Origin of the sequence: Nordella sp. HKS 07, assembly GCF_011046735.1 — a bacterium.
Lineage (GTDB): Bacteria > Pseudomonadota > Alphaproteobacteria > Rhizobiales > Aestuariivirgaceae > Taklimakanibacter.
Genome location: NZ_CP049258.1, coordinates 1,630,001 through 1,857,538, shown reverse-complemented (window position 1 = coordinate 1,857,538; position 227,538 = coordinate 1,630,001). Strand labels below are relative to the sequence as shown.

Sequence of the window (227,538 nt, the reverse complement as noted above, 5' to 3'; positions counted from 1 at the left end):
TCTCGTCACCTGCCTGATGATCGCCCAGGGCTTGCGCCTCGTCGAACGCCGTTTCCCGAAATTCTGAAGGTGTCGCATGGCGCATTTCCTCCACGAAGTATGGATCGCCCGCTTCGCCCTCCTGCAGGGCCTCGCTTTGACCTTGTGGCTCTCCGTGATCTCGATCTGCGTCGGAACTGTTCTGGGCGTTCTGGGCGGCATCGCGCTGACTTACGGTGGCAGGTTCACCCGCTGGCCGGTGCGTGCCGTGGTCGATGCGCTGCGCGGCATTCCGGTGCTGGTGCTGATCCTGGCGGTCTTCTATCTCCTCACCTTCGCCGGCATCAATTTCACCGCCGTTCAGTCCGGGCTCATCGCGCTCAGCCTGTTCTCAGGTGCTCACATGGCCGAGATCGTGCGCGGCGCGCTCAGCGCCATCCCTCAGGGCCAGATCGACGCCGGGAAGGCGCTCGGCCTAAGCCCGTTTCGTATCTTCCTCCTGGTGCTTCTGCCGCAAGCGGTGCGGATGATCATTCCGGTCTGGATCAATACCGGCGCCGAGCTGGTCAAGACCTCGACGCTCTTGTCGGTCATCGGCACCGGCGAGCTCCTGTTCCGCACGCAGGAGATCATCGGACGCAATTTCATGACGCTGGAATTCTATGGTCTGGCCGGCGCCCTCTTCTTCCTCATCAATTTCATCATCGAGAAAGCCGGTCAAGCGGTCGGCCGCCGCTTCGCGCTCAGGTGAAATCGTTGCGCTCCCGCGCTTAAGCCCATGTCTAGAGCATCGGACCGAAAAGTGCGAAGCGGTTTTCGGATAATCCGATGCGCAAATCAAAGAGTTAGAGCGCCGGCCCGATTCTATGTGAGCGTCCGGCGATCTAGACGCCGGTGTCGAGGATGATCTTGCCGATCATCCGGCCGCTATCCTGAGCCTCATGCGCCTCGATGACGCGCTCGAGCGGCAGGCGCAGGCCGATCACCGGCCGATAGGCGCCCGCCTCAAGGCAGGCGGTCACCTCGCGCACCGCCTGGCGATGCGCCTCTTCGGACATGGTGTAGACGAGCATGAAGCGGAAATTGAAGCCGCGCTGCATCGCCGGCACAAACGGAATCGGAATCACCGCGGCCGGATCATCGGTCGCATAGGCGCTCACCGTGCCGTCGAGCGCCAGGCAGGCCATATCGATGGCGAGATTGGCCTTCAGATTCACTTCCACGATACGGTCGACGCCCTTGCCAAGGGTCGCTTCCTTGACCCGGACCGCGACATCTTCCGTCTGCCGGTTGATGACGAGATCGGCGCCGGCCTCGCGCGCGACCTTTTCCTGCTCGCTCCGGCTCACCGTCGTCGCCACGAAGGCGCCCGCCCATTTGGCAAGCAGTATAGCGGCCGTGCCCACTGCTCCAGCGCCGCCCTGCACCAGCACCCATCGGCCTCTGAGATCACCATCGGCCAAGAGGCAGCGATGCGCGGTCAAGGCCGGCACGCCCAGGCAGGCGCCCGTCTCGAACGAGACGTTGCTCGGCAACACCACCGCCTTGGCCGCCGGGACGACAGTGAACTGCGCCGCCGTGCCAAAGGCGCGGCCGAACTGCGCCTCATAGACCCAGACGCGTTCGCCCAGTCTCGCTTCCGGCACGCCGGGACCAACCCGGTCGATGACACCGGCTCCGTCCTGGTGCGGCACGATACGCGGAAACCCCATGGGTCTGCCGCCGAAGGCGCCGCGCGTCTTTGTATCGGAAGGGTTGAGTCCCGAGACATGCACACGCACGCGCACCTCGCCGGGGCCGGGCTCCGGGTCGGGCAGATCGCCCAGTTGAATCACATCGTGTGCCGGGCCTTGCCGGTCGTAATAGGCTGCTTTCATGGCCGCAGGATAGAGAGCAATGACGCGCCGCTCAACTAACGAATTTTGTCTGTATGCTGAGGACAGGGGTAATGATCTTGGCGGAGCGGATCGCGTCGAATGAAATCTAGCCGAGGCGCCGCGACAGCTTCTGCGCCGCGGCGATGACGGCGGCGATCAACTGGTCGCGATTGGGTCTGGCGAGGCGCTGCTCGGGGGCGACGATACTCAATGCCGCGACACAGCGGCCCGAACCGTCGATCACAGGGGCTGCGACGCAGCCCGCATGCTCGTTGGTCTCGTTGAGCTCCGTCGCATAACCCTGGCGGCGGAATTTGCGGATCTGGGTGATGAGCTTCTGCACATCGAGAACGGCCCGGCCGGTAGGCGACTGACGGATCGTCGCGACGAGGAGCCTGGTCAGCGCTTCGTCATCCATGTCGGAGACGAGCAGGCGGCCTGCCGCCGCCCAATTGACCGGCACGCGGGAGCCGATGGTGCTGATGATGCGCAGCGGCCTGATGCCTTCCTCCTTGAACAGCACCATCATCAGGTCGTTTTCGAGCACCGAGAGCTGCACCGTCTCACCTGTCTCGTTGCGCAACTCCTCGGCGATCCGGCTGCCGTCGCGCAGAAGATCGACATGGCTCCGATAGGCCGTGCCGAGTTCATAGAGGCGCCGGCCGAGGAAGAGCCCGGAGCCTTTTCCGGCGGGCTCCAGGTAGTCGCCGTCCGACAGAGTGCGGACGAGCTCATAGGCGGTAGACTTTGGGATCGCCAGCTCTGCAATGATCTGTGCTACGGTCACAGGCTGGTTGTGCTTGAGCACGAGCTCGAGTATATCCAGCGCGCGGCGCACGCTGCGCGAGCCCGAATTTTCGTCCGAGCCGGTGCCGCTTTCCGCCTCGCGTGGAGTTTTCAAGGCTCGAATCTCCGCCTGGATCACGACCGCCTCAGGTCAATCAGGAGCCGGGAGCCACTTTTCCTGAACAACCGTCTGTGTTTGGAATACTGTACTTGGTTCCGTATTTGTGGACAAGCGACCCCAGTTGCGCGGTATCTAAGACCCCGCCTTTCCCGTCTTGCTGGACGAGACCTGGCTCGAGCTGCGCAAACGTTGGAGCAGCGCGCGTGAGGGATGGCCGTCGGCGAGCAGGCCTTCCCTCTTCTGGAACCTGATGATGGCGAGACGTCCGGCCGGGGTGAGGATGCTGTCGGATGTGTCAGGCGTGAAGCCTTTCGCCGCCATCAGTTCCTCGAGTTCGCGGCGCTCGGTGCGCGACAAGGGCACCATGTCGGCGGGCCAGGCCTGCACGAATACGTCTCCGCCACCGATGCGATCCGCCAGATGCGCGACGGCGAGCGCATAGGAATCGGCATTGTTGTAACGCTTGATCACCTCGAAATTCCTGAGCACCAGGAAGACCGGACCATTGCCGCCGGAGGGCTGATAGAAGCGTGCCGTCTCGTTCGTCGACGGCAAAGGCTTGCTATTGACGCGGGTGATCCCGAGCTTGCTCCAGTCGCGCAGGGCCATGCTGGCGTTTTTCTTCCACACCTTGCCGAAATCGAAACCCTTGGGGAGCTTCACCTCGTAACCCCAGTCGCCGCCTTTCCGCCAGCCCTTCTCCTTCAGGAAATTGGCGGTGGACGCGAGCGAATCCGGCACCGAATTCCAGATGTCCTTGCGCCCGTCGCCATCCTGGTCGACGGCATAGGTAAGGTAGTTCGACGGCATGAATTGCGTCTGGCCCATGGCGCCCGCCCAGGATCCGGTCATCTGTGATTCGTCGGCATGGCCGGCCCGGATGATCTCCTTGGCCGCCGAAAGCTCAGCGCGGAAATAATCCGTGCGATGGCCGCCATCGGCGAGTGCGGCGAGCGAGCCCAGCACTTTGTAGTCGCCCATGTTCCTGCCGAAATTGGATTCGATGCCCCAGATGGCGACCAGGGTCTCGGCCGGAATCCCGTATTTATCCACGATCGTGGTGATGGTGGTCTTCCATTCGGCGGATTTCTGCCGGCCCGTCTCGATGCGTGTGGGCGACACCCTCAGCTTGATATAGTCCTCGACGCTCGACACGACTTCCGGCTGGCTGCGCGCGAGATCGAGCACGTTGGTGTAAGATTGCTTCCAGAGCGCTGCCAGGAAGCTGCCGGCTTTGTCGCCATACATATATAGTGTCAGGCCAGAGGTGACGGTCAGCGTCGCCGCCGTGACGAGCACGCCGGTCCTCCACGACCTGAGCATGAGCCAATTCCTCTTCGCCATTCTTAATCCATTAGCGGCGAATATGATTAAAATATGGATACCGGCCGGGCGTGGCCTCGGATCACGTTTAGTTCAGTCTGGTTGCGTATGAAGCTCACGCGCGGGGCGGGGCGAATACCGTCACAGCCTTGCTCTTGATGCGGAAAGTCGCCGGCGTCTTGCCCACGATCTCGCCATCGGCATTGATGTCATGCGGTCTCCTGGTGCGGACCACGAGATCCGTCGCCGAGAAGACTCTTACCTTACGCCAATGTCCTTGCGTGCCGCGGCGCAGCGACGGGGCCAACGCCAGCATTTCCCACCAGTGATCGATCTCGAGGCTGTAGACATCGAGGCGGCCGTCATCGGGAGCGGCGTCCTTCTCGACGGTCATGCCGCCACCATAGAAGCGGCCATTGCCGACGCTGATCTGCACCGTCTTGACCCGCTCGACCGTCCCGTCATGGTCGATCTCGACGGTGAAGGGGCTGCTCTGGCGCAGGAGATTCAGGGCGGCGAACGCATAACCCAGCGTTCCCCAGCGCTTCTTCGCCTCGGCGGTCAGCTCGCGCGCCAGGGCGGCGGAAAAGCCGATGCTCGCGACATTGAAGAAATAATGGCCATTGACCTCGCCGAGATCGACAGGGCGGCGATGGCCGTCGATGATAATCTGTGCGGCGCGCGCCAGGTCGCGCGGCACGCCGATGGTGCGGGCGAAATCATTGGCTGTGCCGAGCGGCAGCACGCCGAAAGGCAGTTTCGTCTCATAGAGCGCTGCGGCCGCGCTGTTGAGCGTGCCGTCGCCGCCGCCCAGGATCACCATGTCGACATCCTTGGCCTCGGCGCGGATGGCATCGCTCAAGCTGCGCGAGACGTCGCGCTCGATCGTCTCGATCCTGGCATCATCGAGTAGCTCGATGGCCGCCCTCAGCGACTCACCGCCCCGGCGCGCCCGCCGGTTCGCGAAAATGAGGGCACGGGATTTGGGCACAATGTCTCCTGATCAAGAAGCGAAGGAACGGGCCGGATGCTCTATTTTCAGGGCAAGGCGGATGTGTGGCGGGAGTTTAGCCTGGGTTGTGGCCTGCCAACGCCCGGCCTGCGCTGTCGATGCCGGTGACCGGACCCGCCGGGGTAAAAGCCTGGAAGCGCAGCGTGGTGTCAAGCTCGTCTCCCGGCAGTAGGCGGAGCAGGGTGCCACCCGCCTGTTTTGCCTTGGCGAGGCCCCAGGCCGGCCAGGTCGTGTTGGGTTCAATGCCGATGAGCCGCGTCTGGTTCCGCCAGGGCGCGTCCGGATTGCCGGCGAGTTCACACCACAGCCAGGCGCAGGGAAAGCGGCTCTTGTCCCAGGACAAAGCGACCGCGATCCGATCGTCGAGACGGCGCACCGCGATCCAACCTTGCTTGAAATCCTGAAGGTAAGCGAGGCTGGCCATCGGCTCTTGCGGCTGGCTCAAATTGTATGAGCCCTTCTTGCCGGCGATCATCGGCCAGGCCCCCTTGGCACCCGGCCGCAGCGGATTGGCGAGGGGATCATACTCCCTGTCGACCATCACAGTGCGGGCGCCGCAGGTGATCTCGATCGGCGCCGCGAGAAGATCCGAGCCCAAGGTCGGATGATGCCCCCACATGACCTGGACCGGGTGCTCGCCCGTCATGCGCAGCCTCTCGCTTATGATCAGGAGATCGCCTTCCACCTGCATCTCGCGTCGCATCTCGACGGGGACAGTAGCGAAGCGTCTCGCAAGGACCAGCCGGTCGATGGAGTGCGAAACCACATCCCAAGGCGAGATCGAGCCTTCGCCATGGAAGCCGTGGAATACACCGTCGAACGCGCACGCATCGCCGCCATTGGGGAAGAGCAGGGGCCAGCCACCGCTATAGCGGGTCAGCCATTCCGGCTCACTACGGGCGGCGGCGCTGGCGATCGGCGCATTGGTCACCGGCCACGGCACCGAGCCCAGCACCTTGAGTCCGCTGCGCTTGACGGCGATCTGGGTGATGGTGCCGCCGACCTCAGCGGTGATCGTGACCGCGAGGTCACTGCTTTCCAGCAAAAGCGGCGCCGTCATTTGATCGCGCCCGCCATGAGGCCGCGGATGAAGTGCTTCTGGAAGACGACATAGAGAATGAACATCGGCGCGCTGGCGATCACCATGCCGGCCATGGTCAAGGGTACCTGATTATTGTAGCGCCCCTGGAAGACGCTGATGCCGGCCATCAATGTGCGCTTGGAATCTTCCTGCAGGAAGATGATGGCGATCAGCAGATCGTTCCAGACATAGAGCGAGTTCACCACAACCAATGTCAACAGAGCGGGCAGCGACAGCGGCAGCACGATCTGCCACAGGATGAGGAAATCGCCGGCGCCGTCGATACGGGCCGATTCGAACAGTTCGTTCGGTACGGTGCGGAAGAAAGTGGTCAGGAGATAGACCGAGAAGGGCGTGATGAGCCCCGCATAGATCAGAATGGCGCCCTGATAGGTGCTGATCAGGTCGAGCTGGGTATAGAGCACGAAGAGCGGGACGATCATGACGACCGGCGGCACCGCCATCAGTGATGTGCTGAGGGCCAGCAGCGTGTCGCGGCCTTTGAACTCCATGCGGGCGATGGCATAGGCGGCGAGACAGGAGACCACGATGCTGAGCGCGACCGAGCCCGCCACCAGGATGAAGCTGTTGACCATCCAGGCGAGGAAAGGGCTGTCGACGAGCACGGCGCGGAAGTTCTCGAACACGGGCGCATCGGGCAGGCCCAGCTTGTCGATGGCATATTCCTCCTCGCTCTTGAGCGCCGTCATGATCATGTAGAAGGTCGGCACCAGGGCGATGAAGGATGCAATCAGCAGGACGCCCTGCTTGAGCGCATCGCTCAGCGAGACGGTTGAACGCCAGCGGCGACTATGTGTTTTGGTAGCGGTCACAGGCACTATGCCTCCTCTTCCCTGACGCGCCGGCGGGCGCGGAACATCGGGAAGATGAGCAGCACCGACACCAGGAACAGCAGCACAGAAGCGGCGGACGCAATGCCCGGCAGGCTGGCGCGGATCAGCGCGTTGAAGATGTAGAATTCGATCACCATGGTGGCGGTGCCGGGCCCGCCGCGTCCGCCGCCCATCACATAGACATAGGAGAAGACGGCGGCCAGGATGGTGATGACACTCACCACGACAAAGAACTGAATGACGCCGCGCATCTGCGGCAGGATGATGTGCCAGACACGCTGCCACCAATTGGCGCCGTCGAGGCGCGCGGCTTCCAGAACCGATTCATCGAGGCTCAGAAGGCGGGCGAGAAAGAGGATGATGCCGAGCGCCGATTCGCGCCAGACGATCAGGATCATCACCGTCCACAGCGCCACATCGGAGGACCCGATCCAGTCGAGCGCCATGAAATCGAGGCTCAGCCAGCGCAGCACTTCGTTGACGGGGCCGGAGAACTGGAACATGCGCTTCATCACCACCGCGATGATGGGGATCGCCAGCACGAAGGGCACGAAGACGATGATGCGATAGAGCTTCCAGCCGGTGATGCGCTCGTAGAGCAGGATGGAGATGAGGAGCGAGATCACCACCATGGCCGGGATTGCCAGCAGCAGCTGGATATTGTGCAGCACCGATTCCCAGAACAGCGACTGGCTGAGGATCAGCTCGTAATTGCGCAGGCCGATCCAGGGGCCGTCGACGCCGCGCACCAGCTTGAAGCTGAATTCGAAGATGCGGACGAGCGGGTAGCCGAAGACGAAAGCCAGGAGGAGAACCAGCGGCAGCACATAGAGATAGGGTTTGAGTTTCTGGCTTTGCGATGCGGTCATAAAGATCTTTCCCCTTCTCCCGCTTGCTTGCGGGAGAAGGGGAAGGTGTTGCGCGGTCATCAGTCGCTCAGATTGGCGCCGACAGATCGAGCGCCCACTTGCGGTAGTTCTCGACCATGTCCGGGTTGAATTCGCGCCATTCCTTGGCCGTGTTCGAGGCGAGCTCGCCCGCCTGTTCGCCGCTCATCGAGCCCTGGACGATCTGCTGGCCGGTGGGGATGGCGGCGCGCTCATAGAACTGGCCCGGCACCAGATTTGTCACGTTGGAAATATTGGGCTTGAGGCCCCAATTCTCCCACAGGCCGCGCACCGAGGGATCGGCGATGACGCTCGCATCGAATGTCGTGTTGGAGGGCAGCCAGCCGGTTGCGTCCCAGAAGGCTTTCAGCCGTTCGGGCGAGTTCAGAAATTCAAGGAAGGCAGCGGCAGCTTGCGGATCTTCGGCATTGGTGGAAATGCCGAGCCCCTGGACATCGACCACGGGAATGCCGGCGAGCTTGCCCTTGCCGAAGACCGGCATGGTCATGTAGCCGATCTTGCCGCCGGTCGCCTTGCTGTCGGCCGGCAGCCTGGTGCCGATGGTCTGGCCGATGGCGAGTTTGCCGGCGACCACCAGATCGATGCCCGGATAGAGTTCGAGCGACGACATGTCTTTGTTGAGATAGCCGCGTGTCTTCAACTCCGCGAGCTTCGTCCAATGCTCGTGGTATTTGGGATCGCGGAAGTCCTTGTCGCCGATGAAGAGCTCGACCGCCTCGCCGAACGAGTCGAGATTCTGCGGCAGGGAATGGGTGATGTACCACTCGCTCCAATAGCCGTCCTGGATGCCGCCACCCAAAGGCTCGATGCCGGCGGTCTTGAGCTTCTCGCAGGCGGCGAGCAAGGCGTCCCAGGTGGCGGGCGGCGCTTCCGGATCAAGTCCGGCCTTCTCGAAGAGCGTCTTGTTGTAGCACCAGAACATCGGCAGCGGGTACCAGCCGACCCGGTAGATATCGCCGCCGAAGCGGCTGAGCGCGGTCGGGTTGGAGGCGGTCAGCACCTCCTCCTTGACGAGGCCCTTGAGGCCTTTGAGGTAGCCCAGCCACACGCTTTCCATGTGATAGACGCCGTTCCACAGATACTGGATGTCCGGTGCCTTGCCGGCCGCTGCCGCGGTCTGGAACTGCGAGATGACCACCGCGGTGTCCTGCAGCATCGATTTCACCGTCGCCTCCTTGTAGGCGGCGATCGAGCTGTCGACGAATTTCTGCAGGCCGGGCAATTCCTGCTCGCCCCACCACCACATATCGAGCGTCTTTTCCTGCGCGCGCGCGAATGAGGGCAGGAGTCCCCCAAATGCGGCCCCGCCAAGGACGGCCGACGTCCTTAGGAGGTCGCGACGAGAGATGTTGGGTAACCTTGGATTGCTCATGTGATTCCCTTCCCTTTTCCTCATTTTATTTATGCTTTGATCAGAACGTGCTCATCAACCCGCCATCGACCACCAGAAGTTGGCCGGTCATGTAGCGGCAATAGTCGGAGGCGAGGAACACGACCGTGCCCGAGACATCTTCCGGCTGACCGCTGCGGCCCAAGGGAATCTTGCGGCGGGTGATGTACCATTCGATGTAATCCGGCGTCGTCGTCTCGTCGACGCCATTGACGACCGACATCGGCGTCACCATGAAGCCCGGTGCCACCGAATTGACGAGGATATTATAACGGCCGAGCTCGACCGCCATCGATTTCGTATAAGCGATGATTCCGCCCTTGGCGGCATTATAGGCGCCGCAGTCGCCGCTCGAGGCAAAGCCCTGTATCGAGGCGATATGGATGATGCGGCCGTCCTGCTGCCTCACCATATGCGGCGCCACCAGCTTGCTGCCCATATAGACGGCTTCGAGATTGATGGTGATGGTGCGCCGCCATTCCTCCAGCGTGTCATTGAGAATGGTGCGGGTCGGCGGGTTGATCGCGGCGTTATTGACGAGGACGTCGATGCGGCCATGCCTCGCCACGACATCGGCGACGATCTCGGCGTAGCGCTCATAGTCGGTGACGTCGAGCGCATGTGCCTCGGCTCTGCCGCCCTCCGCTTCGATCTCCTGGGCGACGGCCTTGAGAGTTTGGGGATTGCGCTCGAGCAGGATGGCGACGGCGCCTTCCTTTGCCATCTCGCGCGCGATGGAGCGGCCGAGCCCCTGGCCGGCCCCGCTGACGAGGCAGATCTTGTCGGCGAGCAGGCCCATCGCTCTTTTCCGCAATGTTGGACTTTAATCTGAGATGCCGGAAGGCACTATAATCGGGGCCTTCCGAGCGTCAAGGGCCGGGCGGCGCGTCCGACGTTGCATCTCCGTGCATCGGGACGGTAATGGTAACGGCGGCCACCGTGGCCAGGGCCATCCAGGGTCTGGAGAGGAGAAAATTGCCTGCAAATCCCTGCTAATCCCTGCAATTCCTCTGTAAATTCGGCTGTTTTTCCGCTGTTGTTCTGAGCCTGTATTCGCTGCTTTTCAAAGAGAGCCTACGCCCGCCCGCAAAGGTTGTGCATCGGACGTTTCATATTTCTCGAGAAAGGGTTCCGCCGACAGCGCGCGGAAATCGGGCAGCGCCTGGCGCAAGGTTTCGTGGTCCCAATCCCACCAGGCGAGTTCCTGAAAACGGTCGGCGATCTCTTGCGGGTGGCGCCATTTGATGAACCGGGCCGGCGAGCCGGCAACGATGGCATAGGGCGGCACGTTCTTGGTGACGACCGAAGCTGAGCCGACGATGGCGCCATGGCCGATGGTCACGCCCTTCATGATCACCGAGCCATGGCCGATCCAGGTGTCGTGGCCGAGCGTCACCGGGCGCGAGCGTCGCCAGTCGAACAGCGCCTGCTCGCTCTGCTCCTGCGGCCAGTAATATTCCGAGCGGTACATGAAGTGATGCAGGGAAGCACGCTGATAGGGATGCTCGCTTGGATTGAGGCGCACGAAAGCCGCGACATTGGCGAATTTGCCGAGCGTCGAATAGGCGATGTCGGCATAGCGGTCGGTGTAGCTGTAATCGCCGAAGACGCTCTCGATGATACGGGCGCCGGCGCCGATCTCGACAAAGCGGCCGAGCGTCGAGCCGGTGACGATAGCACCTTCATGCAGAAAGGGCTGGGCAGACAACGTCGGCATAGGAGTCCCTGGAGAAATGCAGAAGCGCCAAAGTGAAGCCGCAAGTGGCGGCTTCGAGCGTGCTGTCATTGACGATGGTGATGGTCTCGATCTGCGTGTCGTATCGCGGCGCGTCGCGGGCGATGCGCGCGGCGATGTCTGCCGGCGCCTCGCGGCCGCGTCGCGCCAGCCTGGCCGCGATCACGTCGGCTGGCGCCGTGACATTCAGGACGGCGACATTGGAGAATTTCCCGGCTGCCTCGGTGATGACGGCGCGCGAGACATTGACTGCGGCGGTGCGGCCCGCTTTGAGTTCGTCGACGAGGGAAACCGGAATGCCGTAATTGAGGCCATGCGCCTGCCAGGACAGAGCGAAGCGGCCCTGCGCCTCGGCGGCCAGGAACTCATCGACGGTCAGGCTGTCATGCGCTTCCGTTTCGTCGTGGCTCGGCCGCGTGATGACGCGGCGCGGAAAGACGATATGACGGTCGGCGGCGAGGCTTCGCGCCGCTTCGCGCAACAGGCTGTCCTTGCCGGCGCCCGAGGGGCCGATGACCAGAACCAGTCTTCCCGCGTTTGCCATGGCGCTCAGAGAACACGCTCGCCGGCGCGCCAGACCGAGCGCACCACCGGGTGCTTGTCGACGAGCCGCACCTCGATCAGATCGGCGCGCTTGCCCGCGGCGATCTCGCCACGGTCGTCGAGACCCATCACGCGGGCCGGGTTGCGCGAAACGACATTCACCGCTTCCGGCAGGCTGATGCCCGGCGCATTGTCCGGCAGAGCGAAGGCCGCGTGCAGCAGGCTCGCCGGCACATAGTCCGAAGACATGAGATCGAGGCAGCCCGCTTTGGCCACATCGGCGGTCGGGATGTTGCCCGAATGCGAGCCGCCGCGCACCAGATTGGGGGCGCCCATCAGCACGGCCAAACCGCTTTCATGCGCGGCGCGGGCGGCGTTTTCGGTGGTCGGGAACTCGGCGATCGACACGCCATCGGCAATCGCCTCGGCGACATGCGTTTCGGTCGCATCGTCATGGCTGGCAAGCTTCAATCCCCTGGACGCCGCAAGATTGACTATGGCGCGGCGGTTGCGCTCGGAATGAAGCTGGTTGAGCTCGCGCCGTTCGCCGATGAAAATCTCGAGCCGCTCGGGGCTCATGATGCCCTTGCCCAGATAATATTCGCGGAACTTGTCGATGCTGACGAATTGCCGCTCACCCGGCGTGTGGTCCATGACGGAGAGCAGCTCGACCAGGCCTCGCTCGACCAGTTCCTCGACCGTGTCGAATGTATCGGGGCAGGGAAGCTCGCAGCGCAGATGCACGCGATGGTCGGCGCGCAGGATACTAGCGGCGCGCGCCTCGCTGATCGCGTTGGAGAGCTGATCATTGGCGCGGCGCAGACCGCCCGCTTCCGAATCGAATGTGCCGGCACGCAAGGCGTCAAAGACGGTGGTGATGCCGGCGGCGGCGATCTGCGCGTCATGGGCGAGAAGAGCGCCGATAGCGGGCCAGCTCACGCCGGGGCGTGGACGATAGTGGCTTTCGAGATGATCGGTATGCAGCTCGACCAGGCCAGGCAGCAGATAGGCACCCTCGAGATCGACATCGGCTTTGGCCGTCGGCGTCGCACTGATATCCGCAATTTGGCCGTCCCGGACGAGGACCGAGCCCTCGATAGTCTCATCCGCCGTCACGATCTTCGCGTTGTTGAAGATCCTTTCCTTCGTCATCTCACACCCAGTTTCCACAGTTCCGGCCAGATCGTCTCCGCCTTGCCGGTGAGGGCGAAACGCTCCTCGGCCCGAAAGACTGCTGCCTTCTCGGCCTCGCAAAAGATGGTGATCGCATCGAGCCTGACCGGCACGCCGATGACGGGCGCGAAATGCTGCTCGGCTCCTTTTTTCAGGCTCGCCATGTCGGCGGGCGTCAGCTTATTACTGAGGGTCATATGGAAACGGAACTGATCCAGCACATGGGGGTAGCCCCAATTGAGCAGGAGGCGGCCCTGGCGATGGCTGAGACCTGAGCGATGGCGGCGTTGAATTTCATCGGGGAGGAGAGTGCCTCGAAAGCCGTCGAAATCCATGACGCAGCAGGCGGCGAGCTCATGCAGATGTTCGGTCTCGCTGTCGGGCACCAAAGCAAGGAAGCCGTCGAGCGCGGCCAGCCTGAGCTTCGGCAACATCACCGGCGCCTGGCGGCGGGCGAATTCCTTGGCGAAGGCGGTGAGATCGTCGCGGCTCTTGCCGGGGGCAAGCTCGAACGGCGCCTTCAGCGTGGCATGGAAACCATAGCGGCGTGGCTCGGTGGTGAGGCCCGCGATGTTTGCGATCGCCGGCTGTCCTGGCGCGGCTCCCGTCCAGGCGTCGCGGCCGAGCCAGTTCGCTCCCAGGGCATGGAACAGCGTGTCCGGGCATGGAGCGTAGTAAAGAGCGTAGCGGGCGGTCATATCAGCACCTTGCGCAGGCGCTGCGAGATCATGTCGATGATGGCGACGGTGATCACGACAACGATCATGATCGCGGCGGTCTCGCCATAATAAAAGCCGCGGATATTCTCGAAAAGGAGCTGGCCGATGCCGCCGGCGCCGACAATGCCGAGCACGGTGGCGCCGCGTACATTGGATTCGAAGCGATAGAGGCCGTAGCTCAGCCATAGCGGCATCACTTGCGGGATGATGCCGTAGATGACTTCCTGAAGCCTGGTGGCGCCGGTGGCGCGGATGCCCTCGACCGGGCGCGGATCGGAGGCTTCAACCGCTTCCGAGAACAGCTTCGAGACGATGCCGAGATTGTGGACGAAGACGGCCATCACGCCGGCGAAGGGGCCTAAGCCCACGGCAACGACGAAGAGCACGGCGAAGACGAGCTCGTTGATGGCACGGCAGGCATCCATCAGCCGGCGCACCGGCTGAACGATCCAGACCGGCGCCACATTGTTGGAGGAAAGGAGGGCGAAGGGAATGCCGAAGAGCACGGCGAGAAATGTGCCCCAGACGGCGATATGGACGGTGATCAGCATCTCGCTGACATAAAGTTTCCAGTCGGCGAAGTTGGGCGACAGAAAGCCTGAGGCATAGCGCGCCATATTGCCGGCATCGGTGACGAGCAGTGGCGCGCGATAGATCTCGGCCGGATAGAAGCTCCAGGCCAGCAGCACAGCGAGGATCGACCAGAAGGCCAGGCGCCCATAGCGCTGCGCCACCGGTACAGGAGGAATATGGATCGCGGTCGTGGTCATCGTCGCATCAAACACTTTCAAATTTCCCATTCTCCCGCTTGCGGGAGAGGGTGCTCGAAGGGCGGATGAGGGTGTCGTCGTGACGCCCGCCATCTGCGGAACATTCAGAAGTCGCTATTTCGATCTGTTCGAATTTCCAAAAAAGTGCGGGAGGGACGTGCCCTCCCGCCAGTCCGGGGGAGGATCAGGTCTGTGGGACTTCCGCCATGAGCTTCTGGAATTCGGCCTTCTTGGCTTCGAGCTCCTTGAGCTTGGCGTCCTTGTCGGCCTGGCTCAGCTGCTCGTCGGCCTTGACCTTGTTCATGGCCTTGGAGATTTCCAGAATGCGGATCGGATAGAGCTGCGCGTCGGATGAGGGTTTGAAAGGCGCCCAGTTGAGCTTCTTGAGATTATCGCGCGCCGTCTTCACTTCATCGACCGAACCCTGGCGGCCATAGGTCATGAAGAAGGAAAGCAGCTTGTCCTTGGTCGGCTGGTCGAGATCCTTGCGCCAGACGATGGGATCGGACGGGATCAGCGGCGAGCGCCAGATTTCCTTGATCTTCTTCAACTCTTCCGGATGCGACTTGGCGAAGTTGCGCATATTCTCGGTGTTGTTGGTGGCGAAGTCGACCTGCTTGTTCACCACCGCCATGAGATTGGTTTCATGGTTGGCGTTGGTGACGGTCTTGTAGCAATTCTTCGGATCGACATTATGGGCGCCGAAGACGAACACCGACGGGACGAGGAAGCCCGAGGTCGAGTTCGGATCGCCATTGCCGAAGCTCATGCTCTTGTCGCACTTCAAGACGTCGTCGAGCGTGTTGATATTGGTGTTGTCGACATTGGTGACGAGGAGCGACCAGTAGCCGGGATTGCCCTCGACATCGACGGACTGGGCGAAGACCTCGCCATCGGCGCGGTCGACCGCCTCCATCGCGGATTTATTACCGTACCAGGCCACCTGCACCTTGCCGAAGCGCATACCTTCGATGATGCCGGCATAGTCGGAGGCGAAGAATGGATTGATCTTGACCCCGGTCTGCTTCTCGAGGTCGGTGAGGAACGGGGTCCAATATTGTTTCAGATTCTGCGTCGACTCGGTCGATATGATGCCGAAATTGATCTCCGTAGTCTCCGCATAGGCGGCGGTGGCCATGAAGGCGGCGGCCGCCATCGTGGCAAGCGGTCTTGCGATCCATCTCATCTGACTTCTCCTGATACGTAATGTTTTCTTGACGCGACTATGCGGCGGCGGCGGCCGTGAGCCCTTCCAGCATGGAGGAAGGCCTGCGGACTTCGCCCGCATCGGGAAGGATCAGCTCTTCACTGGCCGATCCATAAATCTGGCGGAGGCGTTCATTCGAAAGTTGGGTGCTCGGGCCGTCGAAGACGACCTGGCCCGCCTGCATGGCGATGGTGCGCGGGCAGAAGCGGCGGGCATATTCAACCTGGTGGAGCGCTACGACGACGGTGATGCCGTCCTGGCGGTTGATGGTCTCGAGCGTCTCCATGACCCGGCGGGCCGAGGCGGGGTCGAGGGAAGCGATGGGTTCATCGGCCAGGAGGACGCGCGCGCCCTGGACCAGAGCGCGGGCGATGGCAGCGCGCTGCTGCTGGCCGCCCGACAATGTCGAAGCACGCTGACGCGCCGTCTCGGCGATACCGACACGCGTCAACGCCACCATGGCGGCTTGCTGTTCGGCGAGCGGGAAGGCGCCGACGGTGCCGCGCCAGGCCGGAATCTTGGCGAGAACGCCGGTCAGCACATTGGTGAGCACCGACATCCGGCCGACGAGATTGAACTGCTGGAAAATGACACCGATCTCGCGGCGGATATCGCGCACATTGGCGGCCATGCGGCCTTGTGTCTGGACAAGGCGGCTATGAACGGAGATGCCGCACCCGTCAGCCTTGTCGGCGGTGACGAGGCCGGCGATGTGGCGGATGAGAGTAGACTTGCCGGAACCGGACGCGCCGATGAGCGCGACCATCTCGCCTTGGCCGATGCTCAGTGAAATGTCGTCCAGGCCGCGCTTGCCGCTGCTGAACGTTTTGCTCAATCGCTCGATACGGATCGCGTCCAACGTCATCCCCTTTATGGTTTCACAACGCGTAGCGACGTTGTGTGACAGTCATCTGAAGGCTTTGTGTCAGTCGGACTAAGGCGGCTGGCCTGTGGAAAAGCACACTCGTTTCACGTAGAGTTCTGCTGATCACGAGCCCGGGAGGAGTTGCGATGGCGGATGCGAAAGTTCATGAACCGGCGCGGGATCCTCAGGATCTGGAGCGGTTTCTGATCGAGCGGCAATGGGCCGGTGACATCGAGGGCATGATGGCGCTCTTTGCATCCGACGCGGTCATCGACACGGGCGCCGGTCCGCCGATCCGCGGGCATGACGCCATCCGAGCGCGCTTCGCCGCCTTTGCCGCCGAAGGTCGGAAATTCGCCAAAGGAAAGCAGAGCCCGGCGGTGATCAATGGCGATCTGGCGCTCACTTCGACGCATCTTCCCGATGGCAGCATCACCGCCGAGGTTGCCCGAAGACAGCCCGACGGCACGTGGCTGTGGGTCATCGATCGCTATTCGGTGACTTGAACGAACCCCCGCCTGGCTCGCTTCGCGGCTATCGGAATCACACATCTTATGTCGGCTGCGCTTATACCCTCGCCCCCGACGGGGAGAGGGAGGGCCCGATGCGAAGCATCGGGACGGTGAGGGGGAAGGGATGTCCGGGGGAAATTCATTGCAGTACGCAAGGCCTTACCTGCTTCCCCTTCTCCCGCTTGCGGGAGAAGGTGGCCGAAGGCCGAATGAGGGTGTTCTCTCAGCCTCTTTGCAACCACAAGCGTGGGAAGTGTCGAGGCTTTGTTATCTTGATCTTTTGAAGAGTGTAGCGAGCTGAAACAACACCCTCATCCGCACTATCGGGCACCTTCTCCCGCAAGCGAGACCTTTGCGGAAGTGGTCGGATTGCGGCTGGAGAGGGGAATGGAGTTTTTTCGCGCGCCCGATTGGGCGGTGGGAACTTGCAATGCCCGGCGGGAGATGCCCCGTATGAGGTATTTTGGTTGCCGGGGTCATGCACTGAGCACCGCCAGGCGCTTGAGATTGATCGCGGTACACAGCATCGCGAAGTGACCAGCGTTCCTCACAAGCCCGATGTAGCGCACCCGCCGCCATCCCATCAGACGCTTGGCAATGGCGAAGACCCGCTCGACAGCGCTACGACGACGCGAGATGCCCTTGTTGCGTTGAACTTGGCGCTTGCTCAGCGGATGGTGCCTGTTGGGACGGTGAGCAATGCGATCATTGGCCCCGGCAGCCTTGAGGGCCGCGCGGCGTGCCTTGGTGTCATAGCCCTTGTCGGCGTAGAGCGCCCGCTCATCGCCCATGATCAGCGCATCACCCATAGTCGTATCAGCCACCGAGGCGGTGGTGAGAACACAGCGACGGATGATGCCCGAGCCCAGGTCGACCGCCACATGGCCTTTGTAGCCAAAGTAGCGCTTGTGGCCCTTCTTGGCCCAGCTCGCCTCAGGATCGGTCGGGCTGAGGATGAGTTTGCTTGCCGGCCGTTCGCCTTTGGGCCCGGCCTTGTCCTGCTGCGGGGCTTGATCGCTGGCGGGTGCCGGCGCCGGTGTCTTGTCTTCCTTCGGCTTCTCGGGCCGCTTCACATGGGCTTCGACCAGCGTCGCATCGATGATCGTGCCCTGGCGCAGCAGCAGTCCCTTGGCATCAATCTGAAGGTTCACAACTTCAAACACCGCCTCGCTCAGGCCCCTCGTCGCCAGCTCCGTGCGAAACCGGCTGATCGTCGAGTGATCCGGCGTGTCTTCACCCAAAGCCAAGCCGACAAAGCGGCGGAACGACAATCTATCGATCAGCGCTTCCTCAAGGCCTGGATCCGACAGCGAATACCATTGCTGCAGCAAAAGAGCCTTCAGCATCAGCAGTGGCGGGTAGCCGGGCGCGCCATAGGGCGAGCCGCGCATCGGCGCGAGCAAGGTGTCGATCTGGCCCCAATCGATCAGGCTCTGCACCCGATCAAGTGTCTCGCCCGAGCGGCTCGGCTGCTTCGCCAGAGCATCAGCCAGGCTAAACTGACCAGTCACGCGTGTCGGCATGCGTCGACCCCCTGTTCCTCTCCCCAGAGAATCACAGATGCCCCACTTCTGCAAAGGTCTCGCAAGCGGGAGAAGGGGAATGAAGTTGAGTTCTGAGTCTCGTTCGAGATGACGTGTCTCGAATCCCATTCTTACGTAATCTTTTCTGGCATGTCGCGAGTTTCTCCGGACAGCCCTCCAGCAGGCGGAGAGGGGATTGCTAGGCGGCGCGGCCGAGATCGAATTCGCGGGTGCAGACGGCCTTGCGGTCGGCCGCGTCATGGAAAATGCCGATGATGGCGCTGCCTTGGGCGCGGGCCTCGTCGATCATGGCGAGGACGCGCGCCTTGTTCTCCTGGTCGAGCGAGGCGGTCGGCTCGTCGAGCAGCAGGATCGGATAGGCGGCCGCGAAGCCGCGGGCAATATTCACGCGCTGCTGCTCGCCGCCCGAGAAGGTCATCGGCGACAGGCTCCACAGGCGTTCGGGGATATTGAGCCGGCCGAGCAGATGGCCGGCGCGTTCGCGCGCTTCATCGGGTGCCACGCCGCGCTCGAGCAAAGGCTCGGCTACGATATCGAGCGCCGGCACGCGCGGGATGACGCGCAGGAACTGGGTGACATAACCGATGGTGCGCCGGCGCGCCTGCAGCACCTCGCGCGGCTCGGCATCAGCGAGATCGATCCAAGCTCCATCATGGCGGACGAGGATTTCGCCCTGGCCCGCCTTGTAGGTGCCGTAGATGAGCTTGAGCAGCGAGCTTTTGCCCTTGCCCGAGGGACCGGTCACGGCAAGCGCTTCGCCTTCGGCAAGCTCGAGATTAAGATCGTCGAAGACGGGAATGCGCGCACCGCCCTGCAGATGCAGGCGGAACTGTTTGGCGAGATTTTTTATCTTGAGAACGGCGCGCATCGGATCACACCTGCAGGACGGAAGAGACGAGAAGCTGCGTATAAGGCGCCTGCGGATCCTCGAGCACCTGGTCGGTGAGGCCGGTCTCGATGACCCTGCCCTGCTGCATGACGAGAATGCGGGTGGAGAGAAGACGCGCCACCGCGAGGTCATGCGTCACGATGATGACCGAGAGGCCCAAAGTGCGCACGAGGCCGCGCAAGAGATCGAGCAGGCGGGCCTGGACCGAGACGTCGAGGCCGCCCGTCGGCTCGTCCATGAAAACGAGACGTGGCGCCGTGACCAGATTGCGGGCGATCTGCAGGCGCTGGCGCATGCCGCCCGAATAATTGCGTGGGCTGTCATCGATGCGATCACCCGATATCTCGACGCGGTTGAGCCAGTCGAGTGCTGAGGAGCGGATGCGGCCATAATGGCGCTCGCCCACCGCCATCAGGCGCTCGCCGACATTGGCGCCGGCCGAGACGCCCATGCGCAAGCCTTCGCGCGGATCCTGATGCACGAAGCCCCAATCAGTCCGCATCAAAAAGCGGCGCTCGGCCTCGCTGAGGTCGGACAGGGATTCCGTGCGTCCGTCGCGCAACGAATAGAGCACGCGGCCGGCGGCAGGCGCGATCTGCATCGAGAGACATTTGAGCAAGGTCGTCTTGCCGGAGCCCGATTCCCCGACGATGGCCAGGACCTCGCCCGGCCACAGCTCGAAGCTCACTCTGTCGCAGGCGACGCGTCCGTCATAGAGCTTGGTGATATTTTCAGCGGTGAGCAATGGTCCGGTCATGCCGCTGTCTCCTGCGCCTTGCGGCAGTGGTCGGTATCGGAGCAGACGAACATGCGCTTGCCTTTGTCGTCGAGAATGATCTCGTCGAGATAGGTGGCGGTCGAGCCGCACAGCGCGCAAGGCTCTTCCCATTTCTGCACGCTGAAGGGATGGTCCTCGAAATCGAGGCTCTTCACCTGCGTATAGGGCGGCAACGCATAGATGCGCTTCTCGCGGCCGGCGCCGAAAAGCTGCAGAGCGGCGCAATCATCGAGCTTGGGATTGTCGAATTTCGGGATCGGCGAGGGATCGAAGACATAGCGCCCATTCACCTTGGCCGGATAGGCATAGGCTGTGGCGATATGGCCGTGGCGCGCAATGTCCTCGTAGAGCTTCACATGCATGATGCCGTACTCCTCGAGCGCATGCATCTTGCGCGTCTCGGTCTCGCGCGGCTCGAGGAAGCGCAACGGTTCGGGAATCGGCACCTGATAGACGAGGATCTGGTCCTCGCGCAGCTTGGCCTCAGGAATGCGGTGACGCGTCTGGATGATCGAGGCCTTATCGGTCTCCTCGGTCGTCGCCACGCCGGCGGTGCGCACGAAGAATTTGCGGATGCTGACCGCATTGGTGGTGTCGTCGGCGCCCTGGTCGATCACTTTCAGCGTGTCATCGGGGGTCAGGATCGAAGCCGTCACCTGGACGCCGCCGGTGCCCCAGCCATAGGGCATCGGCATTTCGCGGCTGGCGAAGGGCACCTGATAGCCCGGAATGGCCACCGCCTTCAGCAGCGCCCGGCGGATCATGCACTTCGTCTGTTCGTTGAGGTAAGCGAAGTTGTAGCCGGTGGTCATTCCGCCGCCTCCAGATCAAGGCCAAGTGCCTCGCGGCGCAGGCGCCTCAGCAATTCGAGCTCGGCCTGGAAATCCACATAATGCGGCAGCTTAAGGTGCTCGACGAAGCCGGTCGCCTGTACATTGTCGGCATGCGAGAGGACGAACTCCTCATCCTGGGCAGGTGCCGTCTGCTCCTCGTCGAGCTCGCGCGCGCGCAACGCCCGGTCGACCAGCGCCATCGACATGGCCTTGCGCTCGCATTGGCCGAAGCTCAAGCCATAGCCACGGGTAAATTGCGGCGGCACGCTGCCTGAGCCCTTGAACTGATTGATCATCTCGCATTCGGTGATGTCGATCGCGCCGATCTCGATCTCGAAGCCGAGCTCCTCGGGCGTGAAGCTGACGCTTACCTCGCCATAGCGGATCTCGCCGGCGAAGGGATGAGAGCGGCCATAACCGCGCTGGGTCGAATAACCGAGTGCCAACAGGAAGCCTTCATCGCCGCGCACCAGGCTCTGCAGGCGCAGATCGCGCTCAGCCGGAAAGGCCAGGGGATCACGGGTGAGATCGCCTGGCTCGGCGGTGTCGGCGGAGGCGGTCTCGATCAGTCCTTCGGCGCCGATCAGGTCGAGGACGCGCGGCATGGTGCGGTCGAGATCGGCGGGACCCATTTCGGCCGGCGCGGGGGCAACCTCGCTCTCCTCGAGCTCGAGCAGGCGATGGGTGTAATCGAAGGTCGGCCCTAGAATCTGGCCGCCCGGCATGTCCTTGAAGGCGGCCGAGATGCGCCGGCGGATCCGCATGCTGGAGGTCTCGATCGGGACTGAATAGCCGAAGCGCGGCAACGTGGTGCGTGACGCGCGGATAAGGAAGATAGCCTCGATGAGATCGCCGCGCGCCTGTTTGATCGCAACGCCTGCGAGCTCGCGGTCATAGAGCGAGCCTTCGGTCATCACCCGGTCGACGGCAAGAGTGAGCTGCGCGCCGATCTGCTCGGGCGTGATTTCTGGAATAGTGGGATCGCCCCGGCGCTCTTCCGCCAGCAGGCGATGTGCCGCATCGATCGCCTTCTCTCCGCCTTTGACCGCGACATACATCAGGCCTGACCCTCTCTCTTTATATGTGTCGAACGCGGCAGCGCCGCGATTTCCCGGGGCGCAGCGAAGTAGACGTCGACGCCCAGAGGAAAAAGCTGGTGGTTGTCGTCCATCAGCGTCCAGAAACGCGAATCGAGGCCGCAGGTGGTGAAATGGCGCCGATCCTTGATGCCCGGTCCTTCGAGCGTCAGCATCTCACCGCCAAAGTCGGTGAGCTGAATGATGAGTGTCGCCGAGGCATCGGGATATTCGGCATTGCCGCGATCGGCATGAGCAAGCGCCTCGGCGGCTGAAGCGGGTGTGCAGAGGAGGAAGCTCGCCTGTGTCATCGCGCTCTCGATGCGTGCGCCGGTATGGAAGCGCAGATAATCCGTGACCGGGGCTTGCCTGAGCGTCTCGTCGAGCCAGAGCGGCGTGTCATAGTCGCACAAGGTCAGGCAGATCGCGGCGGTGGAGGCGAAAAGCGGTGCCGGCGCCTCGAAGTCCGGCGTCAATGCCAGGACGCGGCCGGGCTGCGCCATGGCGTCGAGCATTTGACGGAAAGCTTGCGCGCTGCCGCGGGCCTGATCGGGGAAACCGCTCAAGAGTTCAGTCGACATCGCCCCTCACCATCGTAAAGAAGTCCACTTTCGTCGCCGCGTTCTTGAGTGCGATCCAGCGCTCACGCTCGGCGCGTTCGCGCGCCAGCGGGTTGATCACCGCTTCCGTCAGATGTGCATTCTCGGGCCCTTGCAGCAAAGCATCGCAGACCGCGGCGCTCACCGCATGCTCATGCGAGCGGCCCATCACGAAAGCATGGCCAACCGTGCCGTCGCCGAGGCGGATGCTGCAGCGGGTTAAGGTGGCTTCGCCGACATTGAAGGGGCTTCCGGTACCACCCTGGCGGCCGCGCAGCATCACGAGGCCGGTCTCGGGCTTGCGCAAGTAAGTGAAGCGGGGATGGCGGTCGCGTGGAAAAAGCGCGTCGAGGCGCTCTTTCCTGGCGCCGGCGAGCAGCGACATCCAGGTCTGTCGCGCCGATGTTTCATTCTTGGATGGGGAGGGATCGTCGAGAGCCATGGGGCTATCAAACAGCCCATTGTAAAAGTACTGTGACAGTTCGCAGAGCTTTATGTGGACGGAGCCATGCAGTTACGACCGGCTATCGTATGAGGCGCACCGTCATGCCGGGTTGAAATTCGCCCCAGTCGCTCTGCAGATCGAGACGCAGGCGCAGCGTGTTGCGATCATGGTCGCCGACCGTGCGTTCGGCCTGCCACGTCGCGAAGGGGCCCAGCGGCATGAGCTCGCTCACCACTGCCTGAGTCACGCCCTCCTTGCCCATCCGCTCGACATTGACAGCCGAGCCGATGGTCAGACCGCGCAATGCGTCCTCGCGCAAATTGATGGACAACCAGGGTTTGCCGTCCGCCTCGATGGCCAATATCGGTTCGCCGGCGCGCACCGCCTCGCCGATCTCGCCGACGATCACGCTGACGGTCCCATCGGCTGGGGCCCGCAGAATGGTTTTATCCAGCCGGCGTTCGAGCATGGCGAGAGTCGCCCCGGCGGCATGGACCTGCGCATCGGCGATCTGACGCTCCTCAGATGTTGGGCCGGCCACCGCCGCTGCGTGCTCGGCCTGTGCCTCGGCCAAGGCGGCCTGGGCCGTCGCGACATTCTTGTTGGTCTCGTCAAGCGCTTGCTGTGAAGCGAAATCGCGCGAGACCAGATAGGTAGAGCGATCGAGCTCTTTCTGGAAATAGCTCAGATTGGACTGAGCCTTGGCGATCTCGTCAGCCAAGACGGCGACCTCCTCGGCGCGTACTCCTGCATAGACATGATCGCGCTCGGCACGGGCGGCAGCGAGAGCGGCGCGAGCCTGCCCGACCGAAGCCGTCAGTTCGAGTGCCGATAGTTCGGCCACAATATCACCCGCTGCGACGTGATCGCCCTTGTGGACCTTGATCGTCGCCAGTTGACCGCCCACCTCCGGCGCCACACGCAATTGAGTGGCGCGGACCACGCCCAAGACCGGCGCCGGTTCCGCCGACGGCCACAGGGCATATCCGGCCACGGCGCCCGCGAGGATCAGAAGGACGAAGGCAAACTTGCCGATGCTACCCTTTGACATGGTCTCGCCTCAGAAAATAAGCCGAGATGGTCGCCAGCATGAAATAGACGGCGGTCAGGATGGCAAGGTCGCGCCAGTCATGCGCCACTTCCCACAGATTCGCGCCAAGCTGATTGATGCGCACCAGGCCGTCGATCGCGGAATCGGCGGGAAAGATGCGGCCGGCGGCAAGGACCGCGTCCGGAATTGCCTCGCGCGGCCAGGAGAATCCGGCCAGGAAGAACTGCGGCAGACTGGTGGCCAGGAAGATCAGGGTTGGTGTCTCGGGAGATTTGAACCAGGCGCCCGCCATCTGCCCCATGAAACTGGTGGCGAGGATGAAGAGAGACGCCAGCACGGCGAGCTGCGGCAGGTTGCCGAGCGCGGAGAAGCCATAGAGACGCGGCAAGACGATGAGATAGAGGGCGAGTACGGGCAGATAGAGCATCAGATGCGCAATGCCGCGGCCGAGCACATTGGCGAAGGCACTGCCACGAAGCGGCGTGCCCACGGTCATCATGGAGGCGCCGATGAGCAAGGTCTGCTGCAGGATCAGCACGAAGGCCGCCGGCACGATGTAACTCGCATAGCCGCCCACCGGATTGAAGATCGGCTGGAGCAGGATGTCGGCAGGACTGCCCGAGGCAAGTGTCACCCGGGCCAGGCTGCCGTCGCTGCGCGCTCCGGCGAGGGCGACTTCGGAGGAGAGCGCGTTGATCGCAACGGCGATGGCGCCGGCCGTCGATCGGAAGACGAACAGATAGGTGGCGTCCGCATAGACGGGGATATGCGCCTTGTTGCCCTTAAGCACATCGCGTTCGGTGCCGGTCGGAATGCCGACGGCGGCGAATGCCTCGCCGCGTTGAATGACGTCTTGAGCCTCGGCCAATGTACCGACATTAGCCGCCACCCGGATAGCGCCGCTGGCATCGAGAGTCTGCACCAAAGCGCGGCTGAGCTCGCTCAGGTCGTTGTCCACGACGACGATGGGCACCTTGCGCAGGATTTGAGAGAGGTAAGGCTGCGGGTAATAGGCGCCATAGATCAAGGGGGCGAGAAAGAGCAGGGCGAAGGCGCCGCGGGTCGCAAGAACGCGCCGCCATTCCGTGGTGAAGGCCTGGCCCACGCCACGCGGCGGCACCGCGATCGCTTGTGGCGGGCTCGCCTCCTTCTTCCGGGTGGGCCGTTTGGCGATCGCCCACAATCGAAGCAGGGCCAGCAGGTAAAAGCCGATCGCCAGCGCCGCCAGCATGGCGAAAGCATGGGCCGATTGATGAGGCGGCAGCCCGCGCGCCGCCTGGCCCAGCAGCACGGCCATGTACCAGCGCAGGGGCAGGAAAGTGCTCCATCCTTGCGCGAAGGCATTCATGCCGAGGGTCGGAAATCCGACGCCGGCATAACCGAAGGCCGGCGAAACGATAAGGCCGGTGAGGCCCAGTCCGGTGGCGAGGTCGCCGACCAGGAGCTGCAGGAGGGCGCCGAGCGCCAGGTAGCTGACGATCAGCAACATGCCCGCCGCGATCATCATCGCCACATTTCCCTTGAAGGGGATCTGGAACCAGCCCTCGAGGATCAACGCCACCGAGAGCATGATGACGACGAATATGGCGAAGAGCGGCGCCAACTTGCCGGCCAGTGCGATGATCGGGTTGTTGCCGGCGCAGGCGAGCCAGCTGCGCATGCTGCGGCGGCGAAACTCCGGTCCGACCGCATAGCCAGCGGCGATGGTGATCACCACATGGATGACCATGGGCAGCAAAGCGCGCAGCAGGAACTGAGCATAGTTGCGCTGCGGGTTGACGAGCGCGATGGTCTCGGCGACGAGCGATCCGGTGCGCGAAGCCATCGGCGCCATCAAGCGGCCAGGTGCTGCATTGGTCGTCGCTGCGGCGAGGGAGTCGCCCAGCCCCTGTGAGGCGATGCCGGCAGCGGTCAGGAACTGCTGATTATGAAAAGCCACGACCTGCGGGCGGCGTAGCGCCTTCAGATCCCTTTCGAAATTCGCCGGTATATAGATCGCCGCTATGGCTTCCCCGGATCGTACCGCCCGCGCGGCCACGGCCAGGTCGGTGGAGCGCTCGACGATCTTGAGGCCGGGAGCGACCGCCACCTCCTCGATGAAGGCGCGTGAGGTCTCCGAACGGTCGGCATCGACGACCACCGTGCCCAGCTCGCGGATGACCGGATGACTGAAAACCGCGCTCAGCACCAGAAAGGCGAAGAGCGGCACGCCGAAGATCAGGATGAGGGCGACGCGATCATGGAAGAGCCAGCGGCATTCGCGCCGTACGACGAGCCAGAAACCGGGTTTCGCCGGCCGCCTCATTGGCGCGCGCGCCAATCGAGATAGGCGCTCATGCCAGGTCTGAGCTCCGGCACCGGTGTGACCGGATAGGCGCGAATGGCGAATGTGCGCAGGTCAAAATCGCCGGTCGCACGGGTGGCACGCCAGCTCGCATATTCGCCTTTGGTGGCGATCAGCTTCACCTCGACCGGCACCTCCCGGTCGGCAAGCGCGGGAATGCGGACCGTGAACCTGTCGCCTACCTTGATGTCCCGTACGAGATCCTCCCGGAGGTCGAAATGGATCCAGAGGTCGCGGAGATCGATCAGCGTCACCAGGGTGGCGCCGGGAGAGACATATTCGCCCGGTTCGATATTGCGCTGATAGACCTGCGCGGCGACGGGCGCGTAGACGGACATCTGATCGATGATGGATTGCGCCGCGGCGATGTCGGCCGCGGCCTTGTCCACATTGGCCACGGCGATCTGGCGCTCTTCGGCCGTATAGCCATTGACGGCCTGATCATAGGTGGACTGGGCCTGGTCGACGCTGCGTTGGCCCTCATGCAACTCGTCCGACACCTGATCGAGCCTGGATTGCGGGGCGTTGCCGCGCGTCACGAGCTGACTGACCCGGTCGAATGTCTTCTGAGCGAGGATGACGCCCGCCTGCGCCCGCTCGAGCGCCGCCTTGCGCTGCGCGATGACCTCCGCCCGCGTGCCCGCCGCGATATTGGCGAGCTGCGCCTCGGCGACCGCTTTGGCCGCAACGGCCTGTTCGTGCCTGGCGAGCGTCTCGGGATTGTCGATCTTCACCAGAACGGCGCCCGAGTCGACATTCCGGCCCCGCTCGGCCAGTACCTCGCTCACCCGTCCATCGACACGCGCCGCGATGTCGATGCGGGTGGCGTCGACTTCGCCCTGGATGATCAGGGGTTCCGGATGAATGAGATACCAGATCGAAAGCGCGGCGATCGCCAGCGAGACCAGGGCGACAAGGAACGGTGCGATCCAGCCGGAGGCCGGCGCCTTCTTCGGTGGCCGTCGCGGCGACTCCGGGGGAGGGGGCGACGCGGCGCCTGGCTGGCCCGGCGGTTTCATGCGCTCAGTGGGGGGAAGCTCGACTGGCTTTTCCACGGCGACCCTCGGTCGTGACAGGTGGAACCTCCACCCTCAGGCATCATCGGCGGAGTTTTGGCTCAAGGCAATACGGGCGAATGCTCCTAAGCCGACCAGAGCCCAGCCTAGCTTTCAAATGCATCCAAAAAGTCGAAAGTTCAGTGAAATGCCAGTGCGCAACTGGGGATGGAGGTTTTGCGCTGGCGGCCAACTCGTGCTTGAATGGAGCCTGACCAGGGCCGGCGCTCGAATTTGCGCCAGATCAAAGACGGGCTGAGGGGCTCTCGTCTAGGGATGGTGCAAGGGGGGATCACATGATGATCATCTTGGCTACGGGGGCAACAGCATCATGATTGCGCGATTGACCAGCGCCGAGCGCCAATTGGCGTTTATCCTCCTCATCCTTATGACGGTTCTGGGCCTTGCCATGGCGGTGGCGGGGCGCGGCACGCCGTTCGGACTGCATGGCCTCCTGGTCATCGCCTTCTCTGTCGGCATCGGTATTCCGCTCCTGCGCAAATTTGACGCGCCCGAGCCCGATCCGGCGCAGTTCGAGCATTATTATGATGATCCGACCAAGGCCGGGATCGTGCTCGCCATGCTCTGGGCCATTGCCGGTATGCTCGTCGGCGTGTGGGTGGCGGCTCTCCTGGCCTGGCCCGATCTCACCTTCGATGCCGGCTGGGCGAGCTTCGGCCGGCTCAGGCCGATCCACACCAGCGGCGTCATTTTCGGCTTCGGCGGCAATGCGCTGATCGCCACGTCCTTCCATGTGCTGCAGCGCACGTCTCGCGCGCGCCTGCCGGATCAGCTGAGCCCATGGTTCGTGCTCATCGGCTACAATCTGTTCTGCCTCGTGGCCGCCACCGGCTATATGATGGGCATCACCCAGTCGAAAGAATATGCCGAACCCGAATGGTATGCCGATCTCTGGCTGGTCATCGTCTGGGTCGTCTATTTCCTGATCTATATCCGCACGCTGGCGCGCCGCAAGGAACCGCATATCTATGTTGCGAACTGGTACTACATGGCTTTCATCCTGGTGGTGGCGATCCTCCACATCGTCAACAATCTGGCGGTGCCGGTGTCGTTCGGCGGGTACAAAAGCTACTCGCTGTTCTCCGGCGTCCAGGATGCGATGACGCAATGGTGGTACGGGCATAATGCGGTGGCCTTCTTCCTCACCGCGGGCTTCCTCGGCATGCTCTATTACTACCTGCCGAAGCGCGCCGGCCGGCCGATCTTCTCCTACCGGCTTTCGATCATCAGCTTCTGGGGCATCACCTTCATGTATATGTGGGCGGGCTCGCACCATCTGCACTACACGGCGCTGCCGCAATGGGTCCAGACGCTCGGCATGACCTTCTCGATCGTGCTTCTGGTGCCGTCCTGGGCATCGGCCGGCAACGCGCTCGCCACCCTCAACGGCGCCTGGCACAAGGTGCGCGACGACGCCACCTTGCGCTTCATGATGGTCGCCGCCGTCTTCTACGGCATCTCGACCTTCGAGGGCTCGTTCCTTGCCATCCGCGCGGTCAATTCACTGTCGCATTACACCGACTGGACTGTCGGCCATGTACATGCCGGCGCGCTCGGCTGGGTGGCGATGATCACTTTCGGCTCGATCTATGCATTGGTGCCATGGATGTGGAAACGGGAGGCGATGTATTCGGCCCGCCTCGTGGAAGTGCACTTCTGGCTCGCGCTTGCCGGCACCGTCATCTACGTCTTTGCGATGTGGAATTCCGGCATCATCCAGGGGTTGATGTGGCGGACCTACACGGAAAACGGCACGCTCGCCTATTCCTTCATCGACTCGCTCGTCGCGATGCATCCCTATTATATAGCGCGCGCCTTTGGCGGCCTCCTGTTCCTGCTGGGCGCGATCGTCGGCACATATAATGTGCTGATGACGATCCGCGTCGCGAAGCGTGAACAGGCCGAGAGCGGCGGCGAGCTCGACCGGCCGAGCCATGGCCGCGATCCCGTCCTGCAGGTCGGGGAGTAACGCTCATGGCCGAATTCCACCGCACACTTGAACGCAGCGCGATGCGCTTCGTCTTTGCCATCATCATCGTCGCCTCGATCGGCGGCCTGGTCGAAATCGCTCCGCTCTTCACCATCAAGAGCACGGTCGAAGCGGCGCCCGACATGCGGGTCTATACGCCGCTCGAGCTGGCCGGGCGCAACATCTATATCCGGGAAGGCTGCTACGCCTGTCATTCGCAGATGATCCGCACTCTGCGCGATGAGGTCGAGCGCTACGGGCCTTATTCGCTGGCGGTCGAATCGCAGTATGATCATCCGATGCTGTGGGGCTCCAAGCGCACCGGCCCCGACATCGCCCGAGTCGGCGAGAAATACTCCGACGCCTGGCATGTCAAGCATCTCTACAATCCGCGCGACGTTGTGCCGGAATCGGTCATGCCGGCCTATCGCTGGCTCTTGCGTGACGAGCTGAAGGTCGACGATCTTCCGGGACATCTGCGGGCGATGCGCGATGTCGGCGTGCCTTATACAGATGCGATGATCGAGAATGCGGCGAAGGACGCCGCCGGCCAGGCCGCGCCCGACAGCGATGCCGCGGCGGGCGTCGCGGAGCGCTATGGCCCGGCCACGCATATCCGGGCCTTCGACGGCAATGCCGGCCGTCTCACCGAAATGGACGCGATCGTTGCCTATCTGCAGATCCTGGGCAAGCTCACCGACGCTGCCCATAATATCGAGCAAACCACGCTGGGAGAGTGATCATGCATGACATGATCGTCGCTTTCGCCAAGAGTTGGGGGCTCTTCTATTTGATCGCGCTGGCGGCCGGCGTGGTGATCTATGCCTATTGGCCGGCCAATCGCCCTAAGTTCGATCGCGCCAAGAAAAGCATTCTCGACAAGGATGACAAACCCAAAAACGGCATTTCCGACAAGGACGACAAACCGTGGACATAGGCAAGCGTGATCCCATTACCGGCCGCACGACGACCGGTCATGAATGGAACGGCATCGAGGAGCTCAATACGCCGGTACCGCGCGTCGTGCTGTTTTTCCTCATCACGACGACCCTTTTCGCCATCGGCTATTGGATCCTCATGCCGGCCTGGCCTCTTGGCACGACCTATACCAAGGGACTGCTGGGCATCGACCAGCGCGAGATCGTGGCGAGGCAGGTCGCGGAGGCCCATCAGGAGCGGGCGCCCTGGACCGACAAAATCGCCACGATGGATTTCGCCGCCATCAAGTCCGATCCCGAGCTCATGGGCCGGGTTACGCTCGCTGGCCGTACACTATTCGAGGATAATTGCGCCGCCTGCCATGGCGTGAAAGCGACCGGCGGACCCGGCTTCCCCAACCTTGCCGCCAAGTCGTGGCTGTGGGGCGGGGGGCCGGACAAGATCGCGGAAACCATCCGCGTCGGTATCAACTCGACCAACGAGGGCACGCGCGTCTCGCAGATGACCGCTTTCGGCCGCGACGGGGTTCTGACTCCGGCGCAGATCGGTGATGTCGTCACCTATGTCCGTTCCCTCTCCGGCCTCGTCGGTGATGATCCGGCGGCGGCGCCGGCGATCCAGGCCGGCAAGGAAGTCTTCGCCGCCAATTGCGTGAGCTGCCATGGCGATGACGCCAAAGGCAAGCAGGATATGGGCGCGCCGAACCTCACCGACAAATACTGGATCTATGGCGGCGATCTGGAATCCGTCTTCACCAGCGTCTATTCGGGCCGGCAAGGTCACATGCCGCATTGGGACACCAGGCTCTCGCCCGTCGATATCAAGATCCTGGCGCTCTATGTCGACGGGCTGGGGCCGCTCCAATGACCGCGCTCGGCGAGAGGCGCTTGTCCTGGCGGTTCCTCGCCTACGCGCTGGCGGGGCTATGCGTCGCCATCTTCGTCGCCGCGAATGCGCACCTCATTTATGTGGCGGTGACGTCGCAGCCCGATTGCGTGCCGCATCAGAAGGGTGAAGGCATCTATCAGGTGGCGAAGGCCGCCTGCTGAAAGGGAGATCAGGATGACCGCCTCGAGCAGCATGAATGAGACCGGCGAGCGGCCCTATATCGAGCGCAACCGCCGCAACCTCCCGGCCAGCGCCGCTGTCGGCTGGCTCAAGGCCGGATGGCGCGACTTCCTCGATCATCCGGGGCCCAGCCTTGCCTATGGTCTCGCCGTCTTCGCGGTGTCGCTCGCTATCGTCTGGGGACTCTTCGCGCTCGGATACGATTACATTCTTTTCCCGGCGCTCGCCGGCTTCATGGTGATGGGGCCGATCCTCGCCGTCGGCCTTTATGAAAAAAGCCGCGCGCTCGCCAATAAGCAACCCGTCTCGCTTCTTCGGATGATTTTCGTCAAGGCGCGCTCGGGCGGTCAGATCTGGTTCACCGGCGCGATCCTGTGCGGTTTGATGCTCCTGTGGATGCGTGCCGCGGTGCTGATCTATGCGCTGTTCTTCGGGCTCACCCCGTTTCCGGGCCTCCATCACATCACCCCGATGCTGTTCACCACCTGGACCGGCTGGGCCATGCTGCTGGTCGGCTCGGTGATCGGCGGGATCTTCGCCGCCTTCTCCTTCGCCATCAGCACCTTCTCCATCCCGATGCTGCTCGATGAGGATGTCGATGCCTTCACCGCCATGGGCAGAAGCATCTCGCTCGTCTGGAGCAACCTGCCCGTGATGATCGCCTGGGGCGCCATCGTGCTGGCGTTGTTCCTGTTGAGCGTGGCCACGGCTCTCATCGGTCTCATCATCGTGTTTCCCGTGCTTGGCCATGCCACCTGGCATGCCTACAAGGCGATGAGATGAGCTGCTGCGGCCAGGCGGCGGTGGCCGGCGCCGAGCTTCTGGCGCCACCGTCCACCGACGAGGTCGCCCTCGCCAGCCGCGATCTGGGCGAAGGCCTGCGCCAAAGCGATCTTTCCGTCCCAGGCATTCACTGCGCCCACTGCATCGGGGCCATCGAAGGCGCCTTCAAACACGTCGATGGCGTCGAGGCGGCGCGCGTAAATCTGTCGAGCAAGCGGGTCGCCGTCAAATGGCGGGGCGAGAAGGCGCCGCCGATCATCGAGACCTTGCGCGAGCTGGGCTATGACGCCCATCTCTTCGCGCCCGAGGAGCGCAGTGATCCGCAATTGGCGCGGCTCATCCGCGCCATGGCCGTCGCCGGCTTCTGCTCCATGAACATCATGCTGCTGTCGGTGTCGATCTGGTCGGGCGCGGAGCCCGGTACGCGCCAAGCCTTCCATTGGATTTCCGCCGGGCTCGCGCTTCCGGCCCTGCTCTACTCGGGCCGCATTTTCTTCTTTTCCGCGTGGTCGGCGCTGCGGAAGGGCCGCACCAATATGGATGTGCCCATATCCATCGGCGTGGTCCTCGCTTTCGGTCTGAGCCTCTACGACACGGTCATCGGCGGCCCACATGCCTATTTCGACGCGGCCACCTCGCTCCTCTTCTTTCTGCTGATCGGCCGGACGCTCGATCACCTGATGCGCGAAAAAGCGCGTTCAGCGGTGCAGGGCCTCGCGCAGCTCACCCCGCGCGGCGCCACCGTTATCCGCGCCGACGGCGGTCGTGACTACCTGCCGGCCCAGGCAATAGAGCCCGGCATGCTGCTGCAGGTCACGCCGGGTGAGCGCATTCTGGTCGACGGCGTCGTCGAGGGCGGGCAATCCGATATCGACTGCTCGCTCGCTACCGGCGAGACCCGGCCGCATAAGGTGGCGGCGGGCGACAAGCTCCGGTCGGGCATGCTCAATCTCACCGGGGCGTTCACGCTCAGGGCGCAAACGAGCGTCGCAAATTCCTTTCTCGCCGAGATGACCCAGCTGATGGAGGCGGCTGAAAGCAGCCGCGGCCATTATCGCCGGCTCGCCGATCGGGCCGCTGGCTACTATGCGCCGGTCGTGCATGCCTTGGCTCTGCTGACCCTCATCGGCTGGCTCATCGCCACCGGCGACTGGCACCGCTCGATCAGCGTCGCCATCGCGGTGCTCATCATCACCTGCCCCTGCGCGCTCGGACTGGCGGTGCCGATCGTCCAGGCGGTGGCGGCCCGGCGCCTGTTCGAGAGCGGCATCATGGTCAAGGACGGCGCCGCCCTGGAGCGTTTGGCGGAGATCGACCAGGTCGCCTTCGACAAGACCGGCACGCTCACTCTCGGCCATCCGCGCCTCATCGATGAAGATGCGGTCGACAGGCGCGCGCTCGCAATTGCCGCCGCCCTGGCGCAGCAGTCCAATCATCCGCTCTGCCGGGCACTGGCACTTCATGGCGACGGTAGTCGCCGCACCGTGACGGACTTCGTCGAAATTCCGGGCTCAGGCCTCGAGGCGAGGATCGAGGGACATTTCTACCGGCTCGGCCGAGGCGCCTGGGCGGGCGGCGATGACGGGGAAGCGACGGTCCTTACCGAGGACGGTAAGCCAATCGCCAGCGTCACCTTCGAGGACGACCTCAGGCCCCGTGCATCGGAGGCGGTGCGCGAGCTCCGTGCCATGGGTATCGCGCCCCTTATTCTCTCAGGCGACGCGCGCCCGATCGTACGGCGCGTCGCCGACGGGCTCGGCATCGAAGAGGCTATGGGCGCCATGTTGCCCAAGGAAAAGACGGAGTATGTCGCGGGGCTCGGCAAGGCGCTCATGGTGGGCGATGGCCTCAATGATGCTCCGGCGCTGGCGCGCGCTCACGTTTCGATGGCGCCGGCCAGTGCTGCCGATATCGGCCGCAATGCCGCCGATTTCGTCTTCCTGCATCGCGCGCTCACCGCCGTGCCGCTCGCCATCCGCATCGCCCGCGATGCACGGCGGCTCGTGGGACAGAATTTCGCGCTCGCCATACTGTATAATGTGCTGGCTCTACCCTTCGCCATGGCCGGCTATGTCACGCCCTTGCTGGCGGCACTTGCCATGTCGGCCTCGTCGATCGTCGTCGTGGCGAATGCGTTGAGATTGCGTGGAGGTCCCTCATGAGCAGCCTCGTTTATCTCGTACCTCTGGCACTGCTTCTGGGCGGTGCGGCACTCTGGGCATTCTTCTGGACATTCAAGAGCGGACAGTATGACGATCTCGATGGCGCCGCCAATCGTATCCTGCTCGATGACGACGAGATGGAGCGGTGATTACCCGACATGGTCGAGCAGGCGCTGCGCATCGACCACAGTGACGCGTTTGCGCGTGCTTTTGACGAAGCCCTGATGTTCCCAGGCGGTGAGCAGGCGGCTCACCGTGTGCAAGGTCGTGCCGGTCATGTCGGCGATGTCCTGGCGTGAAATGGGAAAGCTGATCTCGATACCAAATTCGGTCTTGCGGCCCGACTGTTCGATGAGCCGCAGAAGTGCGTGCGCGACGCGCCGGTCTACGAGCGCGGTGGCAAGGTCGACGACGCGCTCATTCGTCTCCTCTAACCGGGCGGCGACGGTTTTGTAGGTATTGGCCGCAAAGGCTGGATAACGGGCGGCAAGCTCGTGCCAGGCTTCGTTCGGCCAGGCGAGCGCCAGCGAATCCACCGCGGCGACGGCGGTTGCCGGATAGGTCAGGCGACCAAGCGCGGTAGCGATGCCGATGAGCTGACCGGCGCTGATATAGCGCATGATGACCTGCTGACCATCGGCAGTCGTCTTGACGACCCGGACATGACCGTCAAGCAGCAGGAAGAAGGAATGCGCCTCGGCATCCTGTTCGAAGACCGGCTGGCCGGCCGCGATCCGCAGCGACCGTGCCTTTTCAAGGATCAGGTCGAGATCGGGGCGGGTGAGCCCCGAAAAGGGCGGCAGGCCGGCGATCAGGGATCGGTCAAGCATGTACAATCCAGTTGGTCCTCCAAGCGGGACGGGACGGAACGCCGCAGGTCCGCGCGCCGGTTATTTGCGCTGCAGCAAAGTCAGAGAGGGCCGGACAAGTCAATAGTTGGCCAGATCGAAGCAAATGGAGAATTGTCATGAGAATTCTGGCCGGGCTGCTGGCATGCGCCATGGTGTTTGGCGCGGGCACGGCGCTGGCGGCGGATTATCAGGTCCACATGCTCAACAAGGGCGAGAAGGGAGCCATGGTGTTCGAACCTGACTTCGTCGCGGCGGCGCCGGGCGACACGATAACCTTCATCCCCACCGACAAGTCGCACAATGCCGAAGCGATCAAGGGCATGCTACCGGAGGGTGCGGAAGTCTTCAAAGGCGCAATGAACGAGACCGTTACGCTCACGATTGCCAAGGAAGGTGTCTACGGCATCAAATGCACGCCGCATTACGGCATGGGCATGGTGATGCTGGTCGCGGCCGGAAAACCGGCCAATATCGATGCGGCAAAGGCGGTCAAGCATCCGGCCTTCGCCAAGAAGAGATTCCAGGCCATCTTCGAAGAAATGCCGCAGAGCAATTAGGGACGGTGGCCGGAGCGTCCGGGAGACCGGGCGCTCGCACCGCACGCATATGGCGATCGCGCGCGTTAAACCAGGGAATTATCCGGCGGTGCTTTCCTACGGCTTCCGGCCCTTCTTTCTTTTGGGGGCGCTCCAGGCCGGGCTCGCGGTGCTCTTCTGGCTGCCGCTTTTCTACGGGTGGCTCACCACGGCGAGCCACTTCGCCCCCGTCGATTGGCATGTGCATGAGATGCTGTTCGGCTATCTGCCGGCCGTCATGACGGGTTTCCTCCTCACCGCCATACCCAATTGGACCGGGCGCCTGCCTGTGCAAGGCGCGCCTTTGCTGGGCCTCGTGCTGCTCTGGCTTACCGGGCGCATCGCCGTATTCTTCTCGGGCGAGATCGGATGGGCTGTCGCGGCGGCGATCGATGGCGCCTTCTTGGCTGCTGTGGTGATTGTGGCGGCACGCGAGATCATCGCCGGACGAAACTGGCGCAATCTCAAGGTGCTGGCGCCGGTCACGGTGCTCTTCGCCGCGAATGTTCTATTCCATTGGGAGGCGAACCAATATGGCATCACCGATCTCAGCCGCAGGCTGGGGCTTGGCGCGGTGATCGTGCTGATCATGGTGATCGGCGGGCGGATCATCCCGAGCTTCACCCACAACTGGCTCGCCCGCGAGAATCCCGGGCGCTTGCCCATTTCTTTCAACCGCTTCGACGCGGTGGTCATTCTCGTCTCGGCGCTGGCGCTGGTGGCCTGGATCTTCTTTCCCGCCCGAAGCGAGAGCGGGCTACTCATGATTCTTGCCGCGCTCCTCAATGTGGCGCGTCTTGGGCGGTGGGCCGGGGATCGCACCTGGCGCGATCCCCTGGTCTTCATTCTTCATGCCGCATATGCCTTCCTCCCGCTGGGCTTCTTGCTGGCCGGGCTGGCGGCATTCGCACCTGAGCTCATCCCGCCCGCCGCCGGGATCCATGCCTTTGGCACCGGCGCCGTTGGCGCGATGACGCTCGCCGTGATGATCCGCGCCACGCTCGGCCATACGGGCCATGCGCTGAGGGCGGGAGCAGCGGCGCGGCTGATCTTCGTGGCGATCATCGCCGCCGCGCTGTTGCGGCTCGCCGCCGCCTGCCATCCGTCTCTCGACTTCTTGATGCCGCTCTCGGCGGCGTGCTGGGGCATAGCCTTTCTCGGCTATGCGGGCTTCTTCGCGCCCATGCTGCTCAGGCCGAGACGGCGGGCGCAGCCTGTCGCCGCGCCCGCCTGACAATCAGGCAGGGGACGCGGCGGCATCGAGCAGCAGCTTGTTCTGCCGCCTGATCCCGGCGCGCAGATCGGCGATGGTCATCGCTTCGGCCTTCACGAAGATGGAGAACATCATATTCGTGTTGTTGAAAATCATCTCGCCGACGCTTCTGGCGTCGACGTCACGGCGGACGAGCTTCAGCTCCTGCAGCCGCCTGATGAGCGCGCAGGTCTGGTCGGTGAGGGCCCTGTCGAGATCGCCATAGGTCCTGCCGAAAGGGCTTTCCGGCTGCTGGGTCGAGATCGCCATCGCCTGGCGCCACATCTCCTTGCTCAGATAGACAAGTGAGTGCTCGATATAGCCGATGACGAGCCTGTCGACGGCCTTGGCGACATTGGCCGGCGGATTCTCGATCACCTCGTGACCGGCATTGAGGACTTCGTTCACTTCCATAGCGACGATGGCGACCAGAAGATCGCCCTTGTTCTCATAGTAATTGTAGATCGTGCCGATCGAGACCTCGGCCAGCGCGGCGATCGCTTCGATCTTGGCGCCTTCATAGCCCGAGTTGCGGAAAAGCTCCGATGCGGCCTGCAATATCCGCTGATGCCGGTCGGCTTTCTGGCGCGCGCGTAATCCTGTCATCCCGTCATCCTGGCATATTTTTAGAATTGACTCAATTTTAGAAATGGTTCATTTTTTGCACGAAATTCAGAAACTCAGGGAGGAACGACATGAGGACTCTGTCTCGCATCAGGAACGCCTTCAGGAAGCTCGCGCTTTCGGCGACGGCTCTCGTGGCGCTCGGGATTTCGCCGGCCCTGGCGGAGGAGATCAACGCGCTGATCTGGTGTGATCACTCGGCGCCCGAATTCCTCAAGCCTTTCGAGGATGCGACCGGAATCAAGGTGAACGTGAAGGAGTTCGAAGGCACCGGCGCCGGCCTGGCGCTGCTCGAGCAGTCGCAGCCCGGCGACTGGGACGTGATGGTGATCGATTCCATCGATGTGCGCCGCGGCGTGGAGAAGGGGCTTTTCGAACCCCTGCCGGAAGACAAGCTGCCCTTCGGTGATCTCTATCCGCAAGTGACGCTCGACGCCTTCACCAAGTTCGACGGCAAGCGTTACGGCATCACCGAGAAATTCGGCTACAACACGATCAGCTTCAACAAGGACAAGGTCGACCCCAGCGACATGCAGTCCCTGCAGTCGCTGGTGAGCGACAAATATAAGGGCCGCATCGCCATCTATGATTATTATCTGCCGGTGATGGGCATGGCGGCGCTGGCCGTCGGCAAGAAGACCGCCGAACTCACCGAAGCGGACCTGCCGGCCATCAAGGATGTGCTGCTCAAGATGAAGGCCAATGCCAAGCTCGTCGGCGAGGTCACCGCCAGTCAGACGGCGCTCGCTACCGGCGAGGTTGATATTCTGGTCGGCGGCGGCGAGTGGGTGACGGCGGGTCTCGCCAAGGAGAATCCGGCGCTCGACTTTTCCATTCCGAAGGAAGGCGGCATTCTCTGGTCGCAGTCGCTGGCGATGCTGGCGGCCAGCCAGAAAAAGGACGCGGCGCTCAAATTCATCCAATATGTGCTGAGCCCGGAAGGCCAGGCGCGGCTCGCCACGTCCTCCTGCTATTGGGGTATGCCGTCCAACCAGAAGGCAGCGCTTTCCGACGAACAGAAGAAGGTGCTGCGCTTCGACGAGCAGCCGGAGTTCCTCGCCCGCGCCCAGTTCTATCCCGCTCCCGACGAGAAACTCGACAAGCAAATGCAGGATGTGTGGACCGAGATGCTGCAGGCGCAGTAATCTCGACTGCCTTGAGCATCCCGACGATATGATGACGCGAAGCCCGAATACCAGTGGCGCCGTGCCCTGGGTGGCGGTGGGGCCGGCGCTCCTGTGGACGCTGGCCTTCTTCACCGCCCCTTTCATCGCCATGGCGCTGATCAGCGTCACGGTGAAGGGCGGAGGCTTCTCGCTTTCCAACTACCAGCAGTTTTTCACCGACCCGAGCTATTACCGCGCGCTGTTCAACTCGCTTCAGGTCACGGCGCTCGTGACCGTCATTTCGATCCTGCTCGCCTATCCTTTCGCGTGGATTCTCGCCGAACGCATCCCCGAACGCTGGCAGAGGCTGGCGCTCATTCTGGCGATCCTGCCCTTCTGGACCTCCTATGTGGTGCGTTCCTACAGCTGGCTTCTGGTGCTCGCCGAGAAGGGTGTCGTCAACAATGCCCTGGTGCAGCTCGGCCTGATCAGCGAGCCGATACAGCTTGCCAATACGCGCTTCGCCACGGTCACCGGCTTTGTGCATTTCTTCGTCATGCTGCTGACGCTGACGATCTTCGCCAATCTCAAGCAATTGAGCCCGAGCTACCGCAAGGCCGCCGCCGATCTGGGCGCCGGACCGGTCAGGACCTTCCTCCATGTCATCCTGCCCTTGACGCTGCCCGGCATCATGGTCGGCGCCTTTCTCACTTTCGTGCTGGCGACCGGGGACTACATCACGCCGCAGATTCTGGGCGGCAACAACGAACTGCTGATGCCGCAGCTCATCATGCTGCAGATCGGCCGGCGCGGCGATTTCCCACTCGCCTCGGCTCTCGCGATCCTGCTGATGGCGGTAGTGACGGTCGCCTATCTGCTCTGCGCCCGCTGGCTGAAGATCGAACGGACCTGACATGCGCGCGTCGATTCGTATCGCTACCATTCTCTATGCCGTGCTCATCTACGGCTTCATCTTCCTGCCCGTGGTCACCCTGGTGCTGTTCTCATTCCAGGCGACCTCCTTCCCGATCCCGCCTTTCAGCGGACCGTCGCTGCGCTGGTATCAGGCGGTGCTGTCCGATGCGCGCCTCACCTCGGCGCTGATCAATTCGCTCTTCGTCGCCGTGATTTCCTCGGCGGTCGCGACTGTTCTTGGCTTCCTTGCCGCCTGGGGCTTCGCCCGCTTCTGGCTGCCGGCTTCGGCGCTTCTGCGCGGCTTGATCACCCTACCGCTCACAGTGAGCTATCTCATCATCGGCATGGGACTTCTCGTCCTCTTCAACGCCATCGGCATCCCCAAATCACTCACCGCCGCCGGCATCGGTCATGTGGTGATCAATCTGCCGCTCTGCTTCGCTATCCTCTATAGCCAGATGGGCGAGCATCAGGCCAATATCGAGCGCGCCGCCCGCGATCTCGGCGCCAAGGAATGGCAGGTGCTGACGCTGGTCACCGCGCCCATGCTGTGGCCGGCTTTGTTTGCCAGCTTCTTCCTGTCGATGACTTTTTCCTGGGATGAGTTCATCATCTCCTTCCTCCTCACCCGCTTCGATACGACCTTGCCGGTCGAGATCTGGAACCTCCTGCGCTCCGGCCTTAACCCCAAGACCAATGCCGTGGGCTCGCTCGTCTTCCTGGTGTCGATCGCCTTCGTGCTTCTTTTCGAACTCGTTTTCTTCCGGAAATCCAGAACATGACGCCCTTGGTCCAGGTCAAATCCGTCTCGCAGACTTTCGGAACCATGCGGGCTCTCGACAATGTCTCGCTCGACATCGCGCCGCGCAGCTACACGGTGCTGCTGGGCCCTTCGGGCTCCGGCAAGACGACCCTGCTGTCGATCCTCGGCGGCTTCCTCGTGCCGACATCCGGCCAGGTGCTGATCGAAGGCCAGGATTGCACCAGCATGCCGCCGGCGAAGCGGCCGACGACGACGGTGTTCCAGGATTATGCGCTGTTTCCCCATATGACGGTCGGCGCCAATGTCGGCTTCGGCCTGCGTATGCGTGGCGTGTCCGCCAGCGAGCGGGACCGGCGGGCACAGGAGGTGCTGAAACTCGTCGGCCTGCCCGAGGCCTTCGCCAAGAAACCGCATCAGCTGTCCGGCGGCCAGCGCCAGCGCGTGGCGCTCGCCCGCGCTCTGGTGGTCGAGCCCTCGGTGCTGCTCCTCGATGAGCCCCTGGGCGCGCTTGACCTGAAGCTCCGCCGCCAGATGCAGGAAGAGCTCAAGGCGATCCAGAAGCGGGTCGGTACCGCTTTCGTGCATGTGACGCATGATCAGGAAGAGGCCATGGCGCTCGCCGATCATTGCGTGGTGATGAATCACGGACGAATCGAGGATGAAGGACCGGCCGAGCGCGTCTATCTGAAGCCGGCGAGCCGCTTCAGCGCCACCTTCATGGGCGAGAGCACGATCTTTCCGGGCCGTATCGTGGCGGCGGGCGAGATCGAAACGCCCTTCGGTCTCTGGAAACTCGCCACCGATGCGGCACCCGGCCGCGAGCTCACACTGGCGATCCGCCCCGAACATGTGGTGATCGATCAGAAGAAACTCCTGCCGCTGGGCACCGCGCGCATCGAAGACGTCATCTTCCAGGGCAGCTTCAAACGCGTCACCGCCATTCCCGCCAAGGACGAGACGTTGACGCTCCTGGCGCGGCTTCCCGCCGATGCGATGGTGCGACCGGGCGACATGATCGATTTCGCCTGCGACCCGGCGCATGTCCTGGTCCTGGCGCGATGATGGTCGCCGCTGCTGATTGGTATGAGACGATCCGCTGCGCCGATGACGTGACGCTGATACATGAGCCGTGGATCAAGCCCTTCTACCGTTGCAATATGTGGCATGTGCGCGGGCGCGACCGCGATCTGCTGTTCGATACGGGGCTCGGCCATTTCAGCCTGCGACGGCATGTGGCGCTGGTGCGCGAGCGGCCGCTGCTCTGCGTCGCGAGCCACACGCATTTCGACCATATAGGCTGCCATCATGAATTCGCCGATCGGGCCGTGCATGGGGCGGAAGCCGCCATTCTCGCCGATCCGCGCAATGAGCTCACCTGCGCCGACAGATATGCGACGGAAGAGATGTTCGACCGGCCGCCGCAAGGCTGGAAGACGGAAGCCTATCGCATCGAGCCGGCGCCGGCAGGTCGCATCCTCGAGGGCGGCGATATCATCGATCTGGGCGATCGCGCCTTCGAGGTCATCCACACGCCCGGCCATTCGCCGGGCGGCATCGGCCTCTTCGAGCGCCGGACCGGCATCTTCCTCTCGGGCGACATCGTCTATGACGGACCATTGATCGACGACGCCTATCACTCCGTCCGTCGCGACTATCAAGCGACCTTCGAGCGCATTCGGTCATTGCCGGTGAGCATCGTGCATGGCGGCCATTTCCCAAGCTTCGGGCGCACCCGCTATCACCAGCTCATCGATGAATATCTGGCGGGCCTGCGCCGGGCCGGGTGCCATATCGCGAGATGAGCTAACCCCGCGAGCGTCTCGCGCTCTCGCGCAGGATGATGCTGAAGCCGAGATTCTGGCGGCTAATATTGCTGCGTCCACCGGACAAACGCGCCAGCAGCATATGGCCGGCCTTGCGCCCCATCTCGGTCGCCGGCACATGCACGGTCGTCAGCGTCGGGGAAACCACCCGGCCGATTTCGAGATCGTGAAATCCGGCAATACCGATCGTGTTGGGCACGTCTATTCCCTGTTCGCGGCAGGCCAGGATCGCGCCGACGGCGAATATGTCGCTGGTAAAGAAGATCGCATCGACATCCGGTGTCTGCTGGCGCACGGCGATCAGCGCCCGCGCGCCGATTTCGGGACGGATATCGGCATCATGCTCGACGACGTGAATGGGCAACGCCGGCAAGCCGGCCTCCTGAAGTGCCGCGAGATAGCCTTCGGCGCGAAGCCGCGCGCGCTCGTTGCCGGCGGATGAGCCGTTGACGAAGGCAATGCGACGGTAGCCGGCGCGCACCAGCTCGCCCGTCATAGCATGGGCCGCGTCGCGGTTCGAATAACCCACCATCATGTCGATGGGCTCCTCGGCCGTCTCCCAGGTTTCGATGACGGGGATACCGAAATTGCGCAGAATGTCACGCGAGGCCTTGCTGTGGGTAAGGCCAGTCAGCATCAGCGCGTCGGGGCGCCGTTCGAGGATCGAGCGGATCTGGCTTTCTTCCACATCGGTCCGGTAGGAGCTGAAGGACACGAAGAGATCGAGGCCGGCTTCGGAGATGACATCCGACAAACCTTCCAGCACGTCGGCGAAGATCGAATGGCGCAATGTCGGCACGATCGCGGCGATGAGGCCGGTGGCGCCGGATGTCAGGCTGCCGGCGAGCCGGTTGGGGACGTAGCCGAGCTTCAACATGGCCGACGATACGCGCTTGCGCGTTTCCGGGTTGACCTTCTCGGGCTGACGCAGCACGCGCGAGACCGTCATCTTGGTCACGCTGGCGAGTGCCGCCACTTCCGCCATGGTCGGGCCAAATCCGCGCTTCGACCCTCCATCTCCTTTTGCCAAGGTCCGAAATCCTGCTCGTTTCACGTGCAAAGCTGTCGACAGGAACCCATGCAGATCATTGCCGGGCCTGTCAAACGCTTGTTATGATACCCGTAACATAGGAGGGGATGCGATGGATTTTTTCGGCGATGGGCTGTCGGGCGACGCGCTGCGCCGGCGCGTCGGGCATATGTCGCAGATCGCGGACGTCAGGCTGCTTACCTCCGATAATGGCCCCTCGCGCGGCGTCCGCTTGCTCGAATTCAGGACCGGCACCGGTTTTTCCTTCGAGATAGGCGTCGATCGCGGTTTCGATGTCGGCCGCTGTGAATTCCGCGGCGCATCCGTGGCCTGGATCCCGCCGACCATGCTTGCTGCGCCCTGGTTCTTCGAGGATCAGGCCGGATTCGGCTGGCTGAGGACCGGGCTTGGTGGCCTCAACAACACATGCGGGCTCGTCCATATCGGCAATCCGGAAGAAACGTCCGTCGCCCACTACAATTTTCCTGCGCGGCCCACCGACCGCTATGGCGTGCATGACCGGGCCGCCCTCATCCCGGCCGAGATCGTGAGTTTCGGCGGGCGCTGGGTAGAGGGAAGATATTGTCTCGAGGCCGTCGGCCGGGTCACCCAGGCGCAGAGCTATGGCGAAACCCTCGTTCTCACTCGCTGTTATCGGGCCGAAATGGGCGGATCATGGTTCGAGATGGAGGATGTCGTCGAGAATTGCGGCTTCCTGCCGGCCGAGCACATGCTGCTCTATCATTTCAATGTCGGCTACCCCTTCGTCGATGAGGGGGCCGAACTCATCGCGCCGACCGAGCGTGCGCCACGCCTCCTCTTCGGCACGGCCGATGTGAGCGATCGCAGCAGCTGGTCACGCTTCATCGCGCCGCAGAAAGACTGGGTCCAGCAGACTTTCGAGCATCGGCTGCGGGCGGATGAACAAGGCGAAGTAGAGGTCGCTATCTACAATCCAAGACTTTTTGGCGGCACCGGCGTGAGTGTGCGTTATGACCGAAGGGCGATGCCGAACTATATCGAGTGGCGGATGATGGGCGAAGGCCAGTATGCGGTCGGCATCGAGCCCTGCACCAACGGCTTTGGCCGCGAGGCTGTGAAAGCCGCCGGCGAGCTGATCGTGCTCGCGCCCGGCGCGGCGCGGCGCTACAGGACGCGCCTCGCCATCATCGATGCCGGCGCGGCCGATCGCCTTCGCCAGGCGGCAGGCTGAGTCGCGCGGCGTCCGTTGCCATCATCCCTGCACCGCGAGCCGCTTTTCCAGCCAACGGCTGGTGCGCGACAGCGGCCAGCACAGCGAAAAATAGATCAGCGACACGATGAGAAAGACGGTCAGAGGCTGGTAGGTGGCGTTATTGACCAGCTGCGCCGTCCGCGTGAGCTCGGTAAAGCCGATGATCGAGGCGAGGGACGTGTTCTTGATCAGCTGGACGAGGAAGCCGATCGTCGGTGGGATGGCGAGTTTCACCGCCTGCGGCGCCACGATGAGAAGAGTAGCCTGCCATTGCCTGAGACCCAAGGCCTTGGCCGCCTCCCACTGTCCTTTGGGTACGGCCTCGATGCACCCGCGCCAGATCTCGCCGAGAAAGGCACTGGCATAAAGCGTCAGGCCCAACGACGCCGCCGTCCAGGCGTTGATCTGGAGCCCAATGATATTGGCGCCGAAGAAGATCACGAAAAGCTGCATCAGAAGGGGCGTGTCCTGGAAGAGCTCGATATAGCCGGTGGCGGCCCAACGCAGCGTCTTGGCGCGCGAGGTGCGCGCGAGTGCTATAAGGAAGCCTGCGATCGATCCGCCGACGAAGGCGATCAGCGAAAGCAGGATGGTCCAGCGTGCCGCGAGCAGCAGGAGCAGTATTTCGTCCGCCGAGAAGTCCCTGATCATCGCTGACGGATCCAGCGCGAGTGAACGAGATGGAAGGCGCCGCGGAAGGTGAGCGCCAGTACGATGTAGATCAGTGTCACGATGAAATACACTTCGAATGTGCGGAAGGTCCGCGACTGGATGGTGTTCGCCGTTGCGGTAAGCTCCTCGACGGCGATTGCCGAGACAATGCTGGTGCCGAGCATCAGGAGAATGAACTGGCTCGTCAAAGCGGGATAGATCGCGCGGATCGCTTGCTTGAAGATGATCAGGCGGAAGATCATGAACGGCCTGAGGCCCAGGACCTTTGCGGCCTCGATCTGGCCTTTGTGAATGGACTGGATGCCGGCGCGGATGATCTCCGTGCCATAGGCACCGACATTGATCGTCATGGCGAGAATCGCCGCGTGGTCCGGGGCAAGGCGGATGCCGAGACTCGGGAGGCCTAGATAGACGACGAAGACCTGGACGAGGAAGGGCGTGTTGCGGATGAACTCGACATAGGCAGTGACCGCCATGCGCAAGGCGCGTGGCCCATAGGAGGCGGCGAAGGCGCCCAGAGTCGCGACGATCATCCCGAAGAACATGGAGAATAGGGAAAGTTTGATGGTCAGCAGAAGGCCGTCGACTAAGAGGGGCCACTCTCGCCACACCGTCCCAAACTGGAAAGTGTAATCCAGCACCGTATAAATTATCCCCTCATATATTGACTTGTTACCGATAACATGCACAGTCACCGACCCGTTGACAAGTCTTATGGGAGAAAATCATGAAATGGTTGGCAACATTTATGCTGGCCGTGCTGACGATGATCGGCGCGGCGCAGGCGCAAACAGTCGATGACATCATCGGCAAAGGCAAAGTGGTCATCGCTGTGGATCCGACGAGTGCACCTTTCGGCGTTACTGGCACCGATGGGCAGCCCGACGGTTATGACGTGGATGTGGCGCGTCTCGTGGCGAAGCATATGGGTGTCGAGCTCGAGCTGGTGCCAGTCACCTCGACCAACCGCATTCCGTATCTGCTCACCAACCGCGTCGATCTGGTGATCTCGCTGTTCTCGATCACGCCGGAGCGCGCGCTGCAGGTCTCGTTTTCGAATCCCTATGCCGCGGTCGGCACTATCATCACCGCCCGGAAAGAGAAGCAAATAGCGTCTTATGACGATCTCAAGGGCCTGAAGGTCGGAGTGCCGCGCGGCACCATCCCCGACCTGCTGCTGACCAAGATGGCGCTTCCCGACGTCGAGATCATGCGCTTCGACGACGAGGCGACATCCATTCAGGCGCTTGTCACCGGCCAAGTCGATGCGCTCGGGAGCAGCACGACGGCGTTGCTCGTGCTCAATCGCGGCAAGGCCGAGAAGGAATTCGAATCGAAGATCACGCTGGTCGAGAATCATTTCGGCATCGGCATGCGGCGCGGCCAGGACGATCTGCGTCAGTGGTTGAACACTTTCATCTACGCCATCAAGACGAATGGCGAGCTCAACGCCATCGCGCGCAAATGGACGAATGACGATCTGAAGCCGCTGCCGGTCTTCTGATCCCACCGCCCGCCCGTCCGGTCGCGCCGGACGGGCGGTGATTGACAAATTTACGGTTACCGGTAACATGCTCCGAGGGCCTCGTGATCAGGCCCGCGCCAGGAAATCCGGCGCCTCAGGGAGGAACCAACATGCAGAGAATGCTTCTCGCCGCTACCGCGGCTCTGATCCTTGCCGGCACGGCCACCGCTCACGCCCAGCAGAAGGTCGGCCTCATCCAGATCGATCTATCCAATCCCTTCCATCTGGGAGAGGTCGATGGGGCCAAGGAGGCGGCGCGGCGCGCCGGATTCGAACTCGTCGTCACCAGCGGCGAGGGCGATGTCACCAAACAGATCCAGGCCATGGAAAACCTGATCAACGAGAAGGTCGACGTCATCTCGATCAATTTCATCGACGCCGCCGCCTTCGGACCGACCATGGCCAAGGCCGCCGCTGCCGGAATCCCGGTGGTCTGCCTCCATTCCAAGATCGATGGCTGCGCCGCCACGCTCGGCTTCGACGAGCGCTATACCGGCAAGATCGTCGGCGAATATGCGGTCGAGCTCCTCAAGAGCCGCTATAAGGGTGAAGTGAAGGGCGAAGTCGCCAATCTCCAGGGCCTTCTCGGGCAGGGACTCAATACCGACCGTTCCGGCGGCTTCACCGATGTCATGCAGCAATATCCCGGCGTGAAGGTGGTGGCGCAAGAGCCGACGAGCTGGGATCCGACCAAGGCCGTGTCGATCACCGAAAACTGGATGACGGCCTATCCCGATCTCGATCTCATCTACGGCAATAGCGACAGCCTTACCGTGCCGGCTGCCACGGCGATCGACCGGGCGGGCAAGAAAGACCAGGTGATGCTGGTCTCCGTCGACGGCACCGAGCCCGGCCTCAAGGCGGTGAAGGATGGCACGATGAAAAGCACCGTTCTGCTGGCGCCGCAATATTCGGGCTTCTGGAAGGCCTATTTCCCCTATCAGATCGCCGCCAAGAAGGAAGCGGCCAAGGATTTCCTGATCAAGGGTGTCCTCGTCACCGATGCAAATGTCGATGCGGCACTGAAGCTCGCCGATGATCAGGTCTCGAAGATCCAGGAATTCCCCTTCGAGAAGCCGCTCGCGGATATCGTCGCGACCTACAAATGAGTGCCGCGGGGCCTTTGCGCGAAAGCGCCGGGCCCCGTCTGATCGAAACGCCATGGCGGACGCGAATGTGAGGATGGGGGAGGCCGTCAACGGCGCCGGCGCGGCCTTGCCCCGGATGCCGGTTCTCAGCGCGCGCGGTGTGAGCAAGCGCTTCGCGGGCGTAAAGGCGCTGGACGACGTCTCTCTCGATATCGAAGCCGGCCGCGCCCATGCCCTGATCGGCCAGAATGGCGCCGGCAAGTCGACTCTCATCAACATACTGTCCGGAATGTTCCGGGCCGATGCCGGCGAGATCCATATGGAGGATCGGCCGGTCGTGATCGACGGCACGCGTCACGCGCTGACACTCGGTATAGCCACGGTCTATCAGGAGCTGAGCCTCCTCCCCAATCTGACGGTCGAGCAGAATCTGGCACTCGGCCGTGAGCCGCGCCGCGGCATGCTTCTTGATCGGCAAGCAATGCGTGACAAGGCCGCGCGCGCCCTCGGCCGTCTTGGTCTCGCCATCACGCCCGACATGCCGGTGGCCCGTCTTTCGCTGGCGGAGCGCCAGATGGTCGAGATCACCAAGGCGCTTGCCGACGATCCGAAGCTTCTGATCCTCGATGAACCCACCGCACCGCTTGGACCCGGCGAATGCGCGCAGCTTTTCGCGGCCATTGCGCGACTCAAGGCTCAAGGCGTCGCCATTCTTTATGTATCGCATCGTTTCGCCGAGGTGCTGGGCCTCTGCGAAACGGCAACCATTCTGCGCGATGGGCGCCGCGTGCTCAGCACCGGGCTTGCCGGCTGGTCGGAAGACCGGCTCACCGATGCCATGCTGGGGACAAGGTCGCAGCGTTATGAAGGCGTCGCGCGGCAGACCGGTGACGTCGTGTTGAAGGTCAATGACCTCCATCTGCGCCCGCGCGTGCGAGGTGTTTCCTTTACGGCGCGGCGCGCCGAGATCGTGGCGCTCGCGGGACTTCTTGGCGCCGGCCAGAACGAAATCGGCCGCGTGATCGGCGGCGATCTCCGTCCCGACAAAGGTTCGGTGGAAATCGACGGTACCGGCGTCGGCGCCGGTGATCCGCGCGCCGCCGTCACGGCCGGCATCTGTCTCCTGACTGAGGAGCGCAAAGCCGAGGGCATCCTGCCAAACCGGCCGCTCAGCGAGAATATCGCCGTCGCTTCACTGGAACGACGGCGCGGGGTCTTGGGCTTTGTGAAGGCCACCGCCGAGCGCGATGCGGTCGCCCAAGCGAGCAAGCTCTTCGGTGTCGTCGCCGCATCGCCGGACGCGCCGATGCGCACGCTGTCCGGCGGCAATCAGCAGAAGGCGCTGCTGGCGCGCTGGGACTTGGCCAAAGCGCGCGTCTTCGTCCTGATCGAGCCGACCCGCGGCGTCGATGTCGGCGCCCGGGCGGATATCTATCGTCGGCTCGATGCCTTGGCGCGCCAAGGCGCGTCGATCATCCTGATCTCGTCTGACCTGCCCGAGGTGCTGGCGCTCGCCGATCGCATCCTGATCGTGCGCGCGGGCCGCATCGTCGCGGAAACAGCCCCGGTCGCAGTCGACGAGGAGCGGCTCAATCTGTTGATCCAGGAGGCGGCCGTCGCATGAGCACTCCCGTCTCGTCAGTGACTGCGTTCATGCGTCGTCCGAACTGGTCAGAGGCGCTGACACGGCATGCGATGCTCCTCGCCACGGTGCTGCTCTGCGTCATCTTCATTGCGACGGCGCCCGCCTTCGGCACGCCGGGCAATGCCGCCAATATTATGCGGCAATCGGCGTCCGTTCTGGTGCTGGGCCTCGCGATGATGACGGTCGTACTGGTCGGCGGCATCGACCTTTCGGTGGGCTCGGTGGTGATCGCCGCGGCAACCCTCTCCGGCATCGGGCTCGCGGAAGGCTGGCATCCGGTCGTCGCCGCCCTGATGGGGATCGGGATCGGCGCCGCGGTTGGCGCGCTCAACGCGGTGCTGATCGAGGGACTGAAAATCAGCCCCGTTATCGCGACCCTCGGCATGATGATCGCCGTGCGAGGCGCAGCATTGCTGGCGCTCGCCTATTACAATTCGTGGCTCGCCATCAAGGGCCCCCTGTTCGATGATCTCGCGCGGCGCACCGTGATCGGCCTGCCGCTCGATGCCCTGGTCGCGCTGGCACTCGCCGGACTCGTCTGGCTCGTTCTGAAATACACACTCATCGGACGCCGCCTTCACGCGGCCGGCGATGCGCCGGTTGCGGCGCGGCTGGCCGGGGTCGGTATAGGGCGCGTTCGATCGGCCACTTATGTCGCGAGCGGGGTGCTTTCGGGCTTCGCAGGCGTCCTGATCGCGGCGCGCACGGGCCTTATCAGTCCGTCGATCGGCGTAGGTCTCGAATTCTTCGCCATCGCCGTCGTAGCGTTGGGCGCTGGCGGCCTGCCGGCGGGCCGCGTAAATACGGCTCATGCCGTCATCGGCACGTTGCTGCTGATGATGATCTTCAACTACATGACCATTCGCGGCGTGCCCGGAACCTGGCAAACGACGGCGACAGGCCTGCTTCTGCTTCTGGCGATGGTCGCCGGCCGCCTTCTGCAGCGCAACGCGGCGTCCGACTTCACCGTCAGCGAGTCTTTCTCGGATGAATATGCCAGCATGACGCGCAACGCGACGCGGTTGGCGCGCGCCGTCATGGTGATCGCCACCCTGGCTCTTGCCGGTCTCTTCGCCTTCATCAATCCGCGCTTTGCCACCTTCGCCAATCTTATTGCCCTCATCGAGCAGAATGCCGCTCTGGCCATTGTCGCCGTCGGCGCCACCATCGGTATCATCTCACGCACGATCGACGTATCGCCGGGCTCGACGATCGCGCTCGGCGCGGTGGTTGCCGCTCTCGCCGCTCAGGCCGGCCTGGGCGTCGTCCCCGCCCTGGCGCTCGGCATCATAGCCTGTGTCGCCGTCTATGCGCTCAATGGCGCGATCGTCGGCGGCCTCGTGCTCGACCCACTGATCGTCACGCTGGCCGCATGGATCTGGGCACGCGGTCTGGCGGTCTCGCTGACGGGCGCCACCACTATCGCCTTTCCTGCAAGCTATATCGGCTTCATGAACGCGCCGCTGGTCTTCGGCTTCACGCCGGCGGTGGCGCTCGTGCTTCTCGCTTTTTTGGGTGGTTGGCTGGTGCTCGCCCGCTTGCCTTTGGGCCTTGGCGTCTATGCGCTCGGCGGCGATCCGCGGATGCTGCGTCAGGCCGGCATCGCAGAGGGACGACTGCGTCTCACCATCTTCGTCGTGATGTCGCTCTTCACCTCGCTTGGCATGCTGGTCATGCTGGGCCGCCTGGGTGCGGCCGCGCCTACAGCCGGCTTCGGACTCGAGCTCGACGCCATTGTCGCGGTAATCATCGGCGGCGCTTCCTTCCGCGGCGGCCGTGGGCGCTTGAGCGACACGGCGGTTGGCCTCGCTTTCCTCGCCATTCTCAACAATGGCCTGTCCGGTCTGCAAATGGGCGACGCGCAGTTCTTCCTCATAAAAGGTTCGGCGATCCTCCTCGCCTTGACCTTGCGCATGCTCGCCTATCGATGGCTGGCGCGGCGAAGGGCAGGTTGATCATGTGGCCGACGATCGATTTCGGACATACCGGGATAGATGCCGCCTTCACCCGGCGCGATGTCTATGACGTCGCCGGCAAGCCTGAGCTTGCGGCGAAACGTCCCTTGCGCGTGGCGATCGCCGGCTGCGGCGGTGTCGCGCGGGGCAAATGGATACCGGCATTGCGACGGCTGCAGACGATCGGAGAGCCGGTTTCGTTCTGCGGCGTGACCGATCCGGATGGCGCAGCCGCTGAGAAGGCCGCCCTGCTTGCCGGCACGCATGCCTTCCCCGATATCGCCCAATTGATCAGAGTTGAACGGCCAGACCTCGTCCTCGTGCTGGCTGCCGACAGCGTGCATGTCAGCCTGGCGCGCCAGGCCATCGATGCCGGGATAGCCTGCCTCGTCGAGAAGCCGCTGGCGCGCGAGGCGGATGAAGCCGCGGCGCTTGCGCGTCACGCGAAGAGTCGCGGGGTGCTTCTTGGCGCCGTCGCCAACAAACGCTTCTCCCCACCCTATGCGCTGGCGAAGAATCTCATGGATGAGGGACGGCTCAAGGGGGCGCCCACATTGTTCACGGGGAAGTTCACCCTCGGCTATCCGTATGTCGATCTTCTCGAAGGCGGCACTGTCCACCTTCTCGATCTCATGCGCTGGTATATGGGGTCGGTAAAGCGTGTACATGCCCGTGGACTTCATCATACGAACGGCCGGCTCAAGAGCGCGGTGATGTCCTTCGGTTTTGCGTCGGGCGCCATCGGCACGATCATGACGAGCGCCGTGGGCTTGAGCTTCAAACCGTGGGAGCGCGTGGAGATATTCGGCGACGGCGCTTTTCTGGTCATTGACGACCAGTTCGAAACGACTTTATTCGATGACGAGACAGGCCCCGCCAAGAGCTGGCGCCCTGCGGTGCCGAACACGCTGATGTTCGACGAGACGTTCGGCGGCTATGTCGGCCTGCTCGCCAATCTGCTTGATTCCGTGCGCGGTCTGGCACCGCTTGCCGTCACAGGCAAAGACGGTGCCGCCGCGATCCGTCTCATCGAGGCCATTTACCGCTCGCTTGCGTGCGGCGCTGAAATAACCATGACTGAAGAGGAATTTGCCGCATGAAAATCAAGGCACTCGAAACCTTGCTGGCCAATGCGGGGCAGCGCAATTATCTATTCGTCCGACTGGTCACCGACACCGGGCTCGTCGGCATCGGCGAAGCCACACTCGAATGGCAGGAGAAGGCTGTCGACCTGTTGCTGAATGAATGGGTGGCATCGCGCGTCATCGGAAAAGACCCGTTCGACATCGAGGACGTCGTCGGCGGCATGATCCGCGACCAGTATCAGGGCGGCTCGACCGTGATGACCGCCATTTCGGGCGCGGAAATCGCCATGTGGGACATCATCGGCAAGGCGACCGGTCAGCCGGTCTACCGGCTCATCGGCGGCAAGGCCAAACAGCGCCTCGATGCCTATGCCAATGGCTGGTATGGCGGTTGCGTGACGCCGCAACAATTCGCTGCGCGCGCGCGCGAGGTTGTCGCGCGCGGCTATCGGGCGCTGAAATTCGATCCGTTCACGACCGCGTGGAAGATTCTCGACGACGAGGAGGCGGATGCGGCGCATGCCGTCGTCGCGGCGGTCGCCGAGGCGGTCGGCCCAACTATCGGATTGATGATCGAATTCCATGGCCGCCTCGGCGAAGGCGATGCGCTGCGCTTCATCCGCCGGCTCGACGCCTACAATGTCGTCTGGTGCGAGGAGCCCGTCGCGCCCGAGAATCTCGAAATGCTCGCCGATCTGCGCCGGCGTGTGACGAAGCCGATCTCGTCCGGCGAGCGGCTTTATGCCATGGCTGATTTCGCCCGCCTCATTTCGCTGCGCGCGGCGGATGTCGTGCAGATGGATGTCGCGCATTGCGGCGGCATTTCCGCCGCCAAGAAAATCGCCGCCATGGCCGCGACGCAGGATATGGCGATCTCGCCGCATTGTTCCATCGGTCCGGTGGCGCTCGCCGCGGCCCTGCATGTCGCCTGGTCGACGCCGAACATGCTCAAGCTCGAATGCTTCGCCGAATTCGACGTCGACTGGCGCAATGACTTGGTGTGCGGCTGGAATCCGCTCCGGAACGGGTCCTTCATGTTGCCGGAAAGGCCGGGCCTGGGCCTCGAGCTCGACGAGGCGGCGATCGCCGCCCATCCTTACAAGGCGCTCGCCTTTCCCTCGCTCTGGGACAATAGCTGGCGCGACGAGTTCACCGGCACGGCCAAGGTTTCCCGGGTCTAATCCTCGATCACGATGGTTTTGGATCGAATCGATCCAAACTCATAAACGTGATCGATTCCGATATTTAGCGCGGGATTCTCGCGAAAAACCGGTGCCCACTTTTTCGCATCCCGCGCTAAGGCCGGTCACCGGGCTGGCGATATTGCTGCATGCGCCTGACCCACATGGAGATGTGGCTGCGCCTGATATAACCGACGCTCTCCCAGTCGCCGAGCTCCATGGCGGCGAGGATGTCGGCCACTTCGCGGCGAAACACGGCAACCTCGTCCTTGAGGTCGAGAAGCGGCGCCGAGCGCAGCCAGACCCTATTGGTGAGGAAATAAAGCCGCTCGGAGATCTCGCGCAGGGGCTGATTGCCGATCATCGCCGCGAGCTCGTGGAAGAAATCCATGTTGAGCCTGGCGTAGGACTTGGGCTCGGGCGCCTTGATCAGCTCGTCGCAGCGGCTAAGCAAAGCGCGCACGCGAGCGAGGTCCTCTTGGGTGCGCGGTATCGGATCGAGCTTGCCCATCAGCGCCGCGAGCTCCATGCGCAGGCGGTAGACGGGGAGCAGCGCGTCGAGATCGACGTCAATGACGAACGTGCCGACGCCGTGTCGGCTTTCGAGCAGGCCTTCGCCTTCGAGGCGGGTCAGCACGCGGCGCAGCGGCGTACGCGAGACGCCGAACTCGCGCGCCAGCTCCTCCTCGGCGAGACGCGCGCCCGGCTCATATTCGATCAGGCAGATGCGGTCGCGGATCGTGTTGTAGATGCGTTCGAAGCGCTCGCGCGCCAAAGTGAGCGGCTTGTCGTCATTGTCAGCGGAAATACTCATCCGGCCTCCAGGACCGCATGAAGAAATTGCTTGGTCCGCTCATTCTGCGGGGGAGCCGAAGAAGGCACTGGGTGGGCCCTGTTCGCAGATCTTTCCCTGATAGAAGAAGCAGACGCGGTCGGCGAATTCCTTGGCGAATCCCATCTGATGGGTAACCATCAGCATGGTCAGGTCATGCTCACTCCCGAGTTTGCGGATCACCTGAAGCACCTCTCCGACGAGCTCCGGGTCCAAGGCGGAGGTCACCTCGTCAAACAGCATGATTTTCGGCCGCATGGCAAGGGCCCGGGCGATGGCGACGCGCTGCTGCTGGCCGCCGGACAGCTGAGAGGGAAAATGCTCCTTCTTCTGGCCAAGCCCTACCATATCGAGAAGCCCGGCGGCGCGCTCCTCGGCTTCCTTGCGCTTCATGCCGAGCACCGTGATCGGCGCCTCGATGCAATTGGCCATCGCCGTCATATGCGGGAAGAGATTGAAGGACTGAAAGACCATGCCGATCTTGGCGCGGATCTTACGGATATGGGCGCGATCGGCGCGGACCAGCCTGCCATTGCGCTCCATATGGGTAAGCGGCTCGCCCTCGATCCAGATCACGCCGTCATCAATTGTCTCGAGCGTCATCAGCATGCGCAGGACCGTGGTCTTGCCCGAGCCCGAGGGGCCGATTATGGCCACCTTCTCGTTGCGGGCGATGTCGAGCTCCAGCGAATCGAGCACGGTGAGCGGGCCGTAGCGCTTCGAGACCTTGTCGAAGCGGACCATAGGCGTCTCTGTCATCGGGCAAGTCTCCGGTTGAGCAGGCGTTCGGCGGCGCGGATGAAGGCGGCGGAGACGAGGCTCATCGCCAGGAAGAACAGACCGACCAGAGTGATGGGCTCAGTGTAGCGGAATGTCTCCGAACCGATGATCTTGGCGGTCTGCATCAGTTCGAGGACGGCGATGGCCGAGAGCAGCGGCGTTTCCTTGAAGAGGGCGACCAGATAATTGCCGAGTGCGGGTACGACAGGCGGAATGGCCTGCGGAATGATGATGTCGCTGAACGTCGTCCACGGGCTCAGATTGAGGGCGATGGAGGCCTCCCACTGGCCGCGCGGGATATTGTCGAAGCCGGCGCGGTAAACTTCCGAGCAATAGGCGGCATAGTGGATACCGAGCGCCAGCACGCCGGCGGTGAACGCATCGAGCGTCACGCCGAAGGACGGGAAGACGAAATAAAGAAAGAAGATCTGAATGAGAAGAGGCGTCGAGCGGATGAGCTCGACCAGGACCGAGACGGGCCAGGCGGTCCAGGGAACAGCGATGCGCAGCAAAGCGAGGGCGAGGCCCAGGATCGCGGCGAGCGCAAAGCCCACAAGTGTCGCCTCGATCGAAATCACCGCCGCCTTGGCCAGAGTGGGGAGGATTTCGAAGGTGAAGGCCCAGTCCCACATCAGGCGGTCCTCCCGCGGGCGAGGCCGCGCGCGGCGCGCTGTTCGAGGAGGCGCATGCCGATGGTGATGAAAAGCGACAATACGAGATAGATAAGAAGCACGAGGGTGAAAATGGGGATCGTCTTCATCGTCGTCTGGTTCATCTGCTGCGCCTTGAAGGCGAGATCGGACAAAGTGATGAGCGAGACCAGGGCGGTGGATTTCAGGAGCTCGATAAAGAGATTGCCCCAGGGCGGGATCATGGCGACGAAGGCCTGCGGCAGGATGATCCGGCGCAGCATCTGCAAACGGGTCATGTTGAGCGCGGTCGCCGCTTCCCATTGCCCGCGCGCCACCGACTGGATGGCGCCGCGCACGCATTCGGCGCCATAGGCTCCGATATTGAGTCCGAGCCCCAGCACTGCAACGGTAAAGGGCTCGAGGCTTAGGCCGAATTGCGGCAGGACGAAAAACAGCCAGAAGAGCTGGACCAGCGCCGAGGTACCGCGGAAGATCTCGATATAGATATTCGCGAGCCAGCGCAGCGGGGCAGGGCCGTATAGCTTGCCCAGGGCCGCGAGGAGCGCCATGGAAACGGCAAGAAGACAACCCAGCACCGTGATCTGCGCCGTCAGCACAGCTCCCTGCAGGAGGCCGGGGAGAAACATCGCATAGGTGTCGCGCGTCGCCAGCGCCGCGATCAGCACTATGGACGCCACCAGCATGACGACGAGCGTGCGAATGCCCACGCGTTTGCGTCTCCCCTATCTCAACGCTCCTCGGGGTGAGGGACTTAGCTGGCCCTCACCTTTCGACGTGACAGAGACTATTCACCCTTGCAGAGCTGTTCCATCGTCTTGTTCGGCAGATAATCCTTGCCGAAGCCGAAGGGCGTCACCAGGGCGATATGCTCCGGCGTTCCGAGGAAGGCTTTCAGTTGGGTGTTGAAGGCCTCGCTAAGATCGGTGTCTTCCTTGCGGAAGCCGAAGCCGCCATGGCCCTTCACCGATTTTCCGGCGACTTCGCCGAAGGGCTTCGTCGATTCCACCCCTTCGCCCTTCTTCGCCATGTCGGCGATGGAGAGAGCGGTCAAGGCGGCGGCATCGGCGCGATCCGACTGTACGGCGGCGACGAGGCTTGACTGGTCGGGCAGGATGACGAGCTGCTCCTGCGGCACGCCCGCATCCTTGGCGTAGCCGACTTCGACGGCGCCCGCCATCACCGCGAGCTTAAGTGCCGAGTTGTCCTTGATGCTCGTATAGTCCTTGATGCCCTTGGGATTGCCCGTCTTCACCAGCATGGCCTGGCCGATGCCATAAGAGGGCTCCGAGAAGGTGATCTCGGCGCAGCGCTTGGGATTGATGAACATGCCGGCAGCGATGATATCGAAGCGCCCGGCCTTGAGGCCCGGGATGAGCGAGCCGAATTCGGTGAGCACGCCATCGACTTGCGCAATGCCCATCTTGGCGAGAACCGCCTTGGCGACTTCCGGCGCTTCGCCGGTGAGCTTGCCGTCGGGCGTCGCATAGCCGAAGGGCGCTTCATTGGCGAAGCCGATGCGGATGTAGCCTTGCGCCTTGGCACGATCGAGCGTGGTCTCGGCAAGAGCGAGGGACGCAAATGAGAAAGTCGAGACGGCGAGCGTGAGGCCGGCCGTTCGCGTGAGCAGGCGGCGGCGCGTGATCATCGTGGTCATGCATGTCTCCCGGATTTGTCGCGTTTCCTGCCCGGTCTCATCGCCGGGTGCTTTAGTTGTATACATCTTATCTGGACAGGCCGCAAGGGAAGATGTAATTTGGTTGAAACAACATAAAAAACACAACGCTCTTTGCTTGTTGTGCACATTAGGGAGTTTTGATGGGGGTTTCCCTTGCCGAGGTCCAGGAGGCGCACAGACTCATCATGGGGCTGGCGCGAGTAACCCCGCTCATCGAGGCCGAGAGCCTCAGCGCCGAGGCGGGCCTGCCGATCCTTCTTAAGCTCGAGACCTTGCAGCCGATCGGCGCCTTCAAGATCAGGGGTGCCGCGCATGCGCTGCTGCGCCTCGATGCCGAAGCCAGACGGCGCGGCGTCGTCTGCTGCTCGACGGGCAATCACGGAAAGGCCGTCGCCTATGCGGCGCGCCATCTCGGCATTCCCGCCACCATCTGCCTCTCCAGTCTTGTGCCGGAGGCAAAGGTCGAGGCTATCGCGGCGCTCGGCGCGACGATCCGGCGCTGCGGTGACAGTCAGGACGATGCGCAGAAGGAAGCCGACCGGCTGGTGCGCGAGAAGGGCTATACCGACATTTCGCCTTTCGATCATCGCGACGTGATCCTCGGCCAGGCGACGATCGCACTCGAGCTATTCGCCGAACGGTCCGATCTCACCCAGATCGTCGTGCCACTGTCGGGCGGCGGGCTTCTGGGCGGCATCGCCTTCGCCGCAAAGCAGCTCAAGCCCGACATCCGCGTCGTCGGCGTCAGCATGGAGCATGGCGCCGCCATGCATGAAAGCCTCAAAGCGGGTCGCCCCATCCAGGTCGCCGAAGTTCCCTCGCTCGCCGACACGCTCGGCGGCGGCATCAATCTCGCCAATCTATGGACCTTCAAGCTTTGTCGCGACTTCGCCGATGCGACCGTGCTGGTAAGCGAAACGGAGATCTATCGCGGCATGCAGGCACTGTTCCGGCGCGAGCGCCTCATCGCCGAAGGCGGCGGCGCCGTCGGCATCGCCGCCCTGCTTGCGAAGAAGCTCAAGCTCGACGGTCCGACCGCCATGATCATCTCCGGCCAGAACGCCGATCTCGACCAAATCCTCGCCGTGGCGCGGGGCGAACCAGTGCGCGTCGGCGACCAGATGGTGAAAGGCTAGATCATGAGCGATATCGCCATTCTCACCGAAGCCGATCTGCGCCGCGCAGTCACACTCGGCGCTCCCGTCCTTGCCGCGGTGGAGGAAGCTTTCCGGCTTCTTGCTTCGGGCAAGGTCATCATGCCGCCGATACTTTCGATGGAGATCGCGGAGGCGAATGGCGAAGTCGATGTGAAGACCGCCTATCTGCCGGGCTTCGATCATTTCGCCATCAAGGTAAGTCCGGGTTTCTTCGACAATCCGAAGCTCGGTTTGCCAAGCCTCAATGGCCTGATGATCCTGTTCTCGGCCAAGACCGGGCTCGTTACCGCACTTCTCCTCGACAATGGCTATCTCACCGATATCCGTACCGCCGCGGCCGGCGCCATCGCCACCAAATATCTGGCGCCGAAAAAGATCGAGGCCGCCGCCGTGCTTGGCACCGGCGCGCAGGCGCGCCTGCAGATCATCGCCGCGCATCAAATGCGGCCCTTCAGCCGAGTGCTGGTCTGGGGCCGCGATCGGGCGCGTGCCGAGGCCTGTGCCGAGGACATCGCAGCGGCGCTCAAGATCAACACCGAAGCGGTGCCAGATGCGGCCGCCGCCGTCGCCGCGGCGCAACTGGTGGTCACGGCGACTTCGGCGCGCAAGCCGATCCTGCGCGCCGAATGGCTCCATAAGGGAATGCACATCACCGCCATGGGCGCCGATCAGGCCGGCAAGAACGAGATCGACCCGCGCGCCGTGGCGCTTGCCGATCTCTATGTCTGCGACCGTGTGAGCCAGGCGTCAGCTTTGGGCGAATTGCGCGCGGCCCGCGCCGCCACCTTGATGAACGGCACCAATCCGCCCGAGCTCGGCGCCATCGTCGCCGGTACTCATCCGGGGCGTACCTCCGAGACCGCCATCACCATCTGCGACCTGACCGGTACGGGCGCGCAGGATACCGCCATCGCGTCCTATGCCTTCGCCGCGGCGCAGAAGCTCGGCATCGGCGCCAAAATCAAAGCTTGAGAGACAGAATGACCATCATCCCCTTTTCGCGCGCCGAATATGCCGAAAGGCTCGCCCAGGTCAAATCGCGCATGGCGAAGGCCGGCTTCGACCTCATCATTTGCCAGGACCCGGCCAATATGGGCTGGCTCACTGGCTTCGACGGCTGGTCCTTCTATGTGCCGCAATGCGTGCTCGTGCATCAGGAGGAAGAAACACCGATCTGGTTCGGCCGCGCCCAGGACGCGAAAAGCGCGCATCTCACCACCTATCTGTCGGCAGACAACATAGTGCCCTTTTCGGAGCATCTTATCCAGCATCCCGCCGGTCATCCCTATGACGAACTCGCCGAGCTCATTCGCGCCCGCGGCTGGGGCAAGGCCCGCATCGGCGTCGAAATGGATGCGCATTATTATACGGCGCGCTGCCACGCTCATCTGACGAAGGGCCTGCCGGATGCGGCCTTCGGCAATAATGGCGATCTCGTCAATTGGGCACGGCTTATCAAATCGGACGTCGAGCTCGTCTTGATGCGCGAGGCAGGGCGCATCTGCAGCCACGCGATGAACCGCGCCATTGAGACGATGAAGCCGGGTGTGCCGCAGTATCAGGTGATCGCCGAGATCTATCATACGCAAACCATGGGCGTTCCGGGCGCCGGAGGCGACTATGCTGCCATCTGCCCGCTGATGCCGGTAGGCGAGGGCACAAGCACGCCGCATCTCACCTGGAGCGATGCGCCCTTGCCGAAAGCGGGCCTCGCCATGCTGGAGATCGCCGGCGTCCGGCGGCGCTATCACGCGCCGCTTACCCGCACCATCCATCTGGGCAGACCGCCCCAGGCCATTCGGGATGTCGCCAAGGCCGTCGTGGAAGGTGTCGATGCCGGCCTCGCCACAGCGAAATCCGGGAATACAGCGGCGGCGGTCGAAGCGGCCTGGCAGACGGTGCTGCGCAGGCATGGGCTCAAGAAGGAAAGCCGTGTGGGCTACTCGATCGGCCTTGCCTATCCACCCGATTGGGGCGAGCGCACGGTGAGCCTCAGGCCCGGCGATGAAACGGTGCTCGAGCCCGGCATGTGTTTCCATATCCAGTCCGGCGTGTGGCTTCAGGATTTCGGCGTCGCGATCTCGGAATCTTTCGTCGTCACCGACAGAGGCGGTGAGCGGCTGTGCGATGTCGCACGCGAACTGATCGTCATCGACTGACATGCATGACAATCCTTTCAGCGACGCCGAAATCGCTCGCCGCCTCCGTCGCGTGCGCGCCGGGCTCGAACTCAAGGGCCTCGAAGCGGCGGTCTTCGCCAGCCCGGAGAATGTCTTCTATTTGGCCGGCCTCGATCACTGGGGCTATTTCGCCCCGCATCTCCTCATTGTGCCACTCGAAAGCGAACCTGTCCTGGTCACACGCGCGATGGAGCAGGTCTCGGTCGAGAAGCAGGTGAAGGCGGCGCGCTTTCGCGGGCATTCCGACAGCGAGACGGCGGCCGACATGGCGGCGCGCGTGCTGCGCGAGCTCAAGCTCGACGGCAAACTCATCGGCCTCGAATATTGGACCTCGGGGCTTAGTCACGGTCTTGCGCTATCGCTCACCGCGCAGATCGACGCCAGATGGTCGGACATCACCGGCCTTGCCGATACGCTGCGGCTGGTGAAAAGCGAGGAGGAGCAGGCGCTGATGCGCCGTGCCGCCCGGATCAGCGACGCGGCGGGAGAGGCGGCGATCGCGGGCATTGCCGATGGCGCGCGCGAAAGCGAGGTGGCGGCGCAATGCATGGCGGCGATGATCCGCGCCGGCGGCCATCCGCCCGGTTTCGGTCCCTTCATCCGGCCAGGCAGCCGGCTCGGCGAGGAGCATGCGACCTGGGGAGACGGACACTATAAGAAAGGCGAACCGGTGTTACTCGAATTGTCGGGCTGCGTCTCGCGCTATCACGCGCCTCTGGGACGGCTCGTCCATATCGGTGCCATCAGAGAGGAGGATGCGAATATCGCTCAGATCGTGCGCCACGCCTTCGACGCGGTCGTCGCGGCGATCACGCCCGGCGTGCGTGCGCGCTCGGTCTATGCCGCCTGGCAGGCGGTCGTCGATGATGCGGGGCTTTCAGATTACTGTCGTCATCACTGCGGCTACTGCGTCGGCATCGGCCAGCCACCGTCCTGGACGGGCGGCAACAGCGTAACGGGGCTCCGGCATGATAGCGATCTCGAGATCAAGACCGGCATGAGCTTCCACATTCTCTCCTGGCTGATGGGCAGTGGCCAGGGCGACGACTTCCTGTCGAACACCGTGCTTTTGACCGAGAACGGGCCCGAAGTCCTGACAAAGCTCAGAAGCGGACCGATCGTAGTCTAATCCGCCATCGTGCAATTGCCGGGAAAAGTCTCCAGCGCAATGCGCTTGCCGGTGACGGCGCTTGCCTCGACATAGGTGCGGCTGACCGACACCTCGGCGGCCGGCGGATCGGTGATGCTCAGCATGACCGTTGCCGTGATGGCAGCTTGCATCTTCTGTTCCGCTTTCTCCTGACAGGCGAGGACATGCATGAAGCGGATATCCTCATCGTCAGTCGGGTTCTGTTTGAAGCGGCCAGCGATGCATTTGGTCGAGCGCCACTCTGTCGGGCATCAGGGCCGAGGTTTCGCCAAAGGCGCGAATGCCGATGACGCTGTATTTCTGGCCGTCGATCTCCCCTTCCTGCTCCTCCCTGGTCGCCGCCAGGATCATTTCGCCGAAAGAGGCTTTGACGGTGAGCGTGCCCTTGGCATCACCTTCATAGGCCAATGTCATCTGAGGCGAGGCTTCGCCCGAATGCTCGCGGCAGTTGATGCTCATCGTCTGCGCTTGCGCAATGGAGGCAGACAGCAAAAGGACTGACAGCCCTATTCCCGGCAGGTGATTCATCAACCTATCCCTTCATGGATTCATGGCGGCGATTGCGTTAAGTTTGCCGGGGGAGAGCCAATTGAGCAACCGTTCGCATTTTCCCTTCGACATATTGACGGTGGACAAGTCGGCGCGTCTTCCGCTCCATCGCCAGCTCTACGACACGCTGCGCTCACTCATTCTCAGCGGCCGGCTGCGCGCCGGCAGCACCTTGCCCGCGACGCGTAGCCTGGCGCAGCAATTGAAGCTTGGCCGCAACACGGTGAGTGCTGCCTATGAGCGGCTGCTCACCGAGGGCTATGTCGAGGCGCGGCCGGGGCGAGGCACCTGGGTCGCCAATCTTCCCGACCGTCCGGCGACGCCACCCGGAGCGCCGCCGGTCGGCGGGCGTTCGCCCATCTCGCGGCGCGGCGAAGCTCTGGCGACGCGACTCCAGCCTTTGCGCAATCCCAACAAGATCAACTTCCAGCCGGGCTTTCCGGAAGTCTCCAACTTTCCCTTCGCGACCTGGGCCAAGCTTCTCGCCCGCAATGCAAGGCGGCGCAGCGGTGATCTCCTCGGCTATTATCACTTCGCCGGCCATCCGCGCCTGCGCGCGGCGATCGCCGATTATGTCACCATCTCGCGCGGCGTTTCCTGCACGCCTGATCGCGTAGTGGTGGTCACCGGCGCCCAGGCCGGCCTCGATCTCGTGGCGCGACTCCTGCTTGATGATGGTGATCCGGTCTGGATGGAGGAGCCTGGCTATTGGGGAGCGCGCAGCGCGCTCGAAGCCGCGGGCGCGGCGCTCCATCCGCTCTTTGTCGATGGGGATGGCTGGGCGCTCGATGACCCGACACTTCCCGAGCCCCGCCTCATCTATGTGACGCCCGCCTGCCAATGGCCGCTCGGCACCACCATGCGCATGGAGGAGCGCCTTCATTTATTAAGTCGCGCCGAACGTCATGGCGCCTGGATCATCGAAGACGATTATGACGGCGAATACCGCTTCCGCGGCCAGCCATTGCCGGCCATGCAGGGGCTCGACCGCGCCGACCGCGTCATCTATCTCGGGACCTTCAGCAAGACATTGTTCTCATCACTCAGGATCGGCTTCCTTATCGTGCCGGATGCGCTGGTCGAGCCGTTCAACCGGGCGGTGGGAGTCACCGGCCAGTTCACGCCGTTGCTCTTGCAGGTAACGCTCGCCGATTTCATCGAACAGGGCCACTTCGCCACTCATCTCAAGCGCATGCGCCGTGTCTATGGCGAGCGCCAGAAGGAATTCATCGCTCTGTGCCGCAAGCATCTGGGGTCCTGGATTACGGTGAGCGATAATGAATCGGGGATGCAGGTGATCGCGCGATTCACCTCTGGCATGGATGATGTGAAGATCGTCGAGATCGGCCATGCGCATGGCATCGATCTGCAGCCCATCTCGATCAACTATCACCACAAGATTCCGGAGCAGGGACTCCTGCTCGGCTATGCCGCCCTCAATGAGCGCGATATCCAGACAGCCGTCATGGCGTTGAAAGCCAGCTTCGCGGAGGCTCGCAAACGCGGAGCATTCTAATTGGCTCTACGTCAAATGCAGAAATTGGCTCTATTGGGGGAGCCATGGAGGGGTTAAGCTTACCTGTGGAATGGGGCAAGTCGGCACGGGCCGGCTTATTTTCGAAATCAATTTTGGAACGTTCCATATCCTCGCAACCTTGCCGCAGAGCAGGGCGCAATGACGGTTCAAACAGGAGGTAAGCCCATGAAAAGACTGTTTGCCCTAATGCTGGTGCTGATTGCCGGCATGATCTCGGTCCTCGCTTCGCCCGAGGCTCGAGCCGACGAAAAGAAGATGCTGGTGATCTTCATCACCCATGGTCAGGCCGGCGATCCCTATTGGAATGCGATCAAGAACGGCCTCGCCGAGGCGGCCAAGACCTTCAACGCCGATGTTCAATATGAAGCGCCCGATGTATTCGACATGTCGGCGATGGGCAAGATGATCGACTCGGCCGTGGCGCGCAAGCCGGACGGCATCGTCGTTTCCATTCCCGATGCGGATGCGCTGAAGGCGCCGATTCAGTCGGCGCTCGCCGCCGGCATTCCGGTGATCGGCATCGATTCCGGCCTCACCAAGTTCAAGGAACTCGGCATTCCCGCCTATCTCGGCCAAGATGAATATCAGGCCGGCGTCGCGGTGGGCGAAAAGCTGAAAGCGGCCGGCGCCACCCACATCATGTGCATCAACATGGAAGTGGGAAATACCGATCTCGACAATCGCTGCCGGGGCGTGAAGGACGGCTCGGGCGTCAAGGAAACGATCGTGCCGGTCACCATGACCGATCCGGTCGACGCCAAGTCGCGCATCGCCAGCGCGCTGCAGCAGGACGCCACGATCGACAGCATCATTGCGCTCGGGCCCACCAGCGCCTCGCCGATGCTCGCCGCCGTCCAGGAACTCGATGCCAAGGGCCGCCTCAAGGCGATGGCGACCTTCGACATGACGCCGGAGATCCTGGAGAAGGTGGCCGACGGCACGCTGCTCTTCGCCACCGACGCCCAGCAATTCCTGATGGGCTATCTGCCGGTCGCCCTGTTCAAGAATTACAAGCTCTATGGCGTGATGCCGACCACGGCCTGGCCGACCGGCCCCGGCTTCATCACCAAGGACACGGCCAGCGGCGTGATCGAGCTCAGCCGCAAGGGCTTCCGCTAAAGACCTGACGCGATCAGGCGTGGCGATCCCTTGCGGGCCGCCACGCCTGCATTTCCCGCTTTCATCATTCGCACTTTCTGTCAGGATGGAGCCTCGAGACAACGATGTCCGTCGTAGCCCATAGCAAGATCGCCGACGAACGGGTCCGCGCCATTCCGACCTGGCGCTTCCTGCTCGGACGGCCGGAACTGGGTGCGGCGGCCGGCACCGTCCTGGTCTTTGCCTTCTTCCTCACTTTTGCCGGGGATTCCGGCATGTTCAGCGCCAAGGGCGTCATCACCTTTCTCGATGTCTCGGCCCAGGTCGGCATTCTCGCCGCCGCCGTGGCGCTTCTGATGATCGCCGGCGAGTTCGATCTCTCCATCGGCTCGATGATCGGCTTTGCCGGCATCGTCATCGCGATACCGGCGGTCGAATGGGGATGGCCACTCTGGTCGTGCATCCTGCTGGCTTTCCTGGTCGCCCTCGTGATCGGCTTCATCAACGGCTATCTCACTATCAGCACAGGTCTTCCCTCCTTCATCGTGACGCTCGCCAGCATGTTCATCCTGCGCGGCCTCACGCTGGCGCTCACCCGTGCTGCCACCAATCGCACCGTCGTGTCGGGCATCGGTGACTATGCCAAGGACGACTGGCTGGCGCCGATCTTCTCAGGCTATGTGCTCAAGGATCTATTCCATTGGATGGGCAGCCTCGGCTGGCTGCAGATGCGCACCGACGGCACACCCCTGGCGCCCGGCATTCCGATGGCGGTGGTCTGGTGGATGCTGCTCACCCTCCTCGGCACCTGGATCCTGATGAAGACGCGCTTCGGCAACTGGATCTTCGCCTCGGGCGGCGATCCGGTGGCGGCGCGCAATGTCGGCGTACCGGTCAGGCGGGTGAAGATCCTGCTCTTCATCGGCACGGCTCTTGCCGCCACCTTGCTCGCCGTAATCCAGGTCCTCGAAGCGGGATCCGCCGATACGCTGCGCGGTCAGCTCAAGGAATTCGAGGCGATCATCGCCGTGGTGGTGGGCGGCACCTTGCTGACCGGCGGCTATGGTTCGGCGATCGGCGCGGCACTAGGCGCGCTCATCTTCGGCACGGTACAGATGGGCATCTTCTTCACCGGCGTCGATACCGACTGGTTCAAGGTGTTCATGGGCGCCATGGTGCTGATCGCGGTTCTGTTCAACACCTATGTCCGCCGCAAAGTGACCTATTCGCGGTGATGGCCATGACCGAAACAGCCGATTTCCTCGAACTCGCGCAGGTCAGCAAATTCTTCGGTTCCGTCATCGCTCTGAAGGAGGTCTCGTTCGGTGTCAGACTGGGTGAGATTCACTGCCTTCTCGGCGACAACGGCGCCGGCAAATCGACACTGATCAAATTGCTGTCGGGCGTGTTCCAGCCGACGGCGGGGGAAATCCGCCTCGCCGGCAAGCCGGTCACGCTGGCCTCGCCCCGCGATGCGCTCGATCAAGGTGTCGCCACCGTCTATCAGGATCTGGCGACGGTACCGTTGATGAGCATCGCGCGCAATTTCTTCATGGGCCGCGAGAAGACCAAGGGTCGAGCGTTGCTGCGCCGGCTCGACTGGGATTTCATGAACCACACGGCGCGTGATGAGATGAGCAAGATGGGCATCGACATCCGCGATCCGCGCCAGGCGGTCGGTACTCTGTCGGGCGGCGAGCGCCAGTGCCTCGCCATCGCACGCGCCGTCCATTTCGGCGCCCGCATCCTGATCCTCGATGAGCCGACCTCGGCCTTGGGTGTGCATCAGGCTTCCGTCGTGCTGCGTCTCGTCGCGCGAGCAAAGGCGCGGGGCTTGGGCGTGATCTTCATCACTCACAATGTGCATCATGCCTATCCGATCGCCGACCGCTTCACTTTGCTCAACCGGGCGATAAGCCTCGGCACTTTCGTCAAAGCCGAGATCTCGCGCGAGAGGGTCACCGATTTGATGGCGGGTGGCAAGGAACTGGTCGATCTCGAGACCGAGCTCGAAGCGATCGCGGTAAATGGCGCAGTCCCGGCAGGAGACGAGATGCGCACGAAGCGCGTGTCGGTCTAAGCTTTTCTGTTCCTCTTCGCGCCGGGTGGCGCGGTCGAGCCGCGGATGATCAGGCTGCAATCGACGATCTGACGCAGATGGCCGCCGGTCAGCTCGCCCTTGATCCGCGATGAAATCGTCGACACCGCGATGCGCGCCATCATCTCCTTGGGCTGCGCCACAGTGGTGAGATTGATCCGTCTCAGGCCCGCCAGCGTGACGTCGTCGAAACCGACGACGGAGAGTTCCTGCGGCACTTTCACGCCCAGGCGGTCGGCGCAGTCGAGAAGCTCGATGGCGCCGAGATCGTTTGACGAAAAAACACCAGTGACGCGGTCATCGCCGAGCAGGACCTTTTCGATCGACGTCTCCTTCAGGGTCTTTCCGTCCGAGCCCTGCCAGTGATAGACCGCAACCGGCAGGCCGGCTTTCGCCATCGCACGGCGATATCCGGCCTGGCGCGCCTGGTCGGCGGCGTCTTCGACGGAAGGATCGGCGATATAGGCAATGCGCCGGTGACCCAGCTCGAGCAGATGTTCGGTGGCGATGCGTCCGCCCTTTTCATCGTCAGGCGACACGACGTCCCCCCAGTCGGCGGTGCAGGTGAGGAAGAGGGCAGGTACGCGGCTTTCTGTCACGAGGCGGGCGCTTTCCTCATCGCCGGCATAAGCGAGGAAGATCAGCCCGGCGATACGGTAATCGAGCAGGCCGCGCAGGCCGGCGAGTTCGATATGCTCGTCGATCTGCGTGTTGCAGAACATCACCTGATAGCGATGCTGGGCCGCATAATGCTCGATCTGCTTGGTCATCTCCGAGAAGAAGGGATTGGCAAGATCGCCGACCACCACACCCAGGACATTGGTGCGCTGTTGGACAAGCTGGCGCGCCAGCACATTGGGCCGGTAGCCGAGCTCGTCGATCGCAGCGCGGACGCGGGCAATGGTTGCAGGCGCAATGCCTTTGGCATCGCGAATGACATTTGAGACCGTCGATTTCGAAACCTTCGCGAGCCGCGCGACATCGAGGATGGTCGCCGGCTTGGCCGGCTCGGACGGGTTCTTCATAGGCTCAGGCCGCGCAACGTCATGCCATCTGTACCCTAGACGAAATGTATGATCCACCCCCCTCAGGCATGCATCACCCCCGCGAGCAGCCGTGCCGCCTCGATGATGCCGGCCTTTGGCTCGACAAACGGATCCTCATGCTCGATGGCGATGGTGCTGACCTTGCCGGCCTTGCCGAGATCGTTGGCGAAAGTCCGCCACCAGATTGCATCCTTGCCACGCCCGACAGTGGCGAAGTTCCACGGCATCTCCTCGGGCGGCTTCGGCCAGCGCCTGTCGAGCAGGCCGTTGAGGGCGAGCTGGTCCTTCTGGAACAGCACGTCCTTGCCGTGAGCATGTCCGATGCGACGGCCGAGCCGTTCCACAATGCGATTGGCGTCCATGCCCATCCAGAAGAAGTGACTGGGATCGATGTTGGCCGAGATCGCTGGGCCGAGAGAGGCCAGACGCTCGAATGTCTCGACATTGTGGGCGACGGTGCCGGGATGGAGTTCCAAACAGATCATCAATTCCGGGTGAGTCCGATGGGTGAAATCGGATAGTCCGGTCCAGTAGTCGGCGATGCGCGCCTGCCATTGCCACTCATAGATGTTCTCGAGATAGGGCAGCCAGCCACCGCCCGAAAAATGCGGGGCCTTGTCGCCGGGCGCGCCTGCCGGGCAGCCGGCCATGGCGACGATGCGATCGGTTCCCGTTTCAGCGCCGAGCCGGATCGTGGCGCGCAGATCCTCATCATGTCTGGATGCGATTGCCGGGTCGGGGTGGAGCACGTTACCCCAGACATTGAGCGCGGCGAGCCTTAGTCCGCGTGTCTCGATCTCCCGGCACCAGGCCCGGCGGGCGCTCTGGTCGCGCAACAGAAGCGGCATGTCGCAATGGCTGGTCGGAGCATAGCCACCGGTGCCTATTTCCAGATCGGTGATCTCGGGGACCTCGGCGACGAGCCAGTTCATGACCTCTGTAAGGGGCAGATTGGCGAGTGGCTCGGTGACGAGGCCAAGGCGTGGCAAGGATTTCTGTTCAATCATCCTGGATCGTTCCATAGTGTGTTTTCATGCCGGAATTCGCTGGGATTTGTCGAAAATCTCAGGGGATTGGAAATTCCCAGCCGCCCCGATAAGCCAGTTCTTGACAGTGTTTATACACCATTCTACGCTTTTATGGAACGTTCCAGAGCGGAGTTTGCATGAAGAGGCTGCGGGTCGGGATAATCGGCTGCGGATTGATCGCGCAGGTCATGCATCTGAACTATCTGCGCGAGCTCGCGGACCGCTTTGAGATCGCCGCCCTGTGCGACATCTCGCAAAGCGTTCGCGACGCCTGCGCCCGCGATTACAATGTGGCCAAGACCTTCGGCGACTGGCGTGACCTCCTCAAGGAACGACTCGACGCCGTGCTCATCCTCACCCCCGGCAGCCACGCGCCGATTGCCATTGCGGCAGCGGAAGCCGGCATTCATGTGCTGGTCGAGAAACCGATGTGCTTCTCGGTGGCGGAGGGCCAGGAGATGATCGCGGCCGCCGCCCATGCCGGCGTCGTGCTGATGGTCGCCTATAACAAGCAATATGATCCGGCCTTTGTCCGCCTTAAGGAAGAGGCGAAGTCGCTTCAGGACCTGCGCCTCATCCGCGTCACTACGCTCGAGTCACCGCTCAAGCCCTATGTCGATCATTATGCGCTGCATCGCGGCGGCGGCGTGCCGGCCGATCTTCTCGCCAAGCTAGGCGACGATACCGATCAGCGCATCACCCAGGCGATCGCCACCAAGGACGCGCTGGCGCGCAAGGCCTATCACCTCGTTCTGCTCGACAGCATGGTGCATGAATTCAATGTCGTGCGCGGCGTCCTGGGCGAGCCCGACGAGCTCACCTTCGCCGATATCAGCGAGACCGGCCTCACCGCCATACTTCGCTACGGCAAGGCGCAATGCACGATCAACTGGGTCGATCTGCCGGGCATCGCGCGCTATCAGATGGAGTTCGCCTTCTACACGCCGACGCGGCGTCTCACCCTCTCGATGCCGTCACCCTTCCTGCGCAACGCGCCCACCCTTCTGATCGATGAAGGCGGTGATGCGGCATCTGCGAAATCCTACCGAAATGAGGAGATCATCTCTTACAATGAGAGCTTCAAGGAAGAGCTCCTGCATTTCCACGACTGCGTGACCAAGGGGCTGTCGCCGCGCACCTCCGGTCCCGACAGTTTGCGCGACATCGCGCTCTGCCAGTCGATCATCAAAGCCCATCTGACGCGCAAACCCGTCGCGCGTCCAACCGATATGGCGGCACCACGCGCCTGAAGGACAAGTCATGACCCAGACAAAACAAGACAAGATCGTCCTCGCCAATGCCCCGGTGAGCTTCGGCGCCTTCGAGATCACCGTGGGTATCGATCCCAATGTGCCCGACGGCGAGGGCATTCTGGATGCGGTGGCAGGTGCCGGCTATCGCGGCATCGATCTGGGCCCCGCCGGCTATCTCGGCACAGGAGACGAACTGAAGAAGCGCCTCCACGACCGTAAGCTCGGTCTGGCTGGCGGCTATCTCGAACTTCCCTATAGCGAGCCCGCGCGTTTGAAAGCGGCGCTGCATGAGCTCGACATCTTGCTCGATGTCTTTGATGCGGCAGGCCTGCCGGATAGCGGTCTCAAGCCCAAGCCGACGCTCGCCGATCTCGGCAGCGACAGGCGCAAGGCGCATCCGGGACAGGCGGCCACCCGTCGCGAACTGGGCTTCGACGCGGAAGGCTGGAAGCGCTTCGCCGACGGGCTCGAAAGCGCTGTCGTACGTTGCCGCGAGCGCGGCTACGAGCCGACCTTCCATCACGAGACCGGCACTCATATCGAAGCCGTATGGGAGATCGAGAAGATGCTGGAATTGACCAGCATCGATCTCTGTCTCGATACCGGCCATCTGCTGCTGGGCCAAGGCGAGCCGGTCAAGGCGCTGAAAGACTGGAACGGGCGCATCAACCATATTCATCTGAAGGATGCGCGGACTGACGTGATCGACAAAATCGTCAAGGAAGCGGCTCCGGTGATCGAGATCTGGCGGCGCGGCGCCTTCTGCGCGCTGGGCAAGGGTGATGTCGATATCGAGGGTGTGCTCGCTCATCTGCGCCGGAACTATGAAGGCTGGCTGGTGGTCGAGCAGGATATCCTGCCGGATGCTTCGGCGCCCGACCGGCCGGCCATGGACCAGGTCGCCAATCTCTCCTATCTCGCTGAACGGGGCTTCTGAACCATGGCGCGCTTCCGCCTAGGTCTGGTGGGTGCCGGGCGGATGGGCCAGACGCATATGCGCGCCATTTCCGGCAGTGATCGCGTCGAGGTGGTGGCGATCGCCGAAACCTCAGAAGCCATCCGCTCTACACTCAAGCTGCCTGCCGGCGTCAAACTCCATAGCGAAGTCGAAGGGATGCTGAAGGCCGGCGGCATCGATGGCGCACTGGTCGCGGTGCCGAGCGCCTATCACGTCAACATGGTGGCGCGACTCGCCGTCGCCGGTCTGTCGGTCCTGTGCGAAAAGCCGTGCGGGATCACGGCGCGCGAGGCGCGTGTAGCATCGGAGATCGCGGCGAAGGAGAAAGTGCTGCTCCAGGTCGCCTATTGGCGCCGCTTCGTGCCGCAACTGAAGCGGCTCAAAGACCGTATCGCGCAAGGCGAGTTCGGCGATCTCTATCTTGTCTCCTGCTACCAATGGGACGAGACACCGCCGCCCGCCTCCTTCCGCGCCACCAGCGGCGGCGCCTTCGTCGATATGGGCGTGCACGAATTCGATCAGATGCGTTGGCTGACGGGGCAGGAAATTTCCAATCTGCGGGTCGCTACGGCCGCGACCGCCTATGCGGAGAAAGTCGAGGTCGATCCCGATGCGGCGCAAGCCCTTTGCGATCTGTCGGGCGGCGCGTGCGGCCTTGTCTCGCTCGGCCGCCGCTTTCCCCTCGGCGATGCCTGCTGGGCGCAAGTGTTCGGCACCAAGGGTTTCGAGGATTGTCGTTTCTTCTGGCCGCCCGAAAGCGAGAAAGTGTTCCTCGACGCGCTGAGGCTGCAGGCGGAAGGTTTCGCCGATGCGGTCTGCGGCCGGCCCTCGGAAGGCGCCACGGCTGCGGATGCGATTGCGGCGCTCATTGCCGCCGAGCAGGCTTCGGCCGCGATCGCGAAAGGGAGGACGAGATGACTTCATTGCCAAAAGTCCGCATCGGCATGGTCGGCTATGGCGGTATGGGCAAGGCGCATTCCTATGCCTATCGGGCGCTCAACACCTTGCGCAAGCTGCCCGTCGAGCCGGAACTTCACATCATCAGCGGCCGGCAGCAGGCGGGCGTCGAGAAGGCCGCCACTGCTTACGGCTTCGCGCGCTCGACGACCGACTGGCGCAGAATCGTCGAAAGTCCCGATGTCGACATCGTCGATATCTGTACGCCGCCCGGCACCCATGCCGAGATCGCCGCGGCCGCCGCCGCCAACGGCAAGGCGGTGATCTCGGAAAAGCCGCTCGCAACTTCCTATGAAGAAGGCCGCATGGCGCTCGATGCCGTCAAGAAGGCGAGGGTGCTCAACGCCGTCGGCTTCAATTACCGCAAGCTGCCGGCCGTCTCGCTGATGAAGCGGATGATCGATGAAGGCAAGGTCGGCAAGGTGCAGCTCTGGCGCGCCATCTGGATGTCGGACGAGTTCATCGACCCAAGCATTCCCTTCGACTGGCGTTTCGAACGCAAGATGGGCGGCACCACCATCGCCGATCTCGGCGCCCACCTGATCGACATGGCGCAGTGGATGATCGGCGACATCGAGGAGGTCAGCGCCCAGTCGGAGACCTTCGTGCGCGAGCGCGCCGATCCGGCGAAGTCCGGCGGCACGCGCAAGGTCGAGGTCGACGATGCGTCTTCAGCTTTGGTGCGTTTCGCCTCAGGTGCCCGCGGCATCATGGAGATGACGCGCTCCTGCGTCAGGCGGCCGTGTGATTTCACGATCGAGGTCAATGGCACGCTGGGCACACTGCATTTCGATTATGCCAGGCTGAATGAGCTGCTCTATGGCGACGGCAGCGACGCGGTGGAGCTCTATGGCATGCGCCGCATCCGCGCCGAGCACATATCGCATCCTTACGCCGCCAATTGGTGGGCGATCGGGCAGGGCGTCGGTTATGGTTCGAGCTTCGTCAATCATTTCGGCGATCTCCTGGAGAAATGGCCGCAAGGGCCGTGGGATCCCGATTTCGCGCAAGGTCTCAAGGTTCAGGCGGTGTGCGATGCGATGGAGCAGTCGGCGGCCAGCCGGCAATGGGTGTCGGTGGCGAGTATCGGCAAGGGGTAGATATTCGGTTCAATTCCGCCTCTTCGGACGGGTTGCAAGGACATTGCGGATCGAGAAGCTCGAGTGAATTCGTGATACGCCGGGCAGTGCCGAGAGGATTTCCTTGTGGATGCGCTCGAACTCACCCGCATTGGCGACCTCGACGCGCAGCAGGTAATCCGAGCCGCCCGTCATCAGGAAGCATTCGCGGATCTCCGGATGCTTACGCACCGCCGCCTCGAAGCGGTCGAGGTGGTCCTCCGTCTGCCGTTCGAGCGTGATGTTGATGATGACCGCTATGGCCGATTCGGCATTTCCCGCATCCACCAGCGCCGTATAGCCGCGGATGACGCCGGCTTTTTCCATAAGTTTGATCCGGCGGAGACAGGCCGAGGGCGAAAGACCGACTTCGGTGGCGAGGCGCGCATTGCTCATGCGCGCATCGAGCCTGAGGAGCCGAAGGATGTTGCGGTCGATAGCGTCCAGGGCGGTCATAGCAGATTATTCCAAAAAATCGCCGTTTCTTTCAAAAATCATGATTTCTCACAATAATCAAGCGCTGTTTCGTCTGCAATTTCACGATCCTTTCACTAGTCTCCGCGCCGAGTCGGAGGCCGGAAATGGACTGCTTAATCACGACAAACAGACAGGGCGGAACGACCCGCGCGGGTGGCGCGCCGGGCTACCTGACCCTTGATCTTTCGGCCCTTGCCCGCAACTATGAGCGGCTGGCGGCGGAGGTCGCGCCGGCGCGTGCGGCGGCCGTCGTCAAGGCGGATGCCTACGGCCTCGGCGCCGACCGGGTCGCCGCGAAGCTCTACGCCCATGGCTGCCGACATTTCTTTGTCGCCCAGTTCGCGGAAGCCCTGCGCCTGCGTCCACTTCTTTCCGCCGATGCGATGTTCTTCGTGCTGAACGGCCTCCAGCCCGGCAATGAGGACGCCTGCGCCCGCGAAGGTATCGTGCCCGTGATCAACTCGCTGGAACAGTGGCAGCAATGGGCAAGCGCCGCGCAGGCGCTCGGCCGCAAGCTGCCGGCGGTACTGCAATTCGACACCGGCATGTCGCGCCTCGGCGTGCCGCCGGAAGAGCGCTCTGCGCTTGCCAGCCTCCTGGAAGCCGAGAGCGGGATCGATGTCCTGTTTATCATGAGCCACCTCGCCTCCGCCGATGAGGAGACAAGCGAACAGAACGGCGACCAGCTTGCTGAAATGAACCGCGTCGCGGCGGCGTTTCCGCAATTCCCCGTCTCTTTCGCGAATTCGGGCGGCATCATCCTCGGCAAGGCCTATCATGGCGTGCTCGCCCGCCCTGGCATCGCGCTTTATGGCGGCGCGCCGACGGCAGGCAGGCCGAATCCGATGGAGCCGGTCGTGCGGCTCGACGTCGCCGTGGTGCAGACGCGGACCGTACCGGCCGGCACGCGCGTCGGCTATAGCGGATCGCATGTCACCGCGGAAACTACCCGGCTTGCCACCATCGCCGCCGGCTATGCAGACGGCCTGCCACGCAGCCTCAGCAACAGGGGGGCGGTCTATCACGACGGCATCCGCCTGCCCATCGTCGGGCGCGTCTCCATGGACAGCATCACCATCGACATCTCCGCTTTGCCGGAGGGCCGCCTCAAGCTCGGCAGCCTCGTGGAAGTGCTGGGGCCGCACCAGACGCTGGAGGACGTGGCGCGCCACGCCGGCACCATTTCCTACGAAATACTGACAGGTCTCGGCCACCGCTTCGAGCGGCGATACCGCTGACCCCTTCTTCTCTCTATGAGGACATTATGAAAGTCATCGTTCTCGGCGCCGGCATCGTGGGTGTCACGTCGGCCTACCAGCTTGCCAAGGCGGGACATGCGGTCACGGTCATCGACCGTCAGCAGGGCCCTGCGCTGGAGACCAGCTTCGCCAATGCCGGCGAGGTCTCCTTCGGCTATTGTTCGCCCTGGGCCGCGCCCGGCATCCCCATGAAGGCGGTGAAATGGCTCTTCATGCAGCACGCGCCGCTGATCCTGCGTCCCAAGGTCGACGCCGCCATGATTTCCTGGCTGGTGAGGATGCTCTCCAACTGCACCTCCGAGCGTTACGCGATCAACAAGAGCCGCATGCTGCGCATTGCCGACTACAGCCGCGTCTCGCTCGCAGCGCTGCGCGAGGAGACCGGCATTGCCTATGACGAGCGCATGCAGGGCACGCTGCAACTATTCCGCACTCAGGCGCAACTCGACGCCTCGGCCAAGGACGTCAAGGCGCTCGCCGCCGACGGCATCCCCTACGAGGTGCTCGATCGCGATGGCTGTATCCGCGTCGAACCTGCCCTGAAGCATGTGCGCGAGAAAATCGTCGGCGGCCTGCTGACGCCGAAGGACGAGACCGGCGACTGCTTCAAGTTCGCCAGTGCGCTGGCAACGAAGGCGGAAGAGATCGGCGTTCGCTTTGCCTACGGCACCGAGATCCAGGGTCTGGATGTCGAGGCCGGCCACGTGCGCGGCGTCGTCACCGCTAGAGAAAAGTTTGCCGCCGATGCGGTGGTCGTGGCTCTCGGCAGCTATTCACCGCTCCTGGTGCGGCCCTTCGGAATCCGCCTGCCGGTCTATCCGGTCAAGGGCTACTCGCTGACCATTCCGATTACCGACGCAACGCGCGCGCCGGAATCGACGGTGATGGACGAGACCTACAAGATCGCCATCACCCGGCTCGGCGATCGCATCCGCGTCGGCGGCATGGCAGAAATCTCTGGCTATACCAACGATCTCGGCATGGCCCGCCGGCGCACGCTGGAGCATTCCGTCATGGACCTCTTCCCGGGTGGCGACGCCAGCAAGGGCTCGTTCTGGTCGGGCCTGCGTCCCATGACGCCGGACGGCACACCGGTCATCGGCGCGACGAAGATCGCCGGCCTTTTCCTCAACACGGGCCACGGCACGCTCGGCTGGACGATGAGCACAGGTTCGGCCCGCGTCATCGCCGATCTTGTCGGCGGCCGTAAGCCGGAGATAGATACGACCGATCTCGCCATCACCAGGTATGGCTGAGCGGCCCCACCCTTTAGAGCGCCGGACGCTCACATAGAATCGGTCCGGCGCTCTAACTCTTTGATTTGCGCATCGGATTATCCCGAAAACCGCTGCGCACTTTTCGGTCCGATGCTCTAGCGTTCGAGCGCCAGAGCCACGCCCTGGCCGACACCGACACACAGCGTCACCAGCGCGCGCTTGCCGCCGCGCTTCTTGAGCTCAAGTGCGGCGGTGCCGGCGATGCGGGCGCCCGAGGCGCCGAGCGGATGGCCGAGCGCGATGGCGCCGCCATTCGGATTGAAATTTTCGTCCTCCGCCGTGATGGCAAGCGCACGAGTCACGGCGAGGACTTGCGCCGCGAAGGCCTCATTGAGCTCGATGATGTCGAAGTCGCCGATCTTCCAGCCTTGCCGTCGCATGAGTTTCTCCGTCGCCGGCACCGGGCCGATGCCCATGATGCGCGGCGCCACGCCCACGCTTGCCGCGCCGACCACGCGTGCCAAAGGCGCGAGGCCGTATTTCGCCACGGCCCTCTCCGACGCGATCAGCAAAGCAGCGGCGCCGTCATTGACGCCCGGTGAATTGCCGGCGGTCACCGTGCCCGGATTGCGGAAGGGCGTCGGCAGTTTCGACAACTTCTCGACCGTCGTGCCGGCGCGCGGATGCTCATCGGTGGCGACCGACAGAGTCTCGCCTTTCTTCTGCGGCACCGGCACGGCGACGATCTCTTCAGCGAAGCGGCCACTCTCTTGCGCCTTCACGGCACGGGTCTGGCTTTGCGCCGCATAGGCGTCCTGATCGGCGCGCGAGATCTGGTAGTCGGCGGCGACATTCTCCGCCGTCTCGGGCATCGAATCGATGCCATATCGCGTCTTCATCAGCGGGTTGACGAAACGCCAGCCGATGGTCGTGTCGTAAAGCTCGGTGTTGCGGGAGAAAGCGGCTTCCGCCTTGGGCATCACCAAAGGAGCCCGCGACATGGATTCGACGCCGCCCGCGATCACCAGATCGGCCTCGCCGGTCCTGACCGCGCGCGCCGCGGCGATGACCGCATCGAGGCCCGAGGCGCAGAGCCGGTTGACGGTCAGTCCCGGCACGGTTTCGGGGAGGCCCGCCAGCAAGGTGGCCATGCGGGCGACATTGCGGTTATCTTCGCCCGCCTGGTTGGCGCAACCCAGGATGACCTCATCGATCGCCGCCGGATCGATCTCTCTATGCCGCTCGAGAAGCGTGCGGATCGGGAGAGCCGCGAGGTCATCAGTGCGTATCGACGACAGGACACCGCCATAGCGCCCGATCGGGGTTCGAATGAAATCGACTATAAAGGCTTCCATGATCAAGGCTCCTTGAGCCAGCCGTCGCTGACTTCCGGCAAGGGAATGGAATCGCGCAAGAGCCGAGTATAGGCGTGCTGCGGCTTTTCGAAGAGCGTCACGGTGTCGGCGTCCTCGACGATCTCGCCCCCGCGCATCACGATCACCCGGTCGCATAGCCGCCGCACCACGGAAAGATCATGACTGATGAAGGCCATGGTGAAGTTCATCCGCGCCCGCAAGTTCATCAGAAGGTCGAGGATCTGCGCCTGGCTCGACACGTCGAGGCCGGAGACGATCTCATCCGCCAGAATGAAGCGCGGCTTGAGCGCCACGGCGCGGGCGATGCCGACGCGCTGGCGCTGGCCGCCCGACAGTTCATGCGGATAGCGCGCCGCGAATGAAGTCGGCAAGCCGACCTGCACCAGCGCCTCACCGGCAAGGCTACGGGCTTCGCCGGCGCTGCCTGCCACTTTGTGCAGCAGCAGGGGTGCGGCAATGATGCTACCGACCGTCTTGCGCGGATTGAGTGAGGAAAACGGGTCTTGGAATATGACCTGCAGATCGCGCCGCAAAGGCCGCAGTGCATCGTCATCGAGGCCCGCTATATCGCGCCCGGCAAAGACTATGCGGCCTCTGTCGGGAGTGAGGAGGCGGATCAATGTCCGGCCCAGCGACGTCTTGCCCGATCCCGATTCCCCGACAATGCCGGTGATGGCGCCTTCCGGCACGGTGAAGCTCAAGCCCTTGAGGATCTCAATGCGGGGTGCCGCGCCGAACAGCGGCTTGCGCGCTAAATCGGGCAAAGAGAGATGAAGCCCCGCGATGGTGAACAGCGCCTCAGCCATCGGCGCGCTCCCTGGCCCAGGCGGCATCGGTCTCGGCCACTTCGCGCGCAAGCTCGGCCAGGAGTTCGGGCGAGGCGGGCTTGAGCGACTCTTCCGGGCGATCATAGCGCGGCGTCGCCGCCATCAAGGCTCGCGTATAGGCATGACGGGGATTTGCGAAAAGCTCGCGCACGGCCGCCTGCTCGACCACCTTGCCGGCATACAGGACGGATGCCGTCTGGCAGAGCTTCGCCACCACACCGAGATTATGGGTGATGAACAGCAGGGCTGTGCCGTGCCGTGCCTGCAGGGCGGCGATGAGTCCCAAAATCTGCTTCTGTACCGTGACGTCGAGCGCCGTCGTCGGTTCATCGGCGACGATCAGGCGCGGCTCGCCGGCGAAAGCGGCGGCAATGAGGACGCGCTGGCGCATGCCGCCCGACAATTCATGCGGGTAGAGGCGCATCACCCGCTCAGGTTCGGCGATCTTCACCTCGTCAAGCAGGGCCGCCGCGCGCTCGTGGGCCTTGGCTTTCGGCAGGCCCAGAATATGGATGAGCCGGTCAGAAATCTGCTCGGCGATGCGCTTCGACGGGTTGAGTGCGGTCAGCGGATCCTGCGGGATGAAGGCGGCGCGTCGGCCGATGAACAGCCGGCGGGCGGTCTCGGGCATGGCGTTGAGATCGGCGCCTTCCAACGTGACATCTCCCTCGAGGATCGCGACCGCCTTGGGCAGGATGCCGAAGACGGCGCGCGCGATCATGCTCTTGCCGGCGCCCGACTCGCCCACCAGCGCATGAACCTCCCCCGGCTTCACGGCGAGCGAGACGCGGCGCAGCAGGCGGCCGCCGCCATAGTGGAGCGCGACACTCAGATCCCTGATATCCAGATAGGCATCGGTCATCTGAGCACCGGGTCGAAACGTTCCTTCAGCCCTTCGCCGAACTGGCTGAAAGCGAGCACGGTCAGGAACAAAGCGATCATCGGGAAGACCAGCACCCACCAGGCCTGATAGATGATGCCGCGGCCTTCGGCGATCATGCTGCCCCAGGTCGCGTCATCGGTCGAGACCGAGAGATTGACGTAAGACAGGATGGCCTCGACGATCACCGCGATGCCCATTTCGAGCGACAGCAGCACGACAATCGCCGGGAGCACATTGGGCAGGACTTCGCGCGCCAGCGTGGCAATCGAGGTCAAGCCCATGGCGCGGGCACTCTCGACATAATCCATGCGGCGCTGCTGCATCGTCTCGGCGCGCACTACACGGCAGAAGCGTGTCCAGTCGATAATGGCGATGGCGATGATGACCGATTGCAGGCTCGGATTGAAGAAGGCGACCAGCAGGATCGACAGCAGGACAGGCGGGAACGCCATCCAGATATCGACGATGCGCGAGATGATGCGGTCGGTCCAGCCGCCGAAGAAGCCGGCGAGCAGTCCCAGCACCGAGCCCAGGAGACAGGCGGCGAGACCGGCGCCGATGGCGACGATGAGCGCGGGCCGGGTCGCCGAGATCAATCGCGACAGCACGTCGCGGCCGAGGCTGTCGGTGCCGAGCAGATAGCCGGGCTCATGGCCGGCGATCCAGGCCGGCGGCAGCTTGCCGAGCATGAGATCCTGGGCGAGCGGGTCATGCGGCGTGATGAGGGGTGCTAAGATGGCGGCGAGCGCGAAGAGGGTCAGCCACAGGCCGGACAACCACAGACGCGGACCCGCTCTCACCCTGATGACGCGCGCCTCAGCCATGGCGAAGCCTCGGATTGAGCAGCGCATAACTCAGATCGACGAGCAGATTGATGACGACGAAGAGCAAAGCGAAGACGAGAACGATGCCCTGGATCAGCGGCAGGTCGCGGTTGATGACGGCATCTATCGCCAGATTGCCGAGGCCTTCATAGGAGAAGAGCCGCTCGACGATCACCGTGCCGCCGATCAGGAAGGTGAATTGAACGCCGGCCAAGGTGAGCGTCGGGATCACCGCATTGCGCAAGGCTTCCGACAGCAGCACGCGCGTCTCGGAGAAGCCTTTGGTGCGGGCGAGCATGACATAATCCTGCTGCATCGCCTCCTTCAGCGACGTCTTGAGCAATTGCGCGATGACGGCGGCGAGTGGCAGGGCCAGGGCCAGGGCCGGCATCAGCATATGGCGCATGAGATCGAGGAAGATGTCGAAGCGCAGGCGCAAGATGCTCTCGATCAGGTAGAAGTCTGTGACGAAAGGAAGATCGAGCGTCGGCGAGACGCGGCCCGATATGGCGAAGACCGGGACAAGGACGCCAAACAGCAGGATGAGCGTCAGGCCCCAGAGGAAATCGGGCATCGCGAGGCTCGCGCCATTGGCGAGATCGATGCCGGTTTCGACGGCGGTGCCGCGGAAGCGCGCGGCGGTGATGGCGAGTGCGCCACCCAATGCCATGGCGATCAGGAGGGCGAGTGTCGCAAGCTCCAGTGTCGCCGGCAGGCGGCCGAAGATCAGGCCCATCACATCCTGGCGCAGCGAGATCGAGGTGCCGAAATCGCCTTGCAGCGCCCGGCCGAGCCAGACCCAGAACTGGGTCAGAATCGGCTTGTCGAGACCGTAATGGGCGGTGAGCAGGGCGATATCGGCGTCCGACGCGCCCGGCGGCAGCATCATGGCGATGGGATTGCCGGGCACGACCCGTACCAGGATGAAGACGATGAGCGCCACGCCGAACAGCGTGACCATCGTGGAGCCGAGGCGGATCAGAAGATTTCGGCCCATGCAATCTCTCAACCTACCTCATGCCGAGGCGACGATTTCCACAACTCGTCATGGCCGCCCGGATGGCCGGGTTAAACCCGGCCATGGAGGCGGCCATCCAGTCCGTCCGTGCAGCAGCTTTACGGCGGCGAGACTGGATGGCCGGGTCGGAGCCCGGCCATGACGAACTGGTGGAACAGTGCCCGCATCTCACGATGAGGGGGATGGATCGCAGCAAGCTCAGTCCCTAAGCCGGTGACATCAGCGCCGGCAAGAGCGCGCCTGATACATGCGGCGTGACTTTGACCGACTTCACATGGATGATCGGCTGCACATATTGGAGCAGCGGGATGACATAGCCTTGCTCGGCAATGTATTTGTCGACCGCCTTCCAACCGTCGATGCGCTTGGTTTCGTCTTTCTCGCCCCAGAGCGGGATGATCATGTCGACGAGGTCCTTCGAATCCCACACCGAATGCGGGCTCGGCCCGAACATGGCGAAGCCGGTTGAGGTGGTCGGATCGCCGATCGCGTTACCCCAGTTGTAGAAGGCGGCCGGCGCCAGCGTGTCGGCGGCGCGCAATTCGTAATGCTTGGCGATCTCGTAAATCTCGATTTCCGCCTCGATGCCGACCTTGCGCCACATGCCGACAATGGCCTGGATCATCTCGTAATCCTTGGGCTTGAAGCCCTTGGTCGTCTGGATCTTGAACTTCACGGGCTTGTCGGTGCTGTAGCCCGAGGCGGCCAACAGCTGCTTGGCTTTGTCGGGATCGTAGCCGACTTTGATCGAGGCGTCATAGGCCGCATATTGCGGCGTTTCGAGCGTGTCGATGGGAATGCCATAGCCGTTGAGCAGGCGATCGATGATGAGCTTCTTATCGATCGCGTGATGGGCGGCAAGGCGTACATTCTTGTCGAGCATCACATCGACGTCGTTGAGGAAGATCATGCCGATATCGGAGATCGGGGTGGTGATGCCGGTGAGTCCGTCCTTGGCCTTGAGACGATCGAATTCGTCATAAGGAATTTCGAGGGTCACCTGCGAGGAGCCGGATTCGACCTCGGCGACACGGCTCGCCGAATCGGGCACGAATTTGATGATGACGGTCTCGAAGGCGGGCTTGCCGCCCCAGTAGTTCGGATTGGCTTTCAGGCGCACGAAGGCGTTACGCTCGAATTTCTCCATCATATAGGGGCCGGTGCCGATCGGCGCCTTCTCGAAGCCTTCGGCGCCCACCTTCTCATAATAGGCCTTGGGCAGCACATAGCCGGTGAGGAAGGACATCCACTTGAACAGGACCGGCTCGAATTCCTTCACATCGGCGGTGATCTTGTTGCCGTCGACCTTGAAGTTGCCGATCTTGCTCCACACGAACTGGATCGGGTTGCCGGTCTCAGGCTTGCCGGCGCGCTCCAGCGACCAGGCGACGTCCTCGGCGGTGAAGGGCGAGCCGTCATGCCAAGTGACGCCGTCGCGCACCTCCATCATGATCTGCGTCTTGTCGTCGTTCCAGCCCCATTTGGTGACAAGGCCCGGCGCGAAGGAGAGATCGGGGTTCTGCGCGATATACATGTCGAAGACCGACTGATAGATCGCCTGAATGGTCGGGTTCACCGCCGAAGGGCCGACGGTTGGATCCCAGGAAGGCAGATTCACATTGTAGGCAATGGTGAGTTCGGAGCCTTGCGCGAAGACTTCCACACCGGGCAGCCCGGCAATCAACGCGGCGCCGCCAAGGGCGCCAAATTTCAACAGATCACGCCTGGATGTCGTCATGTGTCACTCCCTGTTGCCCGGTTCTATGCTGGGCTGATGCAGATACTTTAGGTCTAAAATAAATCTCCCGCAAGCACGCTTGGTTTCACCTATTGCGCATGATCTTTTCGGAAAACCGCTTCGCACTTTTCCGGATCATGCTTTATCTTTTTGTTTGCGCATGATCTTTTCGGAAAACCGCTTCGCACTTTTCCGGATCATGCTCTGGCCAGCATCTTGGCCAGCATGAAACCCGATCCGGCGCCGACGCCGGCGCCCGGCCAGGTCGCGGCCCCGACGAGATAAAGCCCCTGGACAGGTGTCTTGTAGCGCGACCAGCCGGGGGTTGGACGGAAGAAGAAGTGCTGGCTCAGATGATGGCTGCCGCCGAGACTGTCGCCACCGACGAGATTGGGATTCTCGCGTTCGAGATCGAGGGGCGAGAAGACGGCGCGCTCCAGGATCTTGCGCGCGAAGCCCGGGGCGTAGTCTTCGAGAATGGCGAGCACACGGTCGGCATAGGCGTCCTTGATCTCGTCCCAGGAGGTCGATGCGATCATCCCCTCGCTGTCCCCCCTGATGCGCGCGGGCACAACGCGCACCTGCAGCCATAGAATATGCTTGCCCGCCGGCGCGCGGCCCGGGTCGACCGCGGTCGGCTGGCCGACGACGACGACCGGTTCTCCCGGCAGCAGGCCGGCCTGCGCCTCGTGATAGGCGCGGCTCATCATGTCGAGCGACGGCGCCAGATGGATGTAGGCGAAGCGCTTGAGCTCCTCGCCCGCCGTCCAGTCGGGCAGGCCGTCACAGGCGACATGGATCATCATCGTGCCGGGGCCGGGCTGGAAGGACTTCATGCGGCGATCGGTTTCGGCATCGCCGCTGCCGCCGTCGAGAAGGCGACCAAAGACCGATTGCGGCGAGGCATTGGCGATCACCGCGCGCCCCGCCTCGACTTGCCGCGCGTCGGCAAGTGTGACCCCGGTGGCGCGATCGCGGTTGCGGTCGATGCGCTGCACCTCGGCATCGAGATGAAGCTCGCCGCCGAGTTCCTTGAGATAGCCAATCATCGCCTTGATCATCACGTCGGCGCCGCCTTTGCCGAGCGCCATGCCGAAACTTTGGTGGGCCATGGCTTCGAGATAGGGAAAGAGCGCGCCGCCCGCGATATCGGGAGCGAAATCGAGATGCAGGCCCCAGGCGGCAAGCGTCGCCTTGATCTGGTCGGACTCGAAGGTCGCATCGAGAAAGGCACGGGGCGATGAAACGAGGAGCTTCAGCGTGTCGACATCCAAGGCAGGCCCTGCGCGCGCCAGGCCTTCCAGCCGATGGACAAAAGATCGCGCGATGGCATCGGGCTGCCGAGCAATGCGAAGATATGGGGCGCGTCGCGGCCGAAGCGCTCGCTGAGCCGGCGCCAGGCTTCGGCATCCGCCGAGGAGAATCTCTGCGCGCGGGCGATGTTCTTCTCCTTGTCCATGGAGACACCGAACCAGCTGTCATCGGCGAAAGGGGTCGCGAAGCAGTCGCTCGCCGCGGCGAAAGCGAGCCCGTGCCGCGTGAGCGCCTCGCCATAAGCGCGCATGAAAGCCGACCCGGCGAAGAGGCCGAGATTCATGGCGAAGAGATCGTGACGAAAGCCGGGAAGCGTCACCTCGCGGGTCTGCACCGCGCCGCCCGCGATACTGTTGCGCTCGAACACGCCGACCTTCCAACCCTGCTTCGCCAGATGGATGGCCGCGGCGAGCCCGTTATGGCCGCTACCCACAATGATGGCGTCATAACGCATGGACGTCCCCTCCATCAGACATACTGGCATATGCATATAATCTGTCCATGGAATTCCGATCAGCCATGCAGGGCTAGGATTTGTTCCTTGCATTTGCATGTATTGGGCATAGGATGAATGTCAGAATACAAACATAAGCAGCGGAGGAAACAGCATGGCGCAGAAAGCGGATCTCAGTTCATTGGCCGAAGCTCTCTTGTCGGGTGCGATCGAGGTCATCGATCTCTCGGCCCCGCTCGGGCCGGATACGCCACTGATCAAGCTGCCGCCCGAGATCGGTAAAAACACGCCCAAGGTCGAAGTGCACAATATTTCCAACTACGATCAGAACGGTCCCTTCTGGTCGTGGAACTGGCTCAAGCTCGGCGAGCATTCCGGTACGCATTTCGATGCGCCGGTGCACTGGATCACCGGCAAGGACTATGCCGACGGCACCACCGACAGGATCGCTCCGAAGAACTTCGTGGCGCCGGTCAATGTCATCGACTGCAGCGGCGAGGTGAAGAAGAATCCGGATTTCCTCCTCTCGGCGGACGGCGTGCGCGCCTGGGAGAAGACGCATGGCGACATCGCCAAGGGCAGCTGGGTCGTGATGCGCACCGACTGGTACAAACGCAATGGCAGCGAGCAGGAGTTTCTCAATGCCAATGAAACCGGTCCGCATTCGCCGGGACCGACGGTCGACTGCATCGAATATATCCTGTCCAAAGGCGCCATCGGCTGGGGCAGCGAGACGGTCGGCACCGATGCGGGCGCCGCCGGCGGCATGACGCCGCCTTTCCCGGCACATAATCTGATGCACAAGTCGAACCGCTACGGGCTCGCCAGCCTGTGCAATCTCGACAAGCTGCCGCCCAAGGGCGCGATCCTGATCGCCGCGCCATTGAAGATCGTCAACGGCACCGGCAGCCCGCTGCGCGTCCTGGCGCTGGTAGCGCGCTGAGGTGAACATGCGAGAGTGGAGATCTTCTCTCCATGGTCGCTTGCTTTCCCTTCTCCCGCTTGCGGGAGAAGGTGCCCGACAGGGCGGATGAGGGTGTTGGTTCGGCTAGTGACAGCTCTTCAAGAGAGCAAAATGCCGAAGCTTCAACACTTCCCACACTTGCGGTTTTACAGAGGTTGAGAAAACACCCTCATCCGGCCTTCGGCCACCTTCTCCCGCAAGCGGGAGAAGGGGAAATGATGAAAGGGACGACGGAATGGCCGATCCTGACTATGTGATCGTCGGCAGCGGCATCAATGCCCTGGTCTGCGCGGCTTTGTTGGGCCGGCAAGGCAAACGCGTCCTGCTGCTCGAGCGCAATGATCGGATCGGCGGTTGCATCCGCACCGAAGAGATCACGGCACCCGGCTACATCCACGACGTGATGGCGACGACCTTCGTGCTCTTCATCACTTCGCCCGCTTATGCCGCCTTGGCCGCCGATCTCGGCCGGCACGGGCTCGAATTCTGCCACAGCGAGCATCCATCCGGCGTGCTCCTGCCGGATGGACGCGCGGCGGTCGTGACCAAAACGCGCAGCGCCAATGGCGAGGCCCTCGACCAGCTCGCCGCGGGCGATGGCGCTCAGCATCTCGCCGATGTCGGCGCGGTCGAGCGCAACGCGCCTCTGCTCTTCGCGCTGCTCGGCGGCCAATTGTGGAACTGGCCGACCGCCAAGCTCCTGGCGCTCGAAGCCTGGAAGCGCGGTCCGCGTCCGCTGGCGCGCTTCTTCGGTGAGGCGCTCACCACGGCGCGCGCCTGGCTCGAAGCGAATTACCGCTCCGATGTCAGCCGCGCTTTGTGGGCGCCCTGGGTGCTGCATACCGGACTTGGACCCGAAAGCGCCTATTCGGCGCAGATGGCGAAAGTGATCGCCTTTGCGCTCGAAGCGGCCGGCGCTCCCATCGTCAAAGGCGGCGGGCAGAAGCTGCTCGACGCCTTCTCAGGCCTGATCCGTGAGACGGGCGGTGAAATCCGCACCGGTGCCGACGTCTCCAATGTGCTTGCTGGCGGTGATGGGACGGCGCGCGGTGTCAAGCTCGCCGACAATTCCGAAATCACGGCGAAGGCCGGCATCATCTGCTCGGTCACGCCGACCCAGCTCTATGAGCGCCTGCTCAAGGGCTTCACCTTGCCGGGCGACCTCGCCGGCGAGGTGCGGAACTATCGCTATGGCAAAGGCAACTTCCAGCTCCATTATGCGCTGAAGGCGAAACCACGCTGGCTTTCACCCGGCCTCGATCGCGTGGCGCTGCTCCATCTCACTCCCGGCCTCGACGGCGTCTCGAAGGCGGCGAACGAAGCCGAGCGCGGCATGCTGCCGGAAACACCGACGATCTGCGTCGGCCAGCCCTCGGCACTCGACCCGAGCCGCTGTCCGGAAGGTGCCGCAATATTGTGGCTGCAGCTGCCGGAGGCGCCGCGCCATATCAAAGGCGATGCGGCGGGAAAGATCGCGGTGCCGGCGGACGGGTCGTGGAGCGAAGCGGTGCGCGAGGCCTATGCGGATCGCGTCGAGGGGATCCTTCAGCGCCACATCGCCGATTTCAACGACATCAAGCTGGCGCGCAAGGCCTGCTCGCCCGCCGATCTCGAGGCGATGAACATAAATCTGGTCGGCGGCGATCCCTATGGCGGTTTCTGCGGCCTCGACCAGTCCTTCCTGTGGCGGCCGTTCAAGTCCTCGGTCAATCACCGCACCTTCATCCGCAATCTCTATCACATCGGCGCCTCGACCCATCCCGGGGCCGGGCTCGGCGGCGGATCGGGTTTCATGCTGGCGCAAGCGTTGAGGTGATCAGATGGTCGGACGCTTCGGAACCACCTTGCTCAAGCCCTCCAATTCGATCGAGGACGCGATCCCCTCGATCGGCGAGATCGGTCTCAACCACTTCGCGCCCTATCTGATCAACCGCATCTCGGCGCGCTGGAACGCCGACCTGCAGGAGGCGCTGAAGCCTTTCGATCTCACCACCGCCAAGATGCGCACGCTGGCGGTGCTCTCCATCACCCCCGGCATGACGGCGAATGATCTGGCGCTGCACACCATCACCGAGCAGTCGACCATGAGTCGCACGCTCGACGCGATGGAGGAGCAGGAGCTGGTCAAGAGCCGGCCGCGCAAGGGCGATCTGCGCGTGCGCGAGGTCTATCTCACCGACAAAGGCCGCCAGCTTTTCGCGCAATTCTGGCCCTTGATGTATAAACGTTACACGGAAGTCTTCTCCGGCGTCAGCGAAGCCGAATATGAGACTTTCATCACGGTCCTGCACAAGATGCTGCAGAATGTGAACCAGGTCTGATGATGCGAGAACGAACCACATCCCAACTCGTCATGGCCGCCCGGATGGCCGGGTTAAACCCGGCCATGGAGGCGGCCATCCAGCCCCTCCGTGCAACAGTCGCATGGCGTCGAGCCTGGATGGCCGGGTCGGGGCCCGGCCATGACGAATTGGTGGCATTGTGCCCGCCCCACACCCTTCGAGGGCCGCTTCGCGGCCACCCCAGGGTGAGGGTAGCACTGTAGGAGGACGAGAGATGGCCGAACGATCCTTCGCGAAAGAGGTTCAGCAGCTCAAGATCGGCGCCGGCGAGGAATTCCGCGGCGAGGGCATCCTCGCCATCACCAAGGCGCTCCTGCAATGTGGCGTCGGCTATGTCGTCGGCTATCAGGGCGCGCCCATCTCGCATCTGATGGACGTGCTCGCCGACGCGCAGGATATACTCGGCGAGCTCGGCGTGCATTTCGAGGCGAGCGCCAGCGAGGCGGCGGCGGCCGCCGCCCTCGCGGCCTCGGTGCATTATCCGATCCGCGGGGCGGCGACATGGAAGTCGACGGTCGGCACCAATGTCGCTTCCGACGCGCTCGCCAATCTCTCCTCGGGCGGCGTCACCGGCGGCGCCCTCATCATCGTGGGCGAGGATTATGGCGAAGGCTCCTCGATCATGCAGGAGCGCAGCCATTCCTTCGCGATGAAATCGCAGATCTGGCTGCTCGATCCCAAGCCCAATCTGGAAGCGATCGTGAAGGCGGTCGAGGACGGATTCGCTCTTTCGGAGGCGACCAACACGCCGGTGATGCTGGAAGTGCGCATCCGCTCCTGCCATGTGCATGGCCGCTTCATTGCCAAGGATAATCAGCGCCCGGCGATGTCGGTGGCCGAGGCGCTGGAATCACCGCGCCGCGATACGCAGCGCATCGTGCTGCCGCCCGCGTCCTTCCTGCATGAGCAGGAGAAGGTGAAGAAGCGCTGGCCGGCGGCGATCGACTTCATCAAGACGCACAAGCTCAACGAGGTGACGGGAGCGAAGCGCGGCAAGGTCGGCATCGTGCTGCAGGGCGGCATGTATAATGGCGTGATCCGCGCGCTGCAGCGGCTCGGCCTCGCCGATCTCTACGGCACGTCGATGGTGCCGCTCTATATCCTGAATGTCACCTATCCGCTGGTGGATGACGAGTTTCTCGACTTCTGCAAGGACAAGGCTGCGGTGCTGGTGGTCGAGGAAGGCCAGCCCGATCATCTCGAACAGGCCTTCGGCCATATGCTGCACAAGGCCGGGGCTACGACGCGGCTCCATGGCAAGGGTTACCTGCCGATGGCCGGCGAATATACCGGCCAGGTGATGCTCGACGGCCTGTCCGGCTTCCTGAGCGATCACGCGCCCGAGCTGCTCAGCGCCAAGGTCCGTCTGCCCAATGCGCCGACGGCGCCGCCCGACGTGTCGCATCTGGCGCAAGTGGTGCCGATGCGCCCGCCCGGCTTCTGCACCGGCTGTCCGGAACGGCCGATCTTCGCGGCAATGAAGCTGGTCGAGAAGGAGCTCGGGGCGCATCACGTCGCCGCCGATATCGGCTGCCATCTCTTTTCGATCATGCCGCCCTTCAATATCGGGGCGACCACCATGGGCTATGGCCTGGGTCCGGCATCGGCCTCCGCCTTCAACGTACCGGCGAAGAAACGCTCGATCGCCATCATGGGCGATGGCGGCTTCTGGCATAACGGGCTTGCCTCCGGCATCGGCAATGCCGTCTTCAACAAGAATGACGGCGTCATCCTGGTGGTCGACAATTACTACTCGGCGGCGACCGGCGGGCAGGACATCCTGTCCTCGCGCGCCAGCAACCGCACGCGCTCAACCAGGCACCCGATCACCGACGCGGTCAAAGGCGTGGGCGTCAACTGGGTGCGCCATATCGACCACACCTATGATGTCGGGCGCATGCGCGACACGCTGAAGGAAGCGCTGACGACAAATGAGAAGGGACCGAAGGTCATCGTCGCCTCGTCGGAATGCATGCTCAACCGGCAGCGGCGCGAGAAGCCGCTCGTCGCCAAGGCCATCCATGACGGAAAACGGGTGGTGAAGCCGCGCTTCGGCGTCGATGAGGATGTGTGCACCGGCGATCATGCCTGCATCCGCCTGTCGGGCTGCCCGTCGCTCAGCGTGAAGCAGCTGGACGATCCCTTGCGCGACGATCCCGTGGCGTCGATCGACCAGTCCTGCGTCGGTTGCGGCAATTGCGGCGAGGTGGCGGACGCCGCCGTGTTATGCCCCTCCTTCTATCGTGCCGACGTGATCAGCAATCCGAACCGCCTCGACACTATCCTGGCGCGGCTGCGGCACAAGGTGATCGATTTCCTCCAGAGGCGGCGTGATGCGAGGTCCCTGCGCTTCGTCAAGGTGGGAACGCCACGATGAACATGCAGCTGCCGCGCCAGAATCAGATCATCAAGCTCGCCATATTGGCGGTGGGCGGGCAGGGCGGCGGCGTGGTCTCGGACTGGATCGTCCATCTCGCCGAGGAGAATGGCTGGTACGCGCAGGCGACCTCGGTGCCGGGCGTCGCTCAGCGCACCGGCGCCACGATCTATTATATCGAAATGGTGCCCGATCGCGGCAAGACCCCGATCCTGGCCCTGATGCCGGCGCCCGGCGATGTCGATATCGTCATCGCCGCCGAGCTCATGGAAGCCGGACGCGCGATGATGCGCGGTCTGGTGACGCCGGAACGCACCACGCTCATCGCCTCCTCGCACCGCGCCTTCGCGGTATCGGAGAAGTCGGCGCCGGGCAATGGCATCGCCAACGGTGCGGCGGTCATCGAGACGGCGCGCAAGACGGCGCGCCGCTTCGTCGCCGCCGATCTCGAGGCGATCGCCGCCCGCAATGGCAGTGTCATCTCGGCGAGCCTGTTCGGCGCGCTCGCGGCGGCCGCCGTCCTGCCTTTCCCGCGCGAGAGCTTCGAGGCGACGATCAAGAGCGGCGGCAAAGGCATCGAGGCAAGCCTCAAAGCCTTCCACGAGGCTTTCGATGCGGCGCTGGCTCCGATCGTTCTCGACTCGAAGCCGGAAAGCGCACCCGCCCGGATCGAGGGGCCAGCGGCGCTGCTCGAGCGCTATCAGGCGCTCGTCGCCCGCATCGATGACGAGATGCCACCCGACTGCCGCGACATGGTGAAACGCGGCCTCGCCAAGGTCGTCGAGTTCCAGGATCTCGCCTATGGCGATGAATATCTGGGCCGGCTCGTCAAGATCGCGGCGCTCGACCATGATCTCGGCGGCGACGGCAGGGGCCGGGCCTTGACGCGCGAGGCGGCGAAATACATGGCCAATGCCATGGCCTATGACGACGTCATCCGGGTGGCGCGGATCAAGACCGAGAGCCAGCGCTTCGAGCGCGTGCGCGAGGAGGTTCCGGTGCGCGACGAGCAGATCCTGAAGCTCACCGAATTCATGCATCCGCGCATGGAGGAGGTCTGCGGCATGCTCCCCGCCCGGCTCGGCCGCTTCATCGAAGGCCGTCCCGGCCTGTTCAAGGCGCTGGACCGGCTCGTCAATCGCGGCCGCCATGTGCGCAGCGACGGGATCTTCTGGTACGCGGTGCTCTATGGGCTCGCAAGTCTCCGGCGCTTCCGCCGCGGCCTCTTACGCCATCAGGTCGAGCAGGCCCATCTCGCGCGATGGCTCAGCGAGGCGGAACGAACGGCGCGCGTGAATTACGAACTCGGCGTCGAGGTGCTGCGCTGCCGCCGTCTCATCAAAGGCTATAGCGACACGCATGCGCGCGGCCTGTCGCGCTATGACAAGGTGCTCTCGGCGCTGCCGCTGCTCGAAGGCCGAGAGGACGGCGCGCCATGGCTGCGCCGCCTGCGCGAGGCCGCACTCAAGGACGAGAATGGCACGACGCTCGACGGCGCGCTCAAGACGGTCGAGAGTCTCTGAGCCAGCGGATGCAGGGATTTGCAGGGATTTGCAGGGAAATTTGCAGAAAAAAGTGCCACTCCGAGTGATTTCAAATGCTTAGCCGGCCGGGAGGCTATCGAGCAGGGAATTTAGTCGGCGCAACGCACTGCGATCGCGCACACAGGATATGATGACGGCCACATGGAATACAGGCCGATAACGCGCAATTCCTACGATGGAAATTTCCAATTCCATGATCGCGCACGCGATTTCAAGGAAATTCCGGCATCAATCAATGGAGTTTCTTGGCTTGACCATTGAGACTGGTGCGTCCTCGCTGTGCTTTTCGACCTCGCGCCGAATTGATCTCAAAGCGGCGTATCTCCGGTTGTCGAACTTCGGAGCGGGAACAATAATAGCCCTATGAAGACCTTGCGGTCATGGCGGACCCTTGCGGTGGTTGCGCTTCTCGCGACGATCCTCATGGCTATTGCTCCTTTTTCAGCGGTCATGCGGGTGGCATCCTCGAAGGATCAGGGCTTTATGCAGTCCTCTTTGGATGGCTCCATGACCTGCAAGCCGTGCCCGAAGGCCAACATGGCACTCACGAGCTGCCAGCAGATCACGTGCCAGCTTGCCCCCGAAACATCCTATATTCACTTCGTAGCGGCGACCCCACTGCGTTATGCGCCAGTCACGATGACGCGGCCAGCAGAGTGGCACACGGTGCCGCCTGTCTCACCTGGGTAAAAGCAAACTCATCTGTCTGTCCGCGCCGGCAGTGTCGGCGCGACCGTAAACTCAATCCCTCCAATCAAGGAGACCGTCAGCATGTCTGACTTTGCTCTTGATATCATCACGCGCCGCAATGCGGTCTTTGGCTCTCTCGCGACACTCCTGACAGCGCTTGTGCCGGGGGTATCGAGCTCTGCTCAAGTCACCGGGGATGATCTCGCGAAGCGGTTCGAGTTCCTGAGCAGGAACGGAAACTCGAATTGTTCGCAAGCCTTCCTGGAGTCCATTCGGACAATGTCCGATACGGCGAGGCTCCAAGGTTCCTGCTGCGGGCCGATGGACTTGCACCGCTATGGAGAGCAGATCGCCGGGCTCAAGGCCTTTTCAGCGATCCTCGAAATTCCGCCCGATCCCTACGACATCGAAGCCGGACTCGCGAAGCGGCTTCTGGTGGCTTCCGACATCAAGCTCAAGGTGCAGCAGCAGAAAGCCTATGATCGCGCAATGGCCACATCAACCGAGAAAGGCCCCTGTTGCTGCGAGTGCTGGCGGTGGCACGTTTACGGAGGTCTCGGAAAACTGCTTATCCGTGATCGCGGATTCGATGGAAGCAAACTCGCCGCGGTCTGGAATTTGTCCGACGGTTGCGGTGGCGAGAACCACGCTCATTGAATTGTCGGTCGTGAGGAGATTCGAATGAGGTCCGCTTTCGCTCATCATATTACCCGCCGGATGTTTCTGTCAGGGCGCGCCAGTGGGGCGTTCATGACAGTCGCGAGTCTCTGACCCTTCGCATTTGCAGGCCAATACAGGTGAATACAGGTGAAAACAGGGAACTACAGGAGATTCTCGCGAAAGCGGAGAGTGGTCGAAACAATATCATAGGCTTAGACAAAATTCGGCGCGGCTGAACAGGTAATTTCCACCTGTTATTGGTTGAGGAACTGGTCGTCGCGAGCATGCGACGGGCCAGCGTTGCTCCGATGATGAAATTTCCAATCCCATGGTCGCGCACGCGATTGCAAGAGGGGCTTTCGCGGAGCTTGCACCCCGGCGCCTCCTGCAAAGGCAGGTTCTCGCCCGTCCGAAGAATGGGCAGGCGCAAGCCGGGATCCACTAGGTACCCGCAAAGCGGTCAGCGCTGCTTGCGCGGACGGGCTTTTATGGGTCCCGGCTTTCGCCGGTATCGGATTCACACAATCTGATGAGCGACCTGCCGCTTTACCCTCGCCCTGCAAGCGAAGCGCAGCGGGGAGAGGGAAGGGGCCCGACGCGCAGCGGCGGGAAGGGTGAGGGGCACGGCCACCGACGCAGTGAGGTTCTACTTGTCGCGAGAGCGTTGGTTGCCTGAGGTCGAACTCAATCTCGCAAAGGCCCCTCACCCTCCCATTGCTTCGCAATGGGTCCCTCCCTCTCCCCGCTAAAGCGGGGCCAGGGTAAGGGCGCATCCCTCATGAGATGTGTGCATATGATAGCGGCGAGGAACCCCAATTGCTTCAATTCTAAAGCATTGTCCGCAAATTAGTTTAGTTCTATAGTAATGCCAGGTGCCGCTCGAAAGACACCGGACCTGGCAAGGCACCGGCCCGTCCCGGAGGAACGCAACATGCGAATGAGATTCGCCGCGTCGTTGTCGCTTGCCGCCTGTCTTCTCGCCGTCCCGGCCATGGCCGGATCGCTGCCTGGTCTGCGCGGGCATGACCATACCGGCGTCACGGTGCCCGACATCAAGCAGGCGCTCGACTTCTTCACCAATGTGCTGGGCTGCCAGCATGCGATGACATTCGGGCCCTTCTCGGACGACAAGGGCACCTTCATGCAGGACCTGCTCAACGTCAATCCGCGCGCCAAGATCGAGCAGATCTCGCTGGTGCGCTGCGGCTATGGCTCGAATATCGAGCTCTTCCAATATTCATCGCCCGACCAGAAGGAAGCGCAGCCGAAGAACAGCGATATCGGCGGCTATCACATCGCCTTCTATGTCGACGACATCAAAGCCGCCGCCGACTATCTCAAAGCCAACAATGTGCGAACCATGATGGGACCCTTGCCGGTCGAGCAGGGGCCGGCGGCCGGCCAGTCCATCCTCTATTTCATGGCGCCGTGGGGGCTGCAATTCGAGCTCATCAGCTATCCCAAAGGCATGGCGTATGAGAAGGACGGCGGCACCGTGTTATGGTCGCCCAAGGATCCGGCGAAATAGGGCCGGTTGCAGACTGTCCGCCTATATAGATGGCTCGGAATGGGAGCCGGGGTTCAGGCCTTGATCTTCTCGATTAGCGTTACGCCCGGCAGGCTGCCGAAATGCGCATCGCACGTGATGAGGTCGGCCCCGTGAGTGCGGGCGGTGGCAAATACGATGGCATCGGCCGTCGCCAGCTTGTGCGTCAGGCAGGCCTCGGCTGCCGCCAGCGCGAGCTCGGTGTCGAGCGGTACAATGTGGCAGAGTTGCGTGAAGGCGATGACCTGATCGGCCTTGTCCTCGCCGACTTCGCGCACAAGCCATTTTGCGAGCTCGAGCTGTATCATGGTGGGCACCAGCCAGTCGGATTGCTCAGGTAAGTGCTTGGCGACGAGCTTTCCCGTCGGTGAGCCGATCAGCCATTCGATCCAGGCAGAGGTATCGACAAGGCGCATCAGACCCGATCCGACCGGTCACGATAGCCGGTCGTGGACGCACCCTTCGCGATCCCGGCAAGCGACTCGCGCCTGGGCACGGGTACCAGCAGGACACCCGTTCCCTTGGGGATGAACGCAAATGTCAGGCCCGCCTCCCAGTGCTGGGCGGTGCGGATTGCCTTCGGAATCGAGATCTGGAACTTCGACGACAGGGTCGCGGTCTCAGCCATTTCATACTCCATCTGTATCGATGACTATAACGTAAGAAAATCTTGCTCCTTCTTCAAGGGGGCAAATTGCTTCATATCTAAAGCATTGTCCGGAGATTAGTTTAGTTCTATAGTAATTTCTGATCGGACCCTGGCGGTCGGGAGAACGAGTGATGCGGATCAAGGTGATCGGCGGCGGCCCCGGCGGCCTCTATTTCGCCCTTCTCACCAAGAAGGCGAAGCCCCGTTGGGACATCGAGGTCATCGAGCAGAACCGGGACGACGACACATTCGGCTTCGGTGTCGTCTTCTCCGACGACACGCTCGGCGAGTTCCTGTCGCATGATCACCCTTCCTATGACTGCATCCGCGCGAAATTCGCCTATTGGGACGATGTCGCCATCCACTATCAGGGCCACGAGATCCGCTGCGGCGGCAACGGCTTCTGCGGGCTGTCGCGCATGACGCTGCTGCAGCTCCTGCATGCGCGCTGCCGCGAGGAAGGGGTGGGGCTCACCTTCAGCCGCCGCATCGACCCGCAAGAGATCGAACAACTTTGCTCCTCGGCCGATATCGTGGTGGCCGCCGACGGCATCAATTCCGTCATCCGCGAGCATTACAAGGAGCATTTCAAGCCCCAGGTCTCGATGAAGGCCAACCGCTTCTGCTGGATGGGCTCGACGCGCCCGATGGACGAGTTCAACTACTTCTTCAAGCAGACGCCGCATGGGGTGATCTGCGCCCATACCTATCAATATGAGAAAGGCAAATCGACCTGGGTCTTCGAGATGGACGAGGGATGCTGGCAGGGTCACGGCTTCACGGAGACGGACGAGGAAGGTTCGAAGGCCAAGCTCGAGGCGCTCTACAGGCAAGAGCTCGGGGGCCATCCCTTGCTCCTCAACCGCTCCTATTGGCGGCGCTTTCCACGCATCTTCTGTGAAAACTGGAGCCACAAGAACATCGTTCTGCTCGGCGATGCCAAGGCCTCGGCGCATTTTTCCATCGGCTCCGGCACCAAGCTCGCGATGGAATGCGCCATCGGCCTCTCCGACGCGGTGGTGAAGCATGGCGCCACCGACGTAAAGGCCGCCTTCACCGCCTATGACGCGGCGCGGCGCGTGCCCTGCCAGGTGGTGCAGCACAATGCCGATGTGTCGCTCGCCTGGTTCGAGCATATGAAACGCTCCTTCGACATGGAGCCGATGCAGTTCGCCATGGTGGTCATGTGCCGGGCCAAGACCATCACCTATGACAATCTCCTCATCCGCGATCCGGGCTTCGTCGCCAAGGCGGACAGCGAATGGTATGAGCGCTATTTCCGCGAGACCGGCTATGACTATCGCTCATCGCGCCCGACCCCGATGTTCACCAAGTTCCGTCTGCGCGGCATGGAAGTGACGAACCGGGTGGTGATGTCGCCGATGGCGCAATATTCCGCCGACAGGGACGGAAATCTCACCGACTGGCATTTCGTGCATTACTGCTCGCATGCGCTGGGCGGCATGGGGCTGATCTTCGTCGAGATGACCTGTCCCTCGCCCGATGCGCGCATCTCGCTCGGCTGTGCCGGCCTGTGGAGCGACGCCCAGGAGGCGCAATGGAAGCGCATCGTCGACTTCGTCCATATGTCGTCGGATGCGAAAATCTGCATGCAGCTCGGCCATTCCGGCCGCAAGGGCTCGACGCAGCTCGGCTGGGAGGAGGCCGATCATCCGATCGAGGCGGAAGCCGACAACTGGCCGGTGGTATCGGCCTCAGCCATCCCCTATTTCGAGCGGATCAGCCCGGTGCCGGCCGAGCTCGACCGCGCCGGCATGGACCGCATCAAATCGGAATTCGTCGCGGCGACGGAGCGCGCGGCCAGGGCCGGCTTCGACATGCTCGAGCTGCATTGCGCCCACGGCTATCTCTTCGCCTCCTTCATCTCGCCGCTCACCAACAAGCGGGATGACGACTATGGCGGGAGCATCGAGAACCGGCTGCGCTATCCTTTGGAAGTCTTCAGTGCCATGCGCGCAGCATGGCCGGAGGAGCGGCCGATGTCAGTGCGCATCTCGGCGTCCGACTGGAAAGAGGGCGGCATCAGCGAGGCTGACCTCTTCGTCATCGCCGAGACGTTCCGCGAAGCGGGTTGCGATCTGATCGATGTCTCCTCGGGCCAGACGGTGCCTGATCAGAAGCCGGTCTATGGCCGCATGTATCAGGTGCCTTTCGCCGAGGCGATCCGCAACGTGCCGAAAATGGCGACTATGGCGGTGGGCGCCATCACCGAGGCAGCGCAGATCAACACCATCCTGCATACGCGGCGCGCCGATCTGGTGGCGCTGGCACGGCCGCATCTGTGGAATCCCTATTTCGCCCATCAGGCGCAGGCCTGGTACGGCTCAAAAGACCAGGACTGGCCGAAACAATATCTGCCCGGGCGCAACCAAGCCTTCCGCGAGATGGAGCGGCTGCGGCAGAAGCAGATGGAATTGCAGATCAAAGCGCGGCCGAAACGTCACGCGGTGAAAGAGGAGGGCGCGTGACATGAGCGACGCGAAGAGACAACCTTTGCATCACATCCTGCAACCGCCGGGATGGCCACGCCCCAAGGGCTATTCCAATGGCATAGCGGCGCAAGGCCGACTTGTCTTCACGGGCGGGCTCGTCGGCTGGAACGAGGAAGGCGTCTTCGCGCAAGGCTTCGTGCCGCAAGCGCGCCGGACGCTGCAGAATATCATGGCGGTGCTCAAGGAAGCGGGGGCAGGCCCCGAACATCTCGTGCGCCTCACCTGGTATGTCACATCGGTGGATGCCTATCTCGCCGACCCCAAGGGACTGGGTGCCGCCTATCGCGAGATCATCGGCAAACATTATCCCGCCATGGCGACGGTCGAGGTGACGCGCCTCGTCGAGCCCGAGGCGCTGGTCGAGATCGAAGCGACGGCGGTGATTCCTTGAAAGAGACATGCCCTTCTTGATTGCGCATGATCTTTTCGGAAAACCGCTTCGCATGGTCGGGTCAAGCCCGACCACAAGCTTTCCGGATCATGCGTTAGAGCAGCGCATCAGACTGCTGAAGCGCGCTTCTTCGATCGCGTGACGCAATAGCCGATCCGATCAATTTCTTCCGAGACGATTCTCGGAACCAGCTTGCGATTGGCGCACAGGGTCCACTTTGCGGCCGACGCCAGTTTCGGCAATTTGTTTCCCTGCCGGATCGTCAAGCGAAACTCGTCCCTGCCGACGTGGCGATACACATCATACATGTCATGTCCTTTTCTCGGTGTGGCCCAGCGGACGCTCATTGTCCGGACGACCGAACAAATGTCTTGACCGGACTGCGGCGCACTCCCGACATTTCGGCGATCTTGCGGTCCTGTTCCTCGATCAAGGCGGCAACGGCCTTGTCGCCGTCCAGTCCCCCGACGTGAGTGGAGGGTATCCGGCGGCGAGAGGATCTCGTGCCGTCCTGATAGACGACGTCGAATAGAATGAAATTTTCAGTTCCGTGCGGTTTCTTCCTGCCCCTCACAGCGGCCTCCTCGTGCTAACTTTCGCGTTTCGCAAATACGGGCGTGCCATGCAGGTCATTTCGCCGGTGCTGCCGCGCCCGATGTGGCCTGGACTGGTCGAGGCAAGCGGAAGACGTCGCCAGGTCGCGGCGGCCTTTCCTTGGCCTTGGGCATAGGAATCAAGCCTTCACGTTGCGCTTTCTTGCGCGCCAGCTTTCTTATCCGGCGTATCGCCTCGGCCCTTTCGCGCGTTTTCCGCTCGGACGGCTTTTCATAAGCCGAACGCCTCTTGATCTCGCGGAAAAGACCTTCGCGCTGCATCTTCTTCTTCAGAATTTTCAGCGCCTGGTCGATATTGTTGTCGCGAACAAACACCTGCATGACCGCCTCACGGCTGAAGCCACATGAATTCGCAGCAATTAGAGCACCGGGCGTTCTCATGGAATCGCCGCGGCGCTCTATCTCTTTAGATTTGAGCATCGGCTTATCCGAAAACCGCTTCGCGCTTCTCGGGCCGATGCTCTAGAGCTGACAGAACAGCCGGTACATCCGCGGTCTGCTCTGCCAGCGGCGACTGCTAAGCCGCTTTTTCCAGACTGTCAGCCGAGACCTTTCCGGTCCGGCGGTCGGTGACCGCTTCGAACTGGACTCTCTGTCCTTCCGAGAGCGTGCCAAGATTGGCGCGCTCGACGGCGCTGATATGGACGAAAATGTCCTTGCTTCCGTCTTCAGGCTGAATGAAGCCGAAGCCCTTCTGACTGTTGAAGAATTTTACTGTACCTACCGGCATGATGTAACCTTTCATAGCCATGCGCTGCGGGAACGCATCATCGCGCCCGCTCAAACGATCGATGTTTTCAGGAGAAAGGTCGTCAGTTGGCGCAGCTTTCCGCCGCGCGAGACCGATAATCAATACGGCCGAAACTCGAAGTATCACATATGGGCGCAATCCTGCCATTTTGCAAGGAGTAAACGGCCGTGGCGCCAATTTAGAGTGCCGAGGCGATTCTCATGGAATCGCCTCGGCACTCTATCTCTTTGATTTGCGCATCGGCTTATCCGAGAACCGCTTCGCACTTCTCGGGCCGATGCGCTAGATACTAGCGGGTCGCTGAAGCGACGGATCGACAACCCATTCGAGGTCCTGGCGGCGATTGCCCACGGATATATGCTCGCCATAACGCACATAGACGCAGTGCAGGTCGAAGTCGGTGATTGTGCCGACCCTGGCCACCCGATCGCGCCGGTAGGGATGGACATAGAGCACTTCGCGGCCGATGTCCTTCTTGGCAGGTTCTATCATGTTTCTCCAATCCCACGGCGCGTGAGGGGACAATCCCTCACTTGTGCGCCGGTATATGAAAGAGCGTGCCGCATTTCCGGCACGTCAGGACATCCGTGGTCGCGTTTCCCGGACTCTCGAACAAAGTGCCGGAAAGGCCCATGCGGACGAAGCAGTTCGGGCACTCATACTCTCTCGCAACGACAGGAACGTAGACCTTCGCTCTCTCCATCGCGGATTGGGCGGCGTCGCAACCCTTCTCCAGAAACAGGATCCGCTCGCGCGCCTTGACGAGATCGATCCGGTATTGCTGCAGCCGGGACAGAAACTCTTTCTCCAGTTCGGCCGCGCGCGCGCGAAGCACCTGTCCAACGCCGTCGATCTTCGGATCAGACTTCACATCCATTGCGCCGCCTCGCTGATCAGGGCGCTACTTCGCCGCCTGGCGATCATGAGGCTCCTCCGCCTCGGCCTGGTTCGCCAGCCGCAATTCGCGCAAGCGAGCGATTTTCAATCGACGGTTATTCTGCTCGGCTTCGATGATTTTCATCGCCGCAACATGGGTCGACTGCGCTTTGGATTCTCTGTCTGTGCGGCTTACCATTCACTCCGCTCCTTGATCATGGCGGGAGCAAAGTCAGCTCTCAGTCGTCACGATGCCTTGATGAGAGTATGGTTTTGACGATGGTCCAGTATCGCACAATACCTCTGCCAAGGATACGCCTATCTCCCGATCAGCAGAGCGACTTGCCGCCAGTTCCCATGCGATAGGACTTCAGGCGCAACCCTTGAATCCAACGCTACTTCGCGTTCGCCTGCATATATTTCCGTCCCTTTGAGGGAGGCGCTCCGGGCGCTCGTCGCCCAAAAGGTCCACTTGAGCTTCCTGCCGCCGTCGCCGTCGTGCCTCGCTGCCGCAAGGGGAAGGGTAAATCACTTCGCGAATTTCCCGCCTGCTTCTGCCAACCGTATCAGCAAGGCCGATGGCCGCCAGAACCAGGCATCCTCCCTCGCCAGGATCTCGATGCGGCGCAGGATTTCCTTGACGCCGATCTCGTCGGCGATGAACATCGGCCCGCCGCGCCAGCGCGGAAAGCCATAGCCATTGACCATCACCACGTCGATGTCGCCGGGCCTGAGGGCGATGCCCTCATCGAGAATACGCGCCCCTTCATTGATCATGGCGAGCAGGATGCGGTCCATGATCTCATCGCTCGTGAAACCGCGCGCCGTCACGCCGTTACGTCGGCGCTCCTCGGCGATGATGGCCAAAGTCTCTTCGTCGGGCACCGGACTCTTGCCGGCGTAGTTGTAATAGCCGCTGCCGGTCTTGCGGCCGAAGCGGCCACGCTCGCAAATGAGATCGACGATGCGGACATAACGCTCGCGCGGATCGCGCCTGGGAGAGAGCGCCTTGCGGTTGGCCCAGACGATGTCGAGCCCCGCCATATCCTGCATCTCGAAGACGCCCATGGGCAACCCGAAACCGCGGAAGGCGGCATCTATCTCCGCCGGTGCGGCACCATCCTCCATCAGATATTCGGCCTGCTTGCGATAGGCGGAGAGGATGCGGTTGCCGATGAAACCGTCGCAGACGCCGGCTCTCACCGCGATCTTGCCGAGCTTGCGGGCGAGCGCGAAGCCGGTCGCGACGGTTTCGGGAGCGGCATTGGGCGGGACGACCACTTCGAGCAGCTTCATGATATGAGCGGGCGAGAAGAAATGCAGGCCGATGACCTGTTTCGGCCGCGAGGTGACATCGGCAATGGCGCCGACATCGAGATAGGAGGTGTTGGTGGCGAGGATCGCCTCCGGCTTGGCGATGCTGTCGAGATCGCGGAAGATCGCCTGCTTCACACCGAGGTCCTCGAAAGCCGCTTCGATCACCAGATCGGCGGTGCTGAGATCAGCCATTGCGGCGGTGGTGCGCAATCCACCTGCTGCGATCCGGTCAAAGTCCGATTGCGCAAGTTTGCCGCGCTCGACTGAGGCTCTCAACAGACCCAACACCCGGTCACGGGCGAGATCGGCTGACGGCCGGTCGCGTTCGACCAGAATGACGGAGAGGCCAGCCAGGAGGGCCGCGGCGGCGATGCCAGTTCCCATGAGGCCGCCGCCAATGATGCCCGGTTGCGCGACCGGTACAGGCCTGGCTTCCGCCTCAGGAATTTTGGCGATCTCGCGTTCGGCAAAGAAGATGTATCGCAGCGCGCGCGCCTGGTCGGAATTACGCAGCTCAGCGAAGACTTCCGCCTCGCGCGCCATGCCTTGCGCGAAGTCCATGCCGGCGGTTTCTTCCAGAACATCGAGTGCCCGCAGCGGGCTCGCCTGGCCGCGCGCTTTCTGCGATATCTGCTTGTGCGCATCGGTGAAGCCGGCTGCGATGGAAAGGAGATCGCAGAGGCGCCTCACGGCCGGCTTCGTCGCGATGAACGCGCGCGCTTCGGCGAGAAGATCGTGTTCAGCGACGTTATCCGCGATGCCGAGCTCAAGGGCTTCCTTCGCGGGCACGCGGCGGCCGGAGGTGATCATATCGATGGACGGGGCCATACCGATCAGGCGCGGCAGGCGCTGGGTGCCTCCGGCGCCCGGTATGATGCCGAGCGTCACTTCCGGCAGGCCGACAAAGGCATTTCTATCCATGACGCGATAGTGGCAGCCGAGCGCCAGCTCGAAGCCGCCGCCCAGAGCCGTGCCGTGGATGGCGGCGACGACCGGTATGGTGAGTGCTTCGAGCGCCGCGATCACGTCGCGCAGCGACGGCGGGACCGGCGGCTTGCCGAATTCGCGGATGTCGGCGCCGGCGACGAAGGTCTTGCCGGCGCAGGCGAGAATGACGCCGCGCAGCGTCTTGTCCTCAGCGATCGCGGCGATGGCGTCGGCGAGGCCCTGGCGCACCGCATGCGAGGCCGCATTCACCGGCGGATTGTCGATGGTGATGACGGCGATGCCGTCGTCGCGGGTGAGTGATACCGGCAATGTCGTCTCTCCATTTCGTCATCCCGGCGAAAGCCGGGATCCATTACATTCCCTCAGCGCGATCAGCGCCGCCCGCTTGCGTCTATTCAGTGGATCCCGGCTTTCGCCGGGATGACGGGTGAGATGTCGGTGAGAGCAGCGAGCGCGCGATGATAACCTTCTGCACGGCGCTGGCGCCTTCATAGATGCGCAAAGCGCGGATCTCGCGATAGAGCTGCTCGGGCCGTGAGCCCGATTTTACGCCGAGGCCGCCGAAGAGCTGGACGGCGGTGTCGATCACGCGCTGCGCCGCCTCGGTCGCGGTGTATTTCGCCATGGCGGCTTCGCGCGTGATGCGCTCGGCGCCCTGGTCCTTGGTCCAGGCGGCGCGATAGACCATCAGAGCGGAAGCATCGACATCGAGCGCCATGTCGGCGATCTGGCCCTGCACCATCTGGAGATCGGCGAGCACGCCGCCGGTCATGCGCCGGGTCGACACATGGATCAGCGCCTCGTCGAGGGCGCGGCGCGCGAAGCCCAGAGCGGCCGCCCCCACCGTCGAGCGGAAGATGTCGAGCACCGACATGGCGACCTTGAAGCCTTCACCGCCCTTGCCGATGCGGTTGGCGATGGGAATGCGGCAATTCTCGAAGCGCAGCCTCGCGAGCGGATGGGGCGAGATCGTCTCGATGCGCTCGGCAATGGTGAGACCCGGCGCATCCGCCTCGACCAGAAAGGCGCTCAGGCCTTTGGCCCCCGGCGCCTCGCCGGTACGGCAGAAGACGACATAATGGTCGGCGATGCCGCCATTGGAAATCCAGGTCTTCTCGCCCTCGATGACAACATGCTCATTGCCGTCGGGCCGCGCCACGCAGGCAAGGGCCGCCACATCGGAACCGGCTACCGGCTCGGACAGAGCGAAGGCCGAGATGGCCTTGCCATCGGCAATGGGCGGCAGCCATTTGCGCTTCTGCTCTTCGGTGCCGAACAAAGTGACAGGACCGGTGCCGAGGCCTTGCATGGCGAAAGCGAAATCGGCGAGCCCGTCGGCATAACTCAATGTCTCGCGGATAAGGCACAGAGAGCGCACGTCGAGCTTCTCGCCAAGTCCGCCATAGGGAGCGGTCACCGCGTGGCGCAACAAACCACGCGCGCCCAAAGCGGCGACAAGGCGGCGGCACGACCCATCGGGATCCTTATGATCGACGAGGTTCGGGACTACATGGCGGGCGAAATCCAGAACCTCCGCCTCGAGATCGCGATGGCTCGCATCGAAGAACGGCCAGGCGAGGAAGCTCTTGTCGCTCATCGTTAGTGTCCCGGTTCGCAAGTTCGCCTACTCATGCTGCCCCTCTGAGCGAACTTGCGAACCAAAGGGACACTAAGAACTTAATGAATCTAGTATGCTCTTGAACGCGAAGTTCCTGTCGGTGACAGCCGTCAGATTTCAGGAACTTCGCGTTCAGCATACTAGTTACCTTTGAAGACGGGCTTCTGCTTGGCCGCGAAGGCCTCATAGGCGCGGCGGAAATCCTCGGTCTTCATGCACAGCGCCTGGGCGATCGCTTCGGCCTCGACCGCATCGTCGATGCTCATCGCCCATTCGGCCTGCAGCATGCGCTTGGTCATGCCATTGGCGAAAGTCGGGCCCTGGACCAGCTGGCGTGCCAGCTTCGTCGCTTCCTCGATGAGGCTTGCGGGATCGACGAGGCGGTTGAAGAAGCCCCAGCGCTCGGCTTCGGCACCGCCCAGCGCACGGCCGGTGAACAGCAGCTCGGAAGCGCGGCCCTGGCCGATGATGCGCGGCAGCATGGCGCAAGCGCCCATGTCACAGCCGGCCAGCCCGACGCGGTTGAACAGGAAAGCGACCTTCGCCGCCTCGGTGCCGAGCCGCAGATCGGAAGCCATGGCGATGATGGCGCCGGCGCCGGCGCAGATGCCGTCTATGGCGGAGATGATAGGCTGCGGGCAGGCGCGCATGGTTTTGACGAGATCGCCGGTCATCTCGGTGAAGCGCAGCAGTTGCGGCACGTTCATTTCGGTCAGGGGCCCGATGATCTCCAGCACATCGCCGCCGGATGAGAAATTGCCGCCGGCGCCGGAGATCACGAAAGCATGGGTCGTCTCGTCCTTGCGGGCGGCGGCGAAAATGGCGGTGAGCTCGTCATAGGAGTCGAAAGTGAGCGGGTTCTTCTTCTCCGGCCGGTTGAGCGTGATCGCGGCGACACCGTCCGTCACCGTCAGCAGAACATGGCGCGCCTGATAGGTGCTCAGAGGCGGCGTCACCCAATGGGTCCGGTTCATGGTTCCTCCCTCGTGAGGATGCTTTCGCGCGCCGAGTCCTTCAGCGCCGCCAGGAGATCCATCAATCTGTCGATGTCCTTCTGCGGCAGGCGCTCGAAATAATCGGCGATCCAGTCACCATGGACCTTGGCCATGCGGCGGAATTCGCGCCGGCCCTTGTCGGTGAGGCGGATAACCTGGGCGCGGCGGTCGCCGCTCGAGGTGGTGCGGGTGATGTGGCCGGATTTCACCAATCCCTCGACCAGGCTGGTGATATTGCCGGCCGAGACCATCAGCCGCTTCGACACCTCGCCCAGCACCAGGCCCTCATCGGCGCGGTCGAGCTGCGCCAATATGTCGAAACGCGGCAGGCTGAAATCGAACTCGGCGTTGAGATGGCGGCGGATGTCGTTCTCGATGAGGCGCGAGCACGAGAGAAGACGCAGCCACAGGCGCAATTCCATCTTGTGATCGGCGGGCCTGGCCGCCACCGCGGTCTCGGCATCGATCCAGATGGGAGATTGCTCGTCGGGCGCCGTCACGGATCGCCTCCCGCAATGGTGATCGCCTGGCCGGTGACGGCGGATGCGCCTTCGGAACAGAGCCACAGAGCCGCATCGGCGACTTCCTCCGGCGTGATCAGCCGGCCGGAAGGATTGGTCCGGGCGAAATGATCGATCGCCTTTGCGGGCGCAAGCCCGGTCTTGGCCGAGATCGCGGCCGCGGCATTGGCGATGAGATCGGTGTCGGTATAGCCGGGGCAGAGCGCGTTGACGGTGATGCGCGTCTTGACAAGCTCGGCCGACAGCGCACGGGTGAGGCCGATGACGGCGTGCTTGGCGGCGCAATAGGCGGAGACATAAGCATAGCCTTTGAGGCCGGCAATTGAGGCGACATTGATGATGCGGCCGAAGCCCAGTCCGATCATGCCGGGCAATGCGGCGCGGGAAGCCGTGAAGGCGCTTTCGACATTCACCGCCATCATGCGGCGGAGGAGTTCGAGGCCGGTGGCGGAGAAGGGCGCCGATTCGGCGGCACCGGCATTGTTGACCAGGATATGATAGGGCCCGCTGTCGGTGACCGCCTTGCTCAGCGCCTTCTCGTCGGTGACATCGAGCGCGAGCGAGCGCCGGGCGACGCCCTCGGAAACGGCCTTGGCCAGCGTTGCTTCCGAGCGGCCCATGATGGTGACGTCATGGCCTGCGCCGGCAAGCGCCATGGCGATGGCGCGTCCGATGCCCCGGCTTCCGCCCGTGACGAGTGCTCGTTTTTCCGCCATGTGCCCTTCTTCCGCTATTCACGCAATTGTAAGGCCGGGCCGGAAATTATTTCAAGTCTAAAGCGTTTTTGCCAGAGGCCGCAATTGACATTCGGGTCCGTTATTTTAGAATTAAAGCATCTGACGCGGCGCGCTTCTGCGCACTATTCCCGCGAGGGCTTGTCATGATTCCGAGCGCCTATGCCGATACTTTCGCCCGCGATCATCTGCCGCCCACCGATTTATGGCCCGATCTCGCCTTCGATCTCCCGGAATACCAATATCCCGACCGTCTCAATTGCGTGAGCGAGCTGCTCGACCGCTGGCTCGACAAGGGCTGGCAGGAGCGGCCCTGCATGATCAGCGACAGCGGCACCGTCACCTATGGCGAGATGGCCGAGCGGGTGAACCGCATCGCCAATGTGCTGGTCGAGGACTGCAAGCTCGTCCCCGGTGGACGGGTTCTGCTGCGCTCGGCCAACAATCCGCAATTCGTGGCCGCTTATCTCGCCGTGATGAAAGCTGGCGGCATCGCGGTCGCCACCATGCCGCTCCTGCGCGCCCGGGAGCTCGCCTTTCCGATCGGCAAGGCGAAGATCGCCCTGGCGCTCTGTGACGCGCGTCTGTCGGACGAAATGGAGAAGGCCAAGGCGCTGGCGCCCGATCTCAAACGCATCGTCTATTTCAACAGCGCCGAGCCGGACGGCCTCGAAGCCCTGATGCGCAAGGCATCGCCCGCCTTCACCGCATGCGACACGGCGGCGGACGATGTCTGCCTCATCGGCTTCACCTCGGGCACGACCGGCGAGCCCAAGGGCACGATGCATTTCCATCGCGATGTGCTGCTGATCGCCGACGGGTATGGAAAACATGTGCTGAAGGCGGAGGCTTCCGACCGTTTCATCGGCTCGCCGCCGCTCGCCTTCACCTTCGGGCTGGGCGGGCTGGTGATCTTTCCGCTGCGCGTCGGCGCCGCGTCCATCTTGCTCGAGAAGGCCACACCCGACGATCTGATCGCGGCCATCGACCGGCATCAGGCGACGATCAGCTTCACCGCGCCCACAGCCTATCGCGCCATGCTGGCGAAGCTCGGGCCCGGTTCCGGAAAATCCCTGCGCAAATGCGTATCGGCGGGCGAGACCTTGCCCAAGGCGGTATTCGAAGCCTGGCTCGAGCGCACCGGCATAAAACTCATGGACGGGATCGGCGCCACCGAGATGCTGCATATCTTCATCGGCGCGCCCGAGGACAAGATCCGCGCCGGTGCGACCGGCCTGCCGGTGCCGGGCTATCAGGCGCGCATCGTCGATGAGCAGGGCAACGAGGCGCCGCGTGGCACGCCCGGCCGTCTCGCGGTGAAGGGACCGATCGGCTGCCGCTATCTCGACGATCCGCGCCAGCGCAAGTATGTCGAGAAGGGCTGGAACATCACCGGCGATACTTTCATCCAGGACGAGGAGGGCTATTTCTGGTTCCAGGCGCGCTCCGACGACATGATCATCTCGTCCGGCTACAATATATCGGGGCCGGAGATCGAGAATGCGCTCCTCACCCATCCGGCGATCGCCGAATGTGCGGTGATCGGCGTTGCCGACGAGGAACGCGGCATGGTACCGAAAGCCTTCATCGTCCTGAAGGCGGGAAACCCCAAGGACGCCAGCATGGTGAAGCTCTTGCAGGACCACGTGAAGGCCGAGATCGCGCCCTATAAATATCCGCGCCGCATCGAATTCCGCGACGCGCTGCCCAGGACCCAGACCGGCAAGTTGCAGCGCTTTGCGCTGCGCGCCGAAGAGGCCGGCAAATGATCAGCCGCGGGCAAGCCGAGGCGCTCGATCTCGCCGATCCGCTCAGGGCGAAACGCCAGCTCTTCGTTCTGCCGGAGAAGACGATCTATCTCGACGGCAATTCGCTTGGGCCTTTGCCGCGACATGTGGCGGCGCGGCTTGCCGGCGCCGTCGCTGAAGAATGGGGCCAGAGCCTCATCCGCGGCTGGAATGCGCATGGATGGTTCGATCTGCCGCGTTTGCTGGGCGACCGGATCGGCGGACTGATCGGGGCCGAGCCGGGCACGGTGCTGGCGGCGGATTCGACCTCGATCAATCTGGCGAAGGTGCTGACCGCCGCCTTGGCGCTCCGGCCCGACCGGCGCGTCATCCTCTCCGACAGCGGAAATTTCCCGAGCGATCTCTATGTCGCGCAAGGTGTGATCAAGGCTCTGGGGGGCGGGCGGGAGCTGCGCATCGTGGGGCCGGAGGAGGTCGAGGAAGCGATCAGCGATGATCTCGCGGTGCTGATGCTGACCGAGGTCGATTACCGGACCGGCCGGCGGCATGACATGAAGACGCTCATCGCCAAGGCGCAAGGCCGGGGCGCGCTCGCCATCTGGGATCTCTGCCATTCGGCGGGCGCCTTCCCGGTCGATCTTGCGGGCGCCAACACGGATTTCGCGGTCGGATGCGGCTACAAATATCTCAATGGCGGACCGGGCGCGCCGGCCTTCGTCTATGTCAGGCCCGATCTCCAGAACGAGGTGGTGCCCTCTCTGTCGGGCTGGATGGGCCATGAAGCGCCCTTCGCCTTCGATCTCGATTACCGCCCGGCCAAAGGCATCGACCGCCTGCGCGCCGGCACGCCGGGCGTGCTCTCGATGATCGCGCTCTCGTCTGCCCTCGATGTCTGGGACGGCGTCGATCTCAAAATGCTGCGCGACAAATCGGTGCGCCTCGCCGAGCTCTTCATCTCGGAAGTCGAGGGACGCTGCGGATCTTTTGGCCTGAAGCTCGCGAGCCCGCGTGATGCGGAACGGCGTGGCAGCCAGGTGTCGTTCCATTGCGCGGACGGCTATGCGGTGATGCAGGCGCTCATCGCGGAGGGTGTCATCGGCGATTTCCGCGCCCCCGACATCATCCGCTTCGGCCTGACGCCGCTTTATATCGGTTTCGCCGACATCTGGGATGCGGCGCGCATTCTCGAACGCGTGCTGGCCGAGCGCCTGTGGGACAGGCCGCAATTCAAGAAGAGGGCCGCCGTCACATGAGCGCCAAGCCCTTCGATCCGAAGAAGGATGGGGCTGAGACGGATTTCACGGGCCGCATGTCCTATGGCGACTATCTGCAGCTCGACAAGATACTCAACGCGCAGGCGCCGCTCTCCAAGGCTCATGACGAGATGCTGTTCATCATCCAGCATCAGACGAGCGAATTGTGGATGAAGCTCGCCATCCATGAACTGAGCGCCGCGTCGCGCGCCATCGCGGGCGATGAATTGCAGCCGGCCTTCAAGATGCTGACGCGGGTGGCGCGCATCATGGAGCAGCTCAATTCCGCCTGGGACGTGCTGCGCACAATGACTCCCAGCGAATATACGCTGTTCCGGGGCAGCCTCGGCCAGTCCTCGGGGCTGCAATCCTATCAATATCGCGCCATCGAATATCTGGCCGGCAACAAGAATGCCGCGATGCTGACGCCGCATGAGCACAGAAACGAGCTCCATGACTGGCTCGACGGTATCCGCCACCGACCCAGCCTCTATGACGAGGCGATCCGTATTCTCGACCGGCGCGGCTTCGCCATCGATGAGGCGGTGCTCGGGCGCGACATGGCCGAGCCCTATCAGGCGCAGGAGAGCGTCAAGGCGGCCTGGGCCGTCATCTATCGCGATCCGGCGCATCATTGGGAGCTCTATGAGCTCGCCGAGAAGCTCGTCGATTTCGAGGATTACTTCCGGCGCTGGCGCTTCAACCATGTGACGACGGTCGAGCGCGTCATCGGCTTCAAGCGCGGCACCGGCGGCACATCTGGCGTCGCCTATCTGCGCCGCATGCTGGAAGTGGTGCTGTTCCCGGAACTGTGGGACGTGCGGACGGAGCTTTAGCCTGATTTTCCCTTCTCCCGCTTGCGGGAGAAGGGGAATCCTGGTCGGGCTCCGTCATAGGGATTGTCCGGGTCATCGGTACCCAAGAGCCTGAACAAGCTTGGCTTTTACCCCCTTTCCCACAATCTGTAACTGTAGCGTAATACATTGAAACAATTATGCTTTTTACTCCGTCGCGGGGAAGCACTATCTCCTCAGGCGACGCGATGCCCCTTGACGCGCGGGTGCTGAATTACTAGATCGACTGATCAATTAAACAATTTGGACCGTAAGGACCATGCGCAAAGTCGACCCGCAGAAACACGAAGCCAAGCGCCGCCAGATCCTCGATGCGGCGGTCATCTGCTTTGCCCGCAGCGGTTTCCACAAGACGTCGACGGCGGAGATCTGCGCCGAGGCCGGCATGAGCCCCGGCAATCTGTTTCATTATTTCAAGAACAAGAACGCCATCATCGAGGCCATCGTCGATGAGGATCGCCGCCAGATTTCGGAATGGTATGAGAAGGCGCTTAAGGCCGACGATCTGTTCGAAGAGCTGTTCAAACTCATGCAGCGCAATCTCGAGCTGATCGCCGAACCGACCTATCGCAAAATCGGCATCGAGATCTTCGCCGAGGCGATGCGCAATCCCACCGTCGGCCAGCTCGTCGCCCGCAATGACGCGGAGCAGACCGCAGCACTGACGGGCATTCTCAAGCAGGCCGCCGCCAGGGGCCAGATCGACGCCACGCTCGATGTCGGCAAGCTCGCCACCTGGATCGCGGCGCTGGGCGACGGCGCCTTCGGGCGCGCCGCGCTCGATCCCTATTTCGATCCGACCGGCCAGGCCGGCATACTGCGCGAAGTGCTGACCCGCATCCTCAAGCCCCAGGCGGAACGGTGAGGCCATGGCCGCTCCCTCGACCACGCGGCTCCGGCGGCAGCTGCCGCTCTACGGCCTGTTCGCCTCGGGCACGGTGGCGCTCATCGGCAACGCCATCGCCTCGGTGGCGCTGCCCTGGTTCGTGCTCTCCTTGACCAAAAGCCCGCTATGGACCGGCGTCGCCGCCGCGGCCGGCCTGGTGCCCCTGGTCATCGGCGCCTTTTTCGGCGGCAGCCTGATCGACCGCTATGGCGCGCGCAGCATCGCCATCATCGCGAGCCTCGTCAGCGCCGCCGCCGTCGCCGCCGTTCCTTTGCTGCACGCCTATGAGCTGCTCGGCATCGGGCTTCTCATCGCGCTGATCGCCATCGGCGCCATCTTCGATGGCCCCGGCATGACGGCGGAGGAAAGCCGCTTGCCGGAGCTGGCGCGCCTTGCCCGCTTCAGGCTCGAGAAGGTGACCTCGATCGACAGCCTCATCGAAGGCTCGGCGGCGCTTATCGGCCCCGCCATCGCCGGCCTCGCCATCGCGGCCATCGGCATGAGCAACACATTGTGGATCACCGCGCTGTGTTCGCTTTTTGCCGCAGGGATCGTCGCCTTGTCCTTGCCGCGCGAACGCCCGCACCGCATTGCCCGGCGGGCAGAGGAGGACGGGGACGTGTTCGCCGGCCTCAAGCTGCTCTTCGCCGACCCGTTGCTGCGCCCGCTTCTGCTGTTCGCCACCGCCTTCGTCGCCGTGGCGGCCGCCCTCGGCGCCGTCGTCATGCCGGCCTTCTTCCTGCTCGGCGGCCGCACCGCGCTCGATCTCGGCCTGTTCCTGTCGATCCTCGGCGGCTTCACGATCCTCGGGACTTTCGCCTTCGCTCTCTGGGGCGAGCGCGTCAGCCAGCGCCTCCTGTTCCTTTCGGGCTGCGCCGCGCAGGCGCTCGCTTTCCTGGTTCTCGCCTTCCATACATCGCCGATGATGCTGTGGGGCGCGGCGGCGCTTGCCGGTTTCGCCGGCGGGCCGATCGGCCCCATTGCCAACGCGGCGCTGCTGCGCCGGATCCCGCTTGCCTTGCGCGGCCGCGCGCTCGGCGCGGCGACATCGCTGGTGCTGGTCGCCACGCCCGCCGCCGTGCTCATCGCCGGCGCCGCGGTGGAGCTGACGGACGCCCGCGTGGTGCTGTGGGCCTCGGCGATATTGCTCGGCGCCTTCGTCTTCGCCGCCTCACTGCTGCCGGGCTTCCATGAACTCGACCGCCCGGCCAAGGCCGCCGGCGCCGCGTCGCAAATTTGACACAGGCCGCTCCTAGGAGCCCGCACATCATGACGACCGACTTGAACATCGCACCGAAGCCAAAACGACGCTGGGGCATGATCCTCGCAAGCGCTCTCGTCGCTTTTCTGCTGTTCGGCGGCGCCCTCGCGCTTCTGGAAAGCCTCGAGCCGGCGCCGTCGCCCGCCAGCACGGCGCCGGCGGACGAGCTGCCGCGCGTCACCATCATGCCGCTCGAGGAGCGCCAGATGGAGCGCAATCTCGCCGTTACCGGCACGCTTTTGCCGCGCGACGAGATCGCGATCGGCACGGCGCTACAGGACCAGCGCATCCGTGAAGTGCTGGTCGAAGAGGGCGATCTGGTTGCCAAAGGTCAGGTGCTGATCCGACTCGAGACGGATATTCTCACGACCAAGCTCAATGATACGCAAGCCCAAGTGGCGCGCGCCGTCGCCGCCGTCGCCGAGAAGGAGGCGCAGCTGGCGGAAGCGGAAGCGAGCTTCCGCCGCACCGAGAAACTGCGCCAATCGGGTGTCGCCAATGTCCAGACCTATGACGAGCGCCGCGCCGCCTATCTCGCTGCCGATCACGCGCTGAAGGCGCTCAAGGCCGAGCTCGCCCAGTCGGAGGCGCAGGTGGCGGAAGCCAAGCTTCAGCTCGAACGCGCCGAGATCAGAGCGCCCGAGGCCGGCATCATCTCGGAGCGCGCAGCGCAGACCGGCGCCATGCCCGGCAGCGAGCCCTTGCTCAAGCTCATCCGTAATGGCGATATCGAGCTCGCGGCGGAAGTGCCCGAAGCCGATCTGCCGCTGGTGAAGCCCGGCCAGTTCGTGGCGGTGCGGCTCACCGGCATGGACCAGATTTTCGAGGGCGAGGTGCGGCTCGTCGCCCCCAAGGTCGATCCGCGCACCAGGCTCGGCATCGTCAAGGTGATGCTGCCCAAGGATCCGGTCATCCGTCCCGGCATTTTCGCCAGAGGCACGCTGCTGCTCGAGCGGCGGCGCGTCGAGGCGATCGCCGACACCGCCATGCTCTATCAGGAGCCGGGCAACAAGCCCTATGTGTTTGTGGTCGACGGCGAGGAGCGCGTGGCGCGCCGCTTCGTCGAGCCGGGCCTCCAGCGCGACGGCTATGTCGAGATCCGCTCCGGCCTGTCAAAGCAAGAGCGCGTGGTGCGCAGCGCCTCGGCCTTCCTGCAGGAGGGCGACAGAATCCAGCCCGTCACGGAGACGGATAAGCCCAAATGATGTCGAATATCTCCGCCTGGGCGATCCGCAGGCCGATCCCGACCATCCTGCTCTTCATCGTGCTCACTTTGATGGGCTGGGCGTCCTTCGCCAAACTGCCGATCAATGCCGATCCGAATGTCTCCTTTCCGATCGTCAATGTCACGGTGACGCGCTCGGGCGCCGCGCCAGCCGAGCTCGAGACCCAGGTCACGCGCAAGATCGAGGGCGCCGTCGCCGGCCTCGCCGGGGTGCGCCACATCACCTCCACGATCGAGGACGGCGTGTCGACCACGACGGTGGAATTCCGCCTGGAAGTCGACACCAACCGCGCCACCAACGATGTGCGCAACGCCGTCGCCAATATCCGCGGCGACCTGCCCGGCGATATCGACGAACCGACGGTGGCCAGGCTCGACATCGAAGGCAGCGCCATCCTCTATTATGTCGTTCAGTCGCCGTCGATGGCGCTGCGCGATCTGTCGTGGTTCGTCGAGGACACGATCGGGCGCGAATTGCTGGCGGTGCCAGGCGTGCAGAAGGCGCAGCGCTTCGGTGGCATCGAGCGCGAGATCAAGGTCGAACTCGATCCGGCCAGGCTCACGGCTTTCGGCATCACGGCGGATCAGGTGAACAGCGAGATCCGCAGCCTCAATGCCAACATGCCGGGCGGACGCGCCGAGCTTAGCGGCCGCGAGCAGTCGGTGCGCACGCTGGGCAGCGCCCTTACCGTCGAGGCCTTCGCCGACACGCAGATCCCTCTGCCCGGCGGACGCTGGGTGAAGCTCGCCACGCTCGGCACCGTCACCGACGGGGCGGCCGAGGAGAGGAGCTTCGCGCGTTATGACGGCCAGAATGTCGTCGGCTTCTCGGTGTCGCGCGCCAAGGGCTCGAGCGACACGACGGTCGCCGATGCGGTGGCCAAGAAGCTCGAGGAGATCGGCCAGCGCTACCCGTCCGTCAAGATCAGCGAGCTCGTCTCCACCGTGGAGTATACGCGGGAAAGCTATGACGCCGCCATGGAAGCGCTGGTCGAAGGCGCGTTCCTCACCGTGCTGGTGGTGTTCCTGTTCCTGCGCGATTGGCGCGCCACGCTCATCGCCGCGCTGGCCATGCCGCTCTCCATGCTGCCGACCTTCGTCGCCATGGACATGCTGGGCTTCACCCTCAACAGCATATCGCTTCTGGCGCTGACGCTGGTCATCGGCATTCTCGTCGACGACGCCATCGTCGAGATCGAGAATATCGACCGCCACATCCATATGGGCAAGCGGCCCTATCTCGCCTCGATCGAGGCGGCGGACGCGATCGGCCTCGCGGTGGTGGCGACGACCTTCACCATCGTCGCGGTGTTCACGCCGGTGAGCTTCATCGGCGGCATCATCGGCCAGTATTTCAAGCAGTTCGGCATCACCGTCGCGGTCGCGGTGTTGGCGTCGCTGCTCGTCGCGCGCCTTCTGACGCCCTTGATGGCGGCCTATCTGCTCAAGCCGAAGGCCTCGCCCACGCATCAGGACGGCACCAAGCCGTCGCGCCTCAAATCCGGCTATCTCCGCCTGCTTGGCTGGACGCTCGACCATAAGCTCACTTCCATCGCCACCGCGATCGCCATCTTCATCGGCTCGATGTTCCTCACCCAGCTTCTGCCCTCGGGCTTTCTGCCGGTGAGCGACAGCAATCTCTCGACCATCAAGTTCGAGCTGGCGCCCGGCGCGCGCCTCGCCGATACCGACAGGGTGGCGCTCGATCTCGTCGCCAAATTGCGCGAGCGGCCCGAGGTCGCCCATGTGCTGGCGACGTCGAGCGAAGTGCGCAAGGCCGAGCTGCTGGTGGTGCTGAAGCCGCGCGCCGAGCGCGATATCACGCGCCAGCAATTCGAGGTCGCGGTCAGGCCGCTATTGCAGGCCGTTCCCGACATCCGCTTCACGTTCCAGAGCGACGGCGGCGGCGGGCGCAATGTGTCGGTCGTGCTGGCGGGCGATGATCCGGCGAAGCTCACGCAGGCCGCGCATGATCTCGTCGCCGGCATGAAGGGCCTTCCGCAAGTGGCCAATGTCGCATCGACCTTGCCCTTGCCGCAGCCCGAATTGCTGATCCGGCCGCGCTTCGACGAAGCGGCGCAGCTCGGCGTCTCGATCGAGGCGATCGGCACGGCGCTGCGCATCGCCACGATCGGCGCCACCGACACGGGCTCGGCCAAGTTCAATCTCGGCGACCGCCAGGTGCCGATCCGCGTCGCGCTGGCGCGCGAGGCCCGCGCCGATCTCGACGCGATACGCTCCTTGCGCGTCACCACCGCGGCGGGCGACGCCGTGCCGTTGAGCTCGGTCGCCGATATCGGCTTCGGCACTGGCGAGGCGGCGATCGAACGCTTCGACCGCAAGAGGCGCGTCAATGTCGAGGCCGATCTCAACAATGCGACGATCGGCGAGGCGCTGGCAGCCATCGCCGAGTTGCCGGCCATGAAGAAGCTGCCGCAGGGCGTGGAAGAGGTGAAATACGGCGAGGCCGAGTTCATGCAGGAGATGTTCATGAGCTTCGCCCTCGCCATGGCGACGGGCATCATGATGGTCTTCGTGGTGCTGATCCTGCTGTTCAAAGACTTCCTGCAGCCGATCACCATTCTGATGGCGCTGCCTCTGGCGATCGGCGGCGCCATGGTGGGGCTCCTGCTCTATGGCGCGGCCTTCGATCTCTCAGCGATCATCGGCCTTCTGATGCTGATGGGCATCGTGACCAAGAACTCGATCCTGCTCGTCGATTTCGCCATCGACGGCATGGAAAGAGGCATGAGCCGGCGCGACGCGCTGCTCGCGGCGGGTGCGACGCGGGCGAGGCCCATCATCATGACGACGCTCGCCATGATCGCCGGCATGCTGCCGGCGGTGCTGGGCTTGGGCGCCGGCGCCTCGTTCCGCGGTCCGATGGCGGTGGCGGTGATCGGCGGTCTCGTGACCTCGACACTGCTCAGCCTCGTCTTTGTGCCGGTGGTCTTCGTCTATATGGACATGCTGCGCCAATGGCTCGGCCGGAAGCTGTCGCGGCTTACCTCGGTGACGGAAGAGGACCGCAAGGCGGGGGCGGTGGGGTAGACTCATACCCTCGCCCCCTGCGGGGGAGAGGGGATACCACAGCTTGAGCTTTCGTGCCGCCAAGGGCATCGTGAGATGAAAAGCGGAGGCGTGGTGAGGATACGTCGTGAAATCGGGCCGAGGGGCAGCGTCCTTGAGATCGAGAAGGACGGCATCTGGACGGCGCTCAGTGAAAGCGAGGCCGAAGCGACGGATCTCGCCTGGCTCATCGCCTTGCCGCCGCCCTCCGCGCATGGTTCTCATATTCTGCCCTTCCAGGCGCGCTCCTTCCGCGATGTGCTGCTCTACGAAGATCATTGGATACAATCCTCGCGCGGCTATGTCCGGCAGTTCATGCCTGCAGCCTTACCGGCGCGATCTTTCCCGCCTTCCGGCCGCCGAAGCTGCTCGACCGGCAGCCCCTCTATTATTTCGGCAATCACCTCACCATCGTGCCGAGCGGCACGCCGGTGAAGATACCTTCCTACAGCACGGCGCTGGATTATGAGCTCGAGCTCGGCTGGGTTCTGTCCAAGCCCTTGTTCAACGCCACGCCTGATCAGGCGCTCGACGCCGTCGGCGGCTTTGTCGTCGTCAACGACTTCTCCGCCCGCGACGTGCAGCACGCCGAGATGCATTCGGGCTTCGGGCCTCAGAAGAGCAAGCATTTCCTGAGCTCCATGTCGGCGACGATGGTGTGTCCCGACCGGATCCTGCCCCGGGTCGACGCGCTCAAGGCTTCCGTCGAGATCAACGGCAAGCTCGTCGCTCAGCCGGTCTCCGCCGGCATGCGCTATTCTATCGGCGAGGTGCTGGCGCATCTGTCGCGCGATGAACAGCTGCATCCGGGCGAGCTGATCGCCAGCGGCACGCTTCCCGGCGGCTCAGGTCTCGAGGCGGGCCGCCTCCTCAGCAGCGGCGATGACCTGCGCCTCGTCATCGAGGAGGTGGGCGAGATCGTCCACCACATCCTGTAGATGCCGACGGCGCGCTGGCTCAACGGTCCCGACCGGAATGTCACGTGCTTTGGCGAGACGGCGAAATACCGCGAAGGCCTTTATCGTCTTACGTCAAAGACCTATGCCTGGATGGTGCCGAACGGGGCCTGGGGCGAAACAAATTTCGGTCTCATCGACTGCGGCGGCAGGAGCGTGGTGATCGACACCGGGTGGGATCTCCACTGCGCCCGCGCGTTTCTCGGCGGCGCGGCCGAGATCCTGGCGCGCTCGCCGGTCCACAGCGTGATCAATACCCACGCCGATGGCGATCATTGCTGGGGCAACCAGCTCTTCGGCGATGTGCCGATCATCGCGACCCATGCCTGCATCGGTCACATGCATCATATCGAGCCCGGGTCGATGCGACTGCTGGGCAGGGCCGCGCAGGTGATGAAGCGCGTGCCGGTCGCCGGCATCGACATTCTCGGCCATTATGCGAGCGCGATGGTCGCTCCTTATGATTTCAGCGGCATACGTCTCGTCACGCCAAATCAGGGTTTTTCCGGCGAGACGACGATAACGATCAACGGCATCGAGATCATCCTCATGGAAGTGGGGCCGGCGCATACGCCGGGCGACGCGATGATCCATGTGCCTTCCGAGAAAGTGCTCTATGCTGGCGACATCGTGTTCACCGGATGCACGCCGGTGGTCTGGGCGGGGCCGGTCGCCCGCATCGTCGCGGCCTTGCGCAAGGTGCTGGCGCTCGATGCCGACTTCATCGTCGCCGGCCATGGGCCCCTGGCGACGCGTGCCGATGTCGAGCTGCAGATTGCCTATTGGGAGCATATCCAGAATGAGCTGCATCGCCGCCGCGCGCAGAGCATGTCCGCCGTCGAGGCGGCCAGCGATCTGGTGCTCAGCGCGCAGTTCCAGGCGACACCTTTCGCGACGTGGGATTCGCCCGAGCGGCTCTTGCGCAACGCACAGGCGCTCTACGAGGAATGGGGTGAGCGGCCGAGCCTCCTGCCGGAGAAGCTCGCCCGGCTCAATACGCTGCGCCAGCAAGGCCGGCTCGCCATGAAGCTGCCCGAAGCGACGCCGCGGGTGATGCACCAGCGGTGAAGAATGGTTTCCCGCCCGATTGATGTTCCAGAATCTCACAGGCCTGACTGCGTTTCCAGATCCAGCCGCCGCGTGATGCCGATCGCGGCGAGGAAGGCCTCGTCATGGCTGATCACCAGGAGCGCGCCGTCATAGGCGTCCAGTCCCGCCTCGACCGCCGCGATCGACTCGAGATCGAGATGGTTGGTCGGCTCATCCAGGATCAGGAGGGAAGGCGGCGCGCGCCCGCCGAGCACGCAGGCGAGGCCGGTACGCAGCATCTGTCCGCCGCTCAAGGTTCGAACATCTTGCAGCGCCGCATCGGCCCTGAACATGAAGCGGGCGAGAGCGGCGCGGCAGGCATTTTCATCGGCTTCCGGATTGAGGCGGCGGAAGTTGTCGCGGATCGTCCCCTTGGGATCGAGCAGCCGTACTTGCTGGTCCAGCATCGCGACCCGGCTCATGACCGCGACGCTTCCGGCCCAGGGCCGCAGCTTGCCGGTGATCAGCGCCAGCAGGGTCGTCTTGCCGGAGCCATTGGGACCGGTGATGGCAATGCGTTCAGGCCCGGTGATGGCGAAAGTGACATCGCGCAGGATGGGACGTTCCGGCGCATAACCGGCGGTGACGGCGTCCAGGCGCAGCACGGTGCGGCTCGCCGGCAGGCTGGTCGATGGCAGCGTCACCGACAGGGGTTGCAGAATCTCGATGCGCCGGCGGGCTTCCGCGGCGGCGGCTGCTTCGGCGCGGCGGTCCTCGGCGAGGCGCTTGAGGGCGGCGCCGGTATTCTCGCTGCGTTGCTTGAGCCCGCCCAGAACGATACGCGGCATGTCGCTCCGCGTGGCTTTCCGACGGCCGGCGCTGTCCTTGCGCATTTTGCGCTCGGCAGCGGTTTGCGCCTTGCGGTCCAGTTCGGCGACACGCTTCTCGGCGGGCGCGCCGCCGCCAGCTCCAGCGCCTTGTGCTCGCGCCAGGCGCTCCAATTGCCGCCATACCGTGTCGCGCCGAGCGAGGTCAGCTCGACGATGGCGTGCATGTGATCGAGCAATTCACGGTCATGGCTGATGACGATGGCGCCGGCGCGCCATTGGCCGAGGAGATCGATCACGGCGCGGCGGCCGGCACGGTCGAGATTGTTGGTGGGTTCGTCGAGCAGCAGAAAGTCGGGCTCGGCGAAGACCAGCGCGGCAAGGGCGGCCCGCGTGCGCTGGCCGCCGGAAAGCGCATCGAGGGGCGTCGTGGGTTCGGCCGCGAGCCCGACGCGCATCAGCGCCTGGGCAAGCCGCGCCGTGAGCGTCCAGTCGGCATCGGCCAGTTCCTCGGCCGTAGCCTTGCCGGCCTCGGCGCGGTGCAGCAGCGCCAGCCGGTCGGCGATGCCGAAAAGCTCGGCGACCGTTTCGCCGGGGCGCAACTGGACGGCCTGGTTGAGGATGCCGAGGCGGCCATTGACGAGGAGCGCGCCGGATTGCGGCGCAAGTTCGCCGGCGATCAGCTTGAGCAGCGTGGTCTTGCCCACGCCATTACGGCCGACGAGCCCGGTCAGTTCAGGCGCGAAACTCAGATGGAGATTGGTGAGAAGCGGGTGGCCGTCAGACGGTGAGTAGGACAGGCCGGAGAGGACGATCGAGGCAGACATGACGAATTTCCCTGATGGCAAGGCGGACAAGCATTGCGGTCAGGTTGAAATCCATTGCTGCGGATATCCTCGTGAAGTTGACGGACGGCACCTATTTAGGAAGACGGCGCCGCGCGATCAAGTGTCTTCCGTCATCCCGGCGTAAACCGCTGGCGTATTCACACATCTGATGACCGGCCTGCCGCTTTACCCTCGCCCTGCAAGCGAAGCGCAGCGGGGAGAGGGAAGGGGCCCGACGCGTAGCGGCGGGAAGGGTGAGGGGCACGGCCACCGACGCAGTGAGGGCGTACTTGTTGCGAGAGCGTTCAGTTGTCTGAGGTCGAACTCAATCTCGCAAAGGCCCCTCACCCTCCCATTGCTCCGCAATGGGCCCCTCCCTCTCCCCGCTAAAGCGGGGCGAGGGTTAGGGCGACGACTTGGGGAGGTCAGATCTTCCCGCGATTCCAGCCGCGGCCGGCATCGCCATAGGGCTCATAGCCGTTCTTCGTCACCGCCACCGTGTCCTCGAGCTTCACATAACCGCGCTTCGGATGGGGCAGGGTCGTCTCGATCGAGATGACCATGCCTTCCTCGAGTGGCAGGCCTTCGTCATAGGCGGGATAGGGCACGGGACCCGAGCCGGTAAGTCGCGGCGCCTCATGGGCGATCATGCCCATGCCATGGGCACAGAAATGCATGATGTCACGATGCGGCGCCGTTCTGAACGCCTTGTCGGCCTCGACATAGATGTCGCCGCCGCGCGCACCCGCCTTGATCGGCTTCCGCGCCGCCTGCTGGACCATGTCGACCTCGGCCAAGAGGTCCTTCAGCTCCTGGTCGGGCTCGCCCAGCAAGGCCATGCGGCAGAGATCGCCGATATAGCCTTTATAATTGCCACCCGAATCGAGAGAGAGCACTTCGCCTTTGTTCCAGGTGTCGGGCGAAGGCGAGCGGTTGTGGCTCGATCCCACAGTGATCAGGCAATATTCGAAAGTGAGGCCGCGTTTGATCTCCTCGAGACGCAGCGCCTCGTTCATCTCGCGCTTGGTCGCGCCCGGCCCGTGGCTCTCCATCACCGCCAGCATGGAGGCGACGACGCCCTCCGACGCGTTCTTCACCAGCGCGAGCTCTTCCGGCATCTTCACCGCGCGCAGCCTTTCGAGCGGCAGGAGCGCATCAACGATCTCGCAATTGGCCATCGCCTCGCGCAGCGCACCAAAAGCGTCGGCGGGGAGGAAGCTCATCTCGACGCCGATGGTGCGGATCGGACCGAGTTTCTTGAGATGTGCCGCGGCCAAGGCGATCACATCGCGGGTGCCCCAGGACTTCGTCTCTACGGTCGCCGGCCAGAACTTATCGAGCTGGCGCTCATAGGTCTCGAGCCCGTTGCCGAAATAAGCGGCCTGGTCGGGCCGGCCCTTGCGATAGATCAGCACCGGCAAATAACGGCTCACCCCGATCGCATCCATGAAATCGAAGAAGAAGAAGCGGTAGCCGCCGAGCAAATACTGGATGTTGTGCTTGGAGGTGACGACGAGCACGTCGATCCCAGCTTCGTCCAGCAACCGGTCGAGCTTCGCCTGATCGAAAGGAACCGGTTTCGCCATCTGATTTCTCTCCCTGGGCGCCGTTCTCGCTATTTATGTTAGAATAGACGGAACGGCATCGGAAAGGAAACAGTGAATGCGCAGAATGGGTCTCGTCATCGGCCTCAAGCCCGAGGTCATCCCGGAATACAAGAAAATCCATGCCGAGGTCTGGCCCGATATCCTGGCGCTGATCAGCCGCTGCAATATCCGCAATTACACCATCTTCCTGCGCGAGCCGGAGAATCTGCTGTTCGCGACCTGGGAATATCACGGCGCGGATTTCGAGGCCGACATGGCGCTGATGCGCGCCGATCCGCGCATGCAGGACTGGTGGCGCATCACCGACCCGATGCAGGTGCCGCTCTCGTCGCGCCGGAGGAACGAATGGTGGGCGCCGATGGAGGAGGTCTTCCATCACGATTGAGCGGAGCCATGGAGCTACCCAACTCAGTGCCCCTCTCCCGCAGACGGGAGAAGGGGACTGAGCGCGGCCCTACTTGTTCAAAGTATATTTGAAATCATAGGCGCTGCCCTTGTCGTCCCTGGCATGGAGCGCCATCTCGCCGCTGACGTCTGAATATTTGCCGGTCCCGCCGGTCACCGCCAGCACCGAATCGCCGGCATCGAGGAAAGGACCCTCGACGGTGATCTGGCCGTCGGTGAGGGACACGGTCCAGAAGCACTCCCATGACTTCCCGGCCACGACCCTGACGCACCAGCCATTGTCGCTGCCGACCTTATGGGCGTCCTGCCCGTCGAAGATGTCATTGGCGAATGTGAGAATGTCGCCGGCACTGTCGCCCGACGCCCCGATATCGACGACGGCATCGGTCGTCGCATGCTCGACGAGATCGATCTTGGTCGTGTCCTGCGCTTGCAGCGGAGTCGTGAGCGCGGCGATGAAGATGAGTGAAAGCGGCACGGCGAAAGAGCTGAGTGGCATGTCGTCCTCCCTTGTCGATGGGTTTGACCGGATTCTGCCTGTGCCCCGCGCCAGCCAGATTAACACCCAAGCCGGCAGCGACAAACAATCTCCAACAGGGCTCGAATTGCGCAATTATGATCAAATCACCGGGGTCTCATCGGCCTATGGACTGCGGTGCTGCATGAGGAATGCCATGAATCCCGCCGAGAGAGCGCTCTGGTTCGTCGAAAGTCACTTCGCGGGAGAGATTTCTCTCGACGAGGTCGCGGCGAGCGCCGGCGTCTCGCGCTACCATCTGACGCGTGCCTTCGCGGCGGCCACCGGCATGCCGGTGATGGCCTATGCGAAGGCGCGCCGCCTGAGCGAGGCCGCCAAGGAACTGGCCCAGGGCGCGCCAGACATACTCACGGTCGCGCTCGAGGCGGGATATGGCTCCCATGAGGCTTTCACCCGGGCCTTCCGCGACCAGTTCGGCATCACGCCGGAGCAACTGCGCCAGGGCCGCATTCTCGACATCATACCGATTGTGGAGCCGATCCCCATGGACGACAAACCAAACACCCTCGCGACGCCGCGCATCGAAACCGGCAGGACCTTGCTCATCGCGGGCTTGAGCGAACGCTATACATATGCGACGAGCGCCGCCATCCCGTCACAGTGGCAACGCTTCCACCGCCATATCGGCCATGTGGCGGGCCAGATCGGCCATGTCGCTTACGGCGTCTTCCACAATACCGACGACAGCGGCCATATGGACTATATGACCGGCGTCGAAGTCGCCGACTTCTCCGACCTGCCGAAGGATTTCGCGCGGCTGCGTATCCCGCAGCATCTCTATGCGATCTTTCGGCATGAGGGGCATGTATCCGGCATCAGAGGCACGATGAACGCGATCTGGAACGGCTGGTTGCCGCAGTCGGGCCATGAGGCGGCCGACGCGCCGGGGCTCGAGCGCTATGACGAAGCGTTCAATCCGGATACCGGTCTCGGCGGCTTCGAGATATGGATTCCGATCAGACGGTAGATCCACGTTTGCCGGGGAGTAGCTTTTAGGCGACAAGATGCCAGGGCTTGTTGGCGTGTCGGTTCCGGGTGTATTTACATTTCCGGGGCGCGTCGGGACGCAATATGGTTACTCCAGGCACGCATGGCAAGCCGATCCAGGCAATCCTTTTCGCGGATATCCACAATTACAGCCGATTAATGAAGAAGGACGAGGTCCAGACCCTGCAACGGGTCGACCGCGCCGTGCGGCTCATCAAGTCACTCGCCCGCGACTATGGCGGCGATATCAAGAATATTGCCGGCGACGGCGTGCTGGCGCTCTTCCAATCGGCACAGCAGTCGGTGAAATTCGCCGTCGAGATGCAAAGGGAGTTTCAGACCGATGCCGTATGGAATTCCAAGAACGACCCGATCGCGTTTCGCATCGGGATCAATGTCGGTGAGGCCTACGACACCGAGACCGGAATCCAGGGTCACAGCGTCAACGTAGCCGCAAGGCTGCAGTCCCTGGCGACGCCCGGCGGCATCTGCGTCACCGACGCGGTGCGGCGCGAGGTGAGGGATGTCGAGGGGCTGCATCTGAAGTCGCTGGGGGCGCCGAGGCTCAAGAACATCGACGAGACGATCGAGATCTACAGCCTGACCGGCGGCGAAGATTTCCATGCCGCCGCGCATGGAGAGATCGTACGACGCGAAATGACGGGAGCGATCGCGTCGGAAAGCTCGATCGCCGTCCTGCCCCTCGACAATCTCACCGGCGATCCGGTCCTTTCTCATGTCTGCGACGGGCTTACCGGCGACATCATCGCCAATCTGACACGCTTTCGCGATATGCATGTCATCGCGCAGCGCTCATCATCGGTCTTTCGCGACCATGGCACGTCGCCGGCTCAGATCGCCCGGATGCTGGGCGTGCGCTATCTCGTCGATGGCGGCTTCCAGATGGCGCTCCACCGGATCCGGCTGCAGGTCCGCCTCATGGACGCGCGCACCGAGCGGTCGCTGTGGTCGGAGCGCTTCGACGGCGACCTCAAGGACATATTCGCCTTCCAGGACGAGGTGACGGCGGTCATCGCGGCAAGGCTCTCGATCGAGGTGGACGCCGCCGAGCAGCGCAAGCTTTCCTCGGCGCCACCGCGCGAGCTCGAGGCTTACGGCCTGATCCTCAGGGGCAGGGACCTCTTCCTGCGCCGGACGCGGGAAGCCAATCTGCATGCGCGACGACTGTTCGAGAATGCGCGGGAAATCGATCCGAGCTATCCGCGCAGCTATGCCGGCATATCCCGCACCCTCAACGACGCCTGGCGGTTCAACTGGGCCGATCCGCCGGAGCCGGCCCTCGATGAAGCGGTCCGTCAGGCGGAGATCGCGGTGTCGCTCGATCCGACCGATGCCCGCGGCCATGCGGCGCTCGGCAGCGCCAGTCTCTACAAGAGACGCTATGACGAGTCGCTTGCCGCCTTTGAGCGGGCGATCGAATACAATCCAAATGACGCCGACGTGCTGGCGGAGATGGGGCACTCGGTCTGCGTGAATGGCGACACGGAACGGGCGATCACTTTGATCAAGCGCGCCATGCGGCTCAATCCCTATTATCCCGACTGGTATCTGTGGCACCTGGGCGAAGCGCATTTCGACAATAGCGACTACAGGCTGGCGATCCATACGCTGAACCAGATGTATGACAAGACCGAAGCCTATCGCATGCTGACGGCAAGCCACGCCTTGCTGGGCGAGATGGACGAGGCGCGCGCCTCCGCCAGGCAACTGCTCATCACCCATCCCGAATTCACTCTCAGGCACTGGACCAATGTGCCACCCGACCGCAATTCCGAGCCACGCGACCGGCTGATCGAAGGGCTGAAGAAAGCCGGCGTCAAATGAGCCAGCGCAGCGAAAGGGGGCACCAGAAGGCAAGCCGGGCGAAGAAGCAGATGCCGGGCTTCGCGCTTCGCCCGGCCACGCCCGCGGATTTCCGCTTCGCCAAGGCGCTCTATATGTCGTCGATGCAGCCCTTGCTGACGGCGCTCGGCGCCTGGGACGAGGCCAAGGCGGACGCCAGCTTCCGCGACTATTTCAAGTCGGAAGAGGTGCGGGTGATCATCCTCGACGGCGCCGATATCGGATGGATCCAGGTGTCGGAAGGCGACAACGAACTCCATCTCGACCAACTGCATCTGATCGAGTCCCTGCGCAATCTGGGCATCGGCACAAGCCTCATCCGGCAGTTGCAGGGAGAAGCGCGCAAGAAGGACAGGCCGCTCAGGCTCTCATTCGTGCGCGGCAACCGCGCGGCAGCTCTCTATGAGAGACTAGGCTTCAGGCATGTCGGCAGCGACGTGACCAAGATCCACATGCAATGGCACGCGTGATAGTGCGCCACGCGTTCCGATGAATTCGCCGCTCTGTTATGTGCATCGGATAATCCGAAAACCGCTTCGCATATTCGGGTCAAGCCCGATCACAAGCTTTTCGGTCTGATGCTCTATCTTTCTTCGGGAACCGGCGGAGAATTGAGCTTGAAGGCGACGTTCGCTTTCTCGACGGTGCATTCCTCGTGGTCCCAATATTGCCTCACCGTAAAGAATTTGGCGCCCGGATAGGCCGTGTAGTCGATGTATACGCGCATATGAAGTTCGTTGAACTGCGTTACCCTGATCGACCCATCGATGACTTTGAAGCGGTCCTCGTCCTCTTCCTCAAATGTTTCCTTGTTCTGGTCGTCCTTGACCTTTCTGAATATCCGCACCTCCGTTTGGATCGAGGGGGAAGTGTCAAAGGCACCAAAGAGCACCAGCGGTTGCACAATGCTGTCGTCCTCGTCCGTTGGAATGAAGTACGACGGCGGCTCGGCATAGGAGACTGCCAAGTGGCATTCCTGCGACATGGATGCGGCCTCGGTTGCGGAGGCCTTTTGCGCCTTCGCCTTCAGCGGCGGGGCCTTCTTCGGCTTGGAAGCTTTCTTTGCGCTCTTCATCGTCGGTCACCCCGTGCCAGATTTGCGTCAGTCGTTGCCGCCCCCATAGGCCTTGCCGCCACTATAGGCCTTGCCACCGCTATAGGCTTTGCCGCCGCTATAGGCTTTGCCACCGCTATAGGCCTTGCCGCCACTATAGGCCTTGCCGCCGCTGTACTGCATCTGGCCGGCGGCATCGATCTCGGCTTGCAGAAGAATTTGCTCGAATGGCCCCGATTCGGGATCGAGCCGAATTGAGAAATCGGCTTTGTCATAGACCCAGACTCGAATGTCGTCGGCAAAGGACCAGTCCTTGCCAGCCGTGGCTATTCTGTCGACCTTCCCCGGGGCCCGCGAATAGCGAAGCTGATCCTTGTCCGTGCCCGGGACCGGGCCCTCCGCCAGCGTTCCTTTGCCATGGACGAGGAATATCTGGGGCCGGGCGAGATCATAGATGTTGCCCTCATAGCCGTAGCAATAAATCCTCGCGAATCTCGGCCGCTGTTCAGGATTACCGCCCTGAAGGGCAGAAAGCTGGTTTATGAGAAAATTATTGCCGCTGAGCCTGGGCGGCGGCTTGCCATCATCATCGTTCGGAGGCACGCCGTCATTGGGCTTGGAAAAGTTCAGAATCAAATCTTCCATCTCGCGCCCGAACAGATGGATCATTGTTGCGCTCAGAAGTGTTTCGGCCATTTCGCCACCTCAACCCAAGCCGTCACATTTACTTACACTACGTAAAGTTGATTGTCACGCCTTCATGTCGCCTAAAGGCCACGCGCCAGCGCCAAGCGCAGCCGGTAGGGCGTTCCATGGGAGCATGGGCGGGGGGCGCGACAAAGGCATCTCGGTGCGCGGTGAGAAAGCGTGGCTATCCTCGGCCGGAAGCTCAATGCGGGGGCCTACACGCACCGCTCCAATGCCGCGCCGCCGCATGTCAACCTCGATCACATCCCGGTAGCGGCCCTGGGTGAGCATCGCGTCCGTATCCAGAAAAGCGCGGAAAACATCATCGTAGTCCAGCCGCTCAGGCGAAATCCGCCGCCAGGTGAAAGCCAGTGCCGAGCCCATGTAATCGCGCGCCTCAGCCATGGCCCGGGCAAAGCCATCGGGTGCCGCGGCGTAGGCCTTGTCGAAGAAGGGCTGGATTACCCTGTTGTAGTCGGGCTCGCCTTCCAACCGGTCGGACAGCTCGTCGAGATCCCACGGTATCAGGCCCAGCTCCACCAGATTGCGGTGAAACACATCCACCCAGATGTCGAAGAAGGCGCCCGTCAAAGGCTCGGACAGGTTGTGCTCATCGCGCCAGCCACGGGTGAAATCGTACAGAGTGCGCTGGTTGGAGGCGAGCCGCAGTTGTCCGGAGTCCGAAATCTCGCCAAAGCGATTGAGGCGATTGTGGGTGTAGAGATTGCCGCGGCTCGTTTCCATGAGCCCCAAAAGCGCCGTTTCGAAATGCATCAGCGAAATGAGTGACACCATGTCGGCGGCCGATTCATGAAAACCGAAATATTCGCCGTCGAGGCCGCTCGTATCGGGAAGCCCGACCTCGCCGTAGACGATCAGATGGCCGACCTCGTGGGCGATGACGTCGAAGCTCAGGCCGAAATCGATGGGCACGCCCGGGCCTTTTTCATACGAGCCGATCTCGAGCGACCCATAGCCGGCATAGGCATTGTCGAGACCACGCAGAAAGAGGATCTCGAGACGGTCATATTCCTCGCCGAAATGCCAGCCGATCTGACGGCCGAAGTAATTCTCCCAGACATCGAGGGCAAAGCGGACGGTGCCATAGGCATGCGCCTGCTCGAATTGCCGTGTGCCGAAATCCAGGTGATCGAAATGTCCGTCGGGATCGGGCTCGGCCGGGTTTTCGGCCGGCCCCTTCCAGGGCGGCTTGAAGTGGATGACGCCGCCATCGCGGGCGGGGTAGAAGCCGTAGGGGCGCTGCTTGCCGATCGGATCGATCACATACATGCGGGCGTCCATCGGCCCGGCCAGCACGCTTCCGGCGCGCGGCGAAACCCAAACCGTCTCGGGCTCTCCTTGCTCGTCGAGGCTGGGAAGCTCGGGGAACAGGCGGAATCTCGTGCCGCCCGCGCGAAACGATGAACCAAGGCCATAAGGCATCGGCATCTCCCTCCAGCCGGGCCAGTCTACGCATTCGCGCGCCAGTGAGCAATCCTATGTGCCCGATGCTGCCGCCTGGTCCATTTGCCGGCGATAGGCGATCTCGCGCATGATCGCGCGATCCAGCGCAGAGGCGTCGGCAAAGCCGGCGTCCTCGGCATATTCAGCGATATCGTCGGGGACGGGCCGGCCCAGAACGTCCTCGAAATAGCGCAAACGCGCCTGCATGACACTCAGCCTATGGCCGCGGACATCACCGACAAGCTCCTGCTTGTGCCTGGCGCGCCGCGCGAGAGCCGAATAGGCGCCGGTCAGTTGCAATTCCGCGATGATATAGGTGTCGAGGCGACGGTCCGAGGCGCCGACGCCGGCAAGGCGCAGCTCCTCTTCCAGGAGCCTTTCGAAACCCGCGGCATCGAGGCCGTTCTCGTCCAGCCAGTGCAGCAGCGAGCTGTGCGTCAACAACCCCTTACGGGCGCGAAAGCGAGACATCTCGCGGCGCAGGGCCGACGGATCAGCCGACGCGTGATCTGGCGTGACGCCGGTGTCGATCAACTTGCGGGCGACTGCCCTGCGCTTGACGCTGGCATAATGCTCAGGCTCGAGCCGGAGCTCGTCCAGAACCATATCCGGGGAAACCGATTCCGCATTCGATGATGCGACCGCGCCGTGAGGAATGAACGATCGCGTGGCTTTGTCCCACATCACGGTCCATTCCAGGGCGAAATCCCCTTTCGCCGATTCATGCCGGGCCGCCAGGAATTCGGCCATGGCGGCCACCATCTTGAGCGCATCGTTGCGCTTCAAATCGATCGCATTGGCCGGCAGCCAGCGCGCCAATGCGTCCCGCTCGGCGGGGGCCAAGGCGGCATTCTCGCGCAGAAGCCCTTGCCAGCTCCGTGCCTTGTAGAATTGTCCTTTGGCCAGGCCGATCAACCCATCGGCGGCGGCGGCACTGACGATGCCTTCCGAAACCGCGCGCGCCAGCGTGGCGCGAATATTGACCATCGGCTCCGACATCGTGATGTAGCCCGTCTCCGCCGGGCCATGCTCGACAGCGACCTCGTCATCGTCCTCGAGGCGGCCGGCGCGATAATCCGCAAATATGTCGCCGATGCCGCGCATCCCGAAGCTCGCCAGCTCGGCGGCGCGCAGCGCGCCCATGCTGGCGGCGCCGAAGACGGCGATGCCTTCCGCCATCGTCCACAGGATCTCCTTGTGCCAGACGGAGGGCGCGCCTTCGAAATAACCGTCAATGATGCCGATGGCGCGGGGGCGCAATCTGGCAGCGCGAAACACATCGCCCATGGCGGCGGGCGGCAGAACGGTGGCGTCGCACAGATGCCGGATGTCCGGCGCGGCGATCGTCGGGCCGGCGAAGATGATGGCGCTCATGGCGGCTCCCGCCGTGCCAGAAGGCGTGGCCCCATGCAGTAGTCATCATGGTCGTCCGGACCTTCGAGCCCCGGAATGACCACCCTGACGACGGGCAGGCCGAAAGCGGGCTTGGTCAGGTCGACCGCGATGATCTGCTCGACACCGACCGCACGCAGGCGCTCGGTCATCCAGCCGATGTCTTCGCCGAAACTGTCGAATTCGTGCGTCGCGATCCGTCGCCAATCCTTGCCCGCACCATTTCTCAGCGCCATCAGGCGCCGGGCGAAGTCCAGCTTCGCGCCGATGCCTTCCTCCGAATATTCCTCCGGATTTAGATCGTCACGGGCGCCGGCGATGTAGTTCACGCGAACCTGCACCGCTTCGGTGAGGGCCCGCAACAAGGCGACCTCGCGAGACGGATGGGCGCCGGCGCCGGCCCCCGAATGCGCCAGCTCGATGCGCCGGTCGACGATGAGACAATAGAAGGCGGGCACGCCGGTGTCGCTGGTGATGTCCCAGATGCCGATGTCGAGCTCGGCCTGCACGAGCCTGTCGACGAGCGCGCGGCAGGCTTCGCTGTCGATGCTGGCGAGATCGATGCGGCTCAGCGAGCGGGCCTCGTCGGATGCATGGTTCCAGAGCGTATTGGCGTCACGCTCGATGACCTCGGCCATGGCGTGCGACGTGGCTTCGTCCATGCCGTTGCCGGAAGCGAGACCATTGGTGCTGGCGACGAAACAGCCACTGCCCGCCGGCAGAGGCAGGATGTAGGACGCATGCACGGTCTCATAAGGCAGCCATGTCGCCTCACCGGAGACGAGATCGCGCCCTTCGATCCACAGCAAAGGCAGGTTCGGGTGAAAGCGCCCGTCGCGGATAAACGCGAGCCCGCCGATATCGGCGACGCGATAGCCTCTGGCCAGCATGTCGCGGTGCGAGGCGAGCCGGAGCGGATGATCGATAGTTTCCGCATGAAAGGATTCGAGGGCTTCCATGACGCCCGACGCCTTGGCCGCCGCCAAGGTGATCCCCTTGCCCTGCGATACGGACAACGAGCGCGCATTGGGGCGCATGACCGAGACCACCGGAATGCCGGTCCTGTCGAGCCCCGTCAGGTTGGCGATCCGGGTGATGCCGGCCGGCGCCAGCAAGGGTGCGACGCGTCGCAGGGTCTCCTCGGGGAAAACCATGCGATGGGTGCCCGTTTTGTAGGCCTTCAAACCTCTGGCGGAGTCTCGGTCGTCGAGCATGGGGCAGGCTCACACCGGCGCTGATCCACTCCAGCATAGTCAAGCATCCGAATCCCCGCCATAGGCGCTTTTGAGCGACCTCCGTCTTTCCATCATTCCCCCCTCTCCCGCCTGCGGGAGAGGGTGCCCGACAGGGCGGGTGAGGGTGTTGGCTCGCATATCATATTCACCGTCAGGCTCTTCGCTCACTGCGCAAAGGACACCCTCATCCGGCGCTGCGCGCCACCTTCTCCCGCAAGCGGGAGAAGGGTAATGACTCATCGCGCCATGAACCTCAAATGCGATTCCCCGCCCACAGCGGGAATCATATCGCTACTCTACTCCGAAGACTCCTTGCCGACCTTCGCGATGATGGTGCGGATGCCGGCATCCTCCAGCATCTTGGCGTGATCGTCGGACAGGCCGTCATCGGTGATGAGGGTCGAGACGCGCGACAAAGGCAGTACCGTGTAGCGGGTGCGGATCGCGAATTTGCGGCTGTCGGCGAGGAGCACCAGCTCGTCGGCGCGGGACAGCAGTCTTTCCGATTCCCGCGCGATCAAGGGATGCGATTCCATGATGCCGTTGGGGCCGATGCCCTGCGCACCAAGAAAAAGCTTCGAGGCGAAGAAGTCCGGCGGACCCGAGCCCTGCGCGTAAAGGATGCCGGGCTCGCGATAGAGTTCGCCGCCGCCCAAGGTGAGGTGGCAGGAGCCGTCCTCCCACAGGCGCGCGGCGAGCGGCATCGAATTGGTGTAGATCCGCACATTGCGGCGGGCGAGCCGCAGCGCGAAGAGATAACAGGTTGTGCCGCCATGGATGATGAGCGCATCGCCATCGCGCACCAGCGCTTCCGCCTCGCGCGCGATGGCACGCTTGGCATCGACCGCCAGCATGCGGTTTTCCTCGAAGGGGCGAGCCGCGAGGCGCTCCGGCGCATCATCGCGCAGGGCGGCGGCGATGCCGCCGAAGACCTTGCGCACATTGCCGGTCTCATGGAGCTTGGCGATGTCGCGCCGGATGGTGGCCGGCGAGACCTTCAGAACATCGAGCAGGTCCTTCACCGTCGCAAAAGGCCGCTCCTTCAACTCGTCCAGGATCAGGCGATGACGCTCGCTCTCATCCATGGTGATGTCGTCCGGAATAAGGAGAGGTCGCCAGCATTTCCCCCTCTCCCGCTTGCGGGAGAGGGTGCCCGATAGGGCGGGTGAGGGTGTTGGTTCGACTATCGCATTCTCTGTCCGCCTCTGCGCCCAGATCGCGAAGGACACTCTCATCCGGCGCTTCGCGCCACTGCCGGCCTCTGCTTGCGCTCCGGCGCTCGGCACTCAAAAAGGTCCACTGGACCTTTTTGACGGCTCCGCCGTCGTGCGTCGCCCAGCAAGCGGGAGAAGGGGAACTGACAGCCCTGGGAGAGGCGGGAGGATTGCAGAGCCTGAGCGGTTGCTCCTGACGCCCGCGATGATTGACGTTGATCATCGGCTTGAGCGGATGCTCATGCCGATTCGTCATATGATTGCGATTCATGGCTTGACCAAAATTGCTCATCATTGTTCAATCTTAATCACAACGGGGCCGCCGCGCAACGATGGGTTCAGGCTCCAAAGTCTCCGCGGCCGGTCCGGATTCTGCCGCGAAACACCATAAAATAGAAGAATCCGGATGGGAGGAGGGTTGGTCGTGCCGGGCATCGGAGCCGTTTCTCGCCAAGCCACCCCAGGGGCCATCCGGTCCCACGCTCCCTGTCGCATCCCGGCAGAATTGATCAAGCGAAATCAGGGTGATCATGGAGCCGCGCTGTGACCCCGCTGGTCGAGGTCAAGGGGATCAGCAAGTCCTTTGTCGGCGTCAAGGTGCTGGATCGGGTCGATTTCGACGTGCGGCCGGGCGAGGTGCATGCGCTTCTGGGTGAGAACGGCGCCGGCAAGTCCACGCTCATCAAGATCATCGCCGGCGTTCATGCGCCCGATGACGGCGACATCCGCATCGGCGGCGAAGCGGTGAAATTCATCAATCCCGGCCAGGCGGTGAAGGCCGGCATCGCCATCGTCTATCAGGAACTGCTGCTCTTCCCCGAGCTCTCGGTCGCCGAGAACATCTTCCTCAATCACGCGCCGCGCCAGAACTGGGGCGGGCTCGACTGGACCTCGATGCGCGAGAAGTCCCGTGCTTTGCTCGACGATCTCGATTCGCATCATCTCGATGTCGACGCCAAGGTGGGCACGCTCTCGGTCGCCAACCGTCAGCGCATCGAGATCGCCAAGGCGCTGTCGCAAAATGCCCGCGTCGTCATCATGGATGAGCCCACCGCGTCGCTCGCCGAGGCCGACGTGCAGCAATTGATGTCGATCATCCGGCGCCTGCGGCAAAGGGGCGTCGGCATCGTCTATGTCAGCCACAAGCTGCCGGAAATCTTCGCGCTCGCCGACCGGGTCACGGTGCTGCGCGACGGCCATTATGTCGGAACGAAGGATATCAAGGACGTCAGCGAGCGCTCGCTCGTCGCGATGATGGTCGGCCGCTCGATCGATCAGCTCTTCCCCAAGGAGGATGCGGCAGTCGGCGCGGCGCGCCTCGAATTGCGCGGCGTCTCGCACGGCAAAGCGGTGCGCGATGTCTCCTTCACCTTGCGCGCCGGCGAGATCGTGGGCGTGGCCGGCCTCGTCGGCTCGGGCCGCACCGAGACGGCGCTCACCATCTTCGGCATCACGCCGGCGACCGCGGGCGTGATCCTGGTCGATGGCAAGCCGGTGGAGATCAGGTCGCCGCAGCAGGCGCGCGACCTCGGCATCGCCTATGTGCCGGAGGATCGCGGCCTGCAAGGCCTGATCAGGCCGCAGACCATTGCCGAAAACATTTCGCTCACCGTGCTGCGCAAACTGGCCCGCGCGTTCATCGTCGATCGCGGCAAGGAGGTGGCGCTCGCCCGCGACTTCATCAAGCGACTCGGGATCCGGGCGAGGGGCCCCGGTCAGACGGCACGCCAGCTCTCGGGCGGTAATCAGCAGAAGGTGGTGCTCGCCAAATGGCTCGCCGCCGAACCCCGCATCCTCATCATGGACGAGCCGACGCGCGGCATCGATGTCGGCGCCAAATCGGAAATCCACGCGCTGATGTCGAAGCTCGCCCAGAACGGGCTCGCGATATTGATGATCTCCAGCGAATTGCCCGAGGTGCTGGGCATGAGCGACCGCGTGCTGGTCATGAATGGCGGGCGCATCGTCGCCGAGATCGCGCGCAAGGACGCGACAGCGGAAACGCTCGGCGCCGCCATGACGCTCGTGCTGGAACGGGAGGCGGCGGCATGACCGACATGGCGCTTCCGCTCAAGCGGCCTTCTGTCTTCGCGCGGGTCTTCGAGGCCTATGGCCAGGAGATCGTCGTGCTTGCCGCCATATTGGTGCTGTTCGCCGTGGTCGGCACTGTCAATCCGCGCTTTCTCTCCGACACCAATCTCACCAGCATCTTCTCCGGCAATGCCTATATCGCGGTGGCGGCGATCGGCATGGCCATGGTCATCATCTCTGGCCATATCGACGTCTCGGTCGGCTCGCTCATCGGCGTGCTCGCCACCATCGCCGGCACGCTCGCCGTCTCCGGCTATCCGGTCTGGATCGCCTGGCTCGTGCCGGTGCTGGTCGGCATCGCCATCAATACCTGCCTCGGCGCGCTCATCGCCTATATGCGCATCCCCTCGATCGTAGCGACGCTCGGCATGCTGTCGATCCTGAAAGGCGGGCTGATCAGCGCCACCGGCGGCACCTGGATCACCGGCATGCCGGCCGGATTCTTCATCGCCCAGGCACGGCTCTTCGGCATTCCGGCGCCCGTCTATTTCATGGTGATCCTCACCATCCTGGTGGCGCTGTGGATGCGCTATTCGGCGACCGGGCGCTCGATCTACGCGGTCGGCGGCAATGCGGAAGCGGCGCGCGCGTCCGGCCTCAATCCGGAACGCACCTGCGTCCTCGTCTTCGCGCTGCACGGCTTCTTCGCCGGCATCGCGGCCCTTCTCTTCGCCACGCAGCTGCAGGTCATCCAGTCGACGGTGCCGCCCAATCTCGAGCTCACCGTCATCACCGCGGCGGTGATCGGCGGCGTCTCCATCCTCGGCGGCACCGGCACCGTCATCGGCTCGACGCTCGCCGCCGTCCTCTTCGCCTGCATCGGCTCGGCGCTCATCTTCCTGAATGTCTCGGCCTATTGGCTGCGCGCCGTGCTGGGGCTCCTTATTCTCGTGACCGTGCTCGCCGACATGGCGCGGCGCCGGCGGAGTCTCAAACCATGAGCGCGTCGCTCAAATCCCTGCTGCTGCGGCATGAGACGATCCTGGGCGTTCTGCTGGTGGTGACGCTCATCGTGCTCGCCATGCAGTCGGACCGGTTCTTCACCACCGACAATCTTCTCAATCAGGGCCGTCTCATGGCCGAGATCGGGCTGATCGCGCTGGCCATGACCTTCGTCATCGTCACCGGCGGCATCGATCTCTCGGTCGGATCCGTCGTCGGCCTCGTCGCCATCCTGCTCGGCGTGTTCTGGCAGAAGCTCGGCGTGCCGCTGCCCCTCGCCATGGTGCTCGGCGTGCTGGTCGGCGGGCTCGCCGGCCTCGGCAACGGCCTCATCATCACCCGCTTCGGCGTGCCGCCGCTCATCGCCACGCTCGCCACGCTGGCCCTCTATCGCGGACTTGCCGAGGGCATCAGCCAGGCGCGCTCGGTCCGGGGCTATCCCGAATGGTTCTTCATGCTGGGCCAGGGCGAGTTCCTGGGCGTGCCGGTGCAATTGTGGATCTTCGGCCTGTGCGCACTCGTCGCCGCCGTCATCCTAGGGCTCTCCACCTTTGGGCGCGCCACCTATGCGATCGGCTCCAATTCGATCGCCGCGCGCTTCTCGGGCCTCAGCGTCGACCGCACGCTGCTCCTTATCTATACGGGCTCGGGCCTCATCGCCGGTCTCGCCGCCGTCATCTTCGTCTCGCGCGTCTCGACCACGCGCTCCGACATGGGCACCGGCTACGAACTCGACGTCATCACCGCGGTGGTGCTCGGCGGCACCAGTATCTTCGGCGGGCGCGGCACCATCATCGGCACGCTGCTCGGGCTGGTCCTGATGCAGGCCTTGAAGAACGGGCTCGCCTTGTCGGGCGTGAAGGGCGACGGCACCATCGTCGTCATCGGCGCCGTGCTCATCGGCACGATCCTCATCAGCAATATTTTTCGCAAGGACGCAGACGGTTGATCGAAATGGGAGAATCCGGGCCGCTTCCGTCGGCAAGAGTCAATTCAAGGGCCCGGACATGAAGCGCAAGGAGCAAGACATGATACGCAAGACAGTGTTCGCTGCACTCGCTCTCACCGCCATGGCGGGGAGCGCCTTCGCCGCCTCAGCCTGGACGGGAGGCGACGATCTGCCCACCAATCCGCTCGCCTGCGACGGGACGCCCGGAGCGGCGGTCGCCAAGCCTTATGACGGCGGCGAGCCCACCGGCGCGCCTGACCGGAAGGGCAAGAAGATCACCGTCGTCGATGTGCCGAAGCTCATCGGCATCGGCTATTTCAACGCAACCTCGAAGGGCATCCAGGACGCCGCCAAGGAGCTCGGCAATGTCGACGCCAAGACCGACGGTCCGACCCAGGCCAATATCGACCAGCAGATCACCTTCATCGACAACTACATCACCAGCGGCGTCGACGGCATCCTGTTCGCCGCCAACGATCCCGTCGCGATCGCGCCGGTGCTGAAGAAGGCGCTGTCCAAGGGGATCAATGTCGTGGGCTATGACGCCAACTCGCAGCCCGATGCGCGGCAATGGTTCGTCAACCAGGCCGAGTTCAACGGCATCGCGAAGGCCATGGTCGACAACATGGCCAAGGAGATCGGCGAGGAGGGCGCCTTCGCCATCGTCACCTCGACCTTCACCACGCCCAACCAGGCGCGCTGGATTGCCGAGATGGCGGCCTATGCGGAGAAGTGCCATCCCAAGATGAAGTGGCTGGAGACGGTCGAGGCGCAGGAGGACAATGTGCTCTCCTTCAATCAGGCCACCACCCTCATCAACAAGTATGGCGATGACCTCAAGGGCATCTTCGGCATGACCAGCGTCGCGACGCCGGCCTCCGCCGAAGCGGTGACGCAAGCGAACAAGTGCGGCACGATCGCCGTCGTCGGCCTCGCCACGCCCAATGCGATGAAGCCCTATGTCGAAAAGGACTGCGTCAAGTCGGTCGTGCTGTGGAACCCGGTCGATCTCGGTTATGCGGCGATGCAGGTGCTGCGCGCTGTTGCCGACGGCGATCTGAAACCCGGCGCCACCTCGGTGAAGGCCGGCAAGCTCGGCGATCTCCAGGTCATCAACGGCTCGGAGATCCTGCTCGGCGCGCCCTTCGTCTTCACCAAGGAGAATGTCGGGCAGTTTGATTTCTAAAGAACATCCCCTCTCCCCCTGCGGGGGAGAGGGCAGGGTGAGGGGGAACCGGCGGATCCGTCCTTTCCCCCTCAGCCTCCCAATGCTTCGCATTGGGCCCCTCCCTCTCCCCCGATGGGGGCGAGGGGAATTCTCAAGTGAAAGGTTGCCAGCCATGACGAAGACCGCCATTCCCGATCTGTGGGACGACAAGATCGCCGCGACCTTGGATGAGCCGGGGCTCCTGCTCTACCGCTCCAATTTGCTCGGCAGCGATCTCAGGATCACCAATTTCGGCGGCGGCAATACTTCGGCCAAGGTCAAGATGACCGATCCCCTGACCCGGAAGGACGAGACGGTACTGTGGGTCAAGGGCTCGGGCGGCGATCTCGGCTCGATGAAGCTCGACGGGTTCTCGACGCTTTATCTCGACAAGCTCAAAACGCTGAAGGGCCTCTATCGCGGCATCGCGCATGAGGACGAGATGGTCGACTACCTGCCGCATTGCACCTTCAACCTCAATCCGCGCGCGGCTTCGATCGACACGCCGCTGCATGGCTTCGTGCCGGCGATCCATGTCGATCACATGCATGCCGATGCGGTGATCGCCATCGCGGCGGCGAAGGATTCGGAAAGGCTCACGAAGGAGATCTTCGGGACCGAGATGGGGTATTTGCCCTGGCAGCGGCCGGGCTTCGATCTCGGCCTCAAGCTCGGCGAGATGGCGGAGAAGAATCCGCATTTTGTCGGTGTGGTGCTGGGCGCCCATGGGCTTTTCACCTGGGGGCCGACGGCTAGGGCGTCCTATCAGACCACCTTACGCATCATCAACAAGGCGGCGGCGTGGCTGGAGGAACAACGCGCCAAGCCGTCCTTCAAGGGCGCGCGCTTCGACAGTCTTACCGCGCGCGACCGCGCCGATGTGGCGCGCCGGCTCAGCCCTGAGATCCGCGGCCGCATCTCAAAGGAGGAGCGCAAGGTCGGTCATTTCACCGACGCGCCGGAAGTGCTCGATTTCGTCAACAGCAATGCGCTCGACGCGCTGGCGCCGCTCGGCACGTCCTGTCCCGACCATTTCCTGCGCACCAAGATCAGGCCGCTGGTGCTGCCCTATGATCCGAAGACGCGCAACATCGACGAGGTGGTGGCCGGGCTTGACCAGACGCTCGACGCCTATGCCCGGGATTACGCCGCCTATTATGAACGCGCCAAACATCCCAATTCGCCCAGGATGCGCGATCCCAATGCGGTCATCTATCTGGTGCCGGGGGTGGGCATGCTGTCCTTCGCCAAGGACAAGTCAACGGCGCGCATCGCATCGGAATTCTATGTGAACGCCATCAATGTCATGCGTGGCGCGTCGGGCGTGTCCCAATATGTCGGCCTGCCGGAGCAGGAGGCCTTCAACATCGAATATTGGCTGCTCGAAGAGGCGAAGCTCCAGCGCATGCCGAAGCCGAAGAGCCTGGCCGGGCGCATCGCCTTCGTCACCGGCGGGGCGGGCGGCATCGGCCAGGCGATAGCGCACCGGCTCCTGAGCGAGGGGGCATGCGTCGTCCTCGCCGACATAGATCAGGCTGCCCTCGACGTGACGGTTCAGGGCTTCGCTTCGCGCTTCGGCAAGGATCAGGTGCAAGGCGTGACGCTCGACGTCACGCAGGAAGACGCGGTGATCGCGGCGATGGGTGAGGCGGTCTTGCGCTTCGGCGGGCTCGACATCGTGGTCAACAATGCCGGCATCTCGTCGGCCGCTCCCGTCGAGGACACGACGCTCGATCTGTGGAACAAGAACATGTCGATCCTCGGCACCGGCTATTTCCTGGTGGCGCGCGAGGGTTATCGCCTGATGAAGACGCAGAAGCTCGGCGGCTCGATGGTCTTCATCGGCTCGAAGAACGCCATCGCGGCGTCGGCCGGCGCGTCGGCCTATTGCACCGCCAAGGCGGCGGAAGTGCATTTGGCGCGCTGCATGGCGCTCGAAGGGGCGCCGCTCGGCATCCGCGTGAATGTCGTCAATCCGGATGCGGTCCTGCGCGGCTCGAAGATCTGGCAGGGCGAGTGGCGCCAGCAGCGGGCGCAGTCGAACAAGATCAAGGAGGAGGAGCTCGAGGAATTCTACCGCAAGCGCTCGCTCCTGCAGCGCTCGGTCTATCCTGAAGATATCGCCGAAGCGACGTATTTCTTCGCCTCCGATCTCTCGGCCAAGTCGACCGGCAATTTCCTCAATGTCGATGCCGGCAATGCGACGAGTTTCACGCGGTGATGCCGCGGCGAAATGCGCCTGACACCCTCGCCCCGCGCAGCGGGGAGAGGGTAGGGGCCCGCCGCGCAAGCGGCGGGAAGGGTGAGGGGCCTGGCTGCCGTCATGCTTCTCTCACTCACCCAAGTGATAGTTCTGTCCATATGTTTGCATCACGGCCCCTCACCCTCCCATTGCTGCGCAATGGGTCCCTCCCTCTCCCCGCTGCGCGGGGCGAGGGTAAGGAGGAAGCACCATGACCTTTTCCATTTCGGCCGATTTCATCGGCGAGCAGAACCGTAAGAGCGAGAAGGCGCTGGCGGAAGATTACGCCGCGCTCGGCCGCCAGCTCGAACGGCGCGGCATCAACATCGAGGCGATGACGGCGCGTGCCATGGAGTATGCGGTGGCGGTGCCGACCTGGGGGGTGGGCACCGGCGGCACCCGCTTCGCCCGCTTTCCGGGACCGGGAGAACCGCGCAACGTCTTCGACAAGATCGATGATTGCGGGATCATTCATCAGCTGGGCCGGACGACGCCGACGGTGTCGCCGCATATTCCGTGGGACAAGGTCGACGATTTGAGCGCGCTGCGCCAGAAGGCCGCTTCCCATGATCTGAGCTTCGACGCGGTGAATTCCAACACCTTCCAGGACGCCAAGGACCAGAGGCTCTCTTACAAATTCGGCTCGCTCACCCATGCCGATCAAGGCACGCGCGCCCAGGCGGTGGCGCATAATCTCGAATGCATCGAGGTCGGGCGCAAACTCGGCTCGACGGCGCTCACCGTGTGGATCGCCGATGGCGCGAATTTCGCCGGCCAGTCCAATCTCAATGCCGCCTTCGACCGCTACATGAAATCGCTCGGCGAGATCTATGAGCATCTGCCCAAGGACTGGTCGGTCTTTCTCGAGCACAAGCTCTATGAGCCGGCCTTCTATGCGACCGTCATCTCCGACTGGGGATCGAGCTTCATGGCGGCAAGCGAACTGGGCCCCAAGGCCAAGTGCCTGGTCGATCTCGGCCATCACGCGCCCAACACCAATATCGAGCAGATCGTCGCCCGCCTTATCCGGGCTCAGAAGCTTGCCGGCTTCCATTTCAATGATTCCAAATATGGCGACGATGATCTCGATTCGGGCTCGGTCGATCCCTTCCGCCTGTTCCTCGTCTTCAATGAACTGGTCGATGCCGAATTGCGTAAGGCGCCCGGCTTCAGCCCGGCCTATATGATCGACCAGTCGCATAATGTGACCGACCCGATCGAAAGCCTCATCCAGTCGGCGATCGAAATCCAACGCGCCTATGTGCAGGCCTCGCTGGTCGATCGCGCGGCGCTCGACGCGGCGCAAGAGGAAAGCGACGTGCTGGGCGGCCATCTCCTGGTCAAGCAGGCCTTCATTACTGATGTATCACCTGTCCTTGCGGAAGCCCGGCGGCGCAAGGGCGGCAGCATCGATCCGATCGCCACCTATCGGGCGTCCGGCTATCGCCGGCAGAAGGCGAAGGAACGGCCGGAGAGCGGTGCGGCTTCGGCCGGCATCGTCTGAAACATTTCCCCGCGGCGCTGAAATGCTCTAAAAGCTGCGCGCGCGGATCCTGATCGCGCGTCTGAAGAAAGTCAGAAAAATGAGCAGCAAGGACATCGCCAGCTTTTTCCGTTTCGAGCCCACGGCCAAGAGGATCGAGGATCTGGAGACGCCGACCCCCATCATCGATATCGATGTGGTCGACCGCAACCTGAAGCGCTGGCAGGAGCGCTGCGACAAGCTCGGGATCGCCAACCGGCCGCATATCAAGACGCACAAGCTGGCGCCGCTGGCGAAATATCAGATGGCGCTGGGCGCCAAGGGCATCACGGTGCAGAAGCTTGGCGAGGCCGAGGTCATGGCCGATGCCGGCATCCGCGACATGCTGCTGACCTTCAATGTCGTGGGCGCACACAAGTTGAAGCGTCTCGCCGATCTCGCCAGGCGCACCGATATTTCGGTGGTCGCCGACAATGAAACGGTGGTGGAAGGCCTGGGCCGCGCCGGCGTCGCGGCGGGCCGCGACATCGCCGTGCTGGTCGAATGCGACACCGGCGCTAAGCGCAATGGCGTGCAGTCGCCGGAGGCCGCCGCCGCGCTCGCCAAGGTGATCGACAGGACCAAAGGCGTTTCCTATGGCGGCCTGATGACCTATGCGGCGCCGGCGATGCGTATCGAGACTGAAGCCTTCCTCACCGCGGCGCGCGACCGGGTCGCGGAAGCGGGGCTCGAGACCCGGGTGATCACGTCGGGAGGCTCGCCCGATATGTGGAAGGATGAGGGGCTCGGCATCGTCAGCGAGTATCGCGTCGGCACCTATGTCTATTTCGACCGTTCGCTGGTCGAACGCGGCACATGCGCATTCGACGACTGCGCGCTCGGCGTGCTGGCCACGGTGGTCAGCCGGCCGACCGACGAGCGCGCTCTGGTCGATGCCGGAAGCAAGTCGCTGACCAGCGATCTCCTGGGGCTCAAAGGCTATGGCGTGGTCCATGCGATGGGCGATGCGCAAATCTACATGATGAGCGAGGAGCATGGTTTCCTCGATATTTCGGGCGCCGCGATGAAACCGAAGGTCGGTGACCTGGTGCGCATCACGCCCAATCATGTCTGTCCGGTGACCAATCTCTTCGACCGCGTCGTCTTCGTGCGCGGGACTGAGGTGCTGGGCGCCGTCAAGGTCGATGCGCGCGGGACGGTGCAGTAAGCGATACAGCGTCACCCCGGCGAAAGCCGGGGCCCATTAAATCCGTGCCGCGTAGGCAGCCCCGCCCAGATTGCACTTATTCAGTGGGCCCCGGCTTTTGCCGGGGTGACGGTAGTTTGTTTCAGGTCCGCGCCTTCCCCATCGGATAGGGCATGTAGCCGACGAAGCCGGTCATCTTCCACACGCCGTTGAAGCGGCCGCAGAAATAGAGCGTCTGCCAGTTCAGTACGTCCTGGCCGCCATCGGCCCTGGCGATCACGCCGTCGAATTTCTTGTGGCAGACGGCGCGGTCACCGGCGATGTCGATGTCGCGCATATTGGTGGCGCGGAATAAGGCTTGGCGCAGAGGCTCGGCATATTTCACTTTGGCGGTAGCGGCCGCCTGGCGCAGCCATTCGTCGCGATAGGTCTCGAGATTGGGGAAGTCGAGCCGCCAGCTATCGGGCAGCTCGGATTTATGGGCATGCACGCCGAAGAAGGATTCGGCATGGAAATCGGGGCCGTGCTTGGACCAGTCGGCGGCCAGGAACGCATCGATGTCGCGCTCGACCAGCATGGCCCAGATCTGATGCCGGTCGGTATCGTTCGGCGCGAAGGGGTTCTTCGTGTAGTCCATTCTTCTCTCCCATTAGTTCCGCATCGGATTATCCGAAAACCGCTTCACACTTTTCGGTCCGATGCGCCAGTGCATGATCAGTTTGGTCTGTTCCATCACCCTCACCCTGAGGTGCGACCCCGGCCTTGAGCCGGGGGAGCCTCGAAGGGTATGCTTCACCACTCTTCGCTCTATTCTGCCGGATGCTTCGAGGGCCGCTTCGCGGCCACCTCAGCATGAGGAATGTAGAGAGATAGTGCCAATCAATCACCCAGCGGCAGACGCGGATCGTCCACCTTCAGCATATTGAGGCTCTGCTTGATGCGGCGCATGCCCTCGATGACGCGCGGTCCCATATTTTCGGCCACCATGGTGGCGATGACGTCGACGATGGCGAGCAGGGCGTAGCGCGACGAGGTCGGCTTGTAGATGTGGCTGTCCTCATAGGTCTGGAAGGGCACCACGATATGGGCCGCTTCGGCGAGTGCGGAGGGCGTTGCGGTGATGGCGGCCGTGTGAGCGCCATATTGGCGGGCCACCATCACCGCGTCGACCACGGAGCGGGCATAGCCCGACACCGAGAAGCCGATGACGAGGGTCGATTTGTCGGCGACGGCGGAGGTCATGCGCTGCATCTGACCGTCTATATGCGACACCGCATTGATGCGGAAGCGGAACAGGCGGTTCTGCAATTCCACCGCCATCATCGAGGAAATTCCGCCCGAGCCGTAGATCAGCACATGCGGGCTCTCGGTGATCCTGACGCTCAATTGGGCGATGGCACCGAGATCGAGCGTGGGTTTGAGCTGCTCGATGGCCGTGATGGCGCTGTCGCAGATCGCCTGCAGGGTGCGCTCCTCGCGGGCGTCGCGGTTGAGCGGCGCCGGATTGAGATAGAGCGCCCCCACCGCCAGCGCCTGGGCGAGCTTGAACTTGAAATCGCGGGTGCCCTCGCAGCCCAGGCCCCGGCAGAAGCGCGTCACCGTCGGCTCGCTGACTTCGGCGCGCGCCGCCAGATCGGCGATCGCCGCCTTGGAGGCGAAATCGATATCGTCGAGAATGAGCTGCGCCAGGCGACGGTCGGACTTGGAGCCGTCCTCCGAGCGCTCGCGCAGCCGCGCGACGATATCGATGATGTCGTTCACACCGGGCGCCCCGTCTCGCGGTCGAAGACATGGGTCAGCGCCGCGTCGATAGCGAGGCCGATCTCGGCGCCGGGTGCCAGCTTGAGGCGTTCGCGGAAGACGCAGCGCACGGGTGTGCCGGCGATCGCACCATAGAGATGGGTCTCCGATCCGGTCGGCTCGATCACATCGACCTTGAAGGGCAGGCCCTGGCCCTTGTCGGCGAGGCGGAAATGCTCGGGCCGCATGCCCACTTCGACGGCACGGCCGTCATTGGCGGCGGCCAGCATGCGGGTCGGCAAGGTGACACCGTCATCGGTGACGACGGCGGCGCCGTCGCCGGTTTTCTTCACCCGTCCGGGCACGAAGCTCATCGAGGGCGACCCCAGAAAGCTCGCCACGAATCGGGTGGCCGGATTGTCGTAGAGATCGAGCGGCGAGCCCGCCTGCTCGATGCGACCCTTGTTCATCACCACGATGCGGTCGGCCATGGTCATGGCCTCGATCTGGTCATGCGTCACATAGACGATGGTCGAGCCGAGCCGCTGATGCAGCGCCTTGATCTCGGTGCGCATCTGCACGCGCAATTGCGCGTCGAGATTGGAGAGCGGCTCGTCGAACAGGAACACATCCGGATCGCGGACGATGGCGCGGCCCATGGCGACGCGCTGGCGCTGGCCGCCCGACAATTGACGCGGATAGCGGTCGAGATAGTCGTGCAGATTGAGAATGCCGGCCGCCTTGCCGACCTTGTCGGAGATGGCGCCTCCCGCTTCCTTGCGGATGCGCGGGCCGAAACCGATATTGTCCTTCGCCGTCATATGCGGGAACAGCGCATAGGACTGGAACACCATGGCGATGTTGCGCTCCTGGGGGCTCAGCTCGTTGGCGCGCCTGTCACCGATGCACAGCTCGCCGTCGCTGATATCCTCGAGCCCCGCGATCATGCGCAGAAGGGTGGACTTGCCGCAGCCCGATGGGCCGACCAGCACGACGAACTCGCCGTCGGCGATGTCGAGATCGAGGCCCTTGGGGATGATCGTCACCGCGCCGAAGTGCTTGGCGATGCCGCGCAGACTGACTGTGCTCATGATACGCCCTTGAGAACCGTGTCGATGAAGGGAAGGAAGCCCGCCGTGGCGCCGGCGTCAACCGGCAAGGTTACACCGGTGATGCCGCTCGACAGAGGCGAGGCGAGGAACAGGACGGCATTGGCCACTTCCTCGGGCGTCACCAGCCTTTGCAGCGGGTAGAGCCTGGTGACGCGTGGCAGAAGCAACGGCTCGGCCTCGAGGCGGTGGTCCCAAGCATGGGTGCGGGTCGAGCCCGGGCAGACGCTGTTGGAGCGGATGCCGAAGGCGCCATGTTCGACGGCGATGGCGCGCGAATAAGCCTCGATGCCGGATTTGGCCGCGGCATAGACGGGATTGCCGAAATGCATCAGCGCGTTGACCGAGCTGATGAAAACGATGCTGCCGACCTTGCGCTCGAGCATCGCCGGCAGGAGCCCTTGCGTGAACTGCATGACGCCCGAGAGATTGAGCTGCAATTCGCGCGCAATGACCTCGTTGGTCACGTCCTCCATCAATTCGGCGCGCGTCCAGCCGGCGTTGTTGATGAGGCAGTCGGGGGCGCCGAACTTGGCAACGATGTTCTCCGCCGCCTTGCCGATCTGGGCGGGGTCGAGGAGGTCGAAGACCTCGAGGTGATCGGGCTGGATAGGCTCGTCCGTCTGGTTCGTGCGGTCACAGGCGATGACGGTCGCGCCCTCACGGTGGAAAGCCTGGACCAGAGCCGAGCCGATGCCGCCGCCAGCCCCTGTGATGATGACTTTTTTTCCCTTGAGACCCGTCATGTTTCCTCGCCGTTTTTTCTAGTTTGTACCCAATTATGCAAGTTAGCAACATTAATTCCGCTTGTTTTTCCTTATTTTTGAAAGTATGTAACAAAGCAACATCGAATATGCGATGTGATGAAGGCCCGACAACAGGGGCTCCCACCCCCATCCTGACTGAGGAGGAAACCATGAAAAGCCGATTTTTGAAGACGATTCTGGCCGCCGGCCTGAGCCTCGCAGCGCTCACCAGTGTCGCGCTCGCCGGCACGGTGCGCGTCACCGTCGCTGAATACAGCGCCAAGACCGGGCCCTATTTCGCCGAGGCCGAGAAGGCCTTCGAGGCGGCCAATCCGGGAGTCGACATCCAGATCGAGGTCGTGCCGTGGGACGTGCTCCTGCAGAAGCTCACCACCGATATCGGGGCGGGCAGCAACGCCGATCTGTCGATCATCGGCACGCGCTGGCTCATCGACTTCGTGAAACAGGACGTGGCCGAGCCGCTCGACGGCTTCATCACGCCGGAATTCAAGGACCGCTTCATCGAGACCTTCCTGTCGCCCTCCGTCATGGACGGCAAGACCTATGGTCTGCCGATCGCCGCCTCGGCGCGCGCCATGTATTACAACAAGGAGCTGTTCGAGAAGGCCGGCATCGCCGAGCCGCCGAAGACCTGGGACGACCTCAAGGCCGCGGCTGAGAAGATTTCCGCGCTCGGTGGTGGCGTCTATGGCTACGGCCTGCAGGGCAAGGAAATCGAGACCGACGTCTATTACTACTATGCGATGTGGTCGCAGGGCGTCGAAATCCTCGACAAGGATGGCAAGTCCGGCCTGTCCAGCGACGGCGCCATCGCCGCCGCCAAGCTCTACAAGGAACTGATCGACAAGAAGCTTACCCAGCCGGGCGTCACCTCCTTCGCGCGCGAGGACGTGCAGAACCTGTTCAAGCAGGGCAAGATCGGCATGATGATCACCGCGCCCTTCCTCTCCAACCAGATCAAGGAAGAAGCGCCGAACCTCAAATATGGCGTCGCCGCTATCCCTGCGGGCCCGACGGGGGCGCGCGGCACCTATGGCGTGACCGACTCGATCATCATGTTCAAGAACTCGCAGAACAAGGAAGAGGCCTGGAAGTTCCTCGACTATCTCTTCACCACCGACATGCGCGCCAAGTTCACGCAAGGCGAAGGCTTCCTGCCGGTGAACAAGGAAGAGGCGAAGATGGACTACTATGTGAACAACGCCGATCTCAAGGCGTTCACCGATCTTCTGCCCTCGGCCCGCTTCGCGCCGGTCATCCCCGGTTGGGAAGAGGTGGCGCAGAAGACCTCCGACGCGCTGCAGAAGATCTATCTCGGCGAAGGTGAGCCCGACGCGACGCTGAAGGCCACCGCCGAGGAGATCAACGGCATCCTGCAGAGTCAGAAGTAAGCAGGTTTATATCCCCTCTCCCCCTGCGGGGGAGAGGGTTAGGGTGAGGGGGAACCGGCGGAAGGTCCTGATCAGATGCGCAAGTGCTCCACCGCCTGTTCCCCCTCACCCTCCCAATGCTCCCCCGCAGGGGGCGAGGGTAAATTGTGCGCATTCTTCGGGCCGATGCTTTAGCCTCTCCATCATGACCTCCCGCCAGGCTGCCATACCCTATCTGCTCATCCTGCCGAGCCTCGTGCTGGCGGCGGCGATCATCTTCTGGCCGGTCGGCAGCCTGATCGAGATCGCCACCAACGACGTGAACCGTTTCGGCCAGCTCAAGGGCTGGAACGACTTCGCCAATTTCGCGGCGCTCTTCGCCAATGCCGACTTCATCTCGGCTTTGTGGCGCACCGGCCTGTGGACGCTTCTTGTCGTTGGGGGCGCATTGCTCGTCTCGGTGCCGGTGGCGCTCATCCTCAATGAGGACTTCTACGGCCGCGACATCGCGCGCGTCATCCTGATGCTGCCCTGGGCCGTCTCGCTCACCATGACGGCGGTGGTGTGGCGCTGGGCGCTCAATGGCGAAAGCGGCATGCTCAACTCGGCGCTGATGGGCTTGGGGCTGATCAGCGAGAACGTGCAATGGCTGGCGAGCGGCGACCTCGCTTTCACCATGCAGGTCCTGATCGGCATATTGGTGACGGTGCCTTTCACCACGACGATCTTCCTCGGCGGACTGTCTTCCATCCCGCAGGACCTCTATGAGGCCTCGGCGCTGGAAGGCGCCTCGCGCCTGCAGCAGTTCCGCCATATCACCTTGCCGCTGCTCAAGCCCTTCGTGAATATCGCGCTGGTGCTCAACACGATCTATGTGTTCAACTCCTTCCCGATCATCTGGGTGACGACGCAGGGCGGGCCCGCCAACTCGACCGACATATTGGTGACCCATCTCTACAAGCTCGGCTTCCGCATCGGCAAGCTGGGCGAGGCCTCGGCGGTGTCGCTCATCATGCTGGCGATCCTGCTCGTCTTCACCATCATCTATGTGCGGCTCGCTATGAAGGAGCGCGAAGCCTGATGAGCAAGCTCAAACGCTCCCTCATCGCCTGGGCGGTCCTCTCGCCGCTCGTGGTGCTGTCGCTGTTCCCCTTCGCGGTCATGTTCATCACCGCGGTCAAGCCGCAAGCCGAGGTGCTCAATCCGACCTGGTGGCCGAGCGAGATCCGCTGGCGGAATTTCATCGACATGTGGACGGCCACCAATTTCGGCCGGGCGCTGTTCAATTCGCTCTATACGTCGCTCATCGCCACGCTCGGCGCCATCCTGGTCTCCATCCCGGCGGCCTATGCGCTGTCGCGCTATCGCTTCCGCGCCCGCGGCGCCTTCAACCAGTTCCTGCTCGTCTCGCAGATGCTGTCGCCGATCGTGCTGGTGGTCGGCCTGTTCCGCCTCATCGCCACGCTCGGCCTCGTCGACAATGTGCCGACCGTCGGCGTCATCTACATGGCCTTCAACATCGCCTTCACCGTGTGGATGCTGCAGAGCTATTTCGCCACCATCCCGAAGGATCTCGAGGAGGCGGCATGGATTGAAGGCGCGTCGCGGTCGCAGACGCTGGTCAAGGTGTTCCTGCCTCTGGTGACGCCCGCCATCGCGGTCACCGCCATCTTCACCTTCATCAATGCCTGGAACGAGTTTGTCATCGCGCTGACGCTGTTGCGCCGCCAGGAGAGCTACACCCTGCCCATCCAGGTGTTCTCGCTGGTCGCCGGGCGCTACACCGTCGAATGGCATCATGTGATGGCGGCAACCCTCGTCGCCACCATACCCGTTGCCATTCTCTTCGCCTGGCTGCAACGTTACCTGGTGCGCGGCCTTTCGCTCGGCGCGGTCAAATGAAAAGGAATAATCCATGAAGAAGCAGGTTTTCGGCACATCGCATGTCCCCCTGTCGCCCGCCGTGCGGGCCGGCGATTTCGTCTATGTGTCGGGACAGGTGCCGGTCGATGCGCAGGGCAACATCGTGCATGGCGGCATCAAGGAGCAGACGCGCCAGGTGCTGGAGAATGTCAAAGCCGCATTGGCGCTGGCCGGCGCCACGATGGATGAAGTGGTCAAGACCACCGTATGGCTCGAGGATGCGCGCGACTTCGGCGGCTTCAACCAGGTCTACGGGACCTTCTTCGCCAAGGAGCCGCCGGCGCGCACCACCGCCGAGAGCCGGCTGATGATCGACATTAAGGTCGAGATCGAAGCCATCGCCTACTCGCCCAGGTAGTAATCTTCACGATGCGCATCTTCACGGCGTCGTTCGCGACGGAGACCAATACATTCTCGCCGGTGCCGACGGATCGCGCCAGCTTCGAGATGGCGTTCTACGCAGCCCCCGGCAGGCATCCGGAGACGCCGACCTTGTGCTCCTCGCCGATGCTGGTGCTGCGCCGGCGGGCGCGCCAGGACGATAGCCTCGAGGTGATCGAGGGGACAGCCGCCTGGGCCGAGCCCGGCGGCCTTCTCAACCGGGAGGCTTATGAAGGACTGCGCGACGCCATCCTGGCAGAGCTCAAGGCAGCACTTCCTGTCGACGGCGTTGTGCTCGGCCTCCATGGCGCCATGGTGGCGCAAGGCTATGACGATTGCGAAGGCGACATCCTGGCGCGCGTGCGCGCGCTGGTGGGGCCCAAAGTCGTCATCGCCGCCGAGCTCGATCCGCACAGCCACCTGACACCCAAGCGCGTCGCCAATGCCGATATCCTCGCCGCCTTCCTCGAATTCCCGCATACGGATTTTTACGAGCGCGGCGAGCATGTCGTCGATCTGGCGATGCGGGCGATCAAGGGTGAGATCAAGCCGAAGCTCTCCTCTTTCGATTGCCGGCTGATCGATGTGTATCCGACGAGCCGCGAGCCGATGCGCTCATTCGTCGACCGCCTGAAGGGCCTGCAGGGCAAGGACGATATATTGTCGGTCTCCTTCATCCACGGCTTCATGGCGGCCGACGTGCCCGAAATGGGCAGCCGCATGCTGGTGGTGAGCGATGACGCGCAAGCCAAGGGCGATCGTCTCGCCGAAGCGCTGGGGCGCGAGATCTTCGCCTTGCGCGGCCAGACGATGATGCCGGTCATGAGCATCGATGCAGGCCTCGACCGGGCGTTGCAGGTGACGAAGCCCGGCCAGCCGGCGGTCGTCGCCGATATGTGGGACAATCCGGGGGGCGGTGTGGCGGGCGACGGCACGCTGCTCTTGCGCCGGATGATCGAGCGGCGCGTCCCTAAGGCGGCGCTGGCGACGATCTGGGATCCGATAGCGGTCAGTTTCGCCCATGGCGCGGGCGAGGGGGCGGAGATCGAGCTGCGCATCGGCGGCAAGTCCGGGCCTTTGGGCGGCGAGCCCGTCGATGCGCGGGTGATCGTGCGCAAGGTCGTCCAGGAGGGCTGGCAGAGCTTCGGCGGCAGCCGGGTGACGCTCGGGCCGGCCGCGGTGGTGCGGATCGCCGGAAGCGAGATCGACGTCATCCTCAACACCAACCGCACCCAGACCTTCGAGCCCGACATCTTTTCCAATCTCGGCATCGATCCCCTGGCACAGCCGCTCCTGGTGGTGAAGTCGACCAATCACTTCTATGCCGGCTTCGCGCCGATCGCTTCGGAAGTGATCTATGTCGCGGCGGGTGCCGCCTATCCGAACAATCCGCGCGTCACCAATTACCGCAAGCTCACGCGCAAGTTGTGGCCGCGGGTGGAAGACCCGTTCAGTTAGGGGCTTTATTTATGAAGCTATTTATGAAGCTGGCTATCTCCTCACCCTGAGGCGCGACCCCGGCCTTGCGCCTGGGGAGCCTCGAAGGGTGTCTTTCAATAATTGTGCTGATGGACGCTTCGAGGCCCGCCTTCGGCGGGCACCTCAGCGTGAGGGATTTCATTCCTCCGGGGAAAGCGAGGAGACTTCCCAGACCGTTTGCCTTCCGCTGCCTTCTCTGATTGAACGGGGGAAGGAGGACTCCGAATCAGCCATGGCGCAGCCCCGTCTTCATCTCGTCGTCCCCGAGACGACCGGTCCCCATGCGCTGCGCTGCTTTGCGGCGGCCTGCGAAGCGGGCGATGTCGCCAGCGCGCTGGCACCCGGCGGCCTGGTGGGTCTCCTTTTACCGGTCGCTCGCGAGCACGGCGTGGCGCTGCTTTGCCTCGATGAAAAACACGCGCAAGCCTGCGACGGCATCGAAGTCACCAATCGCGCCGATTACGACCATGCCCGCAAGCTCCTGGGCGCCGACAAGATCATCGGCGCGCTGTGCGGCACGTCGCGCCATGTCGCCATGGACCTCGCCGAAGCGGGCGCCGAGTATATCGCCTTCAATCAGGCCCGCCTCAAACCGCATGAGGAGCCGATCATCGCCTGGTGGTCGAACCTGTTCGAGGTGCCCTGCATCGCCGCCGATCCGGTGGCGCCTGAGGCGGTTGCCGCATTATTGACGCAACAGCCCGATTTCATCCGCCCACCGGAGTCGATCTGGACGTCACCCGAAGAGGCCCGGCGCATCGTCACCGAGCTCATGCAGGCGATTTCAGCCGAGGCCCCATGAACCGCATTGCCGCTCTTCTTCTGCTGCTGCTGGCCCTCGCCGTATCCGGCCCGGTCATGGCCCAGCCGGCCTATGAGGAAGCGGTCTCCCTTTACGAGGACAAGGATTACAAGGGGGGCCAGGGCGATCGCCGAGGCGCTCGCCAAGAAGGGCGATGCGCGCGCCATGGCGATGCTGGGCGTCCTCTATCAGAAGGGGCAGGGGGTCACTGCCGATCTCAACAAGGCGGCCGACTGGTATGCTCAATCCGCCGCCAAGGGCAATCTCGGCGCGGAATATTCGCTGGGCGAAATCTATCTCAACGGGATGCTCGGCGATCCGGATCCGGAGCGCGGACGCTACTGGATGGAAAAGGCCGCCAAGCAAGGCAAGCCAGAGGCCGAACATCGCATGGGGCTGCTCGCCGCCAGCGAGACGCCGCCCGACTGGCTCGAAGCGGCGGAGTGGTTCAATAAGGCGGCGGAGCAGGGCTATGCCGATTCCCAGTATAATCTGGGCGTTCTCTTCGCCGAGGGCCGCGGCGTCGAGCAAAACAGGATCAGGGCCGGCGAGTGGTTCGCCAAGGCCGCGGTCAAGGGCCATCGCGATGCCGCCCTCGATTACGGCATCATGGTCTTCCGCGGCGACGGGGTGAAGAAAAACGAGAAGGTCGGCGCCCAATGGCTTCTCGTTTCGGCCAAGCGCGGCAATCCGGTGGCGCAGAATCGCGTGGCACTCCTCTTCGCCACCGGCCGTGTGTTCGAGGCCAATCCGATCGAAGCGGTGAAATGGCACAACCTCGCCAGAGAGGGCGGGCGCAGCGACGCCTGGCTCGATGAGTTCGTCGCACGGCTGCCGGAGGAAACGCGCAAGGCGGGCGAAGCCAAGGCCCAGGCCTTCCAGCCGGATTGAAGTTTGATCACGATGAGTTCGGATCGACTCAATCCGATTTTTGCGCATCGGCTTATCCGAAAACCGCACGCATGGTCGGGTCACGCCCGACCACAAGCTTTTCGGACCGATGCTCCAAACGTGATCAATTCCAATAGTGAGCGCGGAATTTTACGAAAAATCCACTTTTTCGTATCCCACGCTATGTAAAAATCCGGTATCAGGCAATGCCATTTTCCTGCCATCCCTGTCCTTCAAGCAGCTTTCCATGACGACCGCCGCCGCTCGCTCCCGCCGTGACCACCGCATCGATTTCCTGCGCGGCCTGGCGCTCGCCTCGATCTTCATCAATCACGTGCCGGGCAATTTCTACGAAAATTGGACGCATAAGAATTTCGGCTTCTCGGATGCGGCGGAAGTCTTCGTCATGCTCGCCGGCTTCGCCTCGGCCTATGCCTATTTCGCCCGCTTCGAGCGCGGCGAGACCTGGGATGCGAGCGTCAAGGCGGTGCGGCGCGCTTTCACGCTCTATATCAGCCATATCGTCACGACGATCATCGGCATCGCGCTGTTCTGCGCCGCGACACTGTATTTCATGCATCCGGGGTATCTCGACGACTCCATCGTCTACATGGACATCAAGCCGTTGATGGACGATCCGGTGCGCGGCATCGTCGGGCTCGTGACACTCGGACACCAACTCGGCTATTTCAACATCCTGCCCATGTATATGGTGCTGCTGCTGATGCTGCCTTTCTTCATGATGCTGGCGCGCCGCAGCCTGTCGCTTCTGCTCGCCGTCTCGGTGACGCTGTGGTTCGCCACCGGCGTCTTCGGGCTCGAGATGCCCAACTATCCGATGCCCGGCGGCTGGTTCTTCAACCCGTTCGCCTGGCAGCTGCTGTTCGTCGTCGGCTTCATCCTCGGCCAGCGCCAGCGCGAGCAACGGCCGATGCCGTTCTCGGCCCTGCTCTACGGCCTGTGCGTCGTCTATCTGCTGCTCGCCTATTGGTGGGTGCCCTTCGACTGGCTGATCAATTTCTCCGGCATAAAGCTGCCCTCGACCATCTGGAGCTTCGACAAGGGCTTCGTCGCCTGGCCGCGCCTCCTGCATATGCTGGCGCTCGCCTATGTTGTGATGATGTCGCCGCTCGGCCGCCTCATGCACCGAATCCCGGCGAGCAACTTCCTCACCGCGATGGGACGCCATTCGCTGCCCGTATTCTGTATCGGCTCGCTCTTGTCGATGACGGGCGCCATCGTGCGCCATGAATGGGGAGGCACCTTCGGCAAGGACACGGTGATCATCGCGACCGGCCTCCTGGTCATGGGTGGGCTCGCCGTCTTCCTCGACGGGCGCAAGGCGGAAAGGACCGAGCCCCTGCGAGCACCCAGCCCAGCCACCACATAAAGGGGCGATGCAAGCCGGCCTCTGAAGCGGCTTCCGCCGCGGAAGCGGATGGAATAAGACGGCTCCATGAGCACATCCATCTATGACCGCGACCTGCCCAAGACCCCGGCCAACTACCAGCCGCTGACGCCGTTGTCCTTCCTCGCCCGCGCCGGCGCCGTCTATGCCGATCACACCGCCATCATCCATGGCGGCCAACGCTTCACCTATGCCGAATTCTATGCGCGCAGCCGCAGGCTCGCCTCGGCATTGACCAAGGCCGGCATCAAGCGCGGCGACACAGTCTCGGCGCTGCTCGCCAACACGCCGGCGATGCTCGAAGCCCATTACGGTGTGCCGATGGCGGGCGCCGTGCTCAACACGCTCAATACCAGGCTCGACGCCGCAGTGATCGCCTTCTCGCTCGACCACGCCGAGACGCGCCTCGTCCTGGTCGACACCGAATTCTCCGGTCTCATGAAGGAGGCGCTGGCCCTCATGAAGGGCAAGAGGCCGATCGTCGTCGATTATGTCGACAGCGAATTTGTGCCCGACGGCAAGCGTCTCGGCGCCATCGATTATGAGAGCTTCATCTCGGGCGGCGATCCCGATTTCGACTGGATGATGCCGGCGGACGAATGGGATGCGATCTCGCTCAACTACACTTCGGGCACCACTGGCAACCCGAAAGGGGTCGTGTGCCATCATCGCGGCGCCTATCTGATCGCGCAGGGCAATGTACTGACCCAGCAGATGGCGCGCCATCCCGTCTATCTGTGGACGCTGCCGATGTTCCACTGCAATGGCTGGGGCTATCCCTGGTCGATGTCGGTGATGGGCGGCACCCATGTCACTTTGCGGGCGGTGCGCGCCAAAGCGATCTGGCAGGCCTTGGCCGAGCACAAGGTCACGCATCTGTGCGGTGCGCCGATCGTGATGGCGACCATCCTCAATGCGCCGGAAGAGGAGAAGACGAAACTGCCGCATGTCGTCGAGTTCACCACCGCGGCCGCTCCGCCGCCGGAAGTGGTGCTGGCGCGCATGGCGGAAGCGGGCTTCAACGTCACGCATGTCTATGGCCTCACTGAAACCTATGGCCCGGCGGTGGTGAACGACTGGGATACGAAATGGGACGCGCTCGAGCCTGAGGCACGCGCCGCGAAGAAAGCGCGCCAGGGCGTGAACTACATCCCGCTCGAGGCGCTCACGGTGATGAATCCGGAGACGATGACGAAAGTGCCGGCCGACGGCAAGACGCTGGGCGAGGTCATGTTCCGCGGCAATATCGTGATGAAAGGCTATCTCAAAAACCACCAGGCGAGCGAAGAGGCCTTCAAGGGCGGCTGGTTCCATTCGGGCGATCTCGCGGTGCTGCATCGCGACGGCTATGTGCAGTTGAAGGACCGCTCCAAGGACATCATCATCTCGGGCGGCGAGAACATCTCCTCGATCGAGGTGGAAGAAGTGCTCTACAAGCATCCGTCCGTGCAGGCGGCCGCCGTCGTCGCCAAGGCGGACGAGAAATGGGGCGAATGCCCGTGCGCCTTCATTGAGCTCAAGCCCGGCGCAAAGGCAACGGAAGAAGAGATGCTCGACTGGTGCCGCAAGGGTCTCGCCCGCTTCAAGGTGCCGAAGCATGTTGTGTTCGCCGAATTGCCCAAGACTTCCACAGGCAAGATCCAGAAGTTCAAGCTCCGCGAAATGGCGAAGGAGGTGTGAGGGTGATTTGGGGTTCTTATGGCTTTCGCTTTCTTCCGCCGCTCCGGCCGATATCGTGATGACGGCCGAGAAGTTCAGCCGTTTCTTCGCGGGAGAATCTGAAGCGACTTCGGAGGCCGCCCCAAATTGAGAAACGTTCCGCTCTGGCATTTGCGAGCGGCGAGGATCCCTATCTGCCGTCATTTATCCTCGAGGATGATTTCTGGTCGATCGAACAGTTTCCCTATCGTGGAGATATCCTCGTCATCATTGCTGCCCACCACCTTCTGCTGGTGACCGGCAGTCACGAGAGTCAAGGGCTGGAGGCAATTACTAATATGCACATTAGGTCGCGCGAAGCACCGCACGCCATTACGACCAATCCGATCGTCCGCCGTGACGGAAAGTGACAGTCCTTCGTCCAGTAACGTTTGCGTCAGCCGCATTGAAGTGGCCGCCCGTTTGGCGCAATGACGCCGCATGAAGCATTTCGACATCACCTATCAGGGCGAAACCATCACTCTCGCCGACCTGCCGGAATACCGCAAATTCTACCGCAAGCTCGAAAGTGGCGCCTGGGAGCCACGCACCTTCCGTGCTCTGAGCGATCAGCTCGGTCCCGACGTCACCTATATCGATATCGGCGGCTGGATCGGGGTCACGCCGTTCTGGGCCGCGAGACGGGCCAAACGCGTTCTCGTCCTCGAGCCCGATCCCAGATGCCGGGAAATCCTCAAAAGCCTGCTGCCGCTCTATCCCAATGTCACGCTGATCGAAGGCGCGCTCACATCGCAGCCGCATCTCAAGCTCAACGCCGTCGAGGGGTTCGGCAGCTCGGAGACGAGCGCGCTTCCCATCGGCGACGGCCCTTCCGTGGAGGTCGAGGGCTTTTCCATGGCGAAGCTGCTTCATATTGCGGGCCCGGGGCCTCTCTTCGTCAAGATCGACGTCGAGGGTTATGAATATGCGCTCGCCGAGGAGCTGCGGAAGCTCGACCATCCGCAGGTGAAGGGCGTGCAGCTGGCAGTCCACCCGGCTCTGTATGAGAAGACCCTCGGCGGGCCGCGAATATTCCGTCGCGGCAGATCGCTAGTCGCGACGCTCAGGCTGGCCTGTCTCTTCGGGCGCCTCGCGCGGCAAGCGGCCGTGGGCAAATTCCCCAGTCTGGTTACCTATTTGTCGCAAGACGTCGCTTTCACGCCGAAGCCCCGGGGCGCCGATCTTCTTTTCCTTAACAGGACACCCCCGTTGCAATCGAGCGCGCCGGACCACACATTAGCGGCCCTATAGTCGCATTTTCGAGCGCTTTCCCGGAGCACAGCCCATGGCCGCAGAGCATGCCATTTCCGAGACCCTCATGGATGAAGTGTCGGCCTGGCTGAAACAGGCCTCCCTCAAGAGCACCGATCTCGAAACGGTAATTCGCGGGTGTTGCGAAAGGCTCGCCGCTACCGGCCTGCCGCTCAAGCGCATCAATATCTCGCTCTCCATTCTGCATCCGCTCTATCGCGCCATGGGTTTCACCTGGCGGCGTGGCGAGGGCCTCAAGGTCGAGGGCTATCGCCATGTCGAGCCCGGACAGGAGAAGGACGACCAGCTCACCAAGAGCCCCTATTACCAGCTGATCCATAACGGGCTCGACCATATGCGCCGGCGCATCGACGCCGATTGCACGCCGGAATTTCCGATCTTCGAGGATTTCAAGAAAGAGGGCATTACCGACTATCTCGCCTTCTTCCTGCCCTTCGGCGAGGATTCGGGCCAGGGTATCGTCGGCTCATGGTCGACCGACCGCGCCGACGGCTTCAATGAGAGCGAGATCGCCGCACTCCTGCGCATCCAGGGTCGGCTCGCGGTGGCCGCTCGTGTTGCGGTTCTGAGCCAGCTCGCCGGCAACATGCTCACCACCTATCTCGGCAACGGCGCAGGCCAGCGGGTGCTATCGGGCCAGATCCAGCGCGGCGACGGCGAGACGATCCGCGCCGCTCTCATCATGGCCGATATGAGGGGCTCGACGGCCATTGCCGAGCAGGCGGGGCGGCAGGTCTTCATCGACACCCTCAACCAGTTCTTCGACGCCATCGCGGTTCCCTTCAGCGAAGGGGGCGCGGAGATCCTGAGCTTCCTCGGCGATGGCTTCCTGGCGGTCATTCCCTGCGCACGCCATCGCGGCCCCTCGGAGATCGCCTGCCGCCAGGCGCTCGCCGCCGCCCATAATGCGGTGGCGCGCATGGGCCAGCTCAATGAGCGGCGCAAGAGCGAGAACCTGCCCGAGATCGGCTATGGCGTGGGACTGCATGTCGGCAATGTCATGTTCGGCAATGTCGGGTTGAAGGAGCGGCTCACCTTCTCGGCATTCGGGCAGGCGGTGAACGAGGTGCAAAGGCTCGAAGGCCTGTCGAAGAAATACAAGACGCCGATCATTGCCAGCGACGAATTTGCGCTTTATAGCGGCGGTGAGTGGAACATGCTGGGGACCGAAATCTTGCGCGGCACCGATTACGACATGAAGGTCCATGCGCCTCTGGCGGGCAAGGGCGCGGTCAGCGACTATGTCCCGGCAAGTATGGCGCGCGAACTCACCGATGCCGAGCGCCTTATCCTGCTGCATCGCGACACGGGCGTTTTTCAACGGCGCAAGGCGAGCTGATGCCGATCATCCGGAAAGCCGCGCAATTTGGCGCAGTGCTGGCGGGCCTGGCGCTCGCCGCCGCGGCGGGCGCGCAAGAGCTCACTTACAAGGACAAGCTCGTCGACGGTTTCGAGGGCCAGGATTTCGCGCCCGCGGGTGGTCTTTATTACAAGAAGAACTTCGAGCAGAGTGCGGGAAGCGTCGAGTTCCAGAACAAGGTCGTGCATTCGGGCAAGGGGGCACTGCGGCTGTCGGTGAAGCCGCACTGCCCGGCGAGCAAGCCCTTGTGCAGCGAGCGGGCCGAGGTCTGGGAGCGTAGCAAACTCAGGGTGCCCTATGACCAGGGGGCATGGTTCGGTTTTGCTGTCAAATTCGAGGAGCCGGTGCCGCAGGACGATCACCGCTACCTGATCGCCCAATGGAAGCGCGAGATCGATGCCGGCGCGGATGGCGACTTCAGTCCGTTTCTGGCTTTCCGCTTCAACGAGGGCAAATTCTTCATCACGGTCGAGACCAATCTCGTGCCGGGCAAGGAAGGCCAGAAGGGGAAGAGGGCGCATTGCGGCCCGGGCGAAACGGCGGTGTGGCTCAGGCCCGATACCAACCAGACCCGGGCGCTGGTCGCCTTCGACAGGAAATTCGGCCCTGAGAATGGGGATGAATTCAACGCCTGTACCGACAAGATTACGGTGATCGATCGCGGCAATCCTCTGCCCGACCCGGCCACCGGCTGGGTCGACTTCGCCGTCTATGCGAAGCCCGGCCCCGAAGGCACCGGCCAGATCGAAATCTTCGCCAATGACAAGTGGATCGTCACCGTCAAAGGGCGAATCGGTCACAACGACAAGGGCCTTGGCGAGAACCAGTATTTCAAGTTCGGCCCCTATCGGGCGGGCGGCCCGGGGGTGTGGGCGCTCTATTATGACGACTTCCGCCGCAGCCTCGCCTGCGCGGATGTGCTCAAGCCCGAGATTTGCCCCTTTCCATAAGACCCGAAAAGCGGCTAGGCTCCCCTGACTTAAGGGGAAGGCGTTTGGTTGATTATGCTGGCATGGCGTAAGTCCGGTCCGCAATGACGGCGGCAGGTGATATTCTCCGCATCGAGGATCTGGGCATCGGTTTTGCGCTACATGCCTGGGACTTCGATGCGGTCAAAGGTGCGAGCTTCCGGGTCCTGCCCGGCAAGGTGACGGCGCTTGTTGGCGAATCAGGGTCCGGCAAGTCAGTCATCGCCCAGACCATCATGGGCATCCTGCCCAGGCCCGGGCGCATCAAGCAGGGCCGGATCATCTTCTCCGACCCCAAGAAGGGCAAGGACACCAATCTCGCCAGCCTCAATGTCGAGAGCGAGCAGTATCGACATATACGCGGCGGACGCATTTCGATGATCTTCCAGGAGCCGATGACCTCGCTCTCGCCGCTGCACACGATCGGCGACCAGGTCGGCGAGGCCTATCGCATCCATTTCCAGGCGACGGAGAAGGAGGTGCGCGAGCGCACCGAGGAGATGCTGGGACTGGTCGGCTTTCCCGATCCCAAGCGCGCCTATGGCATGTATCCCTTCGAATTGTCGGGCGGGCTTCGCCAGCGCGCCATGATCGCCATGGCGCTCATCTGCCGGCCGGCACTGCTCATCGCGGATGAGCCGACAACGGCGCTCGACGTCACCATCCAGGCGCAGATCCTGCAACTCCTCAAGGAACTGCAGCAGAAGCTGAACATGGCGGTGCTGATCATCACGCATGATCTCGGCATCGTCGCCAATATCGCCGACGAGGTCGTGGTCATCTACCGCGGCGAAATCATGGAAGCGGGCACCGTAACCGATATTTTCGAGAATCCGCAGCATCCCTATCTCAAAGCGCTGCTGGCGGCGGTTCCGCATTTCAACATGACGGCGGGCGAAAGGCTGAAAGCGCTGCGCGACGTGCCGGTCAATGCCGGAGCCCTCCTGGGCGGCAACGGAAAGCGTTCCGGCAAGAAGGGCGGCCTGCTGCTCTCGGTGCGGCACTTGACCAAATCCTTCGCGACGCGCCAGTCCGGCTGGTTCGGCAAGGGCGACGCGCACGAAATCCGTGCCGTCGACAATGTCAGCTTCGACATCAATCAAGGTGAATGCTTCGGCCTGGTGGGCGAATCGGGCTGCGGCAAGACGACCGTCAGCAAGATTATCATGCGAGCGATCACGCCCAATCAGGGTTCGATCACCTTCGATGCGGGCGAAGGGCCCGTCGATTTGCTGAAGGCCGAGGGCGACCAGCTCAAGGATATCAGGCGCCGCATCCAGATGGTGTTCCAGGATCCGTTCAGCTCGCTCAGCCCGCGCATGAGGGTGCAGAACATCCTGAGCGAGCCGCTCGAGATCCACAATTACGGTACGGCATCCGAACGCAGAGCGACGGTCGAAAGACTGATGCAGGCGGTCGGTCTCGATCCGCGCTATCTCAGCCGCTATCCGCACAGCTTCTCGGGCGGCCAGCGCCAGCGCATCGGCATCGCGCGCGCTCTGGCGCTCGGCCCCGATCTTCTCATCTGCGACGAGCCGGTCTCCGCCCTCGACGTCTCGGTGCAGGCCCAGATCCTCAACCTGCTCAAGGACCTGCAGAAGGAACTCGGCCTCACCTATCTCTTCATCTCGCATAATCTGGCGGTCGTCGATTACATGGCGGACCGCATCGCGGTGATGTGCCGCGGCCGCATCGTCGAGGTGGCGCCGCGCGAGACCCTGTTCCGCAATCCGGTGCATCCCTATACACGCGCCCTGCTTGCCGCCGTGCCCTATCCCGATCTCGGCCGGCCGCTCGATTTCAAAACGCTAAAGCTCGGCGGTGCCTCCGACGACAGTGCCTGGGGCAAGGCTTTCCGCGACGGCGGCGACGGCCTCGATCATCGCGATCTCGGCGGCGGCCATTGGATCCTGGCGCAACACGGCGTCGAGAACCGGGAGCTCAGGCCATGATCCTGCGCATTCTCTGTTGTACCCTGGCGCTGCTTGTCGGAACGCCCGGCGCATATGCCGGCTATATCGAGCCCGACTATCTCAAGGAGAAAGTCGCCAAAGGCGAATTGCCGCCGGTCGAGGAACGCCTGCCGACAAAGCCGCTGCTCATCGAGCAGCTCGAGCCCGGCAAGTCGCCCGGCCAATATGGCGGCGAGGTGCGCTCGCTCATCGGCGGCCAGCGCAATATCAGCCAGATGACCGTTTCCGGCTATACAAGGCTGCTGCGTTATGACGACAAGCTGCAGCTCAAGCCGGATGTCCTCGAGTCCTTCGACGTGGAGGAGGGGCGCATCTTCACGTTCCATCTGCGTCCAGGCCACAAATGGTCGGACGGCGAGCCGCTGACGCCGGAAGATTTCCGCTATGCGCTGGAAGACGTGCAGCTCGACGAGGACCTCACCAAAGGCCTCATCTCGAATTACCTCCTGGTGAACGGCAAGCCGCCCAAATTCGAGATCCTCGACGATCTGACGGTGCGCTACACCTGGGACGCGCCCAATCCGGACTTCCTGCCGCAGATCGCGGCGCCCCAGGCGCTCAGCATGGTGATGCCGGCGCATTACCTCAAGCAGTTCCACAAGAAATACCAGAGCGAGGACAAGCTCAAGGAGCTGATCAAGGCCAACAAGGAGAAGAAGTGGACCGGCCTTCATATCGGCAAGGCGCGGCAATACCGTCCGGAAAACCCCGATCTGCCGACGCTCGATCCCTGGCGCAACACGACCAAGCCGCCGGCCGAGCAGTTCGTCTTCGAGCGCAATCCTTATTTCCACCGCGTCGACGCGGAAGGCCGTCAGCTTCCCTATATCGACCGGTTCGTCCTCAATGTGAGCTCCTCCTCGCTGATCCCGGCCAAGACCGGGGCCGGCGAAGCGGATCTGCAGGGCAGCAACATCAGCTTCGCGGACTATACCTTCCTCAAGGAGTCGGAGCAGTCGCATCCGATCAATGTAAAGCTGTGGGAGAGCGGACGCGGATCGCGCGTCGCGCTCTACCCCAATCTCAATTACGAGGATGAGGCCTGGCGCAAGATCCTGCAGGATGTGCGCTTCCGGCGGGCCCTGTCGCTGGCGATCAACCGGCGCGAGATCAATCTCGCGGTGTTCTTCGGCCTAGGGAAACCCAGCGCCGATACGGTGCTCCCGGCGAGCCCGCTGTTCCGCGAGGAATATGCCAAGGCCTATACGGATTTCGATCCGGCCGCGGCCAACAAGCTGCTCGACGAGATGGGCCTCGACAAACGCGACAGCGACGGCATCCGTTTCCTGCCCGACGGCAGACGCGCCGAGATCATCATCGAGACGGCGGGCGAGGACACGGTCGAGACGGATGTGCTCGAGCTCATCGTCGATCATTGGGACAAGATCGGCATCAAGCTCCTGGTGCGCACCTCGCAGACCGACGTGCTGAGAAGCCGCATCATCGGCGGCAAGGTCATGATGGCGATGGCGTCGGGCTTGGACAACGGCATCCCGACCGCCGACATGAATCCCAAGGCGCTGGCGCCGACCAGCCACGAGCAGCTGCAATGGCCGCAATGGGGCATCTTCGTCGAATCGAACGGTGAGAAGGGGACCGAGGCGGATCTGCCGGAGGCCCGGGAACTCTATGACCTCTACAAGCAGTGGCGCCAAACGGCCGACCACGCGGCGCGCGCCGAGATCTGGCATAAGATGCTGGCGCTCTATACCAGCCAGGTCTTCTCCATCGGCATCGTGAACTCGACGCTGCAGCCGATCGTCGCCTCGACGAAACTGCGCAACGTTCCGGACAAGGCCATCTACGGCTTCGACCCGACCGCTTATTTCGGCGTCTACGGCATGGACACCTTCTGGTTCGACGAGAAGGGAGGGTCCTGAGGATGGCGCGCTACATTATCTGGCGCATCTTCATGATGGTGCCGACGCTGGCGATCATATCAGCGCTGGTCTTCACCATCATCGAATTGCCGCCCGGCGATTACTTCGAGAGCTATGTCGCCGAGCTCCAGGCCCAGGGCGAGAGCGTCAATGCCGAGGAGATCGAGGCATTGCGCAAGGAGTATGGCTTCGACAAGCCGCCGATCATCCGCTACTTCCACTGGGTCGGCGGCATGCTCACCGGCGATTTCGGCTATTCCTTCGAATATCAGATGCCGGTCACCGATGTGGTGGGCGACCGGATGTGGCTCACCATCATGGTGTCCTTCATCACCATCCTGTTCACCTGGCTCATCGCCTTCCCGATCGGCATTTATTCGGCGACGCACCAATATAGCTGGGGCGATTACGGGCTGACCTTCCTCGGGCTGCTCGGCATCGCGGTGCCCAACTTCATGATGGCGCTGGTCTTCATGTATCTGGCCAATGTGTGGTTCGGTACGTCGATCGGCCATCTCATGGACCCGCAATTCATGTCGGAGCCGATGAGCTGGGCCAAGTTCAAGTCGATCCTGGAACATCTGTGGATTCCGGTGATCATCATCGGCACGGCGGGCACCGCCGGCATGGTGCGGCGACTGCGCGCCAATCTGCTCGATGAATTGCAGAAGCAGTATGTGGTCACGGCGCGCGCCAAGGGCCTGCATCCGTTCAAGGCGCTGATCAAATACCCGTTGCGTATGGCGCTCAACTTCTTCATCGCCGATATCGGCTCGATCCTGCCGGCCATCATCTCGGGCGCCGAGATCACCGCAATCGTGCTGTCGCTCGAAACCACCGGACCCTTGCTGATCCGGGCGCTGAAGAGCCAGGACATGTATCTCGCCGGCTCCTTCCTGATGTTCCTCGCCTTCCTCACCGTAATCGGCGTTCTCATCTCGGATCTGGCGCTCGCCGTGCTCGATCCGCGCATCCGGCTCCAGGGTGGAAGCACGAAATGAACGACGCGACGCCGCTTCCGCCGTCCGGCCAGCCGCTCCGGCACTATGTTTCCAAGGCGCCCTTCGATCCCGCCTATGGCGAGGCGATGAGCGACCAGCAGAAGAAGGTCTTCCTCGCCTCGCAATGGCGGCTGATGTGGTGGAAGTTCAAGCGCCACCGCCTCGCTCTGATCTCCGGTATCATCCTCACCGCCCTTTACGGCATGATCATCATCGCGGAGTTCCTGGCGCCCTATAATCTCGCCACCCGCAATATGGACAATATCTACGCGCCGCCGCAGCGGGTGCGTCTGTTCCATAACGGGGAGTTCATCGGACCCTTCGTCTATGGCCGCACGATGCGGCTCAACATGGACAATCTGAGGCGCGAATATACCGACAACAAGGATGACCCTCAGAGGCTGCGCTTCTTCTGCCGCGGCGATACTTACAAATTCTGGGGGCTGGTCGAGAGCAACCTCCATCTCGTCTGCCCGGCCAAGGACGGCGAATTCTTCCTGCTCGGCACCGACCGGCTCGGACGCGACATGCTTTCGCGCATCATCTATGGCGCGCGCATCTCGCTCACCATCGGCCTTCTCGGCGTGGCGGTGAGCTTCATCCTCGGCATTGTCATCGGCGGTATCGCCGGCTATAAGGGCGGCGTCGTCGATCTGATTACGCAGCGTATCATCGAAGTCCTGCAATCGCTGCCCAGCATCCCGCTATGGATGGCACTGGCCGCGATTATGCCGGTCACCTGGTCGCCACTGCTCGTCTATTTCGGCATCACCTTCATCCTCGGGCTTCTCGATTGGACCGGGCTCGCACGCGCGGTGAGATCCAAATTGCTGGCTTTACGCGAGGAAGACTACGTCCTCGCGGCACAGCTGATGGGCGCCAAGGGCAGCCGCATCATCGGCCGGCATCTGGTCCCCGGATTCATGTCGCATTTGATCGCCTCGGCCACCATATCCATTCCCGGCATGATTCTGGGCGAAACGGCATTGAGCTTCCTCGGGCTTGGCTTGCGGCCCCCCATCACCAGCTGGGGGGTGCTGCTCCAGGAAGCCACCAACATCAATGTGGTGGCGCTCTATCCCTGGCTCATGCTGCCGGTCCTGCCGGTGATCATCGTCATTCTGGCCTTCAATTTCCTCGGAGACGGACTGCGTGATGCGGCCGATCCGTACAAATAGATGAAACGGCGACCGGCTAAGAAGGAGTGTTTGGCCGCGCCCCTGGGCTGTGGCATAGTCCGCCGTTTCGGGGCCAGCGTAGTTGGTGTAGCGAGAGGGGACTGAAGATGCGGCGGCTGGAACACGCGCGCATTCTCATGTACAGCCACGATACGTTCGGGCTAGGACATCTGAGACGGTGCCGAACGATTGCACATTCACTCGTCGAGAACTACCGCGGCTTGAGCGTCCTCATCATCTCGGGCTCGACCATCGCCGGCGCATTCGATTACCGCGTACGCGTCGACTTTGTGAAGATCCCCTCGATCATCAAGCTCCACAACGGCGACTATACGTCGATCGACCGGCACACCGATCTGCATGAAACGCTGGAAATGCGCGAGTCGATCATCCGGCACACGGCGGAATCCTTCCAGCCCGACCTCTTCATCGTCGACAAGGAGCCTCTTGGCCTGCGCGGCGAGCTCGAGGACACGCTCTCCTATCTCAAGACGCACGGGACCACCCTGGTGCTCGGCCTGCGCGAGGTCATGGACGCGCCGCATCTTCTCAAGGCGGAATGGGCGAAGCGCGACGTGCTGCGCAAGATCGGGATGTTCTACGATTCGATCTGGGTCTATGGGCCGGAGGATTTCTACGATCCGCTGACCGGTTTCGATGTTTCCCCGGCAGTACGTTCGCGCATGCACTATGTGGGCTTCCTGCAGCGCTATATCTCCCTGGCCGATGTGCCGATGCGCGAGGTCGAGGGCAATTACATCCTGGCGACGACGGGCGGGGGCGGCGACGGAGCCGATCTCATTCACAATATCTTCGATGCCTATCACCATGACCCGTCGCTCACGCACAAGCTCCTCATCGTGCTCGGCCCCTTCATGCCGGCGCGCAAGCGGCGCAAGCTCGTCAAGAAGGGTTCCGCCATCCCGCATGTCGAGATCATCGAGTTCGACAACCGGATGGAAAATCTCATCGCCGGGGCGCGCGCCGTCGTCAGCATGGGCGGCTACAACACGTTCTGCGAGATCCTGTCCTTCGACAAGCCGGCCCTGATCGTACCCAGGGTCACGCCGCGCGAGGAGCAGCTGATCCGGGCCAAGCGAGCGGCCGAGCTCGGCGTGATCGACATGCTGTTACCGGCGGAAGCCGAGGACCCGGCACGGCTGGCCCAAGCCCTCAAGCGTCTGCCCGACCGGGCGCCGCCCTCGCATGTGACCTCCAAGCTCAAGCTCGACGGGCTCGAAAAGATCACCGATCTGGTCGGCGAGTGGCTCGAACCCGGTTCGCAAAAGCGGCTTACCGTCGTCGAAAGCAGCAACTGATTTCGCCTCCATGACGAAGATCGTCATCGTCCTCAAGGGCTATCCGCGCCTGTCGGAGACCTTCATCGCGCAGGAGCTGCTCGGACTGGAGCGCGCCGGCCATGAGCTTTATCTCGTCTCGATGCGCCATCCCACCGACAAGAAGCGCCATCCGGTCCATGACGAGATCAAGGCGCCGGTGCGCTACCTGCCGGAATATCTCCACGACGAGCCTTGGCGCGTCATCCGCTCCTGGTGGAAGGCCCGCCGGTTTGCGCATTACAAACGCTTGCGCCAGACCTTCCTGGCCGATCTCAAGCGCGACTTCACGCGCAACCGCTGGCGACGCTTCGGCCAGGCGCTGGTGCTCGCCGCCGAATTTCCCCGGGACGTCGACTGGCTCCATGCGCATTTCATCCACACGCCGGGCTCGGTCACAGCCTATGCAAGCCTCATCCTCGATATCGGCTGGAGCTGCTCGGCGCATGCCAAGGACATCTGGACGTCGCCCGACTGGGATCTCAGCGCCAAGCTCGGCCAGGCGCGCTGGGTGGTGACCTGCACGAAAGCCGGCTTCGACAGACTGCAAAGCCTGAGCCCCGATCCGTCGCGCGTCCATCTGAGTTATCACGGCCTCGATCTTTCCCGTTTCGCTCACTTCGACGGAGCGCGTCCGGCGCGCGACGGCACGGATGCGAAGGATCCGGTGCTTCTCCTCAGCGTCGGCCGCGCGGTCGAAAAGAAGGGCTATGACATTCTCATCGACGCCCTGGCGCTGCTGCCGAAGGATCTCGCCTGGCGTTTCGTCCATATCGGCGGCGGCGAAAAATTGAGCGAGCTCAAGGCCAAGGCCGAGGCGCTTGGCCTTGCGGCGCGCATGGAATGGCTCGGTTCGCGCGCCCAGGAAGATGTGCTGGCGCAGTACCGGCAAAGCGATCTCTTCGTGCTGCCCTGCCGCATCGCCCGCGACGGCGACCGCGACGGCCTGCCCAATGTGCTGGTCGAGGCGTCGAGCCAAGGGCTTGCCTGCATATCAACGACGGTCTCAGGCGTACCCGAGCTTCTGAGCGACGGTGTCGACGGGCTCCTCGTCCCGCCTGAAGACCCGCGGGCGCTCAGCGCCGCCCTGACGCGGGCCATCGGCGATCCGCAGCTGCGCCGGCGGCTCGGCGCGGCCGCCGAGACGCGGGTGCGCGGGCATTTCGATCATACCAACAGCATTGGCGAACTCACCCAGCTCTTTCGTGCGGCGCGGGGCCACGCATGAAGGTGCTCATCTATGTGCAGCATCTGCTCGGCATCGGGCATCTGGCCCGGGTAAGCCGTATATCGGCGGCCCTCGCCAGGGCCGGAGACGATGTGACGCTGCTCAGCGGCGGGGCGCCTGTCTCGGGCTTTCCGCCATCCGGGGTCAGGCTTGTCCAGCTGCCGCCTATCCGGGCGCGCGACATGTCTTTCTCCGCGCTCATCGACGACGACGGCAACGAAATCGATGACGCCTTCAAGGCAGCGAGGCGCGACCGCCTGATCGCGGAATTCGATGCGATCCGGCCCGATGCACTGGTCATCGAGGCCTTTCCCTTCGGCCGGCGCCAGATGCGCTTCGAATTGCTGCCGCTGCTTCGCCATGCGCGCGCGGCAAAGCGGCCGCCACTCATCGCCAGCTCGGTGCGCGACATATTGCAGGAGAATCGCAAAGCCGGCCGCGCCGAGGAAACGCTCGGCGTGTTGCGTGACTACTTCGATCTCGTTCTCGTCCATGGCGATCCGGCCTTCGCGCGCCTCGATGAAACTTTCCCCGAGGCTGGCGAGATTGCCGAGCGCATAGCCTATACCGGGCTCGTCGCCGGCGAGGCGGCGATATCGGCCGACCGGTTCGATGTCGTGGTCTCGGCTGGAGGCGGCGTGGTTGGCCGCAAGCTCATCGAGACGGCCATCGCGGTGGCGCCTCAGTTTCTCGGGCGATGGCCCAGTTGGTGCATCATCACCGGGCCCAACTTCCCCGCGGCGGAGAAACAGGAGCTTACGGCACGCCTCCCGCGCGGCGTCGCGCTCGAAACCTTCCGCAGCGACTTTCCGGGCCTGCTGGCGCGTGCCAGCCTGTCGATCTCGCAGGCCGGCTACAACACGGTCTGCGATATTCTCCGGGCGCAGTGTCCGGCTATCCTCATTCCTTTCGCGGCGGGCGGCGAGACCGAGCAGACCGACCGGGCCAGGCGCCTCGAGGCGCTGGAACTCGCGGCGATGCTGCGTGAAGACATGCTCACGCCCGAAAGCCTGAGCCGGACGATCGCGACGATGCCGCAGCGAAGTGCCGTGGTGCTCAATCTCGACGGCGCCGCCGAAACCGCGCGCATCCTGCGCCGGCATGTGGCCGAACCTTGATTTAAAAGGAATTTATGCCAGTATCCGCGGCAGAGGTGATTTTGTATGCTGAGGCGAGTGGTCATGTTTAATTCTAGCGAATCATTCGATCTGCCTCGGCGCCCCGGGCGCTTCGTCGCGCATGGATAAGAATCTCGCCAAATATATCTGGAGGCATACGAGCCGGCAGCAGATTTGGATCCTGTTCATCATCCTGCTGTCGATGCCGACCTACTACATGTCGCTCGATCTGCCCAAGCAGATCGTCAACGGACCGATCCAGGGCGACGGCTTCGCCACCCCAGACGCGCACCAGACCTTCCTGCGCCTGGTCATCGATCTGCCGGACTGGATATCGACGGCGAAGCCCTTCGTCCTCTTCGAGGGATTCAGCCTCGACCGCTTTCAAATGCTGATGGCGCTGTCGGGCGGTTTTCTCGTCCTCGTCATCATCAACGGCCTCTTCAAGCTCTATATCAACACGTTCAAAGGCCGGCTCGGCGAGCGCATGCTGCGCCGCCTGCGTTTCCAACTCGTCGACCGCGTGCTGCGCTTCCCGCCGAATGTCTTCAAGCGCGTAAAGGCCTCCGAAGTCGCGACCATGGTGAAGGACGAGGTCGAGCCGCTGGGCGGCTTCATCGGCGATGCTTTCGTGCAGCCGGCATTTCTCGGTCTTCAGGCGGCGACCGCGCTGTTCTTCATCATCCTGCAGAATTTCTGGCTCGGCTTCCTCGCCGCCTTCATGGTCGGCATCCAGGGCGTCGTCATCCCGAAAATGCGGCGCCGCCTCATCAAGCTCGGCAAGGAGCGCCAGCTCACCGCGCGCCAGCTTGCCGGACGCGTCGGCGAGATCGTCGACGGCATTTCCTCGATCCATGTCCATGACACGTCGAACTACGAGCGCGCCGACATCGCGAACCGCCTCGGCCGCATCTTCAAGATCCGCTATGATCTCTACCAGTGGAAATTCTTCGTCAAGTTCCTCAATAATTTCCTCGCCCAGGTCACGCCCTTCCTGTTCTACGCGATCGGCGGCTATCTGGCGCTGAGGGGCCAGCTCGATATCGGTCAGCTCGTCGCGGTGATTTCGGCCTACAAGGATCTGCCGAGCCCGATCAAGGACCTGATCGACTGGGATCAGCAGCGTCTCGACGTTCAGGTCAAATACGCCCAGGTCTATGAGCAGTTTCAGGTCGACCAGTTGATCGAGGCGGAAGTCCAGGAACTGAACGGCAAGCCGGTGGCGCCGATCACGACGCCGATCTCCATCACCAATTTCTCCGCCAGCGACGACAGCGGCGCGAGACTCCTCGAGAACATCACGCTCGACATAAGACCCGGCGAGAATGTCGCCGTCATCGGTACGGCGGGCGGCGGCACCGAGGCACTGGCCGACGCCATGGTGCGCCTCGTATGGCCGGAGCAGGGCCGCGTCGCCATCAACGGCACCGATCTCCAGGCGCTTCCCGAAGCCGTGACGGGGCGGCGCACGGCCTATGCGGCAGCCGACGCCCATCTCTTCCAGGGCACCATTCTGGAGAACCTGGTCTATGTGCTGAAGCATTTTCCGATGCGCCAAGCCACCTATGAAGGTGATCTGGCGAAGCAACGCGCCTGGGAGATGGACGAAGCCGGGCGCGCCGGAAACCCCGATCACGACCTGCGCAGCGACTGGATCGACTACGAGACGATCGGCGCCAAAGGCCCGGATGATCTGCTCGCCGCCATCGAGCAGGTGCTCGACGCGGTGCATTTCTCGGATGACGTCTTCGATCTGGGGCTCAGGGCCTCCGTCGACGAGACGCTACATCCCGCTATCCCCGAGCATATCGTGTCGGCGCGCAAGGCATTGCGGACACGCCTCGAGGAGGAAGGACTGGCGAGCCTCGTCACCTCCTTCGATCCCGCACTCTACAATGCGGAGGCGACGGTCGGCGAAAACCTCCTGTTCGGCACGCCGGTGGGACCCGAGCTGTCCAATGTCAATCTCGCGTCCAACGCCTATTTCCGCTCGGTGCTGGCGCAGTCGGGCCTGGATGAGGCGCTCTATCGCATGGGCGTCGAGATCGCGCGCAACGCCGTCGAATTGTTCCGCGACCTGCCGCCCGATCATCCGTTCTTCCAGCAACTGATCTTTATGACGGCGGATGAGATCCCCGATTATCAGGCGCTGCTGCAGAAGCTGCAGGACAAGCCCTTCGCCCAGGTCGCCGAGGCGGACCGCAGCCGGATGATGAAACTGGCTTTCTCCTATGTCGAGCCGCGTTATCGCTTCGGTCTTCTCGATCAGGAGATGATGGATCGCATCGTGGCGGCGCGCGCGGCCTTCCACGACAATCTGCCGGACAGCCTGAAAGGGGCGATCGAGCCTTACGATGTCGAGAGCTACAACAAATCCGCCAGCATTCTCGACAACGTGCTGTTTGGCCGCGTCGGCCACCGCCATGCCGACGGCGCCGAGCGCATCCGCGGCATTGTCCGCTCGGTGCTGGATGACCTGGATGTCAGCCGGGACGTTATCAGGGTGGGGCTCGAATTCAATGTCGGTGTCGGCGGCCGCCGCCTCACCTCGGTGCAGCGCCAGAAGCTGCATGTCGCCCGTGCGCTCCTCAAGCGGGGCGATTACATCATCCTCAACAAGGCGCTGTCCTCGGTCGAGCAGCGCACCCAGGAGCAGCTGGTGCGCTCGGTCCTGGGCGAGGCGGCGCGCGACGGCCGCAAGCCGGCGGTCGTCTGGGTGCTCAGCAATCCCAATCTGGCGCGGCTTTTCGACCGGGTGGTGGTGCTCGACCGGGGGACCGCGGTGGAGGACGGCGATTATGACCAGCTCATGTCCAAGAAGGGCGTTTTTGCAGGGCTTCTGGCGTCGTAGTATATGGTTGGACCAGATATAGGAGTATTGAGCGATGCAGCTCAAAGATGAGGTGGAGCTGTTGCGGCGCGTACCGCTCTTTTCGGGCGTGGCGCCAGGCAAGCTCAAGCTCCTGGCCTTTACTTCGGACCGCGTCAGTTTCGACGCCGGACAGACACTCTTCAAGCAGGGTGATCCGGGCGATGCCGCCTATGTGGTTCTCGCCGGTTCGGCCGATGTGCTGGTCAATTCGCAGAGCGGCGAGATCAAGGTGGCGACCTTGGAGCCGAATTCGATCGTCGGAGAGATCGCCATCCTGTGCGACGTCTCGCGCACCGCTACCGTCAGGGCCAACGCGCCGCTCGAAACCCTGCGCATCCGCAAGGAGCATTTCCTCAAGCTGCTGGCCGAGTTTCCGGAAATGGCCGTCGAAATCATGCGGGTGCTCGCCGACCGCCTGAGCCACACGACGGCGGAGCTCAGCGAGGCGCGCAGCGATCTCAGGCGAAAGGCAAACTAGAAGCCCGCGCTAGAGCGCCGGACGCTCACATGGAATCGGTCCGGCGCTCTAACTCTTTGATTTGCGCATCGGATTATCTGAAAACCGCTTCGCACTTTTCGGTCCGATGCTGTAGCGCAGGATGCGAAAAAGTGGGTACCGGTTTTTCGCAAGTATCCCGCGCTGAATATCGAATCGATCACGTTTATGAGTTTGGATTGACTCAATCCAAACTCATCGTGATCTAAGCGGAGGCCGGCATGACTTCTCCAGATGTTGCCTTGCCCTACCGTACCGCCCTTCCACGCGTGACATTGCGCCAGCTCAGGCTGGCGACCGGCCTCGTTCTGTTCACATTCGCGGCGACGCATTTCCTCAATCATGCGGTTGGGCTGCTGTCGATCGAGATGATGGAAGAGGTGCGCCTCTGGCGCATCGCCCTTACCCGGAGCCTTCCCGGCACGATCATCCTGCTGGCCTCGTTCCTCGTCCACTTCGTGCTCGGGATCGTGGTCTTCATCAGGCGCCGCAGCCTGAGAATCAGGCCGCATGAATGGGTGCAGCTGGGTTTCGGCCTGCTCATCCCGCTATTGCTGTTGCGCCATGTCACCGGCATGCGCGGCGCTCATATCTATGCCGGAGTCGATGACAACTATACCTACGCTTTGTGGGTCATGTGGCCGGCCGAAGCCTGGCGACAGGCGGCGCTGATGCTGCTCGTCTGGGTGCACGGTCTGATCGGCCTGCATCACTGGCTCGAGTTCAAGTTCTGGTATCGCCGGCTCAGATGGCTGTGGGTAGCGCTGGCGACCCTTATACCGGCGCTTGGCTTCGCGGGATTTGCATCCGCCGGGCGTGCCATCCGCTATGTTTCGGATTTCGAGCCGCCAATGTCGCAGGAGCAGTTCAACTTCCTGCATGGCCTGCTCGACTATGAATTCTACCTCTATCTGGGCCTGCTCGCCCTGATCGTGGCGTCGCGCATCGGCCTCGGGCTCCTCGATCGGTACCGGCACACGATCACCATCACCTATACGGGTGGACAGCGTGTCTCGGCGCGGCGCGGCCTGTCCGTCCTCGAAATGAGCCGCCTCAACAACATTCCGCATGCCTCGGTGTGCGGCGGGCGGGCACGCTGCTCGACCTGCCGAATCAGGGTCATCGAAGGCCCGGCGAACGAGCCGCCGCCGGATGCCAATGAGCTGAAAGTGCTGAAGCGGGTCGGCGCTCCGGCCAATGTCAGGCTCGCCTGCCAGTTTCGCCCCGAGACCGATCTCGTCATCACCACGCTCCTGCCGGCGGCGACGGCCGACGCGGTGGATGGGCTCGTCGACAAATATTTCTGGGGCGTCGAGCAGGAGGTCACCGTGATGTTCTGCGATCTGCGGGGCTTCACCAAGCTGTCGCAGCAGCGTCTCTCCTATGACGTCGTTTTCCTGCTCAACCAGTATCTGGGACGCATGAGCGAAGTCATCGTCGATACAGGAGGCTATGTCGACAAGTTCATGGGCGACGGCATCATGGCGATATTCGGCATGGACAAGACGGCGAAGGCCGGAGCGCGCGAGGCCCTGGCCGCGGCCAGGGCCATGGGCGGCGTGCTCGACGCCCTGAATCAGAGCCTGCACGAGGAACTACGCGGCGCGCTCGAGATGGGCATCGGTCTTCATTCGGGTGCCGCCATACTGGGGCGCATCGGGGCGGCGGGCAAAAGTGCCACGGCGCGCGGCGTCACCGCGCTCGGCGATACCGTCAACACCGCCAGCCGGCTGGAGGCCGCAGCCAAGGAGCTCAATGTGCAGGCGATCATTTCCCGGGTGGTCCTCGACAAGGCGGAGACCGAGCCGGGAGACCTCGAAACCCGAAGCCTGGAGATCCGGGGAAGGGCCGGAACGCTCGAAGTGGTCATGGTGAAGCGGGCGACGCAATTGCCCGCTTTAGAGTCGCATAAGCCGTAGGAAATGCTACGATGCCCGCCGAGCGAGGGGTCAAGTCGTTGAAAGAAAAGAGTGAATTTACGGTAAAGTTTTGGGGCGCCAGGGGTAGCATTCCGGTGTCGGGGTCGGAAGTCACGCGTTATGGGGGTGATTCGTCCTGCGTCGAAATGCGCTGCGGCGAGCATGTCCTGATGTTCGATGCGGGGTCGGGCCTGAAGCGTGCCGGCCAGGAATTCGAACGCGAAGGCGTGACGCGCCTCGACATGTTCTTCTCCCATTGCCATTGGGATCATATTTTCGGCATTCCGTTCTTCCTGCCGTTCTATCGCGGCAGCAACAAGATCCGCATATGGTCCGGCCATCTCGCCGGGGTGATGACGACGCATGAAATGATCTCGGGAATCATGAAGGCGCCGTATTTTCCGATCGCCCCGGAGATCTTCATCGCCGATGTCGATTACAAGGATTTCAAACCGGGCGATGTGCTCAATCCCCATGACGGCATCGTGCTCAGGACCGCCAGCCTCAACCATCCCAATGCCGCCGTCGGCTATCGCGTCGAATTCCAGGGCAGGTGCGCCTGCTATATCACCGACACCGAGCATGCGCCCGGCAAGCTCGACCAGAATGTGCTGAAGCTCATCGACCATGCCGATCTCGTCATCTATGACGCCGCCTTCACCGACGAGGAGATGCCACGCTATCGCGGTTTCGGCCATTCGAGCTGGGAGGAAGGCGTGCGCCTGTGCAAGGCGGCCAAGGCCAAGCAACTCGCCATCTTCCACCATTCGCCGCTGCGCAATGACGACGAACTGGACGTGATCGGCGAGGAGGCCAAGGCGGCATTCGCCGGCGCCTTCGTGGCGCGTCAGGGCCTGGTCGTGGATCTGTAAGGGCCAGAGCGCCGGACGTTGCGATGGAATCGCGTCGGCGCTCCATCTCTTGTATTGCGCATCGGATTATCCGAAAACCGCTGCGATGGCCGGGTCAGGCCCGGTCACAAGCTTTTCGGTCCGATGCGCTATCGCTCGAGAAGCTCTGCCGGCGTTCGCCAGCGCACCACGCCGCTTCGGGCGGTGACGTCGAAGAGATCGCTCAGGAAGCGGAAAGCGTCGTCGTCGCTCACCAGATGATGGCTCAGCACGCCGACGGGTGCCGCGCCACCGGCAGCGCGCGCCTCCGCAAGTTCCCGGGCGAGGTCTGCGATCAGCACGCCATGATCGCGACAGCGATTGCCGGCGCGCGAATCGACGATGTCGATATGCGTGTTGACGACGGTGAGGTGCTCCGTCGAGGCGAGCTTGTGTCCGAAAGCCGACAGGCCAGTGTAGCCGAGCATCGGCAGATCATCGAGGAGCGCCGGATCGATACGATTCCAGGGCGGCACCAGCAAGCTGGTGAGCCTGTCGCGATAGAACTCGCTCAGGCGCGCAAGTCCTCTTGTGAGATCATCCTTGACCGCCTGGCGCGGCCGGTCATCGCCCAGTTCCTGCTTCTTCTCGGACGGGGGCGCGTGATTGGCATGCGACCAGCCATGGACGACGGGATGGATAAGTGTTTCCTGGGCGAGACGGTGGGCCAGATCAGGCCCGGTACTGACCGGGATGATCGCCAGCGCCACGGGCACGGCATAATCGCGCGCGAGGCCGATCAGCCGGTCGAGTGCCGGCGTCGGTGCCACCGCATCATCATCGCGCAGCCACAGCGAGGCGGTGCGGCCGGCGGCGCGCCACTCCTGAAGTTCGTCACGGAGCGGCCGCCAGAGATCTTCGTTCATCATGTCATCGCCTCGTTCAGGATCGCGGCCAGGCGCTCGGAGGCCTTGGTGAGCGAGCGCTCGGCGAGCACGAAATCGCGGGCCGCCCGGCCATAGGCCGCGCGTCTGGCGTCGTCCGTCAGCAATACGCGGACGGCCGCCGCATAGGCGGCGACATCGCCTTCGGGCGTCAGGATACCAGTCACGCCGTCGCGGACGACGGCCGGAACGCCGGCGGTCGATTGCGCCACCACCGGCAGGCCTGAGGCCTGCGCCTCGAGATAAGCGAGGCCATAGGCCTCGCCGGTGCCCGGCCAGGCATAGATGCCGCCCTGGCGCAGGCATTGAGGCACGGCTTCGGGCCTGAACTCACCTCGCCAGTCGAGGCGATCGGACGGGATTCGATCGAAAAGCGCCATGGTTTCCGCCCGCATCGGCCCGTCGCCTAGAATTGTGAGCCGCCAAGGCAGATCGAGCAGCAGCCCGAGCGCCTCGGCGAGCATGGTGAAGCTCGCAAATTTGTCGCCCTTGCGCATCATCGCGACCGCCATCAGGTGTGCGGGCGGTGCGGCGGCGCAACCATCACCATAGGCCTGCGTATCAATGAAAGGTGGAAGGGCCGCGAAGCGCGCCTCGGGCACGGACTTTTCCAGTCCGGCGCGGTCGCGCTCAGTGAAGCAGATATTGATGCGAGCGAGGCCGACTGCGTCGCGGATCAGTGCCTGGCGCTGTGCCCAGCCCTGGCGGTCGCGCTTGGGCGCGTAGGAAGCTTCGGCGGTGACATAGGGAATGTCGAAATGACGCGCGAGCTCAGGCCCAAGAAGATCGGGTGCCTTGTAATAGGGATGATAGGTGAACCAGAGATCGGGCCTTTGACCGTCCTGCCAGGCCTGCCTCAGGCGTGCCTTCTCCGCTTCGGCGGCATCAAGCAGGACAGCGAAAGCTTCCGGCGCGGGATCTGGCGTGAAGGCGCGCAAGCCGCTGGCGAGGTCCACCTCGAAGCCCGCCTGGCCGAGCGCCTTCATGATGAGCCGCGCCATCTGACGGTCCCCCGAGGGAACCGGATGGTCGGGCGCTTTGAGCGGGGCATAGAAGGCGATCCTCACCCCTTTGCCTATGGCGGCGGCGCGTGCAGGCGTCAATCCGGGATCGCGTTGTCGCCATGGCTAGGCTGCCATGCTAGTTTTTCCGGATGACCGATATGGGGCAGGACGATTTCTTCGAAGCGTTGCCGACCTTCGAAAAATTCTCGGGCGTCGCCGATGCGAAAAACTATCAGCCCTTGCCCGGCACGTGGTCACTGGCAACCGCCGACATCGTCAGCTCGACGCAGGCGATCGCGCGCGGCGAATACAAGGCCGTCAACATGGCGGGCGCCAGCGTGATCTCGGCGGTGCTGAATGCGGTGGGGACGCGCAAGATCCCCTTCGTCTTCGGCGGTGATGGCGCCATGCTGGCGGTGCCCGAGAATGCGGTGCCCGAGACAAGCGAGGCGCTCTCCCTCACGCAGGCCTGGGTCAAGGACGATCTGGGGCTCGATCTGCGCGCCGCCATCGTGCCGATGCGCGATATCAGGGCCGAGGGCCATGATGTGCGGGTCGCGCGCTTTCGCGCCAGCTCCGAGGTTACCTATGCGATGTTCGCGGGCGGCGGCGCCAGCTGGGCGGAGGCGCGGATGAAGGCGGGCGACTATCGTGTGCCGGCCGCCACGGCGGGCGCGCGTCCCGATCTCTCCGGCCTCTCCTGCCGCTGGGATCCCATCGCGGCAAAGAATGGCGAGATCGTTTCTCTCATCGTCACGCCGGTCGGCGTTGAACGCAGCGCCGATTTCACCAGGCTCATCGACGATATCATCGCCATCGTCGATGGCGAGGACCAGGCCGGCCTGCCGGTACCGCGCAAATTCGGCTTTCCGCCCAAGGGTCTCAATTACGAGGCGCTCGCCACGCGCCACGGATCGCTATGGCGGCGCAAGCTTCATATCCTCGCCGAAAGCCTGCTCGGCTGGCTGATTTTCCGCGCCAACCTGAAGATCGGCCGCTTCGATGCGGCGGTGTATAAGAACGATGTCGCGCAGAACACCGATTTCCGCAAGTTCGACGACGGGCTCAAGCTCACGGTCGACATTGCCCCGACGCTGATCACGCGCCTCGAGCAGCGCCTCGCCCAAGCCTATGAGGCGGGCCTCTGCCGCTATGGCCTGCACCGCCAGGATTCAGCGCTGATGACCTGCTTCGTGCCCAATCCTTTCGCGCGCGATCATTTCCACTTCATCGACGGAGCGGCGGGCGGCTATGCGATGGCGGCGGCGGAGCTGAAGGCAAGGGCCTGAGCGCAGTCCCGCCGATTACGCGACGAGCGCCACGGCGCTCGCATCATCCTGCGGCTTGAAGCGCGGAAATCGCCGGCAGTCGGGATCGCCCGCCTCGAGTGCCCGCAATCTCGCATAGAGGGTCTCGATCTCGCCCGGCTTCGCCACGCGCGCCAGAAGCTCGGCTTCGGAGAGATCGTGGTAGTGGTCGACGAGGCGAAAGAATCCATCGCTCGCCAGCAGCACGGGCGAGGGATCATCGAGTTCCAGATATTCGGCGAAAGCGAGACAGGCGCGGTCCGCCTCGATCACGCCGTAGCCACCCGTGCGGTTGCGTTTACGGCGATTGGCGAAGAGCGCCGGCTGCAAGGTTCGCACCATCTCCTTGAGATCGCTCACGCCTGAGGCGCGCAGGCGCATCGCCTCGGCGGTGATCCAATGATCGAAATCGTCATTCGGGAAATCGACGATGCGCTGGAAGCCACAGTGATCGCTGGCGATCAGGCGGCAGTCGCCGAGGCGCACGGCCTGCCACGTGCCGCCGATCCGGCAGACCGCGGCAATGCAGGCGGCGGGGGGATCGTATTTCTCCGGAAGTCTGTGCTGTCCGAGATCGTCGATCAGCCGGTCGATCAGCTCGGACATCGCGCCCGGTAGATCGGCAGCGCCGGGCAGCAGCGCGCGCAGATGATGATCGATGCGCGCCACGAACCATTGCGCGTCGCTGCCCATGAGGCCGAGGCCCTTGTCATTGATGCCGGTGACGCCGTCGAGCGCCCAGGCCGCTTTGACATCCTCAGGATCGCCGATGAAGCCCACGGCGTCCTCATTCACCTTGCCGCTGCCCCGGCTCAGATGCCCGGCGAGTTTGAGTTTCATGAGCTCTTTCCGTCGATCCAGGTTGTGGTGACGGCGAGATCGTCCGTCAGATGTACGAGATCGGCGCGGTAATCTGGAGCGATTCGGCCCCGAACGCGATCCTGCCCGAGAAATGCCGAGGGATAGAGCGAGGCCATGCGCAAGGCCTCGGCGAGATCGAGCCTCAGGATGTCGACGCAATAGCGCAGTGCCTGGTCCATCGTCAGGACGGAGCCCGCCAGCGTTCCGTCGGAAAGTGCCAAGCGGCCATTGCGGACCTCGACCTCGCGGCCCTGGAGCTTGAACCGTGCCGGACCGCCGGCGGCGGGCGGCATCGCGTCGGTGACGAGGAAGATGTGGCCCCTGGGCTTCGCGGCGAGCGCCACCCGCAAGGCGAGCGGATCGACATGATGGCCGTCGGCGATGATGCCGCAATAGCTGGCGCGATCGGCGAGCGCCGCGCCGACCATGCCAGGCTCGCGATGCTGCAGCTGGCTCATGGCGTTGTAGAGATGCGTGAAGCCGCGGGCGCCGGCGGCGAGAGCGGCCGCCGCCTGCGGCGCGGTCGCGTCGGAATGGCCGAGCGAAACGATGATGCCGGCCCTGGTCAAAGTGGCGATCGTCTCGGGCGAGACATGCGACGGCGACACGGTGAGGAGCACGATGCCGCAATCGAGGCGGGTGAGCCAGCTCACGTCGTCGGGCGTGATGGCGCGGATATACTCGGGCGGATGGGCGCCTCGCCGGCTGGGATCGAGGAAAGGCCCCTCGATATGGATGCCGAGAACGCCCGGAACATTCTCGCGCCGGGCCGTCGCCACCGCATCGGCGGCCTGATGGATGATGTCGGTGCGGTCGGTGATGACGGTCGGGAGCAGGCTGGTGGTGCCGTAGATGCGATAGGCTTCGGCCATGCGGCGGATGGTGGCGACGGTCGGCGCTTCATTGAGCAGCACGCCGCCGCCGCCATTCACTTGCGCGTCGACGAAGCCAGGCGCCAGCAGCCCGCCCGCGAGGTCGAGCGTCGGAATATCACCGGTCAGTTTCGCTGCGGGAAGGATGCTTTCGATCTTCTCCTGATCGATGACGACGGCCATGCCCTCGCGGATCGTATCGCCGTCGAAGAGGCGGGCACCCTTCAGCGCAAAGCGGGTCATCTGGTCTCCGTCACCTTTTTCAGAAGCCGCGGCTTGTCGGGATCGCGGTTGCGCGCCCGGGCGATGCGCTCGGCGCTGCCATAAAAGCTCTGGATCATCGAAATGGGATCGAGGCGCGGATCGCTGGTGCGGGCAAAGTCCGGCGTCATCACATGGGCGCCGGCTTCGGCCAGGCGCCGTGCCGTGTCGGCGGTGGTGGCGAAGGCCTTGTCCTCGGGCGCCAGCACCACGACCGGGAAGCCCGGTCCGACGAGCTCCATGGGCCCGTGAATCACCTCGGCGGCGGAATAGGCTTCGGCATGCAGACCGGAGGTCTCCTTGAGCTTGAGGGCCGCTTCCTGCGCCATCGGGAGCGAAGGGCCGCGGCCCAGCACATAGGCCGATGTCGCCGGCGCGAAGGCCTCCTCCATTTCGCTCCAGCGGATCGCGAGCGCACGGTCCAGGTCTTCCGGCAGCTTCTCGACCGCCTGGGCGAAGCGGGCATCTCCGCCACAGGCCGCGACGAGTGCCGCCGCCATGGCGGCCGACGCAATGAAGGTCTTGGTCGCGGCGACGCTGCGCTCAGGCCCGGCGCAAAGCGGCAGGCAGAGATCGGCCTCGCGCGCCAAGGGAGAATCCTCGGTGTTGGTCACGGCGAGGGTGGGGATGCCGGCGCGCTTCGCTTCGGCCTGGAAGGCCAGGATGTCGGGACTGCGGCCGGACTGCGAAATAGTGAGCAGCAGCGTGTCGCGCAAGGCGAGCCTGGCGCCGTAGACGGAGACGACGGAGGCGCCGACGGAGCAGCAGGGCAGGCCCAGCGTGATCTCGATCAGGTACTTGAAATAGGAAGCGGCGCAGTCCGAGGAACCGCGCGCGCAGGTGACGATGTGGCTCGGCGCTTTCGCCCGGTAGAGCTTGCCCAGCTCGGCAAGCGCGCTGCGGTTGGTGGTCAGCATGCGGGCAACGGCTTCGGGCGCTTCGGCGACTTCGCGCGCCATGTCGGTGTGATGTTCTGTCATGATCCTTCTGCGAGATGAAGTTCGGCGACGAAATCATAGGAATCGCCGCGGTAGTGTGAACGGGTGAATTCGACGACGCGTCCATCGGCGAGATAGGCCACACGTTCGGTGAAGAGAGCCGGGCTTCCTTCGGCAAGCCCAAGCAGGTCGCCATCGCCCTTGCCGAGGGCGGCGGCATGCAGGCGCTGCAAGGCGCGCACCGGGCGCAAGCCCCGTTCGATCAGTGTCTCATAGAGCGAGGTCTCGACGGCGAGCGGATCGGGCAGGAAACGGTGCGGGATGGTGGCGCGCTCGATGGCGAGCGGCTTATCCTCGGCGAGGCGCAGGCGATGCAGCCGGCTGACCTTCTCGCCGGGCGACAGCGCCAGGACGAGCGCCTCCTCGGGCGTCGGCAAAGCGATCGAGCGCTCCAGCCAGTCGGAGCGGGTATCGAGGCCACGAAGGCGCATGTCCTCGGTGAAGCTCGTCAGCCGCGACAGAGGCAGTTCGATACGCTCTTCCCGGGGTGCCACGAAAGTGCCGGAGCCGCGGCGCTGCACCAGGACGCCTTCCGCCACCAGATCGGCAAAGGCTTTGCGCACCGTGACGCGCGAAATTCCGAGCATGCGGGCGAGATCGCGTTCGCCGGGAATGGCGTCGCGGTCGGCGAGCTCGCCTTGCGCGATGGCGTCGGTGACGAGACGCTTGAGCTTCAGATAGAGCGGTGCCGACCCGCCCGCGGCGATGCGGGCGCGCGCGAAGAGTTGAGGCGCGGCGGTCATGCGCTCCAGCCTGCGAGGCCGACGGCCCGGCGCGCCATCATGATCGCGCCATCGAGGGCATCGCGCTTCGGCTCGATCAGATGGACTTTGAGATCCTCCGGCATATAGGGCGCCAAAGGCCTGGCGAGACCGCCGACAAGGGCGACGCTGGGCGCGCCGCGCGCCAGAAGCTCCCGGGCAAGTCGCGAGACGGCGCGCGCGGCGTCCTGGACGAGCTCGATTCCATAAGGATCGCCTTGCGCGGCGGCGGCGAAGATGCGCGGCGCATAGCGGGCATAGTCGCGCGGCAGCGCATGGCGCGCCCAGTCGGCGAAACCGTCGCGGTCACGCTGGAATTCCGTGAGTATTTCCTCAAGCAGGGGTGAGGAGGGAATGAGATTGTCGAGGCTCAGCGCGGCGCGCCGCAAGGCGCTGCGGCCCAAAATGGCGCCCGAGCCCTGATCGCCAAGAGGAAAGCCGAAGCCGCCGATCCAATGGCGCCGGCCGTCGACGAGAGCGAGGCCCGCCGAGCCAGTGCCGGCGATGACGATGCCGCCATCGGCGCCGTCATGAGCGCCAAGGCAGGCGGCATAGGCGTCGACATCGACGTTGACGCTCGCGAAGTCCCGCAAGGCGCGGCTGACCGCGCCGGTCGTCTCGTCGGTGACGGCGCCGGCGAGGCCGAGCCCGACATGAATAAAACGCCGGTCCGCCTCCGTGAGCCCCGCCTGGCCCATGGTTTCGGCCATGGTGGCATGGATCGTGGCGATGGCAGCCTCGAGATCCTGATAGAGATTGGCAAGGCCGCCGACCGCTTCGCCGAGGCGTTCGCCCTGCCGGTCGCGCAGGCGGACCCGGCATTTCGTGCCGCCGCCATCGACCCCCATGAACAGAATTCTGTCGGTCACCCGCGACTCTCCTTGCCGCCCTTGCCGCGAGCTATAATACCAAAGCAATACCTGTGTATAGTGGTATTATAGTGGTATTGCTCCGGGTTGAACGCCGGCGAAGGACGGGTTAAGCGCAGGCGCAACACAGTCAGATCTCGGAGAGGTATCCCGTGGCCGGAGAGCAGAAAGACCGCGTCATCCTGGTCACCGGCGCATCGCGCGGCATCGGCCGCGCCGCGCTCAGGGCGCTGGCCGAGAAGGGCGCCTATGTGGTGGCGACGGCGCGCACGCTCGAGGCCCTCGACGGGATCGAAGCGGAGGCGAAATCGCTGGGTGGCGCCGCGACGCCAGTCGCCTGCGAGATGAGCGAGGCGGGCGACATCGACGAGCTGGCGGCGCTGATCGCTCATCGTTTCAGCCGGCTCGACGGACTGTTCGGCAATGCCGGTATTCTCGGCAGGAAGCAGCCGGTCGGTGACTTGCCGCCGGAGGATTTCGATGCGGCGCTCGCCATCAATCTCACCGCCAATTTCCGGCTGCTGCACCGGCTCGATCCGCTGCTCCGGAAAAGCGCGGCCGGCCGGGCGCTGTTCGTGACCTCGGGCGTCGCCTGGAAGCGCCATGCCGGCTGGGCACCCTATGCGGTGAGCAAGGCGGCGCTCGAAGCGCTGGTCGGGGTCTATGCGCATGAGATCGAGGGCACGACGGTCCGGGCCAATCTGATCAGCCCGGGTCCGATCCGCACCGAATTGCGCACCGAAGCTTGGCCCGAGGAGGACCCGGAAAGCGTGCCCCGGCCTGAGGCGCTGGGGCCGTCGGTCCTCACCATGCTGAGCCCCGGCTTCGATCAGAATGGCGTGATTTTCGATTTTAAATCAAAGCGTTACACGCGGTGCCAGCCGCCGGGATAAGAGGCTCATCCAGAGTGCCATCAAGCCACCTCTTGCCATCTTGATGGCAAATCTTTCGGCCTCTATATTGGGCCGAAAGGAGATCTCCAATGGCCGAACCTCAACTTTCCGTGCGCAGCGCCAAAGCGCGGGATCTTGCCCACCGCCTGGCCCGTCGTGAAAACCGCTCGGTTTCCGATATCGTGGAGCGTGCATTGGAGGCCTATGAAATTCGTGAAACGGGCCGCGAACCGGCAGCAGCTTTTTATGCCCGCATGGCAGCTCCAAGTGACGCCGAAGACATCGATCTCGAGGCCATCATCAAGGAAAGCCGGCGGAAGCACACCGGGATCGATCTTTGATTTTCCTTGATACGAATGTCGTTGCCGAGACGTTGAGGAAGCAGCCGAACGAGGCCGTCGTCGCCTGGCTCGCCCGCTATGACGCCGAACTTGCGCTTTTCACCGTCGCCATCGCCGAGATCGCCTTCGGCATCGAAAAAATAAGACCGGACCAGCGCGCTCAGCAGCTGGAACAGCGCCTGTCCGATTGGCGATATCGTTTCGCCGGTCGGATATTTGGGCTGACGGAGGAGGCCGCACTTGCCTATGGCGAGATCATGGGATTTGCGACACGGCAGGGTCGTCCGATGTCTGAGCCTGACGGAATGATTGCCGCCATCGCACAAGTGAACGGTGGGCGCTTGGCCACCCGCAACCTCGCTGATTTCAAGACAACAGGCTTAAAGCTGGTCTCCCCCTGGGAGTTCTGAAAGTGCCCCTAATTTCAAACCTCTAGTGTGTCCCCGTCGCCGGCTTGCTGCGCCGCAACGACGAATTTCGTTGACTCACGCCCTGCGATGCAAAATATTGCAAGCAACGAAAAAAAATTCAAAAATGGATGGGAGCGTTGGATCAGCCGAGGTCACATCTGCAGGTCGACGAAGAAGCAACGCTGGCGGCGCGCGCCGCGTGGCTCTATTTCGCCGGCGGCCAGACCCAGGGCGAGATCGCCGAGAAGCTCAATGTCCCCAACACCAAGGCGCATCGCCTCATCGCGCGCGCCAGCCGCGATGGCCTGATCCGCGTCTTTGTCGAAGGTCCGATCGCCGGCTGCGTAGCGCTGGAGGAGAGGCTGAAAGCGAAATTCGGCCTCGGCCAATGCGAGGTCGTGCCCAATATCGATGACGGCCAGTTGCCCTTGCGGACGCTGGGCATGGCAGGGGCGCGCTATCTGCGCAATGTGCTCGACCGGGCCGCGCATGAGATTATCGGCGTCGGCCATGGCCGAACGCTGGCCGCGGCGATCGATTTCCTGCCGTCGTCGCCGGCACCGCATGTGAAATTCGTGTCGCTGCTCGGCGGCCTCACGCGCCGCTTCGCCGCCAATCCTTATGACGTGATCCACCGCTTGTCCGAGCGCACCGGCTCGGAAGCCTATCTCCTCCCGGTGCCCTTCTTCGCCAACAGCGTCGAAGACAAGGCGGTGCTCTTGTCGCAGTTTGGCATTGCCGATGTCGTGGCCTTGGCGCGCCAGGCCTCTCTCCATCTGGTCGGCATCGGCGAGGTCGACAATGCCGGCTTCATCACGTCGGCCGGAATGATCGCTCCCGCCGAGATCGACGAAGTAGCGCGCGCCGGTGCCTGCGGCGAGGTGCTGGGCTCGTTCTTCGCCGCCGATGGCGGGCGCGTGCCGACCGATCTGTCGGAGCGGGCGCTCGCCCCCGACATCGAATTGCTGCGCGGGCGCGAAATGGTCGCCATCGCCGGCGGCCGCAACAAGATCACAGCCATTCGCGCGGTGCTGAAGAGCGGCCTCCTGACCGGCCTCATCACCGACGAGACAACCGCCGGGCAACTGGCGGAAGACGAACCGGGCGCAGAAACCGGTGACAAGAACAACAAGACGGTATCGGCCTGAAGACTGTCCAAACCAACGGAGGAAAATGGGTATGTACGAGAAAGAAAAAGGGCTGTTCGACGCATTCGTCGCCGGCAAGCTCTCGCGTCGCGAATTGCTCGCCACTTCGGCCAAGCTCGGAATTTCGGCCGCTGCCGGCGGCATGCTGCTCACGGCCGCGCAGACGCGCGCCATGGCGGCGGAGTTCGACTGGATGGCCCACAAGGGCACCAAGCTCAAGCTCCTGCTCAACAAGCATCCCTATGCGGATGCGATGATCGCCAATCTGCAGACCTTCAAGGACATGACCGGCATGGACGTCACCTATGACGTCTTCCCCGAAGATGTCTATTTCGACAAGGTGACGGCGGCGCTCTCATCGGGCTCCAGTGAATATGATGCCTTCATGACCGGCGCCTATATGACCTGGACTTATGGTCCCGCCGGCTGGATCGCCGATCTCAACGAGTACATCAAGGATCCGGCCAAGACCAACCCGACCTATAATTGGGACGACGTGCTGCCGGGCCTGCGCGCCTCGACGGCGTGGAACGGTGTGCCGGGCGGCGAGCTCGGTTCGGCGGACGCCAAGCAATGGTGCATCCCCTGGGGCTATGAGCTCAACAACCTCTCCTACAATGTGAAGATGTTCGAGAAGGCCGGCGTCCAGCCGCCGAAGAATCTCGACGAGCTCGTGGCGACGGCGGCGAAGCTCACCAAAGATCTGGGCGGGCCCTATGGCGTCGGCGTGCGCGGCTCGCGTTCCTGGGCCACGATCCATCCGGGCTTCCTGTCCGGCTATTCGAATTTCGGCCAGAGAGACTTCACCGTCGCCGACGGCAAGCTCACTGCGGCGATGAATACGGCCGAATCGAAAGCCTTCCACAAGCAGTGGGTGCAGATGATCCAGGAATCGGGGCCGAAGAACTGGTCGACCTATACCTGGTATCAGGTCGGCACCGATCTCGGCGCCGGCGCCTCTGCCATGATCTTCGACGCCGACATTCTCGGTTACTTCATGAATGGCGGCGACAACAAGGAGAAGGGCAATATCGGCTATGCACCCTTCGCCGCCAATCCGAAGGCCTCGGCGCCGACGCCCAATGTATGGATCTGGTCGTTGGCGCTCTCGAACTTCTCCGCGCAGAAGGACGCGGCCTGGTACTTCATGCAGTGGGCCTCGTCCGTCGAGCACGATCTGTTCGGCGCACGCAAGATGGACTTCGTCAATCCGGTCCGCGCCTCGGTGTGGAAGGATGAGGAGTTCCGCAGCCGCATCGACAAGTCGTATCCTGGCTATCTCAACCAGCACGACACGTCGGCGCCGGGAGCGAAGATCTACTTCACGGCGCAGCCGCTGTTCTTCGACCTCACCACGCAGTGGGCGGAGACATTGCAGAAGATGGTGGCCAAGGAGCTGCCGGTCGATGAGGGCCTCGACAAGCTCGCCGCCAATATCGACAAGCAACTGAAGGATGCCGGTCTCGGCTAGGCATCGACCCGCGCAGTCCGGCCGACCCTCCCCGGCCGGGCTGCGCACCCCTCGATATGACCTATAATAAAATGGAGAACGGGCCACGATCATGACCGCGGCAGCCGATCACGTGACGCAACCGAAGACGAGCAGCCGGTTCTTCCGCCGCGCACTGCCCTATCTCCTCAGCCTGCCGGCGCTCCTCGTCTGCATCGGCATCCTCATCCCGTTCTTCACCGCCGTCTATTACTCGCTGCTGCGCTTCCGGCTGAATTTGCCTGCCCTCAAGGGCTTCATCTGGTTCGACAACTACATCAATTTCCTCAGTGATCCGGCCTTCTGGAACACGGTCAAGATCTCGCTCGTGTATGCGGGCCTCACCGTCGGCGTCGAATTGCTGCTCGGACTCGGCATCGCACTCCTCCTGCAGAAGCCGACCCGCTTCAACAATGTCGCCTCGATCCTGCTGCTCCTGCCCTTGATGACGGCGCCGGCCCTTGCCGCTCTCATGTGGAAGCTCATGACCAACCCCAATTTCGGGATTCTCAGCTACTTCGTGAGCCTGCTCGGCTTCCACAATTTCAAATGGGCTTCCGATCCCTCGACCGCGCTTCTCACCGTCACGCTGGTCGATGTCTGGGTCTATACGCCCTTCATCATGATCCTGCTGCTGGCGGGATTGCGCTCCTTGCCGAAGGCGCCCTTCGAAGCGGCGGCGCTCGACGGCGTGCCCAGGAGCTTCGTCTTCTTCCGCATCACGCTACCGATGCTATTGCCCTATATCATCACCGCGTCGCTGTTCCGCCTCCTCGATTCGATCCAGCAATTCGACATCATCTATTCGATGACGCAGGGCGGGCCCGGTGACCGGCTGATGGTGTTCCAGGTCCAGTCCTATCTCGAGTTCTTCCAGTATACGAATGTCGGACGCTCGGCGGCGCTGCTGATCATCCTGTGGGCGATCACCTATCTGCTGTCGAACGTCTTCATCAAACAGTGGCTCAAACTGCGCGAACGCGCGCATGGGGGAGCGTGACGCCATGGACCACACTTCCGGCCTCGAGCGCGCCATCCGCGGCATCCTTATCGGCCTCGTCCTGATCTTCTTCCTGTTCCCGATCTTCTGGATCGTGCTGATGTCGTTCCAGACGAACGAGACGATCCTGCGCATCCCGCCGAGCATCGTCTTCGAGCCGACGCTCACCAACTATTCGGCGCTGATCACCGGCCGGCTCGAAACCACGGCCGGCAATCTCGACATCGCCTTCATGAAGAATCTCTGGAACAGCGTGCTGCTCTCGACCCTGTCGGTGGCGCTGTCGCTCATCCTGGGCGTGCCGGCGGCCTATGCCTTCGCCCGCTTCCGCTTCCGGCTCGGGGAAGACATCGCCTTCACGCTCTTGTCCTTCCGCTTCGCGCCGCCGCTTCTGGTGCTCCTGCCGCTCAGCCTCTATTTCAAGCAGCTCGGCCTCACCAACACCTATATCGGCCTCATCTGGGTCTATCAGCTCATCTGCCTGCCGCTGATCCTGTGGATCGTGCGCGGCTATTTCGAGGATATCAGCCCCGATATCGAACATGCCTATCGCATCGCCGGCAACAGCTGGTGGCGGACCTTCCGCAAGATCGCCGTGCCGCTCGCCATGCCCGGCATCGCGGCGGCGGGCCTCCTCGCCTTCATCTTCGCCTGGAACAATTTCATCTTCGCGCTCATCCTCGCTTCAGCCGACAAGCAGCCGGTGACGGTAGGCGCGCTCGCCTTCGTGACCGCGTCCGGCATCCAATATGGGCAGATCGCCGCGGCCATCGTGCTGTCGATCGCACCGACCCTGGCGCTTGCCCTCTATGCGCAGCGCTACCTGGTCGAAGGCCTGTCGCTCGGCGCGGTGAAGGGTTGATCATGCCGCATCTCGAACTCGCCGCCGTTTCCAAATCCTTCAAGTCCAACAAGGTGCTGGACGATATCTCACTCGTCGCCGACGCCGGCGAGATCGTCGTCATCTTCGGGCCCTCGGGCACCGGCAAGACGGTGCTCCTGCGTCTCATCGCCGGCGTCGAGGAACCGACCACGGGCCGGATCAGCATCGATGATCAGGACATGGCCGATGTGGCGCCCGAACATCGCGATGTCGGCATGGCCTTCCAGAATTTCGCGCTCTTCCCGCATCTCGACGCTTTCGAGAATATCGCCAGTCCATTGAGGGCGCGGGCGCAAAGCGAAGGCCAGATCAAGGACGGCGTGGCGCGCGTCGCCAAGCTCCTCAAGATCGACCATGTGCTCGGCCACGCGCCGCGGCAATTGTCGAACGGCCAGAAGCAGCGCACGGCCCTGGCCCGAGCGCTCGCCTCGTCGCCGAAACTTCTCCTCCTCGATGATCCCTTGCGCAATGTCGATGCGAAACTGCGTTTCGAGATGCGCCTCGAGCTGCCGCGGCTTCTGCGCCAGGCGAGATCGACGGTGCTCTATGTGACCCAGGACTACAAGGAGGCCATGGCGCTCGCCGACCGCATCGCCGTGCTGGCGAACGGAAAGTTCGTCCAGGTGGCGACGCCGGAAGAGATCTATCGCCATCCGGCGACGGTGAGCGTGGCGCGGCTGTTCGGCGATCCGACCATCAATCTCGTCGAGACGATCGTCGGCGACGATGCGACGATCGATCTTGCCGGCGAGAAGGCGGCAGTCGACAAGGCCTATGTCCCGCTCAAGGGCAAAGCCGTCACTTTCGGGGTCCGGCCGGAGGCGGTCGAGGTTTCGAACAGCGCCGGCCATGGCTTCAAGGCGCGGGTCATGGCGGTGACGCCGCTCAACGAACGCACCGTTCTTCTGCTGCAGACCAAGGCCGGCGCCGAGCTTCTGGCGTCGCTTCCATCATCGTCGCCTGTCATCCCCAGATCGGAAAGCGAGGTCGCCATTACTTTCAATCCCATCGGCACCCATCTCTTCGACCGCGAAACGGGTGCGGCCCTCGCGAAAGGACGAGCCTGATGTCGTCCGAGCTCGTTCTCCAGAATGTCGACAAGATCTATGGCTCAGGTGCGGTCCATGCGGTGAAAGATCTGAGCTTCACGGTGAAGCCCGGCGAAATCACCGCATTGCTCGGCTCCTCGGGATGCGGCAAGACCTCGACCTTGCGCATGATCGCGGGCTTCGAGACCCTGACACGCGGCTCGATCGCGCTCGACAATCGCCCCATCCATATGCTGGCGCCGGCGCAACGCGGCGTCGCCATGGCGTTCGAGACCTATTCACTTTATCCGCCGCTCACCCTTGCCGAGAACATCTCCTTCGCGCTGAAGGCTCAGAAACTTGGGAGCGCCGAGGTCAACAAGCGGGTCAAGGCCATGGCCGAAATGCTCGAGATCGGCGACGTGCTGCACAAATACCCAAGCTCGGTCTCGGGCGGCCAGCAGCAACGGGCGAGCCTGGGGCGCGCGCTGGTGCGTTCCGCCGGCCTCTACCTGCTCGACGAGCCGATGGGGCAGCTCGAGCCGCAGTTGCGCGCCGTGCTGCGCGGGCGCATCAAGCATTATCTGCGCGAGCACAAATGCACGACGATCCTCGTCACCCATGACCAGACGGAGGCCAATGCGCTCGCCGACCGCATCGCCGTCATGGAAGGCGGGGTGCTGCAGCAATATGCGACGCCGGCGGAGCTGAAGACGCGCCCCGTCAATCTCTTCGTCGGTTCGTTCATCGGCGAGCCGCCGATGAATGTCCTGCCGGTGCGGGTCAAGGACAACGGCCAGACCATCGAGCTCGTTCTCGAGGGCGGCGAGGGCCAAACGCTTTCCTATGCCGCGCGGGATTTCCCGGACGCCGTGCGCCAGCGCCTCAAGAATGACGAAGGGCTGATGTTGGGGGTAAGGCCGCATGCGGTGCATATCGGCGAGAGCGGGCTCACGGCACGCGTCGTCACCTGCCAATGGCTCGGCGACCAGACCCATATCGCCGCCGAGATCGCCGGGCGCACCGTCGTATCCGTCTCGCATGAAAAGATCGCGGCGGTGCCGGGCAGCACCCTGCGCCTGCGCATCACCCCCAATGATCTGCATATGTTCTCCGCCGGCAGTGGCGAGGCCATCGCCCATGGCGCGGAGCTCGCATGAGTGACGATGTAATTATCGGCATCGACGCCGGAACGTCGGTAATCAAATCCGTCGCCTTTTCGACGAGAGGCGAACAGCTGGCGGTCGCGGCCATCGCCAATGGCTACAAGACACTCAAGAATGGCGGCGTCGAGCAGGATATGGCGCGCACCTGGAAAGATGCGGCGCAGACCTTGCGAGACCTCGCCGACAAGATCGACAATCTCAATCATCGCGTCGTCGCCATCGCGGTGACGGGGCAGGGCGATGGGATGTGGCTCATCGACAAGGGCGGCGAGCCGGCCGCTCCCGCCTGGCTGTGGCTCGATTCACGCGCCGCTTCGATCGCCGAGGACTTCACCCGATCCGACGCCTATCCGGCCCACTATGAGCGCACCGGCACCGGCGTGAATGCCTGCCAACAGAATGTCCAGCTCGCCTGGCTCAAGCGCAACGCGCCCGACGTGCTCGCCGCCGCCCATTCAGCGCATCATTGCAAGGACTGGCTCTATTTCAAGCTGACGGGCGAGCGGGTATGCGATCCTTCCGAAGCCAATTTCACTTTCGGCAATTATCGCACCCGCCAATATGCGCCGGAGATCCTGGACGCGCTTGCGGCACCCGAAGCTAAGCGGCTCCTGCCGCCGATCATCGAGGGAACGGAAGTCGCGCATGGGTTGAGCCTCGACGCGGCGGCCGCCACCGGTCTCGCCGCCGGAACGCCGATGGTGCTCGGCTATGTCGATGTCGTCTGCACGGCGCTGGGCGGCGGCCTGTTCGACCGCGAAGGCCGAGTCGGCTGCTCGATCGCGGGCTCGACCGGCATGCATATGCGGCTGGCGCCGAGCGTTGATGCGGTGCGCCTCAATGAAGAGCGGACCGGCTACACCATGGCCTTTCCGGCGCCGGGCATGCTGGCGCAAATGCAGTCAAACATGGCTTCGACCCTCAATATCGACTGGATGCTCGATCTCGGCCGCGACGTGCTGGCGAGCCAGGGCGTCGAGCGCAGCCGCCGTGATCTGATCGAGGGGATCGATGAGCGCATATTGGAGCGGCCCGGCGGCCGGCTTCTCTATCACCCCTATATTTCGCAAGCTGGCGAGCGCGGGCCTTTCCTCGACGCGGGGGCGAGAGCGCAGTTCACCGGGCTCGAGGCGGGGATGGGCTATGCCGACCTGATGCGCGCGGTCTTCGAGGGTCTGAGCCTTGCCGCGCGCGACTGCTATGCCGCGATGGGTCCTCTCCCTAAGGATGTGCGGCTCACCGGAGGAGGCGCGCGCTCCAATGCGCTGCGGCTATTGTTCGCCAGTGCGCTCAACGCGCCGGTGCGCAGTGTGCAACGCGAGGAAGCGGGTGCCGCGGGCGCGGCGATGATGGCCTGCGTGCAGCAGAAGATCTATCCCAGCATGGAGAGTTGCGCGGCGCACTGGGTCGAGCCGGCGCTCGGGCCCGAAACGAAGCCCGATGCTGCGCTCGCGCGAATGTTCGACGAAATCTACCCGATCTACAAGGAAACGCGCGAGCGGATGCGACCCATCTGGCGCGCGCTGCAGACTGCGAGGCAATTTGATGATGCGTAAGCTTGTTATCATTGGCGATCATTTCATGCGCTCGGACATGTTCGAGAAGGCGATAAGGGAGAAATGCCCGAAAGTCGTTCTCGACATCGTGCGGCATGATCTCGACTGGCCGGACAAGCCGATGGAGCATGGCTACGCGCAAGCCGGCATGGACGGGCTCAAGGAATATATGGGCGGTGTCGATGACACGGTGGCCCTGATCGACGGCGCCGAGATCCTGGTCACGCATCTCGCACCCCTGTCGGTCGAGATCATGGCGCGCTGCCCGGCGCTCAAATTCGTCGCCGTGTCGCGCGGCGGACCGGTCAATATCGACATGAAGGCGGCACGTGAGCGCGGCATCACTGTCGTCAACACGCCAGGCCGCAATGCGTCGGCCGTCGCCGAGTTCGCCATCGGCGCCATTCTCGCCGAGACGCGCCTCATCACCCGTGGGCATGATGCGCTCAGGCGCGGCGAGTGGCGGGGCGACCTCTATCGAGCCGACCGCACCGGCGAGGAATTGTCGGAGATGACGGTCGGCGTCATCGGCTATGGCCAGATCGGTACGCGCGTCGTGCGCCTGCTCAAGGTCTTCGGCTGCCGCATCCTGGTCACCGACCCTTATGTGCAATTGTCGGCGACAGACCGCGCCGACGGCGTCGAGCAGGTGGCGCTCGATACGCTGCTCGCCAGATCCGACGTCGTGACGCTGCATCCGCGCGTCACCAAGGAGACGGAAAAGATGATCAATGCCGAGACGCTGGCGCAGATGAAGCCGACCGCCATCCTCATCAACACGGCGCGCGGGCCGCTCGTCGATTACGACGCGCTCTACCAAGCGCTGGCGGGCGGGCATCTCAGGAGCGCGATGCTGGAGACCTTCGCCGTCGAGCCGGTGCCGGCCGATTGGCCGCTGCTCGAGCTCGAAAATGTGACGCTCACCCCGCATATCGCCGGCGCCTCGGTCAGGACCGTCACCTATGCGGCGGGTCTCGCGGCGGAAGAGGTGAGGCGCTATCTCACCGGCGAGCCTCCCGTGAACAGGTGCTAGTGTGTTCGTCCTTCACCCAACCTGGTTCCCCCTCACCTTAACCCTCTCCCCCGCAGGGGGAGAGGGGATTGGCTGGGGAGGTATGTGATGACCAAGCGGGAGCCGGTCGATCTTCTCGTCATTGGCGGCGGCATCAATGGTGCGGGGATCGCGCGCGACGCGGCGGGCCGCGGCCTCAAGGTGCTGCTCTGCGAGAAGGACGACCTGGCGCAGGGAACCAGCTCGCGATCCGGTAAATACATCCATGGCGGCCTGCGCTATCTCGAATATTACGAGTTCCGGCTGGTGCGCGAGGCGCTGACCGAGCGGGAGGTCCTGCTCAAGGCGGCGCCCCATATCATCTGGCCGATGCGCCTCGTCCTGCCGCATTCGCCGGAGCAGCGTCCGGCCTGGCTGATCCGCCTCGGCCTCTTCCTCTATGATCATCTGGGCAAACGCGAGACTCTGCCGGGCTGCCGACGCATCGATCTCGTCCGCGATCCCGAAGGGGCCATCATGCGCGGCGAGTTCAAGACCGGCTTCGAATATTCCGACTGCTGGGTCGACGACGCGCGCCTCGTCGTCCTCAATGCCATTGATGCCCGCGACCGGGGCGCCACCATCCTCACCCGCATGGCCGCCGTTTCGGCCCGGCGGGAAAAGGGCTTGTGGCAGGTCGACCTCAAGGGCGTGGAAGGGGCGCGCCGCGTCGAGGCGCGTGTACTCGTCAATGCCGCTGGACCCTGGGTGCAGGAGGTGCTCGGGCAGGTGAGCGGCGTCAATTCCACCCGCCGCATCCGTCTCGTCAAAGGCAGCCATATCGTGGTGCCAAAATTCTGGGACGGTCCCCATGCCTATCTGTTCCAGAACGACGACAAACGGGTGATCTTCGTCAATCCCTATCAGGACAATCTCTGCCTGATCGGCACGACCGACATCCCCTATGAAGGCAGGCCCGAGGATGTCGCCATCGACGAGCGCGAGATCGACTATCTCCTGGCGGTGGTCAATCGCTACAGCAAGCGGGAGCTGAAACGCTCGGACATCATCCAGGGTTTTTCGGGCGTCAGGCCGCTTTACGACGACAATGCCGCCAATCCTTCGGCGGTGACCCGCGACTATGTCTTCGACATCGATGGCGGCGAGGGCCAGGCGCCGCTGCTTTCGGTCTTCGGGGGCAAGATCACCACCTATCGCAAGCTCGCCGAGCATGCGCTGCAGAAGCTCAGCTCCCATTTCCCGAAGATGAGCGGCGACTGGACGGGCAGCGCGCATCTGCCGGGTGGTGATCTCAATGGTGCGGCAAGCTTTGCGGCCTTCGTGGATCAGCTCGGCACGCGCCATGGATGGCTTTCGGCGCCGCTCGCCCGCCACTATGCCAGGCTCTATGGCAGCATGGCGCATGGGCTGCTCGATGGCACGACATCGATGAACGATCTCGGCCGGCATTTCGGCGGCCTGCTCTATGAGCGCGAGATCGCCTATCTGCGGGAAGCGGAATGGGCGCAGACGGCCGAGGACATTCTAGAGCGACGCACCAAGCACGGGCTGCATCTGACGCCCAGCGAAATCGAGGCGGTCAGGGCATATCTTAAAGGCTGGATGCATGGATGAGATGACACGCCTGATGGCGCTCTCCGCCAAGGTCGGTGCCGATCCCCTGTTGGTGCAGGCGGCGGGCGGCAATACATCGTTGAAGCAGGACGGGACCATGTGGATCAAGGCCTCGGGCACCTGGCTCCAGCATGCGCACGAGCGCAACATCTTCGTGCCGGTGGCACTCGATCCGCTCCTCGCCGCGCTCGAAAGGGACGATCCGGCTTGCGAGAGCTGCACCGATTTCGTCCGCACGGATCTGAACAGCCTGGGTCTCCGGCCGTCGATCGAGACGACGGTACATGCGAGCTTCGCCCACAGGATCGTCCTGCATGTCCACTGCGTGGAGACGATTTCCTGGGCGGTGCGTGCCGACGCCGAAGCCATGCTCGCGCCGCGTCTCGCCCCCTTCCATTGGGCCTTCATACCCTATCGCCGCCCGGGCCTGCCGCTCGCCACGGAAATCCGCAAGCGGCTCAAAGGCGACACGAATGTGCTCGTCCTTGGCAATCACGGGCTCGTCGTCGCCGCCGAAACGGTCGCCGCGGCTGAAGCGCTCCTCCACGAGGTCGTGCGGGCACTGGTCAGGCCGGCGCGCGCCATGCCCCTGGCCGATCTGCCGATGCTGGAGGAACTCGCCCGTGACGGCCGCTACGAGCTGGCGGCCGATCCGTCCATCCATGCGCTGGCCGTCGATCCCGTGAGCCTCGCCCAGGCGCGCAAGGGCACGCTCTATCCGGATCATATCGTGTTTCTGGGGGCGGGGATTGCGGTCGCGCAAGCGGGCGAAGATCCGAGATCCGCCGCGGAACGCATCGGGCTTTCCGGCCGGCCCGAGCCCAAGCTCATCGCCATTCCGGGCAAGGGCGTGCTCCTCGCCAAGGGTGTGACGCCGGCGGCGCTCGCCATGGCGCGCTGCCTCGCCGATGTCACGGCGAGGCTCAGCGAAAATGATCCGGCGCAAGTGCTGTCGCGCGAGGACGAGCTCGCGCTGGTCAACTGGGATGCGGAAAAATACCGGCAGTCTCTCCCGGCAAGCTGAACCGGCTGCACGCCGGTGGACTGTGTTCCTTTCACCAAAGTGGCTCTGTCTCGGCCGCCTCGGAAAAGCGAGTTTCGCCTTTTGCCAGAGAGGAATTCCCGCATGCCGGACATCGTCATCCGCCCCGCCCAACCGAAGGATGAAGCCAGATGGCGCGAGCTCTGGGCGGGCTATATCAAGTTCTACCGGGGCTCGGTGCCCGAAGAGGCGACCGCCAATACCTGGAAGCTGATCCTGACGCCGGGAAGCAATATCGAGGCGCTGGTGGCCGAGAGCGACGGCGAGGTCATCGGCCTCTGCAACTATCTCTTCCATGACAGCACCTGGAGCACGCAGCCCATCTGCTATCTGCAGGACCTGTTCGTCGACCCCAAGGCGCGCGGCGGGGGTGCTGCAAAGAAACTCATTCTCGCCTGCGAGGAGAAGGCCAAGGAGAAGGGGGCCTTCCGGCTCTATTGGCAGACCCAGGAATATAATGGGGCGGCGCGCTCGCTCTATGACACGATCGTGCCGCGTTCCTCCTTCATCGTCTACCGCAAGTCTCTTTAGAGCGCCGCCGGCGCATGAAGCGCGAGAATTTCTATCCCGTCGTGCTCGCTTTGCTATGGGGGCTCAACTGGCCTGCCGTCAAGATCGTGCTGAGCGAGGTTCCCGTCTTCGTGTTGCGGAGCAGCGCGCTCGCCATCGCGAGCGTGCTGCTTCTTAGCGCCGCGCTGCTGCTGCGCCGCAGCCTCGTCGTCGCACGCGGTTCATGGCTTCCGCTGGCGCTCGCCGGCGCGCTCAACATCGCCGCCTTCAATATCTTCACCGCCTTCGCGCAGCTCAACACCACGACGTCGCGCGCCGCCATCCTGACTTACACGATGCCGGTCTGGTCGACCCTGCTGGCCGCCCTGGTCCTGCGCGAGCCCATCGGGCGCGACAAGGCCATCGCCCTCATGGCCGGTGCGGCGGGCGTCACGCTGCTTGCCGCGCCAGTCTTTGCCGCAGAAGAATTCCTTGGGGTAATCTTGTCGCTGCTCGCGGCCCTCGCCTGGGCCATAGGCATCGTGATCCAGAAGAAATGGCCGATCGCGGGCGATCCCGTGGCGACGACCGGCTACCAGCTCCTGATCGGGGCGGTGATCTCGGTGGTCTGTCTCCTGGTAACCCGGCCGGCGCTGCCGGAGTTCCTGTCTTTACCCGTGTTCGGGGCCTTCCTGTTTCACGTCGCCGGCGCGACATCCGCGGCATATCTTCTCTGGTTCACCATTCTCGACCGGAATTCCGCCTCGACATCGGCGCTGCTCAGCTTTGCCGTGCCGGTGGTCGGCGTCCTCTCGGCCATGTTGCTGGTGGGCGACCGGCCGAGCCCGGCTGATACGGCGGGATTTGCCGCCATCCTTCTGGCGGCAGGGCTCGCCATGCGGTCGAGCCGGAACCGTGATAAGTCCGCTCCGGAGACGTCCCGCCTATAAGTTACACCACCTCTGGTTGGGATGACCTGGCGAGACGCGTTCAATTATTTCTAATCGCTTGCGTGATGATTTTCTGCTTGCCATTTTTGTTGCAATTATGCACAGTTGGATAACGGCGACGGTGAAGCGCCCCAACGGGGGAATTGCGCATATGAAAAAGAAGAAGCTCGATGTGTCCAGGAAGTTGGACACGCCGGAGCAACAGGGTGCCTATATTGGACGTGCAGTTGCGACGGGCGATGCACCGACGATCCGCAATGCGGTCGGGGTAGTGGCGCGCAAGCGCGGCATGACGCACATCGCCAGCACCACGAATCTCAACCGCGAAAGTCTCTACCGGGCTCTCGGCGACCAGGGCAACCCGGAATTCGCCACTATGCTCAAGGTGATGAAGGCGCTGGGCTTGAAACTGTCGGTGGCATCCATCGCGTCGACAGCAAGAGCGAAAGCGAAAGCGGAGAAGAAAAGAAGCGCCTGATCGCGATCGCTTCCGGGCGGTACTGCTCGAAAGTGATCATTCGGGGGCGTCACACTAGAGCGCCCGGGCATTCCAATGGAATCGCCCTGGCGCTCTAATTCTTTGATTTGCGCGTTGGATTCTCCGAAAACCGCTTTGCATGGTCGGGTCGAGCCCGACCACAAGCTTTTCGGGCCGATGCTTCAGGCCTTTCGGTGCTGCGTCGTCTTGATGACACCGCCCTTGTCGTTGAAGATCTTCCATTCGCCGGTCTTCTTTCCCCTGTCGTAAAGTCCCTCGTCATAGAGGGCGCCGGTGGGATGATAGCGCCGCCACAGGCCGGTCTGGACGCCCTTCTCGAATGCGCCGGCCTGCATGAGCTTGCCGTTCTCGCGGTACCATTTCCATTCGCCGTGCAACTGGCCCAACTCATAGGCGCCGGCGGCCTTCAGCTTGCCGTTCTTCAGGAAATACTTCCACGGCCCGTGCTTCTCGCCTTTGGCGAAGCTGCCGGCCGATTCGAGGGTGCCGTCCTTGAAAAAGAATTCGGCCGGGCCTTCGCGCAGCTTGCCCGTCTCGTCCTGTTTGCCGGGCTTGGATTTCATTGCGGTCAGACCTGGCGTCCGCCGATCTCATCGATGTGGCGCAACATGTCGGCGGGCTCGGCGAAGACGCGATAGGCGCCCGAGCGCACCAATTCCTCCTCGCCATAGCCGCCGGACAGGAGGCCGATGCCCAACGCCCGGGCGCGGCGTGCCGCGAGCATGTCCCAGATGGCATCACCCACCACCGAGGCGGTAGTGATATCGATGCCGAGGCGATCGGCCGCCTCGATGAAGAGGTCGGGATCGGGCTTGGCGAAGCGCACCTGGTCGCGCGTCACCACCGGGGTCTTCGCGGGATCGACGCCCAGCGTCTTGAGCACCGGCCCGGCGGTCTCCATGCGCCCGCTGGTGGCGATGGCCCAGGGAATCTTCGCCTGGGTCAGATAGGCGAGCAGCTCCCTGGCGCCCGGCAACGGCCTGACATTGGCCGAGCGTTTGGCGTAGGATTCCTTATGGACACGGCGCAGATTCGCGATGCGCTCCTGGCTGATCTCGAGGCCGGTCTCGCGCAGCAGCATGTTAGCGAAAAGACCGCCCGACATGCCGATGCGGCGATGGATGCGCCACACCGGCAGCTCGATATTCTCGGCCAGCAGCGCATCGTGCCACGCCAGCACGTGATCATAGACGCTGTCGACGAGCGTGCCGTCGAGATCGAACAGAAATGCGGTTTTCGATACGGGCATATGGGACTCCTAGAGCCTTTCCCGTTTTGATCGAATCAAAGGATTCGATCAAAACGGGAAAAGAGGCTCGACTACATATATCTGGAGCGCTTCCTCTTCGCGAAAGTCGAGCAACTTTCGCGGGAAGCGCTCTAGATCACGATCACTTCAGACCGGTTCGGTCTGAAGTGATAAACGTGATCGAAACTTAAGTTTAGCGCGTGGTCGGACGGAAAAACCGGTACCCACTTTTCCTGACCACGCGCTAGTGTGACATAAGTACAGGACGCGTCATGTCGTCGAGAACATGGCGGGTGGCGCCGCCGAAGACGAATTCGCGCAAGCGACTATGGCCATAGGCGCCCATGACCAGAAGGCCGGCATTGATCTCCTGAGCGTGCTTCAGCAGCGCCTTGCCGGCGCTCTCACCGCTGCTCTCCATCGTCCTCGCCTCGGCCTTCACGTCATGGCGCTGCAAGGTCGCCACAATGCGGCGCCCGGGCTCCTCGGGCGTCACGCGCTCCTCATTCCTGGAATCGACGCAAACGACATGGACGGACTGCGCCGACCGGAGCAGCGGTATGGCGTCGAAGACAGAGCGGGCCGCCTCGCGCCCGCCGTTCCAGCCGACGACCACGCGGCTGAGTTCGAGAACATGATCGTTGCGCCGCGGCAGGACGAGAAGCGGACGGCCGGCACCGATGAGGACACGCTCGATGCAGTCGAGCTCGACGCCCGAAACCTCGGACGGATCGGTGGCGCTGGCGATGATGATATCGGCGGATTTGCCATGGATGATGATTTCATCCGAGATCAGCGGGGAGCGCCCCTCTATGGCGATGAACTCACCCTGCAGCCCGGCTTTCTGCAGCGCAATCTCGAAAGCGCTCCTCACCTTGACCAAATTGTTCTTGAAGAAGGTTTGATGGCCTTCGAACATCTGCGGCACCGCCTCGAAGCCTGTCGAGGGATAGATCTGAGCCGCCGGAATCGTATAGAGGCCGCGTACGAAGGCGCCACCGAGCTTCGCGACCTTGGTGGCGGCGTCGTTCAGCGCGTCGAGGCGATTGATTTCATTGAGGGCGACGAGAACGGTCTTGTAAGACATTGTCATTCTCCGTGTTGGGCACGAGCGAACGCGGCCCCCCGCGCTGTTCACGAGATGCCGAGGCACGCGCCTACTATATAATCATTGTGATAGGAATTGCGAGCCCCGGAGCATATCGGGCCCGATCGCGGTCAGAGCAAATTCCGCCAAAGGTGAAGGCTTCGGCGACAAGGATTTGCTCCAAGATATTGATCTGGCACGAATCCTTTTCGGAGGAGTGATCACACTTCGCCGGGACGCGCGTTTAAGAATTCAGGCGGCCCCAGGTGGCGCAGCCCAGAATACGGCCCAGGGGCTTCATCTGCAGCAAAGCGACGCAGCTGGTGCTGTCCTCGGTCATCACGCTGTCCTTGGGCAAGGCCAGGGTCATCTTATCGCCGTGCCACATGCCGACGGGCACGAGCTTGCGCACGACATTCAGATAGACGATGTTCTGTCCGGCATTCTCGCCCTTCTCGATTTCGACCGGTATGCGTGGCGCCACGGACACGAACCACAGGCTCGCCGCGGGGACCGGAGTATCGGCTGGCGACTCGTCGACGGTGATCTGAAATTCCGCGTCATTGGCGAAGATCGACACCGGTATCCAGACGGGCGGAGGATTGCTGAGCGAATACCGGATGGCGGAGATCACAGCACTCTTCTGGCTGCCGACGACATGCGTCACGCCGTCGATGATCATCTGCGGTGTATAAACATCCATGTCGCCGCGCGCCTTGGCATATTTGTACTGGCGCTTGGAATTTTCCGGCGAGGCGAGCGTGTCGCGCCAGCCGCGATAGTCCCAGTAGTCGACATTGTAAGTGAGCGCCACGACGTCCTTCATGGCGCGCACTTCCTCCATGAAGGCATCGGCGGGCGGGCAGGACGAGCAGCCCTGGCTGGTGAAGAGTTCGACGACGGCCGGACGCACGCCGTCCGCCTTCGCGATCCGGCCCGTGGCACCGGCCGCCACGGCGCCGGCGGCGAGCGCCAGCACCTGTCGACGGGTCAGTTCAAGGGAACTCTGCATTCGGCCTATATGACGTAATCATGATACCCCTTCGAGTCACGTTCAAGTGAGCCCGCTCACGAGGGGGTGAGGCCGGAATCGCAGGTTTGGCGCGTGATGGCAAGGACCGTTGCCCGCTCTTCTCCATCGCGCAAGAGCGCCGGACGCTCACATAGAATCGATCCGGCGCTCTAACTCTTTGATTTGCGCATCGGATTATCCGAAAACCGCTGCGCATGGTCGGGTCAAGCCCGACCACGAGCTTTTCGGGCCGATGCTCCAAGCCTCACGCCGCCTTGGCCAGACTGCGCAGCACATAGGGCATGATGCCGCCGTGCTTGTAGTAATCCAGCTCGTCGAGCGTATCGATGCGGCACTGCACGTCGATGACGCGGCCAGCCCCATCCGGCGCCGTGATCATCAGCTGCAGCATGGCCCGCGGTTTCAACCCTTCAGCCAGCCCGTGAATGGTGACTTTTTCGTCTCCCTTGAGGCCGAGGGTCTGCCAGGATTCGCCATCCTTGAACTGCAGCGGGACGACGCCCATGCCGACGAGGTTGGAACGGTGGATGCGCTCGAAGCTCTGCGCCACCACGGCGCGCACGCCAAGCAGCCTGGTGCCCTTGGCGGCCCAGTCGCGGGACGAGCCGGTGCCGTATTCCTTGCCGGCGAAGATCACCAGCGGCACGCTCTCGCGCGCATAACGCATGGCCGCGTCATAGATCGGCATCTGCTCGCCGGACGGGTAGTGCATGGTGATCCCGCCTTCGACGCCCGGCACCATCTGGTTCTTGATGCGGATATTGGCGAAGGTGCCGCGCATCATCACCTCATGGTTGCCGCGCCGGGCGCCATAGGAGTTGAAATCGATCGGACGCACCTGATGTTCGGTGAGATAGGTTCCGGCCGGGCTCGTCACCTTGATGTTGCCGGCAGGCGAGATGTGGTCGGTGGTGATCGAATCGAGGAAGAGGCCGAGAATGCGGGCATTGACCACATCGCTGACCGGGTCCGGCGTCATCTTCATGCCTTCGAAATAGGGCGGGTTCTGCACATAGGTCGAGGACATGCTCCATTTGAAGGTGAGGCCGCCCTCGACCTTGATCTTGCGCCATTCGGCGTCGCCCTTGAAGACGTCCTTGTATCTGGTGGCGAAGGCCTTGCGGGTGACGTTCTTGCGCACCTGGGCGGCGATCTCCTTGGCGCTCGGCCAGATGTCTTTGAGATAGACGGGCTTGCCGTCCTTGCCTTTGCCCAGCGGATCCTTACTCAGATCGACATTGAGCGAGCCCGCCAACGCATAGGCGACGACGAGCGGCGGCGAGGCCAGGTAGTTGGCGCGCACGTCCGGATTGACGCGGCCTTCGAAGTTCCGGTTGCCGGAAAGCACCGCCGCGGCGACGAGATCGTTCTTCTTGATCGATTCCGAGATCGGCTCGGGCAACGGACCGGAATTGCCGATGCAGGTCGTGCAGCCATAGCCGACGAGGTCGAAGCCGAGCTTGTCGAGGTCCTTCTGCAGGCCCGACGACTTGAGATACTCGGTCACCACCTGGCTGCCGGGGGCGAGGGAGGTCTTGACCCAGGGCTTGACCGTCAGGCCTTTCTTTGCCGCATTGCGGGCGAGGAGGCCAGCGCCGATCATCACCGAGGGGTTGGAGGTGTTGGTGCAGGAGGTGATCGCCGCGATCACCACATCGCCATGGCCGAGGTCATAATTGGCGCCATCCACCTTGAAGCGGCTGTGCAACTGCTCCGCCTTCTTGAACTCGTTCGCCATGACATTGGCGAAATCGGGAGCGGCGTTCATGAGGGTGACGCGGTCCTGCGGGCGCTTGGGGCCGGCCATCGAGGGCTCGACGGTGGCGAGATCGAGCGAAAGCGTGTCGGTGAATACTGGGTCTTCCGATTTCGTGGTCCAGAACATGCCCTGAGTCTTGGCATATTTCTCGACGAGAGCGATCTGGGCCGCTGGCCTCGCGGTGCTCTTCAGATAGTCGAGCGTTTCGGCGGAAACCGGGAAGAAGCCGCAGGTCGCGCCATATTCGGGCGCCATATTGGCGATGGTGGCCATGTCCTCGAGCGCCAGATTGGCGAGGCCCGGGCCGTAGAATTCGACGAACTTGCCGACGACGCCCTTCTTGCGCAGCATCTGCGTCACGGTGAGCACGAGATCGGTGGCGGTTGTGCCTTCCGGCAGCTTGCCCTCGAGCTTGAAACCGATGACTTCGGGAATGAGCATGGAAGTCGGCTGGCCGAGCATGGCGGCTTCCGCCTCGATGCCGCCCACGCCCCAGCCGAGCACGGCCAGGCCATTGACCATGGTGGTATGGCTGTCGGTACCGACCAGCGTGTCGGGGTAGGCGTATTCGACGGTCTTGCCTTTTTCCTTGACCTTCTTGGTCCAGACGGTGCGGGCCAGATATTCGAGATTGACCTGGTGACAGATGCCGGTCCCGGGCGGCACGACGCGGAAATTGTCGAAGGCGCCCTGACCCCATTTGAGGAAAGTGTAGCGCTCGCCGTTGCGGTCATATTCGAGCGCGACATTCTGCTTGAACGCCTTGGAGTTGGCGAAGAAGTCGACCATCACCGAATGGTCGATGACGAGATCGACGGGGGCGAGCGGGTTGATCTTCTCGGGGTTGCCGCCGAGACCGCGCATCGCATCGCGCATGGCCGCAAGATCGACCACCGCCGGCACGCCGGTGAAGTCCTGCATCAGCACGCGCGCCGGACGATAGGCGATCTCGTTTTCCGCCTTGCCGCGATTCTTCAGCCAGCGGGCGAAATTGACGATGCTTTGCTTGGTGACCGAACGGCCATCCTCATGCCGCAGCAGATTCTCGAGCAGCACCTTCAGCGAGTAGGGCAATGCGGAGATGCCCTTGAGGCCGTTCTTCTCGGCCGCCTTGAGGCTGAAATAGACATAGGTCTTGGCGCCCACCTTCAAAGTCTTGCGGCATTTGAAGGAGTCGAGGGACGTAGCAGTCATGGCTGATCCTTGGTGCAAATTGGTGTCGGCGGGATTTGCCCAGCATATAGGTCCATTTCCATGACAATGCCAAGGCTGCAGGTCACACAAGCAGAACCGCCAGAACCGCCTTTGCCTCGTGCCGCCCGATGGGTTAAGCGGGTGGACGATGGTCCAATTACAAGCAGACTCGCTCGCCTGCCAGCGCGGCGGCCGGACAGTGTTCACCGACGTGAACTTTACCCTCTCCTCCGGTCAGCTCATGGAGCTCAGAGGTCCCAACGGCGCCGGCAAGTCGTCGCTTCTGCGTCTCATTGCGGGCCTGGGAGAGGCCGTTTCCGGCCGGATCACGCTGTCGGGCGGCGGCGAGGACCTCAGCATCGGCCAGCAGGCGCATTATGGCGCGCATCAGGAGGCGATCAAATCGCCGCTGACGGTCAGCGAGAACCTGAAATTCTGGGGTGACTTTCTGGGTGGCGGGGATATGGACGCGGCACTGGCCGCCTTCGATCTCGAAGCGCTCGCCGATTACCCGGCAGCCCTCCTCTCGGCCGGGCAGAAGCGCCGCCTGTCGCTGGCGCGGCTCGCTTTGGTGCCGCGGCTCCTGTGGCTGCTCGACGAGCCGACGGTCGGCCTCGACGCCGCCTCGCTCGACCGGCTGACCCGGTTGCTGCGCGGCCACTTGACGGGCGGCGGCCTCGCGGTGGTGGCAACCCATGCGCCGCTCAGCCTCGAAGCTGACGTCAAGCTCGTGCTGGGGGTCTCTCGATGAAGCTCATCTGGGCGCTCATCCGGCGCGATCTCATGCTGGCGACCCGCCAGGGCGGTGGCGCCGGCACGGCCATCGGCTTCTTCGTGACGGTGATCGTGCTCTTGCCGCTGGGTCTCGGTCCCGACCAGGCGCTGTTGCAGCGCATCGCGCCCGGCGCCTTGTGGATCGCGCTCCTGCTCTCCGTCCTGCTTTCGGCGGAGCGGATCTTCCAGGCCGATTACGAGGATGGCTCGCTCGACGCGATGGCGCTCGGCGTGGTGCCGCTGGAGCTCGTGGTGCTGGCCAAGGCGATGGCGCACTGGCTCACCACCTCCTTGCCGCTGGCGATCGCCGCACCCTTCTTCGGCTTCCTCATCAATCTCGACACGTATGATATCCTGCCGCTCAGCCTGGCGATGATCCTGGGCTCGGTGTTCCTCTCGCTGCTTGCCGCACTGGGGGCGGCGATCACCGTGGCGCTCAGGCGCGGCGGGCTTCTGGTGTCGCTGCTGATCCTCCCCTTCTATGTGCCCTGCCTCATTTTCGGGGTGGCGGCGAGTTCCTCCAGCGAGCTTGTCAAGCCGTCGCTGCTGATGCTGACCGCGCTGGCGCTGACCAGTTTCGTCCTGGTGCCGGTCGCCGCCGCTGCGGCGTTGCGCGCCTATCTGAAATGATATGAGCCCCCTAAAATACAACCATGCAGAAATTCGCTAATCCGGCCCGGTTCCAGAAGCTCGCCGAAGCGCTCCTGCCCTATGTTTGGGGGGCGATGATCCTGGCCTTCGCGGCCGGGCTCTATATGTCGCTCGTGACCGCACCGCCCGACTACCAGCAGGGCGAGACGGTCCGCATCATGTTCGTGCATGTGCCGGCGGCCTGGATGGCGCTCATGGTCTACACCGCCATGGCGGCGGCCAGCGCCATGGCGGCGGTGTTCCGGCATCCCCTGGCCGATATGGCGGCCAAGGCGGCGGCACCCATCGGTGCCATGTTCTGCCTTCTGTCGCTCATCACCGGCTCGCTCTGGGGCAAGCCGATGTGGGGCGCCTGGTGGGTGTGGGATGCGCGACTGACCTCGATGTTCGTCCTGCTTCTGCTTTATCTCGGCTATATGGCGGTGTGGCAGGCAATCGAGGATCCGCATCGCGCCGCGCTCATCGCCCGCGTCGTCGCCCTAGCGGGCTTCATCAACGTGCCGATCGTCAAGTTCTCGGTCGACTGGTGGAACTCGCTGCATCAGGGCCCCAGCGTCTTCCGCATGGACGGCCCCACCATCGATGCGCGCATGCTGTGGCCGCTGCTCGTCATGGCGCTCGCCTACATGCTGCTCTTCACCGGGCTGCTCCTCGTCGCGATGAGAAGCGAGATCGCCCAGCGCAAACTGCGCCAACTGCGCCTGGCCGGGATCGAGGGGCGGTGATGGACTGGAACGCCGCCCATGTCGCCTTCGTGGTCGCCGCCTATGCGGTGAGCTTCGCCGGGCTCATCCTGCTCGCCACCTGCGTCCTGATACGGGACCGGAAGCTGAAGCGGCAAATCGCGGCGCTCGAACGCAACAAAGGTAGCAAACATGGCCGAGGCTAGTCTGCCCCGCAGGCGCACCTGGCTCACCATCCTGCCAGTTGCCGCCTTCGCTCTCCTGGCGGTTCTCTTCTATCGGGGCCTGTCGGGCAATCCGTCTGAGGTGCCTTCGGTACTCCTCAATAAGCCGGTTCCGGCTTTCTCGCTGCCGCCGGTCGCAGGTCTCGGCCTGCCTGGCCTCTCCAGCGACGACCTCAAGAAGGGCGAAGTCACGCTCGTCAATGTCTGGGCCTCCTGGTGCCCGCCCTGCCGCGAGGAGCATCCTCTCCTGATGGAACTCGCGGCGCGCGGTGATCTGAACGTCGTCGGGATCAACTACAAGGATGATCCGGAGAATGCCCGGCGGTTCCTGGTCACGCTCGGCATTCCCTTCACGGCGGTCGGCTCCGATCCCAAGGGCCGGGCGGCGGTCGACTGGGGCGTTTATGGCGTGCCGGAGAACTTCCTCGTCGACGGCACCGGCACGATCCGCATGAAATGGATCGGGCCTCTCACGCGAGAAGCCCTCACAAATCAGATCATTCCTAAAGTCGAAGAAATCAGGCGCGCCGGCGGTTCTTGATCTTGAGGGCGGGCTTGACCTCGCTCTCGTCCTCGATGCGGTCCATTTCGGCGGCCAGTAGACTCAATGCCTCGGTGAAGGATTTGCGGTGGCTTGCCGGGATCGCGGAAAGCACCTGCTTGTCCACCTCGTCGGCGCCCGGCTGCGCCAGCTTCAGCATGCGCTTGCCGGCGGAGGTGATGCGCACCGAATTGGTGCGTCCATCGTCCTTGGTACGCCGGCGTTGCAGATAGCCCTGCGCCAGAAGACGGGCGACGAGATCGGCCAGCGTCGAGCGGTCGATCCCGGTCATCTTCACCAGAGCCGTCTGGCTGACGCCTTCATTCTGGTCGACGGCTATAAGAACGGTGAATTGGCGCTGTGTGAGGCCGGCCTTGCCCACCTCACCTTGATAAACATAGGCAGCATACTGAGCTGCTCTCTTCAAAAGATGATACGGCGAGCGCGAAAGCTGCTTCACATCTTTGTTGCCTGTCATCGACCCCTACTCCTGCCACACCGCGAGCCGCCAGCTTCGCCGCGCGTATCTTTTGATGCCTCATTCCGGATGGTTTGCCCCGCTTTCTTGCCCCGAAACTGCAAGAGCTTATCGTTACCGTCACCCGAAGCCATTTGTCCTAGCGCCTCGCAACGGCGACGGCAAGGGGATAAAGCGCATGCTCTTGTGCAATTGCGAGAAGCGACATGACCGCGGCCGCACAACCGTATTGTCCGCATACGGAGTGGTCGCGAAGTGTGACCAGACCGGTTACTGAGGGGGCTTGGGGTCGTCCTGAATCATATGTTTGGTCATCATTGGCGCCTGGGAGAGGGCAAAAACGAGCGTGACCGGCAGAAGCGCCAGCTTGAAGTTCACCCAGTTGTCGGTCGAGACCATCCGCCACACCACCTCATTCACGAGAGCGACGAGCAGAAAGAATATTCCCCAGCGTATGGTGAGGGCGCGCCAGCCTTGCTCGGTCATCTTGACGGCTTCGCCCATGACATATTTGAGGAAAGTCTGTCCAAAGAGCAAACCGCCGAGGAGAATGACGCCGAACAGGGCGTTGATCAGCGTGACTTTCACCTTGATGAAAGTCTCATCGTGGAGCCACAGAGTGAGGACGCCGAAAATCGCGACGAAGCCGGCGCTGATCAGCGGTATGACGGCCAGCTTGCGCGTGAGCAGCCAGGACAGGAGCAGGGCGATCGCGGTCGCGGCCATGAAGATGCCGGTAGCCCAGAAGATGCCGGCCAGCCAATTGGACAGGAAGAAGGCCACGAGCGGGCCCGCTTCGATGAGGATTTTGACCAAGGGGTTCATTCGGCGAGACCTGCTATGGCGCGCGAGAAGGCATCGGCATCGAAAGGCTGCAGATCCTCGATCTGCTCGCCGACGCCGATGGCGTGGATGGGAAGCTTGAACCTTTCGGCGATGGCGACAAGAATGCCGCCCCTCGCCGTGCCGTCAAGCTTGGTCATGATCAAGCCGGTGACGCCCGCGACCCTGGTGAAGACGTCGGCCTGCGATATGGCGTTCTGGCCGGTGGTGGCATCGAGCACCAGCAGGACGGCGTGCGGCGCCGTTTCATCCTGCTTCTTGATGACGCGCACCACCTTGTCGAGCTCGGCCATGAGGTTGGCCTTGTTCTGCAGGCGTCCGGCGGTGTCGATGAAGAGGATGTCGGTCCGGCTGTCCTGCGCCTCCTTCATCGCGTCGAAGGCGAGGCCGGCGGCGTCCGCTCCGGTGGGACGCGAGATGACCTTGGCGCCGATGCGCTTGCCCCAGACGGTCAGTTGCTCGATGGCAGCGGCGCGGAAGGTGTCGCAGGCCGCCAGCATGACCGAGTGGCCCTCGCGCGTCGCGATGGCGCCGAGCTTGCCGATGGTGGTGGTCTTGCCGGCGCCGTTGACGCCAACCACGAGGATGACGAACGGCTTCTGCGTGCCGAAACTGAAAGGAACCTCGACCGGCTTCAGCACCTTCGCCACTTCGCCGGCGAGAATGGCTTTCACCTCCTCGGGCTCGATCTCCTTGTCATAGCGGCCAGCCGAAACCGCGCTGATGATGCGAGCGGTCGTCGCGACGCCGAGATCGGCCTGGATCAGCGCGTCCTCGAGCTCCCCGAGCGTCGCCGCATCGAGCTTGCGCTTGGTGAAGATCGAGGTGATCGAGCCGGTGAGGGAGCGCGAGGATTTCGCCAGGCCTTCCGTGAGCCGGCCGAACCAGCCGCCGCGCTGTTGCGGCGCGACCTCGGGCTCGGGTTCCGGCTGCAGTGCAACATGTTCCGGCGCAACAGGCACGAGATCCGGAGCAGGGGGAGCCGGTTCCGGATCCGGCGATGAGACAATTTCCGTGGCGGGCGGCGGGATCTCGGCTTCGGGTGCCGGCGGCGGTGCCGGATCCTCGCGGCTCGAGCCCCGCGTGAAGAGTTTCTTGAAGAAACCACTCATGCGGCGAGGCTCGCCTCGAGATGGTCGGCGCCGCGGCCCGTCACGGTGGCGCGGACGATGGCGCCGGCGCTCATGCGTTGCACGAATTTGACGGCGGCGAAATGCTCGGTGCGGCCGGTGCTCTCGGTCTCGATGAGGATGGAGCGCGAGGCGCCGACTTCCTGGCCGAGGAAGGTGTCGAGCCGCGCCTTGCCCTTCTCGCGCAGGCGTCTGGCACGCTCCTGAATAATTGGCTTCGCCAGTTGCGGCATGCGCGCCGCCGGCGTGCCGGGTCTCGCCGAGAAGGGGAAGACATGCAGATAGGTCAGGCCGCATTCCTCGACGATCCGCAGCGAATTCTCGAACATCGCCTCGGTCTCTGTCGGGAAGCCGGCGATGATGTCGGCGCCGAAGACGATGTCGGGGCGCAACCGGCGCACCTCCCGACAGAAAGCGATCGAATGGTCGCGCAGATGCCGGCGCTTCATGCGTTTGAGGATCATGTCGTCGCCCGCCTGCAGCGAGAGATGGAGATGCGGCATCAGCCGTTCCTCCTCGGCGATGGCGCGCATGAGGTCGTCATCGGCCTCGATCGAATCGATCGAGGAAAGGCGCAAACGCTTCAGATCCGGCACCGCCTTGAGGATGCGGCGCACCAGATTGCCGAGGCGCGGCTTGCCCGGCAGGTCGGAGCCCCAGGACGTGATGTCGACGCCTGAGAGAACGATCTCCGAATAGCCGTTGGCAACAAGGCGGCGGATCTGCTCGACCGCTTCGCCGGCCGCCACCGAGCGCGAATTGCCGCGTCCGAAGGGGATGATGCAGAAGGTGCAGCGATGGTCGCAGCCGTTCTGAATCTGCACAAATGCGCGGGTGCGCTCGGAGAAGCCGTCGATCATGTGCAGTGCTGTCTCGCGCACCGACATGATGTCGTTCACCTTGACGCGCTCTTCGGTCGAAAGGCCGAAATCGGCGACACGATAGTTCTTCGCGTCGAGCTTTTCCTGGTTGCCGAGCACCAGGTCGACTTCCGCCATCGCGGCGAACATCGCGGGGTCGGTCTGGGCGGCGCAGCCGGTGACGATGATGCGCGCTTGCGGATTGTCCTTGCGGGCGCGGCGGATGGCCTGGCGCGCCTGGCGCGTCGCCTCCGCGGTCACCGCGCAGGTGTTGAAGATGATCGCGTCCTCGAGGCCGGCCTTCTCGGCCTCATGGCGCATCACTTCCGATTCATAGGCGTTCAGACGGCAGCCAAAGGTGATGATGTCCGGTTTCGACATGGGTCATCACACCGTGAGATGAGCGGGCAGTACACCCTCATATTCATAAGTGACCGGCCCGGTCATCAAAATGTGATCGTCGGCTTCGCGCCAATCGATGAGGAGGTCGCCGCCCGGCAAAGTCACGGTGGCTTTGCGGTGCGTAAGCTTGATGCGGGCCGCCGCCGCCACGACGGCGCAGGCGGCTGTACCACAGGCGCGCGTCAGGCCGGCGCCGCGCTCCCACACCTTGAGCGTGATATGATCCTTGGCGTCGACCCTCGCGAGCGAGATATTGGCGCGCTCCGGGAAGAGCGGATGATGCTCGAGCATCGGCCCGGCCTTGGCGAGGTCGACAATGTCCAGATCCTTGACCCAGAAGATGCAATGCGGATTGCCGACATTCACGACCGAGGGCGAATGGATCAATGGCGCGTCAATGGGCCCCAGCTGAAGTTCGATATGGCGGGTGTCGGCGAAGGGTTCGGACAAGGGGATGTCGCGCCAGCTGAAACGGGGAGCTCCCATGTCGACTGTCACCAGCCCGTCGCCACCCTTCTCGCAGACGAGGAAACCGCCCTTGGTATCTATGGTGGCGAGCGTCTTGCGCTTCTCCTCGAAGAGAATGTCGGCGATGCAGCGGGACGCGTTGCCGCAGGATTCGACCTCGAAGCCCTCATTGTTCCAGATGCGCATGAGGACATCGGCCGTGCTCGACGGCTCCAGCACGATGAGCTGGTCGCAGCCGATGCCGGATTTACGGTCGGCTATGGCGCGGGCTTTGTCCTGACTTATGGATAGCGGGCGCAAGCGGGCGTCGAGCACGACAAAGTCGTTGCCGAGCCCGTTCATCTTGCGGAATTGCATGGGTGCCAACCCGTTCATGGCCGGTTTATATGGTGAAAGCTCCAGAAAAGGCTAGCCTTTTGCTAACCCCTAACGCGTAATCAGGAGAAGTGGTCCGCAGTTTGCCGTCCGATTGCGCACTAAATACAGGATTTCGATCATGTTTACCATTTCGGGCGTAGGGTCTGAAGCGGTCGTGACCTAAGCAAAGTTTCTGCCATAGAGCCGCCACGATGCGGCCATAACCGGTGACATCATGACTGCAAATACCACGGACCGTGCGTTCTCTCCTGCGAAGCAGGAGGAAGCCCAGCAAAAATTCGGAACCGCCGGCGTCGCTCCCATGGACCGACCGAGCGCCGTCACGCGCTTCTTCATGAACATCGTCGCCAAGGCCGAGAAGCTCAATCTGAAATGCGCCAAGCTCGGCAATCCGCCCGTCTACGACAACAAGGCCTTCCCCTGGGCGGCCGAGGTCGAGAAGGCGTACCCGGCGATCCGGGCCGAGCTCGAGCGCGTGCTGGTGCGCAAGTCGGAACTGCCGAATTTCCAGGACATCTCGTCCGACGTGAAGACGATCAGCACCGACCAGGGCTGGAAGACCTTTTTCCTGCTCGCCTTCGGCATGAAGTCGGAACAGAACATCGCGCAGTGCCCCGAAACCTGGAAGGCCGTGCAGGCCATCCCGGGACTCAAGACTGCCATGTTCTCGATCTTCGAGCCGGGGAAGCATCTCCCCGCCCATCGCGGCCCCTATAATGGCGTGCTGCGCATGCATCTCGGGATGATCGTGCCGGAGCCGCGCGACAAGATCGCCATCCGGGTCAACGACCAGATTTGCCATTGGAGCGAAGGCAAGGTCCTGATTTTCGACGACGCCTATGAGCACGAGGCGTGGAACCATTCCGACAAGACGCGGGTCGTGCTGTTCGTCGATTTCGTGAAGCCGATGCGTTTCCCGGGCAATTTCGTCAACTGGCTGCTGATGAACATCGCGCTGTTCACGCCGTTCATCCGCGAAGGCCTCGACAATCACAAGGAATGGGAAAAGCGCTTCTACGCGCAGGCCGAAGCGCTGCGCAACCGGCCGCAGAGCTAGTTCCACCTTCTCATGGCGGCGCATTTGGTTGCCTTTTTGAGACAGCGTATTTGAAAATCGCTGTTGAAAGATCCCCTCTCCCCCTGCGGGGGAGAGGGTTAGGGTGAGGGGGAAACCAGCAGCACGATCCTGGTGAATTGTCAGAGTGACTGCTGTCAGTTCCCCCTCACCCTCCCGATGCTTCGCATTGGGGGCGAGGGTATAAGGGAATCCGATCCATCAGCATCCGCGATGGGTTCATCAAATAAATTCGCTGGACTGACGCTTGCCCGGCTGGCCATCTGCCGGGCATGACCAGCATTTCCGACTCTTCCCCAGACATCGCGCGCCGGATCAATCCCTGGGTCGTGGTGTGGTTGTGCTTCGCCGTCCTTTCCATCGTGATGTCGGCGCGCCAGGTCGTCGCCATCATGACCGACGACTGGACGAGAACGCTCGGCTGGTCGAAAACCTTCATCGGCACGGGCCAATCGGTGGCGCTGGTGATGATCGCCATCGTGGCGCCGATCGCCGGCAATCTCGCCGACCGCTATGGCGCCCGTCTCATGCTCACCCTGGGGCTGCTTGTCGTGGCGGCAGGCCTTCTGATCTTCGCCGCCTATCCGGTCGCCGCACTTTATATTGTCGGCTACGGGCTCGTCGGCGGCGTGGGCTTCGCCACCGCCAACATGCATCTGATCTCGACCGCCGTCGCCAAGCTGTTCAGCGAGCAGAGGGGACTTGCCACCGGCATCGCCAATTCGGGCGCCACCGCCGGACAGTTCGTCACTGTTCCGCTCGTCACCGCGGGGCTCGCTTATGTGAGTTGGCGGTGGAGCATCGTCGCGGTCGCGGTGGTCTGCCTCGTCATGGCGGCGGTCATCTGGGTGGCGCTCAAGCCGCCGGCAGGGGCAGAGGCAGAGGACAAGGCGGTGCTCGCCGAACCGCAGGAGGCGCTGTGGACGCGGCTCAAATTCCTGCTCACCAATCCGACCTTCCAGATACTCTATTGGAGCTTCTTCATCTGCGGCGTCACCACCACCGGCGCCATCGAGACGCATTTCCTGCCCTATGCCGCCTTTTGCGGCTTCCCCCGGTGCCGGCCTCGGGCGTCTATGGCGCCATCATGGCCATCAATCTCGGCGGCATGTTCCTGTCGGGCTGGCTCACCGACCGGGTCAACCGGCCGTTGCTTCTGGGCACCATCTATATTGTGCGCTCCTTCTCGTTCCTGGTCCTCATGCAGGTGGGCACGAGCTACGAGATGCTGATCCTCTTCGCCTTCATCTACGGCATTTTCGATTATTCGACGGTGCCGCCGACCGCCAGCCTCGCCGCCTCGCATCTGGGGCTCAAGATCATGGGCCTCGCCATGGGACTGATCAGCGGCGGCCATGCGCTGGGCGGCGCGCTCGGCTCCTTCATGGGCGGCTATCTGTTCGACCTCTTCGCCCGCTACACGGAAATGTGGTGGGCCGCCTTCGGCACCGCTGTGCTGGCCGGCATCATGGTCTATTTCGTGAAGGAGGACCGGTCGCGGAGAGGGCTGCTGCTGTCGCCGGCCAATTGAGGCTTGCCTAAGGCAGTCCGTCAAGACATTCTGACGTTACGGGAGAGGGCGCTAGCGCGTGATCAGGAAAAGTGGCACCGGTTTTCCGTCCGATCACGCGCTAAACATAAGATTCCGATCACGTTATCACTTCAGGTCGAACCGACCTGAAGTGATCGTGATCTAGGGAGCGCAGCATGACGTCAGCAGCAGATGTCCTGATCGTGGGCGCCGGCGCCGCCGGCCTCGGCGCCGCCAAGGCGCTCATCGCCCAAGGCAAGAGCGTGCGCGTGCTCGAAGCGCAGAGCCGCATCGGCGGGCGGGCCCTGACCGTCAGCGACAAATTCGGCGTGCCCTTCGACTGGGGCTGCGCCTGGCTCCATGCCGCCGACCGCAATCCGTTCTTCGACGAGGCCATCGCGCAAGGCGCCACGCTGCAGCATCACGATCTCAATCTCGACCGGCTCTATTTTGGGTCGCGGCGCGCCACCGCGGTCGAGATGGCGAAGATGTTCAAGGCCGATTTCGAGCTTTCCTCTGTCCTCGAGCACAAGACCGCGAAGGGCGACAGGCTCGCCGAGCTGCTCGAGGTGAGCTCCATAGGCGCGGCGGCCGCGACCTATGCCGGGCCCATGGATTTTGCTCAGGATACGGATGAAATATCGGTGGCCGACCTCATGTCGGCGGCCGATCTCGATCCCAATTTCCTGGTGCGCGAAGGCTTCGGCGCCATCGTCGCCAATTGGGCGAAATCGATCGCGGTGGAGCTCGATACGCCGGTCAAGAGGCTGCGCTGGGACGGGCCCGGCGTCGTCGCCGAGACGCCGCGCGGCGAGGTGTCGGCCAAGACGGCGATCGTGACCGTGTCGACGGGTGTTCTGGCCTTCGGGGGATTGCGCTTTTCGCCGGATCTGCCCTTGGCGCAGGACGAGGCGATCCACAATCTGCCGATGGGGCTTCTCACCAAGATCCCGCTCGAGATCAAAGGCGACCGGCTGGGCCTCAGGCCCTTCGAGGACGTTCTCATCGAGCGCCACGGGCATCACGATGTCTATTTCCTGTGCTTCCCCTTCGACTGCGATCTGGTCGTCGGCTTCGTCGGCGGCGACTTCGCCTGGGAGCTGTCGGCGGCGGGAGAGGCCGCGGCGGTCGACTTCGCGGTGCAGAACCTGGCGCGCACCTTCGGCGCAGGCATCGAGAAGCAGATCGGGCGCACCGCCATGACCGACTGGGGCGCCAATCCCTTCACACGGGGCGCCTATGCGTCGGCGCGGCCCGGCTTCGCCGGGGCCCGCAAAAGCCTGATGGAACCGGTGGGCGAACGCATCTTCTTCGCCGGCGAGGCACTGGGGGGAACGCTTGTCCAGACCTGTGCCGGGGCCAGGCTCTCTGGCGAGGCGGCCGCTCTCCAGGTTTGCCGGCACCTAACATAGGGGGATCGTCCTATCAGGGCTTAAGATTGACTTTTGTGGGCCCTGTCTCTAGAACACGCCTGAATTTCAAGACGCTTGAACGTCTCAGGGCCTTATCACACATGGGATTGATCCCGGGAGGTGATGAGCCGGCATCCGGCAGCGCGTGGCGCCCCCGGGTGTTTTTTGCGTTTGAGTGGCGCGCTTCCCGCCAAAGTTGTTCGACTTTGGCGATAAGGAAGCGTGCAGGACTAATGTTTTCGAGCGTTTTACCCGGTCGGATCGGATGATCCGACCGGGAAGGCTCTAAAGGAAACGAGTATGTTTGACACACTGCAAGAGCGGCTTTCCGGCATTCTCGACAAGCTCACCGGGCGCGGTGCGCTGTCGGAGGCCGATGTCGATGCGGCGATGCGCGAGGTCCGCCGGGCCTTGCTCGAAGCCGACGTGGCGCTGGATGTGGTGCGTGGCTTCATCGACAAGGTGAGGGAAAAGGCGGTCGGCGCCGAAGTGGTCAAATCGGTGACCCCCGGCCAGATGGTCGTCAAGATCGTCCATGATGCGATGGTCGAGACGCTGGGCTCGGAAGGTGCTGCACTCAATCTCAGGGCCTCGCCGCCGGTGCCGATCCTGATGGTGGGTTTGCAGGGTTCGGGCAAGACGACCACCACCGCCAAGATCGCCAAGCGCCTGCAGGAGCGCGAGAAGCGCAAAGTCCTGATGGCCTCGCTCGACACGCGGCGGCCCGCCGCGCAGGAACAGCTCGCCATTCTCGGCCAGCAGACGGGCGTCGAGACGCTCCCCATCGTCAAGGGCCAGACGCCGGTCGAGATCGCCAAGCGGGCGATGTCGGAAGCACGGCGCGGCGGCTTCGATGTGGTCATGCTCGACACCGCAGGCCGTCTCCATATCGATGAGGAGCTCCTGGCCGAAGCAGCCGCGGTGCGCGATATCGCCAAGCCGAACGAGACGCTGCTGGTCGCCGACGCGCTGACCGGACAGGACGCCGTCAATCTGGCGAAGAGCTTCGACGAGAAGATCGGCATCACCGGCATCGTGCTGACCCGTATCGACGGCGACGGCCGCGGCGGCGCCGCTCTGTCGATGCGCGCCGTCACCGGCAAGCCGATCAAGCTCATGGGCACCGGCGAGAAGCTCGACGGGCTCGAGGATTTCCACCCGCAGCGCATCGCCGGGCGCATTCTCGGCATGGGCGACGTGGTCAGCCTGGTCGAGCGCGCCGCGCAGACGATCGACGCCGAGAAGGCGAAGCGCATCGCCGAGCGGATGAAGAAGGGCGCCTTTGATCTCGAGGATCTCGCCGATCAGCTGCGCCAGCTGCAGAAGCTCGGCGGCATGTCGGGCATGATGGGATTGCTGCCCGGCATGGGCAAGATCAAGAAGCAGCTCGAAGGCGCCGATCTCGACAATTCGGTGCTGAAACGCCAGATGGCGATCATCGGATCGATGACGAAATTCGAGAAGCGCAACCCCAAGGTGATGAACGCGTCGCGCAAGAAGCGCGTGGCGGCGGGCTCGGGCACCAAGGTCGAGGAGATCAACCGGCTGCTCAAGATGCATATCCAGATGGCGGATATGATGAAGAAGATGGGCGGCAGCAAAGGCCTGATGAGCCGCATGTTCGGCGGCAAGGGCGCCCCCGACGCGGCGGAGCTCGAAAAGATGCAGGCCGAGCTCGCCAAGATGGATCCCAATGCGATCCCGGCCGAGCTGAAGGACATGATGCAGGGCGGGGCACTCCCCGACATGCCGAAGCTGCCGGCGGGCCTTCCGGGGCTCGGCGCGGGCAGACTTCCGGGTCTTGGCGGCCTGCCGGGCCTGGGCGGGCCCACCTTCAAAGGCTTGCCGGGACTGGGCAAGAAGAAATGACATGGCCCATCCCGAATTCGAGACAGAAAGGCTGCGCTTGCGCCAGTGGCGCGAAAGCGACGTCGATCCGCTCTTCGACTTCTATCGCGACCCGCAATCGGTCACTGTCTATGACAGCGGCGATGTCGCGCGCAGCGATGTCTGGCGCCGTGTCGGCCTCTTCATCGGCCATTGGCAATTGCGCGGCTACGGGCCATGGGCCCTCGAGGACCGCGCGAGCGGAAAATTCGCCGGGCAGTGCGGTCTATGGTTTCCCGACGGCTGGGGCGATCCGGAAATCGGCTGGGGTATCATGCCGGAATTCCGCGGCAAGGGCTTTGCCAGCGAAGCGGCTGAGCGCGCCCGCGCGCACGGCTATCGCACCCTCAAGCTTGCGCGTCTCGTCAGCTACATCGATCCCGGCAACACGGCCTCGCAGCGCGTCGCCGAGAAGCTTGGCGCCAGGAGGGAGGGTGAATTCCTCCTCAAAGGCAAAAAACACCACGTCTATCTGCATAACCAATACTGAAACTTCCAAGGAGAACTAGAATGTCCCTCAAGATCCGACTGTCGCGCGCCGGCACCAAGAAGCGGCCCTATTACCACATCGTGGTCGCCGATGCGGCCTCGCCGCGCGATGGCAAGTTCATCGACGTCGTCGGCGCCTTCAACCCGATGCTCGGCAAGACCGACGAGAATCGCGTGAAGCTCGACGCCGAGAAGGCCGCCGCCTGGTTGAAGAAGGGCGCCCAGCCGACCGACCGCGTGCTGCGCTTCCTCGACAAGGCCGGCCTCAAGAAGCGTGACGCCCGCAACAACCCGAAGAAGGCTCTGCCCGGCAAGAAGCGCCAGGAGCGCGAGAAGGCTGCCGCCGACGCCGCCGCCAAGGCCGCTGAAGCTGCCGCCGCGTCGCAGAGCTGAGACTGAGGGATGGTCGCGCCCGGCGCTAAAGTGCTGGCCGGTGTCATTACGGCTGCGCATGGCATCAAGGGCGAGGTGAAGCTCAGGAGCTTCACCGGCGATCCCGAGGCGATCGCCTCCTATGGGCCTCTCATCACCGCGCGGGGCGAAAGCCTCGAGATCGAGAAGCTCAGAGCCCAGAAGGAAGGCTTCATCGCCGTCCTCAAGGGCGTGCGCGACCGCAACCGGGCCGAGACCCTGAAAGGGGCCGAGCTGTTTCTCGAGCGCGCGCAATTGCCGGAACCCGAGGGTGATGAGGTCTATCTGGCCGATCTCATCGGGGTGACGGCGGTGAGTGCCAGCGGCGAGAAATTCGGGACGGTGATCGCGGTGCCGAATTACGGCGCCGGCGATCTTCTCGAAATCCGCCGTGACGGCGTGAAAGAGACGGTCCTGGTGCCTTTCGCCGAAGACTATGTGCCGAGGATCGATCTCGAGAAGGCCGAGCTCACACTCGATCTGCCCGAGACCTATCTGGATGATGGCGTGCCCGACGACCAATGAGCTGGCACGCCACCATCCTGACGCTGTTCCCGGAGATGTTTCCGGGGCCGCTCGGCACCTCGCTCGCCGGCAAGGCGCTCAGCGGTGGCATCTGGTCGATGGAGGTGCGCGATATCCGCAGCTCCGCCACCAACCGGCACCGCACGGTGGACGATTCCCCGGCGGGCGGCGGGCCCGGCATGGTGATCAAGCCCGATATCCTCGCGGCGGCGATCGACCAGGCCGAACATCAGGGGCCGAGGCTTCTGATGAGCCCACGCGGCGAACGTCTTACGCAAGGGTTGGTCCGGCATCTGGCGGCGGGACCCGGGGCCCTCATCATCTGCGGCCGGTTCGAGGGCGTGGATGAAAGGGTGATCGAGCGGCGACAGCTGCGCGAGGTCTCGCTTGGGGATTTCGTCCTGTCGGGCGGCGAGCCGGCCGCGCTGGCGCTTTTGGACGCAGTGGTGAGGCTGTTGCCGGGCGTCATGGGCGATGAGCGGTCGGGTTTCGAGGAGAGCTTCGAGGACGGGCTCCTGGAGCAGCCGCAATATACTCGCCCACGGAGCTGGGAAGGCCTTGAGATTCCTGAGGTTTTACTCTCCGGCGACCATAAGGCGATGGCCCGCTGGAAGAAGGAGCAGCGGGAAAGGCTGACCGAGATACGCCGCGCCGATCTTTGGCAGGCTTATGTGCAGAGAAAGAATTGATTTTACCCGGCTCAGCAGGTAAAGAGCCGCAACTCCAAAAGGACTGATTGTCATGAATATCATCGAACAGCTCGAAAAAGAGCAAGTAGCGGTGGTGGCTGCGAAGCGCGCCGTTCCCGAATTTGCCCCCGGCGACACGGTCATCGTGAATGTGAAGGTCGTCGAAGGCGACCGCAGCCGCGTGCAGGCCTATGAAGGCGTGGTGATCGCGCGTTCGGGCGGCGGCCTGAACGAGAACTTCACGGTTCGCAAGATTTCCTATGGCGAAGGCGTGGAGCGCGTCTTCCCGGTCTATTCGCCGCTGATCGACTCGATCAAGGTGGTGCGCCGCGGCCATGTGCGCCGCGCCAAGCTCTATTACCTGCGTGGCCGCACCGGCAAGTCGGCGCGTATCGCCGAGAAGCAGCGCGCCATGGTGCCGACCACTTCGGATGCCGTTCCGGCGACCGAAGCGAGCGAAGCCGACAAGGCATAATCCAAGTTTCAGCTTATTGAGATTGGCGCGGGCCGGCTCATCGAGCTGGCCCGTTTCCTTTTCGGGGAATTCACATGGACAAGCAGAGTTATTTCGACGCCAACCGCAAGAGCTGGGACGAGCGCGTGGCGATTCATCGCCGCGATGAGACCGGCTTCTATGATGTGCAGAAGGTTCTCGATGGCGGCGACAAGCTCAATGCCATAGAGGCGTCAGAGATCGGCGATGTGAAAGGTCTGCGCATCGCGCATCTGCAATGCCATTTCGGCCTCGATTCGATCTGTCTTGCCAGGCGCGGCGCCTCGGTTGTCGGGCTCGATTTCTCATCGGCCGCCGTCAAGGAGGCCGGCGCGCTCGCCACGCGACTCGCCGTCGATGCGCAATTCGTCGAAGGCAATGTCTATGACGCGCGCCAGCTTCTCTCGGGCGACTTCGATATGGTCTATGTCACCTGGGGCGCTATCAACTGGCTGCCGGATATCGCGCAATGGGCCAAGGTCGTCGCCTCGCTCCTCAAGTCCGGCGGGCGGCTTTATCTTGCCGAAAGCCATCCGAATGTTCTTCCCTTCGACTGGGTCAACGGCCGCGTCGCGCCGCGCTTCGACTGGCGCACGCCCAAGGATGTGCCCATCAGCGACGAGACGCAAAACACCTATACCGGTGCCGCCGACATTCTCGTCAACAAGAAGGTCTATGAGTGGCAGCATCCGCTGTCCGACATCATCAACGGCCTCATCGCGGCGGGCATGAGCCTCGACTGGCTGCACGAGCATCCGGCGCTGACCTGGCCGCTCTTCCCCAATATGACGGCCGGTGAAGACGGGCTCTACCGCCTGCCCGCGGACCATGCGCAGCTGGCGCTTTCCTTCTCGCTCCAGGCGAGGAAGGGGTAGGCCCCACCCGGCGCTGCGCGCCACCCTCCCCGCAAGAGCGGGAAGGGAGAAGTTGAACATCTCCCTCCCGCGCGCGCCTGCGCGGGGAGGGTGGATCCTCGCGAAGCGAGGAGACGGGTGGGGGGCTCGGCTCATATTGAGCTCTCCGCGACTCTTGAGTATGCGAAGCGGGACACTCCTTCTGTGAGCGGAGCCCATGACCAGTGATCTGATCGTCAGAAACGCGACCCTGCCCGATGGCCGGACGGGGCAGAGCATATTGTGCCGCAACGGCCGTATCGCCGAGATCGGCACGGTGCCGGCGATCGCCGGCGCCCGCGAGATCGACGCCTTGGGCTATCTCGTCTCGCCGCCCTTCGTCGATGCGCATTTCCACATGGATGCGACCCTCTCGCTTGGCCAGCCGCGGCTCAACCGCTCAGGCACGCTGCTCGAAGGCATCGCGCTGTGGGGCGAGCTCAAGCCGCTCCTCACCCATGAGGCCGTCATCGAGCGGGCGCTGCGCTATTGCGACCTCGCGGTGTCACAGGGGCTGCTCGCCATCCGCACCCATGTCGATGTATGCGACGACCGCTTGCTCTGTGTCGAGGCGCTGCTCGATGTGCGCAAGAAGATCGCACCCTATATCGATCTGCAGATCGTCGCCTTCCCGCAGGACGGCTATTACCGCTCGCCCACAGCGGCAAAAAATCTCGAGCGCGCTCTCGATATGGGTGTCGATGTGGTGGGCGGGATTCCGCATTTCGAGCGCACCATGGCGGATGGTGCCGAGAGCCTCAAAGCCTTGTGTGAGATCGCGGCGAAGCGCGGCCTCCTGGTCGATATCCATTGCGACGAGACGGATGATCCGATGTCGCGCCATGTCGAGGCTCTCGCCTATGAAACGCAAAGGCTCGGTCTCCATGGCCGGGTAGTCGGATCGCATCTCACCTCCATGCATTCGATGGACAATTATTACGTGTCGAAGCTGATGGCGCTGATGGTGGAGGCGCAGCTTCATGCGACGCCCAATCCGCTCATCAACATCACAATTCAAGGCCGGCACGACACCTACCCCAAGCGGCGCGGCATGACGCGAGTGCCGGAACTGCGCCAGGCCGGCATCAATGTCTCTTTCGGCCAAGATTGCATGCTCGACCCCTGGTATTCGCTGGGCCAGGGCGACATGCTGGAGGCGGCCCATATGGGCGTGCATGTGGCGCAGATGACGAGCCGCGAAGGCATGCGTTGGTGCTTCGATGCGGTGACGGTAAATCCCGCCAAGGCGATGCATCTCGATGGCTATGGCCTGGAGAAGGGATGTCATGCCGACATGGTGGTGCTGCAGGCCGGGGATCCGATCGAGGCGATCAGGCTCAAGCCGCAGCGGCTCTTCGTCGTCAAGCGCGGCGAGGTGATCGCCGAGGCGCCGCTCAGAGTGACGGCGCTCCATCTCGACGGGCGGCCGAAAGCGGTGAACGGCGCCGATTACGCGCCGCAAGCACAAGGCTAGGACGATCAGACCTATGGGCCTCCCACTCATTTTTTGACCTTTTGATAAATAATTTGACCAAATGAGAAAACTGATTCAGTATTTCTTGACCGGCGCAAAGACCGGATGCGAGGAGACTACCCATGGGCCATCCCGACATTGCGGGCCGGCGTCTGCCGAAAGACGCCTATGCGAAAAATTTCAGCGACCTGCATCCGCCGCTCAGCACGCATGAGGCTCTGGTCGAGAGCGACCGGTGCTATTTCTGCTACGACGCGCCTTGCCAGCAGGCTTGCCCAACCTCGATCGACATTCCGCTGTTCATCCGCCAGATCGGCGCCGGCAATCCGAACGGGGCCGCCGAGACGATCTTCGAGCAGAACATATTGGGCGGCATGTGCGCCCGCGTCTGCCCGACCGAAACCTTGTGCGAGGAAGCCTGCGTCCGTGAAAAAGCGGAAGGCAAGCCGGTCAAGATAGGCCTCCTGCAGCGCTATGCCACCGACACGCTGATGCGCTCCAAGGAGCATCCCTTCCAACGAGCGGCAGCGACGGGCAAGAAAGTGGCGGTTATCGGGGCGGGGCCGGCGGGCCTCGCTTGCGCTCACCGCCTGGCATTGCATGGCCATGACGTCACGATCTTCGAGGCGCGCAAGAAATCGGGCGGCCTCAACGAATATGGTATCGCGGCCTACAAGACCGTCGACGGCTTCGCTCAAGACGAAGTCGATTTCATCCTCGGTATCGGCGGCATCGCCATCGAGCACGGCAAGGCGCTGGGCAAGCAGATCGGGCTCGAGACCTTGCGCAAGGACTACGACGCCGTGTTCCTCGGCATGGGATTGCAGGGCGTCAACGCGCTCAACACGCGCCATGAGGAGAGCGATGGCGTCGAGGATGCGGTCGACTACATCGCTGAGCTTCGCCAGGCGAAAGACCTGGGCAAATTGGCGGTCGGGCGCAAGGTGCTGGTGATCGGCGGCGGCATGACCGCCATCGATATCGCGGTGCAGTCGAAGCTTCTGGGCGCCGAGGACGTCACCATTCTCTATCGGCGCGGCGCCGAGCAGATGAAGGCCTCCGGCTTCGAGCAGGAACTGGCGCAAACCAAGGGCGTCAAGATCAAGCATTGGGTGATGCCGAGGAAGGTTTTGGTCAAGGACGGCCAGGCCATCGGCCTCGAATGCGAATATACGGAAGAGAAGAAGGGCAGGCTCCAGGGCACCGGCGAGACTTTCAAGCTCGCCGCCGACATGATCTTCAAGGCGATCGGCCAGACCTTCGTGCCGGAGCCGATGAAGGAGGCGATCGTGCTTGACGGCGGACGCATCAAGGTCGACGCTTCCCGCCGCACCAGCCTGCCCGATGTGTGGGCAGGCGGCGATTGCGCGGCAGGCGGACAGGACCTCACCGTCGCTGCCGTTGATGACGGCCGGCGCGCCGCTGAAGCGATCCATAGCTATTTGTCAGCCTAAGGAGAACCCCATGGCAGACCTCCGCAGCAATTTCGTCGGCATCAAGTCGCCGAACCCGTTCTGGCTCGCCTCGGCGCCGCCGACGGATAAAGAATACAATGTGGTCCGCGCGTTCAAGGCGGGCTGGGGCGGCGTCGTGTGGAAGACGCTGGGCGAGGACCCGCATATCGTCAATGTGAACGGCCCGCGTTATGGCGCCATCCATTCGGGCGACCGGCGGCTGCTCGGCCTCAACAACATCGAACTGATCACCGACCGGCCGCTGCAGACCAATCTCGACGAGATCAAGCGCGTCAAGCGCGACTGGCCGGACCGCGCCATGATCGTCTCGCTGATGGTGCCCTGCGAGGAACAGAACTGGGCGGCTATCCTGAAGCGCGTCGAGGAGACGGCGTGCGACGGCGTCGAGCTCAATTTCGGCTGTCCGCATGGCATGTCGGAACGCGGCATGGGTTCGGCGGTCGGGCAGGTGCCGGAATATATCGAGATGGTGGCGCGCTGGTGCAAGGCCAATACGCGCATGCCGGTGATCGTCAAGCTCACCCCCAATATCACCGATGTCAGGAAGCCGGCGCGCGCGGCCAAGCAGGGCGGCGCCGACGCCGTGTCGCTGATCAACACGATCAATTCGATCATGAGCGTCAATCTCGACAGTTTCGCGCCGGAGCCGACGATCGACGGCAAGGGCACGCATGGCGGCTATTGCGGTCCGGCGGTGAAGCCGATCGCGCTCTCCATGGTGTCGGAGATCGCGCGCGACGCCGAGACGAAAGGCATGCCGATCTCCGGCATCGGCGGCATCACCAACTGGCGCGATGCGCTCGAATTCATCCTGCTCGGCGCCGGCACGGCGCAAGTCTGCACCGCCGCCATGACCTATGGCTTCAAGATCGTGCAGGAGATGATCTCAGGCCTCGAGAACTGGATGGACGAGCGCGGCTTCACGCATCTCGACGAACTCGTCGGCAAGGCGGTGCCCAATGTCACCGACTGGCAGTATCTCAATCTCAACTACGTCGCCAAGGCGCATATCGACCAGGACAAATGCATCCAGTGCGGGCGCTGCTATGCCGCCTGTGAGGACACCTCGCATCAGGCGATCTCGAATGCGCCCAAGAACGGCAAGCGCCATTTCGAAGTGATCGAAGAGGAGTGCGTGGCCTGCAATCTCTGCGTCGAGGTCTGCCCGGTCGAGAGCTGCATCACCATGGTGCAGATGACGGAAGGCACCGATCCGCGCACCGGCAAGAAGATCGATCCCAAATACGCCAACTGGACGACGCATCCAAATAATCCGGCGGCGAAGATGGCGGCGGAGTAGAGCGGCCGATC

Annotated in this window: 215 protein-coding genes and 4 pseudogenes (2 of these 219 only partly in view); 129 read left to right on the top strand and 90 right to left on the bottom strand. The window is 63.2% G+C overall.

Going from position 1 to position 227,538, the window contains the following annotated elements; translation table 11 throughout:
* Both G5V57_RS08740 and G5V57_RS08735 read left to right on the top strand, forming a co-directional pair.
* A protein-coding gene (locus tag G5V57_RS08740; RefSeq protein ID WP_165167132.1) for an amino acid ABC transporter permease crosses the window boundary here: on the top strand, positions 1–67 show its end. The gene continues 590 nt to the left of window position 1, outside the view; the window shows 67 of its 657 coding nt (coding positions 591–657); its start codon lies beyond the left edge, outside the window; it ends in the stop codon at positions 65–67.
* A 9-nt stretch (positions 68–76) separates the two neighbouring features.
* Positions 77–730: an amino acid ABC transporter permease gene (locus G5V57_RS08735; protein ID WP_165167131.1), complete on the top strand. Its 654-nt coding sequence runs from the start codon at positions 77–79 to the stop codon at positions 728–730.
* Positions 731–863: 133 nt separating this feature from the next.
* Here G5V57_RS08735 and G5V57_RS08730 read toward each other — a convergent pair whose 3' ends face one another.
* The 16 genes from G5V57_RS08730 to phnC all read right to left on the bottom strand — a co-directional run bounded on the left by G5V57_RS08730 (position 864) and on the right by phnC (position 16,343).
* Positions 864–1,856, bottom strand: coding sequence for an NADPH:quinone reductase (locus G5V57_RS08730; RefSeq protein ID WP_165167130.1), 993 nt, complete (start codon positions 1,854–1,856; stop codon positions 864–866).
* 106 nt (positions 1,857–1,962) lie between these two features.
* Entirely contained in the window at positions 1,963–2,757 is a 795-nt protein-coding gene (locus G5V57_RS08725) for an IclR family transcriptional regulator (protein WP_165167129.1), read from the bottom strand.
* 138 nt (positions 2,758–2,895) lie between these two features.
* Positions 2,896–4,086 carry a lytic murein transglycosylase gene (locus tag G5V57_RS08720; RefSeq protein WP_165167128.1) on the bottom strand — a complete coding sequence of 397 codons (1,191 nt, stop codon included), beginning with the start codon at positions 4,084–4,086 and terminating at the stop codon, positions 2,896–2,898.
* 115 nt (positions 4,087–4,201) lie between these two features.
* Positions 4,202–5,077, bottom strand: a complete 876-nt coding sequence (locus G5V57_RS08715; protein WP_165167127.1) for a lipid kinase — start codon at positions 5,075–5,077, stop codon at positions 4,202–4,204.
* Positions 5,078–5,153: 76 nt separating this feature from the next.
* Entirely contained in the window at positions 5,154–6,158 is a 1,005-nt protein-coding gene (locus G5V57_RS08710; protein ID WP_165167126.1) for a hypothetical protein, read from the bottom strand.
* Positions 6,155–7,012 (bottom strand): carbohydrate ABC transporter permease, encoded by an 858-nt coding sequence (locus G5V57_RS08705; RefSeq protein ID WP_165167125.1) that lies wholly within the window; start codon positions 7,010–7,012, stop codon positions 6,155–6,157. Before G5V57_RS08705 ends, G5V57_RS08710 begins: the two co-directional genes overlap by 4 nt.
* Positions 7,013–7,017: 5 nt before the next feature.
* Positions 7,018–7,902, bottom strand: a complete 885-nt coding sequence (locus G5V57_RS08700; RefSeq protein ID WP_165167124.1) for a carbohydrate ABC transporter permease — start codon at positions 7,900–7,902, stop codon at positions 7,018–7,020.
* A gap of 67 nt (positions 7,903–7,969) precedes the next feature.
* Positions 7,970–9,313 carry an extracellular solute-binding protein gene (locus G5V57_RS08695; protein WP_165167123.1) on the bottom strand — a complete coding sequence of 448 codons (1,344 nt, stop codon included), beginning with the start codon at positions 9,311–9,313 and terminating at the stop codon, positions 7,970–7,972.
* 40 nt (positions 9,314–9,353) lie between these two features.
* Positions 9,354–10,130, bottom strand: coding sequence for an SDR family NAD(P)-dependent oxidoreductase (locus tag G5V57_RS08690; RefSeq protein WP_165167122.1), 777 nt, complete (start codon positions 10,128–10,130; stop codon positions 9,354–9,356).
* 264 nt (positions 10,131–10,394) lie between these two features.
* Positions 10,395–11,048 carry a chloramphenicol acetyltransferase gene (locus tag G5V57_RS08685; RefSeq protein WP_165167121.1) on the bottom strand — a complete coding sequence of 218 codons (654 nt, stop codon included), beginning with the start codon at positions 11,046–11,048 and terminating at the stop codon, positions 10,395–10,397.
* Positions 11,014–11,610 carry a phosphonate metabolism protein/1,5-bisphosphokinase (PRPP-forming) PhnN gene (gene phnN, locus G5V57_RS08680; RefSeq protein ID WP_165167120.1) on the bottom strand — a complete coding sequence of 199 codons (597 nt, stop codon included), beginning with the start codon at positions 11,608–11,610 and terminating at the stop codon, positions 11,014–11,016. The genes G5V57_RS08685 and phnN overlap by 35 nt, the downstream gene beginning before the upstream one ends.
* A 5-nt stretch (positions 11,611–11,615) precedes the next feature.
* Positions 11,616–12,761: an alpha-D-ribose 1-methylphosphonate 5-triphosphate diphosphatase gene (locus tag G5V57_RS08675; protein WP_165167119.1), complete on the bottom strand. Its 1,146-nt coding sequence runs from the start codon at positions 12,759–12,761 to the stop codon at positions 11,616–11,618.
* Positions 12,758–13,480: a DUF1045 domain-containing protein gene (locus tag G5V57_RS08670; protein WP_165167118.1), complete on the bottom strand. Its 723-nt coding sequence runs from the start codon at positions 13,478–13,480 to the stop codon at positions 12,758–12,760. Before G5V57_RS08670 ends, G5V57_RS08675 begins: the two co-directional genes overlap by 4 nt.
* Entirely contained in the window at positions 13,477–14,271 is a 795-nt protein-coding gene (phnE, locus tag G5V57_RS08665) for a phosphonate ABC transporter, permease protein PhnE (RefSeq protein ID WP_165167117.1), read from the bottom strand. The genes G5V57_RS08670 and phnE overlap by 4 nt, the downstream gene beginning before the upstream one ends.
* Before the next feature lie 184 nt (positions 14,272–14,455).
* A complete protein-coding gene (phnD, locus tag G5V57_RS08660; protein WP_165167116.1) occupies positions 14,456–15,457 on the bottom strand; it encodes a phosphonate ABC transporter substrate-binding protein in 1,002 nt (333 codons plus the stop codon).
* Between the two features lie 37 nt (positions 15,458–15,494).
* Entirely contained in the window at positions 15,495–16,343 is an 849-nt protein-coding gene (gene phnC / locus G5V57_RS08655; RefSeq protein WP_206530233.1) for a phosphonate ABC transporter ATP-binding protein, read from the bottom strand.
* A gap of 146 nt (positions 16,344–16,489) precedes the next feature.
* Between phnC and G5V57_RS08650 the strand changes: the two genes are divergently transcribed.
* Positions 16,490–16,849: a nuclear transport factor 2 family protein gene (locus tag G5V57_RS08650; RefSeq protein ID WP_165167115.1), complete on the top strand. Its 360-nt coding sequence runs from the start codon at positions 16,490–16,492 to the stop codon at positions 16,847–16,849.
* 482 nt (positions 16,850–17,331) lie between these two features.
* Here the strand turns inward: G5V57_RS08650 and G5V57_RS08645 are convergent, their stop codons facing one another.
* The 10 genes from G5V57_RS08645 to G5V57_RS08600 form a co-directional block, all read right to left on the bottom strand.
* Positions 17,332–18,378, bottom strand: a complete 1,047-nt coding sequence (locus G5V57_RS08645; protein ID WP_165167114.1) for an IS5 family transposase — start codon at positions 18,376–18,378, stop codon at positions 17,332–17,334.
* Positions 18,379–18,577: 199 nt separating this feature from the next.
* A complete protein-coding gene (phnL, locus tag G5V57_RS08640) occupies positions 18,578–19,267 on the bottom strand; it encodes a phosphonate C-P lyase system protein PhnL (protein ID WP_165167113.1) in 690 nt (229 codons plus the stop codon).
* A gap of 4 nt (positions 19,268–19,271) precedes the next feature.
* Complete coding sequence (gene phnK / locus G5V57_RS08635; RefSeq protein WP_165167112.1) at positions 19,272–20,045, bottom strand: phosphonate C-P lyase system protein PhnK; 774 nt, start codon at positions 20,043–20,045, stop codon at positions 19,272–19,274.
* Positions 20,042–20,878, bottom strand: a complete 837-nt coding sequence (locus G5V57_RS08630; RefSeq protein ID WP_165167111.1) for an alpha-D-ribose 1-methylphosphonate 5-phosphate C-P-lyase PhnJ — start codon at positions 20,876–20,878, stop codon at positions 20,042–20,044. Before G5V57_RS08630 ends, phnK begins: the two co-directional genes overlap by 4 nt.
* Positions 20,875–21,957, bottom strand: a complete 1,083-nt coding sequence (locus G5V57_RS08625; protein WP_165167110.1) for a carbon-phosphorus lyase complex subunit PhnI — start codon at positions 21,955–21,957, stop codon at positions 20,875–20,877. The genes G5V57_RS08630 and G5V57_RS08625 overlap by 4 nt, the downstream gene beginning before the upstream one ends.
* On the bottom strand, positions 21,957–22,556 hold the full coding sequence (gene phnH / locus G5V57_RS08620) for a phosphonate C-P lyase system protein PhnH (RefSeq protein WP_165167109.1): 600 nt from the start codon (positions 22,554–22,556) through the stop codon (positions 21,957–21,959). The genes G5V57_RS08625 and phnH overlap by 1 nt, the downstream gene beginning before the upstream one ends.
* The gene (phnG, locus tag G5V57_RS08615) at positions 22,546–23,016 is read right to left on the bottom strand and encodes a phosphonate C-P lyase system protein PhnG (protein ID WP_165167108.1); all 471 of its coding nucleotides are present in this window, start codon (positions 23,014–23,016) and stop codon (positions 22,546–22,548) included. Before phnG ends, phnH begins: the two co-directional genes overlap by 11 nt.
* Before the next feature lie 82 nt (positions 23,017–23,098).
* Positions 23,099–24,070 carry an HlyD family secretion protein gene (locus G5V57_RS08610; protein WP_165167107.1) on the bottom strand — a complete coding sequence of 324 codons (972 nt, stop codon included), beginning with the start codon at positions 24,068–24,070 and terminating at the stop codon, positions 23,099–23,101.
* The gene (locus G5V57_RS08605; RefSeq protein WP_165167106.1) at positions 24,057–26,375 is read right to left on the bottom strand and encodes an ABC transporter permease; all 2,319 of its coding nucleotides are present in this window, start codon (positions 26,373–26,375) and stop codon (positions 24,057–24,059) included. Before G5V57_RS08605 ends, G5V57_RS08610 begins: the two co-directional genes overlap by 14 nt.
* On the bottom strand, positions 26,372–27,469 hold the full coding sequence (locus G5V57_RS08600) for an HlyD family secretion protein (RefSeq protein WP_246737574.1): 1,098 nt from the start codon (positions 27,467–27,469) through the stop codon (positions 26,372–26,374). The genes G5V57_RS08605 and G5V57_RS08600 overlap by 4 nt, the downstream gene beginning before the upstream one ends.
* A gap of 331 nt (positions 27,470–27,800) precedes the next feature.
* Here G5V57_RS08600 and ccoN point away from each other — a divergent pair, with 331 nt between their 5' ends.
* Genes ccoN through ccoS form a run of 8 tightly spaced genes read left to right on the top strand, consistent with a single transcriptional unit; the run spans position 27,801 to position 34,560 of the window.
* Positions 27,801–29,459, top strand: a complete 1,659-nt coding sequence (ccoN, locus tag G5V57_RS08595; protein WP_165167105.1) for a cytochrome-c oxidase, cbb3-type subunit I — start codon at positions 27,801–27,803, stop codon at positions 29,457–29,459.
* A gap of 5 nt (positions 29,460–29,464) precedes the next feature.
* A complete protein-coding gene (ccoO, locus tag G5V57_RS08590) occupies positions 29,465–30,199 on the top strand; it encodes a cytochrome-c oxidase, cbb3-type subunit II (RefSeq protein WP_165167104.1) in 735 nt (244 codons plus the stop codon).
* A gap of 2 nt (positions 30,200–30,201) precedes the next feature.
* Complete coding sequence (locus G5V57_RS08585) at positions 30,202–30,396, top strand: cbb3-type cytochrome c oxidase subunit 3 (protein ID WP_165167103.1); 195 nt, start codon at positions 30,202–30,204, stop codon at positions 30,394–30,396.
* Positions 30,387–31,265 carry a cytochrome-c oxidase, cbb3-type subunit III gene (gene ccoP / locus G5V57_RS08580; RefSeq protein ID WP_206530232.1) on the top strand — a complete coding sequence of 293 codons (879 nt, stop codon included), beginning with the start codon at positions 30,387–30,389 and terminating at the stop codon, positions 31,263–31,265. Before G5V57_RS08585 ends, ccoP begins: the two co-directional genes overlap by 10 nt.
* Complete coding sequence (locus tag G5V57_RS08575; protein WP_165167102.1) at positions 31,262–31,447, top strand: hypothetical protein; 186 nt, start codon at positions 31,262–31,264, stop codon at positions 31,445–31,447. The genes ccoP and G5V57_RS08575 overlap by 4 nt, the downstream gene beginning before the upstream one ends.
* 13 nt (positions 31,448–31,460) lie before the next feature.
* Positions 31,461–32,249 carry a DUF2189 domain-containing protein gene (locus G5V57_RS08570; RefSeq protein WP_246737573.1) on the top strand — a complete coding sequence of 263 codons (789 nt, stop codon included), beginning with the start codon at positions 31,461–31,463 and terminating at the stop codon, positions 32,247–32,249.
* A complete protein-coding gene (locus tag G5V57_RS08565) occupies positions 32,246–34,411 on the top strand; it encodes a heavy metal translocating P-type ATPase (RefSeq protein ID WP_165167101.1) in 2,166 nt (721 codons plus the stop codon). Before G5V57_RS08570 ends, G5V57_RS08565 begins: the two co-directional genes overlap by 4 nt.
* A complete protein-coding gene (gene ccoS, locus G5V57_RS08560; protein WP_165167100.1) occupies positions 34,408–34,560 on the top strand; it encodes a cbb3-type cytochrome oxidase assembly protein CcoS in 153 nt (50 codons plus the stop codon). Before G5V57_RS08565 ends, ccoS begins: the two co-directional genes overlap by 4 nt.
* On the opposite strand, the gene G5V57_RS08555 is transcribed toward ccoS, so the two are convergent.
* A complete protein-coding gene (locus G5V57_RS08555; protein ID WP_165167099.1) occupies positions 34,561–35,247 on the bottom strand; it encodes a Crp/Fnr family transcriptional regulator in 687 nt (228 codons plus the stop codon).
* A gap of 131 nt (positions 35,248–35,378) precedes the next feature.
* Between G5V57_RS08555 and G5V57_RS08550 the strand changes: the two genes are divergently transcribed.
* The gene (locus tag G5V57_RS08550; RefSeq protein ID WP_165167098.1) at positions 35,379–35,819 is read left to right on the top strand and encodes a pseudoazurin; all 441 of its coding nucleotides are present in this window, start codon (positions 35,379–35,381) and stop codon (positions 35,817–35,819) included.
* A gap of 49 nt (positions 35,820–35,868) precedes the next feature.
* Entirely contained in the window at positions 35,869–37,071 is a 1,203-nt protein-coding gene (locus tag G5V57_RS08545; protein ID WP_165167097.1) for an NnrS family protein, read from the top strand.
* Between the two features lie 3 nt (positions 37,072–37,074).
* Here G5V57_RS08545 and G5V57_RS08540 read toward each other — a convergent pair whose 3' ends face one another.
* On the bottom strand, positions 37,075–37,695 hold the full coding sequence (locus tag G5V57_RS08540; RefSeq protein ID WP_165167096.1) for a TetR/AcrR family transcriptional regulator: 621 nt from the start codon (positions 37,693–37,695) through the stop codon (positions 37,075–37,077).
* A gap of 89 nt (positions 37,696–37,784) precedes the next feature.
* Here G5V57_RS08540 and G5V57_RS08535 point away from each other — a divergent pair, with 89 nt between their 5' ends.
* The 5 genes from G5V57_RS08535 to G5V57_RS08515 are packed head-to-tail and all read left to right on the top strand — an operon-like array spanning position 37,785 to position 42,299.
* Positions 37,785–38,858, top strand: coding sequence for a spermidine/putrescine ABC transporter substrate-binding protein (locus tag G5V57_RS08535; RefSeq protein ID WP_165167095.1), 1,074 nt, complete (start codon positions 37,785–37,787; stop codon positions 38,856–38,858).
* Positions 38,859–38,889: 31 nt separating this feature from the next.
* Entirely contained in the window at positions 38,890–39,732 is an 843-nt protein-coding gene (locus tag G5V57_RS08530; protein WP_165173946.1) for an ABC transporter permease, read from the top strand.
* A gap of 1 nt (position 39,733) precedes the next feature.
* Positions 39,734–40,516 (top strand): ABC transporter permease, encoded by a 783-nt coding sequence (locus G5V57_RS08525; RefSeq protein WP_165167094.1) that lies wholly within the window; start codon positions 39,734–39,736, stop codon positions 40,514–40,516.
* The gene (locus G5V57_RS08520; RefSeq protein WP_165167093.1) at positions 40,513–41,559 is read left to right on the top strand and encodes an ABC transporter ATP-binding protein; all 1,047 of its coding nucleotides are present in this window, start codon (positions 40,513–40,515) and stop codon (positions 41,557–41,559) included. Before G5V57_RS08525 ends, G5V57_RS08520 begins: the two co-directional genes overlap by 4 nt.
* On the top strand, positions 41,556–42,299 hold the full coding sequence (locus tag G5V57_RS08515; protein ID WP_165167092.1) for an MBL fold metallo-hydrolase: 744 nt from the start codon (positions 41,556–41,558) through the stop codon (positions 42,297–42,299). Before G5V57_RS08520 ends, G5V57_RS08515 begins: the two co-directional genes overlap by 4 nt.
* Position 42,300: 1 nt before the next feature.
* Here G5V57_RS08515 and G5V57_RS08510 read toward each other — a convergent pair whose 3' ends face one another.
* Positions 42,301–43,350, bottom strand: coding sequence for a LacI family DNA-binding transcriptional regulator (locus G5V57_RS08510; RefSeq protein ID WP_165167091.1), 1,050 nt, complete (start codon positions 43,348–43,350; stop codon positions 42,301–42,303).
* 112 nt (positions 43,351–43,462) lie between these two features.
* On the opposite strand from G5V57_RS08510, the gene G5V57_RS08505 reads away from it, so the two are divergent.
* On the top strand, positions 43,463–44,563 hold the full coding sequence (locus tag G5V57_RS08505; protein ID WP_165167090.1) for a DUF4432 family protein: 1,101 nt from the start codon (positions 43,463–43,465) through the stop codon (positions 44,561–44,563).
* A 21-nt stretch (positions 44,564–44,584) separates the two neighbouring features.
* Here G5V57_RS08505 and G5V57_RS08500 read toward each other — a convergent pair whose 3' ends face one another.
* Positions 44,585–45,235 carry an amino acid ABC transporter permease gene (locus tag G5V57_RS08500; RefSeq protein ID WP_165167089.1) on the bottom strand — a complete coding sequence of 217 codons (651 nt, stop codon included), beginning with the start codon at positions 45,233–45,235 and terminating at the stop codon, positions 44,585–44,587.
* On the bottom strand, positions 45,232–45,894 hold the full coding sequence (locus G5V57_RS08495) for an amino acid ABC transporter permease (RefSeq protein ID WP_165173944.1): 663 nt from the start codon (positions 45,892–45,894) through the stop codon (positions 45,232–45,234). The genes G5V57_RS08500 and G5V57_RS08495 overlap by 4 nt, the downstream gene beginning before the upstream one ends.
* Positions 45,895–45,983: 89 nt before the next feature.
* Here G5V57_RS08495 and G5V57_RS08490 point away from each other — a divergent pair, with 89 nt between their 5' ends.
* From G5V57_RS08490 to G5V57_RS08465, 6 genes are all read left to right on the top strand, one after another.
* Entirely contained in the window at positions 45,984–46,760 is a 777-nt protein-coding gene (locus G5V57_RS08490; protein ID WP_165167088.1) for a transporter substrate-binding domain-containing protein, read from the top strand.
* A gap of 131 nt (positions 46,761–46,891) precedes the next feature.
* Positions 46,892–47,890: a sugar ABC transporter substrate-binding protein gene (locus G5V57_RS08485; protein ID WP_165167087.1), complete on the top strand. Its 999-nt coding sequence runs from the start codon at positions 46,892–46,894 to the stop codon at positions 47,888–47,890.
* Between the two features lie 52 nt (positions 47,891–47,942).
* On the top strand, positions 47,943–49,493 hold the full coding sequence (locus G5V57_RS08480; protein WP_165167086.1) for a sugar ABC transporter ATP-binding protein: 1,551 nt from the start codon (positions 47,943–47,945) through the stop codon (positions 49,491–49,493).
* Positions 49,490–51,469 (top strand): ABC transporter permease, encoded by a 1,980-nt coding sequence (locus tag G5V57_RS08475; protein ID WP_165167085.1) that lies wholly within the window; start codon positions 49,490–49,492, stop codon positions 51,467–51,469. Before G5V57_RS08480 ends, G5V57_RS08475 begins: the two co-directional genes overlap by 4 nt.
* A 2-nt stretch (positions 51,470–51,471) precedes the next feature.
* The gene (locus tag G5V57_RS08470) at positions 51,472–52,569 is read left to right on the top strand and encodes a Gfo/Idh/MocA family protein (protein WP_165167084.1); all 1,098 of its coding nucleotides are present in this window, start codon (positions 51,472–51,474) and stop codon (positions 52,567–52,569) included.
* Complete coding sequence (locus G5V57_RS08465) at positions 52,566–53,735, top strand: mandelate racemase/muconate lactonizing enzyme family protein (RefSeq protein ID WP_165167083.1); 1,170 nt, start codon at positions 52,566–52,568, stop codon at positions 53,733–53,735. The genes G5V57_RS08470 and G5V57_RS08465 overlap by 4 nt, the downstream gene beginning before the upstream one ends.
* Positions 53,736–53,850: 115 nt before the next feature.
* On the opposite strand, the gene G5V57_RS08460 is transcribed toward G5V57_RS08465, so the two are convergent.
* From G5V57_RS08460 to ehuB, 5 genes and pseudogenes are all read right to left on the bottom strand, one after another.
* Positions 53,851–54,549 (bottom strand): GntR family transcriptional regulator, encoded by a 699-nt coding sequence (locus tag G5V57_RS08460; protein WP_165167082.1) that lies wholly within the window; start codon positions 54,547–54,549, stop codon positions 53,851–53,853.
* Positions 54,546–55,326 (bottom strand): annotated as a pseudogene (gene ehuA, locus G5V57_RS08455) (ectoine/hydroxyectoine ABC transporter ATP-binding protein EhuA). Before ehuA ends, G5V57_RS08460 begins: the two are co-directional and overlap by 4 nt.
* Positions 55,323–55,982, bottom strand: coding sequence for an ectoine/hydroxyectoine ABC transporter permease subunit EhuD (gene ehuD / locus G5V57_RS08450; protein WP_165173942.1), 660 nt, complete (start codon positions 55,980–55,982; stop codon positions 55,323–55,325). The pseudogene ehuA and the gene ehuD overlap by 4 nt, the downstream one beginning before the upstream one ends.
* Entirely contained in the window at positions 55,979–56,707 is a 729-nt protein-coding gene (ehuC, locus tag G5V57_RS08445) for an ectoine/hydroxyectoine ABC transporter permease subunit EhuC (protein WP_165167081.1), read from the bottom strand. The genes ehuD and ehuC overlap by 4 nt, the downstream gene beginning before the upstream one ends.
* Positions 56,708–56,784: 77 nt before the next feature.
* A complete protein-coding gene (gene ehuB / locus G5V57_RS08440; protein ID WP_206530231.1) occupies positions 56,785–57,654 on the bottom strand; it encodes an ectoine/hydroxyectoine ABC transporter substrate-binding protein EhuB in 870 nt (289 codons plus the stop codon).
* A 161-nt stretch (positions 57,655–57,815) separates the two neighbouring features.
* Between ehuB and eutB the strand changes: the two genes are divergently transcribed.
* From eutB to G5V57_RS08420, 4 genes are read left to right on the top strand one after another with little or no spacing between them, the layout of a single operon-like run.
* Positions 57,816–58,811: a hydroxyectoine utilization dehydratase EutB gene (gene eutB, locus G5V57_RS08435; RefSeq protein WP_165167080.1), complete on the top strand. Its 996-nt coding sequence runs from the start codon at positions 57,816–57,818 to the stop codon at positions 58,809–58,811.
* Between the two features lie 3 nt (positions 58,812–58,814).
* Positions 58,815–59,804: a cyclodeaminase gene (locus G5V57_RS08430; RefSeq protein WP_206530230.1), complete on the top strand. Its 990-nt coding sequence runs from the start codon at positions 58,815–58,817 to the stop codon at positions 59,802–59,804.
* Positions 59,805–59,812: 8 nt separating this feature from the next.
* A complete protein-coding gene (locus tag G5V57_RS08425; RefSeq protein ID WP_165167079.1) occupies positions 59,813–60,991 on the top strand; it encodes a M24 family metallopeptidase in 1,179 nt (392 codons plus the stop codon).
* A 1-nt stretch (position 60,992) separates the two neighbouring features.
* Positions 60,993–62,141, top strand: a complete 1,149-nt coding sequence (locus G5V57_RS08420) for a Xaa-Pro peptidase family protein (protein ID WP_165167078.1) — start codon at positions 60,993–60,995, stop codon at positions 62,139–62,141.
* Here G5V57_RS08420 and G5V57_RS08415 read toward each other — a convergent pair.
* A complete protein-coding gene (locus G5V57_RS08415; RefSeq protein ID WP_165167077.1) occupies positions 62,138–62,332 on the bottom strand; it encodes a hypothetical protein in 195 nt (64 codons plus the stop codon). The genes G5V57_RS08420 and G5V57_RS08415 overlap by 4 nt on opposite strands.
* A gap of 19 nt (positions 62,333–62,351) precedes the next feature.
* On the bottom strand, positions 62,352–62,621 hold the full coding sequence (locus G5V57_RS08410) for a hypothetical protein (protein WP_165167076.1): 270 nt from the start codon (positions 62,619–62,621) through the stop codon (positions 62,352–62,354).
* A gap of 130 nt (positions 62,622–62,751) precedes the next feature.
* On the opposite strand from G5V57_RS08410, the gene G5V57_RS08405 reads away from it, so the two are divergent.
* The 4 genes from G5V57_RS08405 to G5V57_RS08390 all read left to right on the top strand — a co-directional run bounded on the left by G5V57_RS08405 (position 62,752) and on the right by G5V57_RS08390 (position 67,426).
* Entirely contained in the window at positions 62,752–64,227 is a 1,476-nt protein-coding gene (locus tag G5V57_RS08405) for a PLP-dependent aminotransferase family protein (RefSeq protein ID WP_246737571.1), read from the top strand.
* Between the two features lie 186 nt (positions 64,228–64,413).
* The gene (locus G5V57_RS08400; RefSeq protein WP_165167074.1) at positions 64,414–65,367 is read left to right on the top strand and encodes a sugar ABC transporter substrate-binding protein; all 954 of its coding nucleotides are present in this window, start codon (positions 64,414–64,416) and stop codon (positions 65,365–65,367) included.
* A 104-nt stretch (positions 65,368–65,471) separates the two neighbouring features.
* Complete coding sequence (locus tag G5V57_RS08395) at positions 65,472–66,581, top strand: ABC transporter permease (RefSeq protein WP_165167073.1); 1,110 nt, start codon at positions 65,472–65,474, stop codon at positions 66,579–66,581.
* A gap of 5 nt (positions 66,582–66,586) precedes the next feature.
* Positions 66,587–67,426 (top strand): ATP-binding cassette domain-containing protein, encoded by an 840-nt coding sequence (locus tag G5V57_RS08390; RefSeq protein WP_165167072.1) that lies wholly within the window; start codon positions 66,587–66,589, stop codon positions 67,424–67,426.
* Here the strand turns inward: G5V57_RS08390 and G5V57_RS08385 are convergent.
* Both G5V57_RS08385 and G5V57_RS08380 read right to left on the bottom strand, forming a co-directional pair.
* On the bottom strand, positions 67,423–68,469 hold the full coding sequence (locus tag G5V57_RS08385) for a LacI family DNA-binding transcriptional regulator (protein ID WP_165167071.1): 1,047 nt from the start codon (positions 68,467–68,469) through the stop codon (positions 67,423–67,425). The genes G5V57_RS08390 and G5V57_RS08385 overlap by 4 nt on opposite strands.
* Before the next feature lie 62 nt (positions 68,470–68,531).
* Positions 68,532–69,497, bottom strand: coding sequence for a sugar phosphate isomerase/epimerase (locus G5V57_RS08380; protein WP_165167070.1), 966 nt, complete (start codon positions 69,495–69,497; stop codon positions 68,532–68,534).
* A gap of 158 nt (positions 69,498–69,655) precedes the next feature.
* Between G5V57_RS08380 and G5V57_RS08375 the strand changes: the two genes are divergently transcribed.
* The 4 genes from G5V57_RS08375 to G5V57_RS08360 are packed head-to-tail and all read left to right on the top strand — an operon-like array spanning position 69,656 to position 73,786.
* On the top strand, positions 69,656–70,768 hold the full coding sequence (locus tag G5V57_RS08375; protein WP_165167069.1) for a Gfo/Idh/MocA family protein: 1,113 nt from the start codon (positions 69,656–69,658) through the stop codon (positions 70,766–70,768).
* 10 nt (positions 70,769–70,778) lie between these two features.
* Positions 70,779–71,708, top strand: a complete 930-nt coding sequence (locus G5V57_RS08370) for a TIM barrel protein (RefSeq protein WP_165167068.1) — start codon at positions 70,779–70,781, stop codon at positions 71,706–71,708.
* A 3-nt stretch (positions 71,709–71,711) separates the two neighbouring features.
* Complete coding sequence (locus G5V57_RS08365) at positions 71,712–72,647, top strand: Gfo/Idh/MocA family protein (RefSeq protein ID WP_165167067.1); 936 nt, start codon at positions 71,712–71,714, stop codon at positions 72,645–72,647.
* Complete coding sequence (locus tag G5V57_RS08360) at positions 72,644–73,786, top strand: Gfo/Idh/MocA family protein (RefSeq protein ID WP_165167066.1); 1,143 nt, start codon at positions 72,644–72,646, stop codon at positions 73,784–73,786. The genes G5V57_RS08365 and G5V57_RS08360 overlap by 4 nt, the downstream gene beginning before the upstream one ends.
* 9 nt (positions 73,787–73,795) lie before the next feature.
* On the opposite strand, the gene G5V57_RS08355 is transcribed toward G5V57_RS08360, so the two are convergent.
* Positions 73,796–74,260, bottom strand: a complete 465-nt coding sequence (locus G5V57_RS08355; protein ID WP_165167065.1) for an Lrp/AsnC family transcriptional regulator — start codon at positions 74,258–74,260, stop codon at positions 73,796–73,798.
* A 125-nt stretch (positions 74,261–74,385) separates the two neighbouring features.
* On the opposite strand from G5V57_RS08355, the gene alr reads away from it, so the two are divergent.
* Both alr and G5V57_RS08345 read left to right on the top strand, forming a co-directional pair.
* Complete coding sequence (alr, locus tag G5V57_RS08350) at positions 74,386–75,519, top strand: alanine racemase (protein ID WP_165167064.1); 1,134 nt, start codon at positions 74,386–74,388, stop codon at positions 75,517–75,519.
* A 26-nt stretch (positions 75,520–75,545) separates the two neighbouring features.
* Positions 75,546–76,796: a D-amino acid dehydrogenase gene (locus tag G5V57_RS08345; protein ID WP_165167063.1), complete on the top strand. Its 1,251-nt coding sequence runs from the start codon at positions 75,546–75,548 to the stop codon at positions 76,794–76,796.
* 116 nt (positions 76,797–76,912) lie between these two features.
* Here G5V57_RS08345 and pcaF read toward each other — a convergent pair whose 3' ends face one another.
* The 7 genes and pseudogenes from pcaF to G5V57_RS08310 all read right to left on the bottom strand — a co-directional run bounded on the left by pcaF (position 76,913) and on the right by G5V57_RS08310 (position 85,191).
* Positions 76,913–78,115 carry a 3-oxoadipyl-CoA thiolase gene (pcaF, locus tag G5V57_RS08340; RefSeq protein ID WP_165173936.1) on the bottom strand — a complete coding sequence of 401 codons (1,203 nt, stop codon included), beginning with the start codon at positions 78,113–78,115 and terminating at the stop codon, positions 76,913–76,915.
* Entirely contained in the window at positions 78,115–78,939 is an 825-nt protein-coding gene (locus G5V57_RS08335; protein ID WP_165167062.1) for an ATP-binding cassette domain-containing protein, read from the bottom strand. The genes pcaF and G5V57_RS08335 overlap by 1 nt, the downstream gene beginning before the upstream one ends.
* The gene (locus tag G5V57_RS08330; protein WP_165167061.1) at positions 78,932–79,822 is read right to left on the bottom strand and encodes an ABC transporter ATP-binding protein; all 891 of its coding nucleotides are present in this window, start codon (positions 79,820–79,822) and stop codon (positions 78,932–78,934) included. The genes G5V57_RS08335 and G5V57_RS08330 overlap by 8 nt, the downstream gene beginning before the upstream one ends.
* The gene (locus G5V57_RS08325; RefSeq protein WP_165167060.1) at positions 79,819–80,667 is read right to left on the bottom strand and encodes an ABC transporter permease; all 849 of its coding nucleotides are present in this window, start codon (positions 80,665–80,667) and stop codon (positions 79,819–79,821) included. Before G5V57_RS08325 ends, G5V57_RS08330 begins: the two co-directional genes overlap by 4 nt.
* A complete protein-coding gene (locus G5V57_RS08320; protein WP_165167059.1) occupies positions 80,660–81,664 on the bottom strand; it encodes an ABC transporter permease in 1,005 nt (334 codons plus the stop codon). Before G5V57_RS08320 ends, G5V57_RS08325 begins: the two co-directional genes overlap by 8 nt.
* A gap of 226 nt (positions 81,665–81,890) precedes the next feature.
* Complete coding sequence (locus G5V57_RS08315) at positions 81,891–83,423, bottom strand: ABC transporter substrate-binding protein (RefSeq protein ID WP_165167058.1); 1,533 nt, start codon at positions 83,421–83,423, stop codon at positions 81,891–81,893.
* 197 nt (positions 83,424–83,620) lie between these two features.
* Positions 83,621–85,191, bottom strand: a pseudogene (locus G5V57_RS08310) (phytoene desaturase family protein).
* 154 nt (positions 85,192–85,345) lie between these two features.
* Between G5V57_RS08310 and G5V57_RS08305 the strand changes: the two are divergent.
* The 7 genes from G5V57_RS08305 to G5V57_RS08275 all read left to right on the top strand — a co-directional run bounded on the left by G5V57_RS08305 (position 85,346) and on the right by G5V57_RS08275 (position 95,296).
* Positions 85,346–86,134 (top strand): cyclase family protein, encoded by a 789-nt coding sequence (locus tag G5V57_RS08305; protein WP_165167057.1) that lies wholly within the window; start codon positions 85,346–85,348, stop codon positions 86,132–86,134.
* Between the two features lie 256 nt (positions 86,135–86,390).
* Positions 86,391–87,971 carry an NAD(P)/FAD-dependent oxidoreductase gene (locus G5V57_RS08300; RefSeq protein WP_165167056.1) on the top strand — a complete coding sequence of 527 codons (1,581 nt, stop codon included), beginning with the start codon at positions 86,391–86,393 and terminating at the stop codon, positions 87,969–87,971.
* 4 nt (positions 87,972–87,975) lie between these two features.
* Positions 87,976–88,476 carry a MarR family winged helix-turn-helix transcriptional regulator gene (locus tag G5V57_RS08295; protein ID WP_165167055.1) on the top strand — a complete coding sequence of 167 codons (501 nt, stop codon included), beginning with the start codon at positions 87,976–87,978 and terminating at the stop codon, positions 88,474–88,476.
* Between the two features lie 235 nt (positions 88,477–88,711).
* Positions 88,712–90,874 carry an indolepyruvate ferredoxin oxidoreductase subunit alpha gene (locus G5V57_RS08290; RefSeq protein WP_165167054.1) on the top strand — a complete coding sequence of 721 codons (2,163 nt, stop codon included), beginning with the start codon at positions 88,712–88,714 and terminating at the stop codon, positions 90,872–90,874.
* Positions 90,871–92,397 (top strand): indolepyruvate oxidoreductase subunit beta family protein, encoded by a 1,527-nt coding sequence (locus G5V57_RS08285; protein ID WP_165167053.1) that lies wholly within the window; start codon positions 90,871–90,873, stop codon positions 92,395–92,397. Before G5V57_RS08290 ends, G5V57_RS08285 begins: the two co-directional genes overlap by 4 nt.
* Positions 92,398–93,267: 870 nt before the next feature.
* Entirely contained in the window at positions 93,268–93,765 is a 498-nt protein-coding gene (locus G5V57_RS08280; protein WP_165167052.1) for a hypothetical protein, read from the top strand.
* A 940-nt stretch (positions 93,766–94,705) separates the two neighbouring features.
* Positions 94,706–95,296, top strand: coding sequence for a VOC family protein (locus tag G5V57_RS08275; RefSeq protein ID WP_165173934.1), 591 nt, complete (start codon positions 94,706–94,708; stop codon positions 95,294–95,296).
* Positions 95,297–95,349: 53 nt separating this feature from the next.
* Here G5V57_RS08275 and G5V57_RS08270 read toward each other — a convergent pair whose 3' ends face one another.
* Positions 95,350–95,730 carry a type II toxin-antitoxin system VapC family toxin gene (locus G5V57_RS08270; protein WP_165167051.1) on the bottom strand — a complete coding sequence of 127 codons (381 nt, stop codon included), beginning with the start codon at positions 95,728–95,730 and terminating at the stop codon, positions 95,350–95,352.
* A complete protein-coding gene (locus tag G5V57_RS08265) occupies positions 95,730–95,942 on the bottom strand; it encodes an AbrB/MazE/SpoVT family DNA-binding domain-containing protein (protein ID WP_165167050.1) in 213 nt (70 codons plus the stop codon). Before G5V57_RS08265 ends, G5V57_RS08270 begins: the two co-directional genes overlap by 1 nt.
* 152 nt (positions 95,943–96,094) lie before the next feature.
* Between G5V57_RS08265 and G5V57_RS08260 the strand changes: the two genes are divergently transcribed.
* Positions 96,095–98,452 (top strand): bifunctional salicylyl-CoA 5-hydroxylase/oxidoreductase, encoded by a 2,358-nt coding sequence (locus G5V57_RS08260; protein ID WP_165167049.1) that lies wholly within the window; start codon positions 96,095–96,097, stop codon positions 98,450–98,452.
* 1 nt (position 98,453) lies between these two features.
* Positions 98,454–98,867, top strand: a complete 414-nt coding sequence (locus tag G5V57_RS08255; RefSeq protein ID WP_165167048.1) for a RidA family protein — start codon at positions 98,454–98,456, stop codon at positions 98,865–98,867.
* A gap of 343 nt (positions 98,868–99,210) precedes the next feature.
* Here the strand turns inward: G5V57_RS08255 and G5V57_RS08250 are convergent, their stop codons facing one another.
* The 4 genes from G5V57_RS08250 to G5V57_RS08235 form a co-directional block, all read right to left on the bottom strand.
* Positions 99,211–99,441 (bottom strand): hypothetical protein, encoded by a 231-nt coding sequence (locus G5V57_RS08250; RefSeq protein ID WP_165167047.1) that lies wholly within the window; start codon positions 99,439–99,441, stop codon positions 99,211–99,213.
* Positions 99,442–99,496: 55 nt separating this feature from the next.
* Complete coding sequence (gene rpsU, locus G5V57_RS08245) at positions 99,497–99,802, bottom strand: 30S ribosomal protein S21 (protein ID WP_165173932.1); 306 nt, start codon at positions 99,800–99,802, stop codon at positions 99,497–99,499.
* Between the two features lie 196 nt (positions 99,803–99,998).
* On the bottom strand, positions 99,999–100,211 hold the full coding sequence (locus G5V57_RS08240; protein ID WP_165173930.1) for a cold-shock protein: 213 nt from the start codon (positions 100,209–100,211) through the stop codon (positions 99,999–100,001).
* A 303-nt stretch (positions 100,212–100,514) separates the two neighbouring features.
* Positions 100,515–100,724, bottom strand: a complete 210-nt coding sequence (locus tag G5V57_RS08235) for a hypothetical protein (RefSeq protein ID WP_165167046.1) — start codon at positions 100,722–100,724, stop codon at positions 100,515–100,517.
* Positions 100,725–100,779: 55 nt separating this feature from the next.
* Between G5V57_RS08235 and G5V57_RS08230 the strand changes: the two genes are divergently transcribed.
* A complete protein-coding gene (locus G5V57_RS08230; RefSeq protein WP_165167045.1) occupies positions 100,780–101,385 on the top strand; it encodes a hypothetical protein in 606 nt (201 codons plus the stop codon).
* A gap of 251 nt (positions 101,386–101,636) precedes the next feature.
* On the opposite strand, the gene G5V57_RS08225 is transcribed toward G5V57_RS08230, so the two are convergent.
* The 5 genes from G5V57_RS08225 to G5V57_RS08205 all read right to left on the bottom strand — a co-directional run bounded on the left by G5V57_RS08225 (position 101,637) and on the right by G5V57_RS08205 (position 107,223).
* Positions 101,637–103,682 carry a 3-hydroxyacyl-CoA dehydrogenase NAD-binding domain-containing protein gene (locus tag G5V57_RS08225; RefSeq protein WP_165167044.1) on the bottom strand — a complete coding sequence of 682 codons (2,046 nt, stop codon included), beginning with the start codon at positions 103,680–103,682 and terminating at the stop codon, positions 101,637–101,639.
* A gap of 82 nt (positions 103,683–103,764) precedes the next feature.
* A complete protein-coding gene (locus G5V57_RS08220) occupies positions 103,765–104,970 on the bottom strand; it encodes an acyl-CoA dehydrogenase family protein (protein ID WP_165167043.1) in 1,206 nt (401 codons plus the stop codon).
* Between the two features lie 161 nt (positions 104,971–105,131).
* A complete protein-coding gene (locus G5V57_RS08215; protein ID WP_165167042.1) occupies positions 105,132–105,965 on the bottom strand; it encodes an enoyl-CoA hydratase family protein in 834 nt (277 codons plus the stop codon).
* Positions 105,962–106,459, bottom strand: a complete 498-nt coding sequence (locus tag G5V57_RS08210) for a MarR family winged helix-turn-helix transcriptional regulator (protein WP_165173928.1) — start codon at positions 106,457–106,459, stop codon at positions 105,962–105,964. Before G5V57_RS08210 ends, G5V57_RS08215 begins: the two co-directional genes overlap by 4 nt.
* A 23-nt stretch (positions 106,460–106,482) precedes the next feature.
* Complete coding sequence (locus tag G5V57_RS08205) at positions 106,483–107,223, bottom strand: SDR family NAD(P)-dependent oxidoreductase (protein WP_165167041.1); 741 nt, start codon at positions 107,221–107,223, stop codon at positions 106,483–106,485.
* Between the two features lie 164 nt (positions 107,224–107,387).
* On the opposite strand from G5V57_RS08205, the gene G5V57_RS08200 reads away from it, so the two are divergent.
* The 9 genes from G5V57_RS08200 to G5V57_RS08160 all read left to right on the top strand — a co-directional run bounded on the left by G5V57_RS08200 (position 107,388) and on the right by G5V57_RS08160 (position 119,561).
* Positions 107,388–109,010 carry a benzoate-CoA ligase family protein gene (locus tag G5V57_RS08200; protein ID WP_165167040.1) on the top strand — a complete coding sequence of 541 codons (1,623 nt, stop codon included), beginning with the start codon at positions 107,388–107,390 and terminating at the stop codon, positions 109,008–109,010.
* The gene (gene kynU / locus G5V57_RS08195; RefSeq protein WP_165167039.1) at positions 109,007–110,242 is read left to right on the top strand and encodes a kynureninase; all 1,236 of its coding nucleotides are present in this window, start codon (positions 109,007–109,009) and stop codon (positions 110,240–110,242) included. Before G5V57_RS08200 ends, kynU begins: the two co-directional genes overlap by 4 nt.
* On the top strand, positions 110,239–111,078 hold the full coding sequence (kynA, locus tag G5V57_RS08190) for a tryptophan 2,3-dioxygenase (RefSeq protein WP_165167038.1): 840 nt from the start codon (positions 110,239–110,241) through the stop codon (positions 111,076–111,078). The genes kynU and kynA overlap by 4 nt, the downstream gene beginning before the upstream one ends.
* Positions 111,079–111,355: 277 nt before the next feature.
* On the top strand, positions 111,356–111,961 hold the full coding sequence (locus tag G5V57_RS08185; RefSeq protein WP_165167037.1) for a TetR/AcrR family transcriptional regulator: 606 nt from the start codon (positions 111,356–111,358) through the stop codon (positions 111,959–111,961).
* Positions 111,962–111,965: 4 nt separating this feature from the next.
* Complete coding sequence (locus G5V57_RS08180) at positions 111,966–113,222, top strand: MFS transporter (protein WP_165167036.1); 1,257 nt, start codon at positions 111,966–111,968, stop codon at positions 113,220–113,222.
* A 29-nt stretch (positions 113,223–113,251) separates the two neighbouring features.
* Positions 113,252–114,448: an efflux RND transporter periplasmic adaptor subunit gene (locus G5V57_RS08175; RefSeq protein ID WP_165167035.1), complete on the top strand. Its 1,197-nt coding sequence runs from the start codon at positions 113,252–113,254 to the stop codon at positions 114,446–114,448.
* Positions 114,445–117,519: an efflux RND transporter permease subunit gene (locus G5V57_RS08170; protein ID WP_165167034.1), complete on the top strand. Its 3,075-nt coding sequence runs from the start codon at positions 114,445–114,447 to the stop codon at positions 117,517–117,519. The genes G5V57_RS08175 and G5V57_RS08170 overlap by 4 nt, the downstream gene beginning before the upstream one ends.
* 296 nt (positions 117,520–117,815) lie before the next feature.
* Positions 117,816–118,475 carry a fumarylacetoacetate hydrolase family protein gene (locus G5V57_RS08165; protein ID WP_206530228.1) on the top strand — a complete coding sequence of 220 codons (660 nt, stop codon included), beginning with the start codon at positions 117,816–117,818 and terminating at the stop codon, positions 118,473–118,475.
* Positions 118,476–119,561 (top strand): MBL fold metallo-hydrolase, encoded by a 1,086-nt coding sequence (locus G5V57_RS08160; RefSeq protein WP_165167033.1) that lies wholly within the window; start codon positions 118,476–118,478, stop codon positions 119,559–119,561.
* A gap of 35 nt (positions 119,562–119,596) precedes the next feature.
* Here the strand turns inward: G5V57_RS08160 and G5V57_RS08155 are convergent.
* Positions 119,597–121,176: pseudogene (locus G5V57_RS08155) on the bottom strand (ABC-F family ATP-binding cassette domain-containing protein).
* Positions 121,177–121,601: 425 nt separating this feature from the next.
* The gene (locus G5V57_RS08150; protein ID WP_165167032.1) at positions 121,602–122,762 is read right to left on the bottom strand and encodes a Xaa-Pro peptidase family protein; all 1,161 of its coding nucleotides are present in this window, start codon (positions 122,760–122,762) and stop codon (positions 121,602–121,604) included.
* 76 nt (positions 122,763–122,838) lie between these two features.
* Between G5V57_RS08150 and G5V57_RS08145 the strand changes: the two genes are divergently transcribed.
* Positions 122,839–123,168 carry an L-rhamnose mutarotase gene (locus tag G5V57_RS08145; RefSeq protein WP_165167031.1) on the top strand — a complete coding sequence of 110 codons (330 nt, stop codon included), beginning with the start codon at positions 122,839–122,841 and terminating at the stop codon, positions 123,166–123,168.
* A 69-nt stretch (positions 123,169–123,237) separates the two neighbouring features.
* Here the strand turns inward: G5V57_RS08145 and G5V57_RS08140 are convergent, their stop codons facing one another.
* The gene (locus tag G5V57_RS08140; protein ID WP_165167030.1) at positions 123,238–123,687 is read right to left on the bottom strand and encodes an allene oxide cyclase family protein; all 450 of its coding nucleotides are present in this window, start codon (positions 123,685–123,687) and stop codon (positions 123,238–123,240) included.
* Positions 123,688–123,862: 175 nt separating this feature from the next.
* Between G5V57_RS08140 and G5V57_RS08135 the strand changes: the two genes are divergently transcribed.
* The 3 genes from G5V57_RS08135 to G5V57_RS08125 all read left to right on the top strand — a co-directional run bounded on the left by G5V57_RS08135 (position 123,863) and on the right by G5V57_RS08125 (position 127,046).
* Positions 123,863–124,693: an AraC family transcriptional regulator gene (locus tag G5V57_RS08135; RefSeq protein ID WP_165167029.1), complete on the top strand. Its 831-nt coding sequence runs from the start codon at positions 123,863–123,865 to the stop codon at positions 124,691–124,693.
* A 104-nt stretch (positions 124,694–124,797) separates the two neighbouring features.
* Positions 124,798–126,558: a tetratricopeptide repeat protein gene (locus G5V57_RS08130; protein WP_165167028.1), complete on the top strand. Its 1,761-nt coding sequence runs from the start codon at positions 124,798–124,800 to the stop codon at positions 126,556–126,558.
* Positions 126,555–127,046 (top strand): GNAT family N-acetyltransferase, encoded by a 492-nt coding sequence (locus G5V57_RS08125; protein WP_165167027.1) that lies wholly within the window; start codon positions 126,555–126,557, stop codon positions 127,044–127,046. The genes G5V57_RS08130 and G5V57_RS08125 overlap by 4 nt, the downstream gene beginning before the upstream one ends.
* Before the next feature lie 113 nt (positions 127,047–127,159).
* Here the strand turns inward: G5V57_RS08125 and G5V57_RS08120 are convergent, their stop codons facing one another.
* The 6 genes from G5V57_RS08120 to G5V57_RS08095 all read right to left on the bottom strand — a co-directional run bounded on the left by G5V57_RS08120 (position 127,160) and on the right by G5V57_RS08095 (position 133,493).
* Complete coding sequence (locus tag G5V57_RS08120) at positions 127,160–127,651, bottom strand: hypothetical protein (RefSeq protein WP_165167026.1); 492 nt, start codon at positions 127,649–127,651, stop codon at positions 127,160–127,162.
* Positions 127,652–127,678: 27 nt separating this feature from the next.
* Positions 127,679–128,326 carry a hypothetical protein gene (locus tag G5V57_RS08115; RefSeq protein WP_165167025.1) on the bottom strand — a complete coding sequence of 216 codons (648 nt, stop codon included), beginning with the start codon at positions 128,324–128,326 and terminating at the stop codon, positions 127,679–127,681.
* A 54-nt stretch (positions 128,327–128,380) separates the two neighbouring features.
* Positions 128,381–129,760, bottom strand: coding sequence for a hypothetical protein (locus tag G5V57_RS08110; RefSeq protein WP_165167024.1), 1,380 nt, complete (start codon positions 129,758–129,760; stop codon positions 128,381–128,383).
* A gap of 54 nt (positions 129,761–129,814) precedes the next feature.
* Positions 129,815–131,155, bottom strand: coding sequence for a TfuA-like protein (locus G5V57_RS08105; protein WP_165167023.1), 1,341 nt, complete (start codon positions 131,153–131,155; stop codon positions 129,815–129,817).
* The gene (locus tag G5V57_RS08100) at positions 131,152–132,387 is read right to left on the bottom strand and encodes a YcaO-like family protein (RefSeq protein WP_165167022.1); all 1,236 of its coding nucleotides are present in this window, start codon (positions 132,385–132,387) and stop codon (positions 131,152–131,154) included. Before G5V57_RS08100 ends, G5V57_RS08105 begins: the two co-directional genes overlap by 4 nt.
* Positions 132,388–132,704: 317 nt before the next feature.
* A complete protein-coding gene (locus tag G5V57_RS08095) occupies positions 132,705–133,493 on the bottom strand; it encodes a DeoR/GlpR family DNA-binding transcription regulator (RefSeq protein ID WP_165167021.1) in 789 nt (262 codons plus the stop codon).
* 672 nt (positions 133,494–134,165) lie between these two features.
* On the opposite strand from G5V57_RS08095, the gene G5V57_RS08090 reads away from it, so the two are divergent.
* From G5V57_RS08090 to G5V57_RS08060, 7 genes are all read left to right on the top strand, one after another.
* Positions 134,166–135,674 (top strand): sugar ABC transporter ATP-binding protein, encoded by a 1,509-nt coding sequence (locus tag G5V57_RS08090; protein ID WP_165167020.1) that lies wholly within the window; start codon positions 134,166–134,168, stop codon positions 135,672–135,674.
* Positions 135,671–136,654 (top strand): ABC transporter permease, encoded by a 984-nt coding sequence (locus G5V57_RS08085; RefSeq protein ID WP_165167019.1) that lies wholly within the window; start codon positions 135,671–135,673, stop codon positions 136,652–136,654. The genes G5V57_RS08090 and G5V57_RS08085 overlap by 4 nt, the downstream gene beginning before the upstream one ends.
* Positions 136,651–137,604: an ABC transporter permease gene (locus tag G5V57_RS08080; protein ID WP_165167018.1), complete on the top strand. Its 954-nt coding sequence runs from the start codon at positions 136,651–136,653 to the stop codon at positions 137,602–137,604. The genes G5V57_RS08085 and G5V57_RS08080 overlap by 4 nt, the downstream gene beginning before the upstream one ends.
* 79 nt (positions 137,605–137,683) lie before the next feature.
* Positions 137,684–138,790: a substrate-binding domain-containing protein gene (locus tag G5V57_RS08075; RefSeq protein ID WP_165167017.1), complete on the top strand. Its 1,107-nt coding sequence runs from the start codon at positions 137,684–137,686 to the stop codon at positions 138,788–138,790.
* A gap of 154 nt (positions 138,791–138,944) precedes the next feature.
* Entirely contained in the window at positions 138,945–141,032 is a 2,088-nt protein-coding gene (locus G5V57_RS08070) for a bifunctional rhamnulose-1-phosphate aldolase/short-chain dehydrogenase (protein ID WP_165167016.1), read from the top strand.
* A 232-nt stretch (positions 141,033–141,264) separates the two neighbouring features.
* Complete coding sequence (gene rhaI / locus G5V57_RS08065; RefSeq protein ID WP_165167015.1) at positions 141,265–142,557, top strand: L-rhamnose catabolism isomerase; 1,293 nt, start codon at positions 141,265–141,267, stop codon at positions 142,555–142,557.
* Between the two features lie 79 nt (positions 142,558–142,636).
* The gene (locus tag G5V57_RS08060) at positions 142,637–143,743 is read left to right on the top strand and encodes an alanine racemase (RefSeq protein WP_165167014.1); all 1,107 of its coding nucleotides are present in this window, start codon (positions 142,637–142,639) and stop codon (positions 143,741–143,743) included.
* A 121-nt stretch (positions 143,744–143,864) separates the two neighbouring features.
* Here the strand turns inward: G5V57_RS08060 and G5V57_RS08055 are convergent, their stop codons facing one another.
* The 4 genes from G5V57_RS08055 to G5V57_RS08040 form a co-directional block, all read right to left on the bottom strand.
* On the bottom strand, positions 143,865–144,359 hold the full coding sequence (locus G5V57_RS08055) for a hypothetical protein (RefSeq protein ID WP_165167013.1): 495 nt from the start codon (positions 144,357–144,359) through the stop codon (positions 143,865–143,867).
* 242 nt (positions 144,360–144,601) lie between these two features.
* The gene (locus G5V57_RS08050; protein ID WP_165167012.1) at positions 144,602–145,483 is read right to left on the bottom strand and encodes a MurR/RpiR family transcriptional regulator; all 882 of its coding nucleotides are present in this window, start codon (positions 145,481–145,483) and stop codon (positions 144,602–144,604) included.
* On the bottom strand, positions 145,480–146,553 hold the full coding sequence (locus G5V57_RS08045; RefSeq protein WP_165167011.1) for an ABC transporter ATP-binding protein: 1,074 nt from the start codon (positions 146,551–146,553) through the stop codon (positions 145,480–145,482). Before G5V57_RS08045 ends, G5V57_RS08050 begins: the two co-directional genes overlap by 4 nt.
* Complete coding sequence (locus tag G5V57_RS08040) at positions 146,550–147,317, bottom strand: SDR family NAD(P)-dependent oxidoreductase (protein ID WP_165167010.1); 768 nt, start codon at positions 147,315–147,317, stop codon at positions 146,550–146,552. Before G5V57_RS08040 ends, G5V57_RS08045 begins: the two co-directional genes overlap by 4 nt.
* A gap of 170 nt (positions 147,318–147,487) precedes the next feature.
* On the opposite strand from G5V57_RS08040, the gene G5V57_RS08035 reads away from it, so the two are divergent.
* The 9 genes from G5V57_RS08035 to G5V57_RS07995 all read left to right on the top strand — a co-directional run bounded on the left by G5V57_RS08035 (position 147,488) and on the right by G5V57_RS07995 (position 157,272).
* Positions 147,488–148,729, top strand: coding sequence for a sugar ABC transporter substrate-binding protein (locus G5V57_RS08035; RefSeq protein ID WP_165167009.1), 1,242 nt, complete (start codon positions 147,488–147,490; stop codon positions 148,727–148,729).
* A 184-nt stretch (positions 148,730–148,913) separates the two neighbouring features.
* Positions 148,914–149,789, top strand: coding sequence for a carbohydrate ABC transporter permease (locus G5V57_RS08030; protein WP_165167008.1), 876 nt, complete (start codon positions 148,914–148,916; stop codon positions 149,787–149,789).
* Positions 149,789–150,610, top strand: coding sequence for a carbohydrate ABC transporter permease (locus G5V57_RS08025; RefSeq protein ID WP_165167007.1), 822 nt, complete (start codon positions 149,789–149,791; stop codon positions 150,608–150,610). Before G5V57_RS08030 ends, G5V57_RS08025 begins: the two co-directional genes overlap by 1 nt.
* Positions 150,611–150,623: 13 nt before the next feature.
* Positions 150,624–150,989 carry a RidA family protein gene (locus G5V57_RS08020; RefSeq protein ID WP_165167006.1) on the top strand — a complete coding sequence of 122 codons (366 nt, stop codon included), beginning with the start codon at positions 150,624–150,626 and terminating at the stop codon, positions 150,987–150,989.
* Positions 150,990–151,000: 11 nt separating this feature from the next.
* Positions 151,001–152,470: a M81 family metallopeptidase gene (locus G5V57_RS08015; protein WP_165167005.1), complete on the top strand. Its 1,470-nt coding sequence runs from the start codon at positions 151,001–151,003 to the stop codon at positions 152,468–152,470.
* Positions 152,471–152,723: 253 nt separating this feature from the next.
* Positions 152,724–153,293: a thiamine phosphate synthase gene (locus tag G5V57_RS08010; protein ID WP_165167004.1), complete on the top strand. Its 570-nt coding sequence runs from the start codon at positions 152,724–152,726 to the stop codon at positions 153,291–153,293.
* Between the two features lie 72 nt (positions 153,294–153,365).
* On the top strand, positions 153,366–154,184 hold the full coding sequence (locus G5V57_RS08005) for a tetratricopeptide repeat protein (protein WP_165167003.1): 819 nt from the start codon (positions 153,366–153,368) through the stop codon (positions 154,182–154,184).
* Positions 154,185–154,431: 247 nt separating this feature from the next.
* Complete coding sequence (locus G5V57_RS08000) at positions 154,432–155,574, top strand: OpgC family protein (RefSeq protein WP_165167002.1); 1,143 nt, start codon at positions 154,432–154,434, stop codon at positions 155,572–155,574.
* 66 nt (positions 155,575–155,640) lie between these two features.
* Positions 155,641–157,272 (top strand): acyl-CoA synthetase, encoded by a 1,632-nt coding sequence (locus tag G5V57_RS07995; protein WP_165167001.1) that lies wholly within the window; start codon positions 155,641–155,643, stop codon positions 157,270–157,272.
* 179 nt (positions 157,273–157,451) lie between these two features.
* Here the strand turns inward: G5V57_RS07995 and G5V57_RS07990 are convergent, their stop codons facing one another.
* Positions 157,452–157,697: a hypothetical protein gene (locus G5V57_RS07990; protein WP_165167000.1), complete on the bottom strand. Its 246-nt coding sequence runs from the start codon at positions 157,695–157,697 to the stop codon at positions 157,452–157,454.
* Between the two features lie 34 nt (positions 157,698–157,731).
* Here G5V57_RS07990 and G5V57_RS07985 point away from each other — a divergent pair, with 34 nt between their 5' ends.
* The 14 genes from G5V57_RS07985 to G5V57_RS07920 all read left to right on the top strand — a co-directional run bounded on the left by G5V57_RS07985 (position 157,732) and on the right by G5V57_RS07920 (position 176,764).
* Positions 157,732–158,541: an FkbM family methyltransferase gene (locus G5V57_RS07985; protein ID WP_165166999.1), complete on the top strand. Its 810-nt coding sequence runs from the start codon at positions 157,732–157,734 to the stop codon at positions 158,539–158,541.
* 34 nt (positions 158,542–158,575) lie between these two features.
* Positions 158,576–159,901, top strand: a complete 1,326-nt coding sequence (locus tag G5V57_RS07980) for an adenylate/guanylate cyclase domain-containing protein (protein WP_165166998.1) — start codon at positions 158,576–158,578, stop codon at positions 159,899–159,901.
* A gap of 8 nt (positions 159,902–159,909) precedes the next feature.
* Entirely contained in the window at positions 159,910–160,872 is a 963-nt protein-coding gene (locus G5V57_RS07975; RefSeq protein ID WP_371744811.1) for a polysaccharide lyase, read from the top strand.
* 83 nt (positions 160,873–160,955) lie between these two features.
* On the top strand, positions 160,956–162,842 hold the full coding sequence (locus G5V57_RS07970) for an ABC transporter ATP-binding protein (protein WP_165166996.1): 1,887 nt from the start codon (positions 160,956–160,958) through the stop codon (positions 162,840–162,842).
* A complete protein-coding gene (locus tag G5V57_RS07965) occupies positions 162,839–164,743 on the top strand; it encodes an ABC transporter substrate-binding protein (RefSeq protein ID WP_165166995.1) in 1,905 nt (634 codons plus the stop codon). Before G5V57_RS07970 ends, G5V57_RS07965 begins: the two co-directional genes overlap by 4 nt.
* 2 nt (positions 164,744–164,745) lie before the next feature.
* Positions 164,746–165,744, top strand: coding sequence for an ABC transporter permease (locus G5V57_RS07960; RefSeq protein ID WP_165166994.1), 999 nt, complete (start codon positions 164,746–164,748; stop codon positions 165,742–165,744).
* The gene (locus G5V57_RS07955; protein ID WP_165166993.1) at positions 165,741–166,922 is read left to right on the top strand and encodes an ABC transporter permease; all 1,182 of its coding nucleotides are present in this window, start codon (positions 165,741–165,743) and stop codon (positions 166,920–166,922) included. Before G5V57_RS07960 ends, G5V57_RS07955 begins: the two co-directional genes overlap by 4 nt.
* 107 nt (positions 166,923–167,029) lie before the next feature.
* On the top strand, positions 167,030–168,241 hold the full coding sequence (locus G5V57_RS07950; RefSeq protein ID WP_246737570.1) for a glycosyltransferase family protein: 1,212 nt from the start codon (positions 167,030–167,032) through the stop codon (positions 168,239–168,241).
* A gap of 10 nt (positions 168,242–168,251) precedes the next feature.
* Positions 168,252–169,487, top strand: coding sequence for a glycosyltransferase family 4 protein (locus G5V57_RS07945; protein WP_165166992.1), 1,236 nt, complete (start codon positions 168,252–168,254; stop codon positions 169,485–169,487).
* On the top strand, positions 169,484–170,605 hold the full coding sequence (locus tag G5V57_RS07940) for a glycosyltransferase family protein (RefSeq protein WP_165166991.1): 1,122 nt from the start codon (positions 169,484–169,486) through the stop codon (positions 170,603–170,605). The genes G5V57_RS07945 and G5V57_RS07940 overlap by 4 nt, the downstream gene beginning before the upstream one ends.
* A gap of 121 nt (positions 170,606–170,726) precedes the next feature.
* Complete coding sequence (locus G5V57_RS07935; protein WP_165166990.1) at positions 170,727–173,456, top strand: ABC transporter transmembrane domain-containing protein; 2,730 nt, start codon at positions 170,727–170,729, stop codon at positions 173,454–173,456.
* A 34-nt stretch (positions 173,457–173,490) separates the two neighbouring features.
* The gene (locus G5V57_RS07930; RefSeq protein WP_165166989.1) at positions 173,491–173,955 is read left to right on the top strand and encodes a cyclic nucleotide-binding domain-containing protein; all 465 of its coding nucleotides are present in this window, start codon (positions 173,491–173,493) and stop codon (positions 173,953–173,955) included.
* 239 nt (positions 173,956–174,194) lie between these two features.
* Positions 174,195–175,892: an adenylate/guanylate cyclase domain-containing protein gene (locus G5V57_RS07925; protein ID WP_165166988.1), complete on the top strand. Its 1,698-nt coding sequence runs from the start codon at positions 174,195–174,197 to the stop codon at positions 175,890–175,892.
* Between the two features lie 11 nt (positions 175,893–175,903).
* Positions 175,904–176,764 carry an MBL fold metallo-hydrolase gene (locus G5V57_RS07920; RefSeq protein WP_165166987.1) on the top strand — a complete coding sequence of 287 codons (861 nt, stop codon included), beginning with the start codon at positions 175,904–175,906 and terminating at the stop codon, positions 176,762–176,764.
* 128 nt (positions 176,765–176,892) lie between these two features.
* On the opposite strand, the gene G5V57_RS07915 is transcribed toward G5V57_RS07920, so the two are convergent.
* The gene (locus G5V57_RS07915) at positions 176,893–177,651 is read right to left on the bottom strand and encodes a polysaccharide deacetylase family protein (RefSeq protein WP_165166986.1); all 759 of its coding nucleotides are present in this window, start codon (positions 177,649–177,651) and stop codon (positions 176,893–176,895) included.
* A complete protein-coding gene (locus G5V57_RS07910; RefSeq protein ID WP_165173924.1) occupies positions 177,648–178,733 on the bottom strand; it encodes a glycosyltransferase family 4 protein in 1,086 nt (361 codons plus the stop codon). The genes G5V57_RS07915 and G5V57_RS07910 overlap by 4 nt, the downstream gene beginning before the upstream one ends.
* Before the next feature lie 95 nt (positions 178,734–178,828).
* On the opposite strand from G5V57_RS07910, the gene G5V57_RS07905 reads away from it, so the two are divergent.
* On the top strand, positions 178,829–179,959 hold the full coding sequence (locus G5V57_RS07905; protein WP_371744753.1) for a DUF3095 domain-containing protein: 1,131 nt from the start codon (positions 178,829–178,831) through the stop codon (positions 179,957–179,959).
* A gap of 15 nt (positions 179,960–179,974) precedes the next feature.
* On the opposite strand, the gene G5V57_RS07900 is transcribed toward G5V57_RS07905, so the two are convergent.
* Genes G5V57_RS07900 through G5V57_RS07880 form a run of 5 tightly spaced genes read right to left on the bottom strand, consistent with a single transcriptional unit; the run spans position 179,975 to position 184,599 of the window.
* Positions 179,975–180,817 carry a protein phosphatase 2C domain-containing protein gene (locus tag G5V57_RS07900; RefSeq protein ID WP_165166984.1) on the bottom strand — a complete coding sequence of 281 codons (843 nt, stop codon included), beginning with the start codon at positions 180,815–180,817 and terminating at the stop codon, positions 179,975–179,977.
* Positions 180,814–181,953, bottom strand: a complete 1,140-nt coding sequence (gene nagA, locus G5V57_RS07895; protein WP_165166983.1) for an N-acetylglucosamine-6-phosphate deacetylase — start codon at positions 181,951–181,953, stop codon at positions 180,814–180,816. The genes G5V57_RS07900 and nagA overlap by 4 nt, the downstream gene beginning before the upstream one ends.
* Positions 181,950–182,951, bottom strand: a complete 1,002-nt coding sequence (locus tag G5V57_RS07890) for an SIS domain-containing protein (RefSeq protein ID WP_165166982.1) — start codon at positions 182,949–182,951, stop codon at positions 181,950–181,952. Before G5V57_RS07890 ends, nagA begins: the two co-directional genes overlap by 4 nt.
* Positions 182,948–183,712 carry a GntR family transcriptional regulator gene (locus tag G5V57_RS07885; protein ID WP_165166981.1) on the bottom strand — a complete coding sequence of 255 codons (765 nt, stop codon included), beginning with the start codon at positions 183,710–183,712 and terminating at the stop codon, positions 182,948–182,950. The genes G5V57_RS07890 and G5V57_RS07885 overlap by 4 nt, the downstream gene beginning before the upstream one ends.
* On the bottom strand, positions 183,709–184,599 hold the full coding sequence (locus G5V57_RS07880) for a BadF/BadG/BcrA/BcrD ATPase family protein (protein WP_165166980.1): 891 nt from the start codon (positions 184,597–184,599) through the stop codon (positions 183,709–183,711). Before G5V57_RS07880 ends, G5V57_RS07885 begins: the two co-directional genes overlap by 4 nt.
* Before the next feature lie 152 nt (positions 184,600–184,751).
* On the opposite strand from G5V57_RS07880, the gene G5V57_RS07875 reads away from it, so the two are divergent.
* From G5V57_RS07875 to G5V57_RS07800, 16 genes are all read left to right on the top strand, one after another.
* On the top strand, positions 184,752–185,492 hold the full coding sequence (locus G5V57_RS07875; RefSeq protein ID WP_165166979.1) for an SDR family NAD(P)-dependent oxidoreductase: 741 nt from the start codon (positions 184,752–184,754) through the stop codon (positions 185,490–185,492).
* An 89-nt stretch (positions 185,493–185,581) separates the two neighbouring features.
* Entirely contained in the window at positions 185,582–185,833 is a 252-nt protein-coding gene (locus tag G5V57_RS07870) for a plasmid stabilization protein (RefSeq protein ID WP_165166978.1), read from the top strand.
* Positions 185,830–186,243, top strand: coding sequence for a type II toxin-antitoxin system VapC family toxin (locus G5V57_RS07865; RefSeq protein ID WP_165166977.1), 414 nt, complete (start codon positions 185,830–185,832; stop codon positions 186,241–186,243). The genes G5V57_RS07870 and G5V57_RS07865 overlap by 4 nt, the downstream gene beginning before the upstream one ends.
* A 137-nt stretch (positions 186,244–186,380) precedes the next feature.
* Positions 186,381–187,391, top strand: a complete 1,011-nt coding sequence (locus G5V57_RS07860; protein ID WP_246737569.1) for a sugar-binding transcriptional regulator — start codon at positions 186,381–186,383, stop codon at positions 187,389–187,391.
* Between the two features lie 31 nt (positions 187,392–187,422).
* On the top strand, positions 187,423–188,862 hold the full coding sequence (locus G5V57_RS07855) for an ABC transporter substrate-binding protein (protein ID WP_165166975.1): 1,440 nt from the start codon (positions 187,423–187,425) through the stop codon (positions 188,860–188,862).
* A 91-nt stretch (positions 188,863–188,953) separates the two neighbouring features.
* Entirely contained in the window at positions 188,954–189,880 is a 927-nt protein-coding gene (locus G5V57_RS07850) for a carbohydrate ABC transporter permease (RefSeq protein WP_165166974.1), read from the top strand.
* Positions 189,881–189,884: 4 nt separating this feature from the next.
* A complete protein-coding gene (locus G5V57_RS07845) occupies positions 189,885–190,742 on the top strand; it encodes a carbohydrate ABC transporter permease (protein ID WP_165166973.1) in 858 nt (285 codons plus the stop codon).
* A gap of 2 nt (positions 190,743–190,744) precedes the next feature.
* Positions 190,745–191,830: an ABC transporter ATP-binding protein gene (locus tag G5V57_RS07840; RefSeq protein WP_165166972.1), complete on the top strand. Its 1,086-nt coding sequence runs from the start codon at positions 190,745–190,747 to the stop codon at positions 191,828–191,830.
* The gene (locus tag G5V57_RS07835) at positions 191,827–192,951 is read left to right on the top strand and encodes an ABC transporter ATP-binding protein (protein ID WP_165173922.1); all 1,125 of its coding nucleotides are present in this window, start codon (positions 191,827–191,829) and stop codon (positions 192,949–192,951) included. The genes G5V57_RS07840 and G5V57_RS07835 overlap by 4 nt, the downstream gene beginning before the upstream one ends.
* The gene (locus tag G5V57_RS07830) at positions 192,948–194,513 is read left to right on the top strand and encodes an FGGY-family carbohydrate kinase (protein ID WP_165166971.1); all 1,566 of its coding nucleotides are present in this window, start codon (positions 192,948–192,950) and stop codon (positions 194,511–194,513) included. Before G5V57_RS07835 ends, G5V57_RS07830 begins: the two co-directional genes overlap by 4 nt.
* Complete coding sequence (locus G5V57_RS07825) at positions 194,506–195,546, top strand: 2-hydroxyacid dehydrogenase (RefSeq protein ID WP_165173920.1); 1,041 nt, start codon at positions 194,506–194,508, stop codon at positions 195,544–195,546. The genes G5V57_RS07830 and G5V57_RS07825 overlap by 8 nt, the downstream gene beginning before the upstream one ends.
* Before the next feature lie 87 nt (positions 195,547–195,633).
* The gene (locus G5V57_RS07820; protein ID WP_165166970.1) at positions 195,634–197,139 is read left to right on the top strand and encodes a glycerol-3-phosphate dehydrogenase; all 1,506 of its coding nucleotides are present in this window, start codon (positions 195,634–195,636) and stop codon (positions 197,137–197,139) included.
* On the top strand, positions 197,132–198,163 hold the full coding sequence (locus G5V57_RS07815; protein ID WP_165166969.1) for a class II aldolase/adducin family protein: 1,032 nt from the start codon (positions 197,132–197,134) through the stop codon (positions 198,161–198,163). The genes G5V57_RS07820 and G5V57_RS07815 overlap by 8 nt, the downstream gene beginning before the upstream one ends.
* A gap of 102 nt (positions 198,164–198,265) precedes the next feature.
* Positions 198,266–198,712, top strand: a complete 447-nt coding sequence (locus G5V57_RS07810; RefSeq protein WP_165166968.1) for a GNAT family N-acetyltransferase — start codon at positions 198,266–198,268, stop codon at positions 198,710–198,712.
* A gap of 14 nt (positions 198,713–198,726) precedes the next feature.
* On the top strand, positions 198,727–199,620 hold the full coding sequence (locus G5V57_RS07805) for a DMT family transporter (RefSeq protein ID WP_165166967.1): 894 nt from the start codon (positions 198,727–198,729) through the stop codon (positions 199,618–199,620).
* A 151-nt stretch (positions 199,621–199,771) separates the two neighbouring features.
* Entirely contained in the window at positions 199,772–200,098 is a 327-nt protein-coding gene (locus tag G5V57_RS07800) for an addiction module antidote protein (RefSeq protein WP_165166966.1), read from the top strand.
* Positions 200,099–200,280: 182 nt separating this feature from the next.
* Here the strand turns inward: G5V57_RS07800 and G5V57_RS07795 are convergent, their stop codons facing one another.
* The 5 genes from G5V57_RS07795 to acnA form a co-directional block, all read right to left on the bottom strand.
* Complete coding sequence (locus G5V57_RS07795) at positions 200,281–200,682, bottom strand: toxin-antitoxin system YwqK family antitoxin (RefSeq protein ID WP_165166965.1); 402 nt, start codon at positions 200,680–200,682, stop codon at positions 200,281–200,283.
* A 5-nt stretch (positions 200,683–200,687) separates the two neighbouring features.
* Positions 200,688–201,368 carry an HAD family hydrolase gene (locus G5V57_RS07790; RefSeq protein WP_165166964.1) on the bottom strand — a complete coding sequence of 227 codons (681 nt, stop codon included), beginning with the start codon at positions 201,366–201,368 and terminating at the stop codon, positions 200,688–200,690.
* 244 nt (positions 201,369–201,612) lie between these two features.
* Entirely contained in the window at positions 201,613–202,455 is an 843-nt protein-coding gene (locus G5V57_RS07785; RefSeq protein WP_165166963.1) for a universal stress protein, read from the bottom strand.
* 244 nt (positions 202,456–202,699) lie between these two features.
* Entirely contained in the window at positions 202,700–203,467 is a 768-nt protein-coding gene (locus tag G5V57_RS07780; RefSeq protein ID WP_165166962.1) for a thioredoxin family protein, read from the bottom strand.
* Between the two features lie 265 nt (positions 203,468–203,732).
* Positions 203,733–206,441 carry an aconitate hydratase AcnA gene (gene acnA, locus G5V57_RS07775; RefSeq protein WP_165166961.1) on the bottom strand — a complete coding sequence of 903 codons (2,709 nt, stop codon included), beginning with the start codon at positions 206,439–206,441 and terminating at the stop codon, positions 203,733–203,735.
* Positions 206,442–206,589: 148 nt separating this feature from the next.
* On the opposite strand from acnA, the gene ccmA reads away from it, so the two are divergent.
* From ccmA to G5V57_RS07750, 5 genes are read left to right on the top strand one after another with little or no spacing between them, the layout of a single operon-like run.
* Entirely contained in the window at positions 206,590–207,192 is a 603-nt protein-coding gene (gene ccmA, locus G5V57_RS07770; protein WP_165166960.1) for a heme ABC exporter ATP-binding protein CcmA, read from the top strand.
* Positions 207,189–207,845 (top strand): heme exporter protein CcmB, encoded by a 657-nt coding sequence (gene ccmB, locus G5V57_RS07765; RefSeq protein ID WP_206530227.1) that lies wholly within the window; start codon positions 207,189–207,191, stop codon positions 207,843–207,845. The genes ccmA and ccmB overlap by 4 nt, the downstream gene beginning before the upstream one ends.
* A gap of 23 nt (positions 207,846–207,868) precedes the next feature.
* Positions 207,869–208,591, top strand: coding sequence for a heme ABC transporter permease (locus G5V57_RS07760; RefSeq protein WP_165166959.1), 723 nt, complete (start codon positions 207,869–207,871; stop codon positions 208,589–208,591).
* Positions 208,591–208,755, top strand: coding sequence for a heme exporter protein CcmD (gene ccmD / locus G5V57_RS07755; protein WP_165166958.1), 165 nt, complete (start codon positions 208,591–208,593; stop codon positions 208,753–208,755). The genes G5V57_RS07760 and ccmD overlap by 1 nt, the downstream gene beginning before the upstream one ends.
* Positions 208,742–209,314, top strand: coding sequence for a DsbE family thiol:disulfide interchange protein (locus tag G5V57_RS07750; RefSeq protein WP_165166957.1), 573 nt, complete (start codon positions 208,742–208,744; stop codon positions 209,312–209,314). The genes ccmD and G5V57_RS07750 overlap by 14 nt, the downstream gene beginning before the upstream one ends.
* On the opposite strand, the gene G5V57_RS07745 is transcribed toward G5V57_RS07750, so the two are convergent.
* From G5V57_RS07745 to dapF, 5 genes are all read right to left on the bottom strand, one after another.
* Positions 209,292–209,792, bottom strand: coding sequence for a MarR family winged helix-turn-helix transcriptional regulator (locus G5V57_RS07745; RefSeq protein WP_165166956.1), 501 nt, complete (start codon positions 209,790–209,792; stop codon positions 209,292–209,294). The two genes, G5V57_RS07750 and G5V57_RS07745, sit on opposite strands and share 23 nt — an antisense overlap.
* A 270-nt stretch (positions 209,793–210,062) precedes the next feature.
* Positions 210,063–210,617, bottom strand: coding sequence for a septation protein A (locus G5V57_RS07740; protein WP_165166955.1), 555 nt, complete (start codon positions 210,615–210,617; stop codon positions 210,063–210,065).
* Entirely contained in the window at positions 210,614–211,747 is a 1,134-nt protein-coding gene (gene ftsY, locus G5V57_RS07735) for a signal recognition particle-docking protein FtsY (RefSeq protein ID WP_206530357.1), read from the bottom strand. The genes G5V57_RS07740 and ftsY overlap by 4 nt, the downstream gene beginning before the upstream one ends.
* On the bottom strand, positions 211,744–213,006 hold the full coding sequence (mtaB, locus tag G5V57_RS07730) for a tRNA (N(6)-L-threonylcarbamoyladenosine(37)-C(2))-methylthiotransferase MtaB (RefSeq protein WP_165166953.1): 1,263 nt from the start codon (positions 213,004–213,006) through the stop codon (positions 211,744–211,746). The genes ftsY and mtaB overlap by 4 nt, the downstream gene beginning before the upstream one ends.
* Positions 213,007–213,012: 6 nt before the next feature.
* Positions 213,013–213,870: a diaminopimelate epimerase gene (gene dapF, locus G5V57_RS07725; protein ID WP_165166952.1), complete on the bottom strand. Its 858-nt coding sequence runs from the start codon at positions 213,868–213,870 to the stop codon at positions 213,013–213,015.
* Positions 213,871–214,087: 217 nt separating this feature from the next.
* Here dapF and G5V57_RS07720 point away from each other — a divergent pair, with 217 nt between their 5' ends.
* The 15 genes and pseudogenes from G5V57_RS07720 to G5V57_RS07650 all read left to right on the top strand — a co-directional run.
* Positions 214,088–214,930 carry an aspartyl/asparaginyl beta-hydroxylase domain-containing protein gene (locus G5V57_RS07720; RefSeq protein ID WP_165166951.1) on the top strand — a complete coding sequence of 281 codons (843 nt, stop codon included), beginning with the start codon at positions 214,088–214,090 and terminating at the stop codon, positions 214,928–214,930.
* 290 nt (positions 214,931–215,220) lie between these two features.
* Positions 215,221–216,180 (top strand): MFS transporter, encoded by a 960-nt coding sequence (locus tag G5V57_RS07715; protein WP_165166950.1) that lies wholly within the window; start codon positions 215,221–215,223, stop codon positions 216,178–216,180.
* Positions 216,063–216,479, top strand: a complete 417-nt coding sequence (locus tag G5V57_RS07710) for an MFS transporter (protein ID WP_246737671.1) — start codon at positions 216,063–216,065, stop codon at positions 216,477–216,479. Before G5V57_RS07715 ends, G5V57_RS07710 begins: the two co-directional genes overlap by 118 nt.
* Before the next feature lie 176 nt (positions 216,480–216,655).
* Positions 216,656–217,891, top strand: a complete 1,236-nt coding sequence (locus G5V57_RS07705) for an NAD(P)/FAD-dependent oxidoreductase (RefSeq protein ID WP_165166948.1) — start codon at positions 216,656–216,658, stop codon at positions 217,889–217,891.
* Positions 217,892–218,191: 300 nt separating this feature from the next.
* Entirely contained in the window at positions 218,192–219,760 is a 1,569-nt protein-coding gene (gene ffh, locus G5V57_RS07700) for a signal recognition particle protein (RefSeq protein WP_165166947.1), read from the top strand.
* 1 nt (position 219,761) lies between these two features.
* Positions 219,762–220,268: a GNAT family N-acetyltransferase gene (locus G5V57_RS07695; protein WP_165166946.1), complete on the top strand. Its 507-nt coding sequence runs from the start codon at positions 219,762–219,764 to the stop codon at positions 220,266–220,268.
* Positions 220,269–220,288: 20 nt separating this feature from the next.
* Positions 220,289–220,660 carry a 30S ribosomal protein S16 gene (rpsP, locus tag G5V57_RS07690; RefSeq protein ID WP_165166945.1) on the top strand — a complete coding sequence of 124 codons (372 nt, stop codon included), beginning with the start codon at positions 220,289–220,291 and terminating at the stop codon, positions 220,658–220,660.
* 9 nt (positions 220,661–220,669) lie between these two features.
* Positions 220,670–221,203 (top strand): ribosome maturation factor RimM, encoded by a 534-nt coding sequence (gene rimM, locus G5V57_RS07685; protein ID WP_165166944.1) that lies wholly within the window; start codon positions 220,670–220,672, stop codon positions 221,201–221,203.
* Positions 221,200–221,892, top strand: a complete 693-nt coding sequence (trmD, locus tag G5V57_RS07680; protein WP_165166943.1) for a tRNA (guanosine(37)-N1)-methyltransferase TrmD — start codon at positions 221,200–221,202, stop codon at positions 221,890–221,892. The genes rimM and trmD overlap by 4 nt, the downstream gene beginning before the upstream one ends.
* Before the next feature lie 52 nt (positions 221,893–221,944).
* Positions 221,945–222,367, top strand: coding sequence for a 50S ribosomal protein L19 (rplS, locus tag G5V57_RS07675; RefSeq protein WP_165166942.1), 423 nt, complete (start codon positions 221,945–221,947; stop codon positions 222,365–222,367).
* A gap of 74 nt (positions 222,368–222,441) precedes the next feature.
* Entirely contained in the window at positions 222,442–223,260 is an 819-nt protein-coding gene (locus G5V57_RS07670) for a bifunctional 2-polyprenyl-6-hydroxyphenol methylase/3-demethylubiquinol 3-O-methyltransferase UbiG (RefSeq protein WP_165166941.1), read from the top strand.
* A 196-nt stretch (positions 223,261–223,456) separates the two neighbouring features.
* Positions 223,457–224,752, top strand: coding sequence for an amidohydrolase family protein (locus G5V57_RS07665; protein WP_165166940.1), 1,296 nt, complete (start codon positions 223,457–223,459; stop codon positions 224,750–224,752).
* Positions 224,753–224,874: 122 nt separating this feature from the next.
* Positions 224,875–226,206 (top strand): NAD(P)-dependent oxidoreductase, encoded by a 1,332-nt coding sequence (locus G5V57_RS07660; protein ID WP_165166939.1) that lies wholly within the window; start codon positions 224,875–224,877, stop codon positions 226,204–226,206.
* 10 nt (positions 226,207–226,216) lie between these two features.
* The gene (gene preA, locus G5V57_RS07655; RefSeq protein ID WP_165166938.1) at positions 226,217–227,527 is read left to right on the top strand and encodes an NAD-dependent dihydropyrimidine dehydrogenase subunit PreA; all 1,311 of its coding nucleotides are present in this window, start codon (positions 226,217–226,219) and stop codon (positions 227,525–227,527) included.
* Positions 227,527–227,538 (top strand): annotated as a pseudogene (locus G5V57_RS07650) (transposase) (its annotated part continues 503 nt past the right edge of the window); the annotation flags it as partial. The gene preA and the pseudogene G5V57_RS07650, both read left to right, overlap by 1 nt.

Bases quoted from the DNA above. Each gene is read 5' to 3' on its own strand.
- G5V57_RS08180 (WP_165167036.1), top strand. From the start codon at position 111,966: ATGGCCGCTCCCTCGACCACGCGGCTCCGGCGGCAGCTGCCGCTCTAC.
- G5V57_RS08185 (WP_165167037.1), top strand. From the start codon at position 111,356: ATGCGCAAAGTCGACCCGCAGAAACACGAAGCCAAGCGCCGCCAGATC.
- G5V57_RS08140 (WP_165167030.1), bottom strand. From the start codon at position 123,687: ATGCCACTCAGCTCTTTCGCCGTGCCGCTTTCACTCATCTTCATCGCC.
- G5V57_RS08015 (WP_165167005.1), top strand. From the start codon at position 151,001: ATGCGCATCTTCACGGCGTCGTTCGCGACGGAGACCAATACATTCTCG.
- G5V57_RS08205 (WP_165167041.1), bottom strand. From the start codon at position 107,223: ATGGCGGAAAAACGAGCACTCGTCACGGGCGGAAGCCGGGGCATCGGA.
- G5V57_RS08235 (WP_165167046.1), bottom strand. From the start codon at position 100,724: ATGATAGAACCTGCCAAGAAGGACATCGGCCGCGAAGTGCTCTATGTC.
- G5V57_RS08610 (WP_165167107.1), bottom strand. From the start codon at position 24,070: ATGTCAAAGGGTAGCATCGGCAAGTTTGCCTTCGTCCTTCTGATCCTC.
- G5V57_RS08005 (WP_165167003.1), top strand. From the start codon at position 153,366: ATGAGGAAGCGGTCTCCCTTTACGAGGACAAGGATTACAAGGGGGGCC.
- G5V57_RS08475 (WP_165167085.1), top strand. From the start codon at position 49,490: ATGAGCACTCCCGTCTCGTCAGTGACTGCGTTCATGCGTCGTCCGAAC.
- G5V57_RS08170 (WP_165167034.1), top strand. From the start codon at position 114,445: ATGATGTCGAATATCTCCGCCTGGGCGATCCGCAGGCCGATCCCGACC.
- G5V57_RS08030 (WP_165167008.1), top strand. From the start codon at position 148,914: ATGACCTCCCGCCAGGCTGCCATACCCTATCTGCTCATCCTGCCGAGC.
- G5V57_RS08370 (WP_165167068.1), top strand. From the start codon at position 70,779: ATGACCCAGACAAAACAAGACAAGATCGTCCTCGCCAATGCCCCGGTG.
- G5V57_RS08690 (WP_165167122.1), bottom strand. From the start codon at position 10,130: ATGGGCCTGCTCGCCGACAAGATCTGCCTCGTCAGCGGGGCCGGCCAG.
- G5V57_RS08645 (WP_165167114.1), bottom strand. From the start codon at position 18,378: ATGCCGACACGCGTGACTGGTCAGTTTAGCCTGGCTGATGCTCTGGCG.
- G5V57_RS07965 (WP_165166995.1), top strand. From the start codon at position 162,839: ATGATCCTGCGCATTCTCTGTTGTACCCTGGCGCTGCTTGTCGGAACG.
- nagA (WP_165166983.1), bottom strand. From the start codon at position 181,953: ATGACCCGCTTTGCGCTGAAGGGTGCCCGCCTCTTCGACGGCGATACG.
- G5V57_RS08075 (WP_165167017.1), top strand. From the start codon at position 137,684: ATGATACGCAAGACAGTGTTCGCTGCACTCGCTCTCACCGCCATGGCG.
- phnC (WP_206530233.1), bottom strand. From the start codon at position 16,343: ATGACGTTGGACGCGATCCGTATCGAGCGATTGAGCAAAACGTTCAGC.
- G5V57_RS08670 (WP_165167118.1), bottom strand. From the start codon at position 13,480: ATGACCGCCCGCTACGCTCTTTACTACGCTCCATGCCCGGACACGCTG.
- G5V57_RS08110 (WP_165167024.1), bottom strand. From the start codon at position 129,760: ATGCCTTATGGCCTTGGTTCATCGTTTCGCGCGGGCGGCACGAGATTC.
- G5V57_RS08160 (WP_165167033.1), top strand. From the start codon at position 118,476: ATGCCGACGGCGCGCTGGCTCAACGGTCCCGACCGGAATGTCACGTGC.
- G5V57_RS07810 (WP_165166968.1), top strand. From the start codon at position 198,266: ATGCCGGACATCGTCATCCGCCCCGCCCAACCGAAGGATGAAGCCAGA.
- G5V57_RS08420 (WP_165167078.1), top strand. From the start codon at position 60,993: ATGCATGACAATCCTTTCAGCGACGCCGAAATCGCTCGCCGCCTCCGT.
- G5V57_RS08035 (WP_165167009.1), top strand. From the start codon at position 147,488: ATGAAAAGCCGATTTTTGAAGACGATTCTGGCCGCCGGCCTGAGCCTC.
- G5V57_RS07885 (WP_165166981.1), bottom strand. From the start codon at position 183,712: ATGACCGCCGCGCCTCAACTCTTCGCGCGCGCCCGCATCGCCGCGGGC.
- G5V57_RS07840 (WP_165166972.1), top strand. From the start codon at position 190,745: ATGCCGCATCTCGAACTCGCCGCCGTTTCCAAATCCTTCAAGTCCAAC.
- G5V57_RS08375 (WP_165167069.1), top strand. From the start codon at position 69,656: ATGAAGAGGCTGCGGGTCGGGATAATCGGCTGCGGATTGATCGCGCAG.
- G5V57_RS07850 (WP_165166974.1), top strand. From the start codon at position 188,954: ATGACCGCGGCAGCCGATCACGTGACGCAACCGAAGACGAGCAGCCGG.
- G5V57_RS07745 (WP_165166956.1), bottom strand. From the start codon at position 209,792: ATGACAGGCAACAAAGATGTGAAGCAGCTTTCGCGCTCGCCGTATCAT.
- G5V57_RS08390 (WP_165167072.1), top strand. From the start codon at position 66,587: ATGACCGAAACAGCCGATTTCCTCGAACTCGCGCAGGTCAGCAAATTC.
- G5V57_RS08550 (WP_165167098.1), top strand. From the start codon at position 35,379: ATGAGAATTCTGGCCGGGCTGCTGGCATGCGCCATGGTGTTTGGCGCG.
- G5V57_RS08335 (WP_165167062.1), bottom strand. From the start codon at position 78,939: ATGGCTGAGGCGCTGTTCACCATCGCGGGGCTTCATCTCTCTTTGCCC.
- G5V57_RS07665 (WP_165166940.1), top strand. From the start codon at position 223,457: ATGACCAGTGATCTGATCGTCAGAAACGCGACCCTGCCCGATGGCCGG.
- G5V57_RS07820 (WP_165166970.1), top strand. From the start codon at position 195,634: ATGACCAAGCGGGAGCCGGTCGATCTTCTCGTCATTGGCGGCGGCATC.
- G5V57_RS08270 (WP_165167051.1), bottom strand. From the start codon at position 95,730: ATGCGCCTTGTCGATACCTCTGCCTGGATCGAATGGCTGATCGGCTCA.
- G5V57_RS07780 (WP_165166962.1), bottom strand. From the start codon at position 203,467: ATGCAGAGTTCCCTTGAACTGACCCGTCGACAGGTGCTGGCGCTCGCC.
- G5V57_RS07705 (WP_165166948.1), top strand. From the start codon at position 216,656: ATGACGTCAGCAGCAGATGTCCTGATCGTGGGCGCCGGCGCCGCCGGC.
- eutB (WP_165167080.1), top strand. From the start codon at position 57,816: ATGGGGGTTTCCCTTGCCGAGGTCCAGGAGGCGCACAGACTCATCATG.
- G5V57_RS08525 (WP_165167094.1), top strand. From the start codon at position 39,734: ATGCGCGCGTCGATTCGTATCGCTACCATTCTCTATGCCGTGCTCATC.
- G5V57_RS08040 (WP_165167010.1), bottom strand. From the start codon at position 147,317: ATGACGGGTCTCAAGGGAAAAAAAGTCATCATCACAGGGGCTGGCGGC.
- G5V57_RS08395 (WP_165167073.1), top strand. From the start codon at position 65,472: ATGTCCGTCGTAGCCCATAGCAAGATCGCCGACGAACGGGTCCGCGCC.
- G5V57_RS08490 (WP_165167088.1), top strand. From the start codon at position 45,984: ATGAAATGGTTGGCAACATTTATGCTGGCCGTGCTGACGATGATCGGC.
- G5V57_RS07790 (WP_165166964.1), bottom strand. From the start codon at position 201,368: ATGCCCGTATCGAAAACCGCATTTCTGTTCGATCTCGACGGCACGCTC.
- G5V57_RS08540 (WP_165167096.1), bottom strand. From the start codon at position 37,695: ATGACAGGATTACGCGCGCGCCAGAAAGCCGACCGGCATCAGCGGATA.
- G5V57_RS07715 (WP_165166950.1), top strand. From the start codon at position 215,221: ATGACCAGCATTTCCGACTCTTCCCCAGACATCGCGCGCCGGATCAAT.
- G5V57_RS08385 (WP_165167071.1), bottom strand. From the start codon at position 68,469: ATGAAGAACCCGTCCGAGCCGGCCAAGCCGGCGACCATCCTCGATGTC.
- G5V57_RS08460 (WP_165167082.1), bottom strand. From the start codon at position 54,549: ATGAGTATTTCCGCTGACAATGACGACAAGCCGCTCACTTTGGCGCGC.
- preA (WP_165166938.1), top strand. From the start codon at position 226,217: ATGGCAGACCTCCGCAGCAATTTCGTCGGCATCAAGTCGCCGAACCCG.
- G5V57_RS07890 (WP_165166982.1), bottom strand. From the start codon at position 182,951: ATGACAGAACATCACACCGACATGGCGCGCGAAGTCGCCGAAGCGCCC.
- alr (WP_165167064.1), top strand. From the start codon at position 74,386: ATGGACTGCTTAATCACGACAAACAGACAGGGCGGAACGACCCGCGCG.
- G5V57_RS08200 (WP_165167040.1), top strand. From the start codon at position 107,388: ATGATTCCGAGCGCCTATGCCGATACTTTCGCCCGCGATCATCTGCCG.
- G5V57_RS08710 (WP_165167126.1), bottom strand. From the start codon at position 6,158: ATGACGGCGCCGCTTTTGCTGGAAAGCAGTGACCTCGCGGTCACGATC.
- G5V57_RS08265 (WP_165167050.1), bottom strand. From the start codon at position 95,942: ATGGCTGAGACCGCGACCCTGTCGTCGAAGTTCCAGATCTCGATTCCG.
- G5V57_RS08115 (WP_165167025.1), bottom strand. From the start codon at position 128,326: ATGGCCGAAACACTTCTGAGCGCAACAATGATCCATCTGTTCGGGCGC.
- G5V57_RS08325 (WP_165167060.1), bottom strand. From the start codon at position 80,667: ATGGCTGAGGCGCGCGTCATCAGGGTGAGAGCGGGTCCGCGTCTGTGG.
- G5V57_RS07940 (WP_165166991.1), top strand. From the start codon at position 169,484: ATGAAGGTGCTCATCTATGTGCAGCATCTGCTCGGCATCGGGCATCTG.
- G5V57_RS07900 (WP_165166984.1), bottom strand. From the start codon at position 180,817: ATGAAACTCAAACTCGCCGGGCATCTGAGCCGGGGCAGCGGCAAGGTG.
- G5V57_RS08695 (WP_165167123.1), bottom strand. From the start codon at position 9,313: ATGAGCAATCCAAGGTTACCCAACATCTCTCGTCGCGACCTCCTAAGG.
- G5V57_RS08685 (WP_165167121.1), bottom strand. From the start codon at position 11,048: ATGCCGACGTTGTCTGCCCAGCCCTTTCTGCATGAAGGTGCTATCGTC.
- G5V57_RS08215 (WP_165167042.1), bottom strand. From the start codon at position 105,965: ATGAACCGGACCCATTGGGTGACGCCGCCTCTGAGCACCTATCAGGCG.
- ccmB (WP_206530227.1), top strand. From the start codon at position 207,189: ATGAAGCTCATCTGGGCGCTCATCCGGCGCGATCTCATGCTGGCGACC.
- ccmA (WP_165166960.1), top strand. From the start codon at position 206,590: ATGGTCCAATTACAAGCAGACTCGCTCGCCTGCCAGCGCGGCGGCCGG.
- G5V57_RS07980 (WP_165166998.1), top strand. From the start codon at position 158,576: ATGGCCGCAGAGCATGCCATTTCCGAGACCCTCATGGATGAAGTGTCG.
- G5V57_RS08465 (WP_165167083.1), top strand. From the start codon at position 52,566: ATGAAAATCAAGGCACTCGAAACCTTGCTGGCCAATGCGGGGCAGCGC.
- dapF (WP_165166952.1), bottom strand. From the start codon at position 213,870: ATGAACGGGTTGGCACCCATGCAATTCCGCAAGATGAACGGGCTCGGC.
- G5V57_RS08290 (WP_165167054.1), top strand. From the start codon at position 88,712: ATGGCCGAACGATCCTTCGCGAAAGAGGTTCAGCAGCTCAAGATCGGC.
- G5V57_RS08675 (WP_165167119.1), bottom strand. From the start codon at position 12,761: ATGACGAAGGAAAGGATCTTCAACAACGCGAAGATCGTGACGGCGGAT.
- G5V57_RS07990 (WP_165167000.1), bottom strand. From the start codon at position 157,697: ATGCGGCTGACGCAAACGTTACTGGACGAAGGACTGTCACTTTCCGTC.
- G5V57_RS08625 (WP_165167110.1), bottom strand. From the start codon at position 21,957: ATGTATGTCGCGGTCAAAGGCGGAGAGAAGGCGATCGATGCGGCACAT.
- G5V57_RS08315 (WP_165167058.1), bottom strand. From the start codon at position 83,423: ATGACGACATCCAGGCGTGATCTGTTGAAATTTGGCGCCCTTGGCGGC.
- G5V57_RS08320 (WP_165167059.1), bottom strand. From the start codon at position 81,664: ATGGGCCGAAATCTTCTGATCCGCCTCGGCTCCACGATGGTCACGCTG.
- G5V57_RS07760 (WP_165166959.1), top strand. From the start codon at position 207,869: ATGCAGAAATTCGCTAATCCGGCCCGGTTCCAGAAGCTCGCCGAAGCG.
- G5V57_RS08410 (WP_165167076.1), bottom strand. From the start codon at position 62,621: ATGAGCATCAACTGCCGCGAGCATTCGGGCGAAGCCTCGCCTCAGATG.
- G5V57_RS08105 (WP_165167023.1), bottom strand. From the start codon at position 131,155: ATGAGCGCCATCATCTTCGCCGGCCCGACGATCGCCGCGCCGGACATC.
- G5V57_RS07795 (WP_165166965.1), bottom strand. From the start codon at position 200,682: ATGAAATCCAAGCCCGGCAAACAGGACGAGACGGGCAAGCTGCGCGAA.
- G5V57_RS07925 (WP_165166988.1), top strand. From the start codon at position 174,195: ATGACTTCTCCAGATGTTGCCTTGCCCTACCGTACCGCCCTTCCACGC.
- G5V57_RS08000 (WP_165167002.1), top strand. From the start codon at position 154,432: ATGACGACCGCCGCCGCTCGCTCCCGCCGTGACCACCGCATCGATTTC.
- G5V57_RS08700 (WP_165167124.1), bottom strand. From the start codon at position 7,902: ATGACCGCATCGCAAAGCCAGAAACTCAAACCCTATCTCTATGTGCTG.
- G5V57_RS08470 (WP_165167084.1), top strand. From the start codon at position 51,472: ATGTGGCCGACGATCGATTTCGGACATACCGGGATAGATGCCGCCTTC.
- rplS (WP_165166942.1), top strand. From the start codon at position 221,945: ATGAATATCATCGAACAGCTCGAAAAAGAGCAAGTAGCGGTGGTGGCT.
- G5V57_RS08515 (WP_165167092.1), top strand. From the start codon at position 41,556: ATGATGGTCGCCGCTGCTGATTGGTATGAGACGATCCGCTGCGCCGAT.
- G5V57_RS08380 (WP_165167070.1), bottom strand. From the start codon at position 69,497: ATGATTGAACAGAAATCCTTGCCACGCCTTGGCCTCGTCACCGAGCCA.
- G5V57_RS07855 (WP_165166975.1), top strand. From the start codon at position 187,423: ATGTACGAGAAAGAAAAAGGGCTGTTCGACGCATTCGTCGCCGGCAAG.
- G5V57_RS08080 (WP_165167018.1), top strand. From the start codon at position 136,651: ATGAGCGCGTCGCTCAAATCCCTGCTGCTGCGGCATGAGACGATCCTG.
- G5V57_RS07695 (WP_165166946.1), top strand. From the start codon at position 219,762: ATGGCCCATCCCGAATTCGAGACAGAAAGGCTGCGCTTGCGCCAGTGG.
- G5V57_RS08565 (WP_165167101.1), top strand. From the start codon at position 32,246: ATGAGCTGCTGCGGCCAGGCGGCGGTGGCCGGCGCCGAGCTTCTGGCG.
- kynA (WP_165167038.1), top strand. From the start codon at position 110,239: ATGAGCGCCAAGCCCTTCGATCCGAAGAAGGATGGGGCTGAGACGGAT.
- G5V57_RS07945 (WP_165166992.1), top strand. From the start codon at position 168,252: ATGACGAAGATCGTCATCGTCCTCAAGGGCTATCCGCGCCTGTCGGAG.
- G5V57_RS08500 (WP_165167089.1), bottom strand. From the start codon at position 45,235: ATGATCAGGGACTTCTCGGCGGACGAAATACTGCTCCTGCTGCTCGCG.
- G5V57_RS08650 (WP_165167115.1), top strand. From the start codon at position 16,490: ATGGCGGATGCGAAAGTTCATGAACCGGCGCGGGATCCTCAGGATCTG.
- phnG (WP_165167108.1), bottom strand. From the start codon at position 23,016: ATGGCTCTCGACGATCCCTCCCCATCCAAGAATGAAACATCGGCGCGA.
- acnA (WP_165166961.1), bottom strand. From the start codon at position 206,441: ATGACTGCTACGTCCCTCGACTCCTTCAAATGCCGCAAGACTTTGAAG.
- ccoN (WP_165167105.1), top strand. From the start codon at position 27,801: ATGATTGCGCGATTGACCAGCGCCGAGCGCCAATTGGCGTTTATCCTC.
- G5V57_RS07740 (WP_165166955.1), bottom strand. From the start codon at position 210,617: ATGAACCCCTTGGTCAAAATCCTCATCGAAGCGGGCCCGCTCGTGGCC.
- G5V57_RS08630 (WP_165167111.1), bottom strand. From the start codon at position 20,878: ATGACCACCGGCTACAACTTCGCTTACCTCAACGAACAGACGAAGTGC.
- G5V57_RS08575 (WP_165167102.1), top strand. From the start codon at position 31,262: ATGACCGCGCTCGGCGAGAGGCGCTTGTCCTGGCGGTTCCTCGCCTAC.
- rimM (WP_165166944.1), top strand. From the start codon at position 220,670: ATGGTCGCGCCCGGCGCTAAAGTGCTGGCCGGTGTCATTACGGCTGCG.
- G5V57_RS07955 (WP_165166993.1), top strand. From the start codon at position 165,741: ATGAACGACGCGACGCCGCTTCCGCCGTCCGGCCAGCCGCTCCGGCAC.
- trmD (WP_165166943.1), top strand. From the start codon at position 221,200: ATGAGCTGGCACGCCACCATCCTGACGCTGTTCCCGGAGATGTTTCCG.
- G5V57_RS08150 (WP_165167032.1), bottom strand. From the start codon at position 122,762: ATGGCGAAACCGGTTCCTTTCGATCAGGCGAAGCTCGACCGGTTGCTG.
- phnD (WP_165167116.1), bottom strand. From the start codon at position 15,457: ATGAGATGGATCGCAAGACCGCTTGCCACGATGGCGGCCGCCGCCTTC.
- G5V57_RS08020 (WP_165167006.1), top strand. From the start codon at position 150,624: ATGAAGAAGCAGGTTTTCGGCACATCGCATGTCCCCCTGTCGCCCGCC.
- G5V57_RS07960 (WP_165166994.1), top strand. From the start codon at position 164,746: ATGGCGCGCTACATTATCTGGCGCATCTTCATGATGGTGCCGACGCTG.
- G5V57_RS08330 (WP_165167061.1), bottom strand. From the start codon at position 79,822: ATGACCGATGCCTATCTGGATATCAGGGATCTGAGTGTCGCGCTCCAC.
- G5V57_RS07970 (WP_165166996.1), top strand. From the start codon at position 160,956: ATGACGGCGGCAGGTGATATTCTCCGCATCGAGGATCTGGGCATCGGT.
- G5V57_RS08220 (WP_165167043.1), bottom strand. From the start codon at position 104,970: ATGAGCGACAAGAGCTTCCTCGCCTGGCCGTTCTTCGATGCGAGCCAT.
- G5V57_RS07870 (WP_165166978.1), top strand. From the start codon at position 185,582: ATGGCCGAACCTCAACTTTCCGTGCGCAGCGCCAAAGCGCGGGATCTT.
- phnL (WP_165167113.1), bottom strand. From the start codon at position 19,267: ATGCGCGCCGTTCTCAAGATAAAAAATCTCGCCAAACAGTTCCGCCTG.
- G5V57_RS08605 (WP_165167106.1), bottom strand. From the start codon at position 26,375: ATGAGGCGGCCGGCGAAACCCGGTTTCTGGCTCGTCGTACGGCGCGAA.
- G5V57_RS07805 (WP_165166967.1), top strand. From the start codon at position 198,727: ATGAAGCGCGAGAATTTCTATCCCGTCGTGCTCGCTTTGCTATGGGGG.
- G5V57_RS08585 (WP_165167103.1), top strand. From the start codon at position 30,202: ATGCATGACATGATCGTCGCTTTCGCCAAGAGTTGGGGGCTCTTCTAT.
- G5V57_RS07920 (WP_165166987.1), top strand. From the start codon at position 175,904: ATGCCCGCCGAGCGAGGGGTCAAGTCGTTGAAAGAAAAGAGTGAATTT.
- rpsU (WP_165173932.1), bottom strand. From the start codon at position 99,802: ATGCAGGTGTTTGTTCGCGACAACAATATCGACCAGGCGCTGAAAATT.
- G5V57_RS08135 (WP_165167029.1), top strand. From the start codon at position 123,863: ATGAATCCCGCCGAGAGAGCGCTCTGGTTCGTCGAAAGTCACTTCGCG.
- G5V57_RS07660 (WP_165166939.1), top strand. From the start codon at position 224,875: ATGGGCCATCCCGACATTGCGGGCCGGCGTCTGCCGAAAGACGCCTAT.
- G5V57_RS07985 (WP_165166999.1), top strand. From the start codon at position 157,732: ATGAAGCATTTCGACATCACCTATCAGGGCGAAACCATCACTCTCGCC.
- G5V57_RS08130 (WP_165167028.1), top strand. From the start codon at position 124,798: ATGGTTACTCCAGGCACGCATGGCAAGCCGATCCAGGCAATCCTTTTC.
- G5V57_RS08570 (WP_246737573.1), top strand. From the start codon at position 31,461: ATGACCGCCTCGAGCAGCATGAATGAGACCGGCGAGCGGCCCTATATC.
- rpsP (WP_165166945.1), top strand. From the start codon at position 220,289: ATGTCCCTCAAGATCCGACTGTCGCGCGCCGGCACCAAGAAGCGGCCC.
- G5V57_RS08025 (WP_165167007.1), top strand. From the start codon at position 149,789: ATGAGCAAGCTCAAACGCTCCCTCATCGCCTGGGCGGTCCTCTCGCCG.
- G5V57_RS08720 (WP_165167128.1), bottom strand. From the start codon at position 4,086: ATGCTCAGGTCGTGGAGGACCGGCGTGCTCGTCACGGCGGCGACGCTG.
- phnK (WP_165167112.1), bottom strand. From the start codon at position 20,045: ATGACCGGACCATTGCTCACCGCTGAAAATATCACCAAGCTCTATGAC.
- G5V57_RS08365 (WP_165167067.1), top strand. From the start codon at position 71,712: ATGGCGCGCTTCCGCCTAGGTCTGGTGGGTGCCGGGCGGATGGGCCAG.
- G5V57_RS08735 (WP_165167131.1), top strand. From the start codon at position 77: ATGGCGCATTTCCTCCACGAAGTATGGATCGCCCGCTTCGCCCTCCTG.
- G5V57_RS08530 (WP_165173946.1), top strand. From the start codon at position 38,890: ATGACGCGAAGCCCGAATACCAGTGGCGCCGTGCCCTGGGTGGCGGTG.
- G5V57_RS07930 (WP_165166989.1), top strand. From the start codon at position 173,491: ATGCAGCTCAAAGATGAGGTGGAGCTGTTGCGGCGCGTACCGCTCTTT.
- phnH (WP_165167109.1), bottom strand. From the start codon at position 22,556: ATGTCGACTGAACTCTTGAGCGGTTTCCCCGATCAGGCCCGCGGCAGC.
- G5V57_RS08360 (WP_165167066.1), top strand. From the start codon at position 72,644: ATGACTTCATTGCCAAAAGTCCGCATCGGCATGGTCGGCTATGGCGGT.
- G5V57_RS08355 (WP_165167065.1), bottom strand. From the start codon at position 74,260: ATGACCGCCCTGGACGCTATCGACCGCAACATCCTTCGGCTCCTCAGG.
- G5V57_RS08425 (WP_165167079.1), top strand. From the start codon at position 59,813: ATGACCATCATCCCCTTTTCGCGCGCCGAATATGCCGAAAGGCTCGCC.
- G5V57_RS08305 (WP_165167057.1), top strand. From the start codon at position 85,346: ATGGCGCAGAAAGCGGATCTCAGTTCATTGGCCGAAGCTCTCTTGTCG.
- G5V57_RS08430 (WP_206530230.1), top strand. From the start codon at position 58,815: ATGAGCGATATCGCCATTCTCACCGAAGCCGATCTGCGCCGCGCAGTC.
- G5V57_RS07670 (WP_165166941.1), top strand. From the start codon at position 222,442: ATGGACAAGCAGAGTTATTTCGACGCCAACCGCAAGAGCTGGGACGAG.
- G5V57_RS07830 (WP_165166971.1), top strand. From the start codon at position 192,948: ATGAGTGACGATGTAATTATCGGCATCGACGCCGGAACGTCGGTAATC.
- G5V57_RS07800 (WP_165166966.1), top strand. From the start codon at position 199,772: ATGAAAAAGAAGAAGCTCGATGTGTCCAGGAAGTTGGACACGCCGGAG.
- G5V57_RS08060 (WP_165167014.1), top strand. From the start codon at position 142,637: ATGAGCAGCAAGGACATCGCCAGCTTTTTCCGTTTCGAGCCCACGGCC.
- G5V57_RS07825 (WP_165173920.1), top strand. From the start codon at position 194,506: ATGCGTAAGCTTGTTATCATTGGCGATCATTTCATGCGCTCGGACATG.
- G5V57_RS08400 (WP_165167074.1), top strand. From the start codon at position 64,414: ATGAAAAGACTGTTTGCCCTAATGCTGGTGCTGATTGCCGGCATGATC.
- G5V57_RS08255 (WP_165167048.1), top strand. From the start codon at position 98,454: ATGAGCGACGCGAAGAGACAACCTTTGCATCACATCCTGCAACCGCCG.
- G5V57_RS07905 (WP_371744753.1), top strand. From the start codon at position 178,829: ATGGGGCAGGACGATTTCTTCGAAGCGTTGCCGACCTTCGAAAAATTC.
- G5V57_RS08045 (WP_165167011.1), bottom strand. From the start codon at position 146,553: ATGAGCACAGTCAGTCTGCGCGGCATCGCCAAGCACTTCGGCGCGGTG.
- G5V57_RS08145 (WP_165167031.1), top strand. From the start codon at position 122,839: ATGCGCAGAATGGGTCTCGTCATCGGCCTCAAGCCCGAGGTCATCCCG.
- G5V57_RS07915 (WP_165166986.1), bottom strand. From the start codon at position 177,651: ATGATGAACGAAGATCTCTGGCGGCCGCTCCGTGACGAACTTCAGGAG.
- G5V57_RS07995 (WP_165167001.1), top strand. From the start codon at position 155,641: ATGAGCACATCCATCTATGACCGCGACCTGCCCAAGACCCCGGCCAAC.
- G5V57_RS07785 (WP_165166963.1), bottom strand. From the start codon at position 202,455: ATGTCTTACAAGACCGTTCTCGTCGCCCTCAATGAAATCAATCGCCTC.
- ccoS (WP_165167100.1), top strand. From the start codon at position 34,408: ATGAGCAGCCTCGTTTATCTCGTACCTCTGGCACTGCTTCTGGGCGGT.
- G5V57_RS08730 (WP_165167130.1), bottom strand. From the start codon at position 1,856: ATGAAAGCAGCCTATTACGACCGGCAAGGCCCGGCACACGATGTGATT.
- G5V57_RS08300 (WP_165167056.1), top strand. From the start codon at position 86,391: ATGGCCGATCCTGACTATGTGATCGTCGGCAGCGGCATCAATGCCCTG.
- G5V57_RS08285 (WP_165167053.1), top strand. From the start codon at position 90,871: ATGAACATGCAGCTGCCGCGCCAGAATCAGATCATCAAGCTCGCCATA.
- rhaI (WP_165167015.1), top strand. From the start codon at position 141,265: ATGACCTTTTCCATTTCGGCCGATTTCATCGGCGAGCAGAACCGTAAG.
- G5V57_RS07750 (WP_165166957.1), top strand. From the start codon at position 208,742: ATGGCCGAGGCTAGTCTGCCCCGCAGGCGCACCTGGCTCACCATCCTG.
- G5V57_RS08485 (WP_165167087.1), top strand. From the start codon at position 46,892: ATGCAGAGAATGCTTCTCGCCGCTACCGCGGCTCTGATCCTTGCCGGC.
- G5V57_RS08095 (WP_165167021.1), bottom strand. From the start codon at position 133,493: ATGGATGAGAGCGAGCGTCATCGCCTGATCCTGGACGAGTTGAAGGAG.
- G5V57_RS08505 (WP_165167090.1), top strand. From the start codon at position 43,463: ATGGATTTTTTCGGCGATGGGCTGTCGGGCGACGCGCTGCGCCGGCGC.
- G5V57_RS08345 (WP_165167063.1), top strand. From the start codon at position 75,546: ATGAAAGTCATCGTTCTCGGCGCCGGCATCGTGGGTGTCACGTCGGCC.
- mtaB (WP_165166953.1), bottom strand. From the start codon at position 213,006: ATGTCGAAACCGGACATCATCACCTTTGGCTGCCGTCTGAACGCCTAT.
- G5V57_RS08275 (WP_165173934.1), top strand. From the start codon at position 94,706: ATGAGATTCGCCGCGTCGTTGTCGCTTGCCGCCTGTCTTCTCGCCGTC.
- G5V57_RS07720 (WP_165166951.1), top strand. From the start codon at position 214,088: ATGACTGCAAATACCACGGACCGTGCGTTCTCTCCTGCGAAGCAGGAG.
- G5V57_RS08240 (WP_165173930.1), bottom strand. From the start codon at position 100,211: ATGCCGGTAGGTACAGTAAAATTCTTCAACAGTCAGAAGGGCTTCGGC.
- ehuB (WP_206530231.1), bottom strand. From the start codon at position 57,654: ATGACCACGATGATCACGCGCCGCCGCCTGCTCACGCGAACGGCCGGC.
- G5V57_RS07815 (WP_165166969.1), top strand. From the start codon at position 197,132: ATGGATGAGATGACACGCCTGATGGCGCTCTCCGCCAAGGTCGGTGCC.
- G5V57_RS07950 (WP_246737570.1), top strand. From the start codon at position 167,030: ATGCGGCGGCTGGAACACGCGCGCATTCTCATGTACAGCCACGATACG.
- G5V57_RS08545 (WP_165167097.1), top strand. From the start codon at position 35,869: ATGGCGATCGCGCGCGTTAAACCAGGGAATTATCCGGCGGTGCTTTCC.
- G5V57_RS07845 (WP_165166973.1), top strand. From the start codon at position 189,885: ATGGACCACACTTCCGGCCTCGAGCGCGCCATCCGCGGCATCCTTATC.
- ffh (WP_165166947.1), top strand. From the start codon at position 218,192: ATGTTTGACACACTGCAAGAGCGGCTTTCCGGCATTCTCGACAAGCTC.
- G5V57_RS08480 (WP_165167086.1), top strand. From the start codon at position 47,943: ATGGCGGACGCGAATGTGAGGATGGGGGAGGCCGTCAACGGCGCCGGC.
- G5V57_RS07935 (WP_165166990.1), top strand. From the start codon at position 170,727: ATGGATAAGAATCTCGCCAAATATATCTGGAGGCATACGAGCCGGCAG.
- phnN (WP_165167120.1), bottom strand. From the start codon at position 11,610: ATGGCAAACGCGGGAAGACTGGTTCTGGTCATCGGCCCCTCGGGCGCC.
- G5V57_RS08520 (WP_165167093.1), top strand. From the start codon at position 40,513: ATGACGCCCTTGGTCCAGGTCAAATCCGTCTCGCAGACTTTCGGAACC.
- G5V57_RS08010 (WP_165167004.1), top strand. From the start codon at position 152,724: ATGGCGCAGCCCCGTCTTCATCTCGTCGTCCCCGAGACGACCGGTCCC.
- G5V57_RS08100 (WP_165167022.1), bottom strand. From the start codon at position 132,387: ATGCTCGACGACCGAGACTCCGCCAGAGGTTTGAAGGCCTACAAAACG.
- kynU (WP_165167039.1), top strand. From the start codon at position 109,007: ATGATCAGCCGCGGGCAAGCCGAGGCGCTCGATCTCGCCGATCCGCTC.
- ccmD (WP_165166958.1), top strand. From the start codon at position 208,591: ATGGACTGGAACGCCGCCCATGTCGCCTTCGTGGTCGCCGCCTATGCG.
- G5V57_RS08085 (WP_165167019.1), top strand. From the start codon at position 135,671: ATGACCGACATGGCGCTTCCGCTCAAGCGGCCTTCTGTCTTCGCGCGG.
- G5V57_RS08535 (WP_165167095.1), top strand. From the start codon at position 37,785: ATGAGGACTCTGTCTCGCATCAGGAACGCCTTCAGGAAGCTCGCGCTT.
- ftsY (WP_206530357.1), bottom strand. From the start codon at position 211,747: ATGAGTGGTTTCTTCAAGAAACTCTTCACGCGGGGCTCGAGCCGCGAG.
- G5V57_RS08295 (WP_165167055.1), top strand. From the start codon at position 87,976: ATGGTCGGACGCTTCGGAACCACCTTGCTCAAGCCCTCCAATTCGATC.
- ccoO (WP_165167104.1), top strand. From the start codon at position 29,465: ATGGCCGAATTCCACCGCACACTTGAACGCAGCGCGATGCGCTTCGTC.
- G5V57_RS08415 (WP_165167077.1), bottom strand. From the start codon at position 62,332: ATGCATGTCCTCGCCTGTCAGGAGAAAGCGGAACAGAAGATGCAAGCT.
- G5V57_RS08230 (WP_165167045.1), top strand. From the start codon at position 100,780: ATGAAAGAGCGTGCCGCATTTCCGGCACGTCAGGACATCCGTGGTCGC.
- G5V57_RS08260 (WP_165167049.1), top strand. From the start codon at position 96,095: ATGCGGATCAAGGTGATCGGCGGCGGCCCCGGCGGCCTCTATTTCGCC.
- G5V57_RS08055 (WP_165167013.1), bottom strand. From the start codon at position 144,359: ATGGACTACACGAAGAACCCCTTCGCGCCGAACGATACCGACCGGCAT.
- phnE (WP_165167117.1), bottom strand. From the start codon at position 14,271: ATGACCACGACCGCGATCCATATTCCTCCTGTACCGGTGGCGCAGCGC.
- G5V57_RS08175 (WP_165167035.1), top strand. From the start codon at position 113,252: ATGACGACCGACTTGAACATCGCACCGAAGCCAAAACGACGCTGGGGC.
- G5V57_RS08070 (WP_165167016.1), top strand. From the start codon at position 138,945: ATGACGAAGACCGCCATTCCCGATCTGTGGGACGACAAGATCGCCGCG.
- G5V57_RS08125 (WP_165167027.1), top strand. From the start codon at position 126,555: ATGAGCCAGCGCAGCGAAAGGGGGCACCAGAAGGCAAGCCGGGCGAAG.
- G5V57_RS08120 (WP_165167026.1), bottom strand. From the start codon at position 127,651: ATGAAGAGCGCAAAGAAAGCTTCCAAGCCGAAGAAGGCCCCGCCGCTG.